This is a genomic window from Pseudomonas sp. AC355 (assembly GCF_979258205.1).
In genome coordinates, this window is sequence record NZ_OZ409843.1 from 1,070,699 (window position 1) to 1,301,384 (window position 230,686).

A 230,686-nucleotide genomic window follows, 5' to 3' on the forward strand; every position below is an offset into this window, starting at 1 on the left:
CAGTGCGGCCTTGTCGTTCATCGTCGAGCAATTACGCCTGCCGCGCCTGCTGCTCGGTGCGTTGATCGGAGGCGCCCTGGCGGTGTCCGGGCTGATCCTTCAGGCCATCGTGCGCAACCCACTGGCGTCGCCGGATCTGCTCGGGCTGTCCAGTGGCGCTAGTGCGGCGGCGGTGCTGTACCTGTCCAGCTTCGCAGCGGTGTGGGGTATGGGCGGCTTGCCGCTGGCGGCGATGCTCGGCGCGGGGGCCGCTGCGCTGGCGGTCTATACCCTGGCCTGGAAGCAGGGCACTTCACCGCTGCGGCTGGTGCTGATCGGGGTCGGTATCTCGGCGATGCTGGCCGCAGCCACCACCTTCATGCTGGTATTCAGCCCGCTGACCACCACCTTGTCGGCCTATGTCTGGCTGACTGGCAGCGTGTACGGCGCTGGCTGGCCCGAAGTGCGTGCCCTGGCTACCTGGCTAGTCTGCCTGCTGCCGATCCTGATGCTGCTGTCGCGCCATGTGGTGGTTCAGCAACTGGACGAAGGGCTGGCGCGCGGCATCGGCGTACGCGTGCAGTGGCTGCGCGCCGCGTTGCTCGCCGTCAGCGTGGCGCTGGCGGGCTCCGCTATCGCTTGGGGCGGTGCCATGGCGTTCGTCGGGCTGATTGCACCGCATATCGCCCGCCAGCTGATCCCCATTGGCTTCGCTGCCCAGGCCTGCATGGCGGCGCTGGTCGGCGCCAACCTGGTGATGCTCGCCGACCTGGCGGGGCGCACCCTGTTTCTGCCACTGGATCTGCCTGCCGGCATCTTCGTCGCCGTGTTCGGCACCCCGTATTTTCTGTACCTGCTGATCAAGCAGCGGCAGTGAGGAATCATCGACATGACCGCGATCGCGAGCCGCAACCTGACCCTGGCGTATCAACGCCAGACCATCATCGATTGCCTGGACTTGGAACTGCCACGCGGGCAGGTCTCGGTGCTGATCGGCAGCAACGGCTGTGGCAAGAGCACCCTGCTCAAGTCCTTCGCGCGGTTGCTCAAGCCCCAGTCGGGGACGGTGATCCTCAATGGCGCCGACATCCAGCGCAAGCCGACCGCCGCCGTGGCCCGAGAGCTGGCGATCCTGCCGCAGATGCCAGTGCCGCCCGAGGGCATCAGCGTGCGCCAACTAGTCGCTCTGGGGCGCTATCCGTACCAGAGCTGGATGCAGCAGTGGCTCGCCGAAGACGAGGCCGTGGTGGCCCGTGCCCTGAGCCGCACCGGTCTGGATGAGCTGGCCGAACGTCCGGTGGACGCCCTGTCCGGCGGCCAGCGGCAACGCGCCTGGATCGCCATGACCCTGGCCCAGGAAACCGAGCTGGTGCTGCTCGACGAGCCGACCACCTTTCTCGATCTGGCCCATCAGATCGAAGTGCTCGATCTGCTGCGCGAGCTCAACCGTCAGGAGGGCAAGACCATCGTCATCGTCATCCACGACCTCAATCTGGCCTGTCGTTACGCCGATCACATGGTCGCCGTGCACCAGCGCACCGCCTATGCCCAGGGCAAACCGGCGGACATTCTTACCGAAGCGCTGGTCAAGACGGTGTTCGATCTGGATTGCCGCATCATTGCCGATCCGTTCTTCCATACGCCCCTGTGCATTCCGTTTGGTCGGGACATTCCACGATGAGCTTCAGCGGTGCCGAATGGACCAGCCTGTCAGGCGCGTTGCGATTGCGCCGCGAGGAGGAGCGCGATCGTGGGCGCAGCCTGCCGGCTGCCGAGCTGCTGGGCGAAACCACCTGCATAGCGCTGCTGGATCAGCTCGGCCCGGTGATCCTTTCGCCGTCGCGGCGCATCACCGCCTCCCTGCTGGGCAAGCGCCTGTCGTTCCTGCTCACCGGTGCCTGCCTGTACGCGATGTCGGCCTACGACAAGGGCCTGCAGCTGTCACTGGCGAACACCTTCATCGAGTACGGCCACGACGACGGCGTGTGGACTTCGTCGCTGCCGCTGCACAGCCTGGCGGTCAGCCTACCCGAGGCGGGCGCTCGTGATGACTGGCGCGAGGCTGTGGCCACGCAGCTGTTCGCCGGGCTGTTGCAGCCCCTGTGGGAAACTTTCTACGGCGTCACGGGCGTATCGCGGCGCATTCTCTGGGAAAACACCGCGGTGCGGGTGTACTCGCTGTACGAGCGGCGCCTGGTCAAGCTCGACTGCGCCGAGACCCGCCAACGCTGCGCCGAGGACTTTCATTGGCTGACGGAGCAGGCGCCGGGCAGCGTGTTCGGCCTCGACTACAACCCGCTCAAACACTTCAACCGGCCTGTGACGCTTGTCGACAACGGCGCGCGTGCCGTGCGCTTTCGCAGAACCTGCTGCTTCTACTACCAGGCCAGCGATCCGGTGGAGTATTGCTCGACCTGCCCATTGATCCGCCCGAGGGCCGCCAGATGACGCTCGCAGCACCCGCCGGCAGCATTCCCGTACCGCTGCTCGATGCCTACCGAGGCATCGCCGCGTCGACCATCGGCCACTTTCTGCGTGAGGGTCACATTCACGGCCTGCCACCGCTGGTGGGCGACGTGCACGTCGTTGGCCGTGCCACCACCGTGCAGATCCACGCGCCGGACGGCAGCGTGCTGCGCGACGCCCTGATCGCCAGCCAGCCCGGTGATGTGCTGGTGGTCGCCAACCTGGGTGAGCAGGGCTGCGCCTGCTGGGGGGAACTGCGTACCATCGCCGCGCGCATCAAGGGCCTGGCCGCCGTGGTGATCGACGGCCCGGTGACCGATGTGCGCGCCCTGCGAGCGCTTGGCTTGCCGATCTTCTGCAGCGGCGTCAGCGCCTACACCACGCGCTCCCTCGGTGAGCACGGCGCGGTGAACGTGCCGGTGACCATCCGCGGCGTCAACGTGCAGCCCGGCAATTTGCTGGTGGCCGACGACGATGGCATCTACGTGCTCGAGGCCGGACAGGCCGCTGGCTTGCTGGAGCGCTTGCAGAACAAGGAAGCCGCCGATGCTGCACGGCGCGCCGAGCTGCAGGCGCGGCTAGACCAGGTGGTGGGCTGAAGCCCGCCCTACACGCGTCCCGAATGGGGATCGGCAATGGTGGATGAAAAAAGCGTCAGGCACCCTACGGCGGGAGAGGGGGCACAGGTAGGGTGGGCTTCAGCCCACCAAGTCCGCGAATAGCTAGCAGGACGTCGGCTGGACAACGCTCTTTTTGTCCACCATTGCGATATCGGGCCTGCTCCCCTGGCTAATCACCCAACGAAGCAGGCTGACCAGCGGCACCTTGTGATCGCGTGTGGCACCCCAGATGGACTGATCTTCGCAATACAGCTCGGTATAGCGGCTAAGCACCATGTGGCGGCCATCGGCGTCGAGGCGTAATTCGAGTTCGCGGCAGTGCAACGACGCCATGTCCGGCGTTCTTATCCGCCGATGCAGCACCAGTACGTCTTCATTGTTCATCAGTGCACTCCGTTCTCGCAGCCCTGGGCCAGATCCAGCTCGGCGCCTAGTTTTCCTTCGCTCACGAAGTGTGCCCGGCGCTCGGCCACGGCGTTACGTAGCGCCACGTAGTAGTCGGCCTCCTTTCTCAACTCGTCGGTCAGCGGCAGCGTTTCTGCTCGGCCGTCGACGATACCGCCGGCAGTATTCACCGCGCTCAGGGTTTCCACCGTATCGCTGCTGCCGAATGGCGACACCGCGAAGCTCAGCACCTTGCCCGTGGCGTCACGCAGGTTGCCGGTGCCCAGCAGGGGTAGTTCGACGATGGGGCCATTGGCGATGTTCCACACCCCGAAGGTCTGGCCGAAGTCGGCTTGGTGACGCTCCATGCCCAGCCGCCCGGACACATCCACCAGGCCGACGATACCCACCGTGGTGTTGAGCGCGAAACGACCCACCGTGGTCACTGAGCGCCGCCCGTTGCCCTGCAGAAGGTCGTTGATGAAGACCTTGGGCTCGCCGAAGTTGGCCACGAAGTTGTGCACGCCGCTCTGCACGAAGCCCGGCAGATGCCGATAGCCGCGGGCGACCGGCGACAGCACGTAGTCGTCCACCGTCCGGTTGAAGGCGAAGATGCCGCGGTTGATCGGCTCGGCAGGGTCACGGGGTTCGTAGGCCGCAGCCTGACAGGCGGTACTGCTGCCAGCTAGTGGCGAACTCGTGCAGCCACTGGCAAACGCCACGGCAGCAGCCAGCGAAAGGGTGCGGACGAAGGGGGTAACGAGGGTGATGGTCGGCATGGTGAAACCTCGATGGGGACTGCACCCATGTTGCCTCCGAGGTTTTGCCCGAGAATTTCTCCACTGTTGCAAAACGGCAGCTTTATTGCCGGATTGAAATATATGACGCGCCTGCGTCAATGGTTTTAGATAGCCGCTCCAGAACCTACCGGCAGCGAGCTTTGCGTGATCCATTTACTGCTTGTGGACGATGACCTCGAAGTCCTCGCCCTGCTGAAGAAATTCCTCGAACAACACGGCTATTGCGTCGATGTGGCTACCGACGGCAGCAGCCTGTGGCTGGCGATGGAGCGGCAGTTGCCGGATATGGTCATCCTAGACGTAATGCTGCCCGGCGAGAGCGGCCTGGTGCTCTGCCAGCGCCTGCGCAGCGAACACGCGGTGGCGGTGATCATGCTCACCGCCATGGGCGAGCTGAGTGATCGTGTAGTGGGCCTGGAGCTCGGCGCCGACGACTACCTGACCAAACCCTTCGATGCCCGCGAGCTGCTGGCCCGGGTACGGGCGGTGCTGCGCCGCACGGGGGAGGTCAAGAGCGTGCTGAACGACAAGCCGCGGCCAACCCTGGAGTTCGCCGGCTGGCAGCTGGACGTCACCCGCCGGGAGCTGCGCTCGCCGGACAAGGTGATGATTCCGCTCTCCGGCGGCGAATTCGAACTGCTGCTGGTGTTCGCCGAACATCCGCGCCGGGTGCTGAGCCGCCAGCAGCTGCTCGATATGACCCGCGGCGAAGCCTTCGAGGCCTTCGACCGCAGCATCGACGTGCAGGTAAGCCGCCTGCGCCGCAAGCTGGAGGGCGATGTCTGTGCCTCGCCGATGATTCGTACCGTGCGCAACAGCGGCTACCTGTTCACGCCCAACGTACTGGTGAAACGATGAAACTGCTGGAGAGGCTCAATCGTCCCAGCGATACCGTGGCGCGCTGGATCGCCCTGACCACCATGGCGGCGATGTTGACGGCGCTGGCCCTCACCTGGTTGCTCAGCCAACTGGCCGGCGTGTGGGCACGACCGCCGCTGCTGGAGACCGGTTTGCTGGAGCGGCTGGCCAGCATCAGCCGCATCATCGACGCAGCACCACCCGAGCAGCGGCCGGCCATCGCCCGATCCGCCAGCGATGAAACCTATTCCACCACCTGGTTGCTGACATACGAAGAGGCCAGCCTGCCACCGGCGGATGAGGACGTCGGGTTTCGCACCGGTGAGGACTATTTACGCAGTCAGTTGCGAAATCCCAACGCGAGGATAGAAGGTTACGAGCCTGCCGACTGGCCATCGGATCAGCCGGGCGCGGGTTATGCCTTGATGGTTGAAATGCACGATGGCAGCTGGGTGAAATTCTCGGCATTGACGCGCATCTGGGGCCTGAATGAGTTGCCTCGCGGCCTCATCATCGTTGCTCTGGTCTTGCTGTCGACCATCATCGTCGCACTGGTCGCCACCCGTCATCTGGCTGCGCCCCTGGAGCGCTTCGCCCGCGGTGCGCGGCGCTTCGGCAGTGACTTCCGCGCGCCGCCGATTGCCGTGGAGGGGCCGCAGGAAATCCGCCAGGCCATCGTCGCCTTCAACGCCATGCAGGCTCAGTTGCAACACTTCATCAACGACCGCACGCAGATGCTCGCCGCGATCTCCCACGACCTGCGCGCGCCGCTGACACGTATGCGCCTGCGCGGCGAATTCATCGACGACGCCGACCAGCAGGCCAAGCTGTTCCGCGACGTGGACGAGATGCAGGTGATGGTCAACAGCGCCCTGGAATTCTTCCGTGACGACGCGCGCCTCGAACCGGCGACCGCCTTCGACCTGGCCGAGCTGCTGCATACCATCGTCGACGACTACAAGGATGCTGGCATCGAGGTGCAACTGAGCGGCCCGAGTCGGGTGGTTTACGTCGGTCGTCCTATCGGCATCAAGCGCATGCTGACCAACCTGCTGGACAACGCTATCCGCTACGGCCAGGAACCGGCCATCGAGCTAGGGGAGGGCGCGCACGTAATCAATATCCGCGTGCTGGATCGTGGGCCAGGCATCGCTGAAGAGCATCTGGATGAGGTATTCAAACCTTTCTTCCGCATCGAAGGCTCGCGCAACAAGCATACCGGTGGCGTTGGCCTGGGCCTGTCAGCCGCCCGGGCCACGGTGCTGGAGCACGGCGGTACGCTGACGCTGCGTAATCGCAAGCAGGGTGGCTTGATAGTTTGCGTGGTGCTGCCTTTCGCCTAAACCCAAGGGATTCTGCTAAAAGCGTCATGCCCACAGCGCTGCAATGCTGATCGCTCTGGTTTACCCACTCCTCGGCTCAAAAACGCCACTGCAGGGACGTGGAATCCCATAGGGTTTCCAGTCATGATCTTATGCGCAGTCGTTATTTGACCAAACGTTCAACAATGCATAGGGTGTGCGACCGTTTTCCCGCCAGAAGTACTTATGACCAGCCGCTCTAAACTGCCAGCCACCGTCTACCTGCTAGGGGCGACCATCTTCTCGTTGGTCACTGCCGAATTCATGGTCGCCGGGATGATGCCCGCCTTGGCCGATGCGTTTTCAGTGAGCCTGGCGCAAGTTGGCAACCTCATCGCGCTTTACGCACTCGGCATGGCTTTGGGTGGGCCACCGGTGACCATCCTGCTGCTCGCTCGGGGCATCAGCAATAAACGCGCGTTGGTCGGGCTGCTGACCGTGTATGTGGCGGCCGGCGCACTCGCCGCGGCAGCACCGAACTACTCGGTGCTGGCGTTGGCGCGGATCATCATGGGCGTGTCCAGTGCTGCCTGTATCGGTTTGTGCATGACGGTCTGTGCTGCGATGGTCGAGCGTGAGGCGCGGGGCAGGGCAGTGTCGGTGGTGCTGGCAGGGCTGATGCTTTCGCCTGTAGCGGGAGTACCGATGACGGCCTGGATCGAACATCATTTTGGTTGGCGTGCCAGCTCCTGGGCGGTGGTGCTGCTGGCCCTCATTTGCACCACTTTTGCGGCGTTGCGCTTGCCGGCCAGTGACGCCGGCCAGGCAGGGCTGCGGCGGCAGTGGGCGACACTCGGTAACGGTAGCCTGTGGGCGGCATACCTCACCAGCGGCCTGATCATCGGTGCCACGTTCGCGGCATTCAGCTATTGCACACCCATTTTGATCGAAGAAGTCGGCATATCGCCTGGCCAAGTGGCACCGCTACTGGCGCTGTATGGCGTGGCTAATTTGCTGGGTAACATGGTTGTGGGGCGTGTTGCCGAGAGTCATACGTTCGTCGCACTGGGTTGGGGCTTGGGCCTATTGGTGCTTGCCCTGAGCGGCTTTGCCCTGGCCGGTGATCAGCTTTGGTTGAACCTCGGATGCTTCATCGCCATTGGTCTGACCGGCGTGGCGCTGAACCCGGCAATGGTCGCTCGGGTGATGAAAGCGGCTGAATCCGGACCGCTGGTCAATACGCTGCACACCTCAGTGATAACCGCTGGACTGGCCTTGGGAAGCTGGGCGGGCGGTGTCGCAATCGAGTCGGGTTATGGCCTGCGCGCGCCACTGTGGGTCGGCGCAGGACTGGCCTTGCTGGGGCTGCTGAGTGTGCTCAGGCCGCTAGCCTTGAGCCGAGCCCCAAACGGCTGTGCTCGAGCCTAATCCAGGCAATTGGCTACGGCGTAAAGAGCCGCAAAAGATGACTGACCCAGGCGCTGGCCCATTCGTTAGCCGCTTCGGCAAAGGCATGGTTATCCCTGCCAGGAATGACTCCGGGTCAGTGGCTAACTCAGCTGTCCAGTAGGACATTTCCGCCAAACCATTCTACGGATAGTCACACAGTGGGCTCAGCAGCCTGTGGTTGAGCGCAGCGATAACCAGGACAAGCCGGGTGTCGCGTCAGGATTGGGGCTGGTATCAGCTCTGGTAGCCATCCCGGGTACCCGGCTACGGAGTGTGTTGCGGTATTCAGGGCACGCTTTCTTATTTCTTTTGGAACTAAGCAAATAGCTCTTGGATATTTGCGGGGCTTTTGCTGGCCAAGGAAAATGCCCGATGGTAAAAAATCTTGATGTAGGTCAAAGCCTTACTTTTAAAGGTGCCTTTTGAACATTTCCCTTAGCGGCCAGTTGGCCAAGGCGCTTTTTGACATCCAACCAGGTGAACGTGAACGTCAGCATGCCCGTGAAGGGCTGATGGATTACTTCGCGTGCCTGCTGCCTGTGCAGCTTGGTCTGCTTGCCGACTCCGGGCTGGTGCCTGTTCGCGACGTATTCCCTGCGGCGGGCAGTACGGAGAATCAGGCGCTGCAGCTGGGTTACATGAGCCATGCGCTGGACTTCGACGACTATCATGCGACGTTTCGTGGGCATCCCACCACGGTGGTGCTCTCCACGCTGTTGGCGTTGAGCGGACGTTATCCGGGCCAGGCGGCTGACGACTTTCTCGATGCCTATGTGGTCGGCGTGGAACTGGCCGGCCGCTTGGGCAAGGCCATCGGCACCCGTCACTACGCGGCCGGCTTGCACAGTACTGCGACCCTGGGGGTGATTGCCGCCGTCGGTGCTGCCAGCCGCCTGCTGCGCCTGACACTGGAGCAGACCGAAGTTGCCATTGGCCTTGCCGCTACCCAGGCTTCGGGCCTGCGCGCCCAGTTCGGCTCTGCTGCCAAGGCGTTGCATGCTGGATACGCGGCGCGCAGTGCAGTCAACAGCATCGAGCTGTCCCGTAGCGGGTTCGCGGCTCAGCGCCAAGGGGTGCTGGAGGCATTTCTCGCCACGCTCGGTTTCGGCGTCGCCCAGCCGGATGACCTGCTGGCGGGCTGGGGCGAGCCGTGGCGGATCAGCGCACCGGGGCTGGAGTTCAAGCGTTACCCCACCTGTGGTGGCACCCATAGCGCTGCCGAGGCGGCGTTCGTGCTGCGCGAGCTTCTCGGCGGCGAGCTGGATGCTGTGCAGCGCATCGAGGTGAGCTTTCCGCCGGGGGCCGATACCGCGCCGAACATCATCGCGCCGGTCAATGGCGTGGAGGCGCGCTTCAGCCTGGAGTATGTGATCGCCGATGCACTGAGCAACGGTGCAATATCCCTCGAGCGCTACGGCGAGGCACCGGTCGAGCCGACCATTGCCGCACTGGCTGCACGGGTGCACAGGGTGCCCGATCTGAATGCGCCGGCGGACGAGCTCGACCCCGACCTGCGCTTTCACCGGGTCACCCTGTTCATGGCCGATGGGTCTTCCCATAGCCATTGCGTGACGCGCAAGGAGACCGCCGCACTGCCCACCGACGTGCAGGCGAAGCTGCACAAGAATCTTCAATCGCTGCCTGATGAGCGTGTAATCGCGATCAGCCAGGATCTACGCCTTGCAGACGATGCCGCGCTGCATCGCCTGATCTCACTCGTTGGCTTTCAATAAGGATTGGTTATGTCCGTGCAACAAACGTCGCCCCGTCAGTTACGCCTTGGTCTGTTCGTGCAGGCGCTGGGGCACCACGTGGGTGGCTGGCGTGCCGAGGGCGCGAAAGGTTCGCCCACCGATGTCGAGTGGTTCACGTGGATCGCCAAGACTGCGGAAGCGGGCAAGTTCGACATGTTCTTCGTCGGCGATGCGCTGGCCACCAGCGTGCATCGTCTGCCGTCCACCATGTCGCGCCTCGAACCGCTGACCCTGCTGTCTGCGCTGGCCGTGCAAACCAATCACATCGGCCTGGCAGCCACTGCCTCAACGACCTTCGATGAGCCGTTTCACCTGGCCCGTGCGCTCTGCTCGGTGGATCACATCAGCCACGGGCGTGGCGCCTGGAACGTGGTCACTTCGTTCTCCCTCGACGCTGCGCGCAACTTCAGCCGTGAAGACCTGCCGTCCCACGCCGACCGCTATGAAATGGCCCGCGAGTTCCTCGATGTGGCCTTCAAACTGTGGAATGGCTGGGAGGAGGGCGCCATCGTCCGTGAGAAGGACACTGGCCGTTACTCCGACGAGAGCAAGATTCACGCGGCCAACCACAAGGGCAAGCACTTCCAGGTGCAGGGCCCGCTGAACATCGCGCGCTCTCCCCAGGGCCGTCCGGTGATCATCGAGGCGGGCTCTTCGCCTGCCGGGCAGCAACTGGCGGCGCAAACCGCCGAGGTGGTGTTCACTGCGGCGTCTTCGCTGGAAGAAGGCCAGGCGTTCTACAAGAGCCAGAAGCAGTTCGTGCGTGACGCCGGTCGCCATGCCGACCACCTGCTGATTCTGCCGGGGGTGATGCCGATTGTCGGGCGTACCCGCGAGCAGGCGCAGGAAGTGTGGAACCAGCTCAATGAACTGGTGGATATCGACAACGGTATCGAGCAGCTGTCCGCCCGTTTCGGCGTGGATATGACGGCGTACCCGCTCGATGGCCCGGTGCCGGAGATTCCCGCGACCGAAGGCAGCCAGAGCCGCGTCAAGCTGCTTACCGAACTGGCGGCACGGGAAAACCTGACCCTGCGCCAACTGGCTGCTGTAGCGGCAGGCTCACGTGGCCACCGTGTGGTGGTCGGTACTGCGCAAGATATCGCCGATGACTTCCAGCTCTGGCTGGAGCAGGGCGGTGCCGATGGTTTCAACATCATGCCCGCCGTGCTGCCTGACCAGCTGGAACTGTTCGTCGAGCTGGTGATTCCCGAATTGCAGCGCCGCGGCCTGTTCCGCAGCGAGTACCAATACAGCACGCTGCGTGAAAACCTCGGCCTGCCCTCCGTTGACGAAAATTTTGCCGCCGTTGCCCCGCTGGCAACCGAGAAGGAATAGCCCATGAAACGCCTTGCACTGACCGCTGCTGCCTTCGCACTGCTGCCACTTTCCGACGCCTTCGCCGCCGACAAGGGCGTGCCCTTTAACGCCACCGCCAAACCAGAGGCCGATGCCGTGCTGCACGACAGCCTGCCGGAAGCGATCAAGAAACGTGGCTCCATCATCGCCGGCACCAACCCGAACACGCCGCCGACCACCTTCTACCAGGCCGACAACAAGACCCTGGCCGGGCGTGAAATCGACATCATCAGCGCCGTTGCCGATCGCCTCGGCGTGAAGCTGGAGCTGCGCGATACCGGTGGTTTCGACAACATCATTCCGGGCCTGAAGTCTGGGCGTTACGATGCGGCGATCTCCAATATCGACGCCAATGCCAAGCGCCTCGAGCAAGTGGACTTCGTCGGTTACTACAACGCCTCCAAACTGGCGCTGATCGGCCGTAGCGATGCCAATCTGGGGCCGTTCAATACCTTTGCGGAACTGTGCGGGCAGACTGTTGGTGCCGGTGCTGGCACCTCCCAGGTGACCCGTCTGCAGCAGGCCAGCGAAGCCTGCGTGGCCGATGGCAAGCCTGCCATCAACGTGCCGATCTTCCCGGATCGCCCAGCTGGCGTGCAGGCGGTGATCAGCGGCCGCGTGCCGATGTTCTTCGGCCCCTACGAAGGCCTGCGCTACCAGGCCAGCCAAGTGAAGGCGCTGAAGCTGGCGGGCGAGATCACCATCGAGGACACCATCGTTGCCATCGCCCTGGCCAAGGATTCGCCGCTGGGTAAACCGATCCAGGCGGCGGTCAACTCGCTGATCAAGGACGGCACCTACCAGCAGATTCTCGACAAGTGGGAAATCGGCTTCGGCGCGGTCGAGTCCGCTGGCCTCAACGAAGAAAACATCAAATGAGCCCACGGCCTGACGACGACATCGCCGGGCTTCGTATCGTCCGCCATCGTCACTGGGGGCGTTGGTTCAGCGCCCTGATCGTCCTGCTACTGCTGTCGCTGGTGGCTACTTCGATGGTCAACAACCCACGTTTCGAATGGGACGTGGTGGCACAGAACCTGACGGAGGAGTCGATCCTCAACGGCGTATTGATGACCATCGAGCTGACGGTCATCTCGGTGGTCTTCGGCTTCGCCGGCGGTACGCTGCTGGCCTTGATGCGCCTGTCTTCCAACCCGGTGCTGGTCAGTGTCAGCTGGGCTTACACCTGGTTCTTCCGGGCCGTGCCGATGCTGGTACAGCTGTTCCTCTGGTACAACGTCGCCGCGCTCTATCCGCAGTTGTCGCTGAGCCTGCCGTTCGTTGGCGAGGTGTGGAGCGCTGCCACCAACGAGGTCATCAGCCCGTTCAGCGCGGCGGTTCTGGCACTGGTCATTCACCAGTCCGCCTATGCGGCGGAGATCATCCGCGCCGGCATCCAGAGCGTTGGCCAGGGCCAGCTCGAAGCCGCCAAGGCGCTCGGCTATCGCCCAGGGCAGATATTCCGCCAGACGGTGCTGCCACAGGCCATGCGCACCATTCTCCCGCCAGCAGGCAACGAAGTGATCGGTCAGCTGAAAACCACCGCGGTGGTGTCGGTGATCGCGCTGCAGGACGTGCTCTATTCGGCGCAGATCATCTATCAGCGCACCTATGAAGTGATTCCACTGCTGCTAGTGGCCACCGCCTGGTACCTGGTGATGACCTCGGTGCTGTCGGTGCTGCAGCATTACGTGGAAGTGTGGTTCAGCCGAGGCAATGGCCCGGCACGCAGCAGTTGGTTGCGCCGCAACAAGGGCACGCAGGAGTCCGAAGCATGAGTGAGTCCATCCGCCTGCGTGGCGTGCACAAGCAGTTCTCCGGCAACACCGTGCTGCACGGTATCGATCTGGACATCGCCGCCGGCTCGGTGACGGTGATTCTCGGGCCGTCCGGTTCCGGCAAGTCGACGCTGCTGCGCTGCATCAACCACCTGGAAAAGCTCGACGGCGGCACCATCCATGTCGGCGAGATGCTGATTGGCTACCAGCGCAAGGGCCAGGCCCTGTACGAGCTGCCGGAAAAGGTCGTGGCCCAGCAGCGCCAGCGTATCGGCATGGTGTTCCAGCAGTTCAACCTGTTCCCGCATCGCACCGTGTTGCAGAACATCGTCGATGCACCGATGCGCATCCTTCGTCAGAAGCGTGCGGAGGTGGAAGCGCGGGCCATGCAGTTGCTCGAACAAGTGGGCCTGGCGCACCGCGCGCAAGCCTGGCCGCGCGAGCTGTCCGGCGGCCAGCAGCAGCGTGTGGCCATCGCCCGGGCATTGGCCATGCAGCCCGACGTGATGCTGTTCGACGAACCGACTTCTGCCCTCGACCCCGAACTGGTCGGTGAAGTGCTGCAGGCGATGAAGCAACTGGCGCACTCGGGCATCACCATGGTGGTGGTGACCCATGAAATCGGTTTTGCCCGGGAAGTGGCGGATAATATCGTGTTCATGGACAACGGCCGAATAGTGGAGGGCGGTGACGCGCGCACGCTGCTCGACAACCCCCAGCACCCGCGCCTGCGCGAGTTTCTTGCCAGCGTGCTGTGACGCCGGGACGACTGTTGAAAATACTCTCCGGCTCATCGATCAGGCTATCCGGCGGAGAGGGCGGAGAGGGCGGAGAGGGCAGTCGTGCAGCACATCTGTGCTATTGAGCCCTGTTAGAGCTGCTGATAATTTCCATGGTTTGTCTTTACCCTGACGCAGCCGAGCGATTCGCGCAGCGAGTGCCAGGCGAAGGGCGTTCATTGCTGCCAGACAAGAGGCGCTTCATGGGTGAAATCAGTTCGCAACGTCGTTCTCTCAAGCGAACGACGCGCGTTACGGCTGTGATAGTAGTGGCGTGGAGCGGGGCATTCGCGGGCTCATCGGCTGCAAGTGATGCGTCATCGGGCGCCTGCATTGCCGAGTCAGACTTCCGACTGGGCAGTGTGGTCGAAACGCAGGCGCGGATCAGCAACGCGCCCGACGTGTTAGGTCACAACAAAACCGAAACCCTGGGCCGGCAGTCGTTTGCGGATGCCAACCCGCTGGTTCAGGCACAAACGACGCTGATCAATAACGCCCCCGTCTTCACGGGTTACGCCTTTGTCGACCTCGTGGACGGCAAGATCATCCGATATGGCAACCAACACGGCAGCGGTGCTTCACTGGTCACTACCTACAACATCCCGCCACCGGCTGTTCCGATCGATCTTCAGCCGGGGCAAAGCGTTACGGTCAGCTATCTCAGTAAAACCGTGACTGCCGGCCCGGGCGTAGAGTCGGAGATTACAGAGAAGCACACCTATATTGGTCGAGAGACGATCACGACCCCGCTGGGTACTTTCGATACCTGCAAGTTCACCAATGAGATTTCCTCGGGATCCGCATCCAGCAAGGATGGAAGAAATCTGGCCGTTATCGAGAGCTGGTTTGCGTCCGAGGGGCCTTATAGCGGTCGCATCCTGAAAACCTTCGTTCCTGCCCAGGGCGGATTACCGGACGTGACCAACGAAATGGTCAAGATCACCAGCACCTCGCCGTGATCCACGTCAGCGTAGGCGCTCAACTATTGCACTCGCATGGGCAGAAACCCTGGATCGTTCCCATCTCAGCGCCCGAACTAAAGCCGACGGCTTCCGGATGCTGTCGATGTAGAGGCACCGAATAGGTCTTAGGCTGCGAGGGTTGGTAGGCGCCATGGAGAGGCTAGGTGTGATGTATTTCGTTGAGGCGCCACGTGGCAGAGTAGAGCTTGGTTAATTCAGCATCTGATACGAACGACTTCAGATAGTCGGATACGCAATTTAACAAAGTAGGTCGTTTCGGTTTCTGTTGCACGATTTTACCAGGCAGAAAGCTACGTAACCAAAGGTTTTTCCAGTATTCGTTGAGGATTCGTCTGTTGCAACGGTCATCCTGCGTTGTGTTGCAAATCTTCAGTTACAAATTGCTTTTTGAAGGAGATGGGCTCATGAATATCCGTAGATCTACCCGACTCCAAGAATCATTCATCTAAAAAGAATGGTGGGTAAATACGTTTTCGTTGACCTTCGCCCTCTCGCTTTCGCATTGCTTCTCGCAGCCGTTGAGCAGGGGGCTCGAGATCAGAGTCGGGCGCGTCCCTTACTGCGCGCATTAGCTCCTCCCGTCGGCGTGCCTTGCCCTCTGCAATTTCCTCAAAGCTGCTGTCAGACTGAACGTATCTCGCCATGTCCTAGTATCTCTCTGGTTATCTGACGACATCTGTAGCACGGTAAATGACACTCACCGATGATCCGACCGCATAGATGCCTGTATCTATGCGGTCAAGGTATTGCATCCCACTCTCAACCACATACGAGTAGGTGAGGCTCTCACTGCTCGTAATTCGAGATAGCTCAATCAAGGGCTCCATTAGCCACCTTCCGCTCTTGTTCATTTGCCTTGGGCTGACTAGCTGTACGCTTTCCACCTTCATATTTTCGTTTTGCTGCGCAAGTAGCGCCTCAAGGACACCAACCTCTTGAGCGAGCAGCATCGTAAGCAGCGCTTCGCCATGGCTACCTTCGGCCACTGTCACGTAAAACCACGGCGCATGAAGGCTCTGGCTGACGTGTGTCCAAGCCTGCGTTTTGTCGCCAAAATGGGCATGGGTAGGAATCTCAGCGCGCCTATGTGTCCAGAACATTGGATCAGCCCCACTCAATATGAACACTATAGATTGTAGTCCTAAAGCGCTCACGAGGGCTTCATCGTTCCTTTTGCGAGATATGCAAAATGGAACTAAAAATAGCCTTTGGCAAAGCATTGAAAGAGATCCGGTCTAGCAGGCGGGTCACTCAGGAAGATTTTTCGCAGGTCAGCAGCCGCACCTATCTGAGTACGCTTGAGCGCGGGCTGAAAAGCCCTACGATTGATAAAGTCGAAGACTTGGCATCGGTCCTAGGGGTGCACCCGCTCACGCTTATAGCTAGATCTTATCTCCTACTGGACGATGGTGTTTTGTTGGAGGATCTCTTTACTCGCGTCAAAGAAGATTTGTCTGATTTGCAAGCGAACTAAAAAATCGCAGTGGCGTGTATACCATGAGCTGATATCTGAGCGGCTGGTCGATTGCTGATGATGGGTGGTTATGGGCTACCAGCCGCCTGGCCGTTCCGCAGCCGAGATCCTCGGCCATCGCGAGCAGCTGCTGCACGCCGAGGGCGATGGCTACGCGCAGGACGTAGGCATTAAGAAACCCCCGGCCAGGTGCGGAGCTTTATCATTACTGGGCAGAGCCTGTGGTGCAGCTTCTCAGCTGAAATGTGTAACCGAGCCTCACATCAGGCGTCGCCGCTGAAATTCGGTCAGCATCGACCAGCGCAAAGATGGTGCCTTCCGCAGCTTCTGGAAAACAGTCGTGTTTATCCAGATGAAAAACGGCGAAAACGATCAGTTCGTTAGCAAGGCGGACGAGACGTTTTTCTTTCTCGAATGATGCCAAAGCGTTTATAGGGATTAACGATGTGAACGCGAGCCCTAGCAGGAGGGTGAAGTATGTGAACGCTTTGCCTTTACTTTTATTTTTCACTTTTGGAGCTGGGCCGCTGCCGTACATGGCAAAACTGAGCTCCTGCAGCCGTCTGTCGGTTGAGGTAAGGGAGGCCCCTGCCCATAGCACCATGGTGATGAAATACAGACACAGCGAAATCACAGTGAACACCAACGTCCCCCAGTATCCGGAAAGCAAGATGGTCAGTATGCGCAACGCCGAGGGCAGTTCGCTGCCTGGTAAATCGAGGAATCGGGTGATGTGAGCATCGGCGTAGATGTTTGCCACAAGTGCTAATAGCAGCGCCAGTGAGCTCGCTAGCACATTGAAGACCTTTGGGCTCAAGCTATAGATGACTGCGGCCCTGAGGGTTATTACGCCCAAAGACAGCGTTGACACTACGAGGGCAGACATCACCGGCGCACCAACCGTCATCGGGATCTTGTCGCCTGATGCTACGTTGTAGCCAGCCAACATCAGAAGCACCATCAAGCTGATAAGTACTGCAGCTACGCAGTATGCCTCGGCGCCCAGGTTCTTCGCTTTGGCGGTGAGCCTGCGGTAGGGTGGATGTGAGATGAAACCGTATTTAATCGCTGCCTTCCAAAGCAAAAAAATTGCACTCGGCAGCACAACTGAAAGCATGATCAGAATGTAAGCAATACCCATAAAGCTCCCTATTTTGACAGCCTGTAGCTAATAGTCTGAGTCGACGCCAGTTTCGTAGACAGAGCCAAGCATCCCTTTCGGGTCGAAAGCTACCCTCATCGGACGGCTGCTAATGGCAACGACTGACTAGCGCGGCAAGTTACAACCGGCAGCTCTCGACCCGAAGCAGTCGTAATGCAGCTTCCGTGTCATGGCTTGAACGGATCGATCCAGCCAGGCCGAAGTCCTGCCTCGTATTCTTGGCGTACGTAGTCGAGCGACTCTGCGCATCCCATTTCCGCCTCGATAGCGCCTATGCATCCCCAGCAATCCCCGCCGGTATCGCCTGATAGTGGATCTTCCGGATTGTCGAGTAGGCATGCGCAGATCGTGCAGTGTTGCGGCCCTCTGCTGTTTGTCATAATTCTTCCGAGACGTTCCGTCTTAGATTCTCGCACGCTACCCCGAGGGTCTGCAGTCGGCCCAGAGTGTGTAAAAACGCTTCGTCAAAATTGAAGTGCGCATCTCTACGTGAAATCTGAAATTTATCGGCGCGTCAGCAGATGTGGATTTCGCCCAGATGCGCGATTTCCAGTCCGGTTTTGAGTACCTGTCGCGCTCAAAAAAGTTTTTACACAGCCTCGGCCAGGAGCGGTCATTTGCGACCAGATTCTTACCCGTCAAGAAAGCTGGTCGTACCCGAATGCACATCCAGCAAGTACGTCGGTTGGTTGATAATCTCCGCTCCAGCCTCGACTGCGACCGCGCTCAGAGATCAGATGTAGGTTCTTTCTGGCCCGTGACGACACCACATACATGAGCTTATTCGCTGCTTCAGCCTGGTTCGGATCGTTGAAATTGGGAACCATCCCTTCTAGAAGGCCATAGGCGATCACTGCGTCATATTCGGCGCCCTTGACCCCGTGGATAGTCGATACAGTGATACCAGTCCGGCCCGCAAAGACCTTCCTGAACATCGCCAACTCAGCGATCGCTTGAGCGCCTTCTTTGATGAGTTTATCGATGCGCTTCTGCGAGCACTCAAAGAAAGCGTCGTGATGCTCTTGAAGCGCCGCGTAGGTATGACGATTGATCCCGAAAGTCGAACATAGCTGGTCGAAGGACGCCCGGAGGAAGACCAAGCCATCGGTCTCGGCGATGGTGATGGCGTTGCAGGCGCGCAGCAATGTCTTGCGGTTCAAATCTGGAACCTCGACGCCCGCATCGCTGAGGTCGGCGATTACCTCTCCCGCCCATCGCATCCGGCGTACATAGAGCTGTGGGGACGCCTCCGTCAGAATAATCCGGGCAAGCTTGTACCAGAAATTGTCGACGTCGCGCGCGAAGGGCACCATGCCCGGGCCATCGAATGAATAGGCCGGAAGCGCCGCGACCAGTCGGCGTGTCATGCTTGCGAGATGGACCCACCAAGGCGCAACGATGCAGACCTCATGCTGAGCGATCCCGAGCGTTTCGACGTTGAATTTGATGAGCCTTACAAGCTCTTCCTCTAGCGCGTCGCGGTGCGTCTGGTGATCGAACGACACCACGCTCGCGTAATCCTTGTCCCTTCCCACCGCCTCGATCTTCGAAGGCCAGACGTTGTAATTGCCGAAATAGCTGACAATGCGCGATGAGGATCGGTAATTATCTGACAGCTCCATTTCATTGAAGGCGATGCCACACTGCGCCCCAAAGTCCGCCGCCGTGATCGCATAGCCGCCAAGCGAGCCATAGATTGCCTGATTAGGATCGCCTACGACGAAGGCGGACGAACCGCCTTTAGACGCTTTCAGGATCGATGAGAAGATCGCATATTGGATTTCCCGCGTGTCCTGAAACTCATCGAGGAGCACGCATTCGAAGATCGAACCTAGCAGCACGCTGATCGACGGATTATTCTCGATGAGTTGATAGGCGTAGAAAAGGATCAGTTCAAAATCGACCTGCCGCTCGGCACGAAGCGTCTTCCAATACGCCTGCAAAACTCCCTCAATTGCTTCATGCTTGTTGGTCTTGTTGCATGTCAGCACATAGCCGTTCGGCGTGAAATAATATGCGCAGTCGAAGCTGCTGAGCTTAGTGCCCTGCACCGCGCAGCAGAGATCCTCGTGCATTCGTTCGGTGTCATGGGCATTGATCACCCGGAAACCATGCTTGAGCTCTGAGTGATAGATTCCGTAGGGCTTTAAGATCCATTCGAGACAGAAGGAGTGAATCGTGCCAATCCAAAGTTGTCTCGTATCGACGCCAAGCTGCTCGATCCGTTCGTGAATCTCATCCGCAGCCCGGTGCGTATAGGTGATCGCGACGACGCGTTTTTTGTCCGACTTAAGCTCCGACAACAGGCGGGCGATCTTGTAGGTGAGGGCCTCGTTTTACCGCTCCCCGGGCAGGCAACGAGGAATACGCTACCAGGATGCTCGATGGCTGCGACTTGGGCGTCGTTCAGATCCTTCCTGTCCCAGACAAACATTCTAGAAGCTCGCCAGGATGGTGTTGATGCCGTCTGCCGGAAAGGCCTGTAGCATTTCGGCGCGGACACCTGCAAGGTCGATCTCGCCGCGATGGTAGCGTCTGATTTGCGCGCGCATCGCGTCGATGTCTCCTGGCGCATGTAGTTGCGACGCCGCAAGGATCGAGACCCGATAGTCCAGCACACGCGCCCATGTCTGGATGGATACCGGCATATGCGCTTGGAAGATGGCGTCGAGGATGTAATCCGGAATGGAAGTTTCTGGCGTGATCATTCGACCTAGGATGATGGCGAACCACCCCTTTCCGGCGTAACGTGCCATCGTCAGCACGCGCGTTCCGAAACGTGCGATGTCGCCCGATTCCAGCTCCATCTTAGACGTCGCGATGGTGCCGCTATCTTTATAGACGTCGCCCAGCACCGAAACGACAGTGCCGACATTGTCGGCGGAGACGAAATCGACCTCGAAAGTGTGGTCGGCGAAGTGCGCCGTCAGCCAGGGATTCCCGTCACACAACTCTTTGAGCGCTGCCTCGCGCTGGAGTCCAGCGATCTGTGACCCCAGTGCTTTCTTCTTAGCGGCCGCCTTATCTTCACCGTCTAATACGTCCTTAGTCGTATCTATAAACGCGCGGTCAAGGTCGGTGATGATCGCGCAGCGCTTGCGGATGCGCTCGTTGTGGAAAAGCACCGCAACGTTCTCGAAGCCGGTGCTGCGGATGTTGATCAAGCTAATCCCCAGCTCGTCCAGGCTGAGCCCGAACACTTTTTTGACGAGGATTGGAATGAGGATCTCCTCGGCGTCGCCCTCGACCAGCACCACACTCTTGGCGAAGAGGAGATTGCTGCGGACCGCATCGAGGTAGCGCTGGATATTGCCAATCTGGACGGGGTCAAGTCCCGCAGATGGCTGAAACACCTCGCATCGTCCGTCCTGCCGGCCGAGGATGTTGATGTTCACGACGTTATTTACTTCGGATATGTGGGTCGAATGGGTCGAATAGATGATCTGGGTGTCATCAAAGTTCAGCCGGTCGAAGAGCGTTTTCTGGATATGCGTGTGGATGTGCGCCTCCGGCTCCTCGATCACGAGGAAATTGGCGAAGGACTCCTTCTGCTTCTGATATTTGAATTCAAGCAGCTTCAGCGTCAGGTATATGAGGTTTGCACCGCCCAGGCTCAATTCGTGAATCGCACCCTCATATTCTTCCTCGCTCTCGCCCACAAACAGCTTGAGCGACTGGAACAGGCGGTCAGCCTCGTCGGACAGGTCCGAGCGGATCGAAAGTGAACGCGGAGAGTAGGTCTCGCCTGCCGCATCGGTAATGGTGTCGCGAATATCGGTGCGGATGGTTACTACATCTGGTAGGCCCTCGATTGCATCGTTGAGCCCTTTGACAAGCGCGGTGATCGGCTCGAAACTCTGCGGATCGATCTCACCGCTTCGACACTTGAGCAGAGTTAGGAGGGGATTGGTGCGGTTGTTCTGGAAGTCAGCGACCACATCGCGCAGTGCTTGCACGAAGGTAAAGCACACTTCGCGCGAGATCGAGAGCATGCCCGGGATGACGCCCCCGATAGCGGGGTTTGTCAGTTCTTGGGGAAATATTACCGCATCGAAGTCGCCAACCAGTTGCTTATAGGTTTCGGGATCCAGGAAGTTTGCGGTGCTCTTGCCGGTGAAGATCGTCTCGTAATCCGAAATGGTGATCTTCGAACGTGCCTCGGCGAGTCCTACGGTATCACCGACGGCAAGGTCGGCCAGGGTCCGCCGAACTGCCGCCTTGGGGCGAAAAATAAGATTGTAGGTCGCCTTGCCGATCTCGCCGTCAGCGATGTTGCCGGTCCCATGGAGAAAGAGGGATTGAATCGCCTCGTCTTGGGATACCTCATCGAACTCGAGGCTAATGACTATCCAGTGACCGCGCCAGTCGCCAAGGCGCCTGTGAAAGTCCTTCTCGTCGAGCCTGTATGCCGCGCGTAGCAGCGTGTCGTCTAGCAAAAGACGCAACGCCCGGAACAGGTTTGTCTTGCCTGACCCGTTCTCACCGATGATCGTGTTGACGCCCTTGTTGAAGACTACATTCGCGAATTCGAAATTCCGGTAGTTGACGAGTTGTAATCTTGAAATATGCACGAATAACGTACCCCGTTTAGTCGTAGCTCGTTATTTTAGACTGGAGCATAGTGCGCTCCCGTGGCTTGGTGGTGAAGATGCGGCTCAATCGCTTAGCAAAGCACCGATCGAACCCTGCATTGTGGGTGAACACAAGTGTCGACGGCCACGCAAGGGCTGCAGCCCCTGCGGTATTGATACTGCCGAGGAAGTCCAAAACTGACTCTACTGTCTGTAAGTGACTGCTCTTGGCCGCCGATAGCGGGCATTCGTATCCGTTATGGAATCGCCACACCCAACGCATTCAGAGTCTGTGTATCCATCTTCCCGCTTACAGGAAGCCCCGAGTCCATCTGAAAAGCCATCAAGGCCCCGCGCGTACCGTTGCCCATAAGCCCGTCGATACTCCCGGTGTAATACTTCTTCACCACCAATGCCATTTGAACCCGCATGATCACGAGCGACAGATCCTCACTAGCCGGCCGCGCACGTTGAGGGCTCGGTTGAGTGCTAGGGACAGAGCTCCTCGAAGAACCGCTCAAATTGGAGCTCGTGCCATAGGACGGAGTCGGTGAGCTGGGAGTACTGTATGAGGTTCGTGGAGCGGGGGCAGGAGGCGGCGTGTATGCCCGCGGCGCGCTAGAACCGCCACCGGAGCCGCTGTAATGTGAGCGATGAGAACTGTGCGAACGGTGGGAGCTATGTGAGCGATGCGCTGCGTAAATATTCACAGCGTCCGCGGAGTTCAGCGTGTTCTTGAACACCGGCGGCTCATCAGTCGTTTGAGGTGTCCAGTCGACACCCGCCAAGGCTGTCTGGTTAGCCTGGGCCATGGAGGTGGCGACCACCGGAAGCATGGCCACGGCTTGACCGATCAGCAGCTTCCATCGATTAACGAGTTTCATAGTGCTCTCATTGCGTATGCGCCCAGCTCTGTTGCTGTTATTGGATGGATGCCTCGGCTTTGCCACCGAGAGGAATGCGATTTGAAGAAGCCGGCGCACTGCGTAACGGCCGTACAGTCTTGGCATGCTTCGATGAAGAGGTTCTTCCAGTCCGAAATGCTCTGCCGGTAGAAGGGATAGAGCGAGGGCTCAAGCACGCAGAGAGGAAGGTTGTAGACCGATACGGGTAAGCCACGAATATCCAAAAAGTGAGCTGCCTGATTGAGCTCCTGTTGGTAGTCCAGTGGATCGATCCACAGCTCGTCATGGTGCTTCTTCGCTAGCCCCATGTTCTCGATGCCCATCAAGGCAACGTGCTGGACAAAGGGCATGTTCCTGAAAATGAAATGCGCTAGCTCCGGCAGTCTGGGTGCCGTGAGCTTGCTCAGCACGACCCGAATCTCAATGCGCTGATTCGCACGGGCCAGGTTGTAAAGGCCACGTAACGTCTCGCTGAAAGCACCAGGCGCTTGGACAACGTGGTCGTGATCATCAGCGTTGTCGGCATACAGGGGGATGCCCCAGGTCAACTGCGGATGAGCTGCTGCCTTCAGATCAACGATCCAGCTCGGGTCGCTCTGTAAGCGGCCATTGCTCAATAGATGCAGGGATTTCTCCGGGATCACCTGCTTGGCCTTGGCAATGATCTCGAGCAGACCTTCTCTGTAGAGAGTGGGCTCGCCACCGCTGATCCCAATCTGCTCTTCGCCAGGATCCATCAAGTCGATGAGCCGAAGATTCTCCTCGACGTGCCACAGATCATCGATGTCTTTGGGCGGCTGGGAGCACATCAAGCAGAGGCTGTTGCAGCGATCGGTCATGAACAGCAGGTTGCTGTTGGACCCGCGTCGATAGAGCACACGTACAACTCGGGAGCCGGGAGATACGACGATTACGTCCCCTGGCTGCACGATGCTTGAGTCATTCGGGTTAGCCAGCTGTGTGCCATCAAAACCCTCAACGGCAGTGTCGCTTGTTGGCAGCAGCAAGCAGCCGACCGGCAGGGCCAGCAGCTGTTTTGAATAGTCAGATTCAGGCTCGTCTAGCCAGAGCGCAAAATCGCCCAAGCTTGCCTCACCTGCACACACCGCCGTGCCTTTCTCAATCAGTTCTGCAGGAGTAATGACCTTGAAGAGCCGAGTGCAAGCTAGGTTGTGAATGTCGAATTGGGTATCGAGACGGAGCATCGTTATCCCCTGTAGCCGGCTACTGGCAGATCCCCAAGGGATCGCCGGGCTAACCAGGAAAGCAGCACTCTCTGCGTGTCGTCGTCACCATCACGGAGCAGGCGAAACAAGTAAGTGAGCAGCTCTGAGTTCTTTTGGCAGAACGTGCTGAATGCGCGGTGGCCGATGGGATCACCCTGACGCGCGAAATGCTCAATGGGGTCGGCGCCGCAGTAAGGCACCAGCGCACAATCCGAGCAGCCTGGAAGCGACTCGGCCACGCCAGCGGAGAGAAGTAGTTCAATCACTGGCGAGCCCAAGAGCTCTTGTAGCGGCTGCGCCACGTGGCCCAACTTCAAACCGTCTTCTCCCATCTCGAGCAGCATGCGTGCTTCATCCGAGGGATAGACGTCGCCATCGTAGTTGTAGAGGAGGGTGCCTAAGCCCGCCCCAAGTGGGGAACGAAGATCCACGTAGCCTGATGAAAATGGAGTCAGGACGTTGCTGAGCAAAAGGGATGTGTAGCCCTCGGAAAGGTACGTACCCTGCTGATTGATTCTGATCAGGTAGGCCAGCGAGGTCTTGTAGAAGTCGATGTATTCAGCCATCGAGTAATCCAGGCGCTGGCTGGACTTTTTCGCGAATCCGTAAGGGCTCAGCGGTCGTAACGCAATGCTGTTGAAACCCTGCTGCACGTACTCATCAATGATCGCGTGAGGATGCTGCAGGCTCTTGGCCGTCAATGTAGTCAGCGCCGATACCGCATCATTTCCCAAGCGCTCCCTGACCCACTGGATACCTTTCAGGGTTCGTTCGTAGGCGTCCTTGCCAGGCGTAGGGCGGTTGGCGTTGTGCAGGAAAGCAGGGCCATCCAGGGACGTAGAAAACTGGATGCCATGGGTCTTTGCGAAATCTAGTATTTCATCTGTCAGGTGGTGAAGCGTGCTGCTGATGACGAACTGAATGCTGCGTTTCTCACGCTCGTTTCGTTCAGCGATCTCTTCCACAATTTGCCGGATGCGATCAAAGGCTAGCAGCGGCTCACCGCCCTGAAACTCCACGGTAAGGACGGGCGAGGGCGACTCGAACAGCCGGTTCACGGCGTGGCTTGCATGCTCCTGGGACATGTCATGGCCAGATCCGCCCAGCGGTGCACGCGACACCTGGCAGTACTGGCAGGTGTGATTGCAGCGCAGCGTCACCACGAACAGATGCAGCGCCGGCCCGCCAAACAGAAATTCTTTTCTGCTGCGGTACTGCGCGGCGATCTCGGCGATAGGATTGTGTTTTTGCGGCTCGTAGATGAAGTGTCGGGCCAAAAGATCTTTATAGAGCGAGGTGCCGCGCTCGAGCTGTTTGCCTACAAGCTGCCGAAGCTGCTGCTCAGAAACAAACAGGTACTCGCCGGTCTCTGCGGTGATCAGCAGGTTGTTCGGACTGGTGTCATCCAGCCGGAGGAACCGAAAGGGTAGAAGCTTGTAGCCGACTTCCCTGGCCAGGATCGCTGCTGTCACCTTAGACACCTGCCTCTCTGAGCGCGACGCCGGCTAGAAGCTCCCGTAGGCCGGAGGTTTCCAGCTGGATTTGCTGTCGGAGTGCGAAGTCATTCAGTGAGCGGGTAATCAAGACACGCGCTTGAGCTTCGCTTAAATGAGAAGTGTCGATTCGCAGGTCTGCAGGGGTAACCGTCAGATGCAGGTTGCCGTCCTGGCGAGTGATCAATATCGAGACTGTCGTGGCTAAGGCATATGCAGCTTTTTGCGCCACGTTGAGCGGATACGCGCTCTCGTCAATCACGATGATCTGTGTCCACACCATGTGGTCTCGCCTTCCTTAGCCCTATCATTCAAAGGATATTGCCAGAGGTGAAGGCAATTTGCCATGTAAGAATAGTCCAGCCGTGCTCAAAGCAGAGCCCAGACCTTCGTCTGAGCTGATGCAGCCTTGGCGCCAGGCTGCTTCTGATCTAAGGTGTTTTGGCCTGGAAGGCTTCACTGAAAAAGGATTTTGATATGCGTCTTCGAGCGCTCAACTATCTGCTATCCGTCGTGCTGGTCGCATTGGGCTCCAGTTACCTGACCGTCTGGTTTCAGAGGGGTGATGCCCACGTCCCCACGACGATTCCGCCACTGATTTTCCAATACGAAGAGAGCGACCTGCTTGTATGGGGGGATGGAAGACCGTTGCCGGATATGTTGCCCCTGGCACCAATGCCGTCGAAATCCAGTGTCGGAAGGAGCGAAAAACATGTAGTGAAGCATTCGCTTCAGTTCATCAGCACTCAGAGGGGCAAGACCTCGAAGCAAGTACCTATGAGTATTCAGTAACTGACTGGAACGATAACGGTATTGAGGCGATTGCTGAGAACGGAATGGGGAGCTGCCTAGATCGCGTACTCAGGATTGGTTTCCAGCCGGAGTCGGCCACGGTGCAGTGGCGGCCGGGTGCGGGCTGCGAGGGTAGTGACGGGCATGCGGTTTTGATTGGTGATCCTCTAGGAATTGAATAGCCCACTGATTTCGTAGACACCGCCATGCATTTGCTCGACGGTCTATTACTGACTACTAAAGCAGACGCCGGCGATAGCGGTCACTCATGAGAGTCTGCTAATCGATACAAAGCTAAAAAGTAAAACGACGTCAGCTTGATATGTCGCTGCGTAGCGGCTTCGCCACCTGGGCCGCGGCCAATAGCTGGGATCTCAAGGCGCTGATGATCTACGTGGGCTGATGCATTACATCCACCCGGCGATCTCCTTCGGTAGTCTCGCGGCGAGGCCAGCATTGGAATCCTCTGTGAGTACTTCGACGTATTTGCTCGTTCACATCGACAGGTGACATAAGTGAAGGCACAGGGATCGCTGATCGATCTGGTTCAGGGGGGTGATGCTATGGCGCCTGGCAACAACCAGTTCGGGATGGATACCGAAGCAGGAGCATGCGGTATTTCTTATGCGTAGCGGTCAGTTGATGGTCACGATCTGATGCTGATGGCTACTTGCCATTTGTACAGCCTCGTCCTTTAATCGGGTGCCAAGGCAAAGGAGAATGCTATGTCATTACTGGACGAGATCATCGCGTGGGCTAGTGGACTTAGGCCCTGGCAGCAAGAGGCGCTGCGCCAGATTTTTACGCGGCCCGAACTCGCTCAGGATGACATTGAAACCATCCTCCAAATGGTTCGCGAGCAAGAACGGGAAAATGCGACCACAGGTGCCACCAGACCATTCACATTGGATGATGTTCCGGGTGCCGGCAGTGGCGCCACCGTGCGACTGACTGGCGTCTCCGGGCTGGATCAGGTCAACGGTTTCCCTTCCGGTCGAGCATTTGACATAGTGCCGGAGAGCATGACCATCTTTTTTGGTCACAACGGGGCCGGCAAATCCGGCTATGCCCGCGTCTTCAAGAACGCCTGCAAAGCCCGTCACCGAGTGGAGGTACTGCCAAACGCCTTTGGGGCCTCAACTCCATCTCGGCCTCCATCTGCTGAATTCTCTATTCTGGTGGATGGCACGCCGGAAACTGCACGTTGGGTCCAGAGCGGGCCAGCTCATCCACATTTGAGCGCGGTATCGGTATACGACGTAGCCTGTGCCAACGACTATATCGATGCAGAGGGCACCCCGGCATTTCAGCCATACGGACTGACTCACCTGACCCGCCTGGTTCTGCTGCAGCGTGACTTGCAGACCCGGATTGTGGCTGAGCGCAATGCGTTGGTTCTGGATTCCCAGCAGTTCGAGCCACTGAAGGGTAATACCGAAGTCGGCCGTTACATCGCCAGCCTGGGGGCAGAATCGGATCGCGTAGTACTGGTTCGATTGGGAGCGCTCACTGAGGAGGAACTCCGAAGGCTTGAGTTTCTGAAGCGGACACTGCTGGAAACCGATCCTACTCCCCGAGCGCTAGCCTTGGAGCGGCTGGCGGCCCGCCTGGACCAAGCACAACGCCGTGCCGAGGCAGCACAACGTTGGGTGGGTGACCGGGCCATTGCGCGGGCAAAGGAACTTATCGTCGCGGAAAAAGCTGCACACCTCGCCATGAAACTAGCACAAGCGCGCCTTCAGGGGCGGGGGACACAGGACACCACAGAACCACCGACATTGGCCTCACACACCGCCACTCTGCTAGATGGCACCGGCGATTTGCTTTGGCAAACGATGTACCGAGCCGCTGAAGCCTTCTCTCTGCAGGCAGCATATTCCGAACATCCATTCCCGCACCTGAAACTCGACGCACGCTGTGTGCTCTGCCAGCAACCCTACTCAGTCGATGCAGCGGAACGCATGCGGCGATTTGCAGCTTTCATCTCGGATAGGGCGACAGCGGATGCACAAACAGCCAACGATGCCCGTATGGCCGCTCTGGGGAAAGTGAAGGCTGTTGACCTCAGCATCCTGGATGCGCCCACGCTGGCTGAAGTGGCGGAGCGGCTCCCCGATCTACATGCCACCATTACTACAGCGGCCTCGGTTTGGGCCGTCCGACACACATGGGTCAGCCAAACATTGGAAGTGGGAGACTGGTCTCCTGAATCAGAGCCACTTTCACAGGAAACAAACCTAGACAGTGAGTTTGCCAGCAAGTCTGCTTCGCTGCGCGCTGACGCCAATACCCTCCGAACCTCCAACGATCCTACTGTGCGTTTAGCGCTGAGCCAAGAGCTGGCAGAGCTGGATGCGCGTCAGCGCCTTTCCGGCCAGCTCGGCGCGGTGGAGCGTTTCATTCAGAACAAGCAGGCTTATGCTGTGTTAAGCCGCTGTCATGCAGCCCTAAATCCTGGAACGGTATCACGCAAGCTGACGGCGCTGGCCGCGACGTATGTGACCGAGGCATTGGCCGCCGCCATGAATGCCGAATTGAAAGCCTTGGGCTATAAGCGCCGAGTGCAACCCGACCTTACCGGACGCACGGAGTTGGGGGTGACCAAGGTTACCCTACGCCTGCAGGAGATCACGGCGAAGGCCTCCAAAGTGCTTTCCGAGGGTGAACAGCGTGCTTTGGGGATGGCCATGTTCATCGCCGAACTCGAATCTCTGCCACATACCTCGACGGTCATTTTTGACGACCCCTCAACCTCTCTAGACCATGTTTATCGTCGGGCCATCGCTCGGCGTCTGGTTGCGCTAGCCGAGACCCGCCAGGTGTTGGTGTTCACACATGACGCGGTATTTCTGACCGAACTGGCCATGGCACTTCAGCGCGCCGATCGCCCGGCCAGTTACAAGACCATTGGTTGGGATGAGTCGCCAGGGCTGGTAAGCGAAGGGCTAACGTGGGCCACGATGGATACCAAAGCCCGCCTGGCTGATCTACGTGATCGTGCGAAAGCGTTGAGCGCTCCAGAAGGCGGCTACCCGGATGATGAACTTGAGCGGCAAATCGCTGCGGGCTACTCAAGCCTCAGAGGTACCGTCGAGCGCGCCATCCGTGAAGTTTTCTTGAACAATACGGTTCAACCGTTCAGCGACGTGGTGAGCGTGGAGGCCTTTGGTGCCGTCATCGGCCACCCTGCAGATGAGTGTGAAACAATGCTGGCGGTTTATGCTCGGGCTTGTGAAGCCACTGAGGCACATGACACCCCGGGTGAACGCCAACTGCCACTGCCCTCGCGCGAGGAATTGCACAACGACATCACTCTGATCCTAGAGCTAATCAACGAAGCGGCCAAGCGGCGAACCGCCTACGAAAACCTACGCAGGGAACGAACCACACAACGCAAGAAGCTTTTTGGCGGCTAGTGAGTAATTGAAAAGGATTTCAAATGACAAAAATATCATATGTAAGTGAAGCCGATTTAGCGGAGCGGATCTTCGAAGAAGAACATTTTCGAGATATTAGGTTCGCTATAAATTATTATATCCCGCACTTTGGCGAGTACAGTACGGAAACTTTTTTTCTAGCGTATTGGCCTGAGATTGTAGAATCTAGATGGCTGTTAGATTTTGCGGCAAAACTTCCATTTGATGTAAGAGAGATCAAGGCCAGTAGGAAAAACGTGGCAACTGCTAGAGCTTCTGGCATAACTAGCTTTGTGTGCTTGCCAGTTAATATTGAGTCAATGCACGCGCGCGCGAATTCAACTCCAGTACTAAAAATAGTTCTATCCGATGAGCAAATGTATCTCCCTGTCAAGGACTTCCTTTCGAGTGAGTACGGGAATGGGTTCTTGCACATATCTATCGCAAAATCAGCGAGCAAGGAAGAAAAGGATTTTAGCTCAAGAAAAATAGGTAACTATGCCATAGCAAGAGCTCTTGCACTTCTAAAGGACGGCACAGTGCCGCAAGAGTTTTTTGAGGCAGTAAGTGAAGTGTTAGGGCCCAAGAAAAAGCCATGGAAGCGATTAGCTTTCCCTGGCTTTCGTCATGGGCTGACATATGCAAATGAATTGATAGCCGAGAGTTTATGTTTGGACATTGTTCGCGAGGGGAGGCTTATGCCCGGCGGCAATGAACACTACATCCCAGCGATACTACGTAGTAATCGAGCCCTATGGAAGTGCAGATCGAGTCTGACAGATAACGCTGCTACCGAAAACCGTTTATGTATCAGTGTCGAACCGATTTTATGGAGAATCTACAAGGCAGATTTAGATAAGCTATTCCCTGATAGCTCTCTAAAAAAAGAACTTGTCGCCGCCCTCAGGATCTATGTTGACTCCACTGTAAAGTCTGAGGGTTACACTAGACGATTGATTGACGATCAATCGGAACTGATGGCTGCCCTAACCTCAGATGCAGTGGGGATAACTTTTATTTTGCGACATCGGCAAGAGCTTGAATTGTTCAATGTCTCGCTGGGTATATTGGGGTTGTCTGATTTAGCTCCTATCATCCGAATTGAGCCTCGCATAAATAAGATCAAAGGCGATTTAATCAATTTAGCTAATTGCGCCAGAGGGAATGGCTGCCATGTCAATTTTAAATTAAACAAGCTTGGGATGAGGCTAAAAGAGCGAATGCTCTTGTTGGTTGATAAGCGTTTTTTGTCTTTTTTTGATGAAACCCTTCCCGAGTTTTCTGGGGTATCTATAGTGACTGACCTACCACTTGAATGGCTTCCTTTGAGGGGGTTGCCATTAATGTTGAGGTGTGACGTCAGCCGGCTGCCAGCGACTCCGGGCAATGTAAATCTATTCCAATCCATCAGAAGCCGACATAAAACAGTAGCTCTTTCTGACTTTGATGAAATACTAATCGTTCGGTCTTTCTCGGAAAGCGACAAGATTAAATACGTTCTTGAGTCCACTCTTCAGCACTGGGCTGACATGAATAAGGAATACCCGAAATATAGGATCGTTGATGTTGGGTCACCTGAAGAATTTGTAGCTGTAATTAATAGCTTTAAAGGGGCACTGATGATTTTTGATGGTCACGGCTCACTAAACACAGATTCCGCCATGGGTTCAATTATAGTTGGGGGCGAAGAATTAAATGTTTGGGAGCTGCAGGGTCAGATCAATATGCCCCCTATTATATTGCTCAGTGCTTGCGATACTATTCCAGTAGATGGCGGACATGGAGCTACAGCTAGCGGCATGCTTGCCCTAGGAGCTATGACAGTGCTTGGAACGCTTCTGCCTGTGAACGCTGTTAAATCCTCCACCTTCATTGCTCGACTTCTGCTTCGTATGTCAATGCTGCTTCCAATGGTAGTAAGAAACGTAAGCTATATGCCTTGGCGGGGGCTTATGAGTGGAATGCTGCGAATGACCTTTTGCACAGAACTAATCGAGAATTTGATTAAAGAGGCAAGAGTAATTAATACAAAGGATCGCTCTGCCATTCAGCTTGTTGCCAATAATGCTATTAACTCTATGTCTGCTGACTGGTATGAACAGGTTGTAGCAGAGATTTGTAAAAGGTCAGTTGTTGAGGAAAATGAGACTGTAGAGCGGTGCAAGTTCTGGGGGAGTATGGTGGACACCTTGAAATATACTCAGCTTGGGCGGCCTGAAAATATAAAACTGAGATCGAAAAATATTCACGAGGCTGCAGATCTCCTCATGAACTCCTGAAGGAGGGTCTAGTACTTACTGGTGAGGACTTGCCGATAGCCAACCTATTGTCCTGATAACTGCCATGGTGCAGTTGGTCACGGTCGTAATGCCATCTGAGTATAAGATCGATCTCACGGAGTGGGCCGTGCGCAAGCCCTGACCCAGATGGGCGAAGGCTGCACTAGGATTTAGTGGCCGCTGTATCAGAAACAGCCAATATCTTGTTGGGCCAGCGAGGTACTAATTCATCCAGTGGCTGGCATCCACTCTGCCTTAAGACTGCCAGAGCGACTGGCTCATAAATCGCTACTCTTAGCTTTTGAGTTAGGTAACACCACAGCGCTTGGCAGGGCCTGTAGTTGGCTGAGTCGTTGGCGAGTTTCCTCCCAAGCCGGGAAGAATTTACGCCATGCGGCCATCCCGCCCATCTCACCGACGGCAAGGAGCATGGCTTTGTGAGATGCAATAAGTAGATCGCGTTCGGCCTTTAGGGCCTCATTTTCCTGTGTCAGTCGGGCCACGCGCGCTTGCAGATTAGTACGAGACTGTTTGTCTGTCTTTTCCACTAGGGCGCGCAGTTCAGATTGACGTGCTTGGTACTGATCGAGCAATGCCTTACGTTCAGGCTGACGTGTTATATCGCTGGCGTGCTTGAAGGGGCAATCTTGCTGCCGGATAACCGAGCGCGCAGTGATGACGATGTTGTCGTTAAGCATGCGCTGGAGGACAGCTTCAAGCTCTTGAGCCTTCATGCAGGCCTCCAAGTTTTTGGTTCATCCAATATGCTCGTTCCGTGCTTGCTTTCCACGCCGCTATAGAGATCCTTACCATCAGGGAAGGGGTGCTCCATCGGAGCCGTGACAAGGATTTTCTCCAGACTCTCTAGTCGAGATTGGGCGTGTTTCAGCTGATTCTGCCATCCAATATTTCTGGCCTTAGGTGGGCTTGCCTCAATGACGTTAACTACATCAATCATTTGATGTTTTAATTTTTCTAGCCGTTGCTGTTCCTCAGGAATGCCTGAGCGGGTTAGGTGTCTGCAGTCATAGCATTCGAGATGTTTGGGGCAGGGGTCGACCGTGAAACTGTTCACGCAAAATCCAAACGGAGTGGCATGCAGGCCATCTGCTTCTGCAGAAAGATAGCGAAAAGCTTCGTCATCGCCCAAAGCCTCCTGAATCTTGAGAAACTCATCAACGATGGGGCCGCGAATCTTCTTCGCCATAATCATTTGCAGAGTTTCCTGCGCTCTTGGAGCCATGGATTCAGCTCCCTTAGGAAGATCAATATGCGCAAGGTCTTCCGCTAGACTGCGATGGTCATAAACATAGCTCTGAGCAACGCTGTGCCGATTGAAGCGCTTGGTGATGATTGTGTCGGCTACGCCCAAGCGGAACAGCTCAGCGTTCTGAAGATGACGGAGTGAGTGCGTATTCAAGCTGAGATCACGATCCTCATCAGTCTGGCCGTAGCGAAAAAAGATATTATTGGCTCCCCCGCCAAGATGGATTTGTAAGTCCTGCGTGGATGCACGCCCAACCGCGAAGTATCGATTCACATCCAAAATGCCGCCATTTCGTTCTTCGATAAGTGCTCGGATAGGCATCAAGAACATCAACTCGGCAGGGCTCAAGCGGCCTCCGTCACGTAATAGGAAAGGCGTAGTACCTGGTAGTTTGGAGGTCATTTCGCTCCTGACCATCGCCTCTGCTTCACTCACACAGATATATGCATTTTTCCAGTCGATCGGCTTAGTAAATGGCGTGCCGTCAGACCTTCGGATTGTAATTGGCAGCTTTTTGAAGTACTTCATACAGCTAGCCGACACGCCATGAGTTGGCACTTGGCGAATTTGCCGCTGACGCATTTCATCCAAATACACTGGGTCAAATGTTTCCCGGTATCTGCTGACGAGATCTACGGGAAGCGGGGGAGAGGCGAACCAAAGAGAGCCCGATATTCTACTGTAAACGTCCCATGCTGGAACCAAAGCATCTGGTGAGAGTTCTGGCAATAAACGACCTGTATTGATTTGGAGCCGTAGTCTTTCACGTAGCGGCCTCGTAAGCCGTTCTGCTTCACCTAAAGCTTCTAAGAGTAGGCTCTCAAAAATGACAGGAACATGCTGAATATTTTCGAACAGCACTATACCTTCAGAACCTACATCTTCAGCTTGTTTTTCCGAAAAATGTCGTATAGAAAGAGAGCGAGAAATCCCTCCTTTTGATTCTGCTGAACCACCATCTTCATCTAAGTGCTCGTGCCATTTCGCCCAGTCAACTGGTAGCAAAGTGTTTTCGCCGATACGAAATCCGCTGGCTATCGCGAGCTTAACTTGGCTGAATCTGATTGCATCCACAAAGGTTTTGGGCTGTTCAGTAAAAACGATACGGATGAGCTCCCAGAACGCTTTCTCATCTGGTAGTTTGGCCGCACCCTTGCGGTCAGAAAGCTCGGTTCTAACTTTTTCCGTTTGACGATATGTATTATTACCTAGCTTGAGCGCCGACACTTTATTATCGGCACGTTGCTGATCAGCATAGGGTGTGCAGAACTTGGAAAGAGGCGAGCGATCGGCAATATGAAGGCCGTCGATTAAAGTGCGAACCACCATGGCGATGTTGGCTGCTAATTTACCCGACGAACCAATTCCTAGGGCGACGTTATAGGCACGCTGTATCGCCGCAGGGGTTAGCTCCCAAGGTTCCTCAAAGTCTGCACAAGTGGCTATGATCCGCAATGGACGCCCGATGTTTACCAACGCATGTCTAGGTTTGTTTCGCTTGATCAGAAGCTCATTTAACAAGGAGGCTTGATAGTATTCGCGCCAGTGCTTTGATAGCGGCTGCATAGCGATTGGAATGAGGTTCTGCTTATCACGCAAAACATTGAGTATTTCTAGAGCATTAGCATCGTAAGCCAGTGATGAGTGCCAGAAATACGGCGGAGTAACCAATCCAGAAAGAGTAGCAAGGTCCCACCGAGAGGGCTTCGGAACGATTCCATCGGTATCAACCGGCAGATCCCATTGAAGACCTTTAGACCTTGCTATTGCTTTGCCATTTTCAATGAATTGACGGTAGAAATGGTTCATATCGGTTCAACGCCGTTTTCAGCATGCTTCAACCGAATCTCTTTCGCTACCTGTAATGCAGCCTGAAACATTCGACGCAGCTGGGTATAAGCAGGACTTTCCTCGTTGAAACGAGATGCACTGGCAAATTCACTAACGACAGGTCTCAGACTCTCGACCACCGACTCGTGGACTTTTGCATCAGACAATGGCAGAAATTTTCGACAGGTGTAGCAACTCAGAACCGGATTTTTGGAGCACAGTGATTGACCTGCAGAACAACCACCAATGCCGGCGATAGGTATACCGTGCGGGATCCCTCCTATTTGCTGGTCAGCGGGGAGGTGAAGGAGGGCGTTTTTGTCAATAGTACGAGTTCTTGCCACTTCTGCCACATTGGAATATATCGTGGAAATTGCGAGTGCCTGATTTATTCGCTGCGCTTGTGTTGGGGAAGTATCGAAGTAGACGTTGGCCGTCAATGTGGTTGCATGTCCCATGAACTCGGACAGCGCGATATGAGATGTACCGGCATCCGCCAATCGCTGGGCTGCAGTATGTCGGAGATCTGTTGGGGACCAGCGCGTGCCAGTAATCTCCTCCGTAAGGCTTGATAAGGCAGCAGAAAGCCTTTTAGGTGGTAAATCGAAGTAGCTGTCACTGGAAACTGCATCGCAATGGCGAGCTGAGTACTCCATGAAAATCGAACACCACTCTGGTTTCATCCGCCGAGTAACCCTGCGTAGAGCCTCATTGCCTCGTTGTTTTAGAAGAGGGATAGCCAAATGAACCGCGCCATTTTCGTAACAGCGGACATCAGTTTTCTTTATGCGTGCGATTTGACCTGGCCTGCATCCATATTGATGAGTAATTACCAAAATGCAGGCATTTCTGAGCTTAATGGTTGCCTGAGTTTCAGGAGCCTTACGGACAGAGTCGGAGAGCTCATCTAAAAAGTCGACCAATAAAGACTGGTGATCCAGAGGTAGAAAACACTCTCCAGTTCGAACGGTTTTATAGATATCTTGAGCTGGCGAATTAAACTGGCTTACATAGGGTCGATTTTCAGGGCGCCAAAACCCAATAGATAAGTTGCAGAGAGAGTGAAGTATTGTTCGAATGTTGCGCGCATAAGCCCATGTTTTGGTAGCTTGGATCTCGGTTACCCAAAGATTTCGAAATTCCTCGGGGCGTAAAACTAATGACTGAATAAAGTGCTCAGCCTGATCACTGTTTCGGAGGATGCCACTGCAGATATTTGCCACGCTGGAAGGCTCTAACCTACTAAATAAATCTACAGTCGCGTGTTTGAGGATGAATTGTAAGTCATCATCAAGTGCCGAGAAGTCTAGGCGAACTCTTTCACCGTCATATCGAATTTCCCAAACACTGGAGCTTTCAGGGCCTCGGATTGAGTGGTACTTATCATCAAAGTCATCATAGTAGCGTATTGTACTCGGAAGACTTGGTAGCTCAGTGGCTATGGAGGAAAGCCTACTGTTTAGCTCAAATAATGAATGATTCATTGTGTTCTCCCGAAAACCGATCGAATAGTTTTAATCAGGCGGTCATAAGTTTCACTCCACATATCAGTAGAATCAGACTCGAAATATGCTCGAGCGTAATGCCTTGGCATTGGAGAGGAGGGTGCCCATCCAAAAAATATGCGAAGTTTCTCTGTTGCCATATCAAGCTCATCACCAAGAGAAACGTACCTGCCAAGTCGATACACCGCACAGGTGTGTCGAAGATCGTGCGCTGTAACACCTGATCTGTTACGCGCAGCTAGCTCCTTTTTTGATGCGGGAGATAAGTTTTGGCTGGCCACTTCAAAAACGCGATGAATAGACCTAAGAGACAGAGCTTTGTTATGTTGAGAACCGAACAAATAACTGTGAGGGGCCCCTCGGCGGTAGCTGCTCAATATAATATCTGACACTGAAACAATTTCTGCAGTTAGTGGTAGCTGACGCCGAGAATGAGCTGTTTTCAAACTAGGGGAGTTGAAGCGCCTATCTTCATCCTCGTAAGGGCTTTCCGCGACATTTAGCCAGAACTTATCGCCACCAGAAACAATGTCAAAGTCAGACTTGATTGCGTCTGCTGGTAATATAGCAATTTCACCACGCCTCAATCCAAGATGCAGCATCAGTAGAAATATGAGGAAATTTCGCCATCGGAGAGCTTTAGTCTTGAATGGATTTCTTACAGATATCGGCGAGAAAATTTCATAGAGATCTTCGACCACTACCGCAGGTAGCGCTCGAATAGCGGCTGGAGGCTTTGGCCTCGCAGGGGAAACCTGGGAATAGAGACGATCAAGTCTTAAGAGTCGACTATGAATCTTACTGTAGTCTCCAGCTGAAGAAGCGCTCAAATGACTGACAATGTCCGCGACAAAGGATCTTGCTGATTCCCACGCTTGGTTGTTATTTACACCGCGTACGCTGCTGTCATTCCTGAGGCTGGCGAGGAAGCTACTCAATGCGGATTCGAGCATGGGCATATCTAGCTTAGAGAGGATTCGATCCAGAGCGCCTGATCCGAATTGCCGATCAGTTGCCTGGTAGAACCTCTCTATGGCGTATAGATGGTGTCCACGGGTTGTGAGCCCCATATTTGCCTTGAGGACGTCGGCCCACACAGTCGCCCAAAATCTAGGAAGGCCTAGCTCATCAATTAGAAGCCAGCCCTTGGTCGATTTCGGAGTAGAAGGATTTCGAAGTTTGATGCATGCCATAGTGCGGCAATGCTAGAGACGAAGAGCGCGTGATGGCAAGCCTTGAGTCAGGAGCCATAGGGTCGCGTTGAGCTATAGATAGGAGTAAGTGCAACACCTTTGAAACGGCATTCGTTTAACATAATATACATTATGCGAACTAAAGCTGTCGCTCACGGGTAAGCTATCTCGCGGTTTCTGCAGGTTCACTCCTGATCATGATCAAACCAAGCATTCGCTTTGGCGATCACCGCTTTGCGTGCGCTGCCAGATTCGCTGAATGGCCCTGGTATGGTGAATTGCTTGAGTGGTTTTCCGTTGTCGTCCTGAAATGTGGCGATGACTGCTTGTGCGACGCCGCCCAGTTCGGTTGCCCAGATGAATTCGAGCTGCACGTTGCGTGAGCCGCTTCTGCTGGTGTGAGTGAATGCCAGCTTTTTGCTGGTAAGAGTCGTCATGGTGAAAACACTCTGAAAGATTTAAGCCGCCTATTTCTCTCATTTCACTGTAGGTGATTGAACGGATACGTCTAGCGCGAATGACCAAGGCTTTCGCTGCGCCTTTTGCGACACGCAGCGAAAGCCTTGTTTGCAGGAGCGTTTAGAGGATAAGACTACCGATCAAGGCCAGCAGGAAGGCAATGCTGCCCAGCAAGGTCTCCATCACTGTCCAGGTCTTTAGGGTGGTTTTCTCGTCCATTTCCAAGAAACGGCTGACCAGCCAGAAGCCCGAATCATTGACGTGAGAAAGAACCGTTGCACCACCGGCAATAGCGACGACGATAAAACACAGATCGAACTCGCTCAGTCCTGGAGTTGCCGCAACCGTGGGAGCCATCAGCGCCGCCGCCGTGGTCAGTGCTACTGTGGCTGAGCCTTGGGCCACACGCAGCGCCGCAGAGATCACAAATGCCGCAACGATAACGGGCATCCCTGTATCCGAGAGCGTTGCCGCTAGAGCATCACCGATGCCGCTGGCACGCAATACGCCACCGAACATGCCGCCTGCACCTGTTACAAGGATGATCGAGCAGATTGGTGCAAGCGCGCCTTCACAGATTTTTTCCAGGTGCTTGCGCCCATGACGACCGCTGAAGGCGATCAGAGCAAAAAGCACCGTTATCAGCAGTGCTACTGGCGTTTTGCCGATCATGCGCAGGAACTGTACCCAGTCACTGCTGCCATCGACCGCACCCACCACGCTAAGGGTATTAAGCCCTGTATCGAGGAAGATCAGCACGAGGGGCATCAGCAGAATGGTCATCACCAGCGCGAACGACGGCGGTGCCACACTGTTGTCGCGCTCGACCTCCGTCAGGAAGCTAGCCGGCAGCTTCAGGTCAAAGCGTTTGCCTGCCCACAAGCCGAACAGATAACTGCCGAAATACCAGGTTGGCAACGCGATCAACCCGCCTACGAGAACCAGCAAGCCAATATTGGCACCCAGCAACTCTGACGCTGCAACGGGGCCAGGGTGCGGTGGCACCAGGGCATGCATGGCCGCAAAGGCACCGGCTGCAGGCAATGCGTAGGTCAGCGTGGAGCCGCCGAAACGTTTGGCCACGCTGAAAATGATCGGCAGCATCACGACCAATCCGGCATCAAAGAAAATCGGGAAGCCGAACAGCAGCGAGGCGACGCCCAAGGCAAATGGCGCACGCTGCTCACCGAATTTATTGATCAGCGTGTCCGCAAGCACCTGAGCGCCACCAGTGACTTCAAGCAATCGGCCAATCATCGCACCCAGACCAACCAGTAACGCTACGGCTGCCAAGGTACTGCCGAACCCACTTAATAGGGCTGGGACGACTTTATCGTAGGGGATCTGCGTAGCCAGCGCGGTGATGATACTGACCAGCACCAGCGCGACGAAGGCATGCAGACGAAAACGGATGATCATCAACAGCAGCAGAAGTACGGCGCCTGCTGCGATGGATAGAAGCGCTCCAGCGCCGAGGGTAGTGGCTACCTCATTCATGATGAGCGCCCTCCTCTACAACTGCTGCCATTCGGCAAGGCCGAGCGTGATCATCTTTCAGGGACAGGTAACGGTGAGCGTGATGGATGGTTTTCATATCGTCTCCACTTGTCTTTGTTATGGGAGAAACTGGGTTGTTGCGTTATCAGCAGGTGTTATCGATCGGACGCGCACCACCAGTCAGCGGCCTTCTGGCCGAGCGTATCGATGGCTTGCGTGGCATCAAGGGTCAGCGTTGCATGCTCGCCGCGAGGCGATTCGAGTGTGGCGAACTGGCTGTCGATAAGGCTGGCAGGCATGAAATGACCGGGACGGTCGCCCACACGTTTGGCAGCTTCTTCGCGGGACAGCTCGAGAAAGACGAAGCCTAGCCCAGGCACTGCCTCGCGCAACCGATCACGGTATTGGCGCTTGAGCGCGGAACAGGCCAGCAATGGCCGATCATGGGTTTCGAGTGCGCTGGCCAATTCCTGGCCCAGGCGAGTCAGCCAGTCAGCACGATCCTCATCGGTAAGAGGCGTGCCGGCGCTCATCTTCTCGATGTTCGCGGGAGGGTGAAATTGGTCACCTTCAATCAGGTAACCGCCGACCTTTTCGGCGATCGCTTCTCCGACGCAACTCTTGCCACAGCCGGATACGCCCATGACTACCAAGGCGGTTATTGGGTTATGCATATCTCAACTCCAGCGGAAGACAGCGCTATCTTTGAAGATCGTAAATATCTGCAAGACGGCGGCTTCGAATGTTGTAAATGTTATTCGCCAGGTACTGCTGCTCCGGGCCATATGAGCAATCCACATGATTGCCAAGCCACTGAGACAGCGCTACCTTAAACGCCAATTACTGCCGATGACAAGCCCTTGCAATGAAATCTCCGACTCCCAGCAACTCCCGTACCCTTGGTATGCCCACGCTGGCAGAAGTCGCCGAACGCGCAGGGGTTTCCACTATCACCGCATCACGCGCATTGCGTGGTGTTGCGACAGTCGGGGCTGATCTCGCTGAACGCGTGCGCAAGGCGGCCGATGAACTGGGCTATGTGGCGAACCCTGCCGCTCGCACCCTGGCGTCGGCGCGTAGCACGTCGGTCGTGGTGTTGATCCCCTCCCTGTCCAACCAGTTGTTCATCGAGCCACTGGATGCGATTCACGAAGTGATGCGCCCACGTGGTATCGAGGTTCTGATTGGCGATTACCATTATTGCCGGGATGAGGAAGAACGGCTGGTGCGCAACTATCTGCCGTATCGGCCGATGGGCATGCTGCTGACCGGCTTCGACCGCACCGAGGGCACACGGCATTTGCTGAGCGCCAGCCGTATTCCCTGTGTGCACATGATGGAATTGAGCAGCGCGCCTGGTATCGCCAGCGTCGGTTTTTCTCAGCAGGCTGCCGGTGAAGCTGTAGCGCAACATCTGCTGCAGCAGGGGCGCAAACGGCTCGCTTATGTCGCAGCCCAGTTAGACCCGCGGGTGATGCAGCGTGGTGAGGGGTTCCGGCGCACGCTGCAGGCCGCCGGTGTGTATGACCCAGCGCTGGAATTGCTGCACCCCCTGCCCTCATCCATCGGCTTGGGTGGCCAGCTGTTTCGTGAGCTGATGCAACGCCACCCGGATATCGACGGCATCTTCTTCTGCAATGACGACCTTGCTCAGGGCGCACTGTTCGAAGCGCAGCGTTGTGGTATCGCGGTTCCCGGGCGTGTGGCGCTGGTCGGTTTCAACGACTTGCCAGCGTCCGCCCATACGGTGCCAAGGCTGTCGTCGATTCATACGCCGCGCACCGAAGTCGGCCGCGAAGCCGCCAATCTGTTGCTGAAAATGCTCGATGGCCGCCCTGCTGCGCCGAGTGTCGATCTCGGTTTCGAACTGCGGGTTCGCGAAAGCAGCTAGTCGATCGAGCCATCGCTTTTGGTCATCAAACCGCAATCGATTTTCGACATGCTTCGATCCTGACACAGGGATGTGTTGCCCCAGAAAAAAGCCCGGTCAAATGCCGGGCTTCTTTCGTTCAGGGTTGGATCAGTCCAGCGTCAGTGCGACACGGCCGCGATCCGGGCAGGCTTCCATGTAGCGATGTGCTTCGACGAATTCCTCGAACGGAAAGGTCTTGTCGATGCGCGGTTTGAGCAAACCTTCAGCAGTGAGTTTGTTGATGTGATCAAGCGCCCGCTGCACTGCTGCGCAATCCTGTTCGATTCCCAGTTCCGAGTGTCCGGTGAAATCCAGCACGCAGTGACGGAAGAACTGCAGGTGTTTCTTGAACGCGGCGCAGGCAGGGAATGCGGTGTCGTTGCCACCGTTGAGCCCGTACAGGATCAGCTTACCCCGGGTGGCCGCAACATCACCGAGCAGCTTGAGTTGCTGACCGGCGCAGTGGTCGAGGATCACTTCGGCGCCCTTGCCTTCGGTGTAACGCTCGACCTCGAGAACCAGATCCTGCTCTTCGGTGAAGATGATCTTGTCGGCGCCCAGTTCGCGCAGGAACTCACGGCTGTCCGGCACGCTGGTCGATACGATGACATTGGCGCCGAGCGCCTTGGCCAGTTGAACCGACTGCGGAGCCAGGCAATGGCAGGCCTCCGTGATCAGAACGTGCTGACCCGCCTTGAGCTTGGCCAGGTCGACCATCGCGAAGTAGGCGAACAGCAGGCCGGTGTAATGCACGCTGGCTTCCTGCGGGCTGAGCACGTCAGGAAAGCGGGTCAGTGCAAAACGCGGCACGACCACGCGGTCGCCCCAGGTCGGATAGCGATTGGGGGTACTGGCCGGGAAGGCGGCAACCTGCGCGCCGACTTCGAGGTCATCAACGCCCTCGCCTACGGCTTCTACGATACCGGCCAATTCTGAGCCGACACCTGATGGTAATTTGGCTTCTTCCGACGCCAGGTTCTGGCGCCACAGTACGTCACCCCAGCTAACCCCAAGGGCCTGGACGCGTACCAGTACCTCCCCCGCTGCGGGGGTAGGTGTCGGCATTTCTTCGCACTGCAATACGCTGGCGTCGCCGAACTTGTGGAAACGGATCATGCGGGACATCGTCAACCTCAACTGATCGCGGATTGGTTATTCATTGGAATCGACTTTATCTGCTGACCTTCACGTACACCACCCGGCCCGATTGATAGTCGTCATGCCTGACAGTGATATAGGCCACTAGAACGTGTGGATATATCGATGATACCGGTGTCTTTCCCAATTCGCTCAAGTGCTCGTACTATTGGCGGACAAGGCTCTCACTAGCGTCCCGCTCTGGCAAGCCCGCACATTGGTACTTGGATGAACCGCAACGACCTGCGCCGTCTCGATCTCAACCTGCTGATCGTTTTCGAAACACTCATGCATGAACGCAGCGTGACCCGCGCGGCAGAGAAACTGTTTCTCGGCCAGCCGGCGATCAGCGCCGCGTTGTCGCGGCTGCGTACGCTATTCGACGACCCTTTGTTCGTGCGCACCGGGCGCAGCATGGAGCCCACGGCCCGCGCCCAGGAAATCTTCGGCCTGCTCTCGCCCGCCCTGGATTCGATCTCGACGGCGGTCAGCCGTGCTTCTGAATTCGACCCGGCCACCAGTACGGCAGTATTTCGCGTCGGCCTCTCCGACGATGTCGAGTTCGCCCTGCTTCCTGCCCTGCTCCGCCGTATGCGCTCCGAGGCGCCCAACGTGGTGCTGGTGGTGCGCCGCGCCAACTACCTGCTGATGCCCAACCTGCTGGCCTCTGGCGAGATCTCGGTGGGTGTCAGTTACACCGAGGAGCTGCCAGCCAACGCCAAGCGCAAGACCCTGCGCCGCAGCAAGCCGAAGCTGTTGCGTGCCGATGTCGTGCCCGAACCGCTGAGCCTGGACGACTACTGCGCTCGCCCGCATGCCATGGTGTCCTTCGCGGGGGATCTCAATGGTTTTGTCGATGAGCAACTGGCGCGCCTGAATCGCAGCCGCAAGGTGGTGCTCGCCGTGCCGCAGTTCAATGGCCTGGGCACCCTGCTGGCAGGCACCGACCTGATCGCCGTGGTCCCCGACTACACCGCTGCTACCCTCACCGCTGCTGGCGGGCTGCGCGCCGAAGACCCACCCTTCGAGAGCGACACGTTCGAAATGTCCATGGCCTGGCGCGGCGCTCAGGACAACGACCCGGCCGAGCGCTGGCTGCGGTCGCGGATCCAGATGTTCTTCGGTGATCCGGACAGCCTCGAATAACAGATTCAGCCATGCCGGACGATCTATGCAGTATAGATAGGTAGCTTGCTATTTATATTCCAAATCGTAATATCATCATTCACAGTGATATCTATCTTCGGAGCGTTCGATTCGTTCCTTGATGTTGCTGAGACCAGACTCCGCCTCCATCACTACTAACACCTTGGCGGATCGTAATCATGGAACAGCCCACTACCCGGCTCTGGCCCTTTCCTCTGGCACTCGCCGCAACTCTGGTGCTCGCCGCCTGCGGCAAGAGTGAGGATGTGGCGCAACAACAGATGCCTGCGGCGAAAGTCACTGTGGCCGAGGTCATCGAACAGCCACTCAACGAGTGGGATGAATTCACCGGTCGCCTCGAGGCACCTGAATCCGTGCAAGTCCGCCCACGCGTCTCGGGCTTCGTCGACAAGGTAAGCTTCAACGAAGGCGCCCTGGTGAAGAAAGGTGATCTGCTGTTCCAGATTGATCCGCGCCCCTTCCAGGCCGAAGTCAAACGCCTCGAAGCGCAACTGCAGCAAGCCCGCGCCAATCAGGCTCGCACGGTCAGTGAATCACGCCGTGGCGAACGTCTGCGTGAGGGCAATGCGATCTCCACCGAACTGGCTGATGCGCGCAAAACCGCGGCCCAGGAAGCTCAGGCTGCAGCGGCCTCTATTCAGGCCGAGCTCGACAACGCCCGCCTCAACCTCAGTTTCACACGCGTGACCGCGCCTATCGACGGTCGCGTCAGCCGTGCCGAAGTCACTGCCGGCAACCTGGTGACCGCCAGCGAATCGCTGCTGACCTCGCTGGTGTCCACCGACAAGGTGTATGCCTACTTCGACGCCGACGAACGTGCCTTCCTCAAGTACACCGAGTTGGCCCGCCAGTCCGGCCACGACAGCCGCGGCAAGAGCCCTGTTTATCTGGGGCTGTCGAACGAAGACGGTAACCCGCATCTGGGCCAGCTGGACTTCCTCGATAACCAGGTCAACCCGCGTACTGGCACCATTCGTGGCCGCGCAGTGTTCGACAACGCAGACGGCCGCTTCACCCCAGGCCTGTATGCGCGTTTGAAGCTGGTCGGCAGCGATACCTACGACGCCACCTTGATTCAGGATGTCGCCGTCGGTACCGATCTCGGCAAGAAGTTCGTGCTGGTGCTCGGCGCCGACAACAAGGTCGTCTACCGCTCCGTGCAGTTGGGGCCGAAGCTCGAAGGTCTGCGCATCGTCCGTGACGGCCTGGCCAAGGGCGAACGTGTGGTGGTCAACGGCCTGCAGCGGGCGATCCCGGGCAGTACGGTGGATCCGCAGTCTGTGCCGATGGCCGATGAGAAAACCCTGGCGGCTCTGGAACGTCAGCGCCGAGCGGTTGCTTCGGCCCGCGCCGAACGCAGTGACGAGCCGCTGAAGGTCAGCCTCAAGTAACACCCTGCTTCACCCGCTTTTCCCTTACCTGAAATCCTGCTCGCGCCATTGATGGCGTGGGCAGGCTGTGCTGTGCCCGTCATTCCAAGGACACTCAGATGAACTTTTCCCAGTTCTTCATCCAGCGGCCGATCTTCGCCGCCGTGCTGTCGCTGATCATCTTGATCGGCGGCGCCATCTCGCTGTTCCAACTGCCGATCAGCGAATACCCGGAAGTGGTGCCGCCCACTGTAGTGGTCACCGCCAACTTCCCGGGCGCCAACCCCAAGGTCATCGGTGAAACCGTGGCCTCGCCGCTGGAGCAGGCCATCGTCGGTGTCGAGGGCATGCTGTACATGTCCTCCCAGGCCAATAATGACGGGCGCATGACGCTGACCATCACCTTTGCCCTGGGTACCAATCTGGATACTGCCCAGGTGCAGGTGCAGAACCGCGTGACGCGCACCATGCCGACCCTGCCCACTGAGGTGCAGCGCCTCGGCGTGACGGTCGACAAGGCCTCGCCGGACATGACCATGGTGGTCCACCTGACGTCGCCGGATAACAGCTACGACATGCTCTACCTGTCCAACTACGCCGCGCTGAACATCAAGGACGAGCTGTCGCGCCTGGATGGTGTCGGTGATGTGCGGCTGTTCGGTCTGGGTGACTACTCGATGCGCGTCTGGCTCGACCCGGACAAGGTCGCCTCCCGCGGGCTGACCGCCACCGACGTGGTCAACGCCATCCGCGAGCAGAACCGTCAGGTCGCTGCCGGCTCCCTGGGCGCACCGCCGGGCGCCGGTGACACCAGCTTCCAGCTGTCGATCAACGCCCAGGGCCGTCTGGTTACCGAGGAAGAGTTCGAGAACATCGTCATCCGTGCCGGCGAGAACGGCGAGATCACGCGTCTCAAGGATATCGCGCGGATCGAACTGGGTTCCGAGCAGTACGCCCTGCGTTCGCTGCTCAACAACCAGCCGGCCGTGGCCATGCCGATCTTCCAGCGCCCGGGCTCCAACGCCATCGCCATCTCCGATGCGGTGCGTGAGCGCATGGCCGAGCTGAAGGAGAGCTTCCCTCAGGGCGTGGACTACGAAATCGTCTACGACCCGACCATCTTCGTACGCGGCTCCATCGAGGCGGTGGTGCACACCCTGCTCGAGGCCATCGTGCTGGTGGTACTGGTGGTGATTCTGTTCCTGCAGACCTGGCGTGCCTCGATCATTCCCCTGGCCGCCGTACCGGTGTCGCTGATCGGCACCTTCGCGGTGATGCACATGTTCGGCTTCTCGCTCAACGCCCTGTCGCTGTTCGGCCTGGTGTTGGCCATCGGTATCGTGGTGGACGACGCTATCGTGGTGGTGGAGAACGTCGAGCGTAACATCGGCCTCGGCAAGACGCCGGTCGAAGCTACCAAACAGGCGATGAAGGAAGTCACCGGCCCCATCGTCGCCACGGCGCTGGTGCTGTGTGCCGTGTTCATCCCTACCGCGTTCATTTCCGGGCTTACCGGGCAGTTCTATCAGCAGTTCGCGCTGACCATCGCCATCTCCACGGTGATCTCGGCCTTCAACTCCCTGACCCTGTCGCCGGCCCTGGCTGCCGTGCTGCTCAAAGGCCATAACGAGCCGAAGGATCGCTTCTCGCGTGGCCTCGACCGTCTGTTCGGGCGCTGGTTGTTCAACCCCTTCAACCGGGTATTCGACCGTGCCAGCAATGGCTATGTCGGCACCGTACGCCGGGTACTGCGCGGCAGCGGCATCGCGCTGGTGGTTTACGCCGGCTTGATGGGCCTGACCTACCTGGGCTTTGCCAGCACGCCGACCGGCTTCGTGCCGCCGCAGGATAAACAGTACCTGGTCGCCTTCGCCCAGCTACCGGACGCTGCCAGCCTGGATCGCAGCGAAGCGGTGATCAAACGCATGTCCGACATCGCCTCCAAGCACCCCGGCGTGGCCAACACCGTGGCGTTCCCTGGCCTGTCGATCAACGGCTTCACCAACAGCCCCAACAGCGGTATCGTGTTCGTCACCCTGAAAGACTTCGACGAACGCAAGGATGCGTCGCTGAGCGCCAATGCCATCGCGGCTGAACTGAATGGCAAGTTCGCAGATATTCAGGAGGCTTACATCGCCATCTTCCCACCACCACCGGTGATGGGCCTGGGTACCATTGGCGGCTTCCGTGTGCAGGTTCAGGACCGCGCCAACCTGGGCTACGACGAGCTGTACAAACAGACCCAGAACATCATCGCCAAGAGCCAGCAGGTACCTGAGTTGGCCGGGTTGTTCACCAGCTATCAGGTCAACGTGCCACAAGTGGAGGCCAACATCGACCGTGAGAAGGCCAAGACCCACGGCGTGGATATCGATCAGATCTTCGACACCATGCAGGTCTACCTGGGCTCGCTGTACGCCAATGACTTCAACCGTTTCGGTCGTACCTATCAGGTCAACGTCCAGGCCGATCAGCAATTCCGCCTGGAAGCCGAGCAGATCGGTCAGTTGAAGGTGCGTAACAACCGTGGCGAGATGATTCCGCTGTCGACCTTCGTGAAGGTCAGCGACAGTGCCGGCCCTGACCGGGTGATGCACTACAACGGCTTCATCACCGCGGAAATCAACGGTGCGGCAGCGCCCGGCTACAGCTCCGGCCAGGCCGAAGCGGCGATGGCCAAGCTGCTGAAGGAAGAGCTGCCCAACGGCATGAGCTTCGAGTGGACCGAGCTGACCTATCAGCAGATCCTCGCCGGCAACACCGCGCTGTTCGTGTTCCCGCTCTGTGTCTTGCTGGCCTTCCTGGTGCTGGCCGCTCAGTACGAAAGCTGGAGCCTGCCGCTGGCGGTCATCCTGATCGTGCCGATGACGCTGCTGTCGGCCATCACCGGGGTGATCCTGGCGGGGGGACAACAACATCTTCACCCAGATCGGATTGATCGTACTGGTGGGATTGGCGTGTAAGAACGCCATCCTCATCGTCGAGTTCGCCAAGGAGCAGCAGGAGCATGGGTTGGATCGCGTCGCCGCGGTGCTGGAAGCCTGCCGCTTGCGCTTGCGGCCCATCCTGATGACCAGCTTCGCCTTCATCATGGGCGTGGTGCCCCTGGTGTTGTCGAGCGGCGCCGGTGCGGAAATGCGTCATGCCATGGGTGTTGCGGTGTTCAGCGGCATGCTCGGGGTGACCTTCTTCGGCCTGCTGCTGACGCCAGTGTTCTATGTGCTGATCCGCGCTTTCGTGGAAAAACGCGAAGCCCGCAAGGCAGCCCGTCTGCAGGAGGTGCAGGCATGAATTCCCTGACCAAGATGTTACCCCGCAGCTTGTTGTTCAGTGCCCTGACGCTTGCCTTGACTGCCTGTGCAGTCGGGCCTGATTACAAGGCGCCGGACAGCGCCACCGTGACCTCGGCGCAAAGCGCCGGGGGCGGCTACGACACCAGCCGTTTCGAAACCCAATGGTGGCAGCAGTTCGAAGATCCGACCCTGAGCCAGCTGGTGCAGCAGTCGCAGCAGGACAACCGCGAACTGCGCGTGGCCTATGCCCGCCTGCGTGCTGCCCGCTCGATCCGCGACGATGTCGCCAATGACCGCTTGCCCACCGTAACCACCCGGGCCAGCAGCGAAATCGGCAAGGCCCAGCAACCTGGGGTGACTGAAGAACGGATCAATGCCGAGCGTTATGACCTGGGCCTGGACATGGCCTGGGAACTCGACCTGTTCGGGCGTATTCAGCGGCAACTAGAAGCCAGCGAAGCGCAGATCGATGTCGCCCAGGCCGACTATCAGCAACTGCAGGTCAGCCTGATCGCCGAGCTGGTGGATGCCTACGGCACGCTGCGTGGCGCACAGCTGCGTGAACGTATCGCCCGTGACGATCTGGACAACCAGCGCTCGTCGCGCGACATCATCGAGCGACGCCGCGAAGTGGGCATGGGCAGCGAGCTAGACGTACTGCGTTCCGACGCCCGTCTGGCGGCCACCGAAGCCACAGTGCCACGTCTGCAGGCCGAACAGGTGCGGGCTCGCAACCGTATCGCCACCCTCCTCGGCCAGCGTCCGGATCAACTCAGTGTGGACCTGGCAGCACGCCCGCTACCCGCCATATCCAAGGCGCTGCCTATTGGTGACCCGGGTGAGTTACTGCGTCGCCGCCCGGACATTCGTGCCGCCGAGCGCGAGCTGGCCGCAGCCACCGCTCAGATTGGCGTGGCCACGGCAGACCTGTTTCCGCGGGTCAGCCTGTCCGGCTTCCTCGGTTTTACTGCGGGCCGTGGCTCGCAGTTGGGCTCATCGGCGGCACGCGCCTGGGGCGTAACACCGACCATCACCTGGGCGGCATTCGATCTGGGCAGCGTCCGTGCCCGTCTGCGCGGTGCCGAGGCGGATGCCGATGGCGCACTGGCGGGTTACGAGCAGCAGGTACTGCTGGCTCTGGAAGAGTCCGAGAACGCCTTCAGCGATTACGGCAAACGCCAGGAGCGCCTGCTTGCATTGGTACGTCAGTCAGAAGCCAGCCGTGCGGCTGCGGCCCAAGCCGGCTTGCAGTACCGCGAAGGTACGGCTGACTTTCTGGTGCTGCTCGACGCCGAACGCGAGCGCCTGGCCGCCGAAGACAGCCAGGCCCAGGCCGAGGTCGAGTTGTACCAAGGCATCGTCGCCATCTACAAGGCGCTGGGTGGCGGTTGGCAGCCAGCGTCCTGAATCGCTTTTCCCTCCCTGGCCAGCGCAGCTGGCCCTTGATGCCCCTCGGTTCGTGTTCCTGACCGAGGGGCTTTTTTATGGACGCCGGTTTTGTGTTCGGGCAGGCACATGCTTCCCAGGGCCCTGTTTCATCGGGGGCGCTGGAGCTGCTGCGCTGTCATGTGTGATTGAAAATGATGGTTTTCATCGGAATCCTCGATTGCCGCGCACGCCGCCTTCCGGTACAAACGGCAGCTTGTCGCCGTGGCCCGGCCGTCCCGTCTCGTTGGAGAAGTTCATGTCCCGCTCTACCACGCCCGCCCCGCTGCTGCTCGTGATCGCTCTGGCCAGCGCCGCCATGCTCGCCGGCGCGCTGATCGCGCAGCACGTCTTTGGCTGGGAGCCTTGCACACTGTGTGTGCAGATCCGTCTGTGGCTGGCCTTGGTCACTGTTATCGCCCTGCTGCTCAGCGCTGCCGCAGCGGCCCGGCAGACCTGGTTGGCGGTGCTGCTGTGGCCACTGCTGCTCGCCGCCAGTGGTATGGCGCTGATCGACAACGCCCACGTCACCCTCATTGAGCTGGGCATCATGGAAAGCTTCAGCTGCTCGCCCTTCCCGTTCTATTACCAGACCCTGCCGCTACACGAATACTGGCCAGGCGTGTTCATGAGCGGTGGCATCTGCGGGCAGAACGATTACAAGATTCTCGGCCTGCCCTTCACCGTCTGGACCCTGGCAAGCATCGCCGTGTTGTTCGCACTGGTGCTGTTCACCTTGTGGCGCAGCATCCGCGGCAAGCGCTGAGCCCGATATGCGCAAGGTATTGGTCATCGGCTACGTCTGGCCGGAACCCCGTTCGTCCGCAGCGGGCAGCCGCATGCTCGAACTGCTCGGCGTGTTTCACGGCCAGGGCTGGCAGGTCACCTTCGCCAGCGCGGCGGCGCTGTCTTCGCATCGCGCGGATTTGAGCGAATTGCAGATCGCCGAAGTGCCCGTTGCCCTGAACTGCGACAGTTTCGACGCGTTGGTTGCTCAGCTGCAGCCGGATCTGGTGCTGTTCGACCGATTCTTCACCGAAGAGCAGTTCGCCTGGCGGGTCGAGCGCGCCTGGCCACAGGCCCTGCGGGTACTCGACACCAGCGACCTGCACTGCTTGCGCGACGCCCGTCACGCCTTGCTCAAGGCCAGCCAGCACGCCTGTTCGAACGAAACCGAGCGGCAGCAGGTCGGCCCGGTGCACGCCACTGCACAGGTTCTGTACGAGGCCATGGCGGACAGCGACATGGCGCAGCGCGAAATCGCCTCGATCTACCGTTGCGACCTCACGCTGATGATTTCCGAATTCGAGATAAGCATGCTGCAGGAACAGTTCAAGGTGCCGGCAGCGCTGCTGCATGACTGTGCGCTGATGCTGATTCCGCCTGCGCTCGAGAGCCTGCCGTTTGCCGAGCGACAGCACTTCCTGAGCATCGGCAACTTTCGTCATGCGCCGAACTGGGATGCCGTGCTGTGGCTCAAGCATGCGCTGTGGCCGCTGATCCGCACGCGCCTGCCCCAGGCGCAACTGCACGTGTACGGCGCCTACCCGCCACCCAAGGCCACGGCACTGCACAATCCCAAACAGGGCTTCCATGTACTCGGTTGGGTCGACGATGCTCACCAGGTCATGGCCCAGGCGCGGATCTGTCTGGCCCCCCTGCGCTTCGGCGCCGGCATCAAAGGCAAACTGGCCGACGCCATGGCCTGCGGCACACCCAGCGTGACCACGCTGATCGGCAGCGAAGGCATGCACGGCGAGCTGCCATGGCCCGGCAGCATCGCTGCTGATGCCACTGCAATCGCCGATGCTGCGGTGCAGCTGTATGAGAACGAAGCTCGCTGGCTCGACGCGCAGCGACAAGGCCATGCCCTGCTCGCTGCCCGTTTCGATCGCCAGCGACTCGGCGAAACGTTGGTGGCCCGCTTGAATCTGCTGTTCGCGACGCGAGAGCAACATCGTCAGGCCAATTTCGTGGGCGCCATGCTGCGTCATCATCAGCACAAGAGCACCCAGTACATGTCGCAGTGGATCGCGGCCAAGAATGCAGCTATACCGGTAAAAGCAAGCATTTGAGGGCAATCTTCCAGGTTTCCTGCAGCTCCTCAGACGGATGTCACAAATATGGCGTCATGATTGCAGTAGACTTCGCAAATAACCGTAACCGGTTCCAGCACGGACGTTTCTGCCAACCAGCGTCCGACCTAAAAATAGTCGATAAGAATAAGGTCACCCGCATGTTCAAAAAGATCGCCGTTGCGGCCGCCTGCGCCCTGACGCTCAGCTCGCACACTGCCTTTGCCCAAGAAGCCACATTGGTGATCAAGCTTTCCCATGTGGTGGCTGACGACACGCCAAAAGGTCAGGGAGCGCTGATGTTCCAGCGCCTGGTCGACCAGCGCCTGGAAGGCAAGGTCAAGGTTGAGGTCTACCCCAACTCGTCCCTGTATGGCGACGCTAACGAGCTGGAAGCGCTGCGCAATAACGAGGTACAGATGCTGGCCCCTTCACTGGCCAAATTCGACAAATACACCAAGCAGCTGCAGGTATTCGATCTGCCCTTCATGTTCGACGATCTGGAGGCGGTCAACCGCTTCCAGAAGCGCGCCAAAGGCCGCCAGTTGCTGCGTTCGATGGAAGATCAGAACATCGTGGGTCTGGCCTATTGGCACAACGGCATGAAGCAGATGTCGGCGACCAAGGCCCTGCGTGTGCCTGCCGATGCCGCAGGTCTGAGTTTCCGTATCCAGAATTCCAACGTACTGGATGCCCAGTTCGCCCAACTGGGCGCGACGTCGGTAAAAATGCCGTTTGCAGAAGTTTATAAGGGGCTGCAGAGCGGCCAGGTGCAGGGTGCGGAGAATCCCTGGTCGAACCTATACAGCCAGCGCTTGCACGAGGTTCAGCCCTATATCACTGAAACCAACCATGGCGTGCTCGATTACATGCTGATCAGCAACGCGCGTTTCTGGTACGGCATTCCTCACCAGATTCGCACCGAGCTTGAGGCCATCATCGACGAGGTTACATATGCGGTTAACCGTCAGGCCGAAGAGGCCAATCAGGCAGATCGTCGCCGTATCGAAGCCTCAGGCAAGAGCCAAATCATCAGCCTCACGGCGGAACAGCGCAACGCCTGGCGTGAGGCCATGCGCCCCGTGTGGCAGCAGTTCGAGGCTGAGATCGGTGCAGACGTGATCAAGGCCGCGCAAACGGTCAATCGCAAGAATTGATCGCTTCGCCAGTGGCCTGCGTTGAGCGCTGCGAACCCTGGGAAACATCACTCCAGGGTAGCTCGCTCTCGTAGCCCGGCGTTGAGCGCAGTGATACCCGGGAATGGCTGCCCTGGGTATTGCTACGCTAAACCAAATGCTACGGGTAAGCGGCACACGACTATCGAGCCGTATCCTGAGCACCTTCGAACCAGGCAAGCTTGTCACGCAGTTGCACTACTTCTCCGATGATCACCAACGTCGGTGCATGCACCTCATGCTGCGCAACGAGATCCGGGAGATTGGCCAGGGTGCCGGTAAAAACCCGCTGATTCTCCGTGGTGCCCTGCTGCACCAGCGCTGCCGGCGTGCTCGCTGCACGACCATGGGCGACCAGTTGCTGGCAGATGGTCGGCAAACCAACCAACCCCATGTAGAACACCAACGTCTGGCTGGGTGCGATCAGCTCCGACCATGGTAGGTCGGTGCTGCCGTCCTTGAGGTGGCCGGTAACGAAACGTACCGATTGCGCATGATCACGATGGGTCAGCGGAATACCCGCGTAGGCCGAGCAGCCACTGGCCGCAGTGATCCCCGGCACCACCTGAAAAGGAATGCCATGGGAGGCCAGTTGCTCGATCTCTTCACCGCCGCGGCCAAAGATGAACGGATCACCGCCCTTCAATCGCAGCACGCGCTTGCCGGCCTTGGCCAGGTCGATCAGGCGCTGGTTGATCTGTTCCTGAGGGACGGCATGATCGGCGCGACGCTTGCCGACGTAGATGCGTTCGGCATCACGGCGGCACAGCTCGATGATTGCAGGAGCGACCAGGCGATCATAGAGCACCACATCAGCCTGCTGCATCAGGCGCAGGGCGCGGAAGGTTAGCAGATCGGGATCACCCGGGCCTGCACCGACCAGGTAAACCTCGCCCAGCGCCCGAGGCGCAGCACCACTGACCTTCTCCTCCAGTAGACGGCGGGCTTCGCCTAGTTTGCCAGCGAACACACTTTCCGCGATCGCCCCCTGAAATACGTCTTCCCAGAACACTCGGCGCTGCTGCACGTCGGGAAACAGGCTCTTGACCTGTGCCCGGAAGACTTTCGCCAGACCGGCCAACTGACCGTAGGTCGAGGGAATCCAGGTTTCGATCTTGGCGCGGATCAGCCGGGCCAGCACGGGGGCATCACCGCCGCTACTGACCGCGACGATCAACGGCGAGCGGTCGACGATGGCAGGAAAGATCACGCTGCACTGCGCAGGCGCATCCACTACGTTGACCGGCAGGCCGATTGCCTGGGCCTGCTGGGAAACCTGGGCATTCAAGGCTTCATCATCGGTCGCGGCGATCACCAGCGACACGCCATTCAGATCGTCGGCCTGGTAGTTGCGCAAGCGCAACTCGCCAGTGCCCTGCTCCACCAGTTCGCGCAGCTCGCTACCCACCTCAGGCGATACGACACGCAGGCAGGCTCCGGCATCGGCCAGTAGACGCGCCTTGCGCAGGGCGATCTCTCCGCCGCCGATCACCAGCACGCGGCGATCCTGCAGTTTGTGGAACAGGGGAAGAAAGTCCATGACGATGCCCATTACGGTCGCTCGCGAGCGACGTGGTGAAAATGACGACCCCGAGACTCAGCTCGGGGCCTGAAATGCGGCGGCAAGCGACACACTGAGGTGCCGCCGTCACGCATGGATCAGCCGATCACTTCGATACCGCCCATGTAGGGCTTCAGCACCTCGGGAACACGGACGCTGCCGTCGGCCTGCTGGTAGTTTTCCAGCACCGCCACCAGGGTACGACCCACCGCAAGGCCAGAGCCGTTGAGGGTGTGCAGCAGTTCCGGCTTGCCGGTTTCCGGGTTGCGATAGCGCGCCTGCATGCGGCGGGCCTGGAAGTCGCCACAGTTGGAACAGGAAGAGATTTCGCGGTACTTGTCCTGGCTCGGCACCCAGACTTCCAGGTCGTAGGTCTTGGTCGCGCTGAAGCCCATGTCACCCGTACACAGGGCCAGCACGCGGTACGGCAGTTCGAGGAGTTGCAGAACCTTCTCGGCATGGCCGGTCAGTTCCTCGAGCGCCTCGAAGGATTTGCCCGGCTCGACCACGTGAACCATTTCGACCTTGTCGAACTGGTGCTGGCGGATCATGCCGCGGGTATCACGGCCCGATGCACCGGCCTCGCTGCGGAAGCATGGTGTATGCGCGACGAACTTCAGCGGCAGCTGCTTGGCATCGATGATCTCGCCGGCAACGATATTGGTCAGCGACACTTCGGCAGTCGGAATCAGATAGAAATCGGCTTCGCCTTCGCGGCTGATCTTGAACAGGTCTTCCTCGAACTTCGGCAGCTGACCTGTACCCTGCAGCGCCGGGGCCTGAACCAGATAAGGCGTATAGGCCTCTTCGTAACCGTGCTCGGCGGTGTGCAGGTTGATCATGAACTGCGCCAGGGCGCGGTGCAGGCGGGCAATTGGGCCACGCAGCAGGGCAAAACGCGCGCCGGACAGCTTGGCGGCGGTTTCGAAATCCAGCCAGCCGTGCTGCTCGCCGAGGCTGACGTGATCCTGCACGGTGAAGTCGAAGGCCTTCGGCGTGCCCCAGCGACGTACTTCGACGTTGCCGTCTTCGTCGGCACCGACCGGCACCGAATCGTCCGGCAGGTTGGGAATGCTCAACAGCAGGTTGTCCAGCTCGACCTGAATGGCGTCCAGTTCGCGCTTGCCCTCCTCCAGGTCGCTGCCCATGCGGTCGACCTCGGCCAGCAACGGCGCGATGTCTTCACCGCGTTGCTTGGCCTGGCCGATGGACTTGGATCGACTGTTGCGCTCTGCCTGCAATTGCTCGGTACGGGTCTGAACGGACTTGCGCTGAGCCTCGAGGGCTTCGACGCGGGTCACGTCCAGTTCATAGCCACGGGTGGCCAGACGCTGGGCAATTTCGTGCAGTTGGCTGCGCACCAGTTTGGAATCGAGCATTTCAGGTTCTCGTCGATCAGATTTTGGTTAGCGAAAGGCCTGCCCAGGTAGCAAGCAGGCCGCCCACAACACTTACCGCCAAATAGCCTATGGCTATTGGCGCCTGGCCGCTGTCGAGAAGGCGCAGGGTGTCGAGGGAAAATGAAGAAAATGTCGTGAAGCCGCCCAGCACGCCGACGATCAATCCTACCCGGATTGGCAGCGGCACTTCAGGGCGCAACATGAACAGGCCGTAGAGTACCCCGATCAGCAGGCAGCCGACGAGGTTCACCAGTAAGGTTGCCGTATAGAAATGCTGTGGCCAGTGGGCATTGACCCAGTTACCCGCGGCAAAACGCGCCAGGGTGCCGAGCGCGCCGCCAACGGCGACGGCGAAAATGGTGACCATCATGGCTTTCTACGCTGCCGCGGGCTGTTGGCGTCCTGATCGGCCAGATGAGCGAGCTTGTCGCGAATCTTCAGCTCCAGGCCACGGGGCACCGGCTGGTAATAGCGGCGCGGTTCGATGTCTTCGGGAAAGTAGTCTTCGCCAGCGGCGTAGGCATCGGGCTCGTCATGGGCGTAGCGGTATTCGTCGCCATAGCCGAGCTGCTTCATCAGTTTGGTCGGTGCATTGCGCAAGTGCAGCGGCACTTCCCGCGAGCCGTTTTCCGCGACATCACGCATGGCGGCCTTGAAGGCGCTGTACACGGCGTTGCTCTTGGGAGCGCAGGCCAGGTAGACGATGGCCTGGGCCACAGCCAACTCACCTTCAGGGCTGCCGAGGCGCTCCTGGACGTCCCAGGCATTCAGGCACAGCGTCAGGGCGCGGGGGTCGGCATTACCGATATCCTCGCTGGCCATGCGCACCACGCGCCGGGCGATATACAACGGATCACAGCCGCCATCGAGCATGCGCGCGAACCAGTACAGGGCACCGTCCGGGCTGGAGCCGCGTACTGACTTGTGCAGCGCGGAAATCTGGTCGTAGAAAGCCTCACCGCCCTTGTCGAAGCGCCGTCGGGTATCACCGAGCAGGTCGAGCAGCAGTTCGGTGCTGATCTCACCACCGTCATCGGCCAGGTCGGCGGCGTTCTCGAGAAAATTGAGGAAGCGTCGACCGTCACCGTCCGCAGCACTTTTGAGAATGTCGAAGCTGTCATCCGGCAGCGTCAGCTGGCGCTCGCCGAGGCCCTTGGCTTCGCTCAGTGCGCGGTCGACCAGCTTGCGCAGCGCAGCGTCATCCAGGCTCTTGAGCACGTAGACGCGAGCGCGGGACAGCAAGGCGTTGTTGAGTTCGAACGAGGGGTTTTCCGTGGTCGCGCCGATGAAAATCAGCGTGCCATCTTCGACGTAAGGCAGGAAGGCGTCCTGCTGCGACTTGTTGAAACGATGCACTTCGTCGACGAACAGAATGGTACGGCGGCCATACTGGGCGGCATGCTGCTGGGCGACCTCGACGGCCTGGCGGATTTCCTTGACCCCGGACAGCACCGCGGAAATGGTCTCGAAATGCGCATCGGTGACCTGAGCCAGCAAGCGGGCCAGGGTGGTCTTGCCGACACCGGGCGGCCCCCAGAAGATCATCGAGTGCAAGGCGCCCTGCTCCAGGGCTTCGCGCAGCGGCTTGCCGCGGGCCAGCAAATGCTCCTGACCGACGTATTCGTCCAGCGTGGTCGCCCTCAGACGGGCGGCCAGTGGCTGGACGACGGGCGCGCTGCGAAACAGATCCACGACTTACCTACTCTTGGATGACGTCCGCACCCTCTGGGATTTCGAAGCTGAACTGCTTGTCATCCAGGGGCTCGTTCATCTTCACGCTCATGAACAGAATGTTGGTGCGCTGGCCGATGCTATCGATCAGTTGCATGTCGTTCAGTACGCCATTACGGAAGGACAGGCGCAGGCTGTCGAACAGGGTGTCCTTGGACTTCGGCTTGAGGATGAAGTCCACCACGTTGCCACCTTCCTTGAAGGTGATCTCGAAGTTCTCGCGAATCTGCGAGACATCACCGGAGAGCAGCAAGGCCGGAGTGTGAGTCAGGCGCTGATCGAGGGACTGAATGGTCACCTGCTCGAGATCCGGGTCGTACAACCACACCTGCTTGCCATCGGAAACCAGCAACTGCTCCATCGGCGCATCGGTGTGCCAGCGGAACAGGCCCGGACGCTTGAGTGCCAACTCACCAGCGGTTTCCTGCAGCTGAGTACCGCTACCGTCGAGGGACAGCTGGGAGAAGCGTGCGGTGATGGTCTGCGCCTGGTTGAGCAACTCGGTCAGACGCTTTACGGCGGCCTCATCGTCGGCGTGGGCGAACAGGCTCGCGGTGGTGAGGACGGCGAGCAACATCAAACGTATCAGGCGCATGTGAATCCTCTGTCAGGGTTAATCGCGGCTCGAACCAGGTGCAATGACCTCGCGCGAACCGTTGGTATTCATCGGTGTGACCACGCCAGCCATTTCCATGGCTTCGATCATGCGGGCGGCGCGGTTGTAGCCGATCTTCAGTTTGCGCTGCACCGAGGAAATGGACGCGCGGCGGCTTTCCAGCACGAAATTGACCGCTTCGTCGTACAGCGGATCCGACTCACTGTCGTCGCCACCCTCGGAGCCACCGCTACCACCGTCGAAGCCACCGCCGCCCTCTTCGGAGCCGGCCAGAATGTCTTCGTTATAGTCCGGCGCGCCGCGTAGCTTCCAGGCTTCTACAACGCGATGCACCTCATCGTCGGAGACGAACGCGCCGTGCACACGAATCGGCAGGCTGGTACCAGGCGGCATGTAGAGCATGTCACCGTGGCCGAGCAGCTGTTCGGCGCCGCCTTGGTCGATGATGGTGCGCGAGTCGATCTTGCTCGATACCTGGAAGGCCATTCGGGTCGGAATGTTGGCCTTGATCAAGCCGGTAATCACGTCCACCGACGGCCGCTGGGTAGCGAGAATCAGGTGAATACCCGCCGCTCGCGCCTTTTGGGCAATACGGGCGATCAGCTCTTCGACCTTCTTGCCGACGATCATCATCATGTCGGCGAATTCGTCCACGACGACGACAATGGTCGGCAACGTTTTCAGCAGCGGCGCTTCGTCTTCCATGCTTTCGCGGCGATACAGCGGATCGGACAGCGGCTCGCCAGCCTCGATCGCGTCCTTCACCTTGCGGTTGAAGCCCGCCAGGTTACGCACGCCCATCTTCGACATCAGTTTGTAGCGGCGCTCCATCTCGGCGACGCTCCAGCGCAGCGCGTTGGCCGCTTCCTTCATGTCGGTGACGACCGGGCAGAGCAGATGGGGAATGCCTTCGTAGATCGACAACTCGAGCATTTTCGGGTCGATCATGATCATCTTGGCGTCTTCCGGACCTGACTTGAACAGGATCGAAAGAATCATCGCGTTCACGCCCACGGACTTACCGGAACCGGTGGTACCGGCAACCAGTAGGTGAGGCATTTTCGCCAGGTCGGTGATGACCGGTTTGCCGCCGATGTCGTGACCCAGAGCCAGGGTGACCGGTGATTTGGCGTCGTCGTACTCAGGGGTCGACAGCACCTCGGAGAAACGCACGATCTGGCGGTTCTCGTTAGGGATTTCGATACCGACGGTGGTCTTGCCGGGAATCACTTCAACCACACGGACGCTGGTCACTGCCAGCGAGCGCGCCAAGTCCTTGGCTAGGTTGGAGATCCGGCTGACCTTGACGCCAGCGGCAGGTTGAATTTCGTAGCGGGTGATCACCGGGCCAGGATGGATCGAGTCGACCGATACCTCGACACCGAACTCCTTGAGTTTGATCTCCAGCAGATGGCCGACGCCCGCCAGGGACTCGGGCGAGTACTCGATCTTCTTGGCTTCTGCCGGGTCGAGCAGCGAGATCGGCGGCAGCGTGCCCTCCACCGCGCTGTCGACGAACAGCGGCGCCTGTTTCTCTTTCTGCACGCGCTTGCTCGGCTCGGGCGCCTTGGGCGCACTCGGAGCGGTGATGACCGGAGCGGGACGGCTTTCGCGCTCGCTCATGTGCTTGTTGAGCGACTCTTCACGCTCGATCAGGCGCTCTTTGACCTTGGCCTGCTCACGACGGTCACGCACCATCGGCGCCGCCACGTCATGAACACGCTCATCCACTTCGCGTAACTGGGCGACCAGTTGCTTACGATCCTGACGCGAACTCCACCAGCGGTTGACCAAGCTCTGTACCAGCTCCAGCAGATCCAGAGTGATCTTGCCAGTGATGTCCATCACCTTGAACCAGGACAGGTCGGTGAATACCGTCAAACCGAACAGAAACAGGGCAATGAACAGCAGAGTACTGCCCTGCACGTTCAGGGCCGCTACGGTCAGTTGCCCCAGACTCTCACCTAATGCGCCGCCTGCAGATGCCGGTAGGCCTGCACCACCCTGAAAGTGGATATAGGCCAGTGCCGAGCCTGAAAGCACCAGAAAAACCAGGCCGATCAAACGCCAGGAAAATAGCCAACCGCTCCAGTGCCAGGGTTCGTGACGGGCACGGAACACCTGCAGCGCCTTGATACCGAGCAGTAGCGGGAAGAGATAGGCGAAATAGCCCAGCGCCATGAACAGCACATCGGCGAACCAGGCGCCGGCACGACCAGCAGCATTGTGTACCTGCTCGACGTTGCTGGTATGGGTCCAGCCCGGGTCTGCCGGATCATAGGTGAGCAGCGCCATCCACACGTAGAGGCACAAGGCCCCGAGGGCGATCAGCGCACCCTCCTTGAGGCGGTACGGCAGTTGCTGACGCCAAGCTGGTGTCGGTGCTGTAGAGCTAGAATTCTTCAAAACGCATCTGTTCCTGCGCCGGTAGCGCGCCGCATGATCGGTAGAGGACGAAACGTCGCCATTGTACGGCATGCCGCTCCGCTGATGGGGAGCTGATCTCCCGCTTGCTTCATGCTTCGGTGTAGCATAGCGGCCACTATTCGTCCGTGCGGCTCAATTTGAGCACGCATTCTCTTTTGTGACAAAGGCTTATGAGGTGTTTTTATGAGCGAAGTCAAGCATTCCCGCCTGATAATCCTGGGCTCCGGCACCCGCCGGCTACAGTGCCGCTGTGTACGCCGCTCGTGCCAATCTGAAGCCTGTCGTGATCACCGGCATTCAACCGGGCGGCCAGCTCACCACTACCACCGAAGTGGACAACTGGCCAGGTGACGTAGAAGGCCTGACAGGCCCGGGCTTGATGGAGCGCATGCAGAAACACGCCGAGCGTTTCGAAACCGAGATCATCTACGACCACATCCACACTGCCGAGTTGCAGAGCCGTCCGTTCACCCTCAAGGGCGACAGCGGTACCTACACCTGCGACGCGCTGATCATCGCCACCGGGGCATCGGCTCAATACCTGGGCCTGCCGTCCGAGGAAGCGTTTGCGGGCAAGGGTGTTTCCGCCTGCGCGACCTGCGACGGCTTCTTCTATCGCAACCAGGTAGTTGCCGTCATCGGCGGCGGCAACACGGCTGTCGAAGAGGCGCTCTACCTCTCCAATATTGCCAAGGAAGTGCACCTGGTGCACCGCCGCGACAAGCTGCGCTCCGAGAAGATCCTGCAGGACAAACTGTTCGACAAGGCAGCCAACGGCAACATGCGCCTGCACTGGAACCATACTCTGGAAGAAGTGCTCGGCGACGCCACTGGCGTGACCGGCGCCCGCCTGCGCAATACCCAGGACGGCAGCACCAGCGATCTGCCGCTGGCCGGCGTATTCATCGCCATTGGCCATAAGCCAAACACCGATCTGTTCCAAGGCCAATTGGAAATGCGCGATGGCTACCTGCTGATCAAGGGTGGCAACGAAGGCAACGCCACCGCCACCAGCATCGAAGGTGTTTTCGCCGCTGGTGATGTGGCCGACCACGTCTACCGCCAGGCCATTACCTCGGCCGGTGCCGGCTGCATGGCTGCCCTCGACGTCGAAAAATTCCTCGACGACAACTGATCACCCGGGGCGGGATAAAACCCGCCCTCCCCTGCCGCGGTTTCGCCAATGCTCACCTGGTTGCAACGCGACTCTCTGATCTTCCCACCCCTCGACAAGGCTCTGCGCGAGCCCAACGGGCTGCTGGCAGCTGGCGGCGATCTACGCGCTGAGCGGCTGATCGCCGCTTACCGGCACGGCTGCTTTCCCTGGTATCAGGATGGCCAGCCTTTGCTGTGGTGGTCACCTGATCCGCGCACCGTACTGTTTCCCGACGAAGTGCATGTCTCGCGCAGCCTGCGCAAGGTAATCCGTCAGGGGTATTACCGGGTCACCTTCGATCAGGCCTTCTCGGACGTCATCCAGGCCTGTGCTGCGCCGCGCGACTACGCAGACGGCACCTGGATCACCACGTCCATGCAGCAGGCCTACATCGAGCTGCACGGGCGCGGCCTGGCCCATAGCGTGGAGGTCTGGCAAGACGAACAACTGGTCGGCGGGCTATACGGGTTGGCCATGGGCAAGCTGTTCTTTGGCGAGTCGATGTTCAGCCGGGCCGACAATGCCTCCAAGGTAGGTTTCGTAACCCTGGTCGAGCACCTCAAAGCCTGGGAGTTCGAGTTGATCGACTGCCAGATGCCAACCAAGCATCTTCATAGCCTCGGCGCACGCGCTATCACCAGAGCCGAATTTGCCGACTACCTGAGGCGCTTTCTGGATCAGCCCAGCGCAGCCAGCTGGCTACCCCAAACGCCGCAGACCGACCGATGACCTACTCCTCCTGGCCGGCCCTGGCTAGCTGGCATACACTGATTCGAGGCTAATCCCGGAGTCGATCATGACCGAGCTGGCTCGCCTGAAGTTCTATGCCACCCAACCGCATCCCTGCAGCTACCTGTCCGAAGAACAGGCCACCACCCTGTTCCTCGATCCCAGTCAGCCAATGGACGTGCACGTTTACGCCGAGCTTTCCGAACTTGGCTTCCGGCGTAGCGGCGATCACCTTTACCGCCCCCACTGCCAGCGCTGCACCGCCTGCGTGCCCGCGCGTATTCCTGTTGCCCAGTTCACGGCCAATCGGCAGCAACGACGAATCATCAAGCGCAACGAGTCGATTGAAGTTCGCGCAGTCAGGCCGGTATTCAGCGAAGAGTACTACGAGCTTTATGTGCGCTATATCGAGCAGCGCCACGCCGATGGCGATATGTACCCGCCCAGCCGCGAACAGTTCTCCACCTTTTTGATACGCGACCTGCCCTTTGCGCGTTTTTACGAGTTTCGAGACGATGGCCGGCTGCTGGCCATTGCTGTGACAGACGTGTTGCCTAATGGGCTGTCAGCGGTCTACACCTTCTACGACCCTGACGAAGAACGCCGCAGCCTCGGCCGCTTCGCGATCCTCTGGCAGATAGGCGAGGCCCATCGATTGGATCTCCAGGCTGTCTATCTGGGTTATTGGATCAAGAATTGCCGAAAGATGAATTACAAGACGCAATACCGCCCCATCGAGCTGTTCGTCAATCAACATTGGGTCACCCTCACCTGAATCTCTTGGCGTCAACCCTGGTTTTCGGGCACAATGCATGCCGCTTTTGCCTGGGGCCAGTTGCGCCGGGCCATTCATTGGATACCGAGGGCTTTACTGCATGTCGAAAGAAGACAGCTTCGAAATGGAAGGCACTGTCGTCGACACCCTGCCCAACACCATGTTTCGCGTGGAGTTGGAAAATGGGCACGTCGTTACCGCGCATATCTCCGGAAAGATGCGCAAAAATTACATCCGCATTCTAACTGGTGACAAGGTGCGCGTAGAGCTGACGCCTTACGACCTGAGCAAGGGTCGTATCACCTACCGCGCCCGCTAACAGGCAGGAAGCAACGCTTCCCAGTCTGCCAAGCGCAGCGGCAACGAAAACGCCCGGCATATGCCGGGCGTTTTCGTTTTCATCATTATGCAACTAGGTGCGACTGGCGGGCTCGGTGAGCCCGCCGAATCGCCTTAGGCCATTTCCGCAGTTGTCTCGTAATCGAACGTCAGTTCGCCATTGTCGAGATCCACGTGAACCGTGCCACCATGCTCAGCCAACTCACCAAAGAGAATTTCTTCGGCCAATGGGCGTTTGATTCGATCCTGAATCAAGCGTGACATCGGCCGTGCTCCCATCTGCACGTCATAGCCCTGCTCCGCCAGCCAGTCACGCGCAGCGTTGCTGACTTCGAGCATGACGCGTTTGTCCTCGAGCTGCGCCTGCAGCTCAATGAGAAACTTGTCGACGATGCTCTTGATCGTTTCGTGGCTGAGGCGGCCGAACTGGATGATGGTGTCCAGGCGGTTGCGGAACTCCGGCGTGAAGCTCTTCTTGATGACTTCCATGGCGTCGGAAGAGTGATCCTGATACGTGAAACCAATCGACGCCCGTGCGGCTGTTTCTGCCCCAGCGTTGGTGGTCATGATCAGGATGACATTGCGGAAATCCGCTTTGCGCCCGTTGTTGTCGGTCAGGGTGCCGTGATCCATCACCTGCAGCAGCAGGTTGAAGACTTCCGGATGCGCCTTCTCGATTTCATCGAGCAGCAGCACACAATGCGGCTGCTTGGTGATTGCCTCGGTGAGCAAGCCGCCCTGATCGAAACCGACATAACCAGGAGGCGCGCCAATCAGGCGAGAAACGGTATGCCGCTCCATGTACTCGGACATGTCGAAGCGCACCAGCTCGACACCCAGGGCCTTGGACAGCTGGCGAGCCGCCTCGGTCTTGCCGACGCCGGTCGGGCCAGCGAACAGGAACGAGCCCACCGGCTTGTCCGGCGCCTTGAGACCTGCGCGTGACAGCTTGATGGCAGTGGCCAGCGAATCGATGGCAGCGTCCTGACCGAATACGGTCAGTTTCAAGTCGCGTTCCAGATTACGCAGCAATTCCTTGTCGGAGCTGCTGACGTGCTTTGGCGGAATCCGCGCGATCTTGGCGACGATGTCTTCGACCTGTGGGACGTCGATGCGCTTGAGGCGCTTGTCCTGCGGCTGCAGGCGCTGATAGGCACCCGCCTCGTCGATCACGTCGATCGCCTTGTCGGGCATATGCCGATCGTTGATGTAGCGCGAGGCCAGCTCGGCAGCGGCGCGCAAAGCCTCATCGCTGTACTCGATGTCATGGTGCTGCTCGAAGCGCCCCTTGAGACCCCTGAGGATACCGATGGTGTCTTCCACCGAGGGCTCGACCACGTCGACCTTCTGGAAGCGCCGCGCCAGGGCGCGATCCTTCTCGAAGATGCCGCGGAACTCCTGGAAGGTGGTGGAGCCGATGCAACGGATCTCGCCCGACGACAGCGCCGGCTTGAGCAGATTGGAAGCGTCCATGACGCCACCCGATGCTGCGCCGGCACCGATGATGGTGTGGATCTCGTCGATGAACAGAATCGCATGCGGGCGCTTACGCAGCTCGGTGAGCAGTGCCTTGAGGCGCTTCTCGAAATCGCCACGGTACTTGGTGCCTGCCAGCAGTGCACCCAGGTCGAGGGAGTAGACCACCGCGTCGGCGAGCAGATCAGGTACCTGATTGTCGACGATGCGCTTGGCCAGCCCTTCGGCGATGGCCGTCTTGCCGACGCCCGCCTCACCGACCAGTAGTGGGTTGTTCTTGCGACGCCGGGCGAGAATCTGCGCCACACGCTCGACTTCATTCTCACGGCCGACCAGCGGATCGATACGGCCCTGACGCGCCAGTTCGTTCAGGTTGCTGGCGTAGGCATCCAGCGGGTTGCTGGAAGACGAGGACTCACCGCCCTCTTCGTCCTGCATTTCCTGCTCGGCGTCCGGCGATGCTCCTTGGCCTGGCACCTTGGAAATGCCGTGGGCAATGAAATTGACCACGTCGATGCGCGCCACGCTCTGCTGCTTGAGCAGGAACACGGCCTGGCTTTCCTGCTCACTGAATATCGCGACCAGTACGTTGGCGCCAGTCACTTCACGCTTGCCGGAGCTTTGCACATGGAACACCGCACGCTGCAGAACGCGCTGGAAGCCCAGTGTTGGCTGGGTTTCACGCTCTTCATCATGCTGTGCAATCAGCGGGGTCGTAGAATCGATGAATTCCTGCAGATCGTTGCGCAGCTTGTCCAGGTTTGCACCGCAAGCGCGCAACACACTGGCTGCTGCTTCGTTATCCAAAAGAGCCAGCAGAAGGTGCTCAACCGTCATGAATTCATGACGTTTGGCTCGCGCCTCCTTGAAGGCAAGGTTGAGGGTGACTTCGAGCTCTCGATTTAACATAGCTTCACCTCATGCCCAAATGGCCGGCGTTAACCGTCCTTCTCGATTTCACAGAGTAATGGATGCTGACTTTCCCGCGCGTATTGATTGACCTGTGTGGCCTTGGTCTCAGCGATATCGCGGGTATAGAGACCGCAAACGGCGCGACCTTCGGTGTGCACGGTCAACATGATTCTGGTCGCCACCTCCCGATTGAGGCTGAAGAAGGTCTCGAGTATCTCGACCACGAAATCCATGGGGGTGTAGTCATCATTGAACAAGATCACCTTATAAAGCGGAGGCGCCTGCAATGCCGGCTTGGATTCCTCGACGGCCAGGCCTGAAGAGTCGTCCTCATGCGGTGCGGGTCGATCCTGATTGAATGTTAGTCGAATCTGGCTACTTGCATGCATGCTGGATAAAAGGTTCGTGGGTGAATGGATACGGGTAACAAAAATAAGACCCGTTTATCGGTGCTTCGTGCGTTGCCTTGACTATCGGCAAAAGGGTGTTACAACCAATGGATACCCCTACGGGGTGAAAGGGCTTGCGCTCGTACGAGTGATCTTACGAACGCGGGATCTAATGTGGATGATACTCCAGCAATGGAGTTCCTTGCAGAGGGATATCAGCATGCTAAGTGGTAAGGTCAAGTGGTTCAACAACGCCAAGGGCTATGGGTTCATCCTGGCCGATGGCCGAGATGAGGACCTGTTCGCCCATTATTCGGCCATCCAGATGGACGGGTACAAGACCCTGAAAGCCGGACAAGCCGTGAGCTTCGATATTATTCAAGGCCCCAAGGGCCTCCACGCCGTGAATATCAGCGCTGCCCAGGCGGCTTCTGAAGTTACTACCACCACCGCCACCAGTAGAGCGCGCGGGGAGACGGTCGAGGTTTGATTTCTTAAGCTGCTTAGCTGCACGGAAAAGCCGGCCCCAGGGTCGGCTTTTTCGTGCAGCCAGGAAGACTCTGTCAGCCCAACCTTGGGCAAGCATGATCCGACCTTGGTCGTATTGACCGCGACAGGCCGCGAAACAATTGAGCCCGGCCGGAAAACATCCCGTTCATTCTTGCCCATCCCGGATCTAGAAAAGGCCCCTTCGCACCGGCTTCGGCAGCTGGAAACGCCCATCCTCTCCGCACTGCCAGCAACTTGGTCACTGCCATCGCCCTCTGGTTTGATATACTCGGGCGCTGACTGAGTAGTCATAAAGGCGCATTAGCCTGGAGTACGGCTTCCAGCACTCGTCGTGCCGACCGTCAGAGGCGATCCGCTATCGCCGTCGGTCGATTGCGACACCCAACATCATCGGGATGGAACTTCGAATTCACATCATTGATGCCGAGCTGTGGTCAGAAGCCACCTCACCCGGATCAGTGCTTTGTGCAAGTTCAGCAAAAAGAGAGTTAAATCAAATATGACCACACGCTCGAAGATTATCTACACCCTCACCGACGAAGCCCCTGCGCTTGCGACCTACTCCCTGCTCCCCGTCGTCAAAGCGTTCACTGCCTCTTCGGATATCGCCGTCGAAACCCGCGACATCTCGCTGGCCGGCCGTATCCTGGCACTTTTCCCCGAGTTTCTGACCGATGCTCAGAAACAGGGTGATCACCTGGCCGAGCTGGGCGCACTGGCCACCACGCCAGAAGCCAACATCATCAAACTGCCGAACATCAGCGCCTCTGTTCCACAGTTGAAGGCCGCAATCAAAGAATTGCAGAGCCAGGGCTACGCCCTGCCGGATTACCCGGACACGGGCGATAGCGACGAAGCACGCGACATTCGCAGCCGTTACGACAAGGTCAAAGGCAGCGCCGTGAACCCGGTACTGCGCGAAGGCAACTCCGACCGTCGTGCCCCGCTGTCGGTCAAGAACTATGCCCGCAAGCACCCGCACAAGATGGGCGCTTGGAGCGCTGACTCCAAGTCCCACGTGGCACACATGGAGAGCGGCGATTTCTACGGCAGCGAAAAGGCTACCCTGATCGATGCCAAAGGCAGCGTGAAGATCGAACTGATCGGCACCGATGGCACCGCCACCGTGCTGAAAGAGAAAACCTCGGTTCTGGCCAACGAAGTCCTGGATTGCTCGGTGCTGAGCAAGAAGGCACTGCGCAGCTTCATCGCCGCAGAGATCGAAGACGCCAAGAAACAGGGTGTACTGTTCTCGGTTCACCTGAAGGCCACCATGATGAAGGTCTCCGACCCGATCATCTTCGGCCAGATCGTTGCCGAGTTCTACAAGGCCGCCCTGGAGAAGCACGCAGCTGCCCTGCAAGAAGCCGGCTTCAACCTGAACAACGGTATCGGCGACCTGTACTCCAGCATCAAGAAGCTGCCCGCTGACAAGCAGGCCGAGATCGAAGCCGACATCAACGCCGTTTACGCCGATCGTCCGGCGCTGGCGATGGTCAACTCCGACAAGGGCATCACCAACCTGCACGTGCCGAGCGACGTGATCGTCGACGCTTCGATGCCAGCGATGATTCGCGACTCGGGCCGCATGTGGAACACCGCAGGCGAGCTGCAAGACGCGAAGGCCGTGATTCCGGATCGTTGCTACGCCGGCATCTACCAAGTGGTCATCGAGGACTGCAAGGCCAATGGTGCCTTCAACCCGACCACCATGGGCAGCGTGCCGAACGTTGGCCTGATGGCGCAGAAAGCCGAAGAGTACGGTTCCCACGACAAGACGTTCCAGATCCAGGCCAATGGCGTGGTTCGCGTCAGCGATGCCAATGGCAAAGTGCTGATGGAACAGTCGGTCGAGGAAGGCGATATCTTCCGTATGTGCCAGACCAAGGACGAGCCGATCCAGGATTGGGTCAAGCTGGCCGTCAACCGTGCACGCCTGAGCGACACCCCTGCGGTGTTCTGGCTGGATCCGGCACGTGCGCATGACGCCGAAATGATCAAGAAGGTCGAGCAGTACCTGAAGGATCACGACACCAGCGGCCTGGACATCCGCGTCCTCGCACCCGTCGAAGCCATCAAGTTCTCCCTGGCACGCATCCGCGAAGGCAAGGACACCATCTCAGTGACCGGCAACGTGCTGCGCGACTACCTGACCGACTTGTTCCCGATCATGGAGCTGGGCACCAGCGCCAAGATGCTGTCGATCGTGCCGCTGATGAATGGCGGTGGTTTGTTCGAAACCGGCGCTGGCGGTTCCGCGCCGAAGCACGTACAGCAACTGGTCGAGGAAAACTTCCTGCGCTGGGATTCGTTGGGTGAGTTCCTGGCTCTGGCTGCTTCCCTGGAGCACCTGGGCAACACCTACGACAATCCGAAGGCACTGGTACTGAGCAAGACCCTTGACCAGGCCACCGGCCAGTTCCTCGACACCGACAAGTCGCCAGCGCGCAAGGTCGGCGGTATCGACAACCGTGGCAGCCACTTCTACCTGGCGCTGTACTGGGCTCAGGCTCTGGCAGCACAGAGCGAAGACGCCGCACTGCAAGCGCAGTTCGCGCCACTGGCCAAGACCCTGAGCGACAACGAAGCCAAGATCGTTGCCGAACTGGGTGCGGTACAGGGCAAGCCGGCTGAAATCGGCGGCTACTACGCGCCGAACAAGGAGCTGACCGAAAAAGTCATGCGTCCAAGCGCGACCCTCAACGCAGCACTGGCCTCTCTGGTCTGAATGATTCGTTGAGGTAAAAGACCCCGGCCCAGTGCCGGGGTTTTTATTTTCATATCCGCTACAAGGAGGCTCCATGGCCTGGCATGCACACGTCACCGTTGCGACGATAGTCGAGCACAACGGGCGCTTTCTGTTCGTCGAAGAACTCAAGGGCGGGCGCCTGGTACTCAACCAGCCCGCCGGCCATCTGGAACCACGGGAAAGCCTGCTGCAGGCCGCAGTACGCGAAACCCTGGAAGAGACCGGCTGCGATGTCGAGCTGACCGGTGTTACTGGTATCTACCTGTACACCGCACCGAGTAATGGCGTGACCTATCAACGCATCTGCTTCACCGCCAACCTGCTCGAGCATCATCCCGAGCGTGCGCTGGACAGCGACATCAGCGGCATTCGCTGGCTCAACCATGAAGAGCTGAAGGCTGAGTCCGATCATCTGCGCAGTGAGCTGGTGATGCGTTGCCTGGATGATTACCTGGCGGGTGCCCGCTTTCCCCTCAGCCTCATTCACGAACCGATGTAACCACAATCGGCAGAACTGAAACGTCCTGCGCATCCTGTTAGAATCTCGCCCCTTTGAAGCCTGTATTGATCCCGACCATGCAAGATCCAGCCACTCAGCGCGTAATCGTCGGCATGTCCGGCGGCGTCGACTCCTCCGTATCGGCCCTGCTGTTGCTCGAGCAGGGTTATCAGGTCGAAGGCCTGTTCATGAAGAACTGGGACGAGGACGACGGCACCGAATACTGTACCGCCATGGACGACCTGGCAGACGCCCAGGCCGTTTGCGACCGCATCGGCATCAAACTGCATACCGCCAACTTCGCGGCCGAGTACTGGGACAACGTGTTCGAACACTTCCTGGCCGAGTACAAGGCTGGACGCACGCCGAACCCGGACATCCTCTGCAACCGTGAAATCAAGTTCAAGGCGTTCCTCGACTACGCCCTGATGCTTGGTGCCGACCTGATCGCTACCGGCCACTATGTGCGTCGCCGTGATATCGACGGGCGCAGCGAGCTGCTCAAGGGCCTCGACCCGAACAAGGATCAGAGCTACTTCCTGCACGCCGTTGGCGGTGAGCAGATCGGCAGGACGCTATTCCCCGTCGGCGAGCTGGAAAAGCCTCAAGTACGCGCTATCGCCGAAAAATACGAGCTGGCCACTGCCAAAAAGAAAGACTCCACCGGCATCTGCTTCATCGGAGAGCGGCGCTTCAGCGACTTCCTCAAGCAGTACCTGCCGGCGCAGCCGGGTAATATCGAAACCACCGAGGGCGAGGTTATCGGCAAGCACCACGGCCTCATGTACCACACCATTGGCCAGCGCCAAGGCCTGGGCATTGGTGGGCTGAAAGATGCCAGCGATGAGCCTTGGTATGTGCTGCACAAGGATCTGACCCGCAATGTGCTGGTGGTCGGTCAGGGCAACGAACACCCATGGCTGTTTTCCCGCGCCCTCAATGCCTCGCAGCTCTATTGGGTCAACCCGATTGAGCTGGATGCACCGCGTCAGCTGACGGCCAAGGTGCGCTACCGCCAGGCAGACCAGACCTGCACGCTGGAGCGCAGCGCAGCGGGTTACCGGGCCACGTTCGAGCAGCCGCAGCGCGCGGTTACGCCCGGACAGTCCGTGGTTTTTTACGATGGTGATATCTGTCTTGGCGGTGGCGTGATCGAAAGCGCCGAGCCCTGGAGCGAGGGCGCCCCACGATGAACCCGACACAAGAACAACTGATCGCGCTCGGTGCGGTATTTCAGGCCGCTGTGATGGTCGACAAGATCGCCAAGACCGGCCAGGCCGCCGAAAGCGAAGTGACCTGCCTGATTGGTAGCCTGCTGGTACGTGACGCCAAGGGCACTCTGGATGTTTTTGGCGGTGACGACCTCAACCTTCGAGAAGGTTACCGGGCCATGGTCAGCGCGCTGGAACGCGACCCCACGAGCCTGCAGCGCGAGCCGCTGCGCTATGCCCTCGCCCTGCTGGGACTGGAACGCCAGCTCGACAAACGTGGCGACCTCCTGCAATTGATGGGCGGCCGCCTGGATCAGATCCAGAATCAAGCCGAACACTTCGGCATTGGCCATGAGAACGTGATCTCCTCATGCGGTGCGCTTTATCAGGACACCATCAGCACCTTCAAGCAGCGCATTCAGGTGCAGGGTGACAGCCGCTTTCTGCAGCAGCCTGCCAATGCCTCGAAAATCCGCGCCCTGCTGCTCGCCGGCATCCGCGCAGGCCGCTTGTGGCGACAGCTCGGCGGTCATCGCTGGCAGCTGGTGTTTAGCCGCCGCAAATTGCTGAGAGAGCTGTACCCAATGCTGCGCAACTAAGCGCAGCACTTTTTCTGATGTGCATCTCGTTCATCGAATGACTCAGGGCCGCCGCCGATAGCCGCCCTACTTCATGTATGATATGCGCCCTTTTCAACGCCCGACTGTCCGAGAACGCCTCCCATGCTGCTTTCCTCGCTCACCGCGGTTTCGCCCGTAGATGGCCGCTATGCCGGCAAAACCAGCGCTCTGCGCCCCATTTTCAGCGAATACGGCCTGATTCGTTTCCGCGTTCAGGTCGAAGTCCGCTGGCTGCAGCGCCTCGCTGCCCATGAAGGTGTGAGCGAAGTCGCGCCCTTCTCCGCCGAAGCCAACGCGCTGCTCAATGAGCTGGCCGAAAACTTCGCCGTGGAGCACGCCGAGCGCGTCAAAGAGATCGAGCGCACCACCAACCACGACGTCAAAGCCGTGGAGTACCTGCTCAAGGAACAGGCTGCCAAGCTGCCGGAGCTGGACAAGGTCAGCGAGTTCATCCACTTCGCCTGCACCAGCGAGGACATCAACAACCTGTCCCACGCCCTGATGCTGCGCGAAGGCCGTGACAACGTGCTGCTGCCGCTGATGCGCCAGATCGCCACTGCCATCCGCGATCTGTCGGTCAAGTTCGCCGACGTGCCGATGCTGTCGCGCACCCACGGCCAACCGGCCTCGCCCACCACCCTGGGTAAAGAGCTGGCCAACGTCGTCTATCGCCTCGAGCGTCAGATCGTGCAGATCGCCGCCGTGCCACTGCTGGGCAAGATCAATGGCGCCGTGGGTAACTACAACGCCCACCTGTCCGCCTACCCGCAGATCGACTGGGAAGCCAACGCCCGTCAGTTCATCGAGAACGATCTGGGCCTGCAGTGGAATCCCTATACCACGCAGATCGAACCGCACGACTACATCGCCGAGCTGTTCGACGCCATCGCCCGCTTCAATACCATCCTCATCGACTTCGATCGCGATGTCTGGGGCTACATCTCCCTGGGCTACTTCAAGCAGAAGACCATCGCGGGCGAGATCGGCTCCTCGACCATGCCGCACAAGGTCAACCCGATCGACTTCGAGAACTCCGAAGGCAACCTGGGTATCGCCAACGCGCTGTTCCAGCACCTGGCCAGCAAGCTGCCGATTTCCCGCTGGCAGCGTGACCTGACCGACTCCACCGTACTGCGCAACCTCGGTGTCGGCTTCGCCCACAGCGTGATCGCTTACGAAGCAAGCCTCAAGGGAATCAGTAAGTTGGAGCTCAATGCTCAACGTATTGCTGAAGACCTGAACGCCTGCTGGGAAGTCCTCGCCGAGCCGATTCAGACCGTCATGCGCCGCTATGCTATCGAGAACCCCTACGAGAAGCTCAAGGAGCTCACTCGTGGCAAGGGCATCACGCCGGAAGCACTGCTGGCCTTCATCGACGGCCTGGATATGCCACAGCAAGCCAAGGAGGAGCTCAAGCAGCTCACTCCAGCCAACTACATCGGCAACGCGGTGGCTCAGGCCAAACGCATCTAAGCTGTAGCCCGTCTCAAGGACGCCCGGCTGAAGCCGGGCGTTTCTTTTTATACGCTTTAATAAATATCAAGGACTTACAGATGAATCCTGATGCTCCTCTTCAGCTATTGGGTGGCCTGAGCGCACGTGAATTCCTGCGCGATTACTGGCAGAAGAAGCCCCTGCTGGTGCGCCAGGCCATCCCTGATTTCGAAAGCCCGATCTCTCCGGACGAATTGGCCGGCCTCGCCCTCGAAGAAGAAGTCGAATCGCGCCTGGTGATCGAGCACGGCGAAACGCCGTGGGAAGTGCGCCGCGGCCCGTTCGCCGAGGACGCCTTCTCGCAGTTGCCCGAACGCGAATGGACGCTGCTGGTGCAGGCTGTCGACCAGTTCGTTCCCGAGGTTGCCGAGCTGCTGGAAGAATTCAAGTTCCTGCCCAAGTGGCGTATCGATGACGTGATGATCAGCTTTGCCGCGCCTGGCGGCGGCGTTGGCCCGCACTACGATAACTACGATGTATTTCTCCTACAGGGCCATGGCCGTCGCCGCTGGCAGATCGGCCAGATGTGCGATTCGCAAAGCCCCCTGCTGCCTGATCTCGAAATGAAGATCCTGGCTCAATTTGATCAAACCGAAGAATGGGTACTCGAGCCCGGCGATATGCTCTATCTGCCGCCGCTCCTGGCCCACAGTGGCACCGCCGAGGACGACTGCATGACTTATTCCGTGGGTTTCCGCGCACCCAGCGCGGCCGAAGTACTGACCCATTTCACTGACTTTCTCGGCCAGTTCCTGCCCGACGAAACGCGCTACAGCGATGCCGGCACCGCGCCGGTCAGTGACCCCAACGAAATTCAGCGCGACGCCCTGGATCGCCTCAAGGCGCTACTCGCCGAACATATGAGCGACGAGCGCCTGCTGATGACTTGGTTCGGCCAGTTCATGACCGAACCGCGCTACCCGGAACTGATCGCCGGTATCGAGATTGACGAAGACGGCTTCCTCGACCAGTTGGAAGACGGTGCAGTGATGATCCGTAACCCCAGTGCGCGTATGGCGTGGTCGGAAGTCGGTGAAGACCTAGTGTTGTTCGCCAGCGGGCAGAGCCGCCTGGTTTCCGCTAGCCTGCGTGAACTGCTGAAACTGATCTGCTCGGCCGACGCCCTGCACCTGGAAAATATTGGCCCATGGATAGCCAACGACGAAGCTCGGGAGTTGGTTCTCGAACTGACCAAACAAGGAAGTCTGGAGTTTGCTGCCGATGAATGACCTGCACGTACGCATCGCCGACTGGCACAAGGATTACGAAGAACTGCGACGCATCCGTGAAACGGTATTCGTCGCTGAGCAGGCGGTGCCGCCTGAACTGGAATGGGACGCCGAAGACAGTGATGCCGTGCATTTTCTCGCCTGCGAAGGCGACTACCCGATCGGAACCGCACGCCTGCTGGCAGACGGTGAGATCGGTCGGGTATCGGTGCTCAAGGACTGGCGTGGTTTAAAGATCGGCGAAAGGCTACTGCAGGCGGTGATTGCCGAGGCGGAAAAGCGTGGGCTGAGTCAGCAAATGCTCAGCGCCCAGGTGCAGGCGACACCGTTCTATGAAAAGCTGGGCTTCACTGTAGTGAGTGATGAATACCTGGAAGCAGGCATTCCCCACGTCGACATGGTGCGCAGCAGCGGCTGATGATCAGCTGTGGCCTGTGCGACGTTAGGCCAGTGCCACAGAGGTCAGCATGAGCGATGAAGATACGCCCGTTGGTGAAGCCCTCGACCTGATCGAGTTCGAGTCGCCAGGGCGTTTTACCCTGCATAACCCCGAAAGCGAATTACCGCCGCCAGCCATCTGGGAGCCGGCTCCGTTTGTGCTCGGGGCCGAGCAGGCGTTGCAGCGTTTCAGTCTCCCCGATCAGGCCCGCGCCCATGCTCTTGCCTTGATGCAGCAAGCCACTCGTACGCTGTGTTTATACAGCCCGGATCTCGAACCCTGGCTCTACCACCACAGCAGTATTCAACAAGCATGCACACAATTTCTGCTGGGCAATCGCAACCGTCGGCTGCGCATACTGCTGCGTGACAGTAATCGTGCGGTTCGTGACGGTCATCGGCTGATTGCGCTATCGCACAAACTGTCCAGTTACGTCCAGATCCGCCTCTGCAACCCCAATTATCCCGCCCCCGAAGGTGCGTTTCTGCTGGCTGACGATCAGGGCTTGTTGATGCGGACCGAGCCGGATCAATTTGCCGGGTACGCGAAATACCAGGATCCGGGTCATGTTCGCCAATTGCAGCGGCTGTTCGACCAAACCTGGGATACCAGCATTACCGATCCTGACCTGCGGAGTTTTCTGTTATGAAACGACATTTTCTTGGTGCGGCCCTGCTCGCGCTCAGCCTGTCGGCAGTGGCTGCCACTGAAGTCATTGCGCTCAACTACCGGACAGCTGGCGACTTGCTGCCCGTGGTGCAGTCGGCATTAGGCAACGAGGGGCGCGTCAGTGCCTACGGTAACCAGCTTATCGTCAATGCGCCGGCGGAAAAAATCGAAGAAGTCCGCGCCCTCCTCGGTCAGCTCGATACTCAACCGCGGCGCTTGCTGATCAGCGTTGACACCAGTGAATCCACCTACAGAGACGACCGGGGTTACAGCGTTGATGGCAGCATCAGCGCCGGTAGTGGCCGCGTGGAGATTGGCCGCGGCGAAGTCAACGGTCGCGACCAAGCGCGTGTCATCCGCCGCAGCACCGACAGCCGTGGAGGTGGCACTCAACAGGTGCAGACCAGTGAAGGCTATCCGGCGCTGATCCAGGTCGGCCAGAGCGTGCCGGTAACCACCAGCAGTCGTGGGCCTTATGGCCAGGTCTATAACAACACCGAGTACCGAAACGTCACCCAGGGCTTTTACGTCACCGCCAGCCTCGCCGGCGATGTCGTGCACCTGGACATCAGCAGCAACCGTGATCGAGTCAGCCAGACACAGCCTGGGGTGATTGACATCCAGCAGGCCGATACCCGCGTCAGCGGCCGAGTGGGCGAATGGATCAGCATCGGTGGCAGCAGCGAACAGAGCCAGGCTGATCGCAACGGCGTATTGCGCCGCTACTCCACCGAAGGCCGTGAAGATATGAGTATGCGCGTTAAGGTCGACGTAATCGACTGAGAGCCCCGTAAAACGTGACCATACGGTCGATCTAAGACTTATGTAGTAGATCTAAAAAAACACTACAAAAAACGATTGACGAACATTTTCGTCGGTCGCATGATGGCCTCGCTCCCGCTAATCAGGGGCTCCGGAAACGGAGTCTCCGGGTCGCATCCTCGCTTACCGGAGGATCGATTCGTGTTGTTAAGCCCACAAGGCAGTTCGACGAGATGGCGACTGGAACGAGGTTGTCCTGAGGGACGGGGAAGCGTTTCACGTATCGATCAGCACAGTGCCGCGGGCGTCCACGGGCCCATACGCACAATGACTCGCCTACCCGGTGGGTGGTGTCTGGCGATGCGTTTCGTCCACCCGGCCCAAAGTGCCCTCCTTCCAGTTTCCTCTCAACGTCTGCGGTGAGCTCGCTCCGAGCCCTGCGCCTGGACTGTGCGCGACGTTCGGTGCTCGACCAAACACACACTTGAAGGATTGACCATGTCAGCTTACGAAAACGACATCAAAGCCGTTGCCGCCCTCAAAGAGGCCGCTGGCAGCAGCTGGAGCGCCATCAACCCGGAGTCCGTCGCACGTATGCGTGCCCAGAACCGCTTCAAGACCGGTCTGGACGTCGCCAAGTACACGGCCGCCATCATGCGTAAGGACATGGCCGAGTACGACGCCGACTCTTCCGTCTATACCCAGTCGCTCGGCTGCTGGCACGGCTTCATTGGCCAGCAGAAGCTGATCTCCATCAAGAAGCACCTGAAGACCACCAATAAGCGCTACCTCTACCTGTCCGGCTGGATGATCGCCGCGCTGCGTTCCGATTTTGGCCCACTGCCCGATCAGTCCATGCACGAGAAGACCGCAGTCGCTGCGCTGATCGAGGAGCTCTACACCTTCCTGCGCCAGGCCGACGCCCGTGAGCTGGATCTGCTGTTCAACGCCCTGGACGCGGCACGCGGCGCCGGTGACAAAGCCAAGCAGAGCGAAATTCAGGCGCAGATCGACAATTTCGAAACCCACGTGGTACCGATCATCGCCGATATCGACGCCGGCTTCGGCAACCCGGAGGCCACTTACCTGCTGGCCAAGAAAATGATCGAGGCAGGCGCCTGCTGCATCCAGATCGAGAACCAGGTGTCCGACGAGAAGCAGTGCGGCCACCAGGATGGCAAGGTCACCGTTCCCCATGTCGACTTCCTGGCCAAGATCAACGCCGTGCGCTACGCCTTCCTCGAGCTGGGCGTGGACGACGGCGTGATCGTCGCTCGTACTGACTCCCTGGGGGCCGGCCTGACCAAGCAGATCGCCGTGACCAACGAGCCGGGTGACTTGGGCGACCAGTACAACTCGTTCCTCGACTGCGATGAAATCAGTGCAGCCGAGTTGAAGAACGGTGACGTGGTGGTCAACCGCGACGGCAAGTTGCTGCGGCCCAAGCGCCTGCCGTCTAACCTGTTCCAGTTCCGCAAGGGCACCGGTGAAGACCGCTGCGTACTGGACAGCATCACCTCGCTACAGAACGGCGCCGACATGATCTGGATCGAAACCGAGAAGCCTCACGTCGGGCAGATCAAGGCCATGGTCGATCGCGTTCGCGAAGTCGTCCCCAATGCCAAGCTGGTCTACAACAACAGCCCGTCGTTCAACTGGACGCTGAGCTTCCGTCAGCAGGTATTCGATGCGTTCGTCGCTGACGGCAAGGACGTTTCTGGCTACGACCGCGCCAAGCTGATGAGCGTCGAGTACGACGAGACCGAGCTAGCTCAAGTTGCCGACGAGAAGATCCGCACCTTCCAGCGCGATGGTTCGGCCAACGCCGGCATCTTCCATCACCTCATTACACTGCCGACTTACCACACGGCGGCTCTGTCCACCGACAACCTCGCCAAGGGCTACTTCGCCGATCAGGGCATGCTGGCTTACGTCAAAGGAGTGCAACGTCAAGAAATCCGTCAAGGCATCGCCTGCGTCAAGCACCAGAACATGGCCGGCTCGGATCTCGGCGACAACCACAAGGAGTACTTTGCCGGCGAAGCCGCGCTGAAAGCGGGCGGCAAGGACAACACGATGAACCAGTTCCATTGAGAGCTGCCAGGGCACTGCAAGGTGCCTGATTAACCCTTTGGCCCTGGCAGCGATGCCGGGGCTTTTTATTGCTATAACTAGAACAAAGAAAAACTCAATATCCGCTGTGTGTTCAAGTGCGCCATAGATGGACAACTAAGCGACAGTTATTAGCGTAAAAGAACAGATTCTCAAATGATAAATATTCCCATTGAAGTGAGTTTAATTATTCACTACATACATAGCGCTTGCCGCTATCAAAACCTTCCTATTTCCATAGACGTTTGATTTTTATTGAAAAAATATATTTTCTTGATGGCGTTCGAGCGACTTAATATTATTTTTTTGATCTGAAAAATTTACTTACACGCAATACAGGCATAATATTATGCAGATAGATTGCAAGACGACTTGATTTGTCTTGCCATAACTTTAATTACGCGCGAAGCCGTTCCTTGCCTGAGGAGTCCCGGCATGTTGGAAGCAAGCAGTTCCCTGTCCCACAATTGGGCGCTGGCCATTTTTCTGCTGGGCGTCGTCGCCCTTTGTGCATTCATGTTGGGTCTGTCCAGCCTGCTGGGCAGCAAGGCATGGGGCCGCAGCAAGAACGAGCCGTTCGAATCAGGCATGCTTCCCACTGGCAGCGCTCGCCTGCGGCTGTCCGCAAAATTCTATCTGGTCGCGATGCTCTTCGTGATCTTCGACGTCGAAGCCCTCTTTCTCTTCGCCTGGGCTGTCTCTGTTCGCGAAAGCGGCTGGGCCGGCTTTATCGAAGCAGCCGTTTTCATAAACATTCTGTTGGCAGGTCTTGTCTACCTTTGGCGTATCGGTGCGCTTGATTGGGCACCGGAGAGTCGTAAGGCTCGGCAGGCGAAGCTCAAACAATGAGGCTTTGGCGATGCAATACAAACTTACTCGGATCGATCCGGATGCTCCCAACGAGCACTACCCGATCGGTAAACGGGAGGTCGTTTCCGACCCGCTGCTAGAGGATGAAGTGCACAAGAACATCTACATGGGGAAACTCTCGGATGTTCTCAACGGCGCGGTGAACTGGGGTCGCAAGAACTCCTTGTGGCCGTACAACTTCGGCCTGTCGTGCTGCTACGTGGAAATGACCACCGCCTTCACCGCGCCGCACGACGTTGCACGCTTCGGTGCCGAGGTAATCCGCGCATCCCCACGCCAGGCGGACTTCATGGTCATCGCCGGCACCTGCTTCATCAAGATGGCGCCCGTCATCCAGCGCCTCTATGAGCAGATGCTCGAACCCAAGTGGGTCATCTCCATGGGCTCGTGCGCCAATTCCGGCGGCATGTACGACATCTACTCGGTCGTTCAGGGTGTCGACAAGTTCCTTCCCGTCGACGTCTATATACCTGGTTGCCCGCCCCGTCCCGAGGCGTTTCTGCAAGGGCTGATGCTGTTGCAGGAATCGATCGGTCAGGAGCGCCGCCCGCTGTCCTGGGTCGTTGGCGATCAAGGCGTTTATCGCGCCGAGATGCCTTCCCAGAAAGAACAGCGCCGCGAGCAGCGTATTGCGGTTACCAACCTGCGTTCCCCTGACGAAGTCTGAGTCCCGCTTTCAAGCAAGGCCGGATTCACTCTCACCGTTGACCGATAGCGATCGAGACCATGACTGCAGACACCACCGTGTCCATTGCGCCGTACAAGGCGGACGACCAAGACGTCGTCGTTGAGCTTCAATCCCGTTTTGGCGCCGACAGCTTCACGCTGCAGGCCACCCGCACCGGCATGCCGGTCATCTGGGTCGGCCGCGACAAGCTCGTCGAAGTCTTGCGCTTCCTGCGCCAGGCAGCGCGCCCCTACGTCATGCTGTACGACCTGCACGGCGTCGACGAGCGCCTGCGTACGCAGCGCCGCGGCCTGCCGGACGCAGACTTCACCGTGTTCTATCACCTCATGTCGCTGGAGCGTAACAGCGACGTGATGATCAAGGTGGCCCTACGCGAGGGCGATCTGAACCTGCCTTCCGTGACCGGTATCTGGCCGAACGCCAACTGGTACGAGCGCGAAGTGTGGGACCTCTACGGTATCCATTTCACCGGTCACCCGCACCTGACCCGAATAATGATGCCGCCGACCTGGGAAGGTCACCCGCTGCGCAAGGACTACCCGGCGCGCGCCACCGAATTCGATCCGTTCAGCCTGACCCTGGCCAAGCAACAGCTCGAGGAAGAAGCCGCACGCTTCAACCCCGAGGACTGGGGCATGAAACGCCAGAGCGAGAACGAGGACTACATGTTCCTCAACCTCGGCCCCAACCACCCGTCTGCACACGGTGCGTTCCGCATCATCCTGCAGCTCGACGGTGAAGAAATCGTCGACTGCGTGCCGGAAGTTGGTTACCACCACCGTGGTGCCGAGAAGATGGCCGAACGCCAGAGCTGGCACAGCTTCATTCCCTACACCGACCGTATCGACTACCTCGGCGGGGTGATGAACAACCTGCCTTACGTGCTCTCGGTCGAGAAGCTGGCCGGCATCAAGGTGCCCCAGAAGGTCGACACCATCCGTATCATGATGGCCGAGTTCTTCCGCATCACCAGCCACCTGCTGTTCCTGGGTACCTATATCCAGGACGTCGGCGCCATGACCCCGGTGTTCTTCACCTTCACCGACCGCCAGCGTGCCTACAAGGTGATCGAAGCCATCACCGGTTTCCGCCTGCACCCGGCCTGGTACCGCATTGGCGGTGTCGCTCACGACCTGCCGCGCGGCTGGGAAAAGCTGGTCAAGGAATTCGTCGACTGGCTGCCCAAGCGCCTCGACGAGTACGAGAAGGCCGCGCTGCGCAACAGCATTCTCAAGGCGCGAACCATTGGTGTGGCGCAGTACAACACCAAGGAAGCCCTGGAATGGGGTACCACCGGTGCCGGCCTGCGCTCCACCGGTTGCGACTTCGACCTGCGCAAGGCGCGCCCCTACTCCGGCTACGAGAACTTCGAGTTCGAAGTGCCGCTGGCCGTCAATGGCGATGCCTATGACCGCTGCATCGTGCGCGTCGAAGAGATGCGCCAGAGCATCAAGATTATCGACCAGTGCATGCGCAACATGCCGGAAGGCCCGTACAAGGCGGATCACCCGCTGACCACGCCGCCGCCCAAAGAGCGCACGCTGCAACACATCGAGACGCTGATCACCCACTTCCTGCAGGTTTCATGGGGCCCGGTCATGCCGGCCAACGAAAGCTTTCAGATGATCGAAGCGACCAAGGGGATCAACAGTTATTACCTGACCAGCGACGGCAGCACCATGAGCTACCGCACCCGCATTCGTACCCCGAGCTTCCCGCACCTGCAGCAGATCCCTTCGGTGATCCGCGGCAGCATGGTCGCTGACCTGATCGCGTATCTGGGCAGTATCGACTTCGTTATGGCCGACGTGGATCGCTGAGGAAAACACCATGAGCAATGCAGCCCTGATTCAGACCGACCGTTTCGCCCTCAGCGAAACCGAGCGCTCGGCCATCGAGCACGAGATGCACCACTACGAGGATCCGCGTGCGGCGTCCATCGAAGCCCTGAAGATCGTGCAGAAAGAGCGCGGCTGGGTGCCAGACGGCGCCGCCGATGCCATCGGCGCGATCCTCGGCATTCCGGCCAGCGACGTGGAAGGTGTCGCCACCTTCTATAGCCAGATTTTCCGTCAGCCCGTCGGCCGCCACATCATCCGTGTATGCGACAGCATGACCTGCTTCATCGGTGGCCATGAAAACGTGCTCGGCAGCATCAAGTCCGAACTGGGCATCGTGCCCGGGCAGACCACCGCTGACGGCCGCTTTACCCTGCTGCCCGTGTGCTGCCTGGGCAACTGCGACAAGGCGCCGGCGCTGATGATCGACGACGAGACCTTCGGTGACGTGCAACCCGAAGGCGTAGCGCAACTGCTGGAGAGTTTCCAATGATCAGTCGCAGCTCGAACCTGCTGACGTCTTTCGGCCCGGCGAACCGCATCACCCGCAGCGAAGAGACTCATCCGCTGACCTGGCGCCTGCGCGACGATGCGCAACCGGTCTGGCTGGAGGAATACCAGCAGAAGAACGGCTACGCCGCTGCACGCAAGGCGCTGGCCGAGATGGCCCAGGCCGACATCGTTCAAACGGTCAAGGATTCCGGCCTCAAGGGCCGTGGCGGTGCGGGCTTCCCCACCGGCGTGAAGTGGGGCCTGATGCCCAACGACGAATCCCTGAACATCCGCTACCTGCTGTGCAACGCGGACGAGATGGAGCCCAATACCTGGAAAGACCGCATGCTGATGGAGCAGTTGCCGCACCTGCTGGTGGAAGGCATGCTGATCAGCGCCCGGGCCCTGAAAGCCTACCGGGGCTACATCTTTCTGCGGGGCGAATACGTCGACGCGGCCGCCAACCTCAACCGGGCGATCGACGAAGCCAAGGCTGCTGGCCTGCTGGGCAAGAACATTCTCGGCAGCGGTTTCGATTTCGAGCTGATCGTGCACACCGGTGCCGGGCGCTACATCTGCGGTGAAGAAACCGCACTGATCAACTCCTTGGAAGGCCGTCGCGCCAACCCGCGCGCCAAGCCGCCCTTCCCGGCCGCCGTGGGCGTGTGGGGCAAGCCGACCTGCGTCAACAACGTCGAAACCCTGTGCAACGTGCCGTCAATCATCGGCAACGGCGTCGACTGGTACAAATCCCTGGCCCGCGAAGGCAGCGAAGACCACGGCACCAAGCTGATGGGCTTCTCCGGCAAGGTCAAGAATCCAGGCATCTGGGAGCTGCCATTCGGCATCAGCGCCCGTGAGCTGTTCGAAGACTATGCCGGTGGCATGCGCGACGGTTACACGCTCAAGGCCTGGCAGCCAGGCGGCGCCGGCACCGGCTTCCTGCTTCCCGAACATCTGGATGCGTCCATGTACGCCGCCGGCATCGCCAAGGTCGGCACCCGCATGGGCACCGGCCTGGCCTTGGCCATCGACAATACCGTGAACATGGTGTCGCTGTTGCGCAACATGGAAGAGTTCTTCGCGCGCGAATCCTGCGGCTGGTGCACGCCATGCCGTGACGGCCTGCCGTGGAGCGTGAAGATTCTGCGCGCCCTGGAGCGCAAGCAAGGCACCCGCGAGGACATCGACACCCTCCTCGGCCTGGTCAATTTCCTCGGCCCTGGCAAAACCTTCTGCGCTCACGCGCCGGGTGCCGTGGAGCCGCTGGGCAGCGCGATCAGGTATTTCCGCGAGGAGTTTGACGCCGGTGTGATCACCGACGCGATCCAGCCGCCAGTGGCGGCACACGCAGTATGAACCTGATGGCCGGACATTTGGGCGCGCTGCGCCGTCCGGCCCGGGTCACGACAAAGAATTCCCTTAGCCCGTCCACCTTCGGGTGGGCAAACGAAGACTGAAGAAAATGGCCACTATCCACGTAGACGGCAAAGATCTCGAAGTCGATGGTGCGGACAACCTGCTGCAGGCCTGTCTGTCCCTCGGACTCGATATCCCCTACTTCTGCTGGCACCCGGCGCTCGGCAGCGTCGGCGCCTGCCGCCAGTGTGCGGTGAAGCAGTACACCGACGAGAACGACAAGCGCGGCCGCCTGGTCATGTCCTGCATGACGCCGGCCACCGACAACAGCTGGATCTCCATCGACGACGAAGAGGCCGTGGCCTTCCGCAAGAGCGTCGTCGAATGGCTGATGACCAACCACCCGCACGACTGCCCGGTCTGTGAGGAAGGTGGTCACTGCCACCTGCAGGACATGACGGTGATGACCGGCCACAACACCCGTCGTTATCGCTTCACCAAACGTACCCACCAGAACCAGGAACTCGGCCCGTTCATCGCCCACGAGATGAACCGCTGCATCGCCTGCTATCGCTGCGTGCGTTACTACAAAGACTACGCTGGCGGTACCGATCTGGGCGTCTACGGCGCGCACGACAACGTGTATTTCGGGCGTGTCGAAGACGGCACCCTGGAAAGCGAGTTCTCCGGCAACCTGGTTGAGGTCTGCCCGACCGGTGTATTCACTGACAAGACCCACTCCGAGCGTTACAACCGCAAGTGGGACATGCAGTTCGCCCCGAGCATCTGCCATGGCTGCTCCAGCGGCTGCAACACCAGCCCGGGTGAACGTTATGGCGAAGTGCGCCGCATCGAGAACCGCTTCAACGGCTCGGTGAATGGCTACTTCCTGTGTGACCGTGGCCGTTTCGGCTATGGCTACGTCAACCGCGAAGACCGGCCACGTCAGCCGATGATGATGCTCAGCAAGATGAAGATGAGCCTCGATTCCGCACTGGATCAGGCGGCCGCGCTGCTGAAGAACCGCAAGGTGATCGGCATCGGCTCGCCACGGGCCAGCCTGGAGGGCAACTTCGCCCTGCGCGAACTGGTCGGCAACGATAACTTCTACTCCGGTATCGCCGCGGCCGAGCAGGCCAATATCCGCCTGATCCGTGACGTACTGCAGAACGGCCCGCTGCCGGTGCCGACCCTGCGCGATATCGAGGATCACGACGCGGTATTCGTGCTCGGTGAAGACCTGACCCAGACCGCCGCGCGCATCGCTCTGGCGCTGCGCCAGTCGGTCAAGGGCAAGGCCACCGAGATCGCTGCCGGTGCGAAGATTCAGGACTGGCACATGGCTGCGGTGCAGAACGTCGCCCAGCACGCGCTCAATCCGCTGTTCATCGCCAGCGTCACCGCTACCCGCCTCGACGATATCGCCGAGCAGTGCGTACAGGCGGCGCCGGATGACCTGGCTCGTATCGGTTTCGCCGTGGCCCACGCCATCGATCCGAGCGCTCCGGCAGTCAGTGGTATCGATAGTGAAGCCGCCGAGCTGGTGCAGCGCATCGCCGAGGCGCTGCTCAATGCACGCCGCCCGCTGATCGTATCCGGTGCCTCGCTGGGTAGCCGGGCGCTGATCGAAGCCGCAGCGAACATCGCCAGCGCGCTGAAAAATCGCGGCAAGGCCGGCTCCATCAGCCTGGTGGTGCCGGAAGCCAACAGCTTGGGCCTGGCCCTGCTGATGGGTGAGCAGTTCGCCAGCCATACCCTGGACGACGCGCTGCAAGCGCTCACCTCGGGCCTGGCCGATGCACTGGTGGTGCTGGAAAACGACCTCTACCACCGTGCCGATGCCGCCCGTGTAGACGCCGCCCTGGCTACCGCCAAGGTGGTGATCGTCGCCGATCACCAGAGCACAGCCACCACCGTCAAAGCGCACCTGCTGCTGCCGGCCGCCAGCTTCGCCGAAGGCGATGGCACCCTGGTCAGCCAGGAAGGTCGCGCCCAGCGCTTCTTCCAGGTTTACGATCCGTCCTACTACGACGCCAACATTCTGGTTCGTGAAGGCTGGCGCTGGCTGCACGCCCTGCACAGCACACTGCTGGGCCGTGGCGTGGACTGGACACAACTGGATCAGGTCACTGCCGCCTGTGCAGCCAGCAGTGCCGAGCTGGCCGGTATCCGTGATGCCGCGCCAGGCGCCTCGTTCCGCATCAAGGGCCTCAAACTGGCCCGTGAACCACACCGTTACAGCGGTCGTACCGCCATGCGCGCCAATATCAGCGTGCACGAACCGCGTCAGCCCCAGGACAAGGACTCGGCCTTCGCGTTCTCCATGGAAGGCTATTCGGGCAGCAAGGAAGACCGTCAGCAGATCCCCTTTGCCTGGTCGCCAGGCTGGAACTCGCCACAGGCCTGGAACAAGTTCCAGGACGAAGTCGGCGGTCACCTACGTGCCGGTGACCCAGGTGTGCGCCTGATCGAAGCTACTGGCGCGGGCATTGACTGGTTCGCCGCCCCTGCGCCGTTCAATCCGGCCCAGGGCACCTGGCAGGCCGTGCCGCTGCACCACCTGTTCGGCAGCGAGGAAAACTCCTCGCGCGCCGCGCCAATCGCCGAGCGTATGCCCGCACCTTACGTCGCGCTGGCCAAGGAAGAAGCCGATCGCCTGGACGCGAGAGACGGCGCTCTGCTGCAACTGAGCGTCAATGGTCAGGCACTGCGCCTGCCGCTGCGCGTAATGGACGAGCTGGGGATCGGTCTGATCGGTTTGCCTGTTGGCCTGCCGGGTATTCCGCCAGCGTTTGCCGGTGCCGCAGTGAGCGCGTTGTCCGTTACCCGCACTGAGGAGGCCGCGCAATGAGTTGGCTGACTCCCGAGCTGCTCGACATCATCCAGGAAGTGCTCAAGGCCATCGTCATCCTGCTGGCCGTGGTGGTGTGCGGCGCGCTGCTGAGCTTCGTCGAGCGCCGCTTGCTCGGCTGGTGGCAGGACCGCTACGGCCCCAACCGGGTTGGTCCAGTTCGGCATGTTCCAGATTGCCGCGGACATGCTGAAGATGTTCTTCAAGGAAGACTGGACGCCCCCGTTCGCCGACAAGGTGATTTTCACCCTGGCGCCAATCATCGGCATGGGCGCCATGCTGATCGCCTTTGCGATCATCCCCATCACCCCTAACTGGGGCGTGGCGGATCTGAACATCGGCATCCTGTTCTTCTTCGCCATGGCGGGCCTGTCGGTGTACGCCGTGCTGTTCGCGGGCTGGTCGAGCAACAACAAGTTCGCCCTGCTCGGCGCCCTGCGCGCCTCGGCGCAGACGGTGTCGTATGAAGTGTTCCTGGCCCTGGCGTTGATGGGCATCGTCGCCCAGGTCGGCTCGTTCAACATGCGCGATATCGTCGATTATCAGGCCGAGAATCTGTGGTTCATCATTCCGCAGTTCTTTGGTTTCTGTACCTTCTTCATCGCTGGCGTCGCCGTGACTCACCGTCACCCCTTCGACCAGCCGGAAGCGGAACAGGAACTGGCCGACGGCTACCACATCGAGTATGCCGGCATGAAATGGGGCATGTTCTTCGTCGGTGAATACATCGGCATCGTAACCATTTCCGCCCTGCTGGTGACCCTGTTCTTCGGCGGCTGGCACGGCCCGTTCGGCATCCTGCCGCAGATCCCGTTCTTCTGGTTCGCGATCAAGACCTGCTTCTTCATCATGATCTTCATCCTGCTGCGCGCCTCCATCCCGCGCCCACGGTATGACCAGGTCATGGCCTTCAGCTGGAAGTTCTGTCTGCCGCTGACCCTGATCAACCTGCTGGTGACCGGCGCCGTTGTGCTGGCCACGGCCCAGTAAGGAGAAAGCGATGTTCAAATATATCTGGGACATACTGGTCGGTACCGCGACCCAATTGCGCAGCCTGGTCATGGTCTTCAGCCATGGCTTCCGTAAGCGCGACACCCTGCAATACCCGGAAGAACAGGTTTACCTGCCGCCACGCTACCGTGGCCGCATCGTGCTGACCCGCGATCCCGACGGCGAAGAGCGCTGCGTAGCCTGCAACCTGTGCGCCGTGGCGTGCCCGGTGGGCTGCATCTCGCTGCAGAAAGCCGAAACCGAAGACGGTCGCTGGTACCCGGACTTCTTCCGCATCAACTTCTCGCGCTGCATCTTCTGCGGCCTGTGCGAGGAAGCCTGCCCGACCACGGCGATTCAGCTCACCCCGGATTTCGAGATGGGCGAGTTCAAACGTCAGGATCTGGTCTACGAGAAAGAAGATTTGCTGATCTCCGGCCCTGGCAAATACCCCGACTACAACTTCTATCGCGTGGCCGGTATGGCCATTGCCGGCAAGCCGAAAGGCGCTGCGCAGAATGAAGCCGAGCCGATCAACGTCAAGGGGTTGTTGCCATAATGGAATTCGCCTTCTATTTCTCAGCAGGGGTCGCGGTTGCCTCGACCTTTGGCGTTATCACCGGCAAGAATCCGGTGCACGCCCTGCTCTACCTGATCATTTCTCTGCTCGCCGTTTCCATGGTGTTCTTCAGCCTCGGCGCGCCATTCGCTGGCGCGCTGGAAATCATCGTTTATGCAGGCGCGATCATGGTGCTGTTCGTGTTCGTGGTGATGATGCTCAACCTTGGCCCGGCCTCCGTGCAGCAGGAACGCACCTGGCTGACACCGGGTATCTGGATCGGCCCGGGGCTGCTTTCCGCCGTGCTGCTGGGGCAGTTGCTGTACGTGCTGTTTGCCGTACCGAGTGGCGCCACCATCGGCCATACCACGGTCGATGCCAAAGCCGTCGGCATTCACCTGTTCGGCCCTTATCTGCTGGCCGTTGAGCTGGCTTCCATGCTGCTGCTCGCCGCGCTGGTCGCCGCCTATCACCTGGGCCGCAACGACATCAAGGATGCTACGCCATGAACGGTATTCCAATGGAGCACGGCCTGGCGCTGGCCGGCGTGCTGTTCAGTCTCGGTCTAGTCGGCCTGATGGTGCGTCGCAACATCCTGTTCGTGCTGATGAGCCTGGAAGTGATGATGAACGCCGCCGCCCTGGCGTTCGTCGTGGCGGGTGCACGCTGGGGACAGGCTGACGGGCAGATCATGTTCATCCTGATCATCGCCCTGGCGGCTGCCGAAGCGAGCATCGGCCTGGCGATCCTGCTGCAGCTGTATCGCCGCTTCCATACCCTCGATATCGACGCAGCCAGCGAGATGCGCGGATGAACTTCTTATTCCTGACGTTACTGTTCCCTCTGGTTGGCTGGTTCATCCTGGCTTTCTCCCGCGGCCGTTTTTCAGAAACGCTCGCAGCGATCATCGGCGTTGGCTCGGTAGGTCTTTCGGCGCTGACCACCGCGCTGATTATCTGGCAGTTCAATACCGCGCCTCCTTTAAATGGCGTGTTCACCCAGACCTTGTGGCAATGGATGAGCGTCGAGGGTCTGGCACCGAGCTTCACCCTGTATCTGGACGGTCTGTCGTTGACCATGCTCGGCGTGGTCACCGGTGTGGGCTTCCTGATTCACCTGTTCGCCAGCTGGTACATGCGAGGTGAAGAGGGTTACTCGCGTTTCCTCTCCTACACCAACCTGTTCATCTTCAGCATGCTGCTGCTGGTGCTGGGCGATAACCTGATGACCCTGTTCTTCGGGTGGGAAGGCGTAGGCCTGTGCTCCTACCTGCTGATCGGCTTCTATTACAAGCATGTGCCCAACGGTAACGCGGCGCTGAAGGCCTTCATCGTCACCCGCATCGGCGACGTGTTCCTGATGATTGGCCTGTTCCTGCTGTTCCTCAACCTCGGCACCCTGAACATTCAGGAGCTGATGGTGCTGGCCCCGCAGAAATACGCAGCCGGCGATACCTGGCTGTGGCTGGCGACCCTGATGCTGCTCGGCGGCGCGGTCGGCAAATCCGCCCAGTTGCCGCTGCAGACCTGGCTGGCCGACGCCATGGCTGGCTCCGACCCCGGTTTCGGCGCTGATTCACGCCGCCACCATGGTCACCGCAGGCGTCTACCTGATCTCCCGTACCAACGGCCTGTTCCTGCTGACCCCGGAGATTCTCCAACTGGTCGGCATCGTCGGCGGCGTGACGCTGGTACTGGCAGGCTTCGCCGCTCTGGTGCAGACCGACATCAAGCGCATCCTCGCCTATTCGACCATGAGCCAGATCGGCTACATGTTCCTCGCCTTGGGCGTTGGCGCCTGGGACGCGGCGATCTTCCACCTGATGACCCACGCGTTCTTCAAGGCGCTGCTGTTCCTCGCCTCCGGTTCGGTGATCCATGCCTGCCACCACGAGCAGAACATCTTCAAGATGGGCGGCCTGTGGAAGAAGCTGCCACTGGCCTATGCCAGCTTCATCGTCGGTGGCTCGGCTCTGGCGGCGCTGCCGCTGATCACCGTGGGCTTTTATTCCAAGGACGAGATCCTTTGGGAAGCCTTCGCCAGCGGCAACTCCGGCCTGCTTTACGCCGGCCTGCTGGGCGCCTTCATGACCTCGATCTACACCTTCCGGCTGATCTTCATCGCCTTCCATGGCGAACAGAAGACCGAAGCCCATGCCGGTCATGGCATCGCTCACAACCTGCCGCTGCTGGTATTGATCGTGCTGTCGACCTTCATCGGCGCCTGGATCACCCCGCCGCTGGCAGGCGTGTTGCCGCAAAGCGCCGGCCATGCCGGTGGCGAAGCCAAGCACAGCCTGGAAATCGTCTCGGGCTGCATCGCCCTGGCCGGCATCCTGCTGGCGGCCATGCTGTTCCTCGGCAAGCGCAGCTTCGCTACCGCTGTCGCCAACAGTGCGCCGGGGCGTTTCCTGTCGGCCTGGTGGTTCGCTGCCTGGGGCTTCGACTGGCTCTATGACAAGATTTTCGTGCAGCCCTACCTGTTCCTCTGCCGCGTGCTCGCCCGCGACCCCATCGATGGTGCCATCGGCATCATCCCGCGCCTGGCGCGTGGCGGGCATGGTGTGCTGAGCCGCAGCGAGACCGGGCAGCTGCGCTGGTACGCCATCTCCATCGCCGGGGGCGCCGTGCTGGTGCTCGCCGCCGTGCTGGTGGCCTGACCGATGATCTCGAATACTTTTTCTAAGGAATCCCGTCCGTCATGATTCTGCCTTGGCTAATCCTGATTCCCTTCATCGGCGGCCTGTTGTGCTGGCAAGGCGAGCGCTTTGGCGCCACCCTGCCACGCTGGATCGCCCTGCTGACCATGTCCCTGCTGTTTGGCCTCGGCCTGTGGCTGTGGGGCACCGGCGACTTCAGCCAGGCGCCTGCGCCGGGTGCCGAACCGCGCTGGGCTCACGAGTTCCAGGTGCGCTGGATCGAGCGTTTCGGCATCAGCATTCATCTGGCGATGGATGGCCTGTCGGTGCTGATGGTCACCCTGACCGGCCTGCTCGGCGTGCTCTCCGTACTCTGCTCGTGGAGCGAGATCCACAACCGTGTCGGCTTCTTCCACCTCAACCTGATGTGGATCCTCGGCGGTGTGGTGGGTGTGTTCCTGGCCATCGACCTGTTCTTGTTCTTCTTCTTCTGGGAAATGATGCTGGTGCCGATGTATTTCCTCATCGCGCTCTGGGGTCATAGCGGCAGCCCTGGCAAGAGCCGCATCACTGCGGCCACCAAGTTCTTCATCTTCACCCAGGCCAGCGGTCTGGTGATGCTGGTGGCGATCCTCGGCCTGGTGTTCGTGCACTTCAACCAGACCGGCGTGTTCACCTTCAACTATGCGGATCTGCTCAAAACCCAGCTGTCGGAAGGCACCGAGTACCTGCTGATGCTCGGTTTCTTCATCGCTTTTGCGGTGAAGTTCCCGGTGGTGCCCTTCCACTCCTGGCTGCCGGACGCTCACGCCCAGGCGCCGACCGCCGGCTCCGTGGATCTGGCCGGTATCCTGCTGAAAACTGCGGCCTACGGCCTGCTGCGCTTCGCACTCCCGCTGTTCCCCAATGCGTCGGTGGAGTTCGCGCCCATCGCCATGGGCCTGGGTGTGTTCGCGATCATCTACGGCGCGTTGCTGTCTTTCGCGCAGACCGACATCAAGCGCCTGGTGGCCTACTCCAGCGTGTCGCATATGGGTTTCGTGTTGATCGCCATCTATTCCGGCAGCCAGATCGCCCTGCAGGGCGCCGTGGTGCAGATGATGGCGCATGGTCTTTCGGCTGCTGCGCTGTTCATCCTCTGTGGCCAGCTCTACGAGCGCCTGCACACCCGTGACATGTGCGAGATGGGCGGCATTTGGGCACGTATGTCCTGGCTGCCGGCATTGAGCCTGTTCTTCGCCGCCGCCGCACTGGGTCTGCCGGGCACCGGCAACTTCGTTGGCGAGTTCCTGATCCTGATCGGCAGCTTCCCGACCGCTCCGTGGATTACCGTGATCGCGGCGACCGGCCTGGTACTGGGCTCGGTGTACTCGCTGATCATGATCCATCGTGCGCATTTTGGTCCGGTGAAGAACGACAGCCCACTGCCAGGTCTGCAATTTCGTGAACTGAGCATGGTGCTGTGCCTGGCCGTGCTGCTGATTCTGCTCGGCGTTTACCCGCAGCCGGTGCTCGACACTTCCGCCGCCAGCATGCAAGGCGTGCAGCAGTGGTTCAGCGGCGCCCTCAATCAACTCGCTTCGGGCCAGTAGACGTTATGGAACATCACGCTGTGGAATTCACCACCCAACACCTGATCGCCCTGCTCCCGCTCCTGGTCACCTGCGCCACCGTGGTCGTGGTGATGCTGGCCATCGCCTGGAAACGCAGTCATGCAATGACCTTCGTGCTCTCGGTGATCGGCCTCAACGCGGCGCTGCTGTCACTGCTGCCAGCCATCGGCGTCACCCCGCTGCAGGTCACGCCGCTGATGCAGATCGACACCTTCGCCTGCTACTACATGGCCCTGGTGCTGATCGCGACACTGGCTTGCGTGACCCTGACCCACGCCTACCTGGGCGAAGCGACGGTCGACGATGGCAAGACCAAGGGCTACCCGCGCAACCGCGAGGAAATGTATCTCCTGCTGCTGCTCTCCGCTGCCGGCGGCCTGGTGCTGGTCAGCACCGAGCACCTGGCGGGCCTGTTCATCGGCTTGGAACTGCTCTCGGTACCGACCTACGGGATGATCGCCTACGCCTACTTCAACAAGCGCTCCCTGGAAGCTGGTATCAAGTACATGGTGCTGTCGGCAGCCGGCAGTGCCTTCCTGCTGTTCGGCATGGCGTTGCTGTATGCCGACGCCGGCAGCCTGAGCTTCGCAGAAATCGGTGCCAGCCTGGCCGGTGCCAGCGGAAGCCAACTGGTACAGATCGGCATCGGCATGATGCTCATCGGCCTGGCGTTCAAACTGTCCATGGTGCCGTTCCATCTGTGGACGCCAGACGTCTACGAAGGTGCTCCAGCTCCTGTGGCTGCGTTCCTGGCCACGGCCAGCAAGGTTGCGGTGTTCGCGGTGCTGCTGCGCCTCTATCAGCTCTCCCCGGCCACCGCCGGTGGTTGGCTGAACGATCTGCTGACGGTCATCGCCATCGCCTCGATCCTGTTCGGCAACCTGCTGGCTCTGGTACAGAACAACCTCAAGCGTCTGCTCGGTTATTCGTCCATCGCCCACTTCGGTTATCTGCTGGTGGCGCTGATTGCCAGCAAGGGCCTGGCCGTGGAAGCCATTGGCGTGTACATGGCCACCTACGTGCTCACCAGCCTTGGCGCGTTCGGTGTGATCACTCTAATGTCCACGCCTTACAACGGCCGTGATGCTGACGCGCTGTACGAGTACCGCGGTCTGTTCTGGCGCCGTCCATACCTGACGGCGGTACTCACGGTGATGATGCTGTCGCTGGCTGGTATTCCGCTCACCGCAGGTTTCATCGGCAAATTCTACGTGATTGCCGCAGGCGTCCAGGCGCAGCTCTGGTGGCTGATCGGTGCGATGATTCTGGGCAGTGCCATCGCGGTGTTCTACTACCTGCGGGTGATGGTCACGCTATTCCTGGCCGAGCCCAATCTGCATCGCCATGATGCCCAGTTCAACTGGGGCCAGCGTGCCGGTGGGATCATGCTGATCCTGGTAACCATTCTGGCCTTCATCCTCGGCGTTTACCCGCAACCACTGCTGGAGCTGGTGCAACAGGCCGGTCTCGGCGCCGCGCTCTGACCGCAACGCAACGAAAAATGGCTGCCACTGGGCAGCCATTTTTCATCCAGCATCGAAAGCGGGCCGGGCAGCCGCAGACAAGCCATCACGTAGCCTGCCGCTGAGCGAAGCGATGCGCAGGATGGGTTTGAAGACGAGTACGCTCACTCGCGGGGCTACCGCTCCCGGGTTTCGCTTCGTTCTACCCAGGCTACCCATGATCCGATGGCTCTGCGTGACAACAAAAAACGGCTGCCCAAAGGGCAGCCGTTTTGGTTTGTGTCAGCTCTTATTCAGGCAATCTGACCGTCTTCTTGCCGGCGCTGAACAGGTTCCAGCTAGCCACGAACAATGCGGCGATCAGCGGGCCGAGAACAAAGCCGTTGAGGCCGAACAGCGCCATGCCGCCCAGGGTAGAGATCAAAATCAGGTAATCGGGCAAGCGAGTGTCCTTGCCGACCAGGATCGGTCGCAGGATGTTATCCACCAGGCCGATTACCAGCACGCCGAACAGGGTCAGTACCACGGCCTGCCAGATGCTGCCGCTGAGGAACAGGTAAATGGCAACAGGAGCCCAGACGATGCCGGCGCCTGCAGCAGGCAGTAGCGACAGGAAGGCCATCAATACACCCCACAGCAGTGGGCTGGGAATGCCCAGCACCCAAAAGATCAAACCGCCCAGTGCACCCTGTACCGCTGCTACCACGATATTGCCTTTGACCGTCGCGCGAACCACCCGAGTGAATTTGATCTGCAAGCGGCGCTTGGTGTTGTCGCCCAGCGGAACTGCCATACGGATATCACGCACCAGCTCCTGGCCATCACGCAGCAGGAAAAACAGCAGATACAGCATGATGAAGAAGCTGATCACGAATTGAATGGTGCCCTGGCCAATGGAGAACACCTTGGTAGCCAGGTACTGGCTGCCGGCTGCGGCGCCGCTGGATATCTGCTCACGCAGGCCGTCCAGGTTGCCCATGCCGATGCGGTCGATCTGCTGCTGCAGAAACGCAGGAAGCATTTCCTTGGTGCTGGTAACGTAGGCACCGACATCCAGCTCGCCCGACTCGATACGCTGATAGATGCTGGTGCCCTCCGCCACCATCGCCGAGGTGATGAAGATCACCGGCAAAATCGCCACTAACAGGCAAATAACCAACGTCAGCAAAGCCGACAGGTTGCCGCGCCCGCCAATGCGCCGGGCCATACGCCGTTGCAAGGGGGCGAACACCACCGCCAGCGCCACCGCCCAGAACACCGCGCCGTAGAACGGCAGCAGGATCCAGATGAAGGCGATCGTCACGAGGACGAGCAGCAGGATGAAGGTTTTCTTTTCGAGGGAGGTAGTGGGCATGGTCGGATCACAGAAGGGGTATGCCCGTTAGTCTGCTGTGGTCCGGACAAAGTGCGAGAAACTTCTCCAGAAGGGCATCCCTGCCCGCAAGGCTCAGATTCTGAACTGACGTACCAGTTGCTCCAGGCCCTGCCCCAGCTGCGCCAGGCTGCGTGCCGTCTGCGCGCCCTGGCGGGTTTCGTCGGCGACACTGTCCACCGCGCCGGCGATCTGATGCACGCTGCGGTTGATCTCTTCGGCGACTGCGGTCTGCTCCTCGGCGGCGCTGGCGATCTGCGCGTTCATGGCATTGATGGTACCGATCAGCCCGGCGATGGCATCAAGCGAGGCACCCGCTTTGTTGGCCTGTTCACTGGTGATGTCGCCGGCATCGCTGGACTGGCGCATGGCATTAACCGCATCCCGGGTGCCGCTCTGCAGGCGGTCGATCATGCCCTGAATCTCCTGGGTACTTTGCTGGGTGCGGCTGGCCAGCGCTCGCACCTCATCGGCAACCACGGCGAAACCACGGCCAGCCTCGCCGGCACGTGCTGCCTCGATGGCCGCGTTGAGGGCCAGCAGGTTGGTCTGCTCGGCGATCGAGCGGATCACGTCGAGCACGCTGACGATGGAGTGAACGTCCTTTTGCAGGTTATCGAGTGACGTGCCGCTACCGCGAATGTCGCCAACCAAGGAATGAATGCGGGCAATGCTGCCGTCGACCACCTGTTTGGCCGCCTGACCTTCGCGATCAGTCTGCTGGGCAGCTTCCGCAGCCCCTTGGGCACTCTTCGCCACTTCGTGAGCCGCAGCGGACATCTCGTTGATCGCCGTGGCTACCTGATCCGTCTCATGACGCTGGCGCTCCATGGCCTGCTCGGAGCGCTGCGCCTGGGCGGCAACCTGACCGACCAATTCGGTCAGTTGTCCGGTCATGTCGGCGATCTGCCGTACCAGGCCGTGCACCTTGTCGACGAAACGGTTGAACGAACCGGCCAACTCACCCAGCTCATCACGGCTGGTTACCGGCAGGCGACGAGTCAAATCCCCGTCCCCGGCCGCGATATCGTCGAGATTGGCCTTGATCTGCTGCAGCGGACGCAGGAAGGTGTTGGCGAGAATCGCGCCGACCACCCCGAAGACCACCAGCAGCACCACAGCGATCACCAGGATACTGGTGATGATGGTGCTCACTCGCTGATCAATACCCTCACGCACAGCAGCGATCTGCGCCTCAACGCCGTCCAGATTGATCGCCGTGCCGAGCGCCATATCCCATTTCGGCAAGTAATAGCTGTAGGCGAGTTTGGGCACCTGGATCGATTCGTTGCTAGGCAGCGGTGAGGAATAATTGACGTAGTAACTGTTGTCCTTGGCGACACGCACCAACTCACGGTTGACGTAGACACCATTGACGTCCCGCCGGTCAGTGAGGCTCTTGCCGACATCCACTGGGCTGTCGCTGCGAAACAACCTGACGACGTTGGAGTCGTGACCGAAGAAATAGCCGTCCTTGCCGTATTTGATCTTCGACAGGATAGCGATAGCTTGCGCGCGGCTGGCCAGGTCGCCGTTGGGAGCAGCTTCATAGAGGCTCTGTACGGCACCGAGGGCAATCGAACTGTAGTTCTGCAGTTCGTTGCGCTTTTCATCCAGCAGGCGCTCGCGGGTCTCGGCGACTTCCTCCTCAGCCAGGCCATATAGCACTTTGGCGGCAGCGCCACTGAGCACCAGGGCGAACAGCAGAACGGGAACCAGTGCCAACAGCACGACTTTGGACTTCAAGGTCAGGCGCATTGTTATTTTCCTTGTGGCCAGGCGAAGCCAACGGGAAAGGCTTCTACTCACGTCATCGGCAGGCGCCGGCAAACCTTAAGTTCGCGAGCAGCCACGCGGAAACTGCGCCTGTCGTGCTACAGCACCATCGCAGCCACCCAGCCAAACACCATCAATGGCAGGTTGTAGTGCAGGAAGGTGGGCACCACGGTGTCCCAAATATGGTTGTGCTGGCCGTCCACGTTCAAGCCGGAGGTAGGCCCCAGGGTCGAGTCAGAAGCAGGCGACCCGGCATCGCCCAGAGCCCCCGCAGTCCCGACTATGGCGACGGTGGCCAGTGGGCTGAAGCCCAGCGCCATGCACAGCGGCACGAAGATCGCTGCGATGATGGGCACCGTGGAGAATGAAGAACCGATACCCATGGTCACCAACAGGCCGACCAGCAGCATCACCAGCACACCCAGCCCCTTGCTGTCGCCAATCCACTGGGCACTGGCATCGACCAGCCCCTTGACTTCGCCGGTCTCGCGCATGACCTCGGCGAAGCCCGAAGCAGCGATCATGATGAAACCAATCATCGCCATCATCTTCATGCCTTCAGTGAACAGGTCATCGGTTTCCTTCCACCGCACGATTCCCGAGGCGGAGAACACCACAAAACCGAGCAGTGCACCGATGATCATGGAGTCGAGCCACAACTGAGCGGCGAAGGCGACAACCACCGCAACGCCAGCCACCAGCAGGCTGCGTGCGCTGTAGGCAACGCCTACACGCTCTGTGCGTTCGACCATCGCCAGGTCGTAATGGCGCTTGCCGCGATAGCTGTACAGTGCCAGCAGCAGGCCTGTGAACATCCCCAAGGCGGGAATCAGCATGGCATGGCTGACGTTCACGCCACTGACATCCGCGCCGCTGCGAGCTACGTTGGCCATCAGAATCTCGTTGAGAAAAATACTGCCAAAGCCTACTGGCAGAAACATATAAGGCGTAACCAGTCCGAAGGTGATCACGCAGGCGATCAGCCGCCGATCAATCTGCAACCGAGTGATGACGTAAAGCAGCGGCGGTACCAGCAAGGGGATGAAGGCGATGTGGATCGGCAGGATATTCTGCGAGGAGATCGCTACCACCAGCAGTAGCCCCACCAGCATCCACTTCAGCGAACCGCCACCGCCACCGCGTGCATCCTGACGGCCGACCAGCACCAGCGCCTTGTCGGCCAGGGCATGGGCCAGCCCGGATTTGGCAATGGCCACGGCGAAGGCACCGAGCAAGGCATAGGAAAGCGCCACGGTGGCACCACCACCCAAGCCCTTGTTGAACGCCGCCAGCGAGCCTTCGATGCCCAGGCCGCCGATCATCCCGCCAGCCAGCGCACCAACGATCAGCGCCACCACCACATGCACCCGACAAAGGCTGAGAATCAGCATGATGCCGACGGCGGCGATAACTGCGTTCATGAATGGCTCCTGGAATCGCCGCGCAAGCCACGGCCCATTGGGGTGGCCGCCAGGGGCGGCAGGCCACAAAAAGCGTCGCACTCTGCCGGAAGCTGACCTAGGTGTCAAAAATCGGCGCAGGCGTTACGGTCAGATTCACACGGCCTACTCAAGAACGGTTCTAAGCAAATAGCACAAACGTCCTTTGCGCTTGCGATAGCGGGCGTTAGCCTCACGCCTTTTACCCATGGAGGATCCACATGCTCGATATCGTTCTGGTCTCAGGTTCAAGCCGCCCTGATAGCCAATCCGCAAAAGTCGCCCATTTTCTACGTCAGCGTCTGATTGCCCTGGGCAAGACCAGCGCTGAGCTGAGCCAGGTCATCGATCTGGGCACCGGCCCCCTGCCCCTGTGGCCTGCCGAAGACAAAGGCACGTGGCCGGATTACAGCCAGCGCCTGAAAAGTGCCGATGCGGTGGTGGTGATCGCCCCCGAGTGGAACGGCATGGCCGGGCCGGCGATCAAGAATTTCTTCATCTATGCCAGCAAGGCCGAGCTGGCCCACAAGCCGGGTCTGCTGGTGGGTGTATCGTCGGGTATTGGCGGCGGTAGCCCGATCGCCGAGCTGCGCAGCTCGAGCTACAAGAACTGCCGCGTGAACTACCTACCGGAGCACCTGATCATCCGCCAGGTGACCAAGGTGCTCAATGACGAGCAGCCGGCCAGCGAAGACGACAGCCGCATTCGCGCGCGTATCGACTACACCCTGGACATCCTTGCTCAGTACGGTGAAGCGCTGAAGCCGGTTCGCGCCAATATCGACCTGAGCGATCCGGCGTTCACCAACGGCATGTAAGCAACAGCGAGGCATTCATCGACTGTATGGATGCCTCCGGCAAGACGGGGATCAAAACGTTAGCAGCGATCCGCGGCCCTGTAGCCTGGGTAGAGTGAAGCGAAATCCGGGGAAACTCTCGTTACGGCGCTCAGTAGCAGGCTACAGATCAACGGCCGCGCAGCGGCAGCTCGATCCTGACGCAGAGGCCGTCCAGATCACTGTCATGCAGCGATATCGTGCCGCCCCAGGCGTCGACGATATCGCGCACGATGCCCAAGCCCAAACCATGCCCAGCGGTCTGCTCATCCAGGCGAATGCCCCGGCTCAGCACATCCTCGCGGCGCTCGCTTTCGATCCCTGGGCCATCGTCATCGACACTCAGCACATAAGCATCGCCCGTCTGTACGATCTGCAGGCGCACCTGGCTGTCCGCCCACTTGCAGGCGTTATCCAGCAGGTTGCCGAGCAGCTCCAGTAAATCCTCGCGGTCGCGTGGCAGGCGCAAATCCGGCGGCGACGTCTGCCAACTCAACTCCAGGCCGCTGTCGTGGATCATGCCCAGGGTGGCGAACAGTCCCGGCAACTCTTCCTTGCAATCGAAATGCGCACCGGGCAAGGCTTCGCCGGCCAACCGGGCACGGCCCAATTCGCGGGCGATACGCTGTTCGATCTGCTGCAGGTGTTCGATCAGGTTGTCGCGCAGCTCTGGATGAGCACGCAGTTCGTCCCGCGAGGCCAGATTGACCAATACCGCCAGCGGCGTTTTCAGGGCATGGCCGAGGTTGCCGAGGGCGTTGCGCGAGCGTTTCAGGGTGTCTTCGGTGTGGGCGAGCAGATGGTTGATCTGCTCGACCAGGGGCTCGAGTTCCTCGGGTACCCGCTCATCCAGTTCCGAACGCTGGCCTTGCTGCAGCTGGGCGATCTGCACCCGGGTCTGCTCCAGTGGGCGCAGAGCTCGGCTGACGGCGATGCGTTGCAATAACAGAATCAGCGCCAGGCTACCCAGGCCCAGGCCAAGGCCGATGCGCTGTACGCGCCGAAAACTTTCCAGAACAGGCGTGTAATCGCGTGCCACGGAGATGGTCAGTTGTTGACCAAAGCGTCGGTACTCGCCGCGGTAGGCGACCAGCAATTGTCCCTGTGGCCCGTCCTGTAGCTCGGGCTGCAGGCCATCGATATCCGAGGGCTGCAGTTCGCTGTCCCACAATGAGCGTGAACGCCAGCTCTTGTCGGCAAAGTCGATACGGAAATAAAGCCCGGAGTATGGTCGCTGAAAGGCTGCACTGAGCCGCGATTCATCCAGCTGGATACCGGAAGGGCCGCGTACCAGGGCAATCAGTAACGATTGAGCCTCCTCCTCGAGCCCCGACTGCATGTAGCGGCGCAGGCTGTTGTCGAATAGCCACAGGCAGGTCTGTGCCAGTAGCAGGCCTATGATCAACAGTACGCTGATCAGGCCGAGACTCAGACGTCGCTGAATCGACCTCAAGCTGCGCTACCGCAGAACCGGTAGCCCTGGCCACGACGGGTTTCGATCACTTCGCGGCCGAGCTTGCGGCGCAGGTGATTGACGTGAACCTCGATGACGTTGGAGTCACGCTCGGTTTCACCATCGTAGAGGTGTTCGGCCAGGTGGCTTTTGGAGAGAATCTGCCCGGCGTGCATCATGAAGTAGCGCAGCAGACGAAACTCTGCAGCGGTCAGCTCGATCTCCTGCTCGCCACGGCTGACGCATTGCCGGCCTTCATCCAGATGCAAGCCGGCAGCTTGCAGTTGCGGCTGATTGGCCAAACCGCGGGCACGACGTAGCAGCGCCTGGATGCGCAACTGCAGCTCTTCAGGGTGAAACGGTTTGGTCAGGTAATCGTCGGCACCGACCTTCAGCCCTTCGATACGCTCCGCCCACGAGCCGCGGGCGGTGAGCACCAGCACCGGGGTAGCGAGGCCACCCTTACGCCATTCCTGCAACACCTCGAGCCCCGGTTTGCCGGGCAAACCGAGGTCGAGAATGATCAGGTCATAGGGCTCGCTGGCGCCTTGGTACACGGCATCGCGGCCATCGGCCAGCCAGTCCACCGCGTAACCCTGGCGGGTCAGCGAGGCGATCAACTCATCAGCAAGAGGAACGTGGTCTTCCACCAGCAACAGGCGCATGTCAGTCGTCTACCTCATCCTTCAGAATCCGCCCGTCGTGGGCGTCCAGTTCCAACTCGCGAACCACGCCCTCGCGGGTCAGCAGTTCCACTTCGTAAACGAAGACATCGTCCTCCTCCTCCAGCTCGGCCTCGAGCAGAGTCGCGCCGGGATAACGCTGCAGCGCCTCACGCATCAACTGGTCGAGAGGCAGGATCACGCCACTCAAGCGCAGATCCCGCGCCTCGTCCTGATCGAGGTCACGCGCGCTGGCGGCGCAGGTCAGCGTCACCAGCAGCATGATGGAAATGAAGCGTAAAACCGGGTTGCCTTTCATCAATCATCCTGATGGTTCTTGAGGATGGTGCCATTGGTCGCATCGAGTTCGACATCCCATTTGCGGTTCTGGGCGTCACGTACTTCTACCTGATAGAGGTAGCGACCATATTCTTCCTCGAGTTCGGTGTCCTCCAGTTTACCGCCCGGATGTGCGGCACGGGCAGCCTCATTGAGTTTTTCGAAGGACTGGATGGTACCGGCGTCACGCAACTTCAGCGCCTCGTCCGGGCCCAGGTCACGGGCCTGGGCGATACCGGCGGTGGCGGTCAGGGCGGCAGCGGCAGCGGCGAACAATGCAGTCAATTTCTTCACGGTTAACTCCTTGGTGATCTGTTTCGACGGTGTTCAGATTAAGGGAGGCGACTTAACTCAAACTGAATTGCTCCACAGACCTGCATACCTCCGGCCTCTATACTGGCCGCTCGCAACTGGAGCCCCGCATGAGCGCCATTCAGATCAAGTACCCCGCCCTTACCCTCAAGGCTGGCCGCCGTGCCCTGGCACGCATTCGCGAACGTAATCTGCAGCCGGCGGATGTCGGTACCCTGCCCGGTGCGGCTGGTGGCCCCAAGGCACTCGGCATCCAGGGGCTGGATATCGCCTTGTTCGGCGACTGGCTGGCGCGCGCACCGCGGGAACGCTCACTGATCGGCGCCTCGATTGGTTCCTGGCGCTTCGCCAGTGCCTGCCTGCCAGAGCCCGCGGCGGCATTGCGACGCCTGGGCGAGCTGTACACCGGCATGCGCTTCACCAAGGGCGTGAGCATGCTCGAGGTGTCTCAGCGATGTAAGCAGATGCTCGATGAGCTGCTGCAGCAGCAGGATGCCACGGTGCTCGACAATGCCCACTATCGGCTCAATATCGTGGTGGTGAAAAGCCACGGTCGGCTTGCCGAAGATGGCAGGCGCGCCCTAGGACTGGGACTCTCGTCAGTGATGGGTAGCAACATCCTGGGTCGCTCTCGACTGGCCCGTCACTTCGAACGGGTGATACTGCACGACGCGCGCCTTGCGCCGCCCCTGCATCCACTTACCGACTTTCCTTCGCGCTGCCTACCGCTGGATGTCGGCAACCTGCGCCATGCGCTACTGGCGTCAGGTTCGATCCCTTTCGTGATGCAGGGCGTACGCGACATCCCCGGCGTGGGCCCGGGCACCTATCGAGATGGCGGCTTGCTCGACTACCACCTGGATCTGCCGTACAGCGGTGATGACATCGTGTTGTACCCGCATTTTACTGATCGCATCATTCCCGGCTGGTTCGACAAGGGCATGCCCTGGCGTCGCGGTGATGCCACACGCCTGCAGAATGTCCTGCTCCTCGCTCCGTCGCGCGAGTACCTGGCACGTCTGCCCTACGGCAAGCTGCCGGATCGCAAGGATTTCAGCCGTTTTCTCGGTGATGACGCCGGGCGCGAGCGATATTGGCGCCTGGCAATGGACGAAAGCCAGCGCCTGGGTGATGAGTTTCTCGAGCTGCTAGAGGCAGGCAGCCTGGCTGATCGCCTGCAGCCACTGTAGATCCCGGCAGCGTTTCACGACGTAAACGTCGGAAAACTGGCAGCAGCTCGCCTACTGCCGTTAAACGCTTGCCATTATTGATAAAAAACACGGAACCAAACGGAACCGAATACTCAGGTTATTTTCCTATTAACTGTTGGTGTCGTTTCAATGGTTGGTAACGCAATGAGTGTCCTAACCCTTGAAAACTTTGATGCTCGTCAACTTCACAATTTAATTTTCGGTTTTTTGAAAAATTAATTGATTCGGATGTGACTTGCAGGGCTCATCGAAACATCAACAGCTATGAACGTCAGCGTTAACAAGCTCGCTGACACTATGAGTCACTGGGAAAACCTCGGAGAACCGACCCCATGAACGCTTCGCTGCGTTTCAATGATGCACTGCTGATTGCCGATCGTGCCTTTCAACCTTTTCACTGTGTAGCCTGGGCCCCTCAGGATGGCACCGGCGTGCTGAGCCTTACGGTCGTAGACCGCACCAGCACTCGCCTGATCGATCGTACGCAACTCACCAGCAGCATTTACAGCGACCCACAGGAGCTGGCCAAGGCCCTGAAAAAATCCCGCGACGAGTTGAGCAGCAAAGGCTTTAACCTCGCGCCGTGGAGCATGCCGGAATAGAGCGGTAGTCGCTCACTTTCACTATGTCATGAAAGTTGCCGCACCTCTGGTGCGGCAACTTGTCTCGGTACTGAAACATCCCTCCCCTGTTTTATTTTCCGGTTCACCGCATTCGGAAACACTGAACTTCCGATCATATTCGGCTGGCTAAGTATTTATCCATCGCAACGAGCTGGCCGGCATGCATTACGTCGTTGAAGTACAGCGGTTTCCGATGACGCATTGCGTCGCTTACCTCTTGGTTGGCGCCTCCATTACCGTATTGGAGTGCCGTCGATGAGCGACTCGCCGTTGATCCCCGAACTACCCAGTGATCTGCACTACGTCGATGACAGCGGCCCTGGCATCACTCGGCGCAAGCTGCGCGGCAAGTTCTGCTACTTCGAACCTGGCGGTGAACGCATTCGCGATGCCGAGCAGATCGCTCGCATCAACGCGCTGGCCATTCCACCCGCCTACGTCGACGTGTGGATCTGTCCGGACTCCAAGGGCCACCTGCAGGCCACCGGCCGCGATGCACGTGGTCGCAAGCAATACCGCTACCACCCGCGCTGGCGCGAAGTCCGCGACACCGACAAGTACGCCAACCTGCTGCTATTCGGTAAAGCCCTGCCGAAATTGCGCCAGACGGTGGAACAACACTTGCTGCTGCCCGAACACGGCCGCGAAAAGGTAATGGCCACGGTCATTACCTTGCTCGACAACACGCTGATCCGCATCGGCAATGTGCGCTATGCCAAAGAGAACCGCTCCTACGGCCTGACGACGCTGCGAAACCGCCACGTCGAGGTGCAGGGCAGCGCCATACGCTTCCACTTCCGCGGCAAGAGCGGAATCGAGCACGAAGTGGAGGTCAGCGACCGGCGCCTGGCGCGCATCATCCGGCGCTGCCTGGAGCTGCCAGGGCAGCACCTGTTCCAGTATCTGGACGCGAATGGCGAACGCCACACCGTTACCTCCAGCGACATCAACAACTACCTGCGCGAGCTGACGGGAGCCGATTTCACCGCCAAGGATTACCGCACCTGGGCAGGAAGCGCTCTGGCCCTGACGCTGTTGCGTGAACTGGAGTGGCAGCCCGAGAACTCGGCCAAGAAGCATGTGGTGGCGATGGTCAAACAGGTTGCTGAGGAGCTGCGCAACACCCCGGCGGTGTGCCGCAAGTGCTATATCCACCCCGCCCTGATAGACGCCTTCCATGCCGGTGAGCTGGCCGATTTGCGCCTGGCAGCAGCACGTAAAGGGTTGCGCTCCGAAGAAAGCCTGCTGATGCGCTTTCTGGAAAAGATCCCAACGGCCTGAGCCCATCTTCGAAGTGGCGAGATCTGTGGGAATAATGTCATTGCCGCCACCTTCTCGCCCGCGCACACTTCGTCCATCTTCCCTGAGGGATTGCCATGGACGAAAGCAGATGCATCGCCGCGTTGATCTACACCGACTTCATGAGTCTGGATGTAGTCGGCCCCTTGCAGGTGTTCGCCTCCGCCAACGCTGAGCGCAATCGCCAGGGGTTGGGCGACGCCTATCGCTTGCTGATGCTCGCTGAGCAGGCAGGCGCCGTGCGCAGCTCTTCAGGCATGCGCGTAGTGGCAGACGCCGCGTGGGCGGACTGTGACCCCGCCAGCCTGGACACCCTGCTGATTCCCGGCGGTATCGGTGAAACCGCACAGTGTGAAAACCAACCCCTGCTGAACTGGCTGCGCGACGCCGAGCCGCATATACGCAGGCTGGGCTCGGTCTGCTCGGGCGCTTTGATCCTCGCCCGCACCGGCCTGCTTGACGGCCAGCGCGTGACCACCCACTGGGCCGACATCGACACCCTGCGCCAACACGATAAATTGCGCGTCGACAGCAACTGCCTGCATACCTACGACCCCGCCAGCGCCAGTGGCAGCAACCACCTGTTCACCTCCGCCGGTGTGACGGCCGGTATCGACCTGGCCCTGGCGCTGGTGGAGGCCGACCTCGGCCGCAGCATGGCGCTGGCCGTGGCGCGACGCCTGGTGATGTTCCTGCGCCGCCCCGGCGGCCAGGCACAGTTCAGCGCCCTGCTCGCCCCCGAACCCAGCCGTACGCCCCGGCTTGCCGAATTGCTGGACTGGATACCCGCCAATCTGGGTGCAGACCTATCTCTGGAGGCGCTGGCCAGCGAAGCGAAAATGGCGCCGCGCACCCTATCGCGGGTTTTCGCCAGAGAGTTAGGCACCGGCCCGGCACGCTACGTGGAACGCATTCGCCTGGAGGCTGCTCGCGCGCTGCTCCAGGACGCCCAGGCCTCCGTCGCGACGGTCGCACGCCTGACCGGCTTCGGCCATCCGGAGAACCTGCGCCGGGTCTTTCACAAACATCTGTCCATCAGCCCTCAGGAATACGCCGAACGATTCGGTCAGGAGACATCCCATGCTTGAACTACGCCCAAATTGCGAATGCTGTGACCGAGACCTGCCGCCAGAGTCCAGCGATGCGCGTATCTGCTCGTTCGAGTGCACTTACTGCCGTGATTGCGCCGACACCCACCTGCAAGGCCGTTGCCCGAATTGCACGGGAGAGCTGGTTCATCGCCCGATCCGGCCGGCCACGAAACTACCCGCCAACCCGCCGTCAACGTTACGGATCCACAACCCCGCTGGCTGTGCCCAGCGCACCTGATTCAGAAGACCACCATGCTCAAGTTCGTGAACAAGCTTCGTGGCGACGCCGTGGCCCTGCCCCCACGCCCCAACCTCCGCCAGGTGCTGATCGCCTGGTTGGGCGGTGTGATAGCGATTGCGACGATTGCCGGACTTGGGGACGTGTTGACCCTGAGCTTGCTGCTGGGCTCTTTTGGCGCATCGTGCGTGCTGGTGTTCGGCTTTCCCGATGTGTCCTTCTCGCAACCGCGTAACGTGGTATTCGGACACCTGCTGAGTACGTTCACGGGGCTGGTCTTACTGAACCTCTGCGGGCCGCATTGGTGGGCCGTGGCGCTGGCAGTAGGCAGTAGGCAGTGCCATTGCACTGATGATGCTGACCCGCACCGTGCACCCACCGGCTGGTTCCAATCCGGTGATCGTCTTCCTGGCGCAGCCAGGCTGGGATTTTCTGCTCTACGCCACGCTCAGTGGCGCCCTACTACTGGTTCTGGTGGCGTTGATCTATAACAACGCAAGTCGCCAAGCCCGCTATCCCAAATACTGGTGATATGCGACGACCGTCCTGCTATTCGGGTAGGTAACAGGACGAGCCATCAGGCGCCGAAAACGGTCACTTGGTTGCGGCCGTTGCGCTTGGAGCTATACAGGGCCTGGTCGGCCCGCTCGATGAGTTGCTGGTGGTCGTTGCAGGGCTCGCTCAGGTCGGCCACGCCCAGGCTGATGGTGAACGGAATCACCTGCCCCTCATGGCTGATCTGTAAGCGCTCGACCACGCCACGCAGACGCTCAGCGAAGATGCTACCGCCTACCGAATCTATATCGGGCAGCAGCACCACGAACTCTTCGCCACCGTAACGCCCAGCGATGTCGGTATCGCGAACCTGCTCACGCACCACCCTTGCCAGCCCCTGGATCACCGCATCGCCCGCTTGGTGGCCGTAGGTGTCATTGACCTTCTTGAAGTGATCGATATCGAAGATCACCAGCGATGCGCCGCTGCCATAACGGCGGTGACGGGCATGCTCACGCTTGAGTTCTTCTTCCCAGTGCCCGCGATTATTCAGACCGGTTAGCCGATCCGTGCGTGACAGGTGTTTGAACTGGTCATTCATCGACTGCAACTGGCGCTTGTTCACCGCAACGCTGGTGACGTCATAGATGATGAGGCACAGGTGCTCGATCTTGCTGTTGGTGGCCTGTAACGGCAGAACGGTAGTGTTCTGGTACATGAAATCTTCCAGACCGGTAATCGGCTGGTAGTTCTTGAAGCGCACCAAATAGGGCCGCTGCTCCCAAATGGTAAAAGCCGGCGTGCCCAGCGTGGCAACGCTTTCAACCTTGCGGCGAAACCAGCTTTCTTCGACCTCCGGAAACAGTTCGAAGAATGAGCGCTCGGACGCATCCCGAGCCGTACGGCCGGAATGGTTCTCCATGAAGCTGTTCCATACTTCGACCCGGTAGTCGCGATCCAGCACCACCACGCCAACGTCGATACTCTGCACGATCGCCAGTAGCCAGTGGAATTCGTTCAAATCCATGTTCGCGGCCATGTCTGTCATTCCATCAGGTAGGCGAGCTTGTTAGTCAGCAGCGGCACCGAATCTTCGGTGAACAGCAGCAGCAGGTCGAAATGGATGTTATGCCCCTCGATGCTGTAACTCACCTCCACTGCCAAGGTCTTGCGCCAGCGTTGACCGTTGATGCGGATCAGTTCGTCGATGGAGGCATGCTCGCCCAGTATCTGGGGATGGCCTTGGGAAAAACTCACGTCAAGCTGTGCGGCGATACCGCTCAGGCAGGCGCCAATCAGCACGCTGGACATATCCAGGAGCATTTCCATGGATGAGTAGTCCTGCTGCTGCCAATCCATCAGCTTGGCCATGTCGGCCACTTCCGAATCGTGGAAGATCAGCAAGGCTTCACCGCAGATACCGCCACCAATATAGCCCTGGCAAACGGCGGTCAATCCATTGCCGCGCTGGGCATCTGCCAGCGCCATATGCAGTTCGCTGACCTCGAGGATATTCACGTTGGGGATTGGCAACTGCACGAACACGCCCAGCACTCGCGCGAGCAGCGCTGCTGCCTGGCCCATGGCAACGTTGACTACCTCGCGAAAAGCATCGCGGAACGACACCGTGGGTTCGCTTAGCGCGGTATTGACCGGTTTCGTGGGCATCACTGGCGTACTGAGCAAACCCAGCTTGTCCAGCGCCTGACGCAACAGCTCAGGGTCGGCCGGTTTTTTCAGGAAGGCCAGTGCCCCGAGCTCCTGAACACGTCGCACGGCCTCGTCCTGCACATCACCCGACACCACGATGACTTTCTGCGCACGGCCTTCGGCCTTGAGCGCAGCCAGCACGCCATAGCCGTCAAGTACCGGCATGGTCAGGTCGAGCAACAGGAGATCGAAATGCGCAGTACGCAGCTGTTCGAGCGCTTCCTCGCCATTGCTGGCTTGGCTGACCGTCACCGGCCAATCGACGGGCAAAGCGCGCAGCAGTTGCTTGCGGGCCATGTTCGAATCGTCGCACACGAGAAGAGATGCTTTTGGCATCAATAACGCCTCAAGAAAGTGAGCCTGTGTCCGGCCTGTATACCGCTGAGGTGCAAATACCTGCAGCGATGGCCCATCCTAGAGCGCGCTAAATAAACTATAGCAAAAAGCCACTACACTTCAGATTTTATCCTGCTTTCGTGAACGCTAGCACCCTAAAACCGACAAGGCGACCGAAGTCGCCTTGTTTATCTGCAAGCACGCCTGTCAGTAGTAGGCGTTTTCCTTGTTACTGTGATCGGTTACGTCGCGCACCCCCTTGAGCTGGGGAATACGCTCAAGCAAGGTTTTCTCGATCCCCTCCTTGAGTGTCAGGTCAGCCTGGCCACAGCCCTGGCAGCCGCCACCAAACTGCAATACGGCGATGCCTTCGTCGACCACGTCGATCAACGTAACCTGGCCGCCATGGCTGGCCAGACCGGGGTTGATCTCGGTCTGCAGGTAGTAGTTGATGCGTTCGTTGAGCGGGCTGTCTTCGTTGACCATCGGCACTTTGGCATTGGGCGCTTTGATGGTCAGCTGGCCGCCCATGCGGTCAGTGGCGTAGTCGACGACTGCGTCTTCCAGAAATGGCTCGCTGACAGCGTCGATCCAGGCGGTGAAGCTGGCCAAACCGATGGCCTGGTCTTCGGGCTTCTGCTCACCAGGTTTGCAGTAGGCGATACAGGTTTCCGCGTACTGGGTACCTGGCTGGGTGATGAAAACGCGGATGCCGATTCCCGGAGTATTCTGCTTGCTCAGCAGGTCTGCCAGGTAATCATGGGCGGCATCGGTAATGGTAATTGTGCTCATGGCAACTCCTCACGGTCATGTGGCGCAGTGTACGCCAAATGGCGCCCTCGGATAAAGTCCTACTATTTTACTCAGGATAGTATCTGAGGCCTTCCATTGACTGTTTTTTCACTGAACCAAGCCTTGGCGCGAACGAAAAACCGCTTTTCGATCAGCTCGTAACTGCCCCAGGACGCTAAAGCAATCAGCGGCATACAGGCGGCGATCACCAGGTACGGATTGAGATCCAGGCTGGCCTGCAGGTACCAGCCCAGTGAGAGCACGATCACATGCAGCAGGTACACCGAGTAGGAGCAATCGCCCATCCGCGCCAGTAGACGGTTGTCGTTGAACCAAGGCTCCATGGCGATACAGGCGGCGACGATCAGCGCACTTGGCACGCCCCAGTGCAGCAGGCGCATGGAATTATCCAGGTGATAGATGGCCAGCAGTGAACCGGCAATCAGTAGCAGCGGCAGCCACAGGCCCTGACGAATCCAGCCGCGGTTGTAGACCATGCCCAGCAACACACCAAAGAGAAACTCGTAGACGATGCTGTTGCGGTAAAAATCACTGACCCACGGCTGCGTTGCCAACAGCCCGAAGACCAGCAAGGTGCTGGTGATCAGCAGCAAGCGCAAGCGCTCCGGCACGATGAACGCCAGCGCGAACAGCAGGTAGAAGAACATTTCGTAGTTCAGCGTCCAACCCACATTGAGCGTGGGATACAGGCCAAAACCGGCAGGGTTCTCTGCGGGGATGAACAGCAGGGACATCATCAGGTGCTGCAGGTCGAATGCTTGAGTTGGCATCACCGGGTTGGCGAAGGCGATGATCAGCGCAGCAATCAGTGAATACAGCCAGTACGCCGGCACGATACGCAGTGCGCGGTTAAGCATGAATCGCCACGGCGTGATGCTTTTTCCCTGAGTGGAGAGATAGATTACCAGCCCGCTGATGACGAAGAAGATATCGACGCCCACGGCCCCCTTGTCGGCGAACAGATAGCCCATGAAGCTATCCGCCTTGAAATCGAAAAACACCTGCATGACATGGTGAAAAACCACTACCCAGGCTGCTAACGCCCGCAATGCCTGCACTGAAATCAGCATAGAACCGCCATTCTCCCTCTCGTTGAAATCGGTACGCGACAGCCCAGAATCAGGCTGCTACAGCGTCCGACCGCAGCGGCGGGAGAAAGGTCGAGGGAAATGCCCGGGCCAGCTTGGCAGCGCTAGCCCGCAGGCAATCAGAGGTTCTGGTAGCGATTCATATCCAGCACGCCTGCCTCCAGCGGATCGTGTTCACGGATATGCGCTGTCAGATCGTGGAAGTAGCGCCAGAACTGCGGATGGGTGCGGCGGATGCCCCAGCGCTCGACCACCTTGTCGAAGCTGGCGGTATCGCTCACCCGCTGCAGTGTCGCGACGAACTCGGGCACTTGATTGGCCGATACCGAGAACATGAAGTTCGGGTAACTGGTCATCACTTCCGGATAGATGGTCAGGGTATCCAACTGTGGCTGGTAGCGCAGATCCTCACCGAGCATAAATGCCACGTTACTGTGGGCGCGGTTGCGCAGCAGGCTGTAGACCTCACGGCGGCCATTGCCTGCCTCAACGCGCAGTAAGGTGGCCTCCGGTAACTGGTGAATCACTTTAAGTTGCGAGGCCGGTCGTGATGCCAAGAGGCTGAGCGCCTGTTCCGCCTCAAGCAAATCATCAGGCAGAACGGCGCGATAGCAACGTCCATCGCTGCAACGGTTGATCGGATCTGGCCGCGCATTGAGCGCGCTGAAGCGCTGCAGCAACTGTTCGCCGAACTGCCGCTTGGGATCTTCGCCGGAAAGCGGCAGGCCACTTGGGGTTTTCTTGTCCAGTGGGTAGTAATCCATCCACGCTTTGAGTTTGCCGCTGTTCTGGTACCAGTCACTGAACAGCCCTGAACGCGCATCCGCAGGCATCAGGCGCAGGAAATTCTGCTCGGCACCATTACGGATAAGGTCAAAGTACAAGCGCGTCTGCGCTTGGTGCGAGACATTACCGAACACATCGAAATTCACCACCAACTGGTAATACGTGCGTTCCAGCAGCGGATAGTCCATCCACCACAGCGTTTGCGGAATCTCACCGACCAGCCCCTTACGCACCGAGGCGCTGTCGTGCTGGCGGAAAATAGAGAGCAGCGCATTATCGTTACCGCGCCAGATATGCGACCAGTCGGGCGCTGGTGCTTCGGCATAACCGTCGGTGCGCAACGCCTCATAATCGTTGCGTTTGTTGCGATAGGCGCGCCACAGGCCGAGCAGGTCGCCAATCTGGTCGAGCTGGCCGGGCATGGATAGCAACGGCGTCGTCTCGCCCCGGTAGGCTGGATCGGTGATATAGAGATCATGCTGCGGATCCTGAAACACCACCCAGAAATTATCGCGAATCACATCAGTAGCGATCTGCCCGCGACAGACCGGCCCGCGAATGAAGGTGCGCACAAAATATTCGGCGTTATCGAGCATGAACTGATAACGCGCCTGGGCAGGAATCGCCTCGAAGGTTTCGAACGGGTTGGAGCGGCGCTGCACGCCATAGCCCGGCACCACGCCCACCTGCCAATCACTACCGAAAAACAGCGATTTGACCCGGGCCAGTTTCTCGGCGCTCAGCGGGTAGGTGATGTGGGTCTTGTGGACGATCACGCCCTGGATCGGCATCAGGCGGTAGTAGACAGTAGTGCCTGGATCGTCATTGGGGCGCCGGGTGGCAATAATGTCCACCGGTTGGCCGCTGGGCGTGCGCGAACGCACCATCTGGAAGAAATGCCTGGGCTCGCCGCCCTGGAAATGCAGATGAGCGAGAAACAGGTGCTCGTAGAGCCAGCGGCTGACCAAGCCCTGCTCGTCGCCGGGCGTATTGAGGAAACGCTCCCACTCGGCGATCTGCCGCACCTCGGCAGCACTCGCGACCAGTGCCTGCTCATCCACCGCAGCGCCCTGCTCCAGCCAGCGCTGCACTGTCTGATAGTCCTGTTCGGTGAGGCCGGTGACCGCGAATGGCATGCCGGCCATGGGGTTCTTCGCCGCGAAAGCCTCGAACTCGCCCGGCAGCGGGCACTGATTGTCCCGGTCGATGCCGATGGCCAGGTTCTTCGGCAGTTTGCTGTTGGCAGGCAGCGGCGTGGCGTGCCCAAGCTCGAGCATGCGCGCCATCAACGCGGCCTGGCCGCCCTGCTGATCGAGTACCGAGTGGAAATCCTTGCGGCGCCAGGCCGGCTCGCCGTGGGCATCCATGAACAGCCGCGTGGTGGCCTGGGTCTTGGTGCGCGTGCCGTCATAGACTGTGGCCTTGCTGGCGCCGCGCTCGACACCTTCACCGCTGCCCAGGTTGAGCTGGCACGGCGCGTCGTAGCAGGCATGGCAGGCTACGCAGTTCTGGGTAAAGATCGGCTGGATGTCACGGCTGTAGGAAACGGTCTGCGCCATCACCAACGGACTGATAAAAACAAGGCAAACGCTCAATAGCAGCCGGTAGTGCATGGTCGCAATTCCACAAAAATAGCCGGTTATTCTAGCCGTCTCGCTTGTGCTATCGCTATGCCTGCACGCGCTGAAAACTAACCCGCTGCCCGCCGGCCAACATGAGCATCATTCATGCACAACTGCGCGATGCAGAAAAACCAGCAACTTTTGTTATGATCGCGGCCCTTGTCGTCGCCTCCCGTTCAGAGTCTTTTCCATGCCCCTGTCAGATCGTAGCGCCCGCCTCCAAGCACTTCAGCAAGCACTCAAGGATCGAATCCTGATTCTCGACGGCGGCATGGGCACCATGATCCAGAGCTACAAGCTGGAGGAAGAAGACTACCGTGGTGAGCGTTTCGCCGACTGGGCACAGGACGTCAAAGGCAACAACGACCTGCTCCTGCTTTCGCGCCCGGATGTCATCGCAGCCATCGAAAAGGCCTACCTCGATGCCGGCGCCGACATCTTGGAGACCAATACCTTCAACGCCACACAGGTATCCCAGGCCGATTACGGCATGGAAAACCTGGTGTATGAATTGAACGTTGAAGGCGCTCGAGTGGCGCGCCGCGTCGCCGATGCCAAAACCCTGGAAACCCCGGACAAGCCGCGCTTCGTCGCCGGCGTACTCGGCCCCACCAGCCGCACCTGCTCGCTATCGCCGGATGTGAACAACCCTGGCTACCGTAACGTCACCTTCGACGAGCTGGTAACCAACTACATCGAAGCCACCCGCGGCCTGATCGAAGGCGGCGCGGATATGATCCTGATCGAAACCATCTTCGACACGCTCAACGCCAAGGCGGCGATTTTCGCCGTACAGGAAGTCTTCGAGCAGTTGGGTTTCGAGTTGCCGATCATGATTTCCGGCACTATTACCGACGCCTCCGGCCGTACCCTGTCCGGGCAAACCACCGAGGCATTCTGGAACTCCATCAGCCACGCCAAGCCCATCTCGGTCGGTTTGAACTGCGCTCTGGGTGCCAAAGAACTGCGCCCCTACCTGGAAGAGCTGGCCAGCAAGGCGGATACCTGCGTTTCAGCGCACCCCAACGCCGGCCTGCCGAATGCCTTCGGTGAATACGATGAAAGCCCGGCAGAAATGGCCGTGGTGGTCGAAGAGTTTGCCGCCAGCGGCTTTTTGAACATCGTCGGCGGCTGCTGCGGCACCACGCCGGCGCACATCAAGGCGATTGCCGAGGCGGTGGCCAAATACAAGCCGCGCGCCATTCCGGATATTCCCAAGGCGTGTCGCCTGTCGGGTCTGGAACCCTTCACCATCGATCGTAACTCGCTGTTCGTGAACGTCGGCGAGCGCACCAACATTACCGGCTCAGCCAGGTTTGCCCGCCTGATCCGTGAAGACAACTACACCGAAGCCCTTGAGGTCGCCCTGCAGCAGGTAGAAGCCGGCGCGCAGATCATCGACATCAACATGGATGAGGGCATGCTCGACTCCAAGGCGGCGATGGTCACCTTCCTCAACCTGATCGCCGGCGAGCCTGATATTTCGCGGGTGCCGATCATGATCGACTCCTCCAAGTGGGAGGTGATAGAAGCCGGCCTCAAGTGCATCCAGGGCAAGGGCATCGTCAACTCGATCTCCATGAAAGAAGGCGTCGAACAATTCAAGCAACACGCCAGGCTGTGCAAGCGCTATGGCGCCGCCGTGGTGGTGATGGCCTTTGACGAAGCCGGCCAGGCCGATACCGAAGCGCGCAAGAAAGAAATCTGCAAACGCTCCTACGACATTCTGGTCAACGAAGTCGGCTTCCCGCCGCAGGACATCATCTTTGACCCGAACATCTTCGCCATCGCCACCGGCATTGAAGAGCACAACAACTACGCGGTCGACTTCATCAACGCCTGCGCCTACATCCGCGACGAGTTGCCCTACGCGCTGACTTCTGGCGGCGTGTCCAACGTGTCGTTCTCGTTCCGTGGCAACAACCCGGTACGCGAATCGATCCACTCGGTGTTCCTTTACTACGCGATCAAAAACGGCCTGACCATGGGCATCGTCAACGCCGGCCAGCTGGAAATCTACGATGAGATTCCCAAACTGCTGCGCGACACGGTCGAAGACGTGGTGCTCAACCGCAATGAAGGCGGCACCGACGCACTGCTGGCCATCGCCGACAACTACAAGGGCGACGGCAGCGTCAAGGAAGCCGAAACCGAGGAGTGGCGTACGTGGAGCGTGGTAGAGCGGCTCAAGCACGCGCTGGTCAAAGGCATCACCGCGTTTATCGTTGAAGACACCGAAGAATGTCGCCAACAATGTGCGCGGCCGATTGAAGTGATCGAAGGCCCGTTGATGGCCGGGATGAACGTGGTCGGCGACCTGTTCGGCGCCGGCAAGATGTTCCTGCCGCAAGTGGTGAAATCCGCCCGTGTGATGAAGCAGGCGGTGGCCCACTTGATCCCGTTTATCGAGCTGGAAAAAGGCGACAAACCGGAAGCCAAGGGCAAGATATTGATGGCCACGGTGAAAGGTGACGTGCACGACATCGGCAAGAATATCGTCGGCGTGGTGCTCGGTTGCAACGGCTACGACATCGTCGATATGGGCGTGATGGTGCCGGCGGAGAAAATTCTGCAAACCGCCATCGCCGAAAAATGCGACATCATCGGTCTGTCCGGCCTGATCACCCCGTCGCTGGATGAAATGGTGCATGTCGCACGCGAAATGCAGCGTCAGGGCTTCCACTTGCCGTTGATGATCGGCGGCGCCACCACCTCGAAAGCTCACACTGCAGTAAAGATCGAACCCAAATACCAGAACGACGCCGTGGTCTATGTCACCGACGCCTCGCGTGCTGTGGGTGTGGCCACTCAGCTACTGTCTAAAGAACTGAAAGCCGCCTTCGTCGAAAGCACCCGCCTTGACTACATCGAAGTGCGTGAGCGTACCGCCGCACGCAGTTCACGCACCGAGCGACTGCCCTACGCCGCCGCCGTGGCGAAAAAGCCCAAGTTCGATTGGAGCACTTACCAGCCACCCGTGCCGACGTTTACCGGCACCAAAGTGCTGGACAACATCGACCTGAATGTTCTGGCCGAATACATCGACTGGACGCCGTTCTTTATCTCTTGGGATCTGGCCGGCAAATACCCGCGCATCCTGACTGACGAAGTGGTTGGCCAGGCCGCCACCGACCTGTTCAACGATGCCCAGATCATGTTGCGCAAACTGATCGACGAAAAACTGATCAGTGCCCGTGCGGTATTCGGCTTCTGGCCCGCCAATCAGGTGCAGGACGACGATATCCAGCTATACGGCGACGACGGCCAGCCGCTGGCCAAACTGCACCACCTGCGCCAACAGACTATCAAGCCGGACGGCAAGCCGAACTTCGCCCTGGCCGACTTCGTCGCACCGCAAGACAGCGGCCTGACCGATTATGTCGGCGGTTTTATCACCACAGCTGGCATCGGCGCGGAAGAAGTGGCCAAGGCCTATCAAAACGCTGGCGACGACTACAACTCGATCATGGTCAAAGCCCTGGCCGACCGCCTGGCTGAAGCCTGCGCTGAGTGGCTACACCAACAGGTGCGAAAAACCTATTGGGGCTACGATCAGGATGAAGCCCTGGATAACGAGGCGCTGATCAAAGAACAGTACAAAGGCATCCGCCCTGCCCCCGGCTACCCGGCCTGCCCGGATCACACCGAAAAAGGCACGCTGTTCGACCTGCTTGACCCCGCCGCTACAGAGAATCAAGCGGGGCGCAGTGGCGTGTTCCTCACCGAGCACTACGCCATGTTCCCGGCGGCCTCGGTCAGCGGCTGGTACTTCGCCCACCCGCAAGCGCAGTATTTCGCGGTAGGCAAGGTCGATAAGGATCAGATCGACAGTTACACCGCCCGCAAACAGCAAGACTTGAGCGTCAGCGAGCGCTGGCTGGCACCTAATCTGGGGTATGACGAATGACGTATCTACTCGACCAGTTGGAAACTGCCGACATGCTGGAAATCGATGGCTTACATGCCTTTGATTTCCAACTCGACGATGGGCTACTCGACCAAGCCGATGCAGCCGCCGAAGCTGACCAGCCATTCGCCAGCGACGCCACTGTGCTACACATCGAAGTACAAGACGGCCGCGAGCGTAAAAGTTGGCAGTTCAGCTATAACGCAGTAATGGAAGCCGACTATCAGGCAGCCGACGACAGCTGGCTTCTGGATGGCCATCAGTTGCGCTGTTTCTCCGCAACCGCTGCCAGCAGCGACGACGAGTAGCGGCCACGCCCATAAGGAGATGCCCACGTGCTGAAGATGACCCGCATCGACCCGCCGCACTGGGCACCCGACTACGCACGTCAGGTGATCGACTACCTAGGCGACGATGGCGAGGCTAGTCAGCGGGCTTTTCAGCCGCTGCTGGCGCAAATCCACACCAGTCTTGATGCTCAGCTCAATACGTTCGTCAACGATCCGCGCCAGTGCTTTAACGACGAGCAACAATTTCCCTGCCGCAACAAGCTGTCGGGGCATTACTACATCGGCTCACAAACGTTCGAAGGCTACAGCGGCGACGGCGATTACCAGTTGTGGATTCAGATCCGCTGCCTGGAGCAAACCACCCACGCGGAAGCTGACTACTTGGGGCTCGAAGTGATTTGCAGCTTTACGCCCGCCACTGGTGAGTTGCTCATCGAGGAAGGTTTCAACACCAGCGTGATCTAAAGGCGAGCATTTTGCGGACTCGCGCACTCACACGGGCATAAGGCCGCGTGGGGCGCTAATCACCTAACGCGGCCTGCGAGATGATTACGACAGCTGGGAAGCCGATCTGCGCACGATTTTTATCGAGTGCTTTAAGGTCGGCTTACGTGTGACGCTAATCGCTTTCTGGGTCACGGTATCAATGGTGATATTCCAGAAACCACTGCTCGGCACGGTAATTTTGGCCGGGAATTTGTCGAAAGCACCGCCATGGTAGGAGTGCCGACCGCCATTCTTGAAGCTGCGAAAGTTCGCATCGCTCATCAGGCGGATATTGCAGGTTTGCGAGCATTCGATAACGACCAGATCGTCTTCGTTGAGGTGCTCGCGCTGGTGTATGAACTTCATCAGGCGCTCCACGCGGTGTTTTCAGGGCGATAGCATGACTCACCAGCCGTCGGACAGCAAAGCCTGTGACTTCTCCAGGCCAAGATAGCGGGCAAGGATTCGCTGCCAACTACCGTCGCGGCGCATCTCGACAAACGCGTCCCCCATGCGAAGGGCCAACGCTCCTGCACCGTCGAGCTTGAGGCTGGCGGCGATATGACTGCGTGTGCCGCTCAGCGGCTTGCCAAAGAGTAAAGGCGCGTCATAACCCAGTTCGCGCCACAGATAGAGGGCGCGTAGGTCGATTTCATACCAGGCAACCACACGACCACTCTGCAGCAGATGAGCAGCCTGTTCAGGGTCGGTGACTTCCACGACCCGCTGCTCCCCCGTGCGTATGGCGTTGATATCGTGTGCTCGCGGCGTGCCCCCCATGACGGCCACCGGGCCGGCCTTTAAGGCTTCAGCCAGGCTGTCGAAAGAACGGTTCACACTGGCCAATACGTAGGGCGTGGGCAGCACGTCGAGCAGCCAGACGAAATCATTCTCACGCTCGGCTGTGCGCCCCAGGTTCAGCACGACGCCGTGTTCATCGGAGCTCGCCTCGCTCAGCACTCGCCGCCAGGGCACGCTGCGAAACACACACTGCTGTTCGGTGCGCACGCACAGTTCACGCATCAGATCGCCAAACAGTCCCGCACGCGCCGCCACGCCGTCGGCAAACGGCATCTGCCCCTGGCCGACATAAATATTCAGCGGTTCGGCCTGCACGCTGCCTGCACTGCTCAACGCACCGGCCAGCAAAACTGCATAGCCAACCCGACGACTGCAGGCAATGACATCACTTATCCGCACACGCGAACCCCATTTCCGATACCCGCCGCAGTGTGCATCAGGTGCAGGCAAACGCCAATCAACCCAATGCCGTATCCAGGAACATCATCACAGCAAAGCCGCCCATCAGGCCTAAAGTCGCCGGTGTTTGGTGGCCGTTGCGATGGGTTTCCGGAATGATTTCATGAGAAACCACGAACAGCATAGCGCCCGCCGCCAAACCCAAACCGACGGGATAAGCGAGCGCATAGCTGCTGGACATGCCGACGCCAACCAATGCGCCCAGCGGCTCCATCAGGCCGCTGGCGATGGCAATCAGCGCTGCATACACCGCAGATAGACCGGTAGTGCGCAGCGCCAGAGCGACAGCAAGCCCTTCGGGGATATCCTGGATGGCGATGGCAGTCGCCAGGGGGATGCCCACCTTCATGTCGTCTCCGGCGAAACCAACGCCAACAGCCATGCCTTCCGGCAGGTTATGCAAGGTGATGGCGAACACGAACAGCCATACCCTGCTCAGTCGCTCGCTTTGCGGCCCAAGCGGCCCGGTACTCTCGTGCTCATGCGGGGTGAAATGGTCGAGCCCCAACATCAGCAGAACGCCAAGTGCCAAACCCACCACCACCGTCGCTGCGCCCAACATACTGCTGCCGGTGATATTTTCAGCAGCCTCCAAACCCGGAATGATCAACGAGAAGGAGCTAGCGGCGAGCATCATGCCGGCGGCAAAACCGAGCAGGCTGTCCTGGGTCTTTACGCTGATGGTGCCAAGCACCAGGGCTGCCAATGCCCCCACTGCCGTTGCCGCGAACCCAGCACCACCACCATACAGGGCATAGCGTATACGCTCCGGGTGACCATCTTCGAACACATTGAAAAGGCTGCTTATAAGCAGCCAGAGCACCACCAGCAATGCGACCCCGAGCCCAGCGGCGACCCAGGGTGATGCTCGCGCCTGGGTAAGCCAAGCCTGCAGAAAACTGGTGGGCTGTGGAAGCGTTTGCATGTAACCCCTCTGATTGAATGGAGTGAAGACGTTGAACACCTGCTTGATAGCTGCGACAGCCCGATGATCCAGAGCGTTTCATCTTAACCTTACGTACCGATCGTCCACCTCACCGGTCATGACGCTATCCGAAGATGAGGGTGAGCGTATGCTTGCGCTTCGAGTCGCACTGGGTTGCCCAGCGTCAGTTCTGAGTAACGGGTAAACCAATCGAAGGCCTTTGGCCTCTCGGTTGGTACCGATAACGAACAGGCCCCAACTGATCTTCAAGCTCTTGTTTTACCAGGCTACTGCGAACCATTCCTGAATAGAGCACAGCGCTGGCGAGGCATTCATGATGACTTTGAAGGTTTCTTTACCCGTCTCGACCAGCGCAGTTATGCATGCGCTCTCGCTTAGCACTAAAAGTTCTTTTCATATATTAAAACTTCACTTTTGCGCATAAACCCGAACTGGTATCTTCCCTCGGCTCCGCCTGGAGTGCGCGGCCGTGCGCGCAGATTTGCTGTAACAGGTCATCGAGAACGTTGCGAGCGACGGCTAGCCAGGAACGGAGTCAGTAAACGAGCGGTTAACCGTTTCAACGCTGACTTCCACACCGCACAGCTGCGCGCAGTAGCCTTTCACCGATCTGGCAAGCAGCCTGATAACAGGATTCTCCATGTACGTATACGACCAGTACGACCAACAAATCGTCGAGGACCCGCGTCAAGCAGTTCCGCGATCAAACCCGCCGGTATCTCAGTGGCGAGCTGAGCGGTGAAGAATTCCGTCCGTTGCGCCTGCAGAACGGTCTGTACATTCAGCGTTTCGCGCCCATGCTGCGCGTCGCCGTGCCTTACGGCCTGCTGTCGTCCGCACAAGTGCGCAAGCTGGCGCAAATCGCCCGCGATTACGACAAGGGCTACGCCCACATCAGTACCCGCCAGAACGTCCAATTCAACTGGCCCGAACTGGAAGACGTACCAGAGATTCTCGCCGAGCTGTCCACCGTGCAAATGCACGCGATCCAGACCAGCGGCAACTGCATCCGCAACACCACCACCGACCAGTTCGCCGGTGTTGCCAAGGACGAACTGATCGATCCGCGCCCGTGGTGCGAAATCATCCGTCAGTGGTCGACCTTCCATCCCGAGTTCAGCCACCTGCCGCGCAAGTTCAAAATTGCCGTCAATGGCTCTGCCGGTGACCGTGCGGCCATCGAAGTGCATGACATCGGCCTGGAAGCGGTCAACAACGAAACCGGCGAACTGGGTTTCCGCGTCGCCGTTGGTGGTGGCCTGGGCCGTACGCCAATCGTTGGCAGCTTCATCAATGAATTCCTGCCGTGGAAGCACCTGCTCTCCTACCTCGACGCCATTCTGCGTGTGTACAACCGCTATGGCCGTCGTGACAACAAGTACAAGGCACGCATCAAGATTCTGGTCAAGGCGCTGACCCCTGAAGTGTTCGCCGAGCGGGTAAACGCCGAGTGGGCGCACCTGAAGGACGGCCCGACCACCCTGACCGATGAAGAGGTGGCGCGTGTCGCTGCGCACTTCGTCGACCCGGCCTACCAGGCGCTGCAGGATCAGGACGCCCTCCTCACCAGCCATGACGCCGAGCACCCAGGCTTCGCCCGCTGGCGCGAGCGCAACACCTTCGCCCACAAGAAGCCGGGCTACGTTGCCGTGACGCTGTCGCTCAAACCCACTGGCGTAGCGCCGGGTGACGTGACCGACAAGCAGCTCGAAGCCATCGCCGACCTCGCCGACCGTTACAGCTTCGGTGAAGTGCGCAACAGCCACAACCAGAACATCATCCTCGCCGACGTTGAGCAGGAGCAGCTGTTCACCCTGTGGGGCGAGCTGCGCGAGCAGGGCTTCGCCACGCCGAACGTGGGCCTGCTGACAGACATCATCTGCTGCCCGGGTGGCGACTTCTGCTCCCTGGCCAACGCCAAGTCGATTCCGGTCGCCGAAGCCATCCAGCGTCGTTTCGACAACCTCGACTACCTGTTCGACATCGGCAACATCGACCTGAACATCTCTGGTTGCATGAATGCCTGCGGACACCACCACGTGGGCCACATCGGCATTCTCGGCGTGGACAAGAAGGGCCAGGAATTCTACCAGGTCTCCCTTGGTGGCAGCGCCGGTCGTGACGCCAGCCTGGCGCAGATTCTCGGCCCGTCCTTCGCTCAGGACGACATGCCGGACGTGATCGACAAGATCGTCAACGTCTATGTCGAACAACGTACCGAAGAAGAGAGTTTCCTCGACACCTTCCGCCGTATCGGTGTCGCCCCGTTCAAGGAGCGCGTATATGCAGCGAATCATTAAGAACGGCCAGATCGTCGACGAAAGCTGGCACCTGCTGCCGAAGGAAACCACCTTCGAAGAGTTGTCCAACTGCGACGATCTGATCGTCCCGTTGGCGCTCTGGCTGGAGCATGGCAACGCGCTGAAAGCCCGCGATGGCGGCCTCGGCGTGTGGCTGGATGCCGAGGAAGAGATCGAGTCCATCGTTGACGCGCTGGACGACTTTCAGCTCATCGCGCTGAACTTCCCGGCCTTCACCGACGGCCGGCACTCCTCCTCCGCTTATCTGCTGCGCACCCGCTACGGCTTCAAGGGCGAGCTGCGCGCCATTGGCGATGTGCTGCGTGACCAGCTGTGGGCGCTCAAGCGTTGTGGCTTCGATGCTTTCGCCCTGCGCGAAGACAAGGATCCTGAAGACGCGCTGAAAGCCTTCGAGGAGTTCGCCGAGGTGTATCAAGCCTCCAGTGACCAGCCGGTGCCTCTGTTCAGGCGCCGCGCCTGAAACCAAAAGCCCCGCCAATTGGCGGGGCTTTTTTCTGCACGCGGACTTCCTGCTATCGGTCGACTTCGCCGAACTGTTCGGCAAGCTCATCGATCCGCTCGGGTATCTGTGGTTGTCTGGAGAGAATGAAGCCCTTCTGGTTGCCCACCAGGGTTTCAAGAAGGTAGAGCTTGTCACCCACATCGACGCCCAGTTCCTGCAACGCCTCATCGGGCAGTCGTATGGCACCGTCGCCATCCCAGTCCTCGATTGTAACCGCCATCGTATCCATGGTTTCTCCTGTATCGATGAATCGAGTGGGCGGCATCGTTACACCCTCTTTAAGGTGGCACAAGGCCTGCGACCGTTGAGGACTTTACCCTGAACCTAACCCGCATCAGGTCATTCGATACCCATAGGCCTACCAAGGTCATGGGCATCGAGCCACAGCAACTACTAAAATCGCTCGATAGCCCTCGTCTACAACCAGCTGCGCACAACCGATGCGTGGCAACCCTGATGAGGATAAAGCAAATGGCTTCGCGCAAAACCTCCACCCCGAAATCCTCTGCCGCCGACAGTGCCTATCTAAAGAGCGATAGCGCCGCTGCTGCGGCCCCGCCGGCCGGCACCGGCAAGGCCGTGATCGAACAGAAACGCGCGACCGGCGATATCGTCGACGCCATGCCGCACAACGCCAACAAGGCCGACGAATACGGCGAAGCGTCCAGCAAACCACGCCAGGGCGCTGCGGTCGGCTGCCCCTTCAGTGTGGGTGCCAGCACCGTCAGCGAGACCAATACCAACGACAAGACCGGTGACGCACCCGAGCAAGGCGTCAACGCCGCCAGTGGCCACTTGCCGAGAGTCAGGGCCGACAGCGGTGGCCAGGGCATGACCACCAACCTCGGCGTGCCCATCGCCGACAATCAGAGCTCGCTCAAGGCAGGGCTGCGTGGCCCGGCTTTGCTGAAGGACTTCATCCTGCGTGAGAAGATCACCCATTTCGACCATGAGCGGATTCCGGAGCGCATCGTCCACGCCCGCGGTTCGGCAGCCCATGGCTACTTCGAGAGCTACGATTCGCTGCAGGATCTGACCTGCGCGTCGCTGTTCGCCGAAGCAGGCAAGCAGACTCCGGTCTTCGTGCGTTTCTCCACCGTGGCCGGCGAGCGTGGCTCCAAAGACACCGCTCGCGATGCCCGTGGTTTCGCGGTGAAGTTCTATACCGATCAAGGCAACTGGGATCTGGTGGGCAACAACATCCCGGTGTTCTTCATTCAGGACGCCATGAAGTTTCCCGATCTGGTTCATGCGGTCAAACCCGAGCCCCACCACGGCATGCCGCAGGCGGCTTCCGCCCATGACACCTTCTGGGATTTCATCTCGCTGATGCCGGAGTCGGCGCACATGATCATGTGGGTCATGTCCGATCGCGGCATCCCGCGCAGCTACCGGATGATGCAGGGCTTTGGCGTGCACAGCTTCCGCTTCGTCACCGCAGCCGGGGAATCGAACTTCGTCAAATTCCACTGGAGCCCGAAGCTGGGCACCCACTCCCACGTGTGGGACGAGGCCGTGAAGATTTCCGGTGCCGACCCGGACTTCCACCGCCGTGATCTGTGGGAAGCCATCGAGGCCGGCGAGTACCCGGAATGGGAGCTGGGTGTACAAGTGATCTCCGAGGCCGAGGCGGAATCCTTCAGCTTCGACATTCTCGACTCGACCAAGCTGATTCCCGAAGAACTGGTACCGGTGCGCCCGATCGGGCGCATGGTGCTCAACCGCAATCCGGACAACTTCTTCGCCGAAACCGAGCAGGTGGCCTTCTGTACCGCTCATGTGGTGCCGGGTATCGACTTCAGCAACGACCCGCTGCTGGCCGGGCGCATCCACTCCTACGTGGATACCCAGATCACGCGCCTGGGTGGTGCCAACTTCCAGGAGTTGCCGATCAACGCCCCGGTGGTACCGGTTCACAACAATCAGCGCGACGGAATGCATCGCCAGACCATCCACCGTGGTCGGGTCGCCTACGAGCCGAACTCCCTGGCTGGTGGCTGCCCATTCCAGAACGGCGAGATGGGTTTCGTCCCCTTCCCCGAGCCGGTTCATGGCGACGAAGTGCGTGGCAAGCCGGAGAAGTTCGCCGAGCACTACAACCAGGCCACCCTGTTCTTCAATAGCCAGGCAGCCCATGAGCAGCAGCACATCATCGATGCGCTGCGGTTCGAATTGAGCAAGGTGACAGTGCCCGGCATCCGTAATCGCACCCTGGCGATGCTGCGCAATATCTCGGAAACGCTGGCCCAGGGCGTCGCCGATGGTCTCGGCATGCCATTGCCGGAGCCGCTGCCAAAGGCCAATCCGCAGCCCATAGCGGCCGAAATCGATGACTCTCCTGCCCTGTCGCTGCTGGCACGACCAGGCGATGGCGGCATTCGCACCCGTCAGGTGGCGATTCTGCTGGCTGCTGGTGTCGATGCCACTTCGCTGCAAGCGGTGTCTAGCGCTTTGCAGGCCGAAGGTGCGGTGGTGCGCTTGGTTGGTTCACGGGTCGGCCCGTTCACCGCCGCCGATGGCAGCGTGATCGAAGCCGACTGCTCGCTGGAAAACCAGCCAGCGCCACTCTTCGATGCGCTGGTGGTACCTGACGGTCAGGATGCCAGCAACACGCTGCAGGCCGATGGGCGTGCGCTGGAGTTCGTGCGTGACAGCTTCCGCCACGGCAAGAGCATTCTCGCCATCGGTGCCGGCACGCAGTTGCTGGAGAAGGCCGATGTGCCACTGCAGGCCGCCCCTGCGGGGGTCTACGACGGCAGCAGTGCGGATCAGGCGCTCATCGATCAACTGATCGCCGGCATTGCCCAGCATCGCCATCCATCGCGCGAGACCAATCCACCGCAAGTCTGATACCCGCAACATCTGAGCCCGGCACCCGCCGGGCTTTTTTCGCCTGATCAACGGTATGGATCGATGAGAGACAGGCCGTGGTGGCAGCTGAAATGAAAACGCCCGGCGCAAGGACCGGGCGTTTCGTTGAGCCAGCCGGCGACGTCAATCCAGCCTGACCAATACCCGCCCGACCTGACCACCGTGCAGAATTCGCTCGATCGCCTCCGGCAACTGCGCCAACCCCACTTCGTTGACCAGATCATCGAGGTTCGGCAGCTTCCACTGCAGCGACAGCTTGTCCCACATCGACGCCTTGACCACCAGCGGCAGCTCGACTGAGTCGACACCCAGCAGATTCACGCCACGCAGGATGAACGGCAGCACGCTGGCCTGGAATTCGACCCCGGCCGTCAAACCGCAGCAGGCGACACTACCGCCGTATTGGGTGGCCTTGAGCACGTTGAAAAGGATGTCGCCCCCCACCGTATCCACCGCACCGCTCCACTGCTCACGCAGCAGTGGCCGATCGGCACCGGCCTGCAGTTCGAGACGCGGGATCACCTGCGTGGCACCGAGGCGGGTCAACAGTTCGCTTTCCTGCGCCTTGCCGGTCGCCGCCGTTACCTGATAGCCCAGCTTGCTCAGTAACATCACCGTGATGCTGCCAACACCACCTGTGGCGCCAGTCACCAGCACCGAACCGTCATCCGGGGCTAGCCCGGCACGCTCTAGCTTGTCGACGCACAGAGCTGCCGTCAGGCCTGCGGTACCGAGAATCATTGCCTCACGCAGCGACAGGCCCTGGGGCCGCTTGATCGCCCAGCCGGCCGGAATACGGATGTATTGGCCAAAACCGCCAGCGGTATTCATGCCGAGGTCGTAGCCGGTGACGATCACCTCGTCGCCCTCGTTGAATTCGGCCGCGCTGGAATGTTCCACCACGCCAGCGGCATCGATGCCAGGGGTATGCGGGTAGTGACGGCTTACACCCCGCTGCCCACTGGCCGACAGCGCATCCTTGAAGTTGAGAGAAGAATACTGAACGCGGATCAGCAGCTCGCCCGCAGGCAAGTCGATGACATCGCGTTCGACCACTTGCTGAGTGAACGTGCCACCTACGTCAGGGGCTGCCTGTAGAGCGAAAAAACTCGTCATCCGAACCTCCTCATCCGCCTTGGCGGAAGGTGTTGGTTACCAGAAGCGTTGCTGGCCGAGACGGCCAAGCCAGGTCAGTGCGAAGCGATCCAGCGCCACACTGGCCGCCAGGCCGACACGCTCCTGCAGGGATTTTTTCTGCACGAAGTGCAGTTGGAACAGATCGGCGTCGCGGGCACGCTCGGCCAGATACTCGTCACTGGTTTTCAGCTCATCGACCAGCTGTTTCTCCAGTGCAGCCATGCCCAGCCAGACTTCGCCGGTGGCAATTTCGTCGATCTCGAGCTGCGGGCGATAGCGGGCCACGAAATTCTTGAACAGCTCGTGGGTGGTTTCCAGGTCTTCCTGAAACTTCTCCCGGCCCTTTTCGGTGTTTTCGCCGAACACCGTGAGGGTGCGTTTGTACTCGCCGGCGGTCAGCACCTCGAAGTCGATATCGTGCTTCTTCAGCAGGCGATTGACGTTCGGCAGTTGGGCGACCACGCCGATGGAACCGAGGATGGCGAACGGCGCGGAAATGATCTTCTCGCCGATGCAGGCCATCATATAGCCGCCGCTGGCCGCGACCTTGTCGATACACACCGTTAGCGGCACGCCGGCTTGGCGAATACGCGCCAGTTGCGAGGAGGCCAGCCCATAGCTGTGCACCATGCCGCCGCCACTTTCCAGACGCAGCACGACCTCATCCTGAGGCGTGGCCAGGCTCAGCAGTGCGGTGATTTCATGACGCAGGCCATCGGTCGCCGAGGCCTTGATGTCGCCATCGAAATCCAGCACGTAAACCCGGGACTTCTGCTGCGGCTTCTTCTTGGCCAGCTTGGCTGACTTGGCTTCCTCTTTGCTCAGGGCCTTGAGTTGATCCTTGTCCAGGATCGACTGCTCCAGGCGCTGACGCAGTGCCTTGTAGAAATCGTTGAGTTTGACCACCTGCAGTTGGCCGCCGCCACGACGGCCGCGGCTACGCACCGCAACCAGGGCGACCAGTACGACGATGAAAGCCACCACCAAAGTGACTGTCTTGGCCAGAAACCCCGCGTAATCAGCAAGAAACTCCACACACTTCCCCTATATCCAATCGATGGCCTCTCGCAGAGGCCTTGCGTTGCCCAAGCATACCGGCGCCACCTGGGCACGGCCAGACAGGTTCATGGCTTTCAGCGGATGCACGACACAGGAATTCAAACAAACGTATGAATTTTCGTTGACAGCCTACGGCCACCCTCCTACCCTCGGCAAACATTCAAGATTCCCGGGTTACAGCGGACGTGGGCAGCATCTACCTGATTCGACATGGCCAGGCTTCGTTCGGTGCAGAGGATTACGACGTTCTATCGCCCTTGGGCGAGCAGCAGTCCAGCCTGCTTGGCAGCCACCTGGCGCAAGGCGGGCTACGCCTCGATCGGGCGATCAGCGGCAGCCTGTTGCGTCAGGCACATACCGGCCGCCTGGTACTCGAACAACTGGAGCAGGCCCCTGCGCTGGAAACTGACCCGGCATTCAACGAGTTCGACGCCGAAGGCGTTATCCGCGCCCTGCTCCCGGCGCTGTTGCCCGAAGAACCGAAAGCCATCGAAATAATGCGTAATGCGGCGCACAACCGCGCCGAGTTTCAGCGTTTGTTCGTGCGTCTGCTGGAAACCTGGATAGGCGGCGATTACGACGTCCCGGGGCTGCAGAGCTGGCAGGCTTTTGTCGACCAGGTTGACGACGGCTTGCAGCGCCTGCTCGGCAGTGCAACATCCAGAGAGAAAGTCGCCGTATTCACCTCCGGCGGCACCATCACCGCGTTGCTGCACCTGCTGACCGGTATGCCGGTCGCCAGCGCCTTCGCAATGAACTGGCAAATCGTCAACACCTCGCTAAGCTGCCTGAAGTTTCAGGGCGAGCGGGTGACCCTGGCTTCGTTCAACAGCCTCGCCCATCTGCAGCTGTTGAATACACCGTCGCTCATCACCTATCGCTGAGCCTCGGTCAACGTACCCGTGAGGGTGCAGAACAACCCGAAAACAAAGGAAACCACCATGAGCGTCGCAGACATCGTCCAAACCATGCAGGCCAAGTTCAACCCCAGCGCCGCCGAAGGCCTGGATCTGGTCTTCCAGTTCAATATCGAAGATGCCGATAACCACTACCTGATCGTCAAGGACGGCACCTGCGACGTCAAACAGGGCGACAGCCCGGATGCCAGCGTCACCCTGATCATGGACAAGGAGACCTTCAAGGGCATCACCACCGGTGAAACCGACGGCATGCAAGCATTCATGGCTGGCAAGCTGCGCGCCGAAGGCGACATGATGCTGGCCCTCAAGCTGAGCGAACTGTTCCCGGTCTGAGACCAGCGTTCGACAGCCAAAACCGGAGTCTTGTGATTCCGGTTTTTTTTCGCCTGCCGGCGGCGTATCAGCGGCCTTGATCCGCTGCCAACAGCCATATAGATAAGCGGATGATGTGCTTGTGGCGCTGCCTTGGGCTGATTAGATTGGCCAGATCATCACCGCCAACGACAACTAAAAGGGATAGGGATGACACTCACCGACCGATCCAGCGCCATCCGCCAGGGCGAGGAACTCGACGCCACGGCCATCGATGCCTACCTCAAGGCTCATGTCGCCGGCCTGAGCGGCGAGCCGCAGATCAGCCAGTTTCCGGGCGGGGCCTCGAACCTCACCTACCTGCTGTGCTATGCCGATCAGGAGTTGGTGCTGCGTCGCCCGCCGTTTGGCAGCAAGGCGAAGTCCGCCCATGACATGGGCCGCGAATTCCGCATCCTCAACCAGTTGCGCGACGCCTTCCCCTATTGCCCGCAGGCCTTCGTGCACTGCACCGACCAGGCTGTCATCGGCGCAGAGTTCTACGTGATGGAGCGCGTCGAGGGCATCATCCTGCGTGCCGATCTGCCTGCCGAACTGCAGTTCACGCCTGCGCAGACCACCTCGCTGTGCAAGAGCTTCATTGATCGCCTGGTGGAACTCCATCAGGTCGATTACGCCGCTTGCGGCCTGGCCGATCTTGGCAGGCCGGACGGCTATGTGGCGCGGCAGATCAGCGGCTGGAGCGAGCGCTACGATAACGCCCGCACACCCGACGCCCCGCTCTGGCGAGAGGTCAGGAACTGGCTGCAGGAGAAGATGCCGGCCGACCACCCGCAACCGGCAATCGTGCACAACGACTACCGCTTCGACAATGTGATCCTCGATCCGCAGGACCCATGCGCATCATCGGCGTGCTCGACTGGGAGCTCACCACACTGGGCGACCCGCTGATGGATCTGGGCAATACCCTGGCCTACTGGATCGAGGCGGATGATCCACCTGCCGTGCAGATGATGCGCCGCCAGCCGAGCAATGCCCCCGGCATGCTGACTCGCCAGGCCTTCGTCGACTACTACGCGCAACGCTCCGGCATCGAGATCGAGCGCTTCGACTTCTATTACATCTACGGCCTGTTCCGCCTCGCCGGAATCGTCCAGCAGATCTATTACCGTTACTACCACGGTCAGACCGCCGACAAGCGCTTCGCCTCCTTCGTGCAGATGAACGTATTGCTGGAACAGATGGCTCTTGGGGTCATCGCGCGCTCGTCACTTTGACGTCACCCATTCAGAGAGGCTCATATGTCCAAGACCCAGTTGTTCGACCTCGATGGCAAGATTGCCTTCGTATCCGGTGCCAGCCGCGGGATCGGTGAAGCGATCGCCCATCTGCTGGCCCAGCAAGGCGCCCAGGTGATCGTCGCCAGCCGCAAGCTGGACGACTGCCAGACGGTGGCGGATGCCATCATTGCCAAAGGTGGCAAGGCGGTGGCGATGGCTTGTCACATTGGCGAAATGGAGCAGATCCAGGCGGTATTCGCTCAAATTCGCGAGCGCTTCGGCCGCCTCGACATTCTGGTCAACAACGCCGCCACCAACCCGCAGTTCTGCAACGTGCTGGATACCGATCTCGGCGCCTTCCAGAAGACCGTCGACGTGAATATCCGCGGCTATTACTTCATGTCCATCGAAGGCGGCAAGCTGATGAAGGAAGGTGGCGGCGGCAGCATCATCAACGTAGCGTCGATCAACGGCGTGTCACCGGGTGAGTTCCAGGGCATCTATTCGGTCACCAAGGCCGCAGTGATCAGCATGACTAAGGTGTTCGCCAAGGAATGCGCGCAGTTTGGCATCCGTTGCAATGCCCTGCTCCCGGGCCTCACCGATACCCGCTTCGCCTCGGCGCTGACCAAGAACGAAGCGATCCTCAACTTCGCCCTGCAGCGCATTCCGCTCAAGCGCGTGGCCGACCCAAGCGAAATGGCCGGCGCGGTGCTCTACCTGGCCAGCGATGCGTCGAGTTACACCACCGGCGTGTCGCTGAATGTCGACGGTGGCTTCCTGTCCTGAAGCTGGGCGCCTTACTGCCAGTCCTGCAGCGCTTGGTGGGCGGCCTGGTTCATCGGCTGGGCCAGCAACCCGGTAGGCGTCAGGCTGATGTTGAACACCGCCCCGTCGGCCATCGGTAGATAGGTCACGCGGCGGGCCTGGGCATCGAACATGAACAGGTCGTGCTGCCCCACACGCAGCCAGCGCCACAGGTCGACGCCATACAGGCTTTGGGTTAGTTCCACCTGGGTGTAGCGAGCCTGGCTCTGTTGCTCGATGGCCAGGAAGCGGCTGTTGAGCTTCTCCAACCGATAGCCCGGCTCCAATCCAATCAAAGCGGCCAAGCCCTTCCATTGCAGCAGGCGCGCATCCAGTTGCCACAGGTCGCCTTCAAGGTTGACGCTGCGCTGGGCACCGCCCTCGGTGATATCGACCTGGTAAACGTTACCCGCGCGATGGAAGCTCAGAGTCAGCAGCGGCTTGTCCTCCGGCCAGGGGTCGTAACGACTGAGGTCATAGGCCACCAGTCCGACCAGCACCGCGACAGCCAGAAAGACCAGGCCGCAGGTGCCGCGCAGCCAGGCCAGAAACCAACGCCCGCCAAACAGGATACGAACTGCGACGAAGACCACCAGCAGCGCCAGTAGGGCTGTTGCCCAGGCAAGACCGTTGTACTGCATGGAATCAATTCCTTGTGCGTGAAAATGTCGGCATTATGCGCAGCGCATTCGCATGCGAATAGCGCTGACACCGCACAATCGGATACAGGTCGCCTTTTATGTCCTTCCCGTTCGAAATGGCCGTCGATCCCACGACGTTGCTACTGCTCGCCCTGGTTGCCTTCATCGCCGGGTTTATCGACGCCATTGCAGGGGGGGCGGGCTGCTGACCATTCCCGCCCTGCTCACCACCGGTATGCCGCCGCACCTGGTGCTGGGCACCAGCAAACTCTGCGCAACCTTTGGCTCAGGCACTGCCGGCTATGCGTTCTATCGGCGCAAGTTGTTCACCCCGGCCAAGTGGCGCAACGCGATGATCGGCACCGCCATCGGCGCCATTGCCGGTGCCGTACTGGTGCACTGGATACCCGCGGAATGGATCAACAAGATGCTGCCGGTGGTGGTATTCGCCTGCGGCATCTATCTGCTGTTCGGCAAGACGCCCAGCGCACCGCTGGATGCCGACCTGCCGATCGCCAAAAAACGCCAGTGGCCGCAGAGCCTGACCTTGGGTTTCTACGACGGCGTGGCTGGCTCCGGTACCGGCGCTTTCTGGACGGTCAGCACGCTACTGATGTATCCGCTCGATCTGGTGCGCGCCAGTGGCGTGGCACGCTCGATGAACTTCATCAGTAATGCCTGCGCACTGGTGGTGTTCATCGCGGCGGGTCAGGTGGCTTGGTTGGTGGGGCTGTGCATGGGCTTTTCGCTGATGGGCGGCGCCTTTCTCGGCGCGCGCACAGCGATTGGCGGTGGCTCGAAGTTCATCCGCCCGGTGTTCATTCTGGTGGTTCTGGGCCTGACTACGCGGCTAGTCTGGCAGCACTGGTTCGGCGCGGCCTAGGCGGCGCGCCACATACAGGTCGATCAGGTAACGAGCGATGGATCGGGATGCCGGCAATGGCGGTAGCTCATGTACCGAAAACCACTGCGCGTCTTCGATCTCCGCTTCCTGCCTGACGATCTCACCACCGGCATAACGGGCATGGAAGCCCAGCATCAGCGAGTGCGGAAACGGCCAGTTCTGGCTGCCTTGATACTCGATATCGCAGACTTCCACGCCCACCTCTTCGCGCACTTCCCGTGCCACGCATTGCTCCACCGACTCGCCAGGCTCGACGAAACCGGCCAGGGTGCTGTACACGCCAGTGACGAAGCGCGGTGAACGAGCCAGCAGCACCTCGTCACCACGGGTGACCAGCACGATCATGCTCGGCGACAAGCGCGGGTACTGGCGCAGGAGGCAGCGTGGGCAATGCATCGCACGCTCGCCTATTACAGGCTCCATGGCAGTGGCACAGCCGCCACAGAAGCGATTATCACTGGCCCAGGTGCCGATCTGCGCCGCGTAGCCAAGCATCTGGAACAATTCGGCATCACCTTCGAGCATGACCTGACGCAGGCCCTGCCAGCTGCACCCCGGCAGCTCGGCCTTGTGCTCCAGCTCCAGCAGGTAGAGTGGATCGCCGCGAAAATGCCCGAGGCCATGCTCGGCGATTACCGGCAGGCCCTGCTTCTTCAACCAGTCACGGGGAAACAGCAGGCCATTGGTATCGGCCAGAAAATGCTGTCGGTGGTGAGCCAGCACCCAGCCTCCAGGTTGCCCACAATCCAGCAGCTCGGGCAACCAGCTCGGGGTCATCAGGCCGCCACCTCTTGACCCAGGGCGCGCACGCTCTCCGCAGCCAGATCCAGCACGCTCGGCTGTGCCAAACCGTTATCGGCTTCCAGGTAATATTCAAGGCTGCTCAGCGCATCGGCGAGCACTTCCAGGCGCGCATCGGCTGGCATCTGCTCGGCATCGAGCATCTGTGTCTGGATGTAGTCCGCACAGGCGCCGACCAACGCCGCCGCACGTTCCTGGCCAAGAAACCACAAGCCGCCACGAACCGCCTGCAGGCTGAATGGCACGTTGGCCAGGTGCATGCGGTCACCAGACGCTTCGAGGTAGGCGGTGATCGCGCGTTTGGCCAGCGCCAAGCCCGCACGCGCTTCATCCAAGACGACGATCCGCGCTTCGAAAAGCTGATGCTGGGCGAAGGTACAAATCTCCGGTTCCGGGCGTGGCACGCTCACTCGCTCACCACGCTCGAGCGTTGCTACCATGCCTTCGACATAGAGCACGACGTCCGCCAGAACGACCAATTGCTCTGGCTCTGCTGGGGCGCCCTCACACCAGCCATTAACCGTCGGCAATTGGTTGGACAGTGAATTGCCCGCGGAACTGAGGCCGACCATGGCCAGCGTCTTGCTCAGTTTGCCCAGTAATGCATGCAGGTTGGTCAAACCCTCCTCCTGCAAAGTGCCGCGTTCGATCAGATCGAGCAAATCCTTGACGCTGGCCAGCTCTTCACGAATGGCCGAGCTGAGCGAACGCATCACCGCCTGTCCGGGCCCGGAGAGTCGCTGATACTCCTCTTCCAGCAGGTGATCGGTAAACGGCAACGGCGTGATGCCAAACAACTCGCGCACCTCACCTGCCAGCGCACCTCGACCACCGGACAGCGCGACCAGATACAGCAATTCCTTGAGCAGGCTGCGCGGCGGTTCGTAGGCACCATTGACGAGCATCTGTCGTAATTCGCGGTCGATCCGCGAGAACAGCTGCTTGCGCGATTTGCGCGGCAACAGCTGGCCATCGTTCTGCGCTTCGAGGGCTGCCGCACTCAACCAACACAGGCGACCGCGCGGCTCGTTGGCGAACAACCCGTCCAAGCGGCTCATCGCACGCCCCATCAACTTCATGCTGGCGGCAGGATTTTGCTCGCGGATAAAACCAAGCAGCCCTACCTGATACATCTGTCGCAGACGGCGGCCTTCGCTTTCCTTGGCGGCGGCATCCAGCGCCGGTGGCACCATGCGCGGCCGGGCCTGGTCGAGGCGTACGCTGAAGAAAAAGCTTTCCGGTAGTGGTGGCTGCTTGCAGGCCTGGCGCAGATCATTGATCGCCGGCAGCAGCAGTTCGGGCATTTCCTGACGATGCGCGTCCAGGCCTTCGAGATACCGACGCAGTACGTGCAGGGCATTGCTCAGTGCCGCCAACTGGGCGTCGCGTTCGGAGCCCACACCAGCGGGAATGTCAGTCGCCTGGTCGAGCACTTCCTGGGCGAGCAGCTCGGCACCGGTGAGTTCGATCAGGTTGAGCGTACCGCGCACCTGTTGCAGATTGTCCACGGCCTGCTGCAGCAAGCTGCCGTTATTGCGCTCGACGATGAACTGTTCGAGGCTCGCTTCGGCCTCTTCGATCGTGGCGAACAGTTCGTTGCGAACCAGCCCCAGTGACGATGCTCCAGAAACCATTCGCTATTGTGCCCCCTGCACAGGTATATGAAGCCGCATCAGTCGGCGAACTCCGGGTGCTGCTTGCTCATATGGGCCGCCATGGCCACGCGAAGATCAGCAGACTGCAACATGGCGGCATTCCACGTGGCGACGTATTCGAGTCCGTCGTCGACGCGATGATCGCGCATATAGCGAATCATTTCCTTGGTACCGCTCACGGCAATCGGCGATTTTGCAGCGATCACCCGTGCAATGTCCATGACCCCCGCAAGTAGCGTGTCGGCATCGCTGAACACCCGGTTGACCAGCCCGATTTCCCGAGCCTCGGCGGCGCCGACCGTACGCCCGGTGTAGGCCAGCTCACGGAGCATGCCGTCACCAATGATTCGCGGCAGCCGCTGCAGAGTGCCGACATCGGCGGCCATGCCAATATCGATTTCCTTGATGGCGAACTGAGCATCCTCGGCGCAGTAGCGCATGTCGCACGCCGACACCAGGTCGATCGCGCCGCCCAGGCAATAACCCTGAATGGCTGCCAGCACCGGCTTGCTGCATTCATCGACGGCGTTGAACGAGGCCTGCAGCTCGAGAATCTTGCGCCGCAGCGTCCGAGCATTACGACCCGCATCCTTACCCAGCTGAGTGCCGAGCTGCGCCAGCAGGCTGAGGTCGATGCCCGAGGAAAAGTGCTTGCCTGCACCGGACAACACCACCGCGCGCACCTCATCGGTCTCGTCGATCCAGCGGAAGATCTCGATGATTTCCGTCCAGAAGGCGGCGTTCATGGCGTTGATCTTGTCAGGACGATTGATCACCACATGGGCGACCTTGTCCAACAGCTCGACACGAAAGGCCTGATACTCGGTCATGGCAGTCATCCTCGGCAGACGGCGCTGGGCGCTCGGGTACGTTCAGTATCTAAAAGCGGCTTGTGAGCCCCCGCGACGGCAGCTGCTTGAGAACCGCGCAACTATAGCAAGCGGCGCCTGAAAGTCGATCACGCCCGGTGTGACGTACAGCACGCCTCGCCCAAGCCGATGTTTCTGCATGACGCCTGTAACGCGGTTATGCCTCGATGATGCAATCGACCGTGTAATAACTGCCCTGCTCGCCCTGGTGACGTTGCAATCCGTGCACGTCGGCATCGAAGCCAGGAAAACGCTGCTCGAAAGCCCTGGCGAAGCGCAGATAGTCAATGATAGAGCGAGTTTCCGCGGTGAACCGCTCGCCCGGCATGATCAGCGGAATACCCGGCGGGTAAGGCACCAGCATCACCGCAGCGATGCGCCCTTCGACGTCATCGACCAGCACCTCCTCCACCTCGCCGCGTACCAGCTGGTTATAGGCGTCGGCCGGTTTCAAGGCAATTTCAGGCAGCACGGTGTACATGCGCTTGAGGGATTTTGCGGTGGCGTTTTCGCGGTAGCAATCGTGCAGCGCATCGCACAGATCGCGCAGCCCCATGCCCTGATAACGGCTGGCGCCTTCACGGGCCACCGAAGGCAGTACTGAGGCCAGTGGCAGGTTGGCGTCATAGCTGCGCTTGAACTCCAGCAGCTCGGTCAGCAGCGTGCTCCACTTGCCCTTGGTGATGCCCATGGAAAACAGCACCAGGAACGAGTACAGGCCGGTCTTCTCGACCACCAGGCCACGTTCCCAGAGAAACTTGCTGACCACCGCCGCAGGAATACCGCGTTCATCGAGACGACCGCCTGCGGTCAGCCCAGGCATGACCAAGGTCACCTTGATCGGATCGAGCAGCACGTAATCCTCGGCTACATCGCCGAAGCCGTGCCAGTCGGCATCGGGCTGCAGCAGCCAGTCCGGCGTCGATACGTCGTCGGCGCCTTCGGTCTGCGGTGGCTGCCAGATGCTGAACCACCAATCCTCACTGCTCAGGCTCTGACCGAGGTTGGCCAGGGCACGGCGGAAGCTCAGGGCTTCGTCGAAGGTTTCCTGGATCAGCGAACGCCCGGCCGGCCCTTCCATCATCGCCGAAGCGACGTCCAGCGAGGCGATGATGCCGTACTGCGGCGAGGTGGAGATATGCATCATGAACGCTTCGTTAAAGCGGTCGCGGTCGAGCTTGCGCACGCCGCCGTCCTGGACGTGAATCATCGACGCCTGGCTGAAGGCAGCCAGCAGCTTGTGGGTCGAATGGGTGGTGAACACCATCGGCCCGCCCGCCTCACGCGTGGTGCCCATGCCGTAGCGGCCGGCGTAGAACTCGTGGAAGGCGGCGTAGGCATACCAGGCTTCGTCGAAGTGCAAAACTTCCACCGAATCGCCGAGGGTGCGCTTGATCAGCTCGGCGTTGTAGCACAGCCCGTCGTAGGTCGAGTTGGTGACCACCACCAGCTTGACCTTCGGCTCACGGCCGCGGGCCAGCGGGCTGGCATCGATCTTGGCCTGGATCGACTCGCGGGAGAACTCGCTCAGCGGAATCGGCCCGATGATGCCCAGCTCGTTGCGCTCCGGCGATAGGTACAGCGGAATCGCCCCGGTCATGATGATCGCGTGGAGGATCGACTTGTGGCAGTTGCGATCGACCAAAACCAGGTCATCGCGGCCAACCATCGAATGCCAGACGATCTTGTTGGCGGTCGAGGTGCCGTTGATCACGAAGTAGGTGTGGTCGGCGCCGAAGTTGCGCGCGGCCCGCTCTTCGGCGGCGGCCAGGGGGCCGGTGTGGTCGAGCAGCGAGCCCAGTTCGGGCACCGATACCGAAAGATCGGAGCGCAGGGTGTTCTCGCCGAAGAACTGGTGGAAGGCCTGCCCGACCGGGCTCTTGCGATAGGCCACGCCGCCGCCGTGGCCCGGCGTGTGCCAGGAATAATTGGACTGCGAGGTGTGCTGCACCAGCGCTTTGAAGAACGGCGGCAGCAGGCCATCGAGGTAATTGCGGGCAGCGCGCGCCACCTGGCGAGCCAGAAACGGCACGGTGTCTTCGAACAGATAGAGAATACCGCGCAATTGGTTGAGATCGGCCATGGCTTCGGCCGGCGCATTTTCGATGGTGACCTGCTCGCCCAGGGCAAAGATCGGCAACTGCGGCGCACGCCGACGGGCGATGCGGATCAGCGCGACCATGTCCTGCAGCAAATGGCGGTTTTCCCCGGCGCCCTCGGCGGCGACCAGAATGCAGGCCAGGCCATGATGGGTCGACGCGACGATATGCCCTTCCGCCGAACTAGCGGTGGAGAGGATGGTGAAACCGTCCTGCTCCAGTTCCTGGGCGATGGCCCGTACCCGCTCGCCGGCCACGGTATCGGCCTTGATATCACGATGAACGATGAGTACGGGGAACTTGAGGTCTTTGTACATCAGCTACACCTGAGGTCACACGGGATTGGCCCGCTGTGCCCTCAGGGTAGAGGGTCGCCGGAGAGGACGGAACCCCTCGCAGGCGGTGCTATACGAAAAGGTCGCAATTCGCCGCTCAGGAGGCGGATGTACCCTGCTCCAGCTGCGCCCATAGCGCCGGTGCGCCGGCGGACTTCTCGATAGCGGCCAGTCGTGCAACGTGTGCGGCAACGTCGTCGGCACTGGCAGCGATCACGGCGCCACGCGCGCGATCAGCCGGCAGACGGCGGATCGGCGTCGGTTGCTGGCGGCCGTTACCGTCGCCCTCCGAACCATCGCCGGCCAGGGACAGATTGGTCTGCCCACCGGTCATCGCCAGATAGACGTCGGCCAGGATCTCCGAGTCGAGCAAGGCGCCGTGCAGTTCGCGGCCGGAGTTATCGACGCCGTAGCGCTTGCACAGCGCATCAAGGCTGTTGCGCTGGCCCGGATGGCGCTCGCGGGCCATTTGCAGGCTGTCGAGCACGTCGCAGTAGGAAGCCAGATCGGCGCGCTCGTGCTGACCGATCAGATTGAACTCGTTGTTGAGGAAGCCCACGTCGAACGGCGCGTTGTGGATGATCAGCTGCGCGCCCTTGATGAACTCGTAGAACTCGTCGGCGACCTCTTTGAAGCGCGGCTTGTCCTTGAGGTCTTCACTGGTAATACCGTGGACTGCGATGGCGCCTTCGTCGATCTCACGATCGGGCTGCAGGTACACGTGGAAATGGCGCCCGGTCAAGCGGCGACCCTCAACCTCGACGCAGCCGATCTCGATGACCCGGTGGCCATCGCCTACCGGCATACCGGTAGTTTCAGTATCCAGTACGACTCTACGCACGCTTCATGCTCCTGATATCTTCGACGCCGCGGTTGGCCAGTTGGTCAGCACGCTCGTTGCCCGGATGGCCGATGTGGCCGCGCACCCACTGCCAGGTCACGTTGTGGCGGTTGACCTGCTCGTCCAGCTGCTGCCACAGGTCGGCGTTCTTCACCGGTTCTTTCGCGGCGGTTTTCCAGCCACGCTTCTTCCAGTTGGGCATCCATTCCTGAATACCCTTCATGACGTACTGCGAGTCGGTGACCAAGCGCACGTCACAGGGGCGCTTCAGCTCGGCGAGGCCGCGGATCGCGCCCATCAACTCCATGCGGTTGTTGGTGGTCGCTAGTTCACCGCCCCACAGTTCCTTCTCCACACCCTGGAACACCAGCAATGCGCCCCAGCCACCGACGCCAGGATTGCCCTTGCAGGCACCGTCGGTGTAAAGCTCAACTTGTTCGGACATTCAGCGCCTTTCTATCTATGGTCTGATTCGAGATTGCAGCGGTTGCTCAGGGTGCATCGCTATCGCGACGGCTGACCTTGGCAACCGGCATGGGCACCAGCTTGCCCATCGGCTCGCGACGGGACTGGCGCAGGGGGCGCAGACCGACCACCAGCTTGCGCGCTACCAATACGTAAAAACCGCCACCCGGCGACTGCCAGGCACCGCCCCAGCGTTCCAGCGGGGCCAACCGAGCCTGCCAGGCAGCGGAAGCAAGCGGCGGACGATAACACCCGAAGCGCCGTTTCTCCAGCGCGAAGCCGAGCAGGTTGAGCCAGTCGGCAAGACGCCCGGGAGCGATGCAGCGGGCATCGTGGAGAACGTCATGAGCGAACAGATGACGTGCGCCCCAGGCACTCAGCGGGTTGATGCCTACCACCAGCAAGTGACCACCTGCACGCACGCTGCGCGCAGCCTCGCGCAACAGGCCATGAGGCGACTGGCAGAAGTCCAGGCCATGCTGCAACACCACCACGTCGGCGGCCTGCTCGACCAGCGGCCAGGACTGCTCTTCACAGACGATCTCGACGCCGGCGAACGGCGCGCCAAGGCGCACGCTGCGCTGGATCTGCTGGGTCTCGATGGAGGTTTCGGCGCATGGGCCGTAATGCACCAGGTAACCGCCGAAGAAACGTGCCAGTTCCTCATCCAGCAGGCGCTGCTCCTGCTCCAGCAGCAGGCGCCCCAAGGGGGTGGTGAACCACTCTCGGGCAGCACCAATCAGCTGCAGCCAATCGGCATCAGCCTGAGCAAAGGGATTGTCGCTCATGGACGCTTGTTCATAGGGATTACCTGCATAGCCATCTTCAACAATGACACCTAAGATGCACCTTTGTCCCCAACTTGGCGACCACCTGATGATCAAGATCGAAGCCCTGAGTGCATTCTCGGACAATTACATCTGGCTGTTACAGGATGAACGGCACAAGCGCGTCGCCGTGGTCGACCCCGGTGATGCGGCGCCCGTGCAGGCCTGGTTGCAGGCGCATCCAGGCTGGACGCTGAGCGACATCCTGATCACCCACCATCACCCGGATCACGTAGGCGGCGTCGAGCAATTGCGCCGCGACAATGGTGCGCGCGTCTATGGCCCGGCCAAGGAAAACATCCCCGCCCGCGATCAGGCGCTGGTCGATGGTGAGCATATAGAAGTGCTCGGTCTGACCCTGCAGGTGATTGAGGTGCCGGGCCACACCCTGGGCCACATTGCCTTCTATCAAGGCGACCATCACTGGCTGTTCAGTGGCGACACCCTGTTCGCCGCGGGTTGCGGCCGGCTGTTCGAAGGTACCCCCGCGCAGATGCACCATTCGCTGCAGCGCCTTGCCGCGTTGCCGGATGACACCCTGATCTACTGCGCCCACGAATACACCCTGAGCAACCTGCGCTTCGCCCACGCAGTGGAACCCGGCAACCCGGCCGTGACCGAACGCCTGCAACAGGTCAGCGAATGGCGTGATCAGGGCCGTATCAGCTTGCCCTCCGTGCTGGAACTGGAGCGCGCGACCAACCCCTTTCTGCGCGGCGCTGAAACATCGGTTAAAAAAATGATCGCCAGCCGCGAGGGTCGCTCGATCGACAGCGAGGCCGAGGTCTTCGCGGCATTACGTGCCTGGAAAGATCACTTCTGAAACACGACTGGGCCGCAAAAACCCTGGTCAAAACTTGACCACCCCTGGATCGGTTTCTAGAATCCTCCAACTTTCGATCCAGGACACCCCCACTAACCAATGCCTTATCAGCCCTGTAACTCACTGAATTCAAAGGCATTGTCCTTGCGTTATCCGGCGCTTGCAGTGGCCATTTTTGCCATTCTCAGCGGCTGTCAAAGCCTGGATCAACAGACCATTGACTCAGCCCCTGCGGTCGATCTGAGCGGCAGGACGCCGCACGAGCCTCTGTGGATCAATGGGCCGGCTCAGGCTGAGCAACCCAAGGACATCTGGGAACGGGTGCGAGCGGGTTATCAGTTGCAGGACAACATCGGCGTCAACCCGCGTATCGAACAGCAGCGCCTGTGGTTCGCCAGCAACCCGTCTTTCGTCGAGAAGTCCGGCGAGCGCAGCAACCCGTACATTCACTACATCGTCGAGCGTCTGCAAGAACGCAACATGCCGATGGAATTGGCACTGCTGCCGATGATCGAAAGTGCCTACAACCCATTTGCCTACTCTCCAGCCGATGCAGTTGGCCTGTGGCAGTTCATCCCGTCTACTGGGCGCAACTTCAACCTGCGCCAGACCAGTTGGTACGACGGCCGTCGCGATGTCACCGCCTCCACCCAGGCCGCCATGAACTACCTGGCCCGTCTGCACGAGATGTTCAATGGTGACTGGCTGCTGGCCCTGGCTGCCTACAACGCCGGTGAAGGTCGAGTCAGCCGGGCTATCGAGCGCAACCAGAAGCTCGGCCTGCCGACCGACTACTGGAACCTCTCGCTGCCTCAGGAAACTCAGAACTACGTACCCAAACTGCTCGCCCTGTCCCAGGTGATCATGGCGCCCAGCGCTTACGGCGTGAGCCTGAGCCCAATCGCCAACGAACCCTACTTCGAGGAAGTTGAGCTCAAGCAGCGCATGGATCTTTCCCGGGTCGCCGCCCTCGCAGAAGTCGATGAAGACGAGCTTTACCTGCTCAATCCGGCCTTCAAGAAACGCATCACCGTCGACGGCCCACAGCATCTGCTGGTACCGACCGAGAAGGTCGAGCTGCTGACCGCCAACCTGTCGACCCTCAAGCCAGAGGATCTGCAGAACTGGCAAGAGTACGTGGTGCGTCCGGGCGATAACCTGCACGGTATCGCCAACCGCTACGAGCTGAGCGTTGCCAGTATCAAGGAGCTCAACCAGATCGCCGGCAACACCCTGCGTGTCGGTCAGCATCTCAATTTGCCAAGCACGGCGCAGCCGGCACCGGACTCGACACCGCAACGCACTGCCAACACCGCCATCGCCTCGCGCAGCTACCAGGTACGCAACGGTGACAACCTGTGGCAGATCGCCAAGGCACATAACGTCTCGGTAACCGACATCCAGCACTGGAATGCGCTCAAGGGCAATTCCCTGCGCGTCGGCCAGGATCTAAAGCTGCAGGGTGTCGCGAGCACCCAGGCAGTCGCTCGCGCTGAGCGCGACGACGTGACCTACTACAAGGTACGCAAGGGTGATTCGCTGCACCTGATTGCCAAACGTTTCAAGGTGCAGATGAAGAGTTTGCAGAGCTGGAATCCTAGAACCGGCAAGGCACTCAAGCCGGGGCAGGTGTTGACCCTGCGTCTGCCCAACTGAAGCCCATTGCAACACACCTGATACGAGCGTTCGGGGCCGGCCTTTTTCCTGTACAGACAAGCTGTTACTGTACGGAAACCTTTGCCGCCCCAGACCGGATATTGCATTTGAGACGCCCTCTCCTCTCGCTGATTTTTGGCCTGGCCGCCAGCGTCCCGGCCCAGGCAACGCTCAGCGAAAGCCATGGCTATGCGCAGTTCGGCGCACTCAAATATCCAGCCAGTTTTACCCACTTCGACTGGGTGAATCCCGAAGCACCCAAGGGCGGAACGCTGAGGATCATGGCTGCTGGCAGCTTCGACACCCTCAACCCCTACACCTTCAAGGGCACCAGTCCAGTCGCCACGGCCAACTTTCTGCAATATGGCGTGACCGAGTTGAATGAGCCGCTGATGGTCGGTACCGGGATGTACGATCCCTCCGGTGACGAACCTGCCTCCAGTTACGGGTTGATCGCCCAATCGGTGGAGTACAGCGAAGACCGCAGCTGGGTGGTGTTCAATCTGCGCCCGGAAGCGCGCTTCCACGATGGCAAGCCGATCACCGCCTACGACGTGGCCTTTTCGTACCGTCTGCTGCTCAAGGAAGGTCACCCGCAGTACCGTACCAACCTGCAGGAAGTGAAGCGCGTCGATATCCTCAATCGACATCGCGTGCGCTTCGTCCTCAAGCGCTCGAACAACCCGCTGCTGATCCTGCGCCTGGGCGAGCTGCCGGTACTGCCACAACATTACTGGAAAGATCGCGACTTCAAGGCCACCACCTTCGAACCGCCACTGGGCAGTGGTCCCTATCGCATAAGCCAGGTCAACCCAGGTCGTGGCCTAAGCTTCGAACGGGTCAAAGACTGGTGGGGCGCCTCGCTGCCGGTCAACCGCGGCAAATACAACTTCGATCGCGTCGAAGTGGACTTCTACCGTGACAGCCATGTCGCCTTCGAAGCCTTCAAGGCCGGTGAATTCGACCTCTACATCGAACAGCAAGCGAAAAACTGGGCCAATAACTATCGCTTTCCTGCGGTGACCCGCGGCGATGTGGTACGTGCGGAAATCCCTCACCAGATTCCTACCCAGACTCAGGCGCTGTTCATGAACACGCGCCGCAGCACCTTCGAAGACGTACGGGTTCGCGAAGCCTTGGGCCTGATGTTCGACTTCGAATCGGACCAACCGCACGCTCTTCAACAGCTCCTACACCCGCGCCGCCAGCTACTACCCAAACAGTGAGTTCTCTGCCAAGGGCAAACCGGAGGGCGCGGAGTGGCTGTTGCTGTCACCGTTTCGCGCCCAACTGCCGCCGAGGCTATTCACCGAGCCGTTCCAGATGCCAGTCACCGACGGCCGTGGTATCCCCAGGGAAACCTTGCGCCACGCCCTTGGTCTATTGGCCGACGCTGGCTGGAAACCTTCTGGCCAGCGTTTGATGAACGATAAGGGACAGGCGCTGCGCTTCGAGATCCTGCTGGTCAATCCCAACCTCGAGCGTATCCTTCAGCCCTTCACCGAGAACCTCGCAAGCATCGGCATACAGGCCAGCCTGAGAACGGTGGATCGCGCTCAGTACAAGCAACGTCTGGATCAGTTCGAATTCGACATGATATTGCTGACCCTGCCGCAAACCCTTAGCCCAGGCCTGGAGCAGTCGCTGTACTTCCACTCCAGCCAGGCCAGCGTAAAAGGCGGGAAGAATTACGCAGGTATCAACGACCCTGTGGTCGATGCCTTGCTCGAAAAACTGCTTTCTGCCCGCAGCCGTGAAGAACAGGTGGCCGCCACCCGCGCCCTGGATCGCGTGATGCTCTGGCAGTACTACACCATTCCAAATTGGTACATCGACTATCACCGCCTGGCGTACCGCAACCGCTTTGCATTCGTTACCACGCCGCCCTACACACTAGGGCTGCGCACCTGGTGGCTGAAAACCACGGAGAACGCCCGATGACGCATCCACTGCGCTCATTCCTGATGCACGGCAGCGCCCTGCTGCTGCTTGGTCTTGCCAGCCTCACCCAGGCAGCACCGCAACACGCACTGACGCTTTACGGTGAGCCACCGAAGTATCCGGCCAATTTCAAACATTTCGACTACGTCAATCCCGATGCGCCCAAGGGCGGCATCCTGCGCCTGCCCGGCCTCAACGGGTTCGACAGCTTCAACCCGTTCATTCCCAAGGGCAACGCGGCCGACCGCGTGGGGCTGATCTACGACACCCTCACCTACCATTCGCCGGATGAGCCCTTTACCGAGTACGGGCTGCTGGCCGAAAAGGTCGAGAAGGCCGCAGACGATAGCTACGTGCGCTTCTTCCTCAACCCCAAGGCGCGCTTCCAGGATGGCGAACCCGTCACCGCCGAGGACGTGATCTTCACCTTCAACACCCTGCTCGAACATGGCGACCCCATGTACAAACACTATTACGCCGATGTCGCTGAAGTCGTCGCCGAGAACGCACGCACCGTGCGCTTCAACTTCAAGCACGCCGGGAATCGCGAACTGCCGCTGATTCTTGGCCAGTTGGCGATACTGCCCAAGCACTGGTGGGCAGAACGCGACTTCTCCCGCGGCAGCCTGGAGGTACCACTGGGCAGCGGCCCCTACCGCATCGCCGACTTCTCGCCGAACAGTTCGATCCGCTTCGAACGCGTCAAAGACTGGTGGGCGAAGGATCTGCCTGTGGCCCGCGGCCAATACAACTTCGACGAAATTCGCATTGAGTACTTTCGCGACATGGCCGTCGCCCTGGAAGCGTTCAAAGCGGGTCAATTCGACGTGAACCTCGAATATTCGGCAAAGGATTGGGCCACCGGCTACAACTCACCGGCCTTGCGCGCTGGGCGCTTCGTTCAAGAGGCCTTCCCCAACCGCAATCCGGCAGGCATGCAAGGCTTCGTGTTTAACACCCGCAAACCGCTGTTCCAAGATGCGCGCGTGCGTGAGGCGATCGCCCTGCTGTTCGATTTCGAATGGGCCAACAAGCAGCTTTTCTACGGCGCCTACAAGCGCACCAACAGCTACTTCGCGAACTCGGAAATGGCCGCCACCGGCCTGCCTAGCGAAGCGGAGCTGAAGCTGCTGGAACCGCTGCGCGGAAAGATCCCCGAAAAGGTCTTCACCGAAACCTTCAAGCCTCCTGTCAGCGACGGCAGCGGTATCATCCGCGATCAGGCCCGCCGCGCGTATCAGTTGCTTACCGAGGCCGGCTATCGTATCGAGAACGACAAGATGGTGGACGCTAATGGCAACCAGCTGGCGTTCGAGTTCCTCAATCACCAAGCCAACCTGGAACGGGTAATCCTGCCATTCAAGCGCAACCTGGCGGAGCTGGGGATCGACTTGCAGATTCGCCGCGTCGACGTCTCCCAGTACATCAACCGCCTGCGCTCGCGGGATTTCGAAATGACCTCGGCAATCTGGCCGCAGTCCAGTTCGCCGGGCAATGAGCAGCGCGAGTTCTGGCACTCCAGTAGCGCCGACAATCCGGGCAGCCGCAATCTTATCGGCCTACGCGACCCAGCCATTGACCAACTGGTCGATGGTCTGATCCGTGCGGACTCGCGCCAATCGCTGATCACTCATACAAGGGCGCTGGATCGCGTCCTGCTATGGGGCAACTACGTGGTGCCGAACTATTACGTCGACGCCTACCGAGTGGCCTACTGGAAGCGCTTCGGGCACCCGGAGAAATCGCCACTGTACGATTACGGTCTGATGACTTGGTGGCAGGAAAAGCCGGTCGGCGAAGTGGTCACTCCTGAAGAAACGTCCACCACCGAGCAGGAAGAACGCTAGATGCTGGCCTATATCCTGCGGCGGCTGCTGCTGATCATTCCGACCCTGTTTGGCATTTTGGTGATCAACTTCGTGATCATTCAAGCCGCACCTGGCGGCCCGGTCGAGCAGATGATCGCCAAACTCGAAGGCTTCGATGCGGCTTCCGGCGGTGCCACGGGGCGGATCTCCGGTGGCGGTGGCGGCGAAGTGGCAACCGCCGGCTCCAACTACCGTGGCGCCCAGGGTCTCGACCCCGAACTGATCGCCGAGATCGAGAAGATGTACGGTTTCGACAAATCGGCGCCCGAACGCTTCTGGATCATGCTCAAGAGCTACGCTCAACTGGATTTCGGAGAGAGCTTCTTTCGTGATGCCAAGGTCATCGACCTGATCATGGAGAAGATGCCCGTATCCATTTCCCTCGGGTTATGGAGCACATTGATCATGTACCTGGTGTCCATTCCGTTGGGTATCGCCAAGGCGACACGGCATGGCAGCGCGTTCGATGTGCTGGACCAGCTCGGCGATCATCATCGGTTACGCGATTCCGGCTTTCCTGTTCGCCATTCTGCTGATCGTATTGTTCGCCGGCGGCAGCTACTACGATTGGTTTCCGTTGCGCGGGCTGACCTCAAGCAACTTCGATGAGCTGAGCTTCAGCGGCAAGCTGCTCGACTATTTCTGGCACCTGGCGCTACCCGTCACCGCACTGGTGATTGGTAACTTCGCCACGCTCACCCTGCTGACCAAGAACAGCTTCCTCGATGAAATCAACAAGCAGTACGTGACCACCGCCAGGGCCAAGGGCCTGAGTAACACCCGCGTGCTCTACGGTCATGTTTTCCGGAACGCCATGCTGCTGATCATCGCCGGCTTCCCGGCGGCATTCATCGGCTTGTTCTTTACCGGCTCACTGCTGATCGAGGTGATCTTCTCCCTCGACGGCCTTGGTCTGCTGAGCTTCGAGGCGGCGATCAACCGCGACTACCCGATAGTCTTTGGCACCCTATTCATCTTCACCTTGCTGGGACTGGTCGTGAAACTGATCGGCGACATTACCTATACCCTGGTCGATCCGCGCATCGACTTCGAAAGCCGGGAGGGCTGATATGGCACTTTCCCCGCTCAATCAACGTCGTTTCAACATTTTCAAAGCCCACAAACGTGGTTGGTGGTCGCTGTGGATTTTCCTCGCCCTGTTCGTCGTAACCCTGGGCGCCGAGCTGATCGCCAACGACAAACCCTTGGTAGTCAGCTACGACGGTGAACTGTACTTTCCAGTGCTCAAGCGCTACCCGGAGACAACCTTTGGTGGCGAATTCCCGCTGCAGGCAAACTACAAGAGCCCGTACATCCAGGATCTGATCGAGCAGAAGGATGGCTGGATGGTCTGGCCACCGATTCCCTTCAGCTACTCCAGCATTAACTACGACCTCAAGGTACCGGCCCCCGCTCCGCCCTCAGCGGACAACTGGCTGGGTACCGATGACCAGGGCCGCGATGTACTGGCCCGGGTGATCTACGGCTTCCGCATTTCAGTGCTATTCGCCCTCTCCCTCACCTTGGCAAGCTCGGTTATCGGCGTCGCTGCGGGTGCCCTGCAGGGGTTCTACGGCGGCTGGGTGGATCTGACCGGGCAGCGCATCCTGGAGATCTGGTCAGGCCTGCCAGTACTGTACCTGTTGATCATCCTGGCCAGTTTCGTGCAGCCGAACTTTTGGTGGCTGCTGGGCCTGATGCTGCTGTTTTCCTGGATGAGTCTGGTGGATGTGGTGCGTGCCGAATTCCTCCGCGGCCGTAACCTGGAATACGTGCGCGCAGCCCGTGCGCTGGGCATGCGTAACGGCTCGATCATGTTCCGGCATATCCTGCCCAACGCCATGGTGTCGACCATGACCTTCTTGCCGTTCATCCTCACTGGCGCCATCGGCACGCTCACTGCGCTGGACTTCCTCGGCTTCGGCCTGCCTGCCGGCTCACCGTCGCTCGGCGAACTGGTGGCGCAGGGCAAATCCAATCTCCAGGCGCCATGGCTGGGAATGAGCGCCTTCGCCGTGCTGGCTATCATGCTCAGCTTGCTGGTATTCATCGGCGAGGCTGCCCGCGATGCCTTCGACCCGAGGAAATAAGATGACCGATCCTGAAAACCTCGTCGAAGTACGCGACCTGTCCGTAGCGTTCGTCAATGGCAACACGCAGCGGCACGTGGTCAACACCATCAGCTTCGACATTCGCCGCGGCGAAACCCTCGCACTGGTCGGTGAAAGCGGATCTGGAAAATCGGTCACCGCCCACTCGATCCTGCGCCTGCTGCCCTACCCGCAGGCGCAGCACCCCAGCGGCAGCATTCACTATGCCGATCAAGACCTGCTCAAGCTCAGCGAGAAGAAATTGCGTGGCATCCGTGGCAACCGCATCGCCATGGTGTTTCAAGAGCCGATGACCTCGCTGAACCCCTTGCACAGCATCGAGAAGCAGATCAACGAGGTGCTTGCCCTGCACAAGGGACTGAGCGGCAAGGCAGCCACACGGCGCACTCTGGAACTGCTGGAGCTGGTTGGAATACCGGAACCGCAGAAGCGCCTCAAGGCACTGCCCCACGAGCTGTCCGGCGGGCAACGTCAACGGGTGATGATCGCCATGGCCCTGGCCAACGAACCGGAGCTGCTGATCGCCGACGAGCCGACCACGGCCCTCGACGTCACCGTGCAGTTGAAGATTCTCGAATTGCTCAAGGAGCTGCAAGCGCGCCTGGGCATGGCCATGCTGATCATCAGCCATGACCTCAACTTGGTGCGGCGTATTGCCCACCGCGTCTGTGTAATGCAGAACGGCGAGCTGGTCGAACAGGCTGACTGCGAGTCCCTGTTCAATAACCCGCAACATCCCTATACCCGCGAGTTGCTGGCCGCCGAGCCGGATGGTAATCCGGTCGCCACTCAAGCGGGCGAAACCATGCTTGAAGTCGAAGACTTGCGCGTCTGGTTTCCGATCAAGAAAGGCTTACTGCGCCGCACCGTGGATCATGTGAAAGCGGTGGACGGCATCAATTTCAGCCTGCAACGCGGCCAGACGCTGGGCATCGTCGGCGAGAGCGGCTCGGGCAAGTCCACGCTGGGCCTGGCCATTCTGCGCTTGATCGGCAGCCAGGGAGGGATTCGCTTTGACAACCACCCCTTGAACGGCCTGTCGCAAAACCAGGTGCGTCCGTTCAGGCGCCAGATGCAAGTCGTCTTCCAGGATCCCTTCGGCAGCCTCAGCCCACGCATGACCGTGGGCATGATTGTCAGTGAAGGTCTGCGTATCCATGGCATCGGCAGTGACACCGAGCAAGAGCAAGCGATCATCGAAGCGCTTCTGGAGGTCGGCCTGGATCCTGAGAGCCGCCACCGCTATCCCCACGAGTTCTCTGGTGGTCAACGACAGCGTATCGCCATCGCGCGCGCGCTGGTGCTCAAACCGGCATTGATTCTGCTGGATGAGCCGACCTCGGCACTTGATCGCACCGTGCAGCGCCAGGTGGTCGAACTACTGCGCACACTGCAAACCAAGTACAACCTGACTTACCTGTTCATCAGCCATGATCTGGCGGTGGTACGGGCGCTAAGCCACCAATTGATGGTGGTCAAACAAGGCCAGGTCGTTGAGCAAGGTAACGCCGATTCGATTTTCCGGGCGCCGCAGCACGCCTACACCCAGCAATTGCTGGAAGCCGCGTTCCTCTTACCGGCCAGCAGCGCATAAGCCTGCGATCGCTGAATGTGAAAAGGCCCCTCTGTCTTGCGACGCGGGGCCTTTCCTTTGCTCTGAGACCAAACTGCAGAAATACAAAGGCCCCGAAATCGGGGCCTTTGTTTATTCAGCGGACATCCGCACTTAGAAGCGCTCGATGTCTGCCTTGCTCTCCAACTGCTTGCGGAAGGCCGCGAAGTCCTGCTGGCCACTGCGTGAGGCCAGGAAGCGACGGTACATCGCCTTCTCTTCGTCACTCAGCGCCTCTTCAGGCTCACTGACACCTTTCAGGCGTATGACTACGAAGTCTCCATTATTCAGCGCTATACCGCTGAACTCGGAAGCTTCGCCAGTCGGCTTGGGCATACGGAACAGTGCCTGCAGCACAGCCGGGTCAACACCTTCCTGGTTGCGGGTAGCAGCTTCTACCACTTGCCAGTCCGAGTCTTGCACCTGCCCCTTGCCGTCACGCAGCTCGGTAACCAGCGACTCGCCAGCAGCCTTGGCTGCTTCGCTAGCACGGGTCTGGGTGAGTTGCTCACGAATGCTGCCACTCACCTGCTCCAGCGTCAGCTGCTGCGGCTTGCGGTGCTCCTTGACGCGAACCACTACCAGCGTGCTTGGATCAAGCTCAATGGCACTGCTGTTGCTACCGTTTTCCAGCACTTCCTCGCTGAAAGCGGCCTGCAACACTTGGCGGTTACCGGCGATGCCTTCACCACCCTGACGACCAAACGGCTCACTGGTTTGCACTTTCAGGCCCAGTTCCTGTGCTGGCTGAGCCAGATCCGAAGATTCGAACGCCGCGTCTTCCAGTTGCTTGGTCGCTTCGACGAAACGTTGTTCGACGCGCTGAGTCTTGAGGTCGGCTTCCAGCTTTTCCTTCATGCTGGCGAGTGTCGGCACTTCAGGAGCCTGCACACCCAACAGTTTGATCAGATGCCAGCCGAACTCGCTACGTACCGGTGCCGATACTTCGTCTTTGTTCAATGCGTAGAGAGCATCCTCGAAGGCGGGGTCATACACACCCTTGCCCGCGTAACCGAGATCCCCACCCTCACTGGCTGAACCTGGATCCTGAGAAAACTCCTTGGCCAACGCAGCGAAATCTTCGCCCTGTTGCAGGCGTTTCTGCACGTCTTCGATCTTAGCCTTGGCCTGTTCGTCGCTGCTGTCGCCGCCAACTTCGATGAGTATATGCGCCGCCTGGCGCTGCTCGGCCAGGTTGGCAATTTCCGACTCGTAGGCGGTTTTCAGCTCTTCGTCGCTGACGGATATTTCCGAGAAGAAAGCGTCTTTCTTCAGTTCGACGTACTCGAGTACCACCTGCTCTGGGCTCATGAACTGAGACTGCTGAGCGTCGTAGTAGGCTTTGACGTCATCATCGCTAACCTGCACCGCACCGGCATCCACCTTGATGGTACGGGTGGCGAAATCGCGGGTCTGTTTCTCCAGGCGGGCGAATGCTTTGACTTCTTCATCGGTGACGAAACCGCTGCCAGACAGCCCGGCACGCAATTGGCCGATCAGCATTTCCTGCTCAAGCATCTGACGGAACTGCATGCGGTTGTAGCCGAGCTGACGAATCACCTGATCGAAGCGTTCAGCGTTGAAACGGCCATCAACCTGGAACTCAGGCGTCTGTACGATCACTTGGTCGAGTGCAGGCTGAGAAAAGGCGAACTTGGCATCGGCAGCGCCCTGAACCAGCAGTGAGCGCTCGATCAACCCTTTCAAGGAAGCTTCACGCAGCAGATTCTCATCCAGCAGCGATGCATCGAATTCCTGACCAAGCTGTTGCAACAGTTGGCGACGCTGCATTTCCACAGCTTGATTGAGTTCGTTCTGGCTGATTGCCTCACCATTCACTTCGGCAGCGTTTTGGCTGTTGCTGGTACCGGTAATAATGGCGTCAACGCCGGTCAGCGCCATAAGAACGACGATCAGGCCGATGATGGTTTTGGCAATCCAACCCTGTGAATTGTCCCTGATATTTTGCAGCATGCTTCCCCCAGAACGACCACGTACTAAAAATGGCCGCGCAGCGTGGGTAAATTCCGGATAGAAGAAAGGCGCATCCTGGGATGCGCCTTCTCGTAACGTGCGAAGCGGATCGGGATCATCAATCTACAATCCCCGGCGTCACAGACCAGATAGTCTTATTGCCGCTCCACAACCGAGCCGGGGTTAGCCGACCCGGCGGGCAAAGGCCCGAAGACGCTTAGTTGACGGCGTCTTTCAGTGCTTTACCAGCTTTGAAACCTGGGATCTTGGCAGCAGCGATGCTGATCGGCTTACCAGTCTGCGGATTGCGGCCAGTGCGAGCAGCGCGATCCTTGACAGCGAAAGTACCGAAACCCACCAGTACAACGGAGTCCCCAGCCTTCAGAGCACCAGTAACGGATTCAATTACTGCGTCCAGCGCACGGCCAGCAACAGCTTTCGGGATATCAGCAGATGCAGCGATGGCATCGATCAGTTCCGACTTGTTCACTCTAAGTCCCCTTAATTTCGGTTGAGTTTGTTTCTTGATTTTAATGGAAGCGAATCGGGTGCTGGATGGCCTGCCGACACGGGTAAGAGCCGCTTTATAGCAAGGGCTCTAAAATAGTGTCAAGGAAGCCAACCGGCTAATGCGTGCTGATTCGCTCCTTGGAATCAGTCTCGCGTTTTTCATCCTTTGCAACCAACTCCGGAGCCGCGTCTGGCAAGGGCTCCGGGGCGTATTGCAGCGCAATTTGCAGGACCTCGTCAATCCATTTAACCGGTTTAATCTGCAGGTCTTGCTTGATGTTCTCCGGAATTTCCTTGAGATCGCGAACATTCTCCTGAGGAATGATCACCGTTTTGATTCCACCCCGATGCGCAGCAAGCAGCTTTTCCTTCAAGCCGCCGATCGCCAGTACCTGACCTCGCAAGGTGATTTCACCGGTCATTGCAACATCCGCACGAACCGGAATCTGCGTCAATGCCGACACCAAAGCAGTGCACATACCGACACCCGCACTCGGGCCATCCTTCGGCGTAGCACCTTCCGGCATGTGGATGTGGATATCACGTTTTTCGTAGAAATCCGGAGCCACCCCGAGGCTTTTGGCACGGCTGCGCACCACTGTTTGCGCGGCTGTGATCGATTCGACCATCACATCGCCCAGTGAGCCAGTCTTGATCAGATTACCCTTGCCAGGCACCACTGCAGCCTCGATTGTCAGCAGTTCACCGCCCACCTGAGTCCACGCCAAACCGGTTACCTGACCGATCTGATCCTGCTGCTCGGCAAGGCCATAACGATGCTTTCGAACGCCCAAATACTCTTCGAGCATATCGGCCGTTACCAGCACCTGGAAGCGTTTTTCCTTGATGTGCTGCTTGACGACACGGCGGCAGACTTTAGCGATTTGTCGCTCCAAGCTGCGCACACCCGCTTCTCTGGTGTAGTAACGAATAATGTCGCGAATCGACTCATTGTCGAATTCCAGCTCGGTTTTTTTCAGTCCATTAGCCTGAATCTGCTTGGGCGCGAGGTATTTGACGGCGATATTGATCTTCTCATCCTCGGTGTAACCCGGCAGGCGAATCACTTCCATCCGATCCAGCAAGGCTGCCGGAATATTCATGGAGTTGGCCGTGCACAGGAACATCACGTCGGACAGGTCGTAATCGACTTCAAGATAATGGTCATTGAAGTTGTGATTTTGCTCCGGATCGAGCACCTCGAGCAGCGCGGAAGCAGGGTCGCCGCGCATGTCCTGGCCCATCTTGTCGATTTCGTCGAGCAGAAACAATGGATTGCGCACACCAACTTTGGTCATCTTCTGGATCAGACGACCAGGCATAGAGCCAATGTAGGTACGGCGATGACCGCGAATTTCCGCTTCATCACGCACGCCACCCAACGCCATGCGCACAAACTTTCGATTGGTAGCACTGGCAATGGATTCGGCAAGAGACGTCTTGCCAACGCCAGGAGGGCCAACCAAGCACAGAACCGGGCCCTTGAGCTTCTTCACCCGCTTCTGCACAGCGAGATACTCAAGGATGCGCTCTTTGACCTCTTCGAGGCCGTAATGATCGGCATCCAGAATGCTTTCGGCACGGGTTAGATCCAGGCGTACTTTGCTTTGCGCCTTCCACGGTACGTTTACCAGCCAGTCGATGTAGGAACGTACCACCGTAGCTTCAGCGGACATCGGCGACATCTGTTTAAGCTTGTTCAGCTCAGCCTGAGCCTTACCGTAGGCTTCCTTGGTCAGCCCGGCATTCTCGATGCGGCGCTTGATCTCATCGAGTTCGTTGTGCCCTTCCTCGCCGTCGCCAAGCTCCTTCTGAATGGCCTTCATCTGCTCATTCAGGTAGTACTCGCGCTGACTGCGCTCCATCTGCTTCTTCACGCGGCCGCGAATACGCTTTTCAACTTGAAGCAAATCGATTTCGGCGTCCAGCAGTGCCAGTACGTGCTCAACACGGGTTGGCAGATCAACGATTTCGAGGATTTCCTGCTTCTGCTCGATCTTCAACACCATGTGCGCCGCCATGGTATCGACCAGGCGACTGGGCTCATCGATGCTATTGAGAGATGACAGCACTTCGGCAGGCACTTTCTTGCCTAGCTGCACGTATTGCTCGAACTGACTCAGCAGGCTGCGGGTGAACACCTCGGCCTCACGCTCCGGCGCATCGACCTCGTCAAGCAGCTGGACTTCAGCTCGGCTATAACCGTCAGCCTCGATGAACTGTTCAATCTCACCGCGCTGCTCGCCCTCAACCAGCACCTTGACAGTGCCGTCCGGCAATTTGAGCAATTGCAGCACGGTCGCGACGGTACCGACGCGGTAGAGCCCTTCTTCACTCGGCTCATCGTCAGCGGGATTTCTCTGGGCCAGCAGCAGGATCTGCTTTTCCCCATTCATCGCGGCTTCAAGCGCCTCGATGGACTTCTCGCGCCCCACGAAAAGCGGGATGACCATGTGCGGATAGACCACGACATCGCGCAAAGGCAGGAGAGGCAATTCGATGGTTGTCTTCATGATTTTGGCTCTACAGCGGCCTTGCGGCCGTAAACAGTGGGAGTACCCTTGCCGTTAAGATGGGGGTAGCCCCAGGAAAAAACAAGCACTGCTGTCAGCAAAAACAAAGGGGCCCGCAGGCCCCTTGCTTTCAACATGTGACAGACGCGTTACGCGTCAGGCGCTGCCTTGGCAACAGGCGCCTCAGTGTTCTCGTAGATCAGCAGCGGCTTGGAGGTGCCATTGATGACACTCTCATCAATGACTACCTTACTGACGTCCGATTGCGATGGAATCTCATACATCGTGTCCAGCAACACGCTTTCAAGAATCGAACGCAGGCCACGAGCACCCGTCTTGCGCTCCAGCGCCTTCAGAGCAACAGCTTTGAGAGCATCAGGGCGGAACTCAAGATCCACGCCTTCCATCTCGAATAACTTGCCGTACTGCTTGGTCAGCGCATTCTTCGGCTCGGTGAGAATCTGCACCAGAGCAGCCTCATCAAGCTCTTCCAGCGTCGCGATGACCGGCAAGCGGCCAACGAACTCGGGAATCAGACCGAACTTGACCAAATCATCCGGCTCGATCTCACGGAGCGACTCACCAATCTTCTTGCCGAGATCCTTGGTGCGCACCTCGGCACTAAAACCAATTCCGCCCTTGGTGGAACGGCCCTGGATCACTTTCTCGATACCGGCGAATGCACCACCGCAGATGAACAGGATGTTGCGCGTATCGACCTGCAAAAACTCCTGCTGAGGATGCTTGCGGCCACCCTGAGGCGGAACCGAGGCGACTGTGCCTTCGATCAACTTCAGCAGCGCCTGCTGTACGCCCTCGCCCGAGACGTCGCGGGTAATCGACGGGTTATCGGACTTACGGGAAATTTTGTCGATCTCATCGATGTAGACGATACCCATCTGGGCCTTCTCGACATCGTAATCGCACTTCTGCAGCAGCTTCTGAATAATGTTCTCGACGTCTTCCCCCACATAACCCGCTTCGGTCAAGGTGGTGGCATCAGCAATGGTGAACGGAACATTCAGCAGCCGCGCTAGCGTTTCAGCCAGCAGCGTCTTACCGGAGCCTGTCGGGCCTAGGAGCAGGATGTTGCTCTTGCCGAGTTCGACGTCATCCTTCTTCTCGCGCTGATTGAGCCGCTTGTAGTGGTTGTAGACCGCGACCGCCAAGATCTTCTTGGCTCGCTCCTGACCGATCACGTACTGATCGAGGATCGAGCTGATCTCCTTGGGAGCTGGCAGCTTGTGTGCACTGCTCTCGGCCTGGGCTTCCTGAACCTCCTCGCGGATGATGTCGTTGCACAGGTCGACGCACTCGTCGCAGATAAAGACCGAGGGCCCGGCAATCAATTTGCGCACTTCATGCTGGCTTTTGCCGCAGAAGGAGCAATAGAGCAGCTTGCCGTTGTCCTCGCCGTTGCGGGTGTCAGTCATTCGTTCGATCCAAATCCGATAGGCTTACAACAGAAGATGAAGGCTCTTGCGGGCTTTTTCAAGCCCGCAAGTGATCGGAATAACCGACCGCGCCTATTTATAGCTGCTTATTTCAAGCGGGACGCTGGGCAATGACTTCGTCGATCAGCCCGTAGGCAAGCGCAGCCTCTGCACTCATGAAATTATCGCGATTGGTGTCGCGCTCGATTTCTTCAAGGGTGTGCCCGCTGTGCTTGGCCATCAGCGTGTTCAAACGCTCGCGGATAAAGAGGATTTCCTTGGCATGGATTTCGATATCCGAGGCCTGCCCCTGAAAACCGCCCAGCGGCTGGTGAATCATCACGCGCGAGTTCGGCAGGCAGAAACGCTTGCCAGGCGCACCGGCGGTCAGCAGGAATGCGCCCATGCTGCAGGCCTGACCGATACAGGTGGTCGACACGTTAGGCTTGATGAACTGCATGGTGTCGTAGATCGACATGCCCGCGGTCACCGAACCACCCGGAGAGTTGATATAGAGATGGATGTCCTTGTCCGGGTTTTCCGCTTCAAGGAACAGCAATTGCGCACAGATCAGGTTGGCCATGTAGTCCTCTACGGGGCCCACCAGAAAAATCACTCGTTCCTTGAGCAGGCGCGAGTAGATGTCGTAAGCGCGCTCGCCACGAGCCGACTGTTCGACAACCATCGGAACCAGACCACCAGCGGCCTGGATATCAGAAGTTCTGCTGAATATACGAATTACGGAACATGCTCTGCAGTCACTCCCAAATAGTTATGTCTTGAATACGCATAAGCCAGCACGAAGGCTGGCTTATGGTGTGTACGTCTTAGCGCAGAGACGATCAGGCGGCTTGCGGAGCTTCTACCGGCTTGACTGCTTCTTCGTAAGAGACTGACTTGTCAGTCACACTAGCCTTCTGCAAAACAGTATCTACAACTTGCTCTTCCAGTACAACCGAACGAACCTCGTTCATCTGCTGGTCGTTCTTGTAGTACCACGCCACGACCTGCTCAGGCTCCTGGTAGGCCGAAGCCATTTCCTGGATCAATTCACGGACGCGAGCGTCGTCAGGCTTCAGTTCGAACTGCTTGACCACTTCGGCAACGATCAGGCCGAGAGAAACACGGCGCTTGGCTTGCTCTTCGAACAGCTCGGCCGGCAGCTGATCCGGCTTGATGTTGCCACCGAACTGCTGAACAGCCTGCACACGCAGATTGTTGACTTCACTGGCAATCAGCGCCTTAGGCACTTCGACCGGATTGGACGCCAACAGGCCATCCATCACCTGATTCTTGATTTTGGACTTGATGGCTTGGCGCAGCTCACGCTCCATGTTCTTGCGAACTTCGGTGCGGAAACCTTCCAGACCGCCTTCCTTGATGCCGAACAGGGTGAAAAACTCATCGTTCAGCTCTGGCAGTTGCGGAGCGGAGACGCTGTTCACCTTGACGGTGAATTCCGCGGTCTTGCCGGCCAGATCGAGGTTCTGATAGTCCTCTGGGAAGGTCGGATTGATCACACGCTCTTCACCAGCTTTGGCGCCGACCAGGGCGTCTTCGAAGCCTGGGATCATACGGCCGGAGCCCAGAACCAGCTGAGTGCCGGTAGCGGAACCGCCAGCGAAGGCTTCACCGTCGATCTTGCCGACGAAGTCGATGTTCAGTTGATCGTCTTTCTCGGCAGCACGCTCGACGGCTTCGAAACGGGTGTTCTGCTTGCGCAGGATATCCAGCATGTTATCGACATCAGTGTCGGCCACTTCGGCCTGCTGACGCTCGATAGCGATGCCATCAAGACCACCGATGGTGATTTCCGGGAACACTTCGAAGGTAGCGATGAATTCCAGATCCTTACCTTTCTCCAGCACTTTCGGCTCGACCGACGGCTGACCGGCAGGCGCAAGCTTCTGCTCGGCAATTGCCTCATAAAAGGAGGACTGAATCACGTCGCCTACGGCTTCCTGGCGTGCATCGGCTTCAAAGCGCTGACGAATCACGCTCATTGGCACCTTGCCAGGACGGAAACCAGGGATCTTGGCCTTCTGTGCAGTCTGCTGCAGACGCTTGTTGACCTGAGTCTCGATACGCTCGGCCGGCACAGTAATGCTCATGCGGCGCTCGAGAGCGGAAGTGCTTTCAACAGAAACTTGCATGGATATTCCTCGTTGCACAGACGTATGCCGGCCGTTTACCGACCCCATTTAAGGGCATGCATTCTAGAGGGAGGTGTTGCAGAAGTCACCCTAGATGCAGGTGGCAAACGGGAGGGGCGCTAAAGATGGTGCGGACGGAGAGACTCGAGCTCATCGCAGCCTCCCCCACCACACGTGTAACCCGCATTCTCTCTGGCTCGCGCTCAGAGCGTCAGCCTGAATTTGTTCCCAAGTCGTTCCCAAGAACGAAGGGGAGCGGCACTTTAAAAGGCGCCTCCGGCGTGGTCAACCAAATTTTCAGTTCAGCCCTCTTTTTAGGTTAATTTTGGTAATCGAGTGGAATTTATGAGCTGAAACCCAAACAGATCAAAGGTTTACCTAGATTTCCTAACGGTAATAATTTGGTAATTTCTAGGTAAGCTCATTATTCAATCTCGGCGCAATGCCCCTAAAAATAAAAACTCTTTAAAAACAATCAGATAATAATTTATTACCTGACAACTCACCAAGAATCACCAGCAAAGGCAATCTGTCCAAGTCAGTAGCTGTCCTTCATCGCCGCGCGCAGATCAGAGACGAACGATTCATCCTGCACCGCGTCCGTCATGTACAGGATGAACCCCGAATGACTGCCGTTCTGGTAGTGCTTGCGCCGGCAGCACGTAAACTTCCTGGCTGATAACGTCCCACGCCTTCATCACGAGCTTGGTTTTCACCTCCGGGCTGTAACTGAACGTCCGCAGCCCTGGGAAGAACTGCTTAACCAGTTGAGCAACACCTGCGCCCATACCCCGGTACCGATGCCGGTGCAGTCCACCCAATAGCGCTTGGTTATCTGCTCAATAGTTTTGGCCTGCGCCTCGAAATCCATGCCCCGGAACTGGTGCTTTTCAATCAGGCAGAACTTGCCGCCCGTCTCCGCTGGGTCATAACCGATCCACACCTGCCGCTCGCCCAGCGGTCTGGGCGCGAATGGCTTGTAGTCCTCCTACACATCCCAGCTATCCACCATGCACGGCTGCAGCATCGTCAACAGGAAGATGCTGTCGCCATCATTCGTGAAGTGGCACATCAGCAAGTTATTGAACGCCTGCACCACCACCACCGCTCACTCAAGCTCGGACATACTGCCTAAGGGCTTCTGGAAGCCGCACCTGCATGCGGTGGACGTGCGCTACCGCGGCCCGAACAACTGCCGACATACCTACGCAAGCCAGCTTCTGAGCACCAGCGAGGTGCCGATGGACTGGATCGCGGAACAGATGGGCCACACGTCGACCGCAATGATCTGGCGGCACTACGGCAAATGGATCAACCGTGACGGCGCCGACATGACCGGCATCCTGAAGCATGCTTTGAAGGTGTAGCTCGCAGACACAAAAAAATCCTTTCTGAGACGAACTGAAACAGAACTAGCCATTGCAGGCTCATTCGGTTGTCAGACGGGGTGTCATTCACGAATTCTTCACAACAGGTATGCTGGCTGAACAAGAGCTGAACAAGATGAGGATTCATGCGCTATCTAAAAAAATATATTGACAAATTTAGCGTCTCACAAAGTTCCGGCAGATATAGGCTCCACCTACGCGAAGGGTGCGAGCTTGAGGGACTTCTGCCAGCACTGAACAACCTTAGCGTCTCCGAACAGTCAATTGACGCGTCGCGTACCAGCCAAGCACTTCATCTCAATAAAGAAAGTCTTTTCGTTAAGCGTTTTGCCGCAGGAGATCTGAAACACAGCTTGCGAATGACGTTTGGGCTAAAGCGGCGGCGCGGCGGAGTGGATTGGCCAATCGCTGAGTTGATCAATAGCTGCGAGGTGATATCCCGTTCAGGTGGCCTACCCGACCTTTTGGGATTCGGCTATCGCCTCTCTAATCTGGGGCTTGTTGAAGAGATCTACCTCCTCTTCGATCTGCTTGAGGGGTATGTAAACGGCGTCGACTGGCTTGACAGCATCAAAGACAAACCAGATGAGATGGAGAAGTTCCTTTCGGATTGCGTTCAGCTGATTGCCGGCCTGAATCAGCTAAATATTTATCACCTTGATCCCTGGCTGGAAAACATCATGCTTCATCCGGATCGCCCCCGCGAGCTGATCCCAATCGACGTTGAGAACTGCTTTATAGGAGAGCCCGATGCTCCATTTGTGGTCGCAGGCTTTCAGTACGGGTACATGTTTCAACGCGGGCCAATGCGAGTGTTTTCAGAAGAGCGATTTGATGAAATGGTTCGTGAGGTGCTCGAAACCTACCCAGGCTTCGAAGAGGCGCACATGGAGCCGTACTCTCAGTGCAAACGCTCTTGGCTGGGAAGGAAGCAACGGCAGCTGACCCCTTATGGTGTTATCCAAGCCGATGACGTACATCCTTTCCCTGATCAGTTGATAAGGGCATAGAACACGTGATCATGCAGGTCTAGCCGAACAGGGGCGGCCTGCACGTTGATCGACAACTCAGCGATAGATAGGCCTACGTCCGAAGCAATTTGGGGCACTAGAAACGACAAAAGGCAGCCTTTTCAGGCTGCCTTTTTCGTTCGCTATTCCCAGAGTGTTCCCAAATCCGTTCCCAATTCAGGGTGGATCAGCCTACAGCCCTTTAGAATCAGCTACTTACATGGTGCGGACGGAGAGACTCGAACTCTCACACCTTGCGGCGCTGGAACCTAAATCCAGTGTGTCTACCAATTCCACCACGTCCGCGTGGTAATACATTTTCTACAAACAAAAACGCCAGGCTTTAAGGCCTGGCGCTTTCAGAATATGGGGTGGACGAAGGGGATCGAACCCTCGACACCAGGAGCCACAATCCTGTGCTCTACCAACTGAGCTACGCCCACCATATTGCTTTACTGCTTACTTGTGCCGACTCACCTAGTGGCGCACCCGGCAGGACTCGAACCTGCGACCATCCGCTTAGAAGGCGGATGCTCTATCCAGCTGAGCTACGGGCACTTATCCATCCACCAGAGCAGACTTCAAGCTTCGACTAGAGCGGCTACTTTCGTTGCTGCCTTTGCCGCTTTACCCTGTCACTTGCTGTGCTCGCCAAGTGGTGCGCATCTTATAGAGCGCCCCCTAGGTCGTCAACACCCAAATCTAAAAAATTCAGTTAGATAAAGGAGTTACACCAAATCTACTCTCTGGCGCCTTTGCCCCTCCTTAATGCCATGCGAGAATGCGCGTCCTTTTTTCTCCCTTTCGATGGTTAACCAAGCGCAATGACCGCACAACTGATAGATGGCAAAGCGATTGCCGCCAATATCCGCCAGCAGATCGCCCAGCGCGTCGCCGACAGACGCCAGCAAGGACTGCGCGCACCCGGCCTGGCAGTGATTCTGGTCGGCAGCGATCCCGCCTCTGAGGTTTATGTCGCGCACAAGCGCAAGGACTGTGAGGAAGTCGGCTTCGTTTCCCGCGCTTACGACCTGAGCGCTGAAACCAGCCAGGACGAACTGCTCGCCCTGATCGACTCCTTGAATGAAGACACCAGCATTGATGGCATCCTGGTTCAGCTGCCGCTGCCGGCACACCTCGATTCCTCTTTGCTGCTCGAGCGCATCCGCCCGGACAAGGATGTGGACGGCTTCCATCCTTACAACATCGGTCGCCTGGCTCAGCGCATGCCGCTGCTACGCCCCTGCACCCCCAAGGGCATCATGACCCTGCTGGCGAGTACCGGGCAGGATCTCTATGGCATGCATGCCGTGGTGGTGGGCGCCTCGAATATCGTCGGCCGGCCAATGGCCATGGAGCTGCTGCTGGGCGGTTGCACCGTGACCGTCACGCACCGCTTCACCAAGGATTTGCCCGGCCACGTAGCTCAGGCAGATATCGTCGTGGTAGCGGCCGGCAAACCCGGCCTGGTCAAAGGTGAGTGGATCAAGGAAGGCGCCATCGTCATCGACGTGGGCATCAACCGTCAGACGGACGGCAAGCTGATTGGCGATGTGGTGTACGAAACCGCCCTGCCCCGCGCTGGCTGGATTACCCCGGTGCCAGGCGGCGTAGGCCCGATGACCCGCGCCTGCCTGCTGGAAAACACCCTGCACGCAGCGGAACATCTGCACGCCTGATGGCGGCTCGCAGTAATGAAAACGGCGCCTTCGAGGCGCCGTTTTTATTTCAGTGTGCTCGTCGCCCCCTGAGGCTTGCGCACGAACCACAGCACCCGGCTCACGCCGCGGGTCACCGCCACGTAGCCAAGACGCAGGCTTTCGTCGGCCATTGCCTGATCGTAGCTGTTGGCGAAGAAGCCACAGTGCGCGTACAGCGCGTTGCGCAATGGATGAGGCGCGGGCGGCAGGCAGTCGTCGATGATGATCGCCACCTCGGCTTGCAGCCCCTTGGCGCGATGAATGGTGTAGGCCTTCACCGGTAGCTTGCGGTCGAGCCCGGCCTGCACCTCCTTGAGGGTCTCATTACGCCGCCCCAGTAGTAGCACCGCGGTTCGCTCCCCGGAATCGATGGAACTGGCGTATGCACACTGCGCGGCGATTTCCCTCAGCAGATCGGGCATCTGCCGGGCCAGATCGAATGGTGTCACCAGTTGTACGCCATGCCCGCCGGGCGGTGCGGTTCTGATCGCCTCGGTGGTTTTCTCCTGCTTGAAGGCCACCTCGCGCAGAATCGACTCGGCATCACGGATAACCGGTTCGATCGAGCGGTAGTTCGCCTGCAGCATCAGCACCGCACTCTTGCCCTTGCCTTTGCTCGGGAAGTGCCGATCGAAGGTCATGAACAACTCCGGCGAACTACCGCGCCAACCATAGATCGACTGCCAGTCATCACCGATGGCCATCAGGCTCACCGCCGTTGCAGCGCCAGCCAGGCGCCGATGCACCGCCTGCAGCCATTGCACAATCTGCGGTGAGACATCCTGAAATTCGTCGATCAACAGGTGGGAGAAATTCGCCAGCGACTCGGCGGGTAGCCGCCCGTCGCCTTCATCGAGCATCTGCGTCAGCTGCTGAAAGGCGCCGTTGAAGGTCATCAGGCCCTGTTCGCCAAGACGCTGCTGCAATGCCCGCCAGAAGGCCTGCAACGCAAAGAGAAAAAGGCGCTCCTGATCCGAACAAGGCACCGCGGCCACCGCCAGCTGGTCGATGCGAATGCCGATGCTCTCGATAAAGCCTGCCTGCCCGTGGAACACCTCGAAAAGTGGTGCAGCGTGCAGCTCGCCCGCCAGCCTGAATGGCTGCATTGGCGCTTTGGGCAAGGGCTTCTGCTCATCCGGTACAGGCGAACCCAACAAGGCGTGAACCTGCGAGCGAAACGCCGGATCATCGACGTAGCAAGCCTGATACACCTCTTTCAGCAAGCGCCCCTGCGCAGCCCCCAGACGCCCGCCGGCCAGCGGATTATCGGGCTCGCTGGACGAGGCCTGTCGATCACCAAGCTGCTCGAACCAGCCTGGATTGCCCAATACCTGACGGGCCAGCACGCCCATGGCGGAGTGAAAGGTACGCACGCACTGCTGTACCGCCCGCTCGTCGACCGGCGACGACCAGAACCCCAGCACCTTGAGCAGCCGCTCGCGCAGCTCGACGCAGGATGCATTGGTAAAGGAAATCACCGTCAACCGCTCGGGCTCGATGTTCAGGTGACAGAGCATGAAGACCACACGCAGCACCAGCGTCGTCGACTTGCCCGATCCTGCACCGGCAAAGATGCGCGTCAGCGGCTGGCGCCCAAGGATCATTGCCCACTGCTCGTCGGAGGGCGCACCGACCACCCCGGCAGCAACGGCTCGCGCGACGGTGTCACGCATGGCCTGCTCCTGAGTCGAGCTGATTGTCATCGCTGCCGCCGAGTAGATACCGGCGCTCGGGCGCCTAACGGGCTTTTTTGTTGCGGAGCTTGCGCCCTTCCCTGCGCGTTTTGGAGCTGCAGTTTTTTTTGCAGAGGTGGCTTTGCTTTTAGCTTTCGGTGCAGCCTTCAGCCGTTCAGCCGCCGCATGCTTTTCAGCCTCAAGATAAGCGGCAGTACGCGGAAAATAGCGGGCCAGCGTAGTGGAAAGCAGCAGTTTGTAACGCGTCAGCATGGTTTTCCCATAGCGAATTGGATGCAGGCTTCTGGAAACGAAAAGGCCGCATCAGCGGCCTTTTCGTTGCGACGCTCGCTTACTCGGCGAGTCGCCAGGTGGTGCCACCTTTGCCATCCTCAAGCACCACACCCAGAGCGGTGATCTGATCACGGATGCGGTCGGATTCCGCCCAATTTTTATCGGCACGCGCCTGCAAGCGAGCGGCGATCAGCGCTTCCACTTCAGCGGCATCGACCTTGCCTTCAGCGCCGGCCTTGAGGAAAGCATCCGGCTCCAGCTGCAGCACACCGAGCAAGCCTCCCAGTTCCTTGAGGCGTGCGCCCAGCGCAGCGGCAGTTTGCAGGTCGCTGTCTCGCAGGCGATTGACCTCACGCGCCAACTCGAACATCACCGAGCAGGCACCGGCGGTATTGAAATCGTCGTTCATCGCCGTACTGAAGCGCTCGACATAGCTTTCGCCACCAGCCGGGGCGGCCTCTGGCAACCCTTTAAGCGCATTGTAGAAGCGCTCCAGGGCCGCCTTGGACTCGCGCAGGTTGTCTTCGGAATAGTTGATCGGGCTGCGGTAGTGACTGGCGATCAGCAGGTAGCGCACTACTTCCGGATGATACTTCTCCAACACCTCACGAATGGTGAAGAAGTTGCCCAACGACTTGGACATCTTCTCGCCATTGATAGTGATCATCCCGCAGTGCAGCCAGGAGTTGGCGTAAGGCTTGCCAGTGGCAGCCTCGCTCTGGGCAATCTCGTTCTCATGGTGCGGAAACTCGAGGTCGTTGCCGCCGCCATGAATGTCGAAAGACTCACCAAGGCAGCAGGTGGACATCACCGAACACTCGATGTGCCAGCCCGGACGACCGTCGCCCCAAGGCGATGACCAGCTCGGCTCGCCCGGCTTGGCTGCCTTCCAAAGAACGAAATCAAGCGGATCCTGCTTGGATTCGCCCGGCTCGATGCGCGCACCAATACGCAGATCTTCCACACGGCGGCGCGACAGCTTGCCATAACCTTCGAACTTGCCGACACGGTAGTACACGTCGCCGTTGCCCGGTGCGTAGGCGTACCCCTTGTCGATCAGGGTCTGGATCATCGCGTGCATGCCGGCGATATGATCGGTGGCGCGCGGCTCCTGATCAGGCTTGAGGATGTTCAGCCGCGCTTCGTCTTCGTGCATCGCACTGATCATTCGCTCGGTGAGCACCTCAAAGGCCTCGCCCTTTTCGTTGGCGCGATTGATGATCTTGTCGTCGATGTCGGTGATGTTGCGCACATAGGTCAGGTCGTAACCACTATGGCGCAGCCAACGTGTCACCACGTCAAAGGCGACCATGCTGCGACCGTGGCCCAGGTGGCAGAAGTCGTAGACGGTCATCCCGCACACGTACATGCGCACCTGGTTACCGACCAAGGGCTTGAAGACTTCCTTGCTCTTGCTAAGGGTGTTGTAGATGGAAAGCGCCATTACTGACCCCAGGAGTCACGCAGGGTGACGGTACGATTGAAGACCAATGCGTCCGGCTTGGAATCCTTGGCGTCCAGGCAGAAGTAGCCTTCGCGCTCGAACTGGAAGCGATCTTCGGCAGCAGCCTGGGCCAGCGACGGCTCGGCGCGGCAACCTTTGAGCACCACCAGCGAATCCGGGTTGATGTTGTCGAGGAAGCTGCCGCTCTGCTCGCCATCGTCACCAGCCTTCTCCGGGTTGGCGGAACGGAACAGGCGGTCGTACAGGCGTACTTCGCACTCGACGCTCTCGGCTGCCGGAACCCAGTGGATCACGCCCTTGACCTTGCGGCCTTCCGGGTTCTTGCCCAGGGTGTTCTCGTCGTAGGAGCAGCGCAGCTCGACGATATTGCCGGCAGCATCCTTGATCGCTTCGTCGGCGCGAATCACGTAGCTACCGCGCAAGCGCGCTTCGCCGCCAGGAACCAGGCGCTTGAAGCCGTCCGGCGGGGTTTCTTCGAAGTCGCCGGCGTCGATGTAGATCTCGCGGGAGAACGGCAGCACGCGGGTACCGATGTCCTGCTTGGGATGGCGCGCCAGCTCCAGGTTCTCGACCTTGCCTTCCGGGTAATTGGTGATCACTACCTTGAGCGGCTTGAGCACGCACATGGCGCGCGACGCGTTGGCATCCAGGTCTTCGCGGATGGCGAACTCGAGCATGCCGATGTCGACCAGGCCGCCGGCGCGGTTGACGCCGATCATGTCGCAGAAGGTGCGGATCGAAGCCGGTGTGTAACCACGGCGACGGTAGCCCGAGAGCGTCGACATGCGCGGGTCATCCCAGCCATTGACGTGCTTCTCGTCGACCAGTTGCTTGAGCTTGCGCTTGCTGGTGATGGTGTAGTTCAGGTTCAGCCGGGCGAATTCGTACTGACGCGGCTGCGCCGGCACTGGCAGATTGGCCAGGAACCATTCGTACAGCGGGCGATGATCCTCGAACTCCAGGGTGCAGATGGAGTGGGTCACACCTTCGATGGCATCGGACTGGCCATGGGTGAAGTCGTAGCTCGGGTAGATGCACCATTTGTCACCGGTCTGATGATGATGGGCATGGCGGATTCGATAGAGAATCGGGTCGCGCAGGTTCATGTTGCGCGACGCCATGTCGATCTTGGCGCGCAGGGCGCGAGCACCATCCGCGAATTCGCCGGCCTTCATACGCGCGAACAGGTCTAGGTTCTCTTCGACACTGCGCTCGCGGTACGGGCTGTCCTTGCCGGGGGTATTCAGGGTGCCACGGTATTCGCGAGCTTCGTCCGGCGACAGGTCGTCGACATAAGCGTTGCCGGCTTTGATCAGCTCGACGGCCCAGTCGTGCAACTGGTCGAAGTAATTGGAGGCATAACGCTCCTCGCCGGCCCATTTGAAGCCCAGCCACTCGACGTCGGCCTTGATGGCATCGATGTATTCCTGATCTTCCTTGGCCGGGTTGGTGTCGTCGAAACGCAGGTTGCACTCGCCACCGAATTCCTGGGCCAGGCCGAAGTTGAGGCAGATCGACTTGGCATGGCCGATATGCAGGTAGCCGTTGGGCTCTGGCGGAAAACGGGTGATGATCTTGGCATGCTTGCCAGCGTCCAGATCAGCCTGAACGAGGGGACGCAGGAAGTTGGCGGCTTTTTCGACGGTGGGCTTGCTCATGGTGTCCTTAGCGCGTGCGGATTGCGGCACAGGGTAGGCCGACTAAAACAAAGCGCTTATCATAGCCCAAGCTGTCAATACCCTGACAGGCCTTGGTGCCTGCTCCTGACCTCCGGGCGACATAAATGTCCATACCGAACCGGGAACAGCCCGCGATTTTCTCGACAGAGCGATAAACACATGATCAAGCTGCACACCAACCACGGCGTCATCACCCTGAAGCTGTTCGAAGACAAGGCCCCCGCCACCGTCGCCAACTTCAAGGAATACGTGAAGAGCGGCCATTACGACGGCACTGTGTTCCACCGCGTGATCGGCAACTTCATGATCCAGGGTGGCGGTTTCGAACCGGGCATGAAGCAGAAGCCGACCAAAGCGACGATCAAGAACGAAGCCAACAACGGTCTGAGTAACAAGATCGGCACCGTGGCCATGGCTCGCACCTCGGAGCCACACTCGGCGTCCGCGCAATTCTTCATCAACGTTGGTGACAACACCTTCCTCGACCACAGCGCACAGACCGTACAGGGCTGGGGCTACGCGGTGTTCGGTGAAGTGGTCGAAGGCCTGGAAGTGGTCGAAGCCATCAAGGGCGTCGCCACCACCATGAAATCCGGCCATCAGGACGTTCCGGCTGAAGACGTGATCATCGAGAAGGCCGAGATCGTCGAGTGATCCTGCTGATCTCCGACCTGCATCTTGAAGAGGAGCGCCCGGATATCAGCCGGGCGTTCTTGCATTTCCTCGCCCACCGGGCACCCCAGGCCGAGGCGCTGTATATCCTTGGCGACTTTTTCGAAGTATGGATTGGCGACGACGCCATGACCCCCTTTCAGCGCGGTATCGCCCAGGCGCTGCGCCGGTTGAGCGACAGCGGTACGCGCGTCTACCTGATGCACGGCAACCGTGACTTCCTGCTTGGCAAGGCGTTCTGTCGCGAGGCCGGCTGCACGCTGCTCGGCGATCCTCACGAAGTGCGCTTGGCTGGCGAGAAGGTGCTACTCATGCACGGCGACAGCCTGTGCACCCTGGATGTCGGCTACATGAAGATGCGCCGCTGGCTGCGCAACCCCATCAGCCTGTTCATCCTGCGCAACTTGCCGTTGAGCACCCGCCACAAGCTGGCGCGCAAGCTGCGCTCAGAAAGCCGCTCGCAGACCCGCATGAAGGCCAGCGACATCGTCGATGTCACGCCAGAAGAAGTACAGCGCGTAATGGCGGCTCATGGCGTACGTACACTGATCCACGGTCACACCCACCGCCCTGCCACCCACGACGTGCTGATCGATGGCCAACCGGCACAGCGAATCGTCCTGGGCGACTGGGATAAACAGGGTTGGGTGCTGCAGATCGATGAAGACGGCTTCAACCAGAGCGCCTTCGCCCTGGATTGAAACAGCAGGTAGCCCGGCGTTGAGCGAAGCGATGCCCGGGAATCTTCCGACGAATCCCGCCTACGCCTGCGGAACACCGCTGTGGAAGCGAAATTCCGTATCCGGTGACTCGATGAGCTCTTGCTCGACCGCCCTCACCCGCTCGATGGCCTGATCGACATCCGCCGCATCGCCATACTGGTAGGCGAGCTTCAGGTAACCCTGAAAGTGCCGCGCTTCGCTTTTCAGCAGGCCGAAGTAGAACTTGCCCAGTTCTTCGTCCAGATGCGGCATGATCGCTTCGAAGCGCTCGCAGCTGCGCGCCTCGATAAAGGCACCGACCACCAGGGTGTCGACCAGCTTGTAGGGCTCGTGATTGCGCGTCACCTTGCGCAGGCCCGAGGCGTAGCGCGCGGCGGAAACCGGACGCAGGCCGATCTTGCGGCGTTTCATGATGCGCAGCACCTGCTCGTGGTGAACCAGTTCCTCACGAGCCAGGCGCGACATCATGGTGATCAAATCCGCGTGGCAACTGTACTTGGCGATCAGGCTGAGCGCCGTGCTGGCGGCTTTGAACTCACAGTTTTTATGGTCAATCAGCATGATGTCCTGATTGGCCAGGGCAGCATCGACCCAGGCCTGAGGCGTGCGGCAACCGAGAAATTCATGGATTTCCGGCAGGTTCGGCGTGGCGCTGCGGCGGCTGGGCGATGGCTGATCGGGAGCAGTGGCTGGAAACAACACGGGTATGGGCTCTGGCGGCTGGCTATTTGATAAGCCGGCCATTATAGGGCCGCCAGAGCGGCGCGTCCTGCCTATCGGCCCGCGCAGAGCATGGGCAGGTCGAACGACTCAGTTGTTTTCCAGCCAAGCGTTCATCTGGGTGATTTCCTGCTCCTGCGCAGCGATGACCTGCTTGGCAAGCTTCAGCACTTCTGGGTCGGAGCCGTAAGCCAATGCGACCTTGGCCATCTCGATGGCGCCTTGATGGTGAGGAATCATCCCGCGCATGAAGTCCTGATCGGCGTTACCACTGAAATCAACGGCCATGGCACCGTGCATACGATGGTTGACCGCCTCGAATGCAGCCCTGACTTCAGCGCTCTTGCCGGCGTCGACAGTGGCCTCATATCGCGCCGCGTTAGTGGCCAGCCACTCGTTCATCAGGCTGATCTCCTGATCCTGCGCGGCAATTATCTCACTGGCCAAGGCACGCACCCTTGCGTCGCTGCCGTACTGCAGCGCGACCTTGGCCATCTCGATGGCGCCCTGATGATGGGGAATCATGCCGCGCATGAAATCCACATCGGCATTGCCCGTCAGCGTGACGGCCATCGCCTTGTGCATCCTGTCGTTGATCGCGCGGTAGGCGGCCGTCGAGGCACTGGCATTCGCCGACGTGCCCTCGGCTGAGTGCGCGGCATGCCCGCTCGCATGACCATTGGCAGCATCCTGAGCGGTCGCCATGCCGGCGCTCAGCACCGACGCCCCGGCAAACAGAAGTAAACCCAGCGCTTTGGCTTTCATTGACGATCCTCGACCATTGATAAGAGGTCAGAACCTACACCTTGCCACGACGGGAAGGTCAAGGTGCCGCCTACCGCTGCGGCTTGCGTCACCGGGCCACGGTCATACGCGCCACACGCCATCTATAGTGAATAGGGCAAGCCACACGCAGAGGAAACCCCATGCAAGCCATCCGCAGCATTCTCGTTGTCATCCAGCCGGATCATCTAGACGCACTTGCCCTGAAACGCGCCAAGCTGATTGCTGGCGTGACGCAGTCTCATCTGCACCTGCTGATCTGCGATGAGTCGGGCGAACACAGCGGCCACCTGCGCCTGCTCAGTAATGCACTGCAGCAGGATGGCTACAGCGTCAGCACCGAGCAGGTGTGGCATGGCAACCTGCATGAAACGGTCAGTACTGTTCAGCAAGCCGAGGGCTGCGGCCTGGTGATCAAGCAGCACATGCCTGACAACCCGCTGAAAAAAGCCCTGCTGACGCCCGATGACTGGAAGCTGCTGCGCTACTGCCCCTGCCCGGTGCTATTGGTGAAAACACAGACGCCGTGGATCGGTGGCACGATATTGGTCGCCGTGGACGTGGGTAATATCGACGATGAGCATCGCGCGCTGCATACCCGCATCGTCGATCACGGTTATGACCTCGCCAACCTGGCAAAAGCCGAACTGCACGTGCTCAGCGCCCATCCATCGCCGATGCTGTCAGCCGCCGATCCGACCTTCCAGCTGCGCGAAACCATCGAGGACAGCTACCGTCAGCAGTGCCTGGAGTTTCAGCAGACCTATGACATCGACGATCAGCACCTGCATATCGCCGAAGGCCCGGCCGATGTGCTGATCCCGCATTTCGCCCACCAGTTGCGCGCGGCCGTCACGGTGATCGGCACCGTTGCACGCACGGGGTTCAGTGGTGCGCTGATCGGCAACACCGCCGAGGTGATTCTCGACGCGCTGGAAAGTGACATTCTGGTGCTCAAGCCAGACAGCATCATCGAGCATCTGGAGCAGCAGCTCAGCGAGCGCTGATCACTCGCGAAACGGCTGCCTCGGCTTGCTGCGTAAGGGATCGAGCAACGACGACAAGCCGTTGTGATCGATCTCCTGCATCAGCGCCAGCAACTGACCGATCTCGCCCTTCGGGAAGCCTTCACGGGCGAACCAATTCAGGTAATGTCCCGGCAGGTCGGCGATCAGTCGGCCTTTGTATTTGCCAAAGGGCATTTCTCGGCTCACCAACAATTTCAGGTCTTCGGGTTTCATCACATCGGCCGTCAGGTTTGCGTGGGCGGGTCATTATGCCGCAACCGCCAGGCGGTTGGGCCGGCCGCTCAACTCGGGTAAGCTGCGCGCCGTTCACACTTGCAGGTACTCCCCATGATTATCAAGGCACTGCGCCTGGGCCTAGGCCAACTGATCGTTCTCGGCGACCTCGCCACCCGTCCGGCCAAGATGAAGCGTGCGCCCGAAGCACAAGCTGCCGTCGACCAGGCCGCGGGCCATCTGGCGCTCTACCAGTTCAAAGCCTGCCCGTTCTGCGTGAAGATTCGCCGCAAGCTGCATACCCTCAATGTGCCTGTCGCCCTGCGTGACGCCAAGAACGACGCCACCTCGCGCAGCGAGCTGGAGAGCCAGGGCGGCAAGATCAAGGTGCCGTGCCTGCGTATCGAAGAAAATGGCCAGAGCACCTGGCTGTACGAATCCAAGGCCATTGCAGCCTATCTGGATCAGCGCTTCGCGGCCTGAGGCGCCCGTAGGACGCCTCTAAAAAACGTAGGCGAGGTAGTCCAGGCTGTTTTCAATCCAGGTGGTTTTTAGGCGCGCCTCAATGCTGATGGCTGCGCCCGACATGGGACACATCCTTCTCGGCATGCAGATTGTCACTGGTACTGAGCTGACGAATGATCTCGCAGGGCGACGATTGTTGATCCGCTAGGCAACTGTTGCGCAGCTCGACCAGTTGCCCCTGTAACGACTGCAGGCTGGCGATGCGTGCATTGACGTGTTCGATATGCTCATCGATCAGGGTATTGATGGCTTCGCAGTTTTCCGCTGGCCGGCCGCGCAGGCTGAGCAGCTCGCGAATTTCGTCAAGGGTCATGTCCAGGGTGCGGCAGTTGCGAATGAACGTCAGCCGTTCGACGTGCTCCGGCCGGTACAGCCGATAATTACCCTCGCTACGCTGCGGCGCAGGCAGCAGTCCTTCGCGCTCGTAATACCGAATGGTCTCCACCTGGCTACCGGTGACTGCCGCCAATTCGCCAATTTTCATTTTCTTCTCCTCGATCGCTTGACCCTATAGTGGCTACAGGGTGTTCACTCTGCAACAGGTTATTTGGAGAGACCCATGGCCAACTGTTGCGATCACGACCAAACCCCCAAGCCCCCTCGCGCCCAAGACTCGTGCTGCGCTAACGAGACTGCGGCATCTTGCTGCGACTCGGGTAGCACATTGATCACCGGGATCAGCGAGCCCGTGGCCGCCCAAGCCAGCGCTGCGCTGGAAAGCAGCACACTGCGCATCGAACAGATGTGCTGCCCGACAGAAGAAGGCCTGATTCGCGGCAAGCTGCAGCACCTGCCCGAGGTGCACGCCATGCGTTTCAATCTGCTCAACCGCACGCTGCTGGTCGAGCATCAGGCAGGCGCTGCGCCTTTGCTGGTCAAGGCCATCGCCAGCCTGGGCATGCAGGCAGTGCCGCTGACCGCGGAGACTCGGGTGCGCATCGAGCAGATGGACTGCCCCACCGAGGAGCGTTTGATCACCGACAAGCTCGCCCGTCAGCCCGGTATCGAAGCACTGCAATTCAATCTGATGCAGCGGGTGCTGACCATTCGCCACAGACCGGATGCCCTCGAGCCAGCGTTGCAAGCCATACGTGAACTCGGTTTCACCCCGCAGCAGGAAGGCGATGAAAGCCAGAGCGTAGTTGCCGAGCAAGCCCACGATGGCTTGCCGTGGCGACTGATAGCGGCTGGCGTGGCGGCATTCATGGCTGAACTGGTGCACTTCACCAACACCGCGCCGGAGTGGGTGGTTGCGCTGATCGCGCTGGGCGCGATCCTCACGGCCGGGCTCGATGTGTACAAGAAAGGCTGGATCGCCCTCAAGAATTTCAACCTGAACATCAATGCGCTGATGAGCATCGCCGTGACTGGCGCCGTGCTGATCGGCCAGTGGCCCGAAGCGGCAATGGTCATGGTGCTGTTCGCCATCGCAGAACGGATCGAGGCGAAATCCCTGGATCGCGCGCGCAATGCCATTCGTGGCCTGATGGCACTGACCCCGGAGCAGGCCACGGTGCGTCAGGCCGACGGCGGTTGGCAAACAATGGAAGTCACACAGGTTGCCATCGGCAGCGTGGTTCGGCTGCGCCCCGGCGAACGCATCGGCCTGGATGGCCAGGTGCTCGATGGGCACTCCACGGTCGACCAGTCACCGATCACCGGGGAAAGCCTGCCCATCGAAAAAAGCGTGGGCGATACCCTGTTCGCCGGCACCATCAACCAGAGCGGCGCGCTGGAGTATCAGGTCAGCGCTGCCGCCAGCAACAGCGCGCTGTCACGCATCATCAAGGCCGTGGAAGAAGCCCAGGGTGCACGGGCGCCGACCCAGCGTTTCGTCGACCGTTTCGCCCGCATCTACACCCCGCTGGTCTTCCTGCTCTCCCTGGCCGTGGCGGTAGTGCCGCCGCTGCTGATGAATGGTGATTGGTTCGAGTGGGTCTATCGCGCGCTGGTACTGCTGGTGGTCGCCTGCCCTTGCGCGCTGGTGATTTCCACGCCGGTAAGCATCGTCAGCGGTCTGGCGGCGGCGGCGCGCAAGGGCATCCTGGTCAAGGGCGGCGTGTACCTGGAGAACGGCCGGCACATCACCCACCTGGCGCTGGACAAGACTGGCACCCTCACCCACGGCAAACCGGTACAGACCGACTATCAGGCCCTGGAAAGCGATGCCGATGTCTACCGCAAACTTGCGGCCAGCCTGGCCGCCCGTTCCGATCACCCAGTGTCCCAGGCGGTGGCCAAGGCGGCGCAGGAGCAAGGTGTCGTGCTCGACGAGGTGCAGGCATTCGAGGCGCTGCCCGGGCGTGGCGTAAGCGGCGTGATCGACGGCCAGCGCTACCAGTTGGGCAATCATCGCCTGCTCGAAGAACTGGGCCTGTGCTCGCCGGAGATCGAAATCCGACTCGATGGGTTGGAACGTGAAGGCAAGACGGTGATTCTGCTCAGCGACGATAAACGCGCCCTGGCGCTGTTCGCGGTCGCTGACACGCTCAAGGCCAGTAGCCGTGAGGCCATCGCCACCCTGCATGAAATGGGTATCAAGACCCTGATGCTCACCGGTGATAATCAGCACACCGCCCAAGCCATCGCCGCTCAGGTCGGCATCGATGAAGCCCGCGGCGACCTGCTGCCCGCCGACAAGCTGGCGACCGTCGAAGGTCTGCTCGGTCAGAAAGGCGTGGTCGCCATGGTCGGCGACGGCATCAACGATGCCCCTGCCCTGGCCCGTGCCGATGTCGGCTTCGCCATGGCGGCGATCGGCACCGACACGGCCATCGAAACCGCCGACGTGGCGATCATGGACGATGACCTGCGCAAGATTCCCACGTTCATCCAGCTGTCCCGGCAGACCGCGACGATCCTCAAGCAGAACATCGCCCTGGCTCTGAGTATCAAGGCGATCTTCCTGGCGGTGACCATCACCGGGCACGCCACCATGTGGATGGCGGTGTTCGCTGATGTTGGTGTGAGCCTGCTGGTGGTGTTCAATGGCCTGCGCCTACTGCGCAAGTAGGCGCTTGCTCCCGTAGCCTGTCACTAAGCGTAGCGATGTGCAGGGGCGGCTTCGATAGCTGCATTTGCAAGCAGCGAAAACCGCTCCCCGGGTTTCGCTGCGCTCTACGCCAGGCTACAAGAGCGAACGGTGCTGCTAGCCCAGCATGGTCACGTGCTGCGGGTGGCTGGCGACACGATCCAGCCAGGCGTGGACGGCCGGGTAGCCGCTCAGGTCGAAACCGCCTTCGTGGGCCACGTGGGTATAGGCGTACAGGGCGATATCGGCGATGGAGTAACGGTCGCCGACCAGATACGGGGTCTGCTCCAACTGCCTCTCCATGACTCGCAACGCCTTGTGGCCGCGTACCTGGCACACCTTGTACTCCTCGGCGCGTGCCGCTGGCATGCCTTCGAGCCACTGAATGCGACGAGCCACGGCAATGTAGGGCTCATGGCTGTACTGCTCGAAGAACTGCCACTGCAGCACCTGGGTGCGCAGGCGTGGCTCGGTCTGCAGGAACTCGCTGCCATCGGCGAGGAAATTGAGGATGGCGTTGGACTCCCACAGGTACGAGCCGTCTTCCAGCTCCAGCACCGGAATCCTGCCATTGGGGTTCTTGGCCAGGAACTCGGGGCTCTGTGTCTCGCCCTTGAAAATATCGATGGGCACCCATTCAAACGGCTTGCCGAGCAGGGTCAGCATCAGCTTGACCTTGTAGCAGTTGCCAGAGCGGTAGTCGCCATAAACCTTGTACATGCTCGCCTCCTAAAGCCCGATGATTCTTCAGCCAATAGTCACGCCGCGTCCGCGGCCAGTCCCTGACGCACCACACCCGCCAGGCGGCGCAGCCCTTCCCCCAGACGCTCCGGTGCCACGTGGCTGAAGTTCAGCCGCAGGTAACCGTGCTCGCGATCCGGGTCAATGAAAAATGGCTCGCCCGGCATGAATGCCACGTTCTGGGCCAGCGCCGCGTCGAGCAGCAGACGGGTGTCCTGGGGCTGCTTGAGGCGCAGCCAGAAGAACAGACCGCCCTGGGGAATCTGCCACTCGGCCAGATCACTGAAATGTTCGACGAGCGCCGCCTGCATCGCATCACGCCGCAAGCGATAGAAATTTCGCAGCTCGGCCAGATGCTCGCTGTAGCGCTCGGTACCCAGCCATTGCAGCGCCTGCCACTGGCCCACGCGATTGGTGTGCAGATCCGCCGACTGTTTGAGACGCAGCAGGTGCGGGTACAGATCCGGCGTGGCAATCAGGTAACCGACGCGCAGCCCCGGCAATAGAGTCTTGGAGACGGTACCGGTGTAGATCCAGCTGGCCTTGCGCAGGCGACTGACGATCGGCGTGGCGCTGCCGGCGTCGAACACCAGTTCGCGGTAGGGCTCATCCTCGATCAGCGTCACCTGGTAACGATCCAAGAGGGCCGCCACAGCGTCACGCTTGGCCTCGCTGTAGCGCACGGCGCTGGGGTTCTGGAACGTCGGAATCAGGTAGGCGAACGCCGGGCGCTGGCGCTCCAGCTGCTCTTCGAGTGCCTGCAGTTGCGGGCCATCGGCCTCCTGCGGCACGGCGATGCAGTCGGCGCCGAACAGCTGGAAGGCCTGCAGCGCGGCCAGGTAGGTCGGCGCCTCGAGCAGTACTTTGGTGCCCGGATCGATGAACAGCTTGCTGGCCAGGTCGAGGGTCTGCTGCGAGCCGCTGACGATCAGCACCTGGCTCGCCTCACACGGCACGCCCAGCGCTCTCGCTTCGGCGGCGATGGCTTCACGCAGCGCAGGCTCTCCCTCGCTCATGCCGTACTGCCCCATGCTGGCAGGCATCTGCGACCAGTCGAGCTTGGGCAGCATCTCTTCGGCAGGCAGGCCACCGGCGAACGACATCACCTCCGGACGCTGGGCGGCAGCGAGAATTTCGCGGATCAGGGAGCTTTTCAGACGGGTGATGCGTTCGGAGAAGGCCATGGAGGTCACCGGGTGATAAGTCGAGAGAATTGAGTCAAACTGGTTGACCGAAAGTACGACGCTCGAGACATATACGTCAACATGATTGACCTTAAAAATTCAGCTGCTCAGCAAGCAGCCATGGAAGCCTTCTTTTTTGGTTACCAGGCGTTCACCGCCAAGGCCGACGAAATGCTCGCGCGCCGGGGACTGTCGCGGGTGCACCAGCGCATCCTGTTTTTCATCGCCCGCCACCCCGGGTTGAGCGTCAAGGAGTTGCTCGGCTACCTCGGCGTGAGCAAACAGGCGCTGAGCATTCCGCTGCGCCAGCTGCAGGAGATGAATCTGGCGCAAAGCGTCCCCGCCGAAGATGACAAGCGCAAACGCTTGCTCGGTCTCACTGCCGAGGGCGCCAATCTGGAGCGGGCGCTGCGCCGCGAGCAGGTAAAACTGCTGCAGCGCGCCTTCGACGAAAGCGGCAAGCACGCGGTGGATGGCTGGCTGGCAGTGAACAAGGCATTGAGCGGTACAGGTCGAACACCTGAGTGATGGGCGCGCAACTGTATGGTTGCTTATAGCCGCCGCTGTACCGCGACGGCCGCGCTAACAGCCCTTATCGTGGCGGCTCAACTTTGAGACTTCGCCATGACCCCGGAACTGCTGATCGCCTTCATCGCCTTTGCCTTCGTTACCTCGGTGACGCCTGGCCCCAACAACATGATGTTGCTCGCCTCCGGGGTGAACTTCGGCCTGCGTCGCAGCGTGCCGCATATGCTCGGTATCAGCCTCGGCTTCATGGTTCTGGTGATGTGCGTAGGATTCGGCCTGGGCCAGGTGTTCGAGCAAGTGCCGGCGCTGTACACCGTACTGCGCTACCTGGGCGCGGCCTACCTGCTCTACCTGGCCTGGAAGATCGCCGGCTCCGGTGCTCCAGACAGCACGGGGGGCGAACGCGGCAAGCCTTTCACCTTTCTCCAGGCCGCCGCCTTTCAGTGGGTCAATCCCAAGGCCTGGGTGATGGCCATCGGCGCTATTACCACCTACACGCCGCAGGAAAATTTCCTGGTCAACGTGCTGCTGATCGCCGGGCTGTTCGCGCTGGTCAACTGCCCGAGCGTGGGGCTGTGGACGGTGGCAGGCTCGCTGCTGCGCAACTGGCTGCGTAACCCCCGCGTGCTGCGCGCCTTCAATATCGGTATGGCGGTGCTGCTGGTGGCCTCCCTGTACCCGATCTTCGCCGACATGAAAGGAGTGCTGTGATGCTCGAAAGCAGCCGCCCTCGCCTGCGCCCGCTGGCCGACACCTCGACCTCCGCAGTGGTAGCCGGCTTCATCGGCATGCTCACGGGCTACACCAGCTCTCTGGTGCTGATGTTCCAGGCGGGCCAGGCTGCCGGGCTCAGCGCCGGGCAGATTTCCTCGTGGATCTGGGCGCTGTCGATCGGCATGGCGGTGACCTGCATCGGTCTGTCCCTGCGCTACCGCGCGCCGATCATGGTCGCCTGGTCGACCCCCGGCGCGGCATTGCTGATCACCAGCCTGCCCGGCGTGCCTTACAGCGAGGCCATAGGCGCCTACATCCTGTGCTCCGCACTGATTCTGGTCTGCGGCCTGACCGGCAGCTTCGACCGCATCATGCGGCGCATCCCCGGCTCCATCGCCGCCGCTCTGCTGGCCGGCGTGCTGTTCAAGATCGCGCTGGAAATCTGCGTGGCCGCCGAGCAGCAGCCCCTGCTGGTGATCGCCATGCTGTTCGCCTACTTGCTGGGCAAACGCCTGCTGCCCCGCTACGCCGTACTGGCTGCGCTGCTGGTTGGCTGTGTGCTGGCTGGCACCCTGGGGCTGCTGAATTTCTCCCAGTTCGAGCTGCAGCTGGCGACCCCGGAATGGACTACACCGAGCTTTTCCATCGCTGCAGCGATCAGCATCGGCATCCCGCTGTTCATCGTCGCCATGGCTTCGCAGAACCTGCCGGGTATGGCGGTGCTGCGCGCCAATGGCTACGACGTTCCAGCCTCGCCGCTGCTCACTACCACCAGCCTGGTGTCGATCGTGATGGCGCCCTTCGGCTCCCACGGTATTCACATGGCAGCCATCAGCGCGGCGATCTGCGCCGGCCCCGAGGCCCATGAAGATCCGCGCAAGCGGTACACGGCAGCAATCTGGTGCGGGGTGTTCTATGGCATCGCCGGGCTGTTCGGCGCCACCCTCGCCGCCCTGTTCGCCGCCTTGCCCAAGGCGCTGATCCTGTCCATCGCCGCCCTGGCATTGTTCGCCTCGATCATTGGTGGCCTGACCCAGGCCATGAGCGAACCCAAGGAACGCGAAGCGGCGCTAATCACCTTTCTTGTCACCGCTTCGGGGATGACCCTGTTCGGGGTGGGGTCGGCGTTCTGGGGCATCGTCGCAGGCTTGCTGACCCTGGCGCTGCTCAATGGCGGCAAACGTGCCTGAGCGGCGATGAACATATTAAGGCCCCAGACATGCCGTTGAGCTTTCACAAGATGCACGCCAACGGCGATGACTTCGTGGTGGTCGACTCACGCAACTCGACCAACCCAGTGGCAGGCGCCCTGGCTCGACGCCTGGGTGATCGCAACTGCGGCATCGGCTTCAATCAACTGGCGGTAATACTTGATTGCGCTGATGCCGACGCACGCCTGACGTTCTGGAACACCGATGGTTCGATGCTGGATGCCTGCGGTAGCGCGACGCGTGGCGTTGCAGACCTGCTGATGCGCGAGTCGAACAGCACCAGGCTGGTACTGCGCAGCAACCGTGGTCTGCTGACCTGCGAACGGATCAGCAATGGAGCCATTGCCGTGAGCATGGGGGAGCCGCTGTTCGGCTGGGCGGATATTCCTCTGGCAGAGGAGCACGATACCGCAGCTTTGCCGCTCGCCGGCGACCCAGCGGCCTGCAGCATGGGCAATCCGCACTGCACCTATTTCGTCGATGACCTGACAGCGCTGGATATCGCCACGCTCGGGCCGGCGCTAGAGATCAACCCGCTGTTCCCCCGCAAAACCAACGTGCACTTCGTGCAGATCATCGACCGCAAACGCATCAGGCTACGCATCTGGGAACGCGGCGGCGGTATTCCCCTAGGCTCAGGGTCTTGCTCCTGCGGTGCCGCGGTCAACGGCATGCGCCGCGGCCTGCTGGACGACACCGTCGACGTGGAATGTGATGGCGGAACAGTGACGGTTCACTGGGATGGCAGCGGCCCGGTATTTCTCACCGGGCCGGTAGCGCACTGCTTTTCCGGCGTTATCGCGGATAGCGTATTGGCCACGACCAGCACCGGACTACCTGAAACCCATACCCGAAGCGCTCATTTCTAGGCACTACGCTCAGCCTCCGTCGCCAGCTGCTTGCCATGGGCCGCATTCACCCACCAGCCGAACGCCGCGGCGGTGAAGAACATGATGATGCTGTACAGCGCAGCGGGAATCGCCATGGTGCTGTTGTTGAGTAATACCGGGCTGAGCGCCAGGGCGATGGCCAGAGTGCCGTTGTGGATGCCGATCTCCATGCCGATGGCGATGGCCTGCCGCAGGCTGAGCTTGAGCAGGCGCGGCACGAAGTAGCCCACCGCCAGACTCAGCAGATTGAATGCCAGGGCCGCCGCACCGACTATCGGTGCGTATTCGAGCACCGTCTGCCAGTCCTTGACGAGTGCCAGGACGATGATCAGCAGCAAAAACAGCGCCGAGATGATCTTCACCGGGTTTTCCATACGCATGGCGAAACCGGGAAAGCGGCTGCGCAGGAACATGCCGATGGCCACCGGCCCCAGCACGATGGCGAAAACCTGAACCACCTTGGCGAACTGCAGTGGAATCGCCTGATCTCCCTCCATGAAGTAGGCCAGCGACAGGTTGACGATAAAGGGCATGGTCAGCACCGCAACGACCGAGTTCACTGCAGTCAGGGTGATGTTCAGTGCGACGTCGCCATGGGCCAGGTGGCTATACAGATTGGCGGAGGTGCCTCCAGGCGACGCGGCCAGCAGCATCATGCCCACGGCCAGGGCGGGCGCTAGGCCGAATGCCTGCACCATGAAGAAACAGGCCACTGGCAACAGCAGCAATTGGCAGAACAGACCAATCAGCACCGGCTTGGGGTACTTCACCACCCGGGCGAAATCCGCCAGGGTCAGGGACAAGCCCAGGCCGAGCATGATGATGCCCAGAGCCAGGGGAAGAAACACGCTCAGCAAAGGACTTGCAGTCATCGATACATCTCCGTGGTCAGACTTCCGTGATCGTGATCCACACTGTAGCGGGCAATCGTCAGCCCGCGCATGGGGCGTTGCAGCAAACCCAGCCCCATCAGTTCGATGGATCGGTAGACATTCGGCCACTGCGACATCCTTGTCCAATGCCCCGGTGAGGATTATCACCACTGCTTATTTCAACGGAGGTTTTTCCATGTCCACTCAGCTCAACCGCCAGTTTCTGCTCGCCAAACGCCCGACCGGCATGGTCAGCCGCGATACGTTCGATTACGTGGAAAAACCGGTCGGCGAACCTGGCAGCGGGCAGATCCTGGTCAAGAATCTCTATCTGTCGCTGGATCCGGCCATGCGCGGCTGGATGAACGAGGGCAAGTCCTACATCGCACCAGTTAGCCTGGGCGATGTGATGCGCGCGCTTGGCGTCGGTGAAGTGATTGCGTCCAACCACCCGGACTATGCCGTCGGCGATCACGTCAACGGCGCCCTGGGTGTGCAGGACTACTTCCTCGGCGAGCCTAGGGGCTTCTACAAGGTCGATCCGCAGCGTGCGCCATTGCCGGTTTACTTGTCGGCCCTCGGCATGACGGGCATGACCGCTTACTTCGCCCTGCTCGACGTCGGCACGCCGAAGAGCGGCGACACCGTGGTGCTTTCCGGTGCAGCCGGAGCAGTGGGCAGCATTGCCGGGCAGATCGCCAAGCTCAAGGGCTGCCGGGTCATCGGCATCGCCGGTGGCGCGGAAAAATGCGCCTACCTGACCGATGAGCTGGGCTTCGATGCGGCCATCGACTACAAGAGCGAGTCGCTGCCCGAGGCGCTCAAGCGCGAGTGTCCGAAAGGCATCGATGTGTACTTCGACAACGTCGGTGGCGACACCCTGGATGCAGTACTCGGCCGCCTCGCCCCCAAGGCGCGCATCGTCATCTGCGGCGCCATCAGCCAGTACAACAACAAGGAAGCGGTCAAGGGCCCGGCCAACTACCTGTCCCTGCTGGTCAACCGCGCACGCATGGAGGGCTTCGTGGTAATGGATCACGCCGCCAACTTCGCCAGCGCAGCGGCAGAAATCGGCGGTTGGCTGGTCAGCGGCAAGGTCAAATCCAAGGAGCACGTGGTCGAGGGCCTGGAAACCTTCCCGGAAACCCTGCTCAAGCTGTTCAAAGGGGAAAACTTCGGCAAACTGGTGCTCAAGGTCTGAGACCCGCTCGGCGAGCGGCACCCCTGCCGCTCGCTGGTGACGACTCGCAACCTGTACGCAGTGATAACAAACCAAAAAAAGATGGCCATGAGCCATTAAATGGCTTGAGTCGTTGCAGACAGTTCGGGTAGTTTCGCCGCCATGCTGTTCGCCCATCGGGGCCGGCTGATCCTTCACGCCAGGAGCCCTGATGGAACTCGTCTTCACTGTCATCGCCATCATGCTGGTAGGTGCCGCCTACCTGCTGTTTCACTATCTGCGCGGCGGTGCGGCGCAGTGCCGTCGGCCCATAACCGAATGGCTGGCGAGCTACCAGACATCCAGCCCGGTTGAGCAGCACGAGATGGCTGAAGTGCTGGTGCGGCGATCCATGCGCCTAGCGGCCAATATGGGCGTGCAGATTGACCTCGATGACCTGATCGCCAACGGTAAGGAACCTACAGAGCTGATTGCCGCGTGGCAGGCTCGACTGCCCAGCGTCATACCTGCGGCCTATCTACCAGGCACCCCGGCGAGTACCGTCGGCGCCCTGCTGTTGATTCAGCAGGTCGAACCGTCGCGCTTTCATGAATTGCTCGGGCAATCCGCTGCAGGCTGAAACAAGCCAGTCCCTGGCCATCGGCAACGATAGCGAACGGAGTTCCGAAGCATCGATACGCCGCCGATCGGCGAGCGGATCGATGATTGCGCAGAACGTCAAAGGCTGCGCATGAGGATGATCGGCAAGGCGGTGAACAGTGCGGTGACCAGAAGCAGAATCATCAGCAGATCCAGGCTATAAAAAGTCACGTCATCCTCCAGGCGAGCATACATGGTGCTCGCATCAGGTTTAACAGCTCAGTACCGCGTACGCGGCAAGAGTGCCATTGACTCGCGGCACGGCAGGTCGCGTCCGGTGTGACTGAACGTCACCTGAAGCCCTCGCCGCTGATCGCCTGTACACCATAGCTCAGACCTCCGTTTGTCACACGCTGGCGCGCCGCCAGAGGAAAACCGGCGAACCATTGATGGGAACTTCTCAGCCCTGAGGCCTACAGAAACCTGTATCGGCTTTATCAGGAGAACCCCGAATGGAACAGTGGAACATCTGGTTCGATCGCGAATTATGGCTCGGCGTCGGCATCGTGGTGATCGCTACCGCCGTGATCTACACCGTGCTGCGCACCGTAGTCGGCATCGTGCACAAGCGCCTTGTCACGTGGTCAAAAGGCCAGGACGGCAACTGGCAGCATTTCGTCGCAGTGGTGATCGGGCGTACCAGCCGCTTGCTGCTGCTCGCCTTCTCGCTGCTGCTGGCCCTGCGCCTGCCGGATCTGCCCGGCAGTTGGCAGGCCGCCCTGAGCCACACCTGGTTCGTCGCCCTCGCCCTGCAGATCGCTCTGTGGGTAGATACCGGCGTGCGCCTGTGGGCGCGCAGCCTGGTGGTCGGCAAGAATGGCAGCATCGGCTTCAATCCGGTGATGACCACCATCATCAGCATCATGGTGCTGATCGTGGTGTGGTCGGTAATGCTGCTGTCGATCCTCGCCAACCTGGGCGTGGATATCACAGCGCTGGTTGCCAGTATGGGTGTCGGCGGTATTGCGATTGCCCTTGCAGTGCAGACGGTACTCGGCGACATATTCGCCTCGCTATCGATTGGCGTCGACAAGCCATTCGAGATCGGCGATTTCGTGGTGTTCGGCGAAGTGGCCGGGAGCATCGAACATATCGGCCTGAAAACCACGCGCATCCGCAGCCTCAGCGGCGAGCAGGTGGTGTGTGCCAACGCCGACCTGCTGCGCCAGATCGTGCACAACTACAAGCGCATGGACACGCGACGCATCGTCTTCAAGTTCGGGGTCAGCTACGACACCCCGAGCGACAAGGTTCGCCAGGTATCGGAAAAGGTCGGCGACATCATCCGTGCCACCCCGAAGGCCAAGTTCGACCGCGCGCACTTTCTCGGCTTCGACGAGAGCCAGCTGACCTTCGAAGTGGTCTACATCGTGCAGAGCTCGGACTACAACCAGTACATGGACATCCAGCAGGAGATCAACCTGCAACTGCTCGATGCCCTGCGCGAACTGGATGTGCGCTTCGCCCTGCCGCGTCGCGATCTGCGTTTGGTGGGTGAAAAGATGCCGACGCTGAAAGTCGCCGGTTTGCCGCAGCACGAACAGCAGGACGATTCGGCCGAGCGCGATCAGCGACTGCCACGTTTCAGCTAAAGCCAGTGGGTGGAAAACCGTAAAGGTTCTCCACCCGCCATGGCCAACGCCTCGCTGTCGAAAGCCGTCGTTGCCCGGCCTAGCGGCAACCCGTCATACGGTTGCAGTTGACCCGGTCTCTCTCGCCCTTGGAGCTGGAAAGCCGGCTAACCACGTTCCAGCCGATCCACCGGCTGGAACCCACCCATAGCTCACCATTGCTGCTGACACCGGTGAACAGCTGCAGGCGCCCATAGGTGGTGCTGGTCTGCGCCCAGGTCTGCCCGCTGATGACATCGAAGCCACGCATCAGCGTGTCGTTACCGCGCTGAACGATGCCGTAGTGATTGCCGAAACGATCCGTGCAATTGAGCATCGTGGCACTGCGAGTGCAGCCCATGGCGTCGCCAGGCAGCGTAAAAGCGGCATGAGCAGACAACGTAAAAGCCAACAACAGAAAACCACCCGCCGCTAACTGACGAAACAACAACACAAGCATCTCCAAGGGGGTTCATACACGTTTCTACTGAGCCACGTTCTTACCCTATGGCTAGCAGCAATCTATTCAAGCCTGGCTATTCTCCAAAAAACCAATCCCCAGGCTGATGAGTTTGGTCATGTTTTCCAGTGTTTGCGCACCATCGGGATGGGTGCTTATTGAGGCGATGGTGGAGTGTGCATAGGTGGCCGACAATTCTCGATAGGCACTGTCATATCGTGAGCCCAGCAGCATGACGTCGGGCGCCTCCTCAGCACCTGATTGCTGATCCTCATCGGTAACCATTCTGAGGGTTTTGGCGATATCATTCTTACCTTGCAACAGCAGAGTATCGAGATGCTCGGGTTTCTTGATCAAGGCTGCCAGATTGATCAGATGCTCGATAGCTATTCGGTTGACAGCTGCGGCCTCTCTATCGAAGTCATTGTTGATCAACAGCAGAACGGCATCCGAGTTGGAGATGATGTTTTCCAGAAACTTCAGCGCTACCTTCTCATGGGCGGCGATAAAACGACCCTCCAGCCGCTCAACCAACTCATTAGCGCTGAAGATCATATCCCTTAGCCTGACTCTTTCCTGTGTCATACGACCTCCTCGTTGCGAATTAATGATCCAACCGTCATTAGCGATCTGAAGTCTGTTCAACGCCACTCAGCTTAGAGCCTATTCGCCATCGAGGCGACGTTCTGCGCCTGGGCGCTTTCGGCGGCGGTGACCGGTGTCGAGAGGCAGAAAGTGGTAGTAGCGAGCAGGCGTGGGTACAGCCTGTTCATCAGGGCTCTTTGAGTGAACTCATATGCCGGGCCAGACCGAAAGCAGCAGCCAGACCGATACAGACCAGCGCCCACCAGAGTACCTGCGGCGGCGCCTGGTCAGCGGGCAGCAGCCGGCCGATCAGCACATTGCCGAACAACGCTGCCAGCCCGCCCACACCGGCGAAGAAGCCGTAATAAGCGGCAAGTTGCCCGCGCCGGGCGTAATGAGGCACATGGGCCGACAGCAGCGGCAGCACCAGCAGGCTGCCGAGGCTAAGCAAAGCGGCCATCAGCAGAACCGCCCAATACGGGGTCAACAGACTGGCGAAAGGTTCGGCCAGCAGCGCGTAGCTAACCGCCATCAACGCTAGACCGAGGCCCATGCCCTGTCCCTCGCTGAGCCAACGCTGGCGTAGCGCGCTGAGGGGCATCTGCAGCAACACGCCGACCAACGCGGTGATAACGAATACTCGCGTGATCCATGCCTGCCCGCCGCCGTGGGCGTGGCTGTAGGCCGGGATCGCCAGATAAAGTGGATGGAACAGCAGTGGATAGGCTGCCGCCAACACGGCGAAGCGCAAGAATGGCCACTGCTGCAGCATATCCAGGCACTGGCGCAGCATGGTCACTGGCTCGTCACCGGACACCAGCTCCTTCCTCGGCAGGAAGCGCCACTGCACCAGGGTCATGAGCAGAAACAGCCCGGCTGCCACGCTGCCGGACACCGCGAAATCGATGCCGATCAGCAGCAGACCTGCCAGCGGCCCGAGCAGCATGCCCGCGGTGCTGGCCATGTTCTGCAGAGCGAATGCTCGCTTGCGCTGCTGCATGTCCTGGCACTCGTCGGCCAGGTAGGCCTGGGCACAAGGCGTGAACAGCGCACCGGCGAAACCGCTAACGCAGGCGGCCAGCAGCAGAACCGCCAGGCTTTCCGAGAAGCCGAGCACGGCAAACCCCACGCAGCGCACCAGGCAACCGATGAGAATGGCGCGACGGTAGCCGATGCGGTCACCCAGCAAGCCACCGAACAGGAACAACCCCTGCTGGCTGAACACGCGGATACCGAGCACCAGGCCCACCGCCCACCCCGCCAACCCCAGGCTCTCGCTGAGGTGCCCGGCCAGATACGGCACCAGCATGTAGAAGCCGAAGTTGAACGCCAGGCTGTTGAGCACCAGCACCCGTGCGGCGGGTGACAGGCTGGCGAAGGTATCCAGCACTCGGCTCATGGCTGGCTCATTTACTCGCGCGCTGGACGATCTGCTCCAGCCGCTGCTTGGCCCGCGCCGGCAGTTGCGCGGGAATCTGCGCCTCGCTGACCGGCTGATCACCGACCTGAATGAGCATCACCATGCCCATCGCCAGGTGCGGAATGCACTGGATGCCATAGAGCCCTGCTTCACTGAAGGTCACTTCGACCTCTTCGTTGATCTTGCCCTTGAACGGCTCGGCCCCCTCCGGCAGGAAGCCGGGGATGCTGGCGGCGTTATGGGTCGGATGCGTGGCGATGAACTTGACGCTGTCACCTGGGGCAATGGCCAGAAAATCCGGTTCATAGACCATCGAACCGGACTCCCCACGGTTGAGCATCTTCACTTCGTGGGTTTCGGCCAATGCCGGAGCTGCGAATACAAGCGTAGCGAGCAAAGCGAAAAACGGCGAAAAACGCATAAAAAGACTCGTCTCAGATAGGTTGGAAGCGCAGCACCCGGGCACCGTCTTCGGGGTCGACCAGGTAGCGGGCGCGTACGCCGAAGGTGTCACGCAAACGGTCTGTCGTCAGCACCTCGGCCGGTGCCCCCAACGCCACCAGTCGACCACGCTCCATCACCCCGAGGCGGTCGCATTCGAGTGCCTGGTTGAGGTCATGCAAAGCGATCAGCGTAGTCACCGGCAGCGTGCGCACCAGATTGAGGATCGACAGCTGGTGCTGGATATCCAGATGGTTGGTGGGCTCGTCGAGCAGCAGGATCTGCGGTTTCTGCGCCAGCGCCCGGGCGATGTGCACGCGCTGCCGTTCACCACCCGACAGGGTGCTCCAGGCTCGCTCCGGCATTTCGGCCATGTCCACGTCGGCCAGTGCCTGAACGACGATCCGTTCGTCCTCCGCCGACCAGGGCTGCAAGGCCGACAGCCAGGGCGTACGGCCCAGCTCGACGGCATCGCGCACCGTCACCGCATCACCGGTGTCGGCCTGTTGCTCGACGAATGCCAACTGGCGGGCGACATCGCGGCGACTCAGGCCACCTAGCGGCTTGCCCTGCAGGTGTACACGACCACTGCCCGGTGTGCGGATGCCGGACAGCAGCTTGAGCAAGGTCGACTTCCCCGAACCATTGGGACCGATCAGACCGAGCGTCTCGCCCTGGCGCAATTGCAGGTCGACGCCGGCGACGATCGCCCTTCCCTTCACCGACCAGCCCAAGTCGCTGCACTGCAGCACCGTACTCACCGCACCCGCCTCCCACGTACCAGAATCACCGCGAAGGCCGGCGCGCCGATCAACGCGGTGACCACGCCAATCGGCAGTACCTGCCCCTTGATCACCGTACGCGACAGCACGTCGGCGGCGATCAGGAACACCGCGCCGGTCAGGGCTGCGACCGGCACCAGCCGGCCATGCCGCACGCCGACCAGCAGCCGTGCAGCGTGAGGAATCACCAGGCCTACGAAACCGATGGAGCCGACGATCGACACCATCACCGCCGTGACCAGCGCCGCGCAGGCGATCAGCGTGGCCTGTACCCGGCGCACCGGTACGCCCAGCGACGCCGCCGATTCGGCACCGAAGGTGAAGGCATCCAGGGCGCGGGTATGCCAGGCCACCAGCAGCACCCCGGCCAGCGCCACGGGCACGGCCAGGGCGACATCGTGCCAGTTGACGCCGCTGAGGTTGCCGAGCAGCCAGAACATGATGCCCCGGGCCTGCTCGGCGCTGGCCGACTTGGTGATCAGGAACGAGGTCAGTGCATTGAACAACTGGGAGCCGGCGATGCCAGCGAGAATGATCTGCCCGGTGCCATTCAGCGCGCCGCCGCCCGCTGCCCGCGCCAGCAATGCGACCAGGCTGAAGGCGGCGATTGCGCCAATGAAGGCGCCCATCGAAAGCGACAGCATGCCCGCGCCGAGCCCCAGCAGCGCCACCGAAACCGCTCCGGTGGAAGCACCGGCGGAAATCCCCAACAAATAAGGATCGGCCAGTGGATTGCGCAGCAGCGCCTGCAGCACCACCCCACACACCGACAGCCCGGCGCCGCAACAGGCGGCGACCAGGGCGCGGGTCAGGCGGTAGTTCCAGACGATGCCCTCGTCGATCGGGTCGAGCACGAAGCCTGCCCCGAACAACTTGTTGGCCAGCACCTGGAAGACCACCGACAGCGGAATACGGGTCTCCCCCAGCGCCACACCGACGACCACCGCTACGGCCAGCAACAGCAGGCAGATGATGGTGAGCAGGAACAGGCGGGAGCCGCGAGCAATCATTTCTGCAGATCGAACCCGTCAACGGCCTTCGCCAGGGTTTCGATGCCGGTGACCATGCGCAGCGAAGCCTGCATGCCGTCAGCATCGAGAATCACGATGCGGCCGTTCTTCACGGCATCCATGTGCTTGGCGACCGGATCATTACGCAGGAATTCGAGTTTCTTCTCCACGTCGTCAGCCGGGAAACGGCGGCGATCCATGCGCGCGAGTACCAGCACGGTCGGGTTGGCCTTGGCCAGGGTTTCCCAGCCGACCGTCGGCCACTCTTCGCTGGACTCGACCACGTTGCGCAGGCCCAGCGACTTCATCATGGTGTCGGCGACGCCTTTCTGGCCGGCCATGTAGGGATCGAGATCCAGATCGGCGCTGGAGAACCAGAACGCAGCGGAGATTTGCTTGGCCTGACGCTGCCCGGCGTTGGCGACCGCTTTGCCGAGCCTGTCCTGCAGACTGGCGACCAGCTTGTCGCCCTCAGCCTGCACGTCGAAGATTTGCGCCAGTTGCTGCACGCTCTTGTACAGGCTGTCGATCTGGAAAGGCTGCAGGCGGGTACCGTCGGCACCGACCAGATTGTCCTTGCCCTCGCAGTCGGACGGCATGATGTAGGTGGGAATCTTCAGCTCGTGAAACTGCTCACGGGTGCCGACCACGCCCTGCTTGCCAACCATCCACTCGAACTGCACGGCCACCAGACCGGGGCGCTTGTTGATCACCGACTCGAAGCTCGGGTCATTGTCGGCCAGCCGCTCGACCTTGGCGTTCTGCGTCTCGAACTCGGGCAGCACGTTGCTGAACCACAGCGAGGTACCCACCAGGCGGTCGCCAAGCCCGAGGGAATAGAGAATTTCTGTGCCGGCTTGGCCGATGGTCACGGCGCTCTTGGGCGCAGCGGCGAAGCTCAGTTCATGGCCGCAGTTCTCGAGGGTCAGGGGATACTGAGTCGGGGCGGCGGCCAGCGCCATCGAAGACAGGCCAAGGGTGGCGGCCAGAACGGCAAAACGAGACACGGTCATGCGGGTGATCTCCCAATCAACAGATACGCATAAATGGCAGTGCGCAGGCTGGAGAACACATCACGCCAAGCGGCCATGGCCGCACCTGTCCCTAAGGAAGGTGATTACGGATGCCCCTCCCGGACACCCCGCCGGCTGGTTCGATTGCAGCGCCCGAGCAGGGCTGCACTGCAGCTGCTCAGACCTATGCCGGCAGGTCTCCTGACTGGTACGTCGTGGCAACGCTGCGGCCTTCCCGGATTCGAACCCAGTGACACTAATGCAACGATGCTCAGTACCTACAGTTGCGGGGGCAGTTCCGTTTGGCCACCAGAGGTGGCGACGGATTCCCTATTAATTCCTCGCGGAAACCGGCGGGCGGCATCTTAAACGATTAGGTCGCTCCCCTGCAGCGCTTCGCTGGAGTTTCTGCGCATTCATCCCAACAAGCCGGAAGCCAGTGCAGCACTTGTACGGCTAATTTCGGCGGCCATTATTGTTACAACATAACAATTTAGCAAGTCCAGTTCAGCGCTCATTTCAGCTTCTGATCTGGAAGATCCGAGGGCCGATTGAGGCCTGCGGGAAAAATCCAGATTCGGGCTTGAAATGAGAACAAAAATCAATAAGACTGAATATTGTTACTTTATAACGTATTTATTGGAGCACTTATGAAACCTGGTATCCACCCTGAATATCGCCCCGTTCTATTCCACGACGTCTCGGCTGACGCCTACTGGCTGATCGGCTCCACGGTCAGCACCGACAAGACCCGCGAGCACAGCGACGGCAACGTCTACCCCTACGTCACGCTCGATATTTCCAGCGCCTCGCACCCGATCTACACCGGCCAGCAGCGCCAGACTGCAAGCGAAGGACGAGTGGCCGGCTTCAACAAGCGCTTCGCCGGTTTTGCAGGAGCCCGCTCATGAAAGTGCTCGCGTCGCTGCGCACCGCCAAATTGCGCCACCGCGATTGCCAGATCGTCAAACGTCGTGGCCGCATCTACGTGATCTGCAAGACCGAGCCACGCTTCAAGTGCGTGCAAGGCCGGCCCAAACCGCAGCGCAAGAACAAGGGGTAAGTGCCTGCATCAGCCTCTCGGCGCGATCGCAGCCGTCTCTCCAAGTCCGCGGCGCGACAACCATTCGCCCGCAAGCGGGCTCCTACAGTATCGAGGCGTCTGCAAAATGGATGTTCAGCGCCATTTCGGTGGGAGCGCCGCCCTCGGCGCGAATGCGATTGCGGTCATCCCGCGGCTGGCGCCGTGACGACCTGGCCATGCGACAAGCCCGGCCAACTTCAACCTGCCACCTCCCCCAGCTCACGCAAATAGCTCCAGGGATAGATGCCGCGGTCGTGGCCATCGTCGAATACCAGTTGCAGCCCATAGCCCTGAGGGTGGACTGCCGTGATGCGGACGCCATCCGGTGCCACGTCGATGCGCTGCGCCAGCCGGGCCGCCCGGCATTTCGAGCACGGGCACCCGGCGCGCAGGCGCCCGTGAGCAAGCACCTGTACCTGCCCTTGCCCCCACTCCACGGTCAATGTCGCTTGCGTGGCACTGTTATGTATTGCGACGGGTGCCTGGTTCATGGCTTTTGCAGGCGCAACTGGCCGATGGCGATACGCACCGCTTTGCGCACTTCCGGATCGGCATCGTGCTCAACAGCCAGCAATGCTGGCAGTGCCTGAGCGTCGCCCAGCTCGCCAAGCGCCAGTGCGGACTCCTTGCGCAGGTTGCTGATCGCGTGCCCGAGCAGTTCCACCAGCGCCTCACGCGCCGCAGCGAATCGCAGGCGGCCGAGCGAGCGCACGGCACGCAGTCGTACCTGCCAATAGCTGTCGCCAAGCGCCTCCAGTAGCGCAGGGCCGGCGCCGGCCTGGCCGACTTTGCCGAGGGTGGTGGCTGCCTCCTCACGCACCTGCCATTCGCGATCCTTGAGCGCCGTCTGCAAAGCCGGCAGCACGCTGTCGTCGCTGGCCAGACCCAGCGCACCGGTGGCGGCGCGGCGTACTTCGGTATCGGCATCGTCACTGGCCAGGCGCGCCAGTTGGGGCAGCGCATCGACCTGTTTCAACCAACCGAGGATGCCTACCGCCTCACGGCGCACGAAGGCATCGCTGTCCTGCAGCGCGGCGACGGCAGTGGGTACGCTGTCGATCAGCCGCAACTCGCGCAGGGCTCGCAAGGCACTGGCGCGGACGAACGGGTCGGCATGGACAGCCCAGGGCAGCACCACGCGACCGGCATCGGCGGTTTTCAATTCACTGAGGCTCTGAGCTGCGGCGCCGCGCACGCGGGCGTCGGCATCGGTCAGCGCAGCGCACAGGGCATTTACCACCTCGGGCTCCTCCCAGGCTTCCAGCAGGCGAGCCGCCTCGGCGCGGACATCGGCGGATGCATCCCGGGTCAGTGCATGCGTCAGCCAGGGCAAGGCTTCTGGCTCTTCCAGATCGGCCAGCTCGATCAGGGCGATGCGGCGCACGCCAGCGTCCTCATCTTGCAGGCGTGGCAGCAGGTCGAGAATGTCGGGGTTATCGGTGCTTACATAGGTGCTCAGATCGGTCATAGGGCAACTCGCAATGGCGGATGTTCGGTGGGCAGCCCGAGCGGCGTCAGGCGTGGCAGCTCGCGGCCTTCTTCATGGCGCAGTAGCTCCAGGCAGTGGCGCTTGAGCTGCACGAATTCCGGGCTGGTCAACAGGCCCGCATGCCGCGGACGGCGGAAGTCCAGGCGCAGGTCTTCGATGAAGCGTCCCGGCCGCGGACTCATCACCAGAATGCGATCGGCCAGGAACAGGGCTTCGTCGATATCGTGGGTGACGAACACCACGGTGGTGCGCACCCTGCCCCAGATATCCAGCAGCAACTCCTGCATCTTGCTGCGGGTCTGCGCGTCCAGCGCACCGAAGGGTTCGTCCATCAGCAACAGGCGTGGACGATTGATCAGCACCCGGGCGATCTCGGCGCGCTGCTGCATGCCGCCGGAGAGCTGATTGGGCCAGCGCGCAGCAAAGTCCTGCAAGCCGACCAGGCTGAGAAACTCGCGCGCCCGCTGCTGCCGTTCAGCCTTGGCGATGCCCTGCATCTTCAGGCCGAAGGCGACGTTGTCGAGCACGCTGCGCCAAGGCAACAGGGTGTGATGCTGGAACACCATACCGCGCTGCGGTGACGGGCCATCCACCGCCTGGCCGTCGACTCGCAAGCTACCGGCGCTGGGCGTCAGGTGCCCGGCCAGGGCGCCGAGCAAAGTCGACTTGCCGCAGCCGGAGGGGCCAAGAATGCACACGAACTCGCCAGCGGCGATGGAGAAGTCCAGCGCCTGCACGGCTTCGAACGCCTGAGCGCCCTCGCCGAGGCGGATGGTCAGCTTTTCGATATCGATGCGTCCGGCCGACAGGCCGGTTTCATGAATGCTCATCAACGACGTCCTCCGCTGCGATACCAGGGCGTCAGCAGGCTACCGAGGCGCTTGACCAAAAGGCTGCTGCCCATGCCAAGCAGGCCGATCAGCAGCATGCCGACGATGATGTCCGGGTAGTTCTGGATGGTGTACGACTCCCAGGTGTAATAGCCGATGCCGAACTGCCCGGAGATCATTTCCGCAGTCACCAGGCAGAACCAGGAGGTACCCATGCCGATCGCCAGGCCGGTGACGATGCTCGGCGCAGCACCCGGGAGGATCACCTCGCGAAGGATCGCCAAGCGCCCTGCGCCCAGGCTGCGGGCCGACGCGATCAAGCGGGCATCGACGCCCTCCACACCGTGGACGGTATTGAGCAGCACCGGAAACAGCGCGCCGGTGAAGGTGATGAAGATCATCGACAGTTCTGACGAGGGAAACATCAGGATCGCCAGGGGAATCCAGGCCACGGCAGGAATCGGCCGCAGCACCTCCAGCGGAGGCAGCAGGCTGTCTTCAGCCCAGCGTGAGCGGCCGATGGCGATGCCCAGGGCGACGCCCAGCAGCGCTGCGATCAGATAACCGCTGAATACCCGCCCCAGGCTGGCACCGACGTGATCCCAGAGTCTGCTGGATTCGATCAGCGCGATGGCCGCATCGACCACCGACTCGGGCGTGGGCACGTAGATGAAGGTGAGCAGCCCCAGATCCAGGCGCGAGCTGGTCGCCACCTGCCAGAACAGCAGGCAGAACGCCAACGACGCCAGGCGCAACGGCCAACGGTGTAGAGAAGTCATCATCAGGCTCCAGTAAGGTGCTGCGCCACGGGAGGCATGGCGCAGCGGGCCGATCAGCGTGCGGCTACCAGGCGCTGGTTGGCGCTGCCGAAGTCCAGCGCTTCACCACCTTGAGCCTTGGCATAGGCTTCAGCCTGGCCCTTGAGCAGGAAGGCATTGAGTTCGCCCTTGCCGTTGCGTACGAACCAGGCCTGGTTGGCCAGCAGCTTGATGCCGCTGTCGCTGGCCTGGGCGTAGATGGCACGGATGTCCTTGCCCTCCTCCTCGAGCTGCGCCAGCGCCTTGAAGGCCGCTTCTGGCGAGGCGTAGTGGCGTACCTTGCTTTCACCGCGCACCCAGATCTGCGCCACGCGCTTGAAATCGGTGATCGGCTGGCCGGTCACGGCATCATTGGCTTTCAGCGGCAACTGCGCGTAATTGGCCAGCGCTTGCCCGTAATCACGACCTTCGGCCTTGAAGGCAGCCTTGATGTATTGATCGTCGACGAATTGCTCGACGTTCAGACCTTTGTCGGTCTTCTTCAGCAACTTGAGGGTTTCGATGGAGGTGGTGACTGCCTGGCGGTACTCGGGCTTCCAGGTCAGGTCGCGGGTCTGCAAACCGAGTGGGCCGTGGAACAGGTAATTCACCTCGGCCTCGATACCGGTGACCTTCTCGATCAGCTCGCTATACTTCTCCGGCTCGGCTGCGAACAGGCGATCCGCTTCCAGGCCGGCGCGCAGGTAAGCGGTGACCACTTCCGGGTACTTCTTGGCGTAGTCGGCATCCACCAGCGCTCCATGGAAGGTGGGTGCCTCCGCCTGGGAGCCGTCGTAGATCTTGCGAGCGAAGCCACGGTTGGGGAACAGTTCGGCGAACGGCACGAAGTCGGCGTGGGCCTCGATGCGGTTGCTGCGCAGCGCCGAGCCAGCGATTTCCGGCGCCTGGGCGATGATGCGCACGTCTTTATGCGGATCCCAGCCCTGGGCAGCGACCGCACGCAACAGCATGCCGTGGGCGGTGGACGCGAACGGCACGGAAATGGTCTTGCCCTTGAGTTCGGCCAGCGATTGCACGCTGGAGGATGCCGGCACCACGATGCCGTTGCCGCTGCCCTTGGTGCTGCCCGACAACACGGTGATGAACAGGCTCTGCTTGCCGGCATCGCGGTGGGCCACACCGTTGAACGAACCGGGGAAGTCAGCCATGGCGCCAAAGTCGAGCTTGCCGGCGACCATTTCGTTGGTCAGGGGCGCGCCGCTGGTGAAGTTCTTCCACTCCACTTCGTACTTGGCGTCCTTGTACTTGCCATCGCGCGGCAGGTACTTGTCGAGCAGGCCGAGCTCGCGGATCAGCAACCCGCCGGTGGCGCAGTTGATGGTGGTGTCCTGGGTGCCGATGGCGATACGAATCGGCTCCTGGTTGGATTGCGCTTGGGCAGTAATGCTGCCGATGGCCAGCGCGAGGCCGACCAGAGTGGTACGCAAGTGCATGGGTGTCTCCCCTCGAATCAATAGGTATTGGAATCGTCTCCGCCAGCCGGTCGGTGGTGGGAAACGAGGGGTGTGGTATCAGGCGTCCGGTGGTTGGCCGGATGGCGTGTTGCTTTTTCTTATGTTTGGTTGCGCGTCATAGCCTGGGTTGAGCGCAGCGATACCCAAGTGAATGGCAATTCAGCGCAGCAAATAAGGGATCTCGACGCGCACCGCGTCGGTCGGGCAATCCTTCTCGCACGGCATGCAGTACCAGCACTCGTCAAAGGCCATGTAGGCCTTCTGGGTCGCCGGGTTGATCGCCAGCAAGTCCATCGGGCAGACGTCGACGCACACGGTGCAGCCCTTGTGGGCGATGCACTTGTCTTCGTCGATGGTCACGGGCGCATTGCTGCGGAACAGGATTTCCTGGGGCTGGAAGGCCATATCACGGTGTCCTCGGAGCCTGTGGCTCTCGTGTTTTTCTAGGATGTAGGGTGGGCACACGGCAATCCGCTTCAGCCCACCGGGAAAGCACAGCGTGATGCCACTTGGTGGGCTAAAGCCCACCCTGCTCAGGCCGCCTCGGTCTTCACCCGCAGGCGGTTGTAGGCCTGCTGCTCTTCATCATCCAGGGCGATCAGGTACGGCTCGACCGGTTTCTTGAAGCTGACCATCTGGCCGTGTTCGTCCTTTTTCAGGTGGCAGTGCACGAACCATTCGGCGTCATTGCGCTGCGGGTGATCGACCCGGTGGTGATACAGGCCCCAGCGGCTTTCCTTGCGAAACAGCGAGGCGCGGGCGGCCATCTCGGCGCAGTCGCGGATCACGCTGACTTCCATGGCGCGCATCAGTTCGTGGGCGTTGTTGGCTTTCAACTCGCTCAAATCCGCCTCGATGGCGGCGAAACGCTGCAGGCCGATCTCCATCTTCTTGGTGACCTTGGGCGGCTGCAGGTAATCGTTGACGAAGCGGCGCAGCTTGTACTCCACCTGCGCCGGCGGCAGACCGTGCTCGCGGTTCAGCGGCGCGTAGACCCGCGCCCGCTCGGCGTCGATCTGCGCCTGATCCAATGCGCTTTGGTCGCGCTCGGCAACGAAGTCGGCAGCGTTGTTGCCCGCGAACCAGCCGTACGTGAAGGCGCCGAGCATGTAGTTGTGCGGCACCGCTGCCATGTCTCCGGCCGAATACAGGCCCTTGACCGAGGTTTCCGCCCGCTCGTTGACCCACACGCCAGACGCGCTGTGGCCACTGCAGAAGCCGATCTCGGAGATGTGCATCTCGACCATGCTGGAGCGGTAGTCGGTGCCACGCCCGGCATGGAACTGGCCGCGGCTGGGGCGCTCGTTGCTATGCAGGATTTCCTCGATGTTCTGGATGGTTTCCTCGGCCAGGTGATCGAGTTTGAGGAACACCGGGCCGTTGCCGCCTTCGAGCTCCTGATGGAACTCCCACATCATCTGGCCGCTCCAGTAATCGCACTCGATGAAGCGCTCGCCCTTGTTGTTGGCGGTATAACCACCCAGCGGGCCGGTCACGTAAGCGCAGGCCGGGCCGTTGTAATCCTTGATCAGCGGGTTGATCTGGAAGCACTCCAGATTGGCCAGCTCGGCACCGGCGTGATAGGCCATTGCGTAACCGTCGCCCGCATTGGTCGGGTTCTCGTAGGTACCCATTAGGTACCCGGAAGACGGCAGCCCGAGACGTCCGGCCGCGCCGCAGCAGAGAATCACCGCCTTGGCCTTGATCACGTGGAAATCGGCGGTGCGGCAATCGAAACCCATCAGGCCGTTGACCGCACCGTCGGCATCGGTCAGCAGGCGTGTGGCCACCAGGCGATTGGTGATGTCCACCCGGGCGCGCTTGAGCTGGCGATACAGCACCTTCTTGATGTCGTGCCCTTCGGGCATCGGCAGCACGTAGGCGCCCATGTGATGCACCTTCTTCACCGCGTAGTCGCCGGTTTCATCCTTCTCGAACTTCACGCCCCAGCGGTCGAGCTGCTCGATAGTTTCGAAACTGTGGGTGGCATAGGCGTACACGGTGGCCTGATTGACGATGCCGTCATTGGCCACGGTGATTTCCTTGGTGTACTGCTCGGGCGTGGCGTGGCCGGGCACGATGGCATTGTTGAGGCCATCCATGCCCATGCTGATCGCCCCGCTGCGCTTGACGTTGGCCTTGTCGACCAGCAGCACGCGCAACGCCTTGTTGCGTTCCTTGGCCTTGATCGCGGCCATGGGGCCGGCGGTACCACCGCCGATGATGACGATGTCGTATTCCTGTTCCAGGGTATTGATGCTCATGGCTGCGCGCCCTTCTGTCGGTCGATGCGCAGGCGATACTGGAAAGCATCGCCACGGTAATAGAGGTGTTCGAAATCCAGCGGTGTGCCATCGGCGGTGTGGGTCAGGCGCTCGATGCGCATGATCGGCGAGCCCTCCTCCACGGCCAGTGCCTGGGTTAGGTCGCTATCGGCAAGCACCGCGTCGATGGCCAGATCCGCATGGCCCAGGGCGATGCCGCAGTCGTTTTCGAGGATCAGGAAAATGTCCCGCGTGACGAGATCGGCTTTCTCCAGCTTCTCGCCCACGGCATGGGGCAGCCAGGTGATCTCCAGGGAAATCGGCTCGCGGTTGATCAGCCGCACCCGGCGGATTTCCGTAACGGTGCTGCCCTCCGCCACCTGCAGGCGCTCGGCAACCAATGCCGACGCCGGAACGTGGCGCAGGCTGCGCAACTTGTTGAGCACCTCGTAGCCCATCTGCTTCATCGATTCGCCCAGGCCCTGCAGGGTGCTGACGTTCTGGAACGCCTTGGGCTTGGCCACGAAGGTGCCCTTGCCATGGATCTTGAAGATCAGCCCTTCCTTCTGCAGGTCCCCCAGCGCCTGGCGCACGGTGATGCGGCTGACGCCGTAGGTCTGGCCCAGTTCGTTCTCCGACGGCATGCGGCGGTGCGGCGCATAGGTGCCGTCGAGAATGCGCGAGCGCAGCAACTCCTTGAGCTGGCTGTACAGGGGAACGGGCGAAAGCGGTATGAGCTGAGACATGTGAATCCTTTTTGATCAACTTGTCATAACAAGTAGTGACGAGAAAATAGCGAATAACCGCGCTGATCTGAAATACGATTAAGAAATAAGCTTATGGCGGAGAATCTCAACGATCCGGATCGCTGCCGAATACTCACGAAAAGGAAAAGGCCGTGCCCAAAGCGGTCAAAGATGATTATTCTATCGAGGCATTTTTCCTGCCCTTAATATGTGAGTACCTGAGATGAAAATCGATGACATGGATGCATTTGTTGCCGTCATCCGCTGTCAATCGACCAAGCAGGCTGCCGATGCGCTGCAACTGACGCAGCCGGCGATCACCCGCCGCGTGCAGAATTTCGAAGAAGACCTGGGCGCCAATCTGCTCGACCGTAATACCAAGCCACTCAAGCCAACGCCCATGGGTCTGCGCGTGTACGACCAGTGCAAGGCGATCCTGCGTGAGATCGACTCGCTGCGTGAACTGGTCGCCAGCGATGGCTCGCCCAGCGGGGCACTGCGTTTGGGCGTACCGCAAACCATCAGCGACGTGGTGCTGCTCGACGCCCTGCAGCAGATTCGCGAGACCTTCCCGGAACTCAAGACCCAGGTCATCAACGGCTGGGGCAGCAGCCTGATCGCGCGCATGGAAAACGGTGAGCTGGATGCCGCCGCGGTGCTCTTCCCGGCCGGCAAGATCTTCCCCGAAGGCATTGCCAGCCGCTCCATCGGCCGCATGCCGCTGCTGGTGGTGGCCGCCAAGGGCGCGATGCGCAAGCGCAGTTGCAAGCTCAAGGACTGCTACCAGCAGGGCTGGGTGCTCAACCCCGATGGCTGTGGCTTCCGCGCCGGCCTGCAGCGCGCGCTGTCCGAACAGGGCCTGTCGTTGCAGATCAATCTGGAAACCTTCGGTACCGAACTGCAACTGGGCCTGGTCGCCAGCGGCATGGGTTTCGGCCTGGTACCCGCGCCCCTGCTCGAGCGCAGCGGGCACCGCGAGCAACTGGACGTGATCAACGTCGGCGACTTCAAGCCGATGATCGATCTCTGGCTGCTGCACCCGCAGTACCTGGGCAACCTGCAGGACGCCGTGAACCTGTTCAGCGATGTGGCTGCAGAGCGCTTGCGGTCGCAATAGCGCCGAGTTGGTAGCGACGCCATTCCCGGGCCACTATCGCCCCCGGGTGTCGCCCGGGCTACGGGCGTTGAGCCGAGCCCGTATTTCCCCCATCCCCGTAGCCTGGGTTGAGCGCAGCGATACCCAGGAGCAGTGTGCGCAGCCAATGATCGGCAGAAGCGTTCCCTCAGCCTTTGAAAACGGCATGACCTGAAAGCGACCGGGAAGACCATGACTGGCGCCCGTCAACAATTCGGCAGCCATCTCGAACACTTACAAAATTCTATAAACGCATAACAGCAAAACTGTTAATTCAGAAAAGCTGATAATTAGCTTAGAACCAAAAAGCCTTTTACAGCGCAAAGCTATAAGAATACGGTCTCATCCAGGCCACCTCATCACCCTGGGGCGCTCAGAAATCAAACAGGCATTGCCTGCCATCTGCGCCAGTGATGAGAGACCCATGACGCAAGCCGCCGACACCCTCACCTTCCCCACTCACCGCGCATCCCCGGAGCGCGACGAGATCCGCTTCGCCCGCCTGCTCGATGAAATCACCGCGACCCTGGCCGCTAGCGCCCCGCGTTACGATCGCAGTGGCGAATTCCCGGCCGAGAACTTCGCTCTGCTGCAGCGCCACGGCCTGCTGGGGTTGACGGTGCCGAAGACGCTGGGTGGCGGTGGCGCCGATCTGCCTACCGCGCGGCGGGTGATCAGCGCGGTGGCCAAGGGCGAACCCTCGACGGCACTGATTCTGGTGATGCAGTACCTGCAGCACTTCCGCCTGCAGCAGAACCTCAACTGGCCCGAGCATCTGCGTCGCCAAGTGGGTATCAATGCGGTAGAGAACGGCGCGCTGATCAACGCCTTTCGCGTCGAACCCGAACTCGGCACGCCGGCGCGCGGCGGTCTGCCAGCGACGACTGCCCGACGTACCAGCGAAGGCTGGCGCCTGAGCGGCCGCAAGATCTATTCGACTGGCAGCCACGGCCTGACCTGGTACCTGGTGTGGGCACGCAGTGACGATGCCGACCCGCTGGTTGGCGTTTACCTGGTACATCGCGACACCCCCGGCATTCGTATCGTCGAGGACTGGGACCACTTGGGCATGCGCGCCACCTGCAGCCATGAAGTGCAGCTCGACGACGTGCTGATCCCCCTCGATCACGCAGTAAGCGTCAGCCCCTGGAGCGCACCCAAGCCGGAACTGGATGGCGAAGGCATGCTGTGGATGTCGGTACTATTGCCAGCCATCTACGATGGCGTCGCCCAGGCGGCGCGGGACTGGCTGGTGGGCTTTCTCGAACAACGTACCCCCTCCAACCTCGGTGCGCCGCTATCGAGTCTGCAGCGCTTTCAGGAGATCGTCGGGCGCATCGATACCCTGCTGTTCGCCAACCGCACCCTGCTCGATTCGGCTGCCGCAGGCCAGGTCGAGGCAGCGCACGCCGGACAGATCAAGCAACTGGTGAGCAGCAACGCCATCCGTGCTGTGGAGCTCGCCATCGAGGCATCCGGCAACCCGGGGCTGTCACGCAAGAACCCGCTGGAGCGGCATTTCCGTGACGTGCTGTGCAGCCGCATCCATACCCCGCAGGACGACGTGGCGCTCAGCGCTGTCGGCCGTAGCGCCTTCGCCCAGGCACGGGAGTCAGCGCAATGAGCCAGACCATCGTCAGCCAGCTGGATGCCGAGACCAACGCCTATCTGCGCGAACGCCTGCCGCAACAGCGCATCGTCGAAATCCCCTTTGGCCCGGAAGGCCTGGCGCAGACTCCCGCTGACGCCAGCACGCTGATCGTGCGGCCCATCAACGTGCGCGGCGTCGAACTCAAGGACGCGCCAGCCGGCTGGCCGTGGTCATTGCAGTGGGTGCAACTGGCCTCTTCCGGTATCGATTTCTACCCGCACTGGCTGTTCGACGTAGAGCAGGTCGCCAGCGCCAAGGGTGCCAACGCCAACCACGTTGCCGAATTCGCCCTGGCGGCGATCTTCAGCGTGGCCAAGCAGCTTCCGGACATCTGGGTAAACAACGACGATTGGCACTTCACCTACCTGCAGCCGGTCAAGGGCGCGACGCTGGGTATCCTGGGCCTCGGCTCGATTGGCCAGAGCCTGGCGCACAAGGCGCTGGCCCTGGGCATGCGCGTCATCGCTCTGGGTCGCCCAGGACACGCCATTGCCGAGATCCCTGGCATCGAGGCCGCCCGCGACATCCACCACCTGTTCGCCGAAGCCGACCACCTGGTGGTGGTTGCGCCGCTGACCGCGGATACCCGCCACCTGCTCGACCGCGACGTGCTGGGCAGCGCCAAACCCGGCCTGCACCTGATCAACCTGGCTCGTGGTGGCCTGCTCGATCACAACGCCCTGCTCGAGGCGCTGGACAACGGCAGCATCGGCCGCGCCACCCTGGATGTCACCGACCCCGAGCCGCTGCCGAACGATCACCCGCTGTACCTGCATCCGCGGGTACGTATTTCACCCCACACCAGTGCCCTGTCCACCAATGGCAAACGCAAGTTCGTCGACGATTTCGTCGCCAACTTCCAGCGTTTCCAGACGGCAGCGCCATTGGAAAACCTCGTCGATATCGAACGCGGTTACTGAACAGACTGCCCACCAGGGCCTGGAGATTGCCATGAGTTCACTCGCTACCCTGCACAGCATTCCTTCCGTCCAGGAGCGCGTCAGCCCTGAAGAATGGGAAGTGCGCATCAAGCTGGCTGCCGCCTACCAGTTGGCGGCACTGTTTCGCTGGACGGATCATATCTACACGCACTTCTCCGCCCGCGTGCCGGGGCCGGATGAACACTTTCTGATCAACGCCTTCGGCCTGTTGTTCGATGAGATCACCGCGTCCAATCTGGTCAAGGTGGATGTCGACGGCACCATCATCGACGACCCGCTGAACCTGGGTATCAACCAGGCCGGTTACGTGATCCACAGCGCCATCCACCGCGCGCGCCCGGATCTGCAGGCCGTGCTGCACACCCATACCCGCGACGGCGCAGCGGTATCCGCCCAGCGCGGCGGGCTGCTGCCGCTCTCGCAGCATGCCCTGGGCTTCTACAGCCGCGTGAAGTACCACGACTACGAAGGCGTGGCGCTGGATCTGGACGAGCAGGAGCGCCTGGTTGCCGACCTCGGAGACAGCAACATCTTCATCCTGCGCAACCACGGCCTGCTCACCGGCGGCATCAGCGTCGAACATGCGTTCCGCGAGCTGCATGGGCTGGAACGCGCCTGCAACATCCAGATCGCCGCCCAGGCCGGCGGCAATGCCGACCTGCTGCATGCGCCCGCCGAAGCCATCGAGAAGGTTCGCCAGCAATCGGCGCGTTTTTCCGATGGCAAGGGGCCGGGCATCAAGCTGCACTGGGACGCGCTGATTCGCCAGCTCGAGCGGGCTTCAGGCCAGAGCTACAAGCACTGATCAGCGGGAGACCCTCATGACCGACGCCAGCACCATCACCGTCAGCCGCACGGTACAGCCCGCTCGCCGCAGCAAATCGACCACGCCGGATTTCGTCCTGCGCCTGATCAGCCCTGTGGCCATTTTGCTGCTCTGGGAAATCGCCTCGCGGGCCGGACTGATTCCAGCCCGAGTGATCGCCGCCCCCAGCGAAATCAGCGGCACCCTCTGGGAATTGACGCGCAGCGGCGAACTGCTGCGCCACCTGCTGGTGTCCCTGCAGCGGGCCGTGACCGGCCTCGGTATCGGCGTGGCGATCGGCGTTACCGCAGCGCTGATTACCGGCCTGTCGAAACGTGGTGAAATCGCCCTCGATTCGCCCATGCAGATGCTGCGTACCATTCCGTCTCTGGCCCTGGTGCCGCTGTTCATCCTGTGGTTCGGCATTGGCGAATTCACCAAGGTGGCGCTGATCGTCATGGGCACCACCTTTCCGATCTACCTCAACCTGTTCGCCGGTATCCGCAACATCGACCCGAAGCTGATCGAGGCGGCCAATACCCTTGGCCTGAACCGCCGCGAACTGATCTGGCATGTGATCCTGCCCGGCGCCCTGCCCTCGTTCTTTGTCGGCCTGCGTTATTCCCTGGGCATCTCCTGGCTGGCTCTGGTGTTCGTCGAGCAGATCAACACCACCGCCGGTATCGGCTTCCTGGCCAGCGATGCCCGCGACTTCATGCGCACCGACGTGATCGTCATCTGCCTGCTGATCTACAGCCTGCTGGGTCTGCTCATCGACGGCCTGATTCGCACCCTGGAACGCCTGGCTCTGGCCTGGCGCCCCTCGTTCATAAGGACCTGAAGCATGAATGCGCACAGCAAGATCGACTACTCGCCGGCCGTCAGCCTGCGCGGCGTGGTGCGCCAGTTCGGCGACAACCGGGTGATCGATGAACTGAACCTGGATATCGCCCCCGGCGAGTTCGTCGCCCTGCTCGGTGCCAGCGGTTCCGGCAAGACCACCCTGCTGCGCTCCCTGGCCGGCCTCGATCCCATCGACGGCGGCGAGCTGATCGCCCCGCAAGCCCGCGCTGCGGTATTTCAGGAGCCGCGGCTGATGCCCTGGAAGCGCGCTTGGAAGAACGTCACCCTCGGCCTGCGCGTATCCAACCCCAAGGAACGTGCCATCCAGGCACTGACCGAAGTGGGCCTGGCCCATCGCCTGGAAGCTTTTCCCGCCACCCTGTCCGGCGGTGAATCGCAGCGCGTGGCATTGGCTCGCAGCCTGGTTCGCGAGCCCAAACTGCTGCTGCTCGACGAACCCTTCGCCGCCCTCGATGCGCTGACCCGCATCCGCATGCACCGCCTGATCATCGACCTGTGGCAGAAGCACACACCAGCCGTGCTGCTGGTCACCCATGATGTCGACGAAGCCATTCTGCTCGCCGACCGCATCATCGTGCTGCAGGACGGGCGCATCGCCGAAGCGCTGCGCGTCGACCTGGGCCGCCCACGTGACAACGGCCAGGCCGGTTTCAACGATATCCGCACGCGCCTGCTGGCACTGCTCGGCGTGGAAAAGGACGACCCGGACAGCATCGGCCGGGATCACAACCCCTTCATTGCGTCGGGCTACCCGCTCAGCGCCATTGCCATCTAGGGCAGGAAGCCAATCATGAAACGCTATCTTTCCCGCCTCGCCAGTCGCCTGCTCGACAACCTGCATGGCGACAGCGCCAGCACCCTGATCGGCTGGCCGGGTGTGCCGCCAGCAGACAGCGGCGAGCGAATGTGTCGCCCGCACTGATCGTCTAACCGGATAGCTCACCGGACAGACCCCGCAAGACCTCGAGCGATCTACCACCGCCTTGTCGCTCCCCACCACGCCCATAAGACGCGCACGTGAAAACAGGCGCGTCAGGGTTTCGTGCGCCTCGCGCACGGTGGTGGACACCTTTTCGGACGACGCCGCATTGGCCGTCGCCGCAGCCTTTCAGACAGGGATAAGCGCCATGGCAAGACCTTTTTCCACTTCACGGCTGCGCCACCTGCGCAGCGCCCCAGCCCGTGCCGGGCTGACCTTCTCGGTGCTCTCACTGGCCTGCCTGCTGGCGCCCGGCGTGCAGGCGCAGAGCAGCGAAACACGCCTGGAGACTGTCAACGTGATCTCCACCGGTGTCCGTGGGCAGCAACGCACGGTGGCCGACAGCCCAACGCCAATCGACATCATCAACAGCGAGCAACTGCTCAAGACAGGGCGCGCCGAGCTCTCCGAGGCGATTTCCAAGCTGCTGCCGTCGTTCAACTTCGGCACCAACATCGCCGGGGTCAACTCCTCGATCCGCCCGCTGAGCAACCGTGGCCTCGGCCCCGCCTATACGCTGGTACTGGTCAACGGCAAACGCCGTCATAACGGCGCTGCACCCGCCAATGGCAGCACCGATAACAGCGGCGCGAACGCCGTAGACATCGATCAGATCCCGGTCAGTGCCGTCTCGCATATCGAAGTACTCAAAGACAGCGCCGCGGCCCAATACGGTTCGGACGCCGTCGCCGGGGTGATCAATATCATCCTCAAGGGCAATACCTCTGGCGGCCATGTCGAGACCAGCTACGGGAAACTCTTCTCCGGCCAGGGCGAAACCATTAAAACCGCCGCCGACCACGGCTTTGCCCTGGGCACCGAAGGGGGCTTCGTGCACCTTTCCGCAGATGCTCGCAAGCGCGGGACGGCAACCTGGGTCGGGAAGTCGCCGAGCACCGTGCAAGCCTATTTCGAGCCTGAGCGTCAGGCGGCCTGGGATCGAGTAAGCACCAAGAATGGCGACCCCGATCTGAAGGCCTTCAACCTGGCTTACAACGCCGAGCTGCCATTGGCCGATGATCTGAAGCTGTATTCGTATGCGACCTACGGCGAGCGCAAAACCGAGGCGCTGAATCAGTTGCGCACGGCCAGGGGCGCGGCCTCCATCCCCGAACTGTTCCCAGACGGCTACTACCCGCTGAACAACCTCAAGGACACGGATTACCAATTTCTGTTTGGTGGCAAAGGCAACGTGGCGGACTGGGATTGGGATCTGTCCACCACCTACGGCCGCAACAAGATCGAGCACTCCAGCGACCTGACCATCAACCCCACTTACGGCCCCGACTCACCAACCTCGTGGGACGACCTGGCCACCCTGCAGTTCGAGCAGTGGGTCAACAACCTGGACATCACCCGCGCCTTCGACGGCGTATTCGGGCTTGCGGTACCAACCCAGGTATCCGCTGGCCTGGAGCACCGCTGGGAGCGTTTCCAAACCTTCGCGGGCAGCGATCCGCGTGCCTACAGTGTCGGCCCCTACACCTTCCCGGTCGGTAGCCCGTTGAACGGCGCCAATGGCGCGCAGCCATCGGTCGGCGCCCAGGCAGTCGTGGCCATTCGCCCGGAGGATGAAGCCGACGTCAAACGCAACAACCTCGCAGGCTATCTGGATTTCGGCTTCGACCTCAGTGAGCGCTGGTACGTGGGCCTGGCCGGCCGACTCGAGCACTATGACGACATCCAGGAAAACACCTTCAGCTTCAAGCTCAATTCGCGCTACGAATTGACCGATCAGGTAGCACTGCGTGGCACGGTTGGCTCGGGCTTCCGGGCTCCGTCTCTGACTCAACTTGGTTATACCGTTTCCGATAACCGCACCGCTGCAGATGCCAACGGCAACGCAGTCCCTGCCCTGCGCTATACCGCCACGCCGGATAGCGCTCTGGGCCAGGCCCTGGGTGCATCCGACCTGAAGCCGGAAAAGTCGCGCAACCTGGGTTTGGGCGTGACCTGGCAGCCAGCCCCACGCACCAGCTTCACAGCCGACGCCTACCTGATCGACATCGACGACCGCATCGTGCTCAGCGACAACATCGCAGCACCCGGCGGTGGCGTCGGCCCGATCGGCGACATCCTCGAGTCGGCGGGCGTGGCACGCAATACCTGGGTCAGCTACTACACCAACGCGTTCAACACACGTACCCGCGGCATCGACCTGGTAGCGGACCACCGCAGTGAGTTCGGCGCCTGGGGCGATGTGCGCTGGAGCGCCGCCTTCAACTACAACAAAACCACTGTTCGCGATAAGCGAGACAGCCCGTCGTTCTTGCAGAACGCCGGTATCGAAGTGGCCGGGCATGCCTCCGAAGGCCTGGTGGTCGCCGCAACGCCACGCAGTAAATGGGTGCTGGGTGCGAACTGGAGCCTGGGCAACTTCGCCGCCAACCTGCAGACCACTCGCTACGGCAAGGTCGAAACCTGGCAGCAGAACGCCGCCCAGGATCGCACCTTCGAAGCCAAGTGGATCACCGACCTGGATCTCTCCTACCTGCTGTTCGACAGCCTGACGGTCAGCGTTGGCGGCACCAACATCTTCAACGTCAAGCCTGACAACAACGGCATCACTCAGGCGGCTTACAAATACAACTACGGCACCCCGCCGTTCCACCCTGGCGGCGGCTTCTGGTACACCAAACTCGCCTACGACTTCTGACTACAAGGCCGCATTGCCTACGGGCAGTGCGGCCATTTTGCCTGGAATCCCTTGTATGCAATTCATTCAACATAGTGGGAAGACGAGATGAAAAAAAACCGCCTTGCGACGCACCTGCTGGCCTCCTGCGCCCTTGCCCTCAGCCTGGTAGGTTGCTCGCCGTCCACCGACGAGGCTGCCAGCAAAACCCTGAACATCGCCTTCTTCGGCGATAACACCACCCTGGTCAGCGTCGACCCGTTCCAGGTGTACTGGCTGGAGCACCGCGTGCTGCTGCGCAACGTCGCCGAGTCGCTCACCGATCAGGATCCGGACAGCGGCGAGATCATTCCCTGGCTGGCCAAGAGCTGGGAAATCAGCGATGACGCCCTCAACTACACCTTCACGCTGCGTGACGACGTCACCTTCAGCAACGGCGAACGTTTCGATGCCAAGGCCGTGAAGACTGCCTTCGACAGCAACAAGGCCCTGGCCACCGCGCTTCCCGCCACCTTCGGCGCCACCTACCTGGCAGGCTACGACCACGCCGAAGTGGTCGACGACTTCACCGTCAGGCTGGTGCTGTCGCGGCCGAACGCCGGCTTCCTGCAGGCCACCTCCACCACCAACCTGTCGATCCTCGCGCCGGCCTCCTACGCGCTCAGCGCCAAGGAGCGCTCGCTCGGCAAGATCATCGGCACCGGCCCGTTCGTGCTCGAGCATTACACGCCTGAAGTCGGCGCGAAGCTGGTCAAGCGTCAGGGTTACGCCTGGGCCTCGGCCAACGTGAAGAACCGCGGCGAAGCCCATCTCGATGCCGTGGAAATCAGCTACATCCCCGAGGAAAGCGTACGCAACGGCCTGTTCCTGCAAGGCCAGGCGGACATCCTCTGGCCACGCAACCCGTTCTCCGAAGTGGATCTCAAACTGCTGCAGTCCAAGGGCGCGAGCATCCAGAGCCGCTCCCTGCCAGGCCCTGCGCTGAACCTCTACCCCAACACCCGCGATGAGCGCCTGCTGGCCGACAAACAGGTGCGCCAGGCGCTGCAGAAAGGCATCGACCGCAAGACCTACGCCAGCACCGTGTACAGCGCCGACTTCCCGGTAGTGAAGAGCATCTACGACGTGACCACACCCTACTTCAAGGAGCAGAGCGACAAGTTCGCCTATGACCCGCAGGGTGCCGAACAACTGCTCGACGCGGCGGGATGGAGCAAAGGCGCCGACGGCTATCGCAGCAAGGACGGCAAGCGTCTGAGCCTGAGCTACAACATCCAGGGGGCGGAAACCGCCGGCGACGTGCTGATCCAGGATCAACTGCGCAAGATCGGCATCGAGCTCAAACTGGCCGTGGTCACCCGCGCCGAGTGGACGACCGCAAACGCTCAGGGCAACTATGACCTGACGTCCACCTACATGACCCGCGCCGATCCGATCATCCTGCAGACCATCCTCGATCCGCGTACCGCCAACAGCTCGACCCTGGCCACCAACATCTACGAGCCACAGACGCTGGACAAGGCCAAGGCCCTGTTCGATGCCGGCATCACCGCCACGCGGGCCGAACAACGCGCACAGGCCTATGGCGACCTGCAGGATCTACTGGTCGACGAGGCGTCCGCCTTTCCGATCGCCGAGCGCCTCTGGCAGGCCGCCACGGCGCAACGGGTGAAGAACTTCCGCTGGACCGCCGAGGGCTTCGCGCTGCTCAACGACATCGAGGTCGGTGAACCATGAACCGCTACCTGATCGGCCGGGTCGGCCAGGCGCTGCTGGTGCTATGGGGTGCCTACAGCATCACCTACTTCATCCTCTACCTGCTGCCGGGTGACACCCTGTCGATCATGCTCAGCGCCTCGGGCATGGAGGCCGATGCGCTGTCGCCAGAAGACCTGGCCAAGGCGCAGGCCTACTACGGCCTGGACAAGGGCATTTTCGAGCAGTACTTCAGCCTGCTCTGGGGAGCGATCCAGGGCGACTTCGGGCAATCGCTGTCGCTTAACCGCCCGGTCAGCGAACTGCTCGTCGAGCGCCTGCCGCAGACCCTGTCGCTGGCCGGCCTGGCCATCGTGCTGTCGATGATCGGCGGTATCGGCCTGGCCTACCTGACGGCCTACGTGCGCTGGCAGCCCCTGAAAGTGGCGATGGCGCGCCTGCCTTCCCTGGGCTTCTCGGTGCCGGTGTTCTGGATGGGCCTGCTGCTGATACAGGTGTTCGCCTTCAGCCTTGGCTGGTTCCCGGCCACTGGTAGCCGCGGCTTCGACAGCCTGATCCTGCCAGCCGTGACCCTGGCGATCCCCAGTGCGGCGGTGTACGCCCAGGTACTGCAACGCGGCTTCCAGGGCGTGTGGCAGGAGCCTTACATCGCCACGGCCTATGCCAAGGGCCTGAGCCGCTGGCAGGTGCAGGCCCGCCACGGCTTCAAGAACGCCGCCCTGCCGATCCTCACCCTGATCGGCTTGCAGGTGGGCAACACGGTATCCGGTGCGGTGCTGGTGGAGACCATCTTCGCCCGAAACGGTGTCGGCCGCCTCGCTCAGGAGGCGGTACTGCGCCAGGACATTCCGGTGGTGCTGGCGATCGTCGCCGTGTCGGCCGCCGCCTTCGTGCTGGTGAACCTGATCGTCGACCTGCTCTACCCCTACCTCGATCCGCGCATCGCCCATGCGCCAAAGGTGTCCTGACCATGAATGCCGATAGCCGCCTTTCCTCGTTGTCTAATTCACCGGCCAGCGTGTCGTTGACCTGGCGCCGGCGCAGCCGCCTGCAAAGGGCCACTGCGGCGCTACGCCCGTTGCTGCGCAAACCGGGCTTCAGCCTGGCACTGGCGGTGGTGCTGTTCGCCCTGGTAGCGGCACTGGTGCCGCAACTGCTGACAGGCTTCGATCCCTACGCGACTTCGCCAACGGACAAACTCACCGCGCCCAACGCGCTGCACTGGTTCGGCACCGATGAGCTGGGCCGCGACCTCTACACCCGTATGGTCTACGGCTCCAGCCTGTCGGTACAGGCCGCTTTGCTGGCCGTGGGCATCGCCCTGTTCGGCGGGCTCGGTCTCGGCGTGCTGTCCGGCTTCGCCGGCGGGCGTATCGATGCGGTGATCATGCGTTTCGTCGATGTATTGCTGGCCCTGCCCGGGCTGCTGCTGGCGCTGGCCATCGTCACCGCTATCGGCTTCGGCACCATCCCGGTGGCGATTGCCGTGGGCGTGGGCATCATTCCCGGCTTCGCCCGCACCACCCGCGCCGAAGTGCTACGCGTCAAGACGCTGCCTTACGTCGAGGCCGCACGCCTGGGTGGCGCCAGCGGGGGCCGCACCCTGCTGCGGCACATTCTGCCCAACGCCTGGGGCCCGGTAGCGGTACTCGCCACTCTGGACTTCGGCGCGGCCATCCTGGCCACCGCCGGCCTGTCGTTCCTCGGCTTCAGCGCCGCGCCACCGGCTGCGGAATGGGGCACGCTGATCGCCAACGGTCGCCACTTCCTGATCACCGCACCCTGGGTGTCACTGCTGCCCGGGCTGTTCGTGGTGGCCGTGGTGTTCAGCCTCAACCATATCGCCCGCACCCTCGAGGAGACCCAGCGATGAGCAGCAGCGCACTGATCGACATCCACAACTTGGCCGTCAGCTATCGCTCCGCCGGGCAGATCACCGATGCGGTGAAGAGCCTGTCTTTTTCCGTCGCCCAGGGTGAAACGGTGGCCATCGTCGGGGAATCCGGCTCGGGCAAATCGACCCTGGCCAACGCCATTCTCGGCCTGCTGCCCGACAGCGCCGCGATCACCGCTGGAGAGCTGCACGTCGAGGGCGTCGACCTGACCCACGCCAGCGAGCGGCAAAAGCGCGGCCTGCGTGGGCGAACCATCGGCCTTGTGCCACAGGACCCGATGGTCAGCCTCAACCCGACCCTGCGCATCGGCAAGCAGATCGGCGAAGCGCTGATTCTCGCCCAGGGCCGGCGCTACCCCGGTGTCGATGCCGACGTGATCGAGCTGCTGGGGCAGGTCGGCCTGGACAAGCCGGTGTTGCGCGCCCACCAGTACCCACACGAGCTCTCCGGCGGCATGCGCCAGCGGGTGCTGATCGCCATCGCCCTGGCCGGCAACCCGCGACTGATCATCGCCGACGAGCCGACCAGCGCCCTGGACGTCACCGTACAACGGCGCATCCTCGACCACCTGCAACGCCTGGTCGCCGAGCGTGGCATTTCCCTGCTGATCATCACCCACGACCTGGGCGTGGCCACGGATCGTGCCGATCGCATTCTGGTCATGAAACAGGGCGAGCTGGTCGAACAAGGCCCGCCGAAGCAGATCCTAACGGCGCCTCAACATGATTACACCCGCGCCCTGATCGCCGCTGCACCGGCCTTTTCCAACTGCCGCAAGGTGCGAGCACACGAGCAGACAGCAGCCGATGCAACGCCGATCCTCAGCCTGCACAACGTCGGCAAGCGCTTCGCCCTGCCGCGGGTCAAGGACGAGGACAGCAGCTTCGTGGCACTGGAAGACCTCAGCCTGCAGGTCTACCCCGGCCAGACCCTGGCCATCGTCGGCGAGTCCGGCTCGGGCAAGAGCACCGCGCTGCGTATCGCGTTGGGCCTGGAGAAACCCAGCCAGGGCCGCGTGCTGTTCGAACAGCAGGACATCACCGACCTCAGTTGGCGCGCCTTTCGCCCGCTACGCCAGCGCATGCAACTGGTACAGCAGAATCCCTTCGCTGCCCTCGACCCGCGCTTCACCATCTTCGACAGCATCGTCGAGCCACTGGTGTCTTTCGGCCTGCTCAAGGGGCCGGCACTGGAGCAGGCCGCCCGCGAGCTGATCAGCCGCGTGCACCTTCCGATCAGCTACCTGGATCGCCTGCCCCGCGAGCTCTCCGGCGGCCAGCGCCAGCGCGTCGCCATTGCCCGCGCCCTGGCACTCAAACCCGACCTGTTGCTGCTCGACGAACCGGTCTCGGCACTGGACGTCTCGGTGCAGGCACAGATCCTCGACCTGCTCCTCGAACTGCAACGCGAGCTGGGCATCGCCTACGTGCTGGTGTCCCACGACCTATCCGTGGTGGCCAACGTCGCCGACCAGGTGCTGGTACTGCGCAACGGCAAGATGATCGAGCAAGGCCCGGTAAGCCAGGTGTTCGATCATCCGGCCAGCGACTACACCCGTGAACTGATCGCCGCCATTCCGGGGCGCCATCCGGCCAGTGCGGCGGCCTGACAGCGATGACCCAGGCCTGGCAATGCACCGCCCGACTAATCGTGTAGGAGCCCGCTTGCGGGCGGTGGGTGGTTGCACCACGGATCTTACGAAATGGCTGCAATTGATTCGCCGGCAAGCGGGCTCCTACCGTACTTAGGTGTTCACGAAAGTGGGGGCGATGCCAATCCGGTAGGAGCGTCGACCCGGCGCGAATGCGGTTGTGGCCATTCTGCATAGCTGCGGTGTGGCCAGCATTCGCCGCGGGGGCGCGGCTCCCACAATGCGATCGTGGTCATAGCGAGGAGCCTTGTCGTACCCCCGATTCACCCGCGAGCGAGGCCGACTACAACCCCAAGCAAGGGGCTCTTTGACATAGAACCTCCTACAAGGGTGACAACGCTCTTTTGTCCACCATTGACTAGCGGATTGGCTAACGCTGGTTGCGAGGAATCGCCAGCCCCAGGCTTTCACGCAAGGTGCTGCCTTCGTACTCGCGGCGATAGACCCCACGTTCCTGCAGGATCGGCACCACCTCTTCGGTGAAGCGCCTGAACTGCTCCGGGTGGCCGATGTAGATGTTGAAGCCATCCAGCGCGCGGGCTTCGAACCAGCGGATCATTTCATTGGCCACGGTTTCGGCAGAGCCGACGAAGCCGTTTGGCCTGAGCGTAAGGCCGTTGGCGACCGCCTGACGTAGCGTCCAGCCGTTGCTGACGGCCATGTCGGTGGCGGCCTTGGCGGCGGTGTAGAAGCTGCTGCGGGCAAATTCCAGAGCCTCGACCGGGAACGGGGCATCGAGGTCGTACTGACGGAAGTCATGCCAGCCGAAGGAGCGCCCGAACTCGGCAACGGCCTGTTCGAAGCTGTGGTCGATGTCGTGGTAATGCCGTTCGATCTCGCGGGCCTGCTCGTCGCTATCGCCGATATATATCTGTGCGCCGGGCAGGATGATGATCGCGTCCGGGTCGCGGCCTTGTTGCTGCGCGCGCTCCTTGATGTCGCGGTAGAACGCCTGGCCCTTCTCCACGCTCGGCGCGTGGGTGAACACCACATCGGCGATGCCAGCGCCCAGATCGCGCCCCTGTCGGGAGTCGCCAGCCTGAAAGATCACCGGCTGGCCCTGGGGCGAGCGCTGGATGTTCAGCGGCCCCACCACCGAGAAATGCTCACCCTTGTGATGCAGCGCATGCAGCTTGCTGCGGTCGAGAAACTGGCCGGTTTCGCGGTCACGCGGCAGCGCATCGTCCTCGTAGGACTGCCACAGCTTCTGCACCACCTGCACGTGTTCCAGGGCACGGCCATAGCGGGTGTCGTAATCGTAGTGCTCGTCACGGCCGTAGTTGCCGGCAGTTCCGGCATCACCACTGGTGACCACGTTCCAGCCGGCGCGCCCCTTGCTGATCAGATCCAGCGAGGCCAGTCGGCGGGCAACGTTGAATGGCTCGTTGTAGGAGGTGGTCAGGGTGCCGACCAGGCCGATATGTCGGGTAGTGACGGCCAACGCGGAGAGCAGCGTCAAGGGCTCCAGCCGGTTGAGGTAATGAGGCGGCGAGTCGCGGGTGATGAACTGGCTGTCGACGATGAAGATCAGGTCGAACAGCGCCGCTTCCGCCTGCCGGGCAAGGTCGATGAACCAGTCGATGTTCACGCTGGCGTCCGCGGGAATCGCCGGATCGTGCCAGAGGTTATGCCGCCCTGGCCCGCCGACGCCCATGGGCACCGCACCGAGCTTTATCTGTCGTTTGCTACTCATACAACTCATCCCGAAAGCCTTTTCACAGCCCTCATTAAATACTTATTACTGATATTTAAAAACATATTAGATAAGTAAATTACATAATTAGCTTAGAACCAGAAAGACTTTCACAGGGGTTTATTAGAGAGATAAGGTCAATCCCAGACCGACCCCTTTCCTGGCGGAGGCCGTCTTCCACGACCGATCACCAGGAGCATGCCGTACATGACCGTCTTTTCCAGATTGCGACTGCCTGCCGACCAGCCGGACATCGGCGCCCGCTTCGCGGATACCACGAGCATTTCCTCAGTGCTTGGTGAAAAGCAATTGTGCGCCCCGCGTGGCTCGCAACACACGTGCGGTAATCGGCAACCGACCATGCCCCCTCCCTTCCCAAGCAACCGCCCTGCCCGCCGGCCGATTGGTGCCTACGGCCTGCCCAGCCGCGACTCCTCCAGGAACGAATGGCTGGGTAGCCCAGGCGACATCAACCAGCGCCAGCGCGCGGCAGAAATCATCGGCCTGGCTCGCAGCCAGGCCACAGCCAACACAATCTGAAGGAGACACCTCATGTTGATCCGTACCCTGATCGCCAGCGTACTGGGCGGTAGCCTGCTGATGGGCAGCTACGCCAGCGCGGCAGACCTCGAACCGCTGCGCGTCGCCAACCAGAAATCCACCATCAAACTGCTGCTGCAAGCAGCAGGCGAACTCGATGACGTGCCCTATACCATCGACTTCTCGGAATTTCCCGCTGCTGCTCCGCTCGGCGAAGCGCTGAACGCCGGCGCCGTGGATATCGGCGGCCTGGGCGATGCACCTTACGTATTCGCCTTGGGCGCTGGCGCCCCGCTGAAGGTGGTGGAAATCATCAAGCGTGATGGCCGTTACACCACCTCGATCCTGGTGCCCAAGGACTCACCGCTGAAAACCGTGGCCGACCTCAAGGGCCAGCGCATCGTCACCAATCGCGGCTCCGTCGGCCATTTTCTGGTGATCAAAGCATTGCGTGAAGCCGGCCTGAAAACCTCCGACGTGACCTTCGTCAACCTGCTGCCTACCGATGCCCGTAGTGCTCTGGAAAGCGGCGCCGCGGATGCCTGGTCGACCTGGGATCCCTACACCACCATCGCCATCACCCAGAACGGCGCACGCATCCTGCGCGACAGCGACGAGCTACTGACCAACCACTTCTACCTGGCTGCCACCCAGAACGCCGTCGACGGCAAACGCGTGCAGCTCGAAGACTTCGTCAAACGCGTGGAACGCGCCTTCCTGTGGGCCAACGACAACCACCAGGCCTACGCAGAAGCCCAGGCTCGGGTGACCGGCCTGCCCGTCGCGGTGCACCTGGAGTCCGTCCAGGCAACCATCCACTCGCGTGCCGAGATCACCGATGAGGTGATTAGCAACCTGCAACAAGTCTCCAACATCTACCTGGAAGAAGGGGTACTGACCCGCGCCGTGGATGTGTCACATGGCTTCGACTCCAGCTTCAACGCCGCCCGCGTCGAACAGCCGGGCAAAGCGGTTGCCCAGGCGCAACCTCAGTAAATCGACAGGAGCATTTTCCATGAGCAAACGACAGATCAAACTTGGCGCGATGATTCACGGCGTCGGCCACGGCTGGGGCGAGTGGCGCCACCCGAACGCACTGGCCGATGCCAGCGTCAATTTCGGCTTCTACAAGCAGCAGGCGCAGTTGGCAGAAGGCGCCAAGTTCGACTTCGCCTTCATCGCCGACAGCCTGCACATTCACGCCAAATCCAGCCCTCACTACCTCAACCGCTTCGAGCCGCTGACGGTGCTCTCGGCGCTGGCTGCGGTCACCGAGAACATCGGCCTGGTGGCCACCGTGACGGTGAGCTACACCGAGCCGTTCCAGGTCGCACGCCAGTTCGCCTCGCTGGATCACATCAGCGGTGGGCGTGCCGGATGGAACGTGGTCACCTCATGGCTGTCCGGCACCGCCGACAACTTCGGCAAGGCCGAGCACCCGCCGCATGCCACCCGCTACCGCATCGCCCGCGAGCACGTGAACGTGGTCAAAGGTTTGTGGGATTCCTGGGAAGACGATGCCTTCACCCGCGACAAGCAGAGCGGCGAATTCTTCGACCCGGAAAAACTCCACACCCTCAATCACCAGGGCGAGTTCTTCAAGGTCAAGGGCCCGCTGAACATCCAGCGCTCGCGCCAGGGCCAACCGCTGATCTTCCAGGCAGGCACCTCTGAGGATGGCCGCAACTTCGCCGCGCAGAATGCCGATGCGATTTTCGTCAGCCCGGAATCCTTCAGCGAAGCCCGCGCGTACTACGCGGATCTCAAGCAACGCGCTGCCAAGGCAGGCCGCAACCCGGACGAGCTGTTCATCCTGCCCGGCATACGGCCGATCATCGGCCGCGATGCCGAAGAGGTGGAAAGCCGCTACCAGCAGGCCGTCGAGCTGGTGAGCATCGAAGACGCCATCGTTGCGCTGGGTCGTCCGTTCAACGATTACGACTTCTCCAAACACGATCTGGACGCGCCCTTCCCCGACCTCGGCGACCTGGGCAGCAACAGCCAGAAAGGCGGCTCCGACCGCATCAAGCAGCAGGCCCGCGAAGAGAACCTGACCCTGCGCGAAGTCGCCCTGCACTTCTCGCGCCCGCACCGCGACTTCGTCGGTACTCCGGAAGAGGTCGCCAACGCCCTGCAGGACTGGTTCGAGGACGGCGCCGCGGACGGTTTCATCGTCAACTCGTTGCTGCCTGATGGCCTGCAGTACTTCACCGAGCTCGTGGTGCCCTTGCTGCAGGAGCGCGGCCTGCTGCGCCGCGACTACGAAGGCCAGACCTTGCGCGACAACTTCGGCCTGGCCGTGCCCAGCAACCGCAACACCCTGCGCCGCTTGCAGGGCCAGGTGGCCTGATGGTCGCCCGCCACCGCACTCGCGAAGCGGGTCGGCGGCAGCCCACCCCAATTGAAAGGAGCAACGTATGAGTCTTGAATTTATCGGCCTGATCGGCCCGCAGGAAGGCAGTGAATCGCAAGCGGCCCATGGCCCCGCCGTCGACGTCGAATTCATCAAGGCATTCGCCCAGGCTCAGGAGTACGGTGGCTTCGACAAGGCACTGCTGGCGGTCAACACCAGCGCGGCGGATTCGATGATTCTGGCAAGCTATGTCGCCGCCGTGACCGACAAGCTCGGCCTGCTGGTCGCGCACCGCCCGGGCTTCCAGGCGCCGACCTTCGCCGCCCGGCAGTTCGCCACCCTCGACCACCTCAGCCGTGGCCGTGCCTCGATCAACGTGATCACCGGTGGCGACAGCGGTGACCTGCAGCGCGATGGCGACTTCCTCGACAAGGACGCCCGCTATGCGCGCACCGAGGAGTACCTGGATATCTTCCGCAAGGTCTGGACGAGCACCGAGCCCTTCGATCATCAGGGCAAGCACTACCGCGTGGAAGACAATCTGACCCTGGTCAAGCCAGTCCAGAAACCTCACGTACCGATCTACTTTTCCGGCGCATCCGACGCTGCGGTAGAAGTCGCCGCCAAGCACGCCGACGTGTACATGATGTGGGGCGAGCCGCTGGAGCAGGTTCGTGAACGCATCGCCAAGGTACGCAAGGCTGCGGCCAAGTACGGCCGCGAGAAGCACATCCGCTTCAGCCTGTCGCTGCGGCCGATCCTCGGTGCCACCGAAGATGAAGCCTGGGCGCGTGCCGAGCGCATCCTGGCCGATGCCCGTGAACTGATCCATCTGCGCCAGGGCAAACGTCGCGACAAGGACTTCGGCACCAGCAACTCGGGCTCTTCACGGCTGGTAGAACTGGCGGGCCAACGCAAGGTACACGACAAGCGCCTGTGGACCGAAATCGCCGCACTGAGCGGCGGCGCCGGCAACTCCACATCCTTGGTCGGCACGCCGGATCAGGTCGCCGATGCCGCGCTGGACTACTACAACGCCGGCATCACCACCTTTCTGTTCCGTGGCTTCGAGCAACTGCGCGACGCGGTGGAGTACGGCCAGGATCTGCTGCCACGCATTCGCGCCCTGGTCGAGCAGCAAGGCAGTACGAAGAAAGTCCAGAACGCCTGAGCAGGAATCACCACGATGCCCCCAAGCAGACGCGACACCCTGGGGATGCTCACTGGAGGTGCCGCCCTGTTGGCGGCACATTCGGCATTGGGCTCCGAGCATTCGCCACTCAAAGAAAGCCCACGCCGCGTGAAAGAATCATCGACGCCCCCGCAACCGCCGAAAACCTACAACCTTTTGGAGCTGGAAGCGCTCGCATCAGAGGTCATTCCTCGCCCGGCCTTCGATTACATCGCACGTGGCGCCGGTGACGAGCAGACCTTGCGGGAGAACCGCACGGCTTTCTCCAGAGCCTTCCTCGACCAGCGCATCCTGACCGGCAAGACGGTACACAGCCTGGAAACGCAGATTTTTGGTAGCCGGCTACGTGCCCCCGTGATGGTTTCGGCCATGGCCGCACACGGCCTGGCCCATCCATCGGCAGAGTCGGGCACCGCACAGGGTGCCGCCGCTTACGGCACCCTGCTGGGAGTCAGCACGGTCGCCACCCAGAATCTGGAACAAGTCGCCTCGGCCAGCAGCGGTGACAAGTGGTTCCAGTGCTACCTGACCCGCGACAGCGGCTTCAACCGTGAGCTGCTGCAGCGAGCGCATGCAGCCGGCTACAAGGCCATCGTGCTGACTGCCGACGTTACCGTCGGCGGTAACCGTGAACAGGACAGGCGCAATGAGTTGCGCATGCCGACACCAGGCAACTTCCTCGACAGCAACAACCGTGCGCGTGACATCCAGCGGGTATTCGACAGTGCTATCGGCCTCGATAGCCTGGATTTCGTGCGCAAGCACAGCGGCGGCCTGCCGCTGATCATCAAGGGCGTGACCACCACGGCAGATGCCCGTTCGGTGCTGCAATACGGTGTCGATGCAATCCAGGTTTCCAACCACGGCGGCCGTCAGTTGGACGGCTCACCAGCTGCATTCGACTCATTGCAGCGAGTGGCCGCCGAGGTGCAGGGTCGCGTCCCGCTCATCTTCGACAGTGGCATCCGCCGTGGTCTCGATGTGTTCAAGGCCATCGCCGCCGGCGCTGATCTGGTCGCCGTGGGCCGGCCCGTGCTCTACGGCCTGGCGCTCAATGGCTCGCAAGGGGTGCAGTGGGTGCTCGAACAGCTCGAGCAGGAACTGCGCATCGTCATGCAACTTTCCGGCGCCGCCACCGTTGCCGAAATCCGCACCACGCCTTTGCTGCACACGCCGTTTTTCGACGCATGAAGCGCAGCGCTGTGCACCGCGGCAGCCATCACTCGCGACCGGCATGACGACGGGATAACAGCATGACTCAACGACAACTGCATTTCGGTGCCATTCTCACGGGTGTCGGTACCAGCCAGCATCGATATCGACGGGTACAAGCAGCAGTTTCAGCGAACCTGCGGTCAGAATACTGATCAGCAGTAAAGCCAATGGGAGGAAATTACCGATGGATTACCGTTCACTGGGCAAATCCGGCCTCAAGGTGTCGCCACTGTCACTGGGCAGCATGATGTTCGGCGGCGCCACCGACGAAACCGAATCGCGGCGCATCATCGATCAGGCGCGGGATCTGGGCGTCAACTTCATCGACACTGCAGACGTCTACAACGGCGGTATTTCCGAGCAAATCACTGGCCGCGCGATTGCCGCCGACCGCGCCAACTGGGTGCTGGCCAGCAAGGTCGGTAGCCCGCGCTCGTGGTCACATCCAGCCAACCAGGGGCTGAGCCGCAAATCCGTTTTCGATGCGCTGGAAGGCAGCTTGCGTCGCCTCGGCACCGACTACCTGGATCTCTATTACCTGCACCGCGAGGATCACGATACGCCACTGGAGGAAACCATTTCCGCCATCGGCGACCTGATTCACCAGGGCAAGATCCGCTACTGGGGTGTCTCCAATTTCCGCGGTTGGCGACTGGCCGAAGCGGTGAACATCGCCCGCCGCCTGGGCGTCGACGACCCCGTGGCCAGCCAGCCGCTGTACAACATCGTCAACCGTCAGGCGGAAACCGAGCAGTTCACCGCGGCGCGCCACTACGGCCTTGGCGTGGTGCCCTACAGCCCGCTGGCGCGTGGCGTGCTGAGTGGCAAGTACCAGCCTGGCAGCGAGCCGGATGCCGGATCGCGGGCGGCACGGCACGACAAACGAATTCTGGAGACCGAATGGCGCCAGGAATCACTGAACCTGGCGCAGCAGGTCAGCGCCCATGCACAACGCCGCGGTAGCGACCCGATCAGCTTCGCCATCGCTTGGGTGCTGGCCAACCCTCAGGTCAGCGCCGCCATTGTCGGGCCGCGGACGCTGCAGCAGTGGCAGAGCTATATCGGCGCCCTCGAGCTGCATCTGAACGGCGAGGACGAGGCGTTCATCGACAGTCTGGTCGCACCCGGCCATGCCTCGACCCACGGATTCAACGACCCCGCCCACTTCGTCAGTGGGCGATATTGATCGCCTGCACAGGAATCTTCATCAATAGCGGCGCAACTCGATGCCGGCATCATCGCCCTTGGCCCATGGCCAGGGGCGAACAGTCGACTGACGCCGCTCGATCATTTTCAGCCCGACAACAATCTGAAGGCCGAAACGGTGGCCGCACAAGGCTCAGAGCAGCATGTGGTCATAGAGAATCGCCGCACCGACCCCGATCAACACCAGGCCACCGATGATCTCTGCCTTGTGGCCGATAGCGGTGCCGATCATGCGACCGAGCATCACGCCGATGGTGACCATGGTCATGGTCGCCAGGCCGATCGCCAGCGCGGCGATCCAGATGTTGACATCGACGAATGCCAGGCCGACACCCACAGCCAGCGCATCGATGCTGGTGGCGAAGGCGGTTACCGCCAGCACCCAGAAGGAATGTGATTTGGCTTTCTCGGTCGCGTCCGCAGCATCGGGCTGTAGGCCAGCGTAGATCATGTGCAGACCGAGTAGCAGGAGCAGCACGAAGGCGATCCAGTGATCCCATTCCTCGACGAAACCGGCTGCAGCCTGGCCGATGAACCAGCCGACCACGGGGGTGATGCCTTCGATGACACCGAAGATCAGTCCGGTGCGCAGGGCATCGATGAATCTGGGTTTGTGCAGGCTGGCGCCCTTGCCGATAGCCGCGGCGAAAGCGTCCGTGGACATGGCGAAAGCCAAGAGAATGAGGGAAATGGGATTCACGGTTACGTCTCGGTCGGGCTATGAGTCAATGACGGATACACGCGCCCGACCTTAGGCACGTATCTGTCATTGGTCTCACCAACCGAACGGTGTTCGTACCACGGCTTCTGCCGAGAATGTTGATACGAACGCTACCGAGTGAACTCGACAGCAGGCTACTCCCCAAAGAGGTCCGCACTTTACCCAAAAGTACCGGCAGAAAAAACCACTTTTTTTGCCAGGAAAAGCGACTGGCTGACGCAGCGCTCAACGACTACCGTCAGCAGCAAAACAGGGGCCAGACATACGATCAATAGCAGGCCGTTGAAAAACGTTGGCGAGGCAGCCAGCGCAAGGCAAAAACAGGCGAAAAAGCGGAGTTTACGTGTTGTAAATGAGCATTTTTAGCCTGTTTTTAACGCCGCGATGGCCACGCAGGTAGTTTTTCAACAGCCTGCTAGCCCCAAAGGGCGGCCCTGCGTGAGCAACGATCATGCAAAGCGATCAACCAGTGACGCTACCCGACGGCTTGCGCCCAGCGAACACGTCCACCAGGCTGGCGACTACCATCTCGCCCATACGTGTGCGGGTCTGCACCGTGGCACTGGCGCGATGGGGTTGCAGTACCGCTTGCTCCAGTTCGAAGAGCTCGGTAGGCACGTGCGGTTCGTCGGCGAACACGTCCAGCGCCGCGCCGGCAATCTGGTTATTTTGCAAGGCGGCTACCAGATCGTCCTCGTTGACCAGCTTGCCGCGGGCGATATTGATCAGGTAACCGTCGCGGCCCAGTGCGTGCAGCACCTCGGCATTGACGATGGCTTCGCCCTTGTCGGCAGCCGCCGCCAGAATCAGCGCATCGCTGTCGTTGGCCAGGGTCAGCAGATCGGCGACGAAGGTGTGTGACACATCGCTCATCGGCCGCAGGTCGGTGTAGCTGATCGGGCAGCCAAAGGCGGCGGCGCGAGTGGCCACGGCCCGCCCGACACGGCCCATGCCGACAATGCCGATGCGCATGCCGGACACCTGGCGCGCCAGGGGCAAGGGTGCCAGCGGCGTGGCGCTTTGTGGCCACTGGCCGGAACGCACGTAGCGGTCGCCGGTGCAGATGCCCCGGCACATGGAAATCAACAGACCGATGGCCAGGTCGGCGACATCCTCGGTGAGCGCGCCGATGGTGGCCGTGACCTGAATGCCACGGTCACGGGCATAGGCAAGATCCACCGCATCGGTGCCCACGCCGTTGACCGCCACCACTTCGAGATTCGGCAGCTGCGCCATCACCGCCTGAGTGATGCCGGTGTGGCCGCCGGTGATCACGCCACGGATATTGGTGCCGTGCTGCGCCAGGTAAGCCGGTTTGTCAGCCTGCTCATAGTAGCGGCGGATGGTAAACATCTGATCGAGCTTGTCGCGAATCTCGGGGATCAGGATGGGGCTGAGCTGCAGGACTTCTGGTTTCATGGGTACCTCGTTTATCTGTTGGCGCAGGCCGTTAGGGGCCTGCCGATCAGCCGCGGCCAACGAAGGGCATGTTGGTGGCCATCACGGTCATGTTCAGCACGTTGGCCGAGAGTGGCAGAGCGGCGATGTAGCGCACGGCATCGGCAACGTGCTTGACGTCGACCATGGGCTCGACGGCGATCTCGCCATTGGCCTGGCGCACACCCTTGGTCATGCGCACCGACAGCTCGGTCAGGGCGTTGCCGATATCGATCTGGCTGCAGGCGATACTGAACTCGCGGCCATCGAGTGCCAGGGACTTGGTCAGGCCCAGCACCGCGTGCTTGCTGGTAGTGTAAGCGCTGCTGTAGGGCCGCGGGGTATGTGCCGAAATCGAGCCGTTGTTGATGATCCGGCCGCCCTGTGGGACTTGCTTGCGCATCAGGCGGAAGGCACCGCGGGCACAGAGAAAGACGCCATTGAGGTTGGTGTCGATAACATTGCGCCACTGCTCGACATCCAACTCGTCGAGGGTCACTGCGGGCGTATTGACGCCAGCGTTGTTGAAGATCACGTCGAGCCGACCATAGACCTCCTCCACGGTGGCGAACAAGGCATCAACGCTGACTGGATCGCGCACGTCGGTAGGCACCGCGATGGCCTCCTGGCCACGGGTACGAGCGGCCTCGGCCAGCGCCTGCAACGGCTCGGGGCGACGCCCGGCCAGCACCAGCGAAAAACCATCGGCCATCAGCGCATCGGCAACGGCCTTGCCGATGCCGCTGCCAGCGCCGGTTACCAGTGCGACTTTTTTCAGGGTTTCATGGGACATTTATTGTTCTCCTCGGTGACCTGTTTACGACGTCCAGCCGGCTTGTTTGGCGGCAGCGAAGTGGTGATAGCGGACGTTCGTTGTGGGGCTGCCAATTGGTAAGCTAAAGCCCACCCTACAGCCGTGCATCCAATCCTCGGGGGGCTTTAAAACGCCCGCCCTTAAAGGCACTAGGGGCGCTCGCCAACGCGCATTTCCAGCTCGGCGACGCCGCCGATGCCGGCATTGATCACGTCACCCGGATTCAGCGCAGCCACGCCGTGGGGCGTACCGGTCATGATCAGATCACCTGGACGTAGCGGTACCAGGCGAGACAGCAGGCTGATCACTTCAGCAACCGTGAATATCTGCTCTTCAAGGTTACTGCGCTGCCGTTCCTGGCCGTTGACGCTCAACCACACCGCGCCCCGCTGCGGATGCCCGGCCTGAGCGACCGGCACCACGGCGCTGATCGGTGCAGCCCCCTCGAAGACTTTGGCCATTTCCCAGGCCATACCCGCGCTCTTGACCCGCATCTGGATATCACGGCGGGTCAGATCGAGACCGGCGGCGTAGCCCCAGACGTGTTCCAGCGCGCTGGCTTCGGCGATGTTCGCGCCGCCCTTGCCGATTGCCACCACGAATTCGATTTCATGGCAGAACTCGTCCGTCATCGGCGGATAGATCACCTCACCCACCGCCTCGACCACGGCGCTGGCCGGTTTCATGAAGAACACCGGTGCGTCGGGCTTTTCGCTGCCGGCGCCCGGCCAGGGATAGTTGCGGCCAACGCAGAACACGCGGCCAACGGGAAAGCGCTGATCGCTGCCGGCTACCGGCAGGTCGACCTGGGGCTCTGGAGTGAAGACATAGGAGATGGAGGTCATTGTTATTGGATTCCTGTTCAGAGCGTTCAGCCTAAGGCCGTGTGCTCGCTAAAAGTTGGACGAAAGCTGCTTCGTATTGGACAAAACCGGTCAATTCAAAGGCTTGAGTCGGAACCGACGCAGTACTCTTCAGCGGGCTTGCAACTGGACGCGATACCCGCCAGCAGAATGCCTAGCGTCGAGCCAATGAATGGCATTACCGCGAAGATGCCGACCTTGATGAGGGTCAGATGGCGCTCTTCTATCCGATAGGTCAGGAATCCGGTCAGGAAGAAATAGGGCACCGAGGTACTGCCGAACTTGCCGATACAGATCGCCCACACCTCACGTTATCGCTGGGTTTCGGGCGTTATCACGCGGCGTGACAGACACCGGCCAGAGCGCTTGAACAGCGTGCGCAGTGATCGACGTGGGGGCGAGTTGGCAATGAAGTGTGGGGAAGAGTCATGGAGCTGCACCTGAGATTATTCTTGAATGAGATGTCGCTGTGCATGCCCACAAGGTGATCGTACAACCGTTGTAAATCAATATTTCCGTTAGCGTGTTTTTGCGCTGCCCTCTTCCTGCATTGAACCCGTGCAAAAAATCCAGCTGACCGACAGGGTGGATGAAACATGCGTCAAGACTCTGAAAGTTCCGCTCCAGAGGGGTTCTCGATACCTGAAGCAGCTCACAGGGTTTGGACAGGGCGTAACGGCCACTCACGGCAACTATCGCACTCAGCCGAGCACATCATCGTACAACCGCTTGCCAGAGCCCTCTGCCAGCAGCCAATATGTTGCGAAACATTCTTAATCCGAGAGCTGGTAGATGTCTTCACTGAGTCGAGTACCTACCTACTTCATGCAGCAGCGTAGTGAGCTGACGGACTTCTACATCCGCGACAAAAAGGGTCGCCGCGCAGAAACCGCGCCACACCGTCACGAGTACTTCCAAATCCAGATCAACCTCGGTGGCGACACCGTTCAGCACATCGGCAACGTCGAGCGCCCCTTTGCGCGTAACACCCTGGCGTTCATCCTTCCCCATCGGGTGCATGTGATTCCCCATCCGCCGGAAAGCAGCTTCATCGTCATCAACTTCTCGCAGACCTTCCTGCTACCCCACCTGCAATGCGACCCGATGGATCTGGAAGACGTTTCCATCCTGCTCGCGCCGGAGCTGTCGCCCTTCCGCTTTCAGGAATACCTGGACTTCACCCTCGACGACGAGCATTTCGCCAAGGTTTGCGCGCTGATCGCGCAGATGCGCGAGCTGGACGTCAGCCGCCAGTTCGGCGTGCGGGAAATCCTAAAGGGCCTGATGCTGCAGATGATCGGCCTGGTGTGCATGCTCTACGCCGAGCCGCTTAAGCAGCTGGCGGAGAGCAATGCCGCCCAGGCGAGCCGTCGTGATGCGCTGGGGCGGATGTCCGAATACCTGCGGCGCAATATTGCCGACCCGGATCTGAACCTGAAGAAGGTCGCCGCGGCTACCTACCTGTCGCCCAGTTACCTGACCCACTGGCTGCGCAAGGAAGTCGGCAAGACCTTCAGCGACATGGTACTGGAGCGGCGTATGCACGCCGCCCGCAACCACCTGCTCAACGGCAGCAAGCCGGTGGGTGAAGTGGCACGGTTATGCGGTTTCGCCGACGAGGCCTACTTTTCGCGGCGCTTCCGGCAGATCCACGGTCTGCCACCCGGCCAATTCCGCCGCCAGCAACTGGATCCGGACACGCCGCAGATACCATTTAACGACTAGAACGCTGCCGACGCAGGTACAGCAATCCCCATCCCAGCCCCGCCAACGCAGAAACAGCTGAACCCAAGAGTACGCCGAGTTTTGCGGCACCCAACAGGTTCTCGTCAGCGAATGCCAGATTGGCGATGAAGATCGACATGGTGAATCCGATACCTGCCAGCAGGCCGACCAGAGCGATGCTGGAAAACGACACATCAGCCGGCAGGCGGCATAGGTTCAGGCGAACCATAATCCAGCTCACAGCGAGGACTCCAAGCGGCTTGCCGATGATCAGCGCGATCGCCACGCCTAGCAGCACCTGCATCGAAACAGTCGTGGAGAGGTCGATACCGCCGAAGGTCACCCCTGCATTAGCCAACGCGAATAGTGGCATCAGCCCGAAGGTAACCCATGGGTGGAGTGCTGCCTGCACCCGGACAACAGGTGGTAGAAACTCACGTTGGGCGATGCGCAATTCATTTAGCGTATGCGCAGCATGACGGTCATCATGGTCAGCGTGCGAACCTTGCAACTCACGGGCGGCACGGGCCACAACTTCACGCGGGCGCTCCAGCATGCTCATGCCGGTCACGGGAGTCAGCAAGCCAAGAATGACACCAGCCAAGGTTGGATGGGCACCCGTCATCAGCATGCCCACCCACACCAACGCACCGGGAAGGATATAGCCAAAGGCCGAGCCGATTCCGATGCGCTGCAAGCCAAGCACCATCAGTAAACCAAGCCCGGCAACACCGAAGCCCAGGTAATTGAGGCCATCCGAGTAGAAAATGGCGATCAATGCGATGGCGATCACATCGTCGATAACCGCCAAAGTCAGCAGAAACACCCGAACACCAGACGGAATTCCCTTGCCCAGCAATGCCAGCAAGCCAACGGCAAAGGCAATATCGGTCGCAGCTGGAATCGCCCAGCCATGCAGCCCTTCACCTTGGCCATTGATCAGTACATAGACCAATGCCGGCAGTACCACACCACCGGCCGCGGCGGAAATCGGCAGCAGTGCCTGGCGCAGGTCGCTCAATGCGCCATCGTGAATTTCCCGGCGGATCTCCATGCCCACGACGAGAAAGAACACCGTCATCAGGCCATCATTGATCCAGAAATGCAGCGACTGGGAAAACTCCAGATTGCCAACGCCAAAGCTGAACGGCGTATGCCACAGCGCGTGGTAGCTGGCAGAAAATGATGAGTTGGCCCAGAGCAGGGCCGCGGCGGTAGCGACCAGCAGAGCAATGCCGCTGAAAACTTCGAGATGAAGAAGACGGTGAATGGCAGCAAATACGCGGTTTGCCAAAAGCTGCGCGCGCGGCAGCTCCTGAAACGTCGGGTGCGTTTTCATACGGACAGCGAACTCCGCTCTGGCGGCCCGACCAGTGCAAATGAACCTGTCTCACCACGGTATGCGGCAGACACCCTGCCCGAATCCTACACAAACTTTGTGGATGATGGGAACCCCGGAAAAATCTTACTCAATCCGCGAAAATCTCGGGAGCTCAGTTACCTACGCGCGCAAACCGTCCAGAGAGATGATCGCGAATGCTGCTAGACTGCGATGCGCGCCTGGCAAGTCTGATGCCGATAGCCCGTAAGCAAATGCCAGCCATGAAGACGTTGATTCCTGCAATGCTCCCAGAACCCACTCATACGCATCCCCTGCTCAGCCACCGCTTCTCCGTCGCACCGATGATGGATTGGACGGATATTTGTAAAATATCTAATATTTTCAATTAATTAAAATTTTAAGCCTCGAAATTTAAGCATTTTTTTAGCACTGAACGCTTTTACACAGCTATCGGTGCTGTAAAGGATCGCTCATCCTTGACGAGGCGCTGCCTGTTTTCAGTAAAAGACGGAGGCT

The 230,686-nt window shown here is 60.2% G+C and carries 191 protein-coding genes, 3 tRNA genes, 15 pseudogenes and 1 riboswitch (1 of these 210 only partly in view); of the genes and pseudogenes, 114 read left to right on the plus strand and 95 right to left on the minus strand.

Annotated elements, in window-relative coordinates:
• The 4 genes in view from ACZ0AI_RS05145 to ACZ0AI_RS05160 are tightly spaced (at most 12 nt apart) and all read left to right on the plus strand, a layout consistent with a single transcriptional unit that may run on beyond the window.
• Nucleotides 1-856, plus strand: partial view of a FecCD family ABC transporter permease gene (locus tag ACZ0AI_RS05145; protein WP_463564851.1) — the 3' portion only. The gene continues 176 nt to the left of window position 1, outside the view; 856 of the gene's 1,032 nt are visible here — the last part of the coding sequence; the start codon falls outside the window, past its left edge; it ends in the stop codon at nt 854-856.
• Between the two features lie 12 nt (nt 857-868).
• The gene (locus ACZ0AI_RS05150) at nt 869-1,660 is read left to right on the plus strand and encodes an ABC transporter ATP-binding protein (protein WP_463569960.1); all 792 of its coding nucleotides are present in this window, start codon (nt 869-871) and stop codon (nt 1,658-1,660) included.
• On the plus strand, nt 1,657-2,427 hold the full coding sequence (locus ACZ0AI_RS05155; protein ID WP_463569962.1) for an IucA/IucC family C-terminal-domain containing protein: 771 nt from the start codon (nt 1,657-1,659) through the stop codon (nt 2,425-2,427). The genes ACZ0AI_RS05150 and ACZ0AI_RS05155 overlap by 4 nt, the downstream gene beginning before the upstream one ends.
• Nucleotides 2,424-3,044, plus strand: a complete 621-nt coding sequence (locus ACZ0AI_RS05160) for an RraA family protein (protein ID WP_463569964.1) — start codon at nt 2,424-2,426, stop codon at nt 3,042-3,044. Before ACZ0AI_RS05155 ends, ACZ0AI_RS05160 begins: the two co-directional genes overlap by 4 nt.
• A gap of 123 nt (nt 3,045-3,167) precedes the next feature.
• Here ACZ0AI_RS05160 and ACZ0AI_RS05165 read toward each other — a convergent pair whose 3' ends face one another.
• Nucleotides 3,168-3,449 carry a hypothetical protein gene (locus ACZ0AI_RS05165; protein WP_463564853.1) on the minus strand — a complete coding sequence of 94 codons (282 nt, stop codon included), beginning with the start codon at nt 3,447-3,449 and terminating at the stop codon, nt 3,168-3,170.
• Nucleotides 3,449-4,228, minus strand: coding sequence for an MlaA family lipoprotein (locus ACZ0AI_RS05170; RefSeq protein ID WP_463564854.1), 780 nt, complete (start codon nt 4,226-4,228; stop codon nt 3,449-3,451). The genes ACZ0AI_RS05165 and ACZ0AI_RS05170 overlap by 1 nt, the downstream gene beginning before the upstream one ends.
• A gap of 165 nt (nt 4,229-4,393) precedes the next feature.
• Between ACZ0AI_RS05170 and ACZ0AI_RS05175 the strand changes: the two genes are divergently transcribed.
• The 9 genes from ACZ0AI_RS05175 to ACZ0AI_RS05215 all read left to right on the plus strand — a co-directional run bounded on the left by ACZ0AI_RS05175 (nt 4,394) and on the right by ACZ0AI_RS05215 (nt 14,486).
• Nucleotides 4,394-5,107: a response regulator gene (locus ACZ0AI_RS05175; protein ID WP_463564855.1), complete on the plus strand. Its 714-nt coding sequence runs from the start codon at nt 4,394-4,396 to the stop codon at nt 5,105-5,107.
• Nucleotides 5,104-6,450 (plus strand): ATP-binding protein, encoded by a 1,347-nt coding sequence (locus ACZ0AI_RS05180; protein ID WP_463564856.1) that lies wholly within the window; start codon nt 5,104-5,106, stop codon nt 6,448-6,450. Before ACZ0AI_RS05175 ends, ACZ0AI_RS05180 begins: the two co-directional genes overlap by 4 nt.
• A 204-nt stretch (nt 6,451-6,654) precedes the next feature.
• The gene (locus ACZ0AI_RS05185; protein WP_463564857.1) at nt 6,655-7,836 is read left to right on the plus strand and encodes an MFS transporter; all 1,182 of its coding nucleotides are present in this window, start codon (nt 6,655-6,657) and stop codon (nt 7,834-7,836) included.
• 443 nt (nt 7,837-8,279) lie between these two features.
• Nucleotides 8,280-9,590: an MmgE/PrpD family protein gene (locus tag ACZ0AI_RS05190; RefSeq protein ID WP_463564858.1), complete on the plus strand. Its 1,311-nt coding sequence runs from the start codon at nt 8,280-8,282 to the stop codon at nt 9,588-9,590.
• A gap of 9 nt (nt 9,591-9,599) precedes the next feature.
• Nucleotides 9,600-10,949 (plus strand): LLM class flavin-dependent oxidoreductase, encoded by a 1,350-nt coding sequence (locus ACZ0AI_RS05195; protein ID WP_463564859.1) that lies wholly within the window; start codon nt 9,600-9,602, stop codon nt 10,947-10,949.
• Nucleotides 10,950-10,952: 3 nt separating this feature from the next.
• Nucleotides 10,953-11,849 carry an ABC transporter substrate-binding protein gene (locus tag ACZ0AI_RS05200; protein ID WP_463564860.1) on the plus strand — a complete coding sequence of 299 codons (897 nt, stop codon included), beginning with the start codon at nt 10,953-10,955 and terminating at the stop codon, nt 11,847-11,849.
• Complete coding sequence (locus ACZ0AI_RS05205) at nt 11,846-12,748, plus strand: amino acid ABC transporter permease (protein WP_463564861.1); 903 nt, start codon at nt 11,846-11,848, stop codon at nt 12,746-12,748. Before ACZ0AI_RS05200 ends, ACZ0AI_RS05205 begins: the two co-directional genes overlap by 4 nt.
• Complete coding sequence (locus ACZ0AI_RS05210; RefSeq protein ID WP_463564862.1) at nt 12,745-13,506, plus strand: amino acid ABC transporter ATP-binding protein; 762 nt, start codon at nt 12,745-12,747, stop codon at nt 13,504-13,506. The genes ACZ0AI_RS05205 and ACZ0AI_RS05210 overlap by 4 nt, the downstream gene beginning before the upstream one ends.
• A 224-nt stretch (nt 13,507-13,730) precedes the next feature.
• On the plus strand, nt 13,731-14,486 hold the full coding sequence (locus ACZ0AI_RS05215; RefSeq protein WP_463564863.1) for a hypothetical protein: 756 nt from the start codon (nt 13,731-13,733) through the stop codon (nt 14,484-14,486).
• 686 nt (nt 14,487-15,172) lie between these two features.
• On the opposite strand, the gene ACZ0AI_RS05220 is transcribed toward ACZ0AI_RS05215, so the two are convergent.
• Nucleotides 15,173-15,610 (minus strand): hypothetical protein, encoded by a 438-nt coding sequence (locus ACZ0AI_RS05220; protein WP_463564864.1) that lies wholly within the window; start codon nt 15,608-15,610, stop codon nt 15,173-15,175.
• 89 nt (nt 15,611-15,699) lie between these two features.
• Here ACZ0AI_RS05220 and ACZ0AI_RS05225 point away from each other — a divergent pair, with 89 nt between their 5' ends.
• Entirely contained in the window at nt 15,700-15,984 is a 285-nt protein-coding gene (locus ACZ0AI_RS05225) for a helix-turn-helix domain-containing protein (RefSeq protein ID WP_463564865.1), read from the plus strand.
• A gap of 205 nt (nt 15,985-16,189) precedes the next feature.
• Here ACZ0AI_RS05225 and ACZ0AI_RS05230 read toward each other — a convergent pair whose 3' ends face one another.
• From ACZ0AI_RS05230 to hxsD, 7 genes are all read right to left on the minus strand, one after another.
• Nucleotides 16,190-17,125, minus strand: a complete 936-nt coding sequence (locus tag ACZ0AI_RS05230) for a hypothetical protein (RefSeq protein WP_463564866.1) — start codon at nt 17,123-17,125, stop codon at nt 16,190-16,192.
• 659 nt (nt 17,126-17,784) lie between these two features.
• Nucleotides 17,785-19,449, minus strand: coding sequence for a UvrD-helicase domain-containing protein (locus ACZ0AI_RS05235; RefSeq protein ID WP_463564867.1), 1,665 nt, complete (start codon nt 19,447-19,449; stop codon nt 17,785-17,787).
• A gap of 132 nt (nt 19,450-19,581) precedes the next feature.
• Nucleotides 19,582-21,717, minus strand: coding sequence for an ATP-dependent nuclease (locus ACZ0AI_RS05240; RefSeq protein ID WP_463569966.1), 2,136 nt, complete (start codon nt 21,715-21,717; stop codon nt 19,582-19,584).
• Between the two features lie 257 nt (nt 21,718-21,974).
• Nucleotides 21,975-22,601 (minus strand): His-Xaa-Ser repeat protein HxsA, encoded by a 627-nt coding sequence (gene hxsA / locus ACZ0AI_RS05245; RefSeq protein ID WP_463564870.1) that lies wholly within the window; start codon nt 22,599-22,601, stop codon nt 21,975-21,977.
• A complete protein-coding gene (gene hxsC, locus ACZ0AI_RS05250) occupies nt 22,598-23,827 on the minus strand; it encodes a His-Xaa-Ser system radical SAM maturase HxsC (protein WP_463564871.1) in 1,230 nt (409 codons plus the stop codon). Before hxsC ends, hxsA begins: the two co-directional genes overlap by 4 nt.
• A 2-nt stretch (nt 23,828-23,829) precedes the next feature.
• Nucleotides 23,830-25,329, minus strand: a complete 1,500-nt coding sequence (gene hxsB / locus ACZ0AI_RS05255) for a His-Xaa-Ser system radical SAM maturase HxsB (protein ID WP_463564872.1) — start codon at nt 25,327-25,329, stop codon at nt 23,830-23,832.
• Nucleotides 25,322-25,624, minus strand: a complete 303-nt coding sequence (gene hxsD, locus ACZ0AI_RS05260; protein ID WP_463564873.1) for a His-Xaa-Ser system protein HxsD — start codon at nt 25,622-25,624, stop codon at nt 25,322-25,324. Before hxsD ends, hxsB begins: the two co-directional genes overlap by 8 nt.
• 1,234 nt (nt 25,625-26,858) lie before the next feature.
• Between hxsD and ACZ0AI_RS05265 the strand changes: the two genes are divergently transcribed.
• Both ACZ0AI_RS05265 and ACZ0AI_RS05270 read left to right on the plus strand, forming a co-directional pair.
• Nucleotides 26,859-29,549: an AAA family ATPase gene (locus tag ACZ0AI_RS05265; protein ID WP_463564874.1), complete on the plus strand. Its 2,691-nt coding sequence runs from the start codon at nt 26,859-26,861 to the stop codon at nt 29,547-29,549.
• 23 nt (nt 29,550-29,572) lie between these two features.
• Nucleotides 29,573-31,828 (plus strand): hypothetical protein, encoded by a 2,256-nt coding sequence (locus tag ACZ0AI_RS05270; RefSeq protein ID WP_463564875.1) that lies wholly within the window; start codon nt 29,573-29,575, stop codon nt 31,826-31,828.
• A 278-nt stretch (nt 31,829-32,106) separates the two neighbouring features.
• Here the strand turns inward: ACZ0AI_RS05270 and ACZ0AI_RS05275 are convergent, their stop codons facing one another.
• From ACZ0AI_RS05275 to ACZ0AI_RS05305, 7 genes are all read right to left on the minus strand, one after another.
• On the minus strand, nt 32,107-32,562 hold the full coding sequence (locus ACZ0AI_RS05275) for a hypothetical protein (protein WP_463564876.1): 456 nt from the start codon (nt 32,560-32,562) through the stop codon (nt 32,107-32,109).
• On the minus strand, nt 32,559-34,904 hold the full coding sequence (locus ACZ0AI_RS05280; protein WP_463564877.1) for a hypothetical protein: 2,346 nt from the start codon (nt 34,902-34,904) through the stop codon (nt 32,559-32,561). The genes ACZ0AI_RS05275 and ACZ0AI_RS05280 overlap by 4 nt, the downstream gene beginning before the upstream one ends.
• Entirely contained in the window at nt 34,901-36,409 is a 1,509-nt protein-coding gene (locus ACZ0AI_RS05285; protein WP_463564878.1) for a site-specific integrase, read from the minus strand. Before ACZ0AI_RS05285 ends, ACZ0AI_RS05280 begins: the two co-directional genes overlap by 4 nt.
• Entirely contained in the window at nt 36,406-37,383 is a 978-nt protein-coding gene (locus ACZ0AI_RS05290) for a tyrosine-type recombinase/integrase (protein WP_463564879.1), read from the minus strand. The genes ACZ0AI_RS05285 and ACZ0AI_RS05290 overlap by 4 nt, the downstream gene beginning before the upstream one ends.
• A gap of 425 nt (nt 37,384-37,808) precedes the next feature.
• Complete coding sequence (locus ACZ0AI_RS05295; RefSeq protein WP_463564880.1) at nt 37,809-38,060, minus strand: hypothetical protein; 252 nt, start codon at nt 38,058-38,060, stop codon at nt 37,809-37,811.
• Between the two features lie 142 nt (nt 38,061-38,202).
• Entirely contained in the window at nt 38,203-39,579 is a 1,377-nt protein-coding gene (locus ACZ0AI_RS05300) for a GntP family permease (RefSeq protein WP_463564881.1), read from the minus strand.
• A 155-nt stretch (nt 39,580-39,734) separates the two neighbouring features.
• Entirely contained in the window at nt 39,735-40,253 is a 519-nt protein-coding gene (locus ACZ0AI_RS05305) for a gluconokinase (RefSeq protein WP_463564882.1), read from the minus strand.
• Nucleotides 40,254-40,444: 191 nt separating this feature from the next.
• Between ACZ0AI_RS05305 and gntR the strand changes: the two genes are divergently transcribed.
• Nucleotides 40,445-41,470 carry an HTH-type transcriptional regulator GntR gene (gene gntR, locus ACZ0AI_RS05310; RefSeq protein ID WP_463564883.1) on the plus strand — a complete coding sequence of 342 codons (1,026 nt, stop codon included), beginning with the start codon at nt 40,445-40,447 and terminating at the stop codon, nt 41,468-41,470.
• Nucleotides 41,471-41,599: 129 nt separating this feature from the next.
• On the opposite strand, the gene ACZ0AI_RS05315 is transcribed toward gntR, so the two are convergent.
• A complete protein-coding gene (locus ACZ0AI_RS05315; protein ID WP_463564884.1) occupies nt 41,600-42,616 on the minus strand; it encodes a zinc-dependent alcohol dehydrogenase family protein in 1,017 nt (338 codons plus the stop codon).
• A gap of 240 nt (nt 42,617-42,856) precedes the next feature.
• Between ACZ0AI_RS05315 and ACZ0AI_RS05320 the strand changes: the two genes are divergently transcribed.
• From ACZ0AI_RS05320 to ACZ0AI_RS05350, 7 genes and pseudogenes are all read left to right on the plus strand, one after another.
• Entirely contained in the window at nt 42,857-43,774 is a 918-nt protein-coding gene (locus ACZ0AI_RS05320; protein ID WP_463564885.1) for a LysR family transcriptional regulator, read from the plus strand.
• Between the two features lie 179 nt (nt 43,775-43,953).
• The gene (gene mexE / locus ACZ0AI_RS05325; RefSeq protein WP_463564886.1) at nt 43,954-45,186 is read left to right on the plus strand and encodes a multidrug efflux RND transporter periplasmic adaptor subunit MexE; all 1,233 of its coding nucleotides are present in this window, start codon (nt 43,954-43,956) and stop codon (nt 45,184-45,186) included.
• Between the two features lie 98 nt (nt 45,187-45,284).
• Nucleotides 45,285-48,456: pseudogene (locus tag ACZ0AI_RS05330) on the plus strand (efflux RND transporter permease subunit).
• A gap of 14 nt (nt 48,457-48,470) precedes the next feature.
• Nucleotides 48,471-49,865, plus strand: a complete 1,395-nt coding sequence (locus tag ACZ0AI_RS05335) for an efflux transporter outer membrane subunit (protein ID WP_463566055.1) — start codon at nt 48,471-48,473, stop codon at nt 49,863-49,865.
• A 277-nt stretch (nt 49,866-50,142) separates the two neighbouring features.
• Complete coding sequence (locus ACZ0AI_RS05340) at nt 50,143-50,649, plus strand: disulfide bond formation protein B (RefSeq protein WP_463564887.1); 507 nt, start codon at nt 50,143-50,145, stop codon at nt 50,647-50,649.
• A gap of 7 nt (nt 50,650-50,656) precedes the next feature.
• Nucleotides 50,657-51,958: a glycosyltransferase gene (locus ACZ0AI_RS05345; RefSeq protein WP_463564888.1), complete on the plus strand. Its 1,302-nt coding sequence runs from the start codon at nt 50,657-50,659 to the stop codon at nt 51,956-51,958.
• A gap of 161 nt (nt 51,959-52,119) precedes the next feature.
• The gene (locus tag ACZ0AI_RS05350; protein WP_463564889.1) at nt 52,120-53,115 is read left to right on the plus strand and encodes a TRAP transporter substrate-binding protein; all 996 of its coding nucleotides are present in this window, start codon (nt 52,120-52,122) and stop codon (nt 53,113-53,115) included.
• A 160-nt stretch (nt 53,116-53,275) separates the two neighbouring features.
• Here ACZ0AI_RS05350 and cysG read toward each other — a convergent pair whose 3' ends face one another.
• From cysG to ftsK, 6 genes are all read right to left on the minus strand, one after another.
• Nucleotides 53,276-54,673, minus strand: coding sequence for a siroheme synthase CysG (gene cysG / locus ACZ0AI_RS05355; protein ID WP_463564890.1), 1,398 nt, complete (start codon nt 54,671-54,673; stop codon nt 53,276-53,278).
• A gap of 119 nt (nt 54,674-54,792) precedes the next feature.
• Nucleotides 54,793-56,073 (minus strand): serine--tRNA ligase, encoded by a 1,281-nt coding sequence (serS, locus tag ACZ0AI_RS05360; RefSeq protein ID WP_463564891.1) that lies wholly within the window; start codon nt 56,071-56,073, stop codon nt 54,793-54,795.
• A gap of 16 nt (nt 56,074-56,089) precedes the next feature.
• A complete protein-coding gene (gene crcB, locus ACZ0AI_RS05365) occupies nt 56,090-56,464 on the minus strand; it encodes a fluoride efflux transporter CrcB (RefSeq protein WP_463564892.1) in 375 nt (124 codons plus the stop codon).
• Nucleotides 56,461-57,786 (minus strand): replication-associated recombination protein A, encoded by a 1,326-nt coding sequence (locus ACZ0AI_RS05370; RefSeq protein WP_463564893.1) that lies wholly within the window; start codon nt 57,784-57,786, stop codon nt 56,461-56,463. The genes crcB and ACZ0AI_RS05370 overlap by 4 nt, the downstream gene beginning before the upstream one ends.
• Nucleotides 57,787-57,793: 7 nt before the next feature.
• Nucleotides 57,794-58,420, minus strand: a complete 627-nt coding sequence (gene lolA / locus ACZ0AI_RS05375) for an outer membrane lipoprotein periplasmic chaperone LolA (protein WP_463564894.1) — start codon at nt 58,418-58,420, stop codon at nt 57,794-57,796.
• Nucleotides 58,421-58,438: 18 nt separating this feature from the next.
• Entirely contained in the window at nt 58,439-60,847 is a 2,409-nt protein-coding gene (gene ftsK / locus ACZ0AI_RS05380) for a DNA translocase FtsK (protein ID WP_463564895.1), read from the minus strand.
• A gap of 204 nt (nt 60,848-61,051) precedes the next feature.
• On the opposite strand from ftsK, the pseudogene trxB reads away from it, so the two are divergent.
• The 4 genes and pseudogenes from trxB (at nt 61,052) to infA (ending at nt 63,847) form a co-directional block, all read left to right on the plus strand.
• A pseudogene (trxB, locus tag ACZ0AI_RS05385) lies at nt 61,052-62,003 on the plus strand (thioredoxin-disulfide reductase).
• A 48-nt stretch (nt 62,004-62,051) separates the two neighbouring features.
• Nucleotides 62,052-62,753 carry a leucyl/phenylalanyl-tRNA--protein transferase gene (aat, locus tag ACZ0AI_RS05390; protein WP_463564897.1) on the plus strand — a complete coding sequence of 234 codons (702 nt, stop codon included), beginning with the start codon at nt 62,052-62,054 and terminating at the stop codon, nt 62,751-62,753.
• A 67-nt stretch (nt 62,754-62,820) separates the two neighbouring features.
• Nucleotides 62,821-63,528, plus strand: a complete 708-nt coding sequence (locus ACZ0AI_RS05395) for an arginyltransferase (RefSeq protein ID WP_463564898.1) — start codon at nt 62,821-62,823, stop codon at nt 63,526-63,528.
• Between the two features lie 100 nt (nt 63,529-63,628).
• Nucleotides 63,629-63,847 (plus strand): translation initiation factor IF-1, encoded by a 219-nt coding sequence (gene infA, locus ACZ0AI_RS05400; RefSeq protein ID WP_002553999.1) that lies wholly within the window; start codon nt 63,629-63,631, stop codon nt 63,845-63,847.
• A gap of 134 nt (nt 63,848-63,981) precedes the next feature.
• Here the strand turns inward: infA and clpA are convergent, their stop codons facing one another.
• Together clpA and clpS are read right to left on the minus strand one after the other, a co-directional pair.
• Nucleotides 63,982-66,252 (minus strand): ATP-dependent Clp protease ATP-binding subunit ClpA, encoded by a 2,271-nt coding sequence (gene clpA / locus ACZ0AI_RS05405; protein ID WP_463564899.1) that lies wholly within the window; start codon nt 66,250-66,252, stop codon nt 63,982-63,984.
• A 29-nt stretch (nt 66,253-66,281) separates the two neighbouring features.
• Nucleotides 66,282-66,644, minus strand: a complete 363-nt coding sequence (clpS, locus tag ACZ0AI_RS05410) for an ATP-dependent Clp protease adapter ClpS (RefSeq protein WP_225832257.1) — start codon at nt 66,642-66,644, stop codon at nt 66,282-66,284.
• A 220-nt stretch (nt 66,645-66,864) separates the two neighbouring features.
• Here clpS and cspD point away from each other — a divergent pair, with 220 nt between their 5' ends.
• From cspD to nuoN, 24 genes and pseudogenes are all read left to right on the plus strand, one after another.
• On the plus strand, nt 66,865-67,134 hold the full coding sequence (gene cspD / locus ACZ0AI_RS05415; RefSeq protein WP_463564900.1) for a cold shock domain-containing protein CspD: 270 nt from the start codon (nt 66,865-66,867) through the stop codon (nt 67,132-67,134).
• 519 nt (nt 67,135-67,653) lie between these two features.
• Nucleotides 67,654-69,882 carry an NADP-dependent isocitrate dehydrogenase gene (locus ACZ0AI_RS05420; RefSeq protein WP_463564901.1) on the plus strand — a complete coding sequence of 743 codons (2,229 nt, stop codon included), beginning with the start codon at nt 67,654-67,656 and terminating at the stop codon, nt 69,880-69,882.
• Nucleotides 69,883-69,955: 73 nt separating this feature from the next.
• Nucleotides 69,956-70,402: an NUDIX hydrolase gene (locus ACZ0AI_RS05425; RefSeq protein ID WP_225832251.1), complete on the plus strand. Its 447-nt coding sequence runs from the start codon at nt 69,956-69,958 to the stop codon at nt 70,400-70,402.
• 77 nt (nt 70,403-70,479) lie between these two features.
• A complete protein-coding gene (gene mnmA, locus ACZ0AI_RS05430; RefSeq protein ID WP_463564902.1) occupies nt 70,480-71,595 on the plus strand; it encodes a tRNA 2-thiouridine(34) synthase MnmA in 1,116 nt (371 codons plus the stop codon).
• On the plus strand, nt 71,592-72,212 hold the full coding sequence (gene hflD / locus ACZ0AI_RS05435; protein WP_225832247.1) for a high frequency lysogenization protein HflD: 621 nt from the start codon (nt 71,592-71,594) through the stop codon (nt 72,210-72,212). Before mnmA ends, hflD begins: the two co-directional genes overlap by 4 nt.
• Before the next feature lie 123 nt (nt 72,213-72,335).
• On the plus strand, nt 72,336-73,706 hold the full coding sequence (purB, locus tag ACZ0AI_RS05440; RefSeq protein WP_463564903.1) for an adenylosuccinate lyase: 1,371 nt from the start codon (nt 72,336-72,338) through the stop codon (nt 73,704-73,706).
• An 80-nt stretch (nt 73,707-73,786) separates the two neighbouring features.
• On the plus strand, nt 73,787-74,956 hold the full coding sequence (locus ACZ0AI_RS05445; RefSeq protein WP_463564904.1) for a ribosomal protein uL16 3-hydroxylase: 1,170 nt from the start codon (nt 73,787-73,789) through the stop codon (nt 74,954-74,956).
• Nucleotides 74,949-75,374, plus strand: coding sequence for a GNAT family N-acetyltransferase (locus ACZ0AI_RS05450; protein ID WP_463564905.1), 426 nt, complete (start codon nt 74,949-74,951; stop codon nt 75,372-75,374). Before ACZ0AI_RS05445 ends, ACZ0AI_RS05450 begins: the two co-directional genes overlap by 8 nt.
• 49 nt (nt 75,375-75,423) lie before the next feature.
• Nucleotides 75,424-76,044, plus strand: coding sequence for a DUF7931 domain-containing protein (locus tag ACZ0AI_RS05455; protein WP_463564906.1), 621 nt, complete (start codon nt 75,424-75,426; stop codon nt 76,042-76,044).
• The gene (locus tag ACZ0AI_RS05460) at nt 76,041-76,847 is read left to right on the plus strand and encodes a secretin N-terminal domain-containing protein (RefSeq protein ID WP_463564907.1); all 807 of its coding nucleotides are present in this window, start codon (nt 76,041-76,043) and stop codon (nt 76,845-76,847) included. Before ACZ0AI_RS05455 ends, ACZ0AI_RS05460 begins: the two co-directional genes overlap by 4 nt.
• 477 nt (nt 76,848-77,324) lie before the next feature.
• On the plus strand, nt 77,325-78,920 hold the full coding sequence (locus tag ACZ0AI_RS05465) for an isocitrate lyase (RefSeq protein WP_463564908.1): 1,596 nt from the start codon (nt 77,325-77,327) through the stop codon (nt 78,918-78,920).
• A 453-nt stretch (nt 78,921-79,373) separates the two neighbouring features.
• On the plus strand, nt 79,374-79,787 hold the full coding sequence (locus ACZ0AI_RS05470) for an NADH-quinone oxidoreductase subunit A (protein ID WP_463564909.1): 414 nt from the start codon (nt 79,374-79,376) through the stop codon (nt 79,785-79,787).
• 10 nt (nt 79,788-79,797) lie between these two features.
• Complete coding sequence (locus tag ACZ0AI_RS05475; protein WP_463564910.1) at nt 79,798-80,475, plus strand: NuoB/complex I 20 kDa subunit family protein; 678 nt, start codon at nt 79,798-79,800, stop codon at nt 80,473-80,475.
• Nucleotides 80,476-80,534: 59 nt separating this feature from the next.
• Nucleotides 80,535-82,316, plus strand: coding sequence for an NADH-quinone oxidoreductase subunit C/D (nuoC, locus tag ACZ0AI_RS05480; RefSeq protein WP_463566250.1), 1,782 nt, complete (start codon nt 80,535-80,537; stop codon nt 82,314-82,316).
• A 10-nt stretch (nt 82,317-82,326) separates the two neighbouring features.
• Nucleotides 82,327-82,827, plus strand: a complete 501-nt coding sequence (nuoE, locus tag ACZ0AI_RS05485) for an NADH-quinone oxidoreductase subunit NuoE (RefSeq protein WP_463564912.1) — start codon at nt 82,327-82,329, stop codon at nt 82,825-82,827.
• Nucleotides 82,824-84,185, plus strand: a complete 1,362-nt coding sequence (gene nuoF, locus ACZ0AI_RS05490) for an NADH-quinone oxidoreductase subunit NuoF (protein WP_463564913.1) — start codon at nt 82,824-82,826, stop codon at nt 84,183-84,185. The genes nuoE and nuoF overlap by 4 nt, the downstream gene beginning before the upstream one ends.
• Before the next feature lie 106 nt (nt 84,186-84,291).
• On the plus strand, nt 84,292-87,036 hold the full coding sequence (nuoG, locus tag ACZ0AI_RS05495; RefSeq protein WP_463564914.1) for an NADH-quinone oxidoreductase subunit NuoG: 2,745 nt from the start codon (nt 84,292-84,294) through the stop codon (nt 87,034-87,036).
• Nucleotides 87,033-88,026 (plus strand): annotated as a pseudogene (gene nuoH, locus ACZ0AI_RS05500) (NADH-quinone oxidoreductase subunit NuoH). The gene nuoG and the pseudogene nuoH overlap by 4 nt, the downstream one beginning before the upstream one ends.
• Before the next feature lie 10 nt (nt 88,027-88,036).
• A complete protein-coding gene (gene nuoI, locus ACZ0AI_RS05505) occupies nt 88,037-88,585 on the plus strand; it encodes an NADH-quinone oxidoreductase subunit NuoI (protein WP_463564916.1) in 549 nt (182 codons plus the stop codon).
• Entirely contained in the window at nt 88,585-89,094 is a 510-nt protein-coding gene (gene nuoJ, locus ACZ0AI_RS05510) for an NADH-quinone oxidoreductase subunit J (RefSeq protein ID WP_463564917.1), read from the plus strand. Before nuoI ends, nuoJ begins: the two co-directional genes overlap by 1 nt.
• Nucleotides 89,091-89,399, plus strand: a complete 309-nt coding sequence (gene nuoK / locus ACZ0AI_RS05515) for an NADH-quinone oxidoreductase subunit NuoK (protein ID WP_070883764.1) — start codon at nt 89,091-89,093, stop codon at nt 89,397-89,399. Before nuoJ ends, nuoK begins: the two co-directional genes overlap by 4 nt.
• Nucleotides 89,396-91,244: pseudogene (nuoL, locus tag ACZ0AI_RS05520) on the plus strand (NADH-quinone oxidoreductase subunit L). The gene nuoK and the pseudogene nuoL overlap by 4 nt, the downstream one beginning before the upstream one ends.
• A gap of 41 nt (nt 91,245-91,285) precedes the next feature.
• Entirely contained in the window at nt 91,286-92,815 is a 1,530-nt protein-coding gene (gene nuoM / locus ACZ0AI_RS05525) for an NADH-quinone oxidoreductase subunit M (RefSeq protein WP_463564918.1), read from the plus strand.
• A gap of 5 nt (nt 92,816-92,820) precedes the next feature.
• On the plus strand, nt 92,821-94,320 hold the full coding sequence (gene nuoN, locus ACZ0AI_RS05530) for an NADH-quinone oxidoreductase subunit NuoN (RefSeq protein ID WP_463566251.1): 1,500 nt from the start codon (nt 92,821-92,823) through the stop codon (nt 94,318-94,320).
• A 268-nt stretch (nt 94,321-94,588) separates the two neighbouring features.
• On the opposite strand, the gene ACZ0AI_RS05535 is transcribed toward nuoN, so the two are convergent.
• The 3 genes from ACZ0AI_RS05535 to ACZ0AI_RS05545 all read right to left on the minus strand — a co-directional run bounded on the left by ACZ0AI_RS05535 (nt 94,589) and on the right by ACZ0AI_RS05545 (nt 98,868).
• A complete protein-coding gene (locus ACZ0AI_RS05535) occupies nt 94,589-95,653 on the minus strand; it encodes an AI-2E family transporter (protein ID WP_463564920.1) in 1,065 nt (354 codons plus the stop codon).
• Nucleotides 95,654-95,746: 93 nt separating this feature from the next.
• Entirely contained in the window at nt 95,747-97,429 is a 1,683-nt protein-coding gene (locus ACZ0AI_RS05540) for a methyl-accepting chemotaxis protein (protein WP_463564921.1), read from the minus strand.
• Between the two features lie 116 nt (nt 97,430-97,545).
• Entirely contained in the window at nt 97,546-98,868 is a 1,323-nt protein-coding gene (locus ACZ0AI_RS05545) for a Na+/H+ antiporter family protein (protein WP_463564922.1), read from the minus strand.
• 239 nt (nt 98,869-99,107) lie between these two features.
• On the opposite strand from ACZ0AI_RS05545, the gene ACZ0AI_RS05550 reads away from it, so the two are divergent.
• Nucleotides 99,108-99,704, plus strand: a complete 597-nt coding sequence (locus ACZ0AI_RS05550) for an NADPH-dependent FMN reductase (RefSeq protein ID WP_225832216.1) — start codon at nt 99,108-99,110, stop codon at nt 99,702-99,704.
• 148 nt (nt 99,705-99,852) lie between these two features.
• On the opposite strand, the gene ACZ0AI_RS05555 is transcribed toward ACZ0AI_RS05550, so the two are convergent.
• From ACZ0AI_RS05555 to ACZ0AI_RS05570, 4 genes are read right to left on the minus strand one after another with little or no spacing between them, the layout of a single operon-like run.
• Nucleotides 99,853-101,175, minus strand: coding sequence for a sensor histidine kinase (locus ACZ0AI_RS05555; RefSeq protein ID WP_463564923.1), 1,323 nt, complete (start codon nt 101,173-101,175; stop codon nt 99,853-99,855).
• Nucleotides 101,172-101,840 (minus strand): response regulator transcription factor, encoded by a 669-nt coding sequence (locus tag ACZ0AI_RS05560; protein ID WP_225832213.1) that lies wholly within the window; start codon nt 101,838-101,840, stop codon nt 101,172-101,174. The genes ACZ0AI_RS05555 and ACZ0AI_RS05560 overlap by 4 nt, the downstream gene beginning before the upstream one ends.
• Nucleotide 101,841: 1 nt before the next feature.
• Nucleotides 101,842-102,120, minus strand: coding sequence for a PepSY domain-containing protein (locus tag ACZ0AI_RS05565; RefSeq protein ID WP_442964012.1), 279 nt, complete (start codon nt 102,118-102,120; stop codon nt 101,842-101,844).
• Nucleotides 102,121-102,155: 35 nt separating this feature from the next.
• Nucleotides 102,156-102,470, minus strand: coding sequence for a PepSY domain-containing protein (locus ACZ0AI_RS05570; RefSeq protein WP_463564924.1), 315 nt, complete (start codon nt 102,468-102,470; stop codon nt 102,156-102,158).
• 128 nt (nt 102,471-102,598) lie between these two features.
• Here ACZ0AI_RS05570 and ACZ0AI_RS05575 point away from each other — a divergent pair, with 128 nt between their 5' ends.
• The 7 genes and pseudogenes from ACZ0AI_RS05575 to ACZ0AI_RS05605 all read left to right on the plus strand — a co-directional run bounded on the left by ACZ0AI_RS05575 (nt 102,599) and on the right by ACZ0AI_RS05605 (nt 107,481).
• Nucleotides 102,599-103,678, plus strand: coding sequence for a patatin-like phospholipase family protein (locus ACZ0AI_RS05575; protein WP_463564925.1), 1,080 nt, complete (start codon nt 102,599-102,601; stop codon nt 103,676-103,678).
• A 353-nt stretch (nt 103,679-104,031) separates the two neighbouring features.
• Entirely contained in the window at nt 104,032-104,301 is a 270-nt protein-coding gene (locus ACZ0AI_RS05580; RefSeq protein ID WP_225832207.1) for a hypothetical protein, read from the plus strand.
• Nucleotides 104,302-104,577: 276 nt separating this feature from the next.
• A complete protein-coding gene (locus ACZ0AI_RS05585) occupies nt 104,578-105,603 on the plus strand; it encodes a DNA topoisomerase IB (RefSeq protein WP_463564926.1) in 1,026 nt (341 codons plus the stop codon).
• 95 nt (nt 105,604-105,698) lie between these two features.
• On the plus strand, nt 105,699-106,709 hold the full coding sequence (locus tag ACZ0AI_RS05590; protein WP_463564927.1) for a GlxA family transcriptional regulator: 1,011 nt from the start codon (nt 105,699-105,701) through the stop codon (nt 106,707-106,709).
• Nucleotides 106,702-106,950 (plus strand): DUF1272 domain-containing protein, encoded by a 249-nt coding sequence (locus tag ACZ0AI_RS05595; protein ID WP_463564928.1) that lies wholly within the window; start codon nt 106,702-106,704, stop codon nt 106,948-106,950. Before ACZ0AI_RS05590 ends, ACZ0AI_RS05595 begins: the two co-directional genes overlap by 8 nt.
• Before the next feature lie 14 nt (nt 106,951-106,964).
• Nucleotides 106,965-107,210 (plus strand): annotated as a pseudogene (locus ACZ0AI_RS05600) (HPP family protein); the annotation flags it as partial.
• A gap of 91 nt (nt 107,211-107,301) precedes the next feature.
• On the plus strand, nt 107,302-107,481 hold the full coding sequence (locus ACZ0AI_RS05605; RefSeq protein WP_463564929.1) for an HPP family protein: 180 nt from the start codon (nt 107,302-107,304) through the stop codon (nt 107,479-107,481).
• A 46-nt stretch (nt 107,482-107,527) separates the two neighbouring features.
• Here ACZ0AI_RS05605 and ACZ0AI_RS05610 read toward each other — a convergent pair whose 3' ends face one another.
• From ACZ0AI_RS05610 to ACZ0AI_RS05630, 5 genes are all read right to left on the minus strand, one after another.
• On the minus strand, nt 107,528-108,484 hold the full coding sequence (locus ACZ0AI_RS05610; RefSeq protein WP_463564930.1) for a GGDEF domain-containing protein: 957 nt from the start codon (nt 108,482-108,484) through the stop codon (nt 107,528-107,530).
• Nucleotides 108,485-108,489: 5 nt separating this feature from the next.
• On the minus strand, nt 108,490-109,491 hold the full coding sequence (locus ACZ0AI_RS05615) for a response regulator (protein ID WP_463564931.1): 1,002 nt from the start codon (nt 109,489-109,491) through the stop codon (nt 108,490-108,492).
• Between the two features lie 207 nt (nt 109,492-109,698).
• Complete coding sequence (gene nfuA / locus ACZ0AI_RS05620; protein ID WP_225832197.1) at nt 109,699-110,283, minus strand: Fe-S biogenesis protein NfuA; 585 nt, start codon at nt 110,281-110,283, stop codon at nt 109,699-109,701.
• A 71-nt stretch (nt 110,284-110,354) separates the two neighbouring features.
• Nucleotides 110,355-111,374, minus strand: a complete 1,020-nt coding sequence (locus ACZ0AI_RS05625; RefSeq protein ID WP_463564932.1) for an acyltransferase family protein — start codon at nt 111,372-111,374, stop codon at nt 110,355-110,357.
• A gap of 137 nt (nt 111,375-111,511) precedes the next feature.
• Nucleotides 111,512-113,791: a fatty acid cis/trans isomerase gene (locus ACZ0AI_RS05630; protein ID WP_463564933.1), complete on the minus strand. Its 2,280-nt coding sequence runs from the start codon at nt 113,789-113,791 to the stop codon at nt 111,512-111,514.
• Between the two features lie 199 nt (nt 113,792-113,990).
• Here ACZ0AI_RS05630 and metH point away from each other — a divergent pair, with 199 nt between their 5' ends.
• From metH to ACZ0AI_RS05645, 3 genes are read left to right on the plus strand one after another with little or no spacing between them, the layout of a single operon-like run.
• Nucleotides 113,991-117,707 carry a methionine synthase gene (gene metH / locus ACZ0AI_RS05635; protein WP_463564934.1) on the plus strand — a complete coding sequence of 1,239 codons (3,717 nt, stop codon included), beginning with the start codon at nt 113,991-113,993 and terminating at the stop codon, nt 117,705-117,707.
• Nucleotides 117,704-118,015 (plus strand): DUF5629 family protein, encoded by a 312-nt coding sequence (locus ACZ0AI_RS05640; RefSeq protein ID WP_463564935.1) that lies wholly within the window; start codon nt 117,704-117,706, stop codon nt 118,013-118,015. Before metH ends, ACZ0AI_RS05640 begins: the two co-directional genes overlap by 4 nt.
• A 36-nt stretch (nt 118,016-118,051) precedes the next feature.
• Nucleotides 118,052-118,462: a hypothetical protein gene (locus ACZ0AI_RS05645; protein ID WP_463564936.1), complete on the plus strand. Its 411-nt coding sequence runs from the start codon at nt 118,052-118,054 to the stop codon at nt 118,460-118,462.
• A gap of 84 nt (nt 118,463-118,546) precedes the next feature.
• Here ACZ0AI_RS05645 and ACZ0AI_RS05650 read toward each other — a convergent pair whose 3' ends face one another.
• From ACZ0AI_RS05650 to ACZ0AI_RS05660, 3 genes are read right to left on the minus strand one after another with little or no spacing between them, the layout of a single operon-like run.
• Complete coding sequence (locus ACZ0AI_RS05650; protein ID WP_463564937.1) at nt 118,547-118,849, minus strand: DUF1883 domain-containing protein; 303 nt, start codon at nt 118,847-118,849, stop codon at nt 118,547-118,549.
• A gap of 39 nt (nt 118,850-118,888) precedes the next feature.
• Nucleotides 118,889-119,683 (minus strand): substrate-binding periplasmic protein, encoded by a 795-nt coding sequence (locus tag ACZ0AI_RS05655; protein ID WP_463564938.1) that lies wholly within the window; start codon nt 119,681-119,683, stop codon nt 118,889-118,891.
• Nucleotides 119,684-119,741: 58 nt separating this feature from the next.
• A complete protein-coding gene (locus tag ACZ0AI_RS05660; protein ID WP_463564939.1) occupies nt 119,742-120,668 on the minus strand; it encodes a ZIP family metal transporter in 927 nt (308 codons plus the stop codon).
• A 661-nt stretch (nt 120,669-121,329) separates the two neighbouring features.
• Between ACZ0AI_RS05660 and ACZ0AI_RS05665 the strand changes: the two are divergent.
• Nucleotides 121,330-122,989 (plus strand): annotated as a pseudogene (locus ACZ0AI_RS05665) (nitrite/sulfite reductase).
• Nucleotides 122,973-123,470: a DUF934 domain-containing protein gene (locus ACZ0AI_RS05670; protein ID WP_042552602.1), complete on the plus strand. Its 498-nt coding sequence runs from the start codon at nt 122,973-122,975 to the stop codon at nt 123,468-123,470. The pseudogene ACZ0AI_RS05665 and the gene ACZ0AI_RS05670 overlap by 17 nt, the downstream one beginning before the upstream one ends.
• Nucleotides 123,471-123,522: 52 nt before the next feature.
• Here the strand turns inward: ACZ0AI_RS05670 and ACZ0AI_RS05675 are convergent, their stop codons facing one another.
• Nucleotides 123,523-123,741, minus strand: coding sequence for an AbrB/MazE/SpoVT family DNA-binding domain-containing protein (locus ACZ0AI_RS05675; RefSeq protein WP_463564941.1), 219 nt, complete (start codon nt 123,739-123,741; stop codon nt 123,523-123,525).
• A 242-nt stretch (nt 123,742-123,983) separates the two neighbouring features.
• Here ACZ0AI_RS05675 and ACZ0AI_RS05680 point away from each other — a divergent pair, with 242 nt between their 5' ends.
• A complete protein-coding gene (locus tag ACZ0AI_RS05680) occupies nt 123,984-126,362 on the plus strand; it encodes a catalase (protein ID WP_463564942.1) in 2,379 nt (792 codons plus the stop codon).
• Nucleotides 126,363-126,506: 144 nt separating this feature from the next.
• Here the strand turns inward: ACZ0AI_RS05680 and ACZ0AI_RS05685 are convergent, their stop codons facing one another.
• The gene (locus ACZ0AI_RS05685; RefSeq protein ID WP_463564943.1) at nt 126,507-127,499 is read right to left on the minus strand and encodes a YhdH/YhfP family quinone oxidoreductase; all 993 of its coding nucleotides are present in this window, start codon (nt 127,497-127,499) and stop codon (nt 126,507-126,509) included.
• 36 nt (nt 127,500-127,535) lie between these two features.
• A complete protein-coding gene (sohB, locus tag ACZ0AI_RS05690; RefSeq protein WP_042552598.1) occupies nt 127,536-128,555 on the minus strand; it encodes a protease SohB in 1,020 nt (339 codons plus the stop codon).
• A 209-nt stretch (nt 128,556-128,764) separates the two neighbouring features.
• Here sohB and ACZ0AI_RS05695 point away from each other — a divergent pair, with 209 nt between their 5' ends.
• The 4 genes and pseudogenes from ACZ0AI_RS05695 to ACZ0AI_RS05710 all read left to right on the plus strand — a co-directional run bounded on the left by ACZ0AI_RS05695 (nt 128,765) and on the right by ACZ0AI_RS05710 (nt 131,880).
• Nucleotides 128,765-129,463 (plus strand): histidine phosphatase family protein, encoded by a 699-nt coding sequence (locus tag ACZ0AI_RS05695; RefSeq protein ID WP_463564944.1) that lies wholly within the window; start codon nt 128,765-128,767, stop codon nt 129,461-129,463.
• Nucleotides 129,464-129,520: 57 nt separating this feature from the next.
• Complete coding sequence (locus ACZ0AI_RS05700; protein WP_463564945.1) at nt 129,521-129,832, plus strand: SCP2 sterol-binding domain-containing protein; 312 nt, start codon at nt 129,521-129,523, stop codon at nt 129,830-129,832.
• Nucleotides 129,833-130,021: 189 nt separating this feature from the next.
• Nucleotides 130,022-131,088, plus strand: a pseudogene (locus ACZ0AI_RS05705) (phosphotransferase family protein).
• A gap of 24 nt (nt 131,089-131,112) precedes the next feature.
• Entirely contained in the window at nt 131,113-131,880 is a 768-nt protein-coding gene (locus tag ACZ0AI_RS05710; protein ID WP_225832179.1) for an SDR family oxidoreductase, read from the plus strand.
• Between the two features lie 11 nt (nt 131,881-131,891).
• Here ACZ0AI_RS05710 and ACZ0AI_RS05715 read toward each other — a convergent pair whose 3' ends face one another.
• Complete coding sequence (locus ACZ0AI_RS05715) at nt 131,892-132,539, minus strand: hypothetical protein (protein WP_463564946.1); 648 nt, start codon at nt 132,537-132,539, stop codon at nt 131,892-131,894.
• A 98-nt stretch (nt 132,540-132,637) separates the two neighbouring features.
• Between ACZ0AI_RS05715 and ACZ0AI_RS05720 the strand changes: the two are divergent.
• Nucleotides 132,638-133,422: pseudogene (locus ACZ0AI_RS05720) on the plus strand (TSUP family transporter).
• On the opposite strand, the gene nudC reads toward ACZ0AI_RS05720, so the two are convergent.
• The 7 genes from nudC to ACZ0AI_RS05755 form a co-directional block, all read right to left on the minus strand.
• Nucleotides 133,390-134,220, minus strand: a complete 831-nt coding sequence (gene nudC, locus ACZ0AI_RS05725) for an NAD(+) diphosphatase (protein WP_463564947.1) — start codon at nt 134,218-134,220, stop codon at nt 133,390-133,392. The pseudogene ACZ0AI_RS05720 and the gene nudC sit on opposite strands and share 33 nt — an antisense overlap.
• Nucleotides 134,220-135,878, minus strand: coding sequence for a ferrous iron transporter B (locus tag ACZ0AI_RS05730; RefSeq protein WP_225832172.1), 1,659 nt, complete (start codon nt 135,876-135,878; stop codon nt 134,220-134,222). Before ACZ0AI_RS05730 ends, nudC begins: the two co-directional genes overlap by 1 nt.
• A 38-nt stretch (nt 135,879-135,916) precedes the next feature.
• The gene (locus tag ACZ0AI_RS05735; protein ID WP_225832169.1) at nt 135,917-136,729 is read right to left on the minus strand and encodes a crotonase/enoyl-CoA hydratase family protein; all 813 of its coding nucleotides are present in this window, start codon (nt 136,727-136,729) and stop codon (nt 135,917-135,919) included.
• A gap of 196 nt (nt 136,730-136,925) precedes the next feature.
• Nucleotides 136,926-139,184 (minus strand): Orn/Lys/Arg family decarboxylase, encoded by a 2,259-nt coding sequence (locus ACZ0AI_RS05740; RefSeq protein WP_463564948.1) that lies wholly within the window; start codon nt 139,182-139,184, stop codon nt 136,926-136,928.
• A gap of 115 nt (nt 139,185-139,299) precedes the next feature.
• On the minus strand, nt 139,300-140,043 hold the full coding sequence (dnaQ, locus tag ACZ0AI_RS05745; protein WP_225832165.1) for a DNA polymerase III subunit epsilon: 744 nt from the start codon (nt 140,041-140,043) through the stop codon (nt 139,300-139,302).
• Nucleotides 140,036-140,488 carry a ribonuclease HI gene (gene rnhA, locus ACZ0AI_RS05750; RefSeq protein WP_225832163.1) on the minus strand — a complete coding sequence of 151 codons (453 nt, stop codon included), beginning with the start codon at nt 140,486-140,488 and terminating at the stop codon, nt 140,036-140,038. Before rnhA ends, dnaQ begins: the two co-directional genes overlap by 8 nt.
• A 46-nt stretch (nt 140,489-140,534) precedes the next feature.
• Entirely contained in the window at nt 140,535-141,296 is a 762-nt protein-coding gene (locus tag ACZ0AI_RS05755) for a methyltransferase domain-containing protein (protein ID WP_463564949.1), read from the minus strand.
• A gap of 88 nt (nt 141,297-141,384) precedes the next feature.
• Here ACZ0AI_RS05755 and gloB point away from each other — a divergent pair, with 88 nt between their 5' ends.
• The 7 genes and pseudogenes from gloB (at nt 141,385) to ACZ0AI_RS05790 (ending at nt 151,328) form a co-directional block, all read left to right on the plus strand.
• A complete protein-coding gene (gene gloB, locus ACZ0AI_RS05760) occupies nt 141,385-142,158 on the plus strand; it encodes a hydroxyacylglutathione hydrolase (RefSeq protein WP_463566056.1) in 774 nt (257 codons plus the stop codon).
• Between the two features lie 99 nt (nt 142,159-142,257).
• Entirely contained in the window at nt 142,258-143,814 is a 1,557-nt protein-coding gene (locus ACZ0AI_RS05765) for a lytic transglycosylase (protein WP_463564950.1), read from the plus strand.
• Between the two features lie 107 nt (nt 143,815-143,921).
• Nucleotides 143,922-145,755: pseudogene (locus ACZ0AI_RS05770) on the plus strand (extracellular solute-binding protein).
• A complete protein-coding gene (locus tag ACZ0AI_RS05775; protein WP_463564952.1) occupies nt 145,752-147,602 on the plus strand; it encodes an extracellular solute-binding protein in 1,851 nt (616 codons plus the stop codon). Before ACZ0AI_RS05770 ends, ACZ0AI_RS05775 begins: the two are co-directional and overlap by 4 nt.
• Nucleotides 147,603-148,692: pseudogene (locus ACZ0AI_RS05780) on the plus strand (microcin C ABC transporter permease YejB).
• A gap of 1 nt (nt 148,693) precedes the next feature.
• Nucleotides 148,694-149,713: an ABC transporter permease gene (locus ACZ0AI_RS05785; protein WP_463564953.1), complete on the plus strand. Its 1,020-nt coding sequence runs from the start codon at nt 148,694-148,696 to the stop codon at nt 149,711-149,713.
• A 1-nt stretch (nt 149,714) separates the two neighbouring features.
• Nucleotides 149,715-151,328 carry an ABC transporter ATP-binding protein gene (locus tag ACZ0AI_RS05790; RefSeq protein ID WP_463564954.1) on the plus strand — a complete coding sequence of 538 codons (1,614 nt, stop codon included), beginning with the start codon at nt 149,715-149,717 and terminating at the stop codon, nt 151,326-151,328.
• A 132-nt stretch (nt 151,329-151,460) separates the two neighbouring features.
• On the opposite strand, the gene ACZ0AI_RS05795 is transcribed toward ACZ0AI_RS05790, so the two are convergent.
• From ACZ0AI_RS05795 to ACZ0AI_RS05830, 8 genes and pseudogenes are all read right to left on the minus strand, one after another.
• Entirely contained in the window at nt 151,461-153,320 is a 1,860-nt protein-coding gene (locus tag ACZ0AI_RS05795) for a SurA N-terminal domain-containing protein (protein WP_463564955.1), read from the minus strand.
• Between the two features lie 217 nt (nt 153,321-153,537).
• The gene (gene hupB, locus ACZ0AI_RS05800) at nt 153,538-153,810 is read right to left on the minus strand and encodes a nucleoid-associated protein HU-beta (protein WP_172152308.1); all 273 of its coding nucleotides are present in this window, start codon (nt 153,808-153,810) and stop codon (nt 153,538-153,540) included.
• 136 nt (nt 153,811-153,946) lie between these two features.
• Nucleotides 153,947-156,343: an endopeptidase La gene (gene lon / locus ACZ0AI_RS05805; protein ID WP_463564956.1), complete on the minus strand. Its 2,397-nt coding sequence runs from the start codon at nt 156,341-156,343 to the stop codon at nt 153,947-153,949.
• Between the two features lie 149 nt (nt 156,344-156,492).
• On the minus strand, nt 156,493-157,776 hold the full coding sequence (gene clpX / locus ACZ0AI_RS05810) for an ATP-dependent Clp protease ATP-binding subunit ClpX (protein WP_463564957.1): 1,284 nt from the start codon (nt 157,774-157,776) through the stop codon (nt 156,493-156,495).
• Nucleotides 157,777-157,888: 112 nt separating this feature from the next.
• Nucleotides 157,889-158,525 (minus strand): annotated as a pseudogene (clpP, locus tag ACZ0AI_RS05815) (ATP-dependent Clp endopeptidase proteolytic subunit ClpP).
• A gap of 93 nt (nt 158,526-158,618) precedes the next feature.
• Nucleotides 158,619-159,929, minus strand: coding sequence for a trigger factor (gene tig / locus ACZ0AI_RS05820; RefSeq protein ID WP_463564958.1), 1,311 nt, complete (start codon nt 159,927-159,929; stop codon nt 158,619-158,621).
• Nucleotides 159,930-160,473: 544 nt separating this feature from the next.
• A pseudogene (locus tag ACZ0AI_RS05825) lies at nt 160,474-160,593 on the minus strand (phage portal protein); the annotation flags it as partial.
• Nucleotides 160,594-160,606: 13 nt separating this feature from the next.
• Nucleotides 160,607-161,022: pseudogene (locus ACZ0AI_RS05830) on the minus strand (phage terminase large subunit family protein); the annotation flags it as partial.
• On the opposite strand from ACZ0AI_RS05830, the gene ACZ0AI_RS05835 reads away from it, so the two are divergent.
• Both ACZ0AI_RS05835 and ACZ0AI_RS05840 read left to right on the plus strand, forming a co-directional pair.
• The gene (locus ACZ0AI_RS05835) at nt 160,940-161,296 is read left to right on the plus strand and encodes a site-specific integrase (RefSeq protein WP_463566106.1); all 357 of its coding nucleotides are present in this window, start codon (nt 160,940-160,942) and stop codon (nt 161,294-161,296) included. The pseudogene ACZ0AI_RS05830 and the gene ACZ0AI_RS05835 overlap by 83 nt on opposite strands.
• 146 nt (nt 161,297-161,442) lie before the next feature.
• The gene (locus ACZ0AI_RS05840) at nt 161,443-162,327 is read left to right on the plus strand and encodes a BUD32 family EKC/KEOPS complex subunit (RefSeq protein WP_463564959.1); all 885 of its coding nucleotides are present in this window, start codon (nt 161,443-161,445) and stop codon (nt 162,325-162,327) included.
• 221 nt (nt 162,328-162,548) lie between these two features.
• Here ACZ0AI_RS05840 and ACZ0AI_RS05845 read toward each other — a convergent pair.
• From ACZ0AI_RS05845 to ACZ0AI_RS05855, 3 genes are all read right to left on the minus strand, one after another.
• Nucleotides 162,549-162,633 (minus strand) — tRNA-Leu (locus tag ACZ0AI_RS05845).
• 61 nt (nt 162,634-162,694) lie between these two features.
• Nucleotides 162,695-162,770: transfer RNA gene (locus ACZ0AI_RS05850), tRNA-His, on the minus strand.
• A gap of 38 nt (nt 162,771-162,808) precedes the next feature.
• Nucleotides 162,809-162,885, minus strand: a tRNA-Arg gene (locus tag ACZ0AI_RS05855).
• 266 nt (nt 162,886-163,151) lie between these two features.
• Here ACZ0AI_RS05855 and folD point away from each other — a divergent pair.
• On the plus strand, nt 163,152-164,006 hold the full coding sequence (folD, locus tag ACZ0AI_RS05860; protein WP_225832133.1) for a bifunctional methylenetetrahydrofolate dehydrogenase/methenyltetrahydrofolate cyclohydrolase FolD: 855 nt from the start codon (nt 163,152-163,154) through the stop codon (nt 164,004-164,006).
• A gap of 44 nt (nt 164,007-164,050) precedes the next feature.
• Here the strand turns inward: folD and ACZ0AI_RS05865 are convergent, their stop codons facing one another.
• From ACZ0AI_RS05865 to ACZ0AI_RS05875, 3 genes are all read right to left on the minus strand, one after another.
• Nucleotides 164,051-165,973, minus strand: a complete 1,923-nt coding sequence (locus ACZ0AI_RS05865; protein WP_463564960.1) for a UvrD-helicase domain-containing protein — start codon at nt 165,971-165,973, stop codon at nt 164,051-164,053.
• A 79-nt stretch (nt 165,974-166,052) separates the two neighbouring features.
• Nucleotides 166,053-167,438, minus strand: coding sequence for a cysteine--tRNA ligase (cysS, locus tag ACZ0AI_RS05870; RefSeq protein WP_463564961.1), 1,386 nt, complete (start codon nt 167,436-167,438; stop codon nt 166,053-166,055).
• Nucleotides 167,438-169,117, minus strand: a complete 1,680-nt coding sequence (locus ACZ0AI_RS05875; RefSeq protein WP_463564962.1) for a glutamine--tRNA ligase/YqeY domain fusion protein — start codon at nt 169,115-169,117, stop codon at nt 167,438-167,440. The genes cysS and ACZ0AI_RS05875 overlap by 1 nt, the downstream gene beginning before the upstream one ends.
• 180 nt (nt 169,118-169,297) lie before the next feature.
• Between ACZ0AI_RS05875 and ACZ0AI_RS05880 the strand changes: the two genes are divergently transcribed.
• A complete protein-coding gene (locus ACZ0AI_RS05880) occupies nt 169,298-169,792 on the plus strand; it encodes a peptidylprolyl isomerase (RefSeq protein ID WP_463564963.1) in 495 nt (164 codons plus the stop codon).
• Nucleotides 169,789-170,511: a UDP-2,3-diacylglucosamine diphosphatase gene (lpxH, locus tag ACZ0AI_RS05885; RefSeq protein WP_463564964.1), complete on the plus strand. Its 723-nt coding sequence runs from the start codon at nt 169,789-169,791 to the stop codon at nt 170,509-170,511. Before ACZ0AI_RS05880 ends, lpxH begins: the two co-directional genes overlap by 4 nt.
• A 60-nt stretch (nt 170,512-170,571) precedes the next feature.
• Here the strand turns inward: lpxH and ACZ0AI_RS05890 are convergent, their stop codons facing one another.
• Nucleotides 170,572-171,231: a MiaE family protein gene (locus tag ACZ0AI_RS05890; RefSeq protein WP_463566057.1), complete on the minus strand. Its 660-nt coding sequence runs from the start codon at nt 171,229-171,231 to the stop codon at nt 170,572-170,574.
• Nucleotides 171,232-171,342: 111 nt separating this feature from the next.
• A complete protein-coding gene (copM, locus tag ACZ0AI_RS05895; RefSeq protein ID WP_463564965.1) occupies nt 171,343-172,017 on the minus strand; it encodes a CopM family metallochaperone in 675 nt (224 codons plus the stop codon).
• A gap of 161 nt (nt 172,018-172,178) precedes the next feature.
• On the opposite strand from copM, the gene ACZ0AI_RS05900 reads away from it, so the two are divergent.
• Entirely contained in the window at nt 172,179-173,042 is an 864-nt protein-coding gene (locus ACZ0AI_RS05900) for a universal stress protein (protein ID WP_463564966.1), read from the plus strand.
• Here ACZ0AI_RS05900 and ACZ0AI_RS05905 read toward each other — a convergent pair whose 3' ends face one another.
• Nucleotides 173,043-173,276, minus strand: coding sequence for a DUF3820 family protein (locus tag ACZ0AI_RS05905; RefSeq protein ID WP_042552673.1), 234 nt, complete (start codon nt 173,274-173,276; stop codon nt 173,043-173,045).
• 114 nt (nt 173,277-173,390) lie between these two features.
• On the opposite strand from ACZ0AI_RS05905, the gene ACZ0AI_RS05910 reads away from it, so the two are divergent.
• Nucleotides 173,391-173,759: a glutathione S-transferase N-terminal domain-containing protein gene (locus ACZ0AI_RS05910; RefSeq protein WP_463564967.1), complete on the plus strand. Its 369-nt coding sequence runs from the start codon at nt 173,391-173,393 to the stop codon at nt 173,757-173,759.
• Nucleotides 173,760-173,838: 79 nt separating this feature from the next.
• Here ACZ0AI_RS05910 and cadR read toward each other — a convergent pair whose 3' ends face one another.
• On the minus strand, nt 173,839-174,285 hold the full coding sequence (gene cadR, locus ACZ0AI_RS05915; protein WP_463564968.1) for a Cd(II)/Pb(II)-responsive transcriptional regulator: 447 nt from the start codon (nt 174,283-174,285) through the stop codon (nt 173,839-173,841).
• A gap of 324 nt (nt 174,286-174,609) precedes the next feature.
• On the opposite strand from cadR, the gene ACZ0AI_RS05920 reads away from it, so the two are divergent.
• Nucleotides 174,610-176,814, plus strand: a complete 2,205-nt coding sequence (locus tag ACZ0AI_RS05920; RefSeq protein WP_463566058.1) for a heavy metal translocating P-type ATPase — start codon at nt 174,610-174,612, stop codon at nt 176,812-176,814.
• Between the two features lie 135 nt (nt 176,815-176,949).
• Here ACZ0AI_RS05920 and ACZ0AI_RS05925 read toward each other — a convergent pair whose 3' ends face one another.
• Both ACZ0AI_RS05925 and ACZ0AI_RS05930 read right to left on the minus strand, forming a co-directional pair.
• Nucleotides 176,950-177,552 carry a glutathione S-transferase family protein gene (locus ACZ0AI_RS05925; protein ID WP_463564969.1) on the minus strand — a complete coding sequence of 201 codons (603 nt, stop codon included), beginning with the start codon at nt 177,550-177,552 and terminating at the stop codon, nt 176,950-176,952.
• A gap of 38 nt (nt 177,553-177,590) precedes the next feature.
• Nucleotides 177,591-178,757: an aminotransferase-like domain-containing protein gene (locus tag ACZ0AI_RS05930; RefSeq protein ID WP_463564970.1), complete on the minus strand. Its 1,167-nt coding sequence runs from the start codon at nt 178,755-178,757 to the stop codon at nt 177,591-177,593.
• A gap of 81 nt (nt 178,758-178,838) precedes the next feature.
• On the opposite strand from ACZ0AI_RS05930, the gene ACZ0AI_RS05935 reads away from it, so the two are divergent.
• The 4 genes from ACZ0AI_RS05935 to dapF all read left to right on the plus strand — a co-directional run bounded on the left by ACZ0AI_RS05935 (nt 178,839) and on the right by dapF (nt 182,079).
• Complete coding sequence (locus ACZ0AI_RS05935; RefSeq protein ID WP_463564971.1) at nt 178,839-179,285, plus strand: MarR family winged helix-turn-helix transcriptional regulator; 447 nt, start codon at nt 178,839-178,841, stop codon at nt 179,283-179,285.
• Between the two features lie 96 nt (nt 179,286-179,381).
• Nucleotides 179,382-179,996, plus strand: coding sequence for a LysE family translocator (locus ACZ0AI_RS05940; protein ID WP_225832106.1), 615 nt, complete (start codon nt 179,382-179,384; stop codon nt 179,994-179,996).
• Nucleotides 179,996-181,189, plus strand: coding sequence for a benzoate/H(+) symporter BenE family transporter (locus tag ACZ0AI_RS05945; protein ID WP_463564972.1), 1,194 nt, complete (start codon nt 179,996-179,998; stop codon nt 181,187-181,189). The genes ACZ0AI_RS05940 and ACZ0AI_RS05945 overlap by 1 nt, the downstream gene beginning before the upstream one ends.
• A 29-nt stretch (nt 181,190-181,218) precedes the next feature.
• The gene (gene dapF / locus ACZ0AI_RS05950; RefSeq protein ID WP_463564973.1) at nt 181,219-182,079 is read left to right on the plus strand and encodes a diaminopimelate epimerase; all 861 of its coding nucleotides are present in this window, start codon (nt 181,219-181,221) and stop codon (nt 182,077-182,079) included.
• On the opposite strand, the gene ACZ0AI_RS05955 is transcribed toward dapF, so the two are convergent.
• Complete coding sequence (locus tag ACZ0AI_RS05955) at nt 182,076-182,972, minus strand: bile acid:sodium symporter family protein (RefSeq protein WP_463564974.1); 897 nt, start codon at nt 182,970-182,972, stop codon at nt 182,076-182,078. The genes dapF and ACZ0AI_RS05955 overlap by 4 nt on opposite strands.
• A gap of 196 nt (nt 182,973-183,168) precedes the next feature.
• On the opposite strand from ACZ0AI_RS05955, the gene ACZ0AI_RS05960 reads away from it, so the two are divergent.
• From ACZ0AI_RS05960 to ACZ0AI_RS05970, 3 genes are all read left to right on the plus strand, one after another.
• Nucleotides 183,169-184,173: an NADP-dependent oxidoreductase gene (locus ACZ0AI_RS05960; protein ID WP_463564975.1), complete on the plus strand. Its 1,005-nt coding sequence runs from the start codon at nt 183,169-183,171 to the stop codon at nt 184,171-184,173.
• A gap of 190 nt (nt 184,174-184,363) precedes the next feature.
• Complete coding sequence (locus tag ACZ0AI_RS05965) at nt 184,364-184,771, plus strand: hypothetical protein (RefSeq protein WP_463564976.1); 408 nt, start codon at nt 184,364-184,366, stop codon at nt 184,769-184,771.
• A 472-nt stretch (nt 184,772-185,243) separates the two neighbouring features.
• A complete protein-coding gene (locus ACZ0AI_RS05970; RefSeq protein ID WP_225832095.1) occupies nt 185,244-186,383 on the plus strand; it encodes a mechanosensitive ion channel family protein in 1,140 nt (379 codons plus the stop codon).
• A 79-nt stretch (nt 186,384-186,462) separates the two neighbouring features.
• Here ACZ0AI_RS05970 and ACZ0AI_RS05975 read toward each other — a convergent pair whose 3' ends face one another.
• From ACZ0AI_RS05975 to ACZ0AI_RS06005, 7 genes are all read right to left on the minus strand, one after another.
• Complete coding sequence (locus tag ACZ0AI_RS05975) at nt 186,463-186,849, minus strand: hypothetical protein (protein WP_463570116.1); 387 nt, start codon at nt 186,847-186,849, stop codon at nt 186,463-186,465.
• A 78-nt stretch (nt 186,850-186,927) separates the two neighbouring features.
• On the minus strand, nt 186,928-187,446 hold the full coding sequence (locus ACZ0AI_RS05980) for a DUF5677 domain-containing protein (RefSeq protein WP_463564978.1): 519 nt from the start codon (nt 187,444-187,446) through the stop codon (nt 186,928-186,930).
• Between the two features lie 187 nt (nt 187,447-187,633).
• Nucleotides 187,634-188,845, minus strand: coding sequence for an MFS transporter (locus ACZ0AI_RS05985; protein ID WP_463564979.1), 1,212 nt, complete (start codon nt 188,843-188,845; stop codon nt 187,634-187,636).
• Between the two features lie 7 nt (nt 188,846-188,852).
• Nucleotides 188,853-189,287 carry a pseudoazurin gene (locus tag ACZ0AI_RS05990; protein ID WP_463564980.1) on the minus strand — a complete coding sequence of 145 codons (435 nt, stop codon included), beginning with the start codon at nt 189,285-189,287 and terminating at the stop codon, nt 188,853-188,855.
• 13 nt (nt 189,288-189,300) lie between these two features.
• Nucleotides 189,301-190,068, minus strand: a complete 768-nt coding sequence (locus tag ACZ0AI_RS05995; protein WP_463564981.1) for an ABC transporter ATP-binding protein — start codon at nt 190,066-190,068, stop codon at nt 189,301-189,303.
• Nucleotides 190,065-191,099: a FecCD family ABC transporter permease gene (locus tag ACZ0AI_RS06000; RefSeq protein WP_463564982.1), complete on the minus strand. Its 1,035-nt coding sequence runs from the start codon at nt 191,097-191,099 to the stop codon at nt 190,065-190,067. The genes ACZ0AI_RS05995 and ACZ0AI_RS06000 overlap by 4 nt, the downstream gene beginning before the upstream one ends.
• Nucleotides 191,096-192,112: an ABC transporter substrate-binding protein gene (locus ACZ0AI_RS06005; RefSeq protein ID WP_463564983.1), complete on the minus strand. Its 1,017-nt coding sequence runs from the start codon at nt 192,110-192,112 to the stop codon at nt 191,096-191,098. Before ACZ0AI_RS06005 ends, ACZ0AI_RS06000 begins: the two co-directional genes overlap by 4 nt.
• Before the next feature lie 174 nt (nt 192,113-192,286).
• Nucleotides 192,287-192,482: riboswitch (cobalamin riboswitch) on the minus strand.
• A gap of 280 nt (nt 192,483-192,762) precedes the next feature.
• On the opposite strand from ACZ0AI_RS06005, the gene ACZ0AI_RS06010 reads away from it, so the two are divergent.
• Together ACZ0AI_RS06010 and ykgO are read left to right on the plus strand one after the other, a co-directional pair.
• Nucleotides 192,763-193,023 (plus strand): type B 50S ribosomal protein L31, encoded by a 261-nt coding sequence (locus ACZ0AI_RS06010; protein WP_463564984.1) that lies wholly within the window; start codon nt 192,763-192,765, stop codon nt 193,021-193,023.
• Nucleotides 193,020-193,175, plus strand: a complete 156-nt coding sequence (gene ykgO / locus ACZ0AI_RS06015) for a type B 50S ribosomal protein L36 (RefSeq protein ID WP_225832077.1) — start codon at nt 193,020-193,022, stop codon at nt 193,173-193,175. The genes ACZ0AI_RS06010 and ykgO overlap by 4 nt, the downstream gene beginning before the upstream one ends.
• Before the next feature lie 218 nt (nt 193,176-193,393).
• On the opposite strand, the gene ACZ0AI_RS06020 is transcribed toward ykgO, so the two are convergent.
• The 8 genes from ACZ0AI_RS06020 to ACZ0AI_RS06055 all read right to left on the minus strand — a co-directional run bounded on the left by ACZ0AI_RS06020 (nt 193,394) and on the right by ACZ0AI_RS06055 (nt 200,797).
• Nucleotides 193,394-193,687 (minus strand): DUF971 domain-containing protein, encoded by a 294-nt coding sequence (locus tag ACZ0AI_RS06020; protein ID WP_463564985.1) that lies wholly within the window; start codon nt 193,685-193,687, stop codon nt 193,394-193,396.
• Nucleotides 193,684-194,664, minus strand: coding sequence for a HEAT repeat domain-containing protein (locus ACZ0AI_RS06025; RefSeq protein ID WP_463564986.1), 981 nt, complete (start codon nt 194,662-194,664; stop codon nt 193,684-193,686). The genes ACZ0AI_RS06020 and ACZ0AI_RS06025 overlap by 4 nt, the downstream gene beginning before the upstream one ends.
• Nucleotides 194,661-195,515, minus strand: a complete 855-nt coding sequence (locus tag ACZ0AI_RS06030; protein WP_463564987.1) for an ABC transporter ATP-binding protein — start codon at nt 195,513-195,515, stop codon at nt 194,661-194,663. Before ACZ0AI_RS06030 ends, ACZ0AI_RS06025 begins: the two co-directional genes overlap by 4 nt.
• Nucleotides 195,515-196,297 (minus strand): ABC transporter permease, encoded by a 783-nt coding sequence (locus ACZ0AI_RS06035; RefSeq protein WP_463564988.1) that lies wholly within the window; start codon nt 196,295-196,297, stop codon nt 195,515-195,517. The genes ACZ0AI_RS06030 and ACZ0AI_RS06035 overlap by 1 nt, the downstream gene beginning before the upstream one ends.
• A gap of 50 nt (nt 196,298-196,347) precedes the next feature.
• A complete protein-coding gene (locus tag ACZ0AI_RS06040) occupies nt 196,348-197,766 on the minus strand; it encodes an ABC transporter substrate-binding protein (RefSeq protein WP_463564989.1) in 1,419 nt (472 codons plus the stop codon).
• A 180-nt stretch (nt 197,767-197,946) separates the two neighbouring features.
• Nucleotides 197,947-198,192, minus strand: coding sequence for a 4Fe-4S dicluster domain-containing protein (locus tag ACZ0AI_RS06045; protein WP_042552539.1), 246 nt, complete (start codon nt 198,190-198,192; stop codon nt 197,947-197,949).
• A gap of 128 nt (nt 198,193-198,320) precedes the next feature.
• A complete protein-coding gene (locus ACZ0AI_RS06050; RefSeq protein WP_463566059.1) occupies nt 198,321-200,045 on the minus strand; it encodes a fumarate reductase/succinate dehydrogenase flavoprotein subunit in 1,725 nt (574 codons plus the stop codon).
• 2 nt (nt 200,046-200,047) lie between these two features.
• Complete coding sequence (locus tag ACZ0AI_RS06055; protein WP_463564990.1) at nt 200,048-200,797, minus strand: GntR family transcriptional regulator; 750 nt, start codon at nt 200,795-200,797, stop codon at nt 200,048-200,050.
• A 223-nt stretch (nt 200,798-201,020) separates the two neighbouring features.
• On the opposite strand from ACZ0AI_RS06055, the gene ACZ0AI_RS06060 reads away from it, so the two are divergent.
• The 12 genes and pseudogenes from ACZ0AI_RS06060 to ACZ0AI_RS06115 all read left to right on the plus strand — a co-directional run bounded on the left by ACZ0AI_RS06060 (nt 201,021) and on the right by ACZ0AI_RS06115 (nt 215,027).
• Nucleotides 201,021-201,914: a LysR family transcriptional regulator gene (locus ACZ0AI_RS06060; protein ID WP_463564991.1), complete on the plus strand. Its 894-nt coding sequence runs from the start codon at nt 201,021-201,023 to the stop codon at nt 201,912-201,914.
• 442 nt (nt 201,915-202,356) lie between these two features.
• On the plus strand, nt 202,357-203,556 hold the full coding sequence (locus tag ACZ0AI_RS06065) for an acyl-CoA dehydrogenase family protein (RefSeq protein WP_463564992.1): 1,200 nt from the start codon (nt 202,357-202,359) through the stop codon (nt 203,554-203,556).
• Complete coding sequence (locus tag ACZ0AI_RS06070; RefSeq protein ID WP_463564993.1) at nt 203,553-204,503, plus strand: D-isomer specific 2-hydroxyacid dehydrogenase family protein; 951 nt, start codon at nt 203,553-203,555, stop codon at nt 204,501-204,503. The genes ACZ0AI_RS06065 and ACZ0AI_RS06070 overlap by 4 nt, the downstream gene beginning before the upstream one ends.
• Nucleotides 204,504-204,534: 31 nt before the next feature.
• Nucleotides 204,535-205,329 (plus strand): class II aldolase/adducin family protein, encoded by a 795-nt coding sequence (locus tag ACZ0AI_RS06075; RefSeq protein ID WP_463564994.1) that lies wholly within the window; start codon nt 204,535-204,537, stop codon nt 205,327-205,329.
• Between the two features lie 85 nt (nt 205,330-205,414).
• Nucleotides 205,415-206,170 (plus strand): annotated as a pseudogene (locus ACZ0AI_RS06080) (ABC transporter permease); the annotation flags it as partial.
• A gap of 3 nt (nt 206,171-206,173) precedes the next feature.
• Complete coding sequence (locus ACZ0AI_RS06085) at nt 206,174-206,968, plus strand: ABC transporter ATP-binding protein (RefSeq protein WP_463564995.1); 795 nt, start codon at nt 206,174-206,176, stop codon at nt 206,966-206,968.
• 15 nt (nt 206,969-206,983) lie between these two features.
• Nucleotides 206,984-207,115, plus strand: coding sequence for a hypothetical protein (locus ACZ0AI_RS06090; RefSeq protein ID WP_463564996.1), 132 nt, complete (start codon nt 206,984-206,986; stop codon nt 207,113-207,115).
• A 205-nt stretch (nt 207,116-207,320) separates the two neighbouring features.
• The gene (locus ACZ0AI_RS06095) at nt 207,321-209,828 is read left to right on the plus strand and encodes a TonB-dependent receptor plug domain-containing protein (RefSeq protein WP_463564997.1); all 2,508 of its coding nucleotides are present in this window, start codon (nt 207,321-207,323) and stop codon (nt 209,826-209,828) included.
• A gap of 87 nt (nt 209,829-209,915) precedes the next feature.
• On the plus strand, nt 209,916-211,544 hold the full coding sequence (locus ACZ0AI_RS06100; protein ID WP_463564998.1) for an ABC transporter substrate-binding protein: 1,629 nt from the start codon (nt 209,916-209,918) through the stop codon (nt 211,542-211,544).
• Nucleotides 211,541-212,491 (plus strand): ABC transporter permease, encoded by a 951-nt coding sequence (locus ACZ0AI_RS06105; RefSeq protein WP_463564999.1) that lies wholly within the window; start codon nt 211,541-211,543, stop codon nt 212,489-212,491. The genes ACZ0AI_RS06100 and ACZ0AI_RS06105 overlap by 4 nt, the downstream gene beginning before the upstream one ends.
• Nucleotides 212,492-212,493: 2 nt before the next feature.
• Nucleotides 212,494-213,396, plus strand: coding sequence for an ABC transporter permease (locus ACZ0AI_RS06110; RefSeq protein WP_463565000.1), 903 nt, complete (start codon nt 212,494-212,496; stop codon nt 213,394-213,396).
• Nucleotides 213,393-215,027, plus strand: coding sequence for a dipeptide ABC transporter ATP-binding protein (locus ACZ0AI_RS06115; RefSeq protein ID WP_463565001.1), 1,635 nt, complete (start codon nt 213,393-213,395; stop codon nt 215,025-215,027). The genes ACZ0AI_RS06110 and ACZ0AI_RS06115 overlap by 4 nt, the downstream gene beginning before the upstream one ends.
• Nucleotides 215,028-215,439: 412 nt before the next feature.
• Here the strand turns inward: ACZ0AI_RS06115 and ACZ0AI_RS06120 are convergent, their stop codons facing one another.
• Complete coding sequence (locus tag ACZ0AI_RS06120; RefSeq protein ID WP_463565002.1) at nt 215,440-216,762, minus strand: LLM class flavin-dependent oxidoreductase; 1,323 nt, start codon at nt 216,760-216,762, stop codon at nt 215,440-215,442.
• Between the two features lie 360 nt (nt 216,763-217,122).
• Here ACZ0AI_RS06120 and ACZ0AI_RS06125 point away from each other — a divergent pair, with 360 nt between their 5' ends.
• The 6 genes from ACZ0AI_RS06125 to ACZ0AI_RS06150 all read left to right on the plus strand — a co-directional run bounded on the left by ACZ0AI_RS06125 (nt 217,123) and on the right by ACZ0AI_RS06150 (nt 223,248).
• Nucleotides 217,123-217,302, plus strand: coding sequence for a hypothetical protein (locus ACZ0AI_RS06125; RefSeq protein WP_463565003.1), 180 nt, complete (start codon nt 217,123-217,125; stop codon nt 217,300-217,302).
• Between the two features lie 12 nt (nt 217,303-217,314).
• On the plus strand, nt 217,315-218,298 hold the full coding sequence (locus ACZ0AI_RS06130) for an ABC transporter substrate-binding protein (RefSeq protein ID WP_463565004.1): 984 nt from the start codon (nt 217,315-217,317) through the stop codon (nt 218,296-218,298).
• A 19-nt stretch (nt 218,299-218,317) separates the two neighbouring features.
• The gene (locus ACZ0AI_RS06135; RefSeq protein WP_463565005.1) at nt 218,318-219,652 is read left to right on the plus strand and encodes an LLM class flavin-dependent oxidoreductase; all 1,335 of its coding nucleotides are present in this window, start codon (nt 218,318-218,320) and stop codon (nt 219,650-219,652) included.
• Between the two features lie 67 nt (nt 219,653-219,719).
• Nucleotides 219,720-220,826, plus strand: a complete 1,107-nt coding sequence (locus ACZ0AI_RS06140) for an LLM class flavin-dependent oxidoreductase (RefSeq protein WP_463565006.1) — start codon at nt 219,720-219,722, stop codon at nt 220,824-220,826.
• A gap of 15 nt (nt 220,827-220,841) precedes the next feature.
• Nucleotides 220,842-222,038, plus strand: a complete 1,197-nt coding sequence (locus tag ACZ0AI_RS06145) for an alpha-hydroxy acid oxidase (protein WP_463565007.1) — start codon at nt 220,842-220,844, stop codon at nt 222,036-222,038.
• Nucleotides 222,039-222,246: 208 nt separating this feature from the next.
• Nucleotides 222,247-223,248, plus strand: coding sequence for an aldo/keto reductase (locus ACZ0AI_RS06150; protein ID WP_463565008.1), 1,002 nt, complete (start codon nt 222,247-222,249; stop codon nt 223,246-223,248).
• A 153-nt stretch (nt 223,249-223,401) separates the two neighbouring features.
• Here ACZ0AI_RS06150 and mntP read toward each other — a convergent pair whose 3' ends face one another.
• The 5 genes and pseudogenes from mntP to ACZ0AI_RS06175 form a co-directional block, all read right to left on the minus strand.
• The gene (gene mntP, locus ACZ0AI_RS06155) at nt 223,402-223,968 is read right to left on the minus strand and encodes a manganese efflux pump MntP (protein WP_463565009.1); all 567 of its coding nucleotides are present in this window, start codon (nt 223,966-223,968) and stop codon (nt 223,402-223,404) included.
• A 483-nt stretch (nt 223,969-224,451) separates the two neighbouring features.
• Nucleotides 224,452-225,408 carry a 2-hydroxyacid dehydrogenase gene (locus tag ACZ0AI_RS06160; protein ID WP_463565010.1) on the minus strand — a complete coding sequence of 319 codons (957 nt, stop codon included), beginning with the start codon at nt 225,406-225,408 and terminating at the stop codon, nt 224,452-224,454.
• Nucleotides 225,409-225,454: 46 nt separating this feature from the next.
• A complete protein-coding gene (locus ACZ0AI_RS06165) occupies nt 225,455-226,219 on the minus strand; it encodes an SDR family oxidoreductase (RefSeq protein WP_463565011.1) in 765 nt (254 codons plus the stop codon).
• Nucleotides 226,220-226,389: 170 nt separating this feature from the next.
• Complete coding sequence (locus ACZ0AI_RS06170; protein WP_463565012.1) at nt 226,390-227,085, minus strand: fumarylacetoacetate hydrolase family protein; 696 nt, start codon at nt 227,083-227,085, stop codon at nt 226,390-226,392.
• Nucleotides 227,086-227,231: 146 nt separating this feature from the next.
• Nucleotides 227,232-227,414 (minus strand): annotated as a pseudogene (locus ACZ0AI_RS06175) (MFS transporter); the annotation flags it as partial.
• A 481-nt stretch (nt 227,415-227,895) separates the two neighbouring features.
• Between ACZ0AI_RS06175 and ACZ0AI_RS06180 the strand changes: the two are divergent.
• A complete protein-coding gene (locus ACZ0AI_RS06180) occupies nt 227,896-228,828 on the plus strand; it encodes a helix-turn-helix transcriptional regulator (RefSeq protein WP_463565013.1) in 933 nt (310 codons plus the stop codon).
• Here ACZ0AI_RS06180 and nhaA read toward each other — a convergent pair.
• Entirely contained in the window at nt 228,818-230,167 is a 1,350-nt protein-coding gene (gene nhaA, locus ACZ0AI_RS06185; protein WP_463565014.1) for a Na+/H+ antiporter NhaA, read from the minus strand. The two genes, ACZ0AI_RS06180 and nhaA, sit on opposite strands and share 11 nt — an antisense overlap.
• Nucleotides 230,168-230,686: the final 519 nt, after the last annotated feature.

What these genes read in the sequence shown, in the direction of transcription:
- ACZ0AI_RS05150 (WP_463569960.1), top strand. Translation starts at nt 869, where the DNA reads ATGACCGCGATCGCGAGCCGCAACCTGACCCTGGCGTATCAACGCCAG.
- ACZ0AI_RS05155 (WP_463569962.1), top strand. Translation starts at nt 1,657, where the DNA reads ATGAGCTTCAGCGGTGCCGAATGGACCAGCCTGTCAGGCGCGTTGCGA.
- ACZ0AI_RS05160 (WP_463569964.1), top strand. Translation starts at nt 2,424, where the DNA reads ATGACGCTCGCAGCACCCGCCGGCAGCATTCCCGTACCGCTGCTCGAT.
- ACZ0AI_RS05165 (WP_463564853.1), bottom strand. Translation starts at nt 3,449, where the DNA reads ATGAACAATGAAGACGTACTGGTGCTGCATCGGCGGATAAGAACGCCG.
- ACZ0AI_RS05170 (WP_463564854.1), bottom strand. Translation starts at nt 4,228, where the DNA reads ATGCCGACCATCACCCTCGTTACCCCCTTCGTCCGCACCCTTTCGCTG.
- ACZ0AI_RS05180 (WP_463564856.1), top strand. Translation starts at nt 5,104, where the DNA reads ATGAAACTGCTGGAGAGGCTCAATCGTCCCAGCGATACCGTGGCGCGC.
- ACZ0AI_RS05185 (WP_463564857.1), top strand. Translation starts at nt 6,655, where the DNA reads ATGACCAGCCGCTCTAAACTGCCAGCCACCGTCTACCTGCTAGGGGCG.
- ACZ0AI_RS05195 (WP_463564859.1), top strand. Translation starts at nt 9,600, where the DNA reads ATGTCCGTGCAACAAACGTCGCCCCGTCAGTTACGCCTTGGTCTGTTC.
- ACZ0AI_RS05200 (WP_463564860.1), top strand. Translation starts at nt 10,953, where the DNA reads ATGAAACGCCTTGCACTGACCGCTGCTGCCTTCGCACTGCTGCCACTT.
- ACZ0AI_RS05205 (WP_463564861.1), top strand. Translation starts at nt 11,846, where the DNA reads ATGAGCCCACGGCCTGACGACGACATCGCCGGGCTTCGTATCGTCCGC.
- ACZ0AI_RS05210 (WP_463564862.1), top strand. Translation starts at nt 12,745, where the DNA reads ATGAGTGAGTCCATCCGCCTGCGTGGCGTGCACAAGCAGTTCTCCGGC.
- ACZ0AI_RS05215 (WP_463564863.1), top strand. Translation starts at nt 13,731, where the DNA reads ATGGGTGAAATCAGTTCGCAACGTCGTTCTCTCAAGCGAACGACGCGC.
- ACZ0AI_RS05220 (WP_463564864.1), bottom strand. Translation starts at nt 15,610, where the DNA reads ATGTTCTGGACACATAGGCGCGCTGAGATTCCTACCCATGCCCATTTT.
- ACZ0AI_RS05225 (WP_463564865.1), top strand. Translation starts at nt 15,700, where the DNA reads ATGGAACTAAAAATAGCCTTTGGCAAAGCATTGAAAGAGATCCGGTCT.
- ACZ0AI_RS05230 (WP_463564866.1), bottom strand. Translation starts at nt 17,125, where the DNA reads ATGGGTATTGCTTACATTCTGATCATGCTTTCAGTTGTGCTGCCGAGT.
- hxsA (WP_463564870.1), bottom strand. Translation starts at nt 22,601, where the DNA reads ATGAAACTCGTTAATCGATGGAAGCTGCTGATCGGTCAAGCCGTGGCC.
- hxsC (WP_463564871.1), bottom strand. Translation starts at nt 23,827, where the DNA reads ATGCTCCGTCTCGATACCCAATTCGACATTCACAACCTAGCTTGCACT.
- hxsD (WP_463564873.1), bottom strand. Translation starts at nt 25,624, where the DNA reads ATGGTGTGGACACAGATCATCGTGATTGACGAGAGCGCGTATCCGCTC.
- ACZ0AI_RS05265 (WP_463564874.1), top strand. Translation starts at nt 26,859, where the DNA reads ATGTCATTACTGGACGAGATCATCGCGTGGGCTAGTGGACTTAGGCCC.
- ACZ0AI_RS05270 (WP_463564875.1), top strand. Translation starts at nt 29,573, where the DNA reads ATGACAAAAATATCATATGTAAGTGAAGCCGATTTAGCGGAGCGGATC.
- ACZ0AI_RS05275 (WP_463564876.1), bottom strand. Translation starts at nt 32,562, where the DNA reads ATGAAGGCTCAAGAGCTTGAAGCTGTCCTCCAGCGCATGCTTAACGAC.
- ACZ0AI_RS05280 (WP_463564877.1), bottom strand. Translation starts at nt 34,904, where the DNA reads ATGAACCATTTCTACCGTCAATTCATTGAAAATGGCAAAGCAATAGCA.
- ACZ0AI_RS05285 (WP_463564878.1), bottom strand. Translation starts at nt 36,409, where the DNA reads ATGAATCATTCATTATTTGAGCTAAACAGTAGGCTTTCCTCCATAGCC.
- ACZ0AI_RS05290 (WP_463564879.1), bottom strand. Translation starts at nt 37,383, where the DNA reads ATGCTCGAATCCGCATTGAGTAGCTTCCTCGCCAGCCTCAGGAATGAC.
- ACZ0AI_RS05295 (WP_463564880.1), bottom strand. Translation starts at nt 38,060, where the DNA reads ATGACGACTCTTACCAGCAAAAAGCTGGCATTCACTCACACCAGCAGA.
- ACZ0AI_RS05300 (WP_463564881.1), bottom strand. Translation starts at nt 39,579, where the DNA reads ATGAATGAGGTAGCCACTACCCTCGGCGCTGGAGCGCTTCTATCCATC.
- ACZ0AI_RS05305 (WP_463564882.1), bottom strand. Translation starts at nt 40,253, where the DNA reads ATGCATAACCCAATAACCGCCTTGGTAGTCATGGGCGTATCCGGCTGT.
- gntR (WP_463564883.1), top strand. Translation starts at nt 40,445, where the DNA reads ATGAAATCTCCGACTCCCAGCAACTCCCGTACCCTTGGTATGCCCACG.
- ACZ0AI_RS05315 (WP_463564884.1), bottom strand. Translation starts at nt 42,616, where the DNA reads ATGTCCCGCATGATCCGTTTCCACAAGTTCGGCGACGCCAGCGTATTG.
- ACZ0AI_RS05320 (WP_463564885.1), top strand. Translation starts at nt 42,857, where the DNA reads ATGAACCGCAACGACCTGCGCCGTCTCGATCTCAACCTGCTGATCGTT.
- mexE (WP_463564886.1), top strand. Translation starts at nt 43,954, where the DNA reads ATGGAACAGCCCACTACCCGGCTCTGGCCCTTTCCTCTGGCACTCGCC.
- ACZ0AI_RS05335 (WP_463566055.1), top strand. Translation starts at nt 48,471, where the DNA reads ATGTTACCCCGCAGCTTGTTGTTCAGTGCCCTGACGCTTGCCTTGACT.
- ACZ0AI_RS05340 (WP_463564887.1), top strand. Translation starts at nt 50,143, where the DNA reads ATGTCCCGCTCTACCACGCCCGCCCCGCTGCTGCTCGTGATCGCTCTG.
- ACZ0AI_RS05345 (WP_463564888.1), top strand. Translation starts at nt 50,657, where the DNA reads ATGCGCAAGGTATTGGTCATCGGCTACGTCTGGCCGGAACCCCGTTCG.
- ACZ0AI_RS05350 (WP_463564889.1), top strand. Translation starts at nt 52,120, where the DNA reads ATGTTCAAAAAGATCGCCGTTGCGGCCGCCTGCGCCCTGACGCTCAGC.
- cysG (WP_463564890.1), bottom strand. Translation starts at nt 54,673, where the DNA reads ATGGACTTTCTTCCCCTGTTCCACAAACTGCAGGATCGCCGCGTGCTG.
- serS (WP_463564891.1), bottom strand. Translation starts at nt 56,073, where the DNA reads ATGCTCGATTCCAAACTGGTGCGCAGCCAACTGCACGAAATTGCCCAG.
- crcB (WP_463564892.1), bottom strand. Translation starts at nt 56,464, where the DNA reads ATGATGGTCACCATTTTCGCCGTCGCCGTTGGCGGCGCGCTCGGCACC.
- lolA (WP_463564894.1), bottom strand. Translation starts at nt 58,420, where the DNA reads ATGCGCCTGATACGTTTGATGTTGCTCGCCGTCCTCACCACCGCGAGC.
- aat (WP_463564897.1), top strand. Translation starts at nt 62,052, where the DNA reads ATGCTCACCTGGTTGCAACGCGACTCTCTGATCTTCCCACCCCTCGAC.
- ACZ0AI_RS05395 (WP_463564898.1), top strand. Translation starts at nt 62,821, where the DNA reads ATGACCGAGCTGGCTCGCCTGAAGTTCTATGCCACCCAACCGCATCCC.
- infA (WP_002553999.1), top strand. Translation starts at nt 63,629, where the DNA reads ATGTCGAAAGAAGACAGCTTCGAAATGGAAGGCACTGTCGTCGACACC.
- clpA (WP_463564899.1), bottom strand. Translation starts at nt 66,252, where the DNA reads ATGTTAAATCGAGAGCTCGAAGTCACCCTCAACCTTGCCTTCAAGGAG.
- clpS (WP_225832257.1), bottom strand. Translation starts at nt 66,644, where the DNA reads ATGCATGCAAGTAGCCAGATTCGACTAACATTCAATCAGGATCGACCC.
- cspD (WP_463564900.1), top strand. Translation starts at nt 66,865, where the DNA reads ATGCTAAGTGGTAAGGTCAAGTGGTTCAACAACGCCAAGGGCTATGGG.
- ACZ0AI_RS05420 (WP_463564901.1), top strand. Translation starts at nt 67,654, where the DNA reads ATGACCACACGCTCGAAGATTATCTACACCCTCACCGACGAAGCCCCT.
- ACZ0AI_RS05425 (WP_225832251.1), top strand. Translation starts at nt 69,956, where the DNA reads ATGGCCTGGCATGCACACGTCACCGTTGCGACGATAGTCGAGCACAAC.
- mnmA (WP_463564902.1), top strand. Translation starts at nt 70,480, where the DNA reads ATGCAAGATCCAGCCACTCAGCGCGTAATCGTCGGCATGTCCGGCGGC.
- hflD (WP_225832247.1), top strand. Translation starts at nt 71,592, where the DNA reads ATGAACCCGACACAAGAACAACTGATCGCGCTCGGTGCGGTATTTCAG.
- purB (WP_463564903.1), top strand. Translation starts at nt 72,336, where the DNA reads ATGCTGCTTTCCTCGCTCACCGCGGTTTCGCCCGTAGATGGCCGCTAT.
- ACZ0AI_RS05445 (WP_463564904.1), top strand. Translation starts at nt 73,787, where the DNA reads ATGAATCCTGATGCTCCTCTTCAGCTATTGGGTGGCCTGAGCGCACGT.
- ACZ0AI_RS05450 (WP_463564905.1), top strand. Translation starts at nt 74,949, where the DNA reads ATGAATGACCTGCACGTACGCATCGCCGACTGGCACAAGGATTACGAA.
- ACZ0AI_RS05455 (WP_463564906.1), top strand. Translation starts at nt 75,424, where the DNA reads ATGAGCGATGAAGATACGCCCGTTGGTGAAGCCCTCGACCTGATCGAG.
- ACZ0AI_RS05460 (WP_463564907.1), top strand. Translation starts at nt 76,041, where the DNA reads ATGAAACGACATTTTCTTGGTGCGGCCCTGCTCGCGCTCAGCCTGTCG.
- ACZ0AI_RS05465 (WP_463564908.1), top strand. Translation starts at nt 77,325, where the DNA reads ATGTCAGCTTACGAAAACGACATCAAAGCCGTTGCCGCCCTCAAAGAG.
- ACZ0AI_RS05470 (WP_463564909.1), top strand. Translation starts at nt 79,374, where the DNA reads ATGTTGGAAGCAAGCAGTTCCCTGTCCCACAATTGGGCGCTGGCCATT.
- ACZ0AI_RS05475 (WP_463564910.1), top strand. Translation starts at nt 79,798, where the DNA reads ATGCAATACAAACTTACTCGGATCGATCCGGATGCTCCCAACGAGCAC.
- nuoC (WP_463566250.1), top strand. Translation starts at nt 80,535, where the DNA reads ATGACTGCAGACACCACCGTGTCCATTGCGCCGTACAAGGCGGACGAC.
- nuoE (WP_463564912.1), top strand. Translation starts at nt 82,327, where the DNA reads ATGAGCAATGCAGCCCTGATTCAGACCGACCGTTTCGCCCTCAGCGAA.
- nuoF (WP_463564913.1), top strand. Translation starts at nt 82,824, where the DNA reads ATGATCAGTCGCAGCTCGAACCTGCTGACGTCTTTCGGCCCGGCGAAC.
- nuoG (WP_463564914.1), top strand. Translation starts at nt 84,292, where the DNA reads ATGGCCACTATCCACGTAGACGGCAAAGATCTCGAAGTCGATGGTGCG.
- nuoI (WP_463564916.1), top strand. Translation starts at nt 88,037, where the DNA reads ATGTTCAAATATATCTGGGACATACTGGTCGGTACCGCGACCCAATTG.
- nuoJ (WP_463564917.1), top strand. Translation starts at nt 88,585, where the DNA reads ATGGAATTCGCCTTCTATTTCTCAGCAGGGGTCGCGGTTGCCTCGACC.
- nuoK (WP_070883764.1), top strand. Translation starts at nt 89,091, where the DNA reads ATGAACGGTATTCCAATGGAGCACGGCCTGGCGCTGGCCGGCGTGCTG.
- nuoM (WP_463564918.1), top strand. Translation starts at nt 91,286, where the DNA reads ATGATTCTGCCTTGGCTAATCCTGATTCCCTTCATCGGCGGCCTGTTG.
- nuoN (WP_463566251.1), top strand. Translation starts at nt 92,821, where the DNA reads ATGGAACATCACGCTGTGGAATTCACCACCCAACACCTGATCGCCCTG.
- ACZ0AI_RS05535 (WP_463564920.1), bottom strand. Translation starts at nt 95,653, where the DNA reads ATGCCCACTACCTCCCTCGAAAAGAAAACCTTCATCCTGCTGCTCGTC.
- ACZ0AI_RS05540 (WP_463564921.1), bottom strand. Translation starts at nt 97,429, where the DNA reads ATGCGCCTGACCTTGAAGTCCAAAGTCGTGCTGTTGGCACTGGTTCCC.
- ACZ0AI_RS05545 (WP_463564922.1), bottom strand. Translation starts at nt 98,868, where the DNA reads ATGAACGCAGTTATCGCCGCCGTCGGCATCATGCTGATTCTCAGCCTT.
- ACZ0AI_RS05550 (WP_225832216.1), top strand. Translation starts at nt 99,108, where the DNA reads ATGCTCGATATCGTTCTGGTCTCAGGTTCAAGCCGCCCTGATAGCCAA.
- ACZ0AI_RS05560 (WP_225832213.1), bottom strand. Translation starts at nt 101,840, where the DNA reads ATGCGCCTGTTGCTGGTGGAAGACCACGTTCCTCTTGCTGATGAGTTG.
- ACZ0AI_RS05565 (WP_442964012.1), bottom strand. Translation starts at nt 102,120, where the DNA reads ATGCTGCTGGTGACGCTGACCTGCGCCGCCAGCGCGCGTGACCTCGAT.
- ACZ0AI_RS05575 (WP_463564925.1), top strand. Translation starts at nt 102,599, where the DNA reads ATGAGCGCCATTCAGATCAAGTACCCCGCCCTTACCCTCAAGGCTGGC.
- ACZ0AI_RS05580 (WP_225832207.1), top strand. Translation starts at nt 104,032, where the DNA reads ATGAACGCTTCGCTGCGTTTCAATGATGCACTGCTGATTGCCGATCGT.
- ACZ0AI_RS05585 (WP_463564926.1), top strand. Translation starts at nt 104,578, where the DNA reads ATGAGCGACTCGCCGTTGATCCCCGAACTACCCAGTGATCTGCACTAC.
- ACZ0AI_RS05590 (WP_463564927.1), top strand. Translation starts at nt 105,699, where the DNA reads ATGGACGAAAGCAGATGCATCGCCGCGTTGATCTACACCGACTTCATG.
- ACZ0AI_RS05595 (WP_463564928.1), top strand. Translation starts at nt 106,702, where the DNA reads ATGCTTGAACTACGCCCAAATTGCGAATGCTGTGACCGAGACCTGCCG.
- ACZ0AI_RS05605 (WP_463564929.1), top strand. Translation starts at nt 107,302, where the DNA reads ATGATGCTGACCCGCACCGTGCACCCACCGGCTGGTTCCAATCCGGTG.
- ACZ0AI_RS05610 (WP_463564930.1), bottom strand. Translation starts at nt 108,484, where the DNA reads ATGGCCGCGAACATGGATTTGAACGAATTCCACTGGCTACTGGCGATC.
- ACZ0AI_RS05615 (WP_463564931.1), bottom strand. Translation starts at nt 109,491, where the DNA reads ATGCCAAAAGCATCTCTTCTCGTGTGCGACGATTCGAACATGGCCCGC.
- nfuA (WP_225832197.1), bottom strand. Translation starts at nt 110,283, where the DNA reads ATGAGCACAATTACCATTACCGATGCCGCCCATGATTACCTGGCAGAC.
- ACZ0AI_RS05625 (WP_463564932.1), bottom strand. Translation starts at nt 111,374, where the DNA reads ATGCTGATTTCAGTGCAGGCATTGCGGGCGTTAGCAGCCTGGGTAGTG.
- ACZ0AI_RS05630 (WP_463564933.1), bottom strand. Translation starts at nt 113,791, where the DNA reads ATGCACTACCGGCTGCTATTGAGCGTTTGCCTTGTTTTTATCAGTCCG.
- metH (WP_463564934.1), top strand. Translation starts at nt 113,991, where the DNA reads ATGCCCCTGTCAGATCGTAGCGCCCGCCTCCAAGCACTTCAGCAAGCA.
- ACZ0AI_RS05640 (WP_463564935.1), top strand. Translation starts at nt 117,704, where the DNA reads ATGACGTATCTACTCGACCAGTTGGAAACTGCCGACATGCTGGAAATC.
- ACZ0AI_RS05645 (WP_463564936.1), top strand. Translation starts at nt 118,052, where the DNA reads ATGACCCGCATCGACCCGCCGCACTGGGCACCCGACTACGCACGTCAG.
- ACZ0AI_RS05650 (WP_463564937.1), bottom strand. Translation starts at nt 118,849, where the DNA reads ATGAAGTTCATACACCAGCGCGAGCACCTCAACGAAGACGATCTGGTC.
- ACZ0AI_RS05660 (WP_463564939.1), bottom strand. Translation starts at nt 120,668, where the DNA reads ATGCAAACGCTTCCACAGCCCACCAGTTTTCTGCAGGCTTGGCTTACC.
- ACZ0AI_RS05670 (WP_042552602.1), top strand. Translation starts at nt 122,973, where the DNA reads ATGCAGCGAATCATTAAGAACGGCCAGATCGTCGACGAAAGCTGGCAC.
- ACZ0AI_RS05675 (WP_463564941.1), bottom strand. Translation starts at nt 123,741, where the DNA reads ATGGATACGATGGCGGTTACAATCGAGGACTGGGATGGCGACGGTGCC.
- ACZ0AI_RS05680 (WP_463564942.1), top strand. Translation starts at nt 123,984, where the DNA reads ATGGCTTCGCGCAAAACCTCCACCCCGAAATCCTCTGCCGCCGACAGT.
- ACZ0AI_RS05685 (WP_463564943.1), bottom strand. Translation starts at nt 127,499, where the DNA reads ATGACGAGTTTTTTCGCTCTACAGGCAGCCCCTGACGTAGGTGGCACG.
- ACZ0AI_RS05700 (WP_463564945.1), top strand. Translation starts at nt 129,521, where the DNA reads ATGAGCGTCGCAGACATCGTCCAAACCATGCAGGCCAAGTTCAACCCC.
- ACZ0AI_RS05710 (WP_225832179.1), top strand. Translation starts at nt 131,113, where the DNA reads ATGTCCAAGACCCAGTTGTTCGACCTCGATGGCAAGATTGCCTTCGTA.
- ACZ0AI_RS05715 (WP_463564946.1), bottom strand. Translation starts at nt 132,539, where the DNA reads ATGCAGTACAACGGTCTTGCCTGGGCAACAGCCCTACTGGCGCTGCTG.
- nudC (WP_463564947.1), bottom strand. Translation starts at nt 134,220, where the DNA reads ATGACCCCGAGCTGGTTGCCCGAGCTGCTGGATTGTGGGCAACCTGGA.
- ACZ0AI_RS05730 (WP_225832172.1), bottom strand. Translation starts at nt 135,878, where the DNA reads ATGGTTTCTGGAGCATCGTCACTGGGGCTGGTTCGCAACGAACTGTTC.
- ACZ0AI_RS05735 (WP_225832169.1), bottom strand. Translation starts at nt 136,729, where the DNA reads ATGACCGAGTATCAGGCCTTTCGTGTCGAGCTGTTGGACAAGGTCGCC.
- ACZ0AI_RS05740 (WP_463564948.1), bottom strand. Translation starts at nt 139,184, where the DNA reads ATGTACAAAGACCTCAAGTTCCCCGTACTCATCGTTCATCGTGATATC.
- rnhA (WP_225832163.1), bottom strand. Translation starts at nt 140,488, where the DNA reads ATGTCCGAACAAGTTGAGCTTTACACCGACGGTGCCTGCAAGGGCAAT.
- ACZ0AI_RS05755 (WP_463564949.1), bottom strand. Translation starts at nt 141,296, where the DNA reads ATGAGCGACAATCCCTTTGCTCAGGCTGATGCCGATTGGCTGCAGCTG.
- gloB (WP_463566056.1), top strand. Translation starts at nt 141,385, where the DNA reads ATGATCAAGATCGAAGCCCTGAGTGCATTCTCGGACAATTACATCTGG.
- ACZ0AI_RS05765 (WP_463564950.1), top strand. Translation starts at nt 142,258, where the DNA reads ATGCCTTATCAGCCCTGTAACTCACTGAATTCAAAGGCATTGTCCTTG.
- ACZ0AI_RS05775 (WP_463564952.1), top strand. Translation starts at nt 145,752, where the DNA reads ATGACGCATCCACTGCGCTCATTCCTGATGCACGGCAGCGCCCTGCTG.
- ACZ0AI_RS05785 (WP_463564953.1), top strand. Translation starts at nt 148,694, where the DNA reads ATGGCACTTTCCCCGCTCAATCAACGTCGTTTCAACATTTTCAAAGCC.
- ACZ0AI_RS05790 (WP_463564954.1), top strand. Translation starts at nt 149,715, where the DNA reads ATGACCGATCCTGAAAACCTCGTCGAAGTACGCGACCTGTCCGTAGCG.
- ACZ0AI_RS05795 (WP_463564955.1), bottom strand. Translation starts at nt 153,320, where the DNA reads ATGCTGCAAAATATCAGGGACAATTCACAGGGTTGGATTGCCAAAACC.
- lon (WP_463564956.1), bottom strand. Translation starts at nt 156,343, where the DNA reads ATGAAGACAACCATCGAATTGCCTCTCCTGCCTTTGCGCGATGTCGTG.
- clpX (WP_463564957.1), bottom strand. Translation starts at nt 157,776, where the DNA reads ATGACTGACACCCGCAACGGCGAGGACAACGGCAAGCTGCTCTATTGC.
- tig (WP_463564958.1), bottom strand. Translation starts at nt 159,929, where the DNA reads ATGCAAGTTTCTGTTGAAAGCACTTCCGCTCTCGAGCGCCGCATGAGC.
- ACZ0AI_RS05835 (WP_463566106.1), top strand. Translation starts at nt 160,940, where the DNA reads ATGCACGGCTGCAGCATCGTCAACAGGAAGATGCTGTCGCCATCATTC.
- ACZ0AI_RS05840 (WP_463564959.1), top strand. Translation starts at nt 161,443, where the DNA reads ATGCGCTATCTAAAAAAATATATTGACAAATTTAGCGTCTCACAAAGT.
- folD (WP_225832133.1), top strand. Translation starts at nt 163,152, where the DNA reads ATGACCGCACAACTGATAGATGGCAAAGCGATTGCCGCCAATATCCGC.
- ACZ0AI_RS05865 (WP_463564960.1), bottom strand. Translation starts at nt 165,973, where the DNA reads ATGCTGACGCGTTACAAACTGCTGCTTTCCACTACGCTGGCCCGCTAT.
- cysS (WP_463564961.1), bottom strand. Translation starts at nt 167,438, where the DNA reads ATGGCGCTTTCCATCTACAACACCCTTAGCAAGAGCAAGGAAGTCTTC.
- ACZ0AI_RS05875 (WP_463564962.1), bottom strand. Translation starts at nt 169,117, where the DNA reads ATGAGCAAGCCCACCGTCGAAAAAGCCGCCAACTTCCTGCGTCCCCTC.
- ACZ0AI_RS05880 (WP_463564963.1), top strand. Translation starts at nt 169,298, where the DNA reads ATGATCAAGCTGCACACCAACCACGGCGTCATCACCCTGAAGCTGTTC.
- copM (WP_463564965.1), bottom strand. Translation starts at nt 172,017, where the DNA reads ATGAAAGCCAAAGCGCTGGGTTTACTTCTGTTTGCCGGGGCGTCGGTG.
- ACZ0AI_RS05900 (WP_463564966.1), top strand. Translation starts at nt 172,179, where the DNA reads ATGCAAGCCATCCGCAGCATTCTCGTTGTCATCCAGCCGGATCATCTA.
- ACZ0AI_RS05905 (WP_042552673.1), bottom strand. Translation starts at nt 173,276, where the DNA reads ATGAAACCCGAAGACCTGAAATTGTTGGTGAGCCGAGAAATGCCCTTT.
- ACZ0AI_RS05910 (WP_463564967.1), top strand. Translation starts at nt 173,391, where the DNA reads ATGATTATCAAGGCACTGCGCCTGGGCCTAGGCCAACTGATCGTTCTC.
- cadR (WP_463564968.1), bottom strand. Translation starts at nt 174,285, where the DNA reads ATGAAAATTGGCGAATTGGCGGCAGTCACCGGTAGCCAGGTGGAGACC.
- ACZ0AI_RS05920 (WP_463566058.1), top strand. Translation starts at nt 174,610, where the DNA reads ATGCGTTTCAATCTGCTCAACCGCACGCTGCTGGTCGAGCATCAGGCA.
- ACZ0AI_RS05925 (WP_463564969.1), bottom strand. Translation starts at nt 177,552, where the DNA reads ATGTACAAGGTTTATGGCGACTACCGCTCTGGCAACTGCTACAAGGTC.
- ACZ0AI_RS05930 (WP_463564970.1), bottom strand. Translation starts at nt 178,757, where the DNA reads ATGGCCTTCTCCGAACGCATCACCCGTCTGAAAAGCTCCCTGATCCGC.
- ACZ0AI_RS05935 (WP_463564971.1), top strand. Translation starts at nt 178,839, where the DNA reads ATGATTGACCTTAAAAATTCAGCTGCTCAGCAAGCAGCCATGGAAGCC.
- ACZ0AI_RS05940 (WP_225832106.1), top strand. Translation starts at nt 179,382, where the DNA reads ATGACCCCGGAACTGCTGATCGCCTTCATCGCCTTTGCCTTCGTTACC.
- ACZ0AI_RS05945 (WP_463564972.1), top strand. Translation starts at nt 179,996, where the DNA reads ATGCTCGAAAGCAGCCGCCCTCGCCTGCGCCCGCTGGCCGACACCTCG.
- dapF (WP_463564973.1), top strand. Translation starts at nt 181,219, where the DNA reads ATGCCGTTGAGCTTTCACAAGATGCACGCCAACGGCGATGACTTCGTG.
- ACZ0AI_RS05955 (WP_463564974.1), bottom strand. Translation starts at nt 182,972, where the DNA reads ATGACTGCAAGTCCTTTGCTGAGCGTGTTTCTTCCCCTGGCTCTGGGC.
- ACZ0AI_RS05960 (WP_463564975.1), top strand. Translation starts at nt 183,169, where the DNA reads ATGTCCACTCAGCTCAACCGCCAGTTTCTGCTCGCCAAACGCCCGACC.
- ACZ0AI_RS05965 (WP_463564976.1), top strand. Translation starts at nt 184,364, where the DNA reads ATGGAACTCGTCTTCACTGTCATCGCCATCATGCTGGTAGGTGCCGCC.
- ACZ0AI_RS05970 (WP_225832095.1), top strand. Translation starts at nt 185,244, where the DNA reads ATGGAACAGTGGAACATCTGGTTCGATCGCGAATTATGGCTCGGCGTC.
- ACZ0AI_RS05980 (WP_463564978.1), bottom strand. Translation starts at nt 187,446, where the DNA reads ATGACACAGGAAAGAGTCAGGCTAAGGGATATGATCTTCAGCGCTAAT.
- ACZ0AI_RS05985 (WP_463564979.1), bottom strand. Translation starts at nt 188,845, where the DNA reads ATGAGCCGAGTGCTGGATACCTTCGCCAGCCTGTCACCCGCCGCACGG.
- ACZ0AI_RS05990 (WP_463564980.1), bottom strand. Translation starts at nt 189,287, where the DNA reads ATGCGTTTTTCGCCGTTTTTCGCTTTGCTCGCTACGCTTGTATTCGCA.
- ACZ0AI_RS06000 (WP_463564982.1), bottom strand. Translation starts at nt 191,099, where the DNA reads ATGATTGCTCGCGGCTCCCGCCTGTTCCTGCTCACCATCATCTGCCTG.
- ACZ0AI_RS06005 (WP_463564983.1), bottom strand. Translation starts at nt 192,112, where the DNA reads ATGACCGTGTCTCGTTTTGCCGTTCTGGCCGCCACCCTTGGCCTGTCT.
- ACZ0AI_RS06010 (WP_463564984.1), top strand. Translation starts at nt 192,763, where the DNA reads ATGAAACCTGGTATCCACCCTGAATATCGCCCCGTTCTATTCCACGAC.
- ykgO (WP_225832077.1), top strand. Translation starts at nt 193,020, where the DNA reads ATGAAAGTGCTCGCGTCGCTGCGCACCGCCAAATTGCGCCACCGCGAT.
- ACZ0AI_RS06020 (WP_463564985.1), bottom strand. Translation starts at nt 193,687, where the DNA reads ATGAACCAGGCACCCGTCGCAATACATAACAGTGCCACGCAAGCGACA.
- ACZ0AI_RS06025 (WP_463564986.1), bottom strand. Translation starts at nt 194,664, where the DNA reads ATGACCGATCTGAGCACCTATGTAAGCACCGATAACCCCGACATTCTC.
- ACZ0AI_RS06030 (WP_463564987.1), bottom strand. Translation starts at nt 195,515, where the DNA reads ATGAGCATTCATGAAACCGGCCTGTCGGCCGGACGCATCGATATCGAA.
- ACZ0AI_RS06035 (WP_463564988.1), bottom strand. Translation starts at nt 196,297, where the DNA reads ATGATGACTTCTCTACACCGTTGGCCGTTGCGCCTGGCGTCGTTGGCG.
- ACZ0AI_RS06040 (WP_463564989.1), bottom strand. Translation starts at nt 197,766, where the DNA reads ATGCACTTGCGTACCACTCTGGTCGGCCTCGCGCTGGCCATCGGCAGC.
- ACZ0AI_RS06045 (WP_042552539.1), bottom strand. Translation starts at nt 198,192, where the DNA reads ATGGCCTTCCAGCCCCAGGAAATCCTGTTCCGCAGCAATGCGCCCGTG.
- ACZ0AI_RS06055 (WP_463564990.1), bottom strand. Translation starts at nt 200,797, where the DNA reads ATGTCTCAGCTCATACCGCTTTCGCCCGTTCCCCTGTACAGCCAGCTC.
- ACZ0AI_RS06060 (WP_463564991.1), top strand. Translation starts at nt 201,021, where the DNA reads ATGAAAATCGATGACATGGATGCATTTGTTGCCGTCATCCGCTGTCAA.
- ACZ0AI_RS06065 (WP_463564992.1), top strand. Translation starts at nt 202,357, where the DNA reads ATGACGCAAGCCGCCGACACCCTCACCTTCCCCACTCACCGCGCATCC.
- ACZ0AI_RS06070 (WP_463564993.1), top strand. Translation starts at nt 203,553, where the DNA reads ATGAGCCAGACCATCGTCAGCCAGCTGGATGCCGAGACCAACGCCTAT.
- ACZ0AI_RS06075 (WP_463564994.1), top strand. Translation starts at nt 204,535, where the DNA reads ATGAGTTCACTCGCTACCCTGCACAGCATTCCTTCCGTCCAGGAGCGC.
- ACZ0AI_RS06085 (WP_463564995.1), top strand. Translation starts at nt 206,174, where the DNA reads ATGAATGCGCACAGCAAGATCGACTACTCGCCGGCCGTCAGCCTGCGC.
- ACZ0AI_RS06090 (WP_463564996.1), top strand. Translation starts at nt 206,984, where the DNA reads ATGAAACGCTATCTTTCCCGCCTCGCCAGTCGCCTGCTCGACAACCTG.
- ACZ0AI_RS06095 (WP_463564997.1), top strand. Translation starts at nt 207,321, where the DNA reads ATGGCAAGACCTTTTTCCACTTCACGGCTGCGCCACCTGCGCAGCGCC.
- ACZ0AI_RS06100 (WP_463564998.1), top strand. Translation starts at nt 209,916, where the DNA reads ATGAAAAAAAACCGCCTTGCGACGCACCTGCTGGCCTCCTGCGCCCTT.
- ACZ0AI_RS06105 (WP_463564999.1), top strand. Translation starts at nt 211,541, where the DNA reads ATGAACCGCTACCTGATCGGCCGGGTCGGCCAGGCGCTGCTGGTGCTA.
- ACZ0AI_RS06110 (WP_463565000.1), top strand. Translation starts at nt 212,494, where the DNA reads ATGAATGCCGATAGCCGCCTTTCCTCGTTGTCTAATTCACCGGCCAGC.
- ACZ0AI_RS06115 (WP_463565001.1), top strand. Translation starts at nt 213,393, where the DNA reads ATGAGCAGCAGCGCACTGATCGACATCCACAACTTGGCCGTCAGCTAT.
- ACZ0AI_RS06120 (WP_463565002.1), bottom strand. Translation starts at nt 216,762, where the DNA reads ATGAGTAGCAAACGACAGATAAAGCTCGGTGCGGTGCCCATGGGCGTC.
- ACZ0AI_RS06125 (WP_463565003.1), top strand. Translation starts at nt 217,123, where the DNA reads ATGCCCCCTCCCTTCCCAAGCAACCGCCCTGCCCGCCGGCCGATTGGT.
- ACZ0AI_RS06130 (WP_463565004.1), top strand. Translation starts at nt 217,315, where the DNA reads ATGTTGATCCGTACCCTGATCGCCAGCGTACTGGGCGGTAGCCTGCTG.
- ACZ0AI_RS06135 (WP_463565005.1), top strand. Translation starts at nt 218,318, where the DNA reads ATGAGCAAACGACAGATCAAACTTGGCGCGATGATTCACGGCGTCGGC.
- ACZ0AI_RS06140 (WP_463565006.1), top strand. Translation starts at nt 219,720, where the DNA reads ATGAGTCTTGAATTTATCGGCCTGATCGGCCCGCAGGAAGGCAGTGAA.
- ACZ0AI_RS06145 (WP_463565007.1), top strand. Translation starts at nt 220,842, where the DNA reads ATGCCCCCAAGCAGACGCGACACCCTGGGGATGCTCACTGGAGGTGCC.
- ACZ0AI_RS06150 (WP_463565008.1), top strand. Translation starts at nt 222,247, where the DNA reads ATGGATTACCGTTCACTGGGCAAATCCGGCCTCAAGGTGTCGCCACTG.
- ACZ0AI_RS06160 (WP_463565010.1), bottom strand. Translation starts at nt 225,408, where the DNA reads ATGAAACCAGAAGTCCTGCAGCTCAGCCCCATCCTGATCCCCGAGATT.
- ACZ0AI_RS06165 (WP_463565011.1), bottom strand. Translation starts at nt 226,219, where the DNA reads ATGTCCCATGAAACCCTGAAAAAAGTCGCACTGGTAACCGGCGCTGGC.
- ACZ0AI_RS06170 (WP_463565012.1), bottom strand. Translation starts at nt 227,085, where the DNA reads ATGACCTCCATCTCCTATGTCTTCACTCCAGAGCCCCAGGTCGACCTG.
- ACZ0AI_RS06180 (WP_463565013.1), top strand. Translation starts at nt 227,896, where the DNA reads ATGTCTTCACTGAGTCGAGTACCTACCTACTTCATGCAGCAGCGTAGT.
- nhaA (WP_463565014.1), bottom strand. Translation starts at nt 230,167, where the DNA reads ATGAAAACGCACCCGACGTTTCAGGAGCTGCCGCGCGCGCAGCTTTTG.